The 230,686-nt window shown below is 40.6% G+C and carries 245 protein-coding genes, 3 tRNA genes and 9 pseudogenes (2 of these 257 running past the window's edge); 69 read left to right on the top strand and 188 right to left on the bottom strand.

Annotated features, from left to right (window positions below; genetic code table 11):
• The 3 genes in view from BuS5_RS06345 to BuS5_RS06335 are tightly spaced (each overlapping or abutting the next) and all read left to right on the top strand, a layout consistent with a single transcriptional unit that may run on beyond the window.
• Positions 1-1,639: the 3' portion of a carbon starvation CstA family protein gene (locus BuS5_RS06345; RefSeq protein ID WP_027352760.1), read on the top strand. It extends 71 nt beyond the left edge of the window; the window shows 1,639 of its 1,710 coding nt (coding positions 72-1,710); the start codon falls outside the window, past its left edge; it ends in the stop codon at positions 1,637-1,639.
• On the top strand, positions 1,612-4,269 hold the full coding sequence (locus BuS5_RS06340) for a CBS domain-containing protein (protein WP_027352759.1): 2,658 nt from the start codon (positions 1,612-1,614) through the stop codon (positions 4,267-4,269). The genes BuS5_RS06345 and BuS5_RS06340 overlap by 28 nt, the downstream gene beginning before the upstream one ends.
• Positions 4,259-4,921 carry a site-2 protease family protein gene (locus BuS5_RS06335; protein ID WP_027352758.1) on the top strand — a complete coding sequence of 221 codons (663 nt, stop codon included), beginning with the start codon at positions 4,259-4,261 and terminating at the stop codon, positions 4,919-4,921. Before BuS5_RS06340 ends, BuS5_RS06335 begins: the two co-directional genes overlap by 11 nt.
• A gap of 195 nt (positions 4,922-5,116) precedes the next feature.
• Here the strand turns inward: BuS5_RS06335 and BuS5_RS06330 are convergent, their stop codons facing one another.
• Positions 5,117-5,806: a Fic family protein gene (locus BuS5_RS06330; RefSeq protein WP_035264125.1), complete on the bottom strand. Its 690-nt coding sequence runs from the start codon at positions 5,804-5,806 to the stop codon at positions 5,117-5,119.
• 181 nt (positions 5,807-5,987) lie between these two features.
• Positions 5,988-6,530, bottom strand: coding sequence for a hypothetical protein (locus BuS5_RS06325; RefSeq protein ID WP_027352756.1), 543 nt, complete (start codon positions 6,528-6,530; stop codon positions 5,988-5,990).
• Between the two features lie 311 nt (positions 6,531-6,841).
• Here BuS5_RS06325 and BuS5_RS06320 point away from each other — a divergent pair.
• The 6 genes and pseudogenes from BuS5_RS06320 to BuS5_RS06295 form a co-directional block, all read left to right on the top strand.
• A pseudogene (locus BuS5_RS06320) lies at positions 6,842-7,243 on the top strand (ISNCY family transposase); the annotation flags it as partial.
• Positions 7,244-7,807: 564 nt separating this feature from the next.
• The gene (locus BuS5_RS20415; RefSeq protein ID WP_369707394.1) at positions 7,808-8,098 is read left to right on the top strand and encodes a tyrosine-type recombinase/integrase; all 291 of its coding nucleotides are present in this window, start codon (positions 7,808-7,810) and stop codon (positions 8,096-8,098) included.
• Between the two features lie 211 nt (positions 8,099-8,309).
• Positions 8,310-9,131, top strand: a complete 822-nt coding sequence (ccsB, locus tag BuS5_RS06310) for a c-type cytochrome biogenesis protein CcsB (protein WP_027352755.1) — start codon at positions 8,310-8,312, stop codon at positions 9,129-9,131.
• A gap of 48 nt (positions 9,132-9,179) precedes the next feature.
• Positions 9,180-10,475, top strand: coding sequence for a glutamyl-tRNA reductase (gene hemA, locus BuS5_RS06305; protein ID WP_157487292.1), 1,296 nt, complete (start codon positions 9,180-9,182; stop codon positions 10,473-10,475).
• A 14-nt stretch (positions 10,476-10,489) separates the two neighbouring features.
• Positions 10,490-11,428 (top strand): ACP S-malonyltransferase, encoded by a 939-nt coding sequence (gene fabD, locus BuS5_RS06300; RefSeq protein ID WP_027352753.1) that lies wholly within the window; start codon positions 10,490-10,492, stop codon positions 11,426-11,428.
• 181 nt (positions 11,429-11,609) lie between these two features.
• Positions 11,610-14,843, top strand: a complete 3,234-nt coding sequence (locus BuS5_RS06295; protein ID WP_198012165.1) for an AsmA family protein — start codon at positions 11,610-11,612, stop codon at positions 14,841-14,843.
• Positions 14,844-14,907: 64 nt separating this feature from the next.
• Here BuS5_RS06295 and BuS5_RS06290 read toward each other — a convergent pair whose 3' ends face one another.
• The gene (locus BuS5_RS06290; protein ID WP_027352751.1) at positions 14,908-16,344 is read right to left on the bottom strand and encodes a Do family serine endopeptidase; all 1,437 of its coding nucleotides are present in this window, start codon (positions 16,342-16,344) and stop codon (positions 14,908-14,910) included.
• A 61-nt stretch (positions 16,345-16,405) separates the two neighbouring features.
• Positions 16,406-16,498: transfer RNA gene (locus tag BuS5_RS06285), tRNA-Ser, on the bottom strand.
• Positions 16,499-16,695: 197 nt separating this feature from the next.
• Here BuS5_RS06285 and BuS5_RS06280 point away from each other — a divergent pair.
• A complete protein-coding gene (locus tag BuS5_RS06280) occupies positions 16,696-18,039 on the top strand; it encodes a DUF1015 domain-containing protein (protein ID WP_027352750.1) in 1,344 nt (447 codons plus the stop codon).
• 236 nt (positions 18,040-18,275) lie between these two features.
• Here BuS5_RS06280 and xrtD read toward each other — a convergent pair whose 3' ends face one another.
• The 8 genes from xrtD to BuS5_RS06240 all read right to left on the bottom strand — a co-directional run bounded on the left by xrtD (position 18,276) and on the right by BuS5_RS06240 (position 22,451).
• Entirely contained in the window at positions 18,276-19,838 is a 1,563-nt protein-coding gene (xrtD, locus tag BuS5_RS06275; protein ID WP_027352749.1) for a VPLPA-CTERM-specific exosortase XrtD, read from the bottom strand.
• 157 nt (positions 19,839-19,995) lie between these two features.
• Complete coding sequence (locus BuS5_RS06270; RefSeq protein ID WP_051374525.1) at positions 19,996-20,349, bottom strand: type II toxin-antitoxin system VapC family toxin; 354 nt, start codon at positions 20,347-20,349, stop codon at positions 19,996-19,998.
• A gap of 3 nt (positions 20,350-20,352) precedes the next feature.
• Positions 20,353-20,586 (bottom strand): type II toxin-antitoxin system Phd/YefM family antitoxin, encoded by a 234-nt coding sequence (locus BuS5_RS06265; RefSeq protein WP_051374524.1) that lies wholly within the window; start codon positions 20,584-20,586, stop codon positions 20,353-20,355.
• 131 nt (positions 20,587-20,717) lie between these two features.
• Positions 20,718-21,104, bottom strand: a complete 387-nt coding sequence (locus BuS5_RS06260; protein ID WP_035264123.1) for a GxxExxY protein — start codon at positions 21,102-21,104, stop codon at positions 20,718-20,720.
• 108 nt (positions 21,105-21,212) lie between these two features.
• The gene (locus BuS5_RS06255; protein WP_027352748.1) at positions 21,213-21,623 is read right to left on the bottom strand and encodes a type II toxin-antitoxin system VapC family toxin; all 411 of its coding nucleotides are present in this window, start codon (positions 21,621-21,623) and stop codon (positions 21,213-21,215) included.
• Entirely contained in the window at positions 21,620-21,862 is a 243-nt protein-coding gene (locus BuS5_RS06250; RefSeq protein WP_027352747.1) for a CopG family transcriptional regulator, read from the bottom strand. Before BuS5_RS06250 ends, BuS5_RS06255 begins: the two co-directional genes overlap by 4 nt.
• 59 nt (positions 21,863-21,921) lie before the next feature.
• Positions 21,922-22,170 carry a hypothetical protein gene (locus BuS5_RS06245; RefSeq protein ID WP_274428111.1) on the bottom strand — a complete coding sequence of 83 codons (249 nt, stop codon included), beginning with the start codon at positions 22,168-22,170 and terminating at the stop codon, positions 21,922-21,924.
• A 113-nt stretch (positions 22,171-22,283) separates the two neighbouring features.
• The gene (locus BuS5_RS06240) at positions 22,284-22,451 is read right to left on the bottom strand and encodes a hypothetical protein (RefSeq protein WP_274428110.1); all 168 of its coding nucleotides are present in this window, start codon (positions 22,449-22,451) and stop codon (positions 22,284-22,286) included.
• A gap of 114 nt (positions 22,452-22,565) precedes the next feature.
• Between BuS5_RS06240 and BuS5_RS06235 the strand changes: the two genes are divergently transcribed.
• The gene (locus BuS5_RS06235) at positions 22,566-22,775 is read left to right on the top strand and encodes a hypothetical protein (RefSeq protein WP_027352745.1); all 210 of its coding nucleotides are present in this window, start codon (positions 22,566-22,568) and stop codon (positions 22,773-22,775) included.
• 412 nt (positions 22,776-23,187) lie between these two features.
• On the opposite strand, the gene BuS5_RS06230 is transcribed toward BuS5_RS06235, so the two are convergent.
• The gene (locus BuS5_RS06230) at positions 23,188-23,619 is read right to left on the bottom strand and encodes a WecB/TagA/CpsF family glycosyltransferase (RefSeq protein ID WP_027352744.1); all 432 of its coding nucleotides are present in this window, start codon (positions 23,617-23,619) and stop codon (positions 23,188-23,190) included.
• A gap of 629 nt (positions 23,620-24,248) precedes the next feature.
• Between BuS5_RS06230 and BuS5_RS06225 the strand changes: the two genes are divergently transcribed.
• Positions 24,249-24,503 carry an AbrB/MazE/SpoVT family DNA-binding domain-containing protein gene (locus BuS5_RS06225; RefSeq protein WP_027352742.1) on the top strand — a complete coding sequence of 85 codons (255 nt, stop codon included), beginning with the start codon at positions 24,249-24,251 and terminating at the stop codon, positions 24,501-24,503.
• The gene (locus BuS5_RS06220) at positions 24,500-24,919 is read left to right on the top strand and encodes a PIN domain-containing protein (protein ID WP_051374523.1); all 420 of its coding nucleotides are present in this window, start codon (positions 24,500-24,502) and stop codon (positions 24,917-24,919) included. Before BuS5_RS06225 ends, BuS5_RS06220 begins: the two co-directional genes overlap by 4 nt.
• Before the next feature lie 106 nt (positions 24,920-25,025).
• Here the strand turns inward: BuS5_RS06220 and wecB (BuS5_RS06215) are convergent.
• The 12 genes and pseudogenes from wecB (BuS5_RS06215) to BuS5_RS06160 all read right to left on the bottom strand — a co-directional run bounded on the left by wecB (BuS5_RS06215) (position 25,026) and on the right by BuS5_RS06160 (position 31,065).
• A pseudogene (gene wecB, locus BuS5_RS06215) lies at positions 25,026-26,126 on the bottom strand (non-hydrolyzing UDP-N-acetylglucosamine 2-epimerase).
• A gap of 195 nt (positions 26,127-26,321) precedes the next feature.
• A complete protein-coding gene (locus BuS5_RS06210; RefSeq protein ID WP_274428109.1) occupies positions 26,322-26,789 on the bottom strand; it encodes a hypothetical protein in 468 nt (155 codons plus the stop codon).
• 74 nt (positions 26,790-26,863) lie between these two features.
• A complete protein-coding gene (locus BuS5_RS06205; RefSeq protein WP_274428108.1) occupies positions 26,864-27,208 on the bottom strand; it encodes a type II toxin-antitoxin system PemK/MazF family toxin in 345 nt (114 codons plus the stop codon).
• Positions 27,192-27,392: a hypothetical protein gene (locus tag BuS5_RS06200; protein ID WP_274428102.1), complete on the bottom strand. Its 201-nt coding sequence runs from the start codon at positions 27,390-27,392 to the stop codon at positions 27,192-27,194. Before BuS5_RS06200 ends, BuS5_RS06205 begins: the two co-directional genes overlap by 17 nt.
• A 25-nt stretch (positions 27,393-27,417) precedes the next feature.
• Positions 27,418-27,795, bottom strand: coding sequence for a hypothetical protein (locus tag BuS5_RS06195; protein WP_157487517.1), 378 nt, complete (start codon positions 27,793-27,795; stop codon positions 27,418-27,420).
• A 201-nt stretch (positions 27,796-27,996) separates the two neighbouring features.
• On the bottom strand, positions 27,997-28,161 hold the full coding sequence (locus tag BuS5_RS06190) for a hypothetical protein (RefSeq protein ID WP_157487518.1): 165 nt from the start codon (positions 28,159-28,161) through the stop codon (positions 27,997-27,999).
• Between the two features lie 59 nt (positions 28,162-28,220).
• Positions 28,221-28,496, bottom strand: a complete 276-nt coding sequence (locus tag BuS5_RS06185; protein WP_027355256.1) for a CopG family antitoxin — start codon at positions 28,494-28,496, stop codon at positions 28,221-28,223.
• Between the two features lie 62 nt (positions 28,497-28,558).
• A pseudogene (locus tag BuS5_RS20410) lies at positions 28,559-29,430 on the bottom strand (IS4 family transposase); the annotation flags it as partial.
• A gap of 203 nt (positions 29,431-29,633) precedes the next feature.
• Positions 29,634-29,906, bottom strand: a pseudogene (locus tag BuS5_RS06175) (IS4 family transposase); the annotation flags it as partial.
• Between the two features lie 424 nt (positions 29,907-30,330).
• Positions 30,331-30,516: a hypothetical protein gene (locus BuS5_RS06170; RefSeq protein WP_027355257.1), complete on the bottom strand. Its 186-nt coding sequence runs from the start codon at positions 30,514-30,516 to the stop codon at positions 30,331-30,333.
• A gap of 3 nt (positions 30,517-30,519) precedes the next feature.
• Positions 30,520-30,846 carry a hypothetical protein gene (locus BuS5_RS06165; protein ID WP_027355258.1) on the bottom strand — a complete coding sequence of 109 codons (327 nt, stop codon included), beginning with the start codon at positions 30,844-30,846 and terminating at the stop codon, positions 30,520-30,522.
• A gap of 27 nt (positions 30,847-30,873) precedes the next feature.
• A complete protein-coding gene (locus BuS5_RS06160; protein WP_027355259.1) occupies positions 30,874-31,065 on the bottom strand; it encodes a hypothetical protein in 192 nt (63 codons plus the stop codon).
• Between the two features lie 295 nt (positions 31,066-31,360).
• Between BuS5_RS06160 and BuS5_RS06155 the strand changes: the two genes are divergently transcribed.
• Both BuS5_RS06155 and BuS5_RS06150 read left to right on the top strand, forming a co-directional pair.
• Complete coding sequence (locus BuS5_RS06155) at positions 31,361-31,552, top strand: hypothetical protein (RefSeq protein ID WP_027355260.1); 192 nt, start codon at positions 31,361-31,363, stop codon at positions 31,550-31,552.
• Positions 31,549-31,839 carry a type II toxin-antitoxin system RelE family toxin gene (locus tag BuS5_RS06150; protein ID WP_027355261.1) on the top strand — a complete coding sequence of 97 codons (291 nt, stop codon included), beginning with the start codon at positions 31,549-31,551 and terminating at the stop codon, positions 31,837-31,839. Before BuS5_RS06155 ends, BuS5_RS06150 begins: the two co-directional genes overlap by 4 nt.
• A gap of 191 nt (positions 31,840-32,030) precedes the next feature.
• On the opposite strand, the gene BuS5_RS06145 is transcribed toward BuS5_RS06150, so the two are convergent.
• The 8 genes and pseudogenes from BuS5_RS06145 to wecB (BuS5_RS06110) form a co-directional block, all read right to left on the bottom strand.
• A complete protein-coding gene (locus tag BuS5_RS06145; protein ID WP_051375308.1) occupies positions 32,031-32,528 on the bottom strand; it encodes a WecB/TagA/CpsF family glycosyltransferase in 498 nt (165 codons plus the stop codon).
• Positions 32,503-32,799 carry a WecB/TagA/CpsF family glycosyltransferase gene (locus tag BuS5_RS06140; RefSeq protein ID WP_051375310.1) on the bottom strand — a complete coding sequence of 99 codons (297 nt, stop codon included), beginning with the start codon at positions 32,797-32,799 and terminating at the stop codon, positions 32,503-32,505. The genes BuS5_RS06145 and BuS5_RS06140 overlap by 26 nt, the downstream gene beginning before the upstream one ends.
• A 3-nt stretch (positions 32,800-32,802) precedes the next feature.
• Entirely contained in the window at positions 32,803-32,982 is a 180-nt protein-coding gene (locus BuS5_RS06135; protein WP_274428106.1) for a hypothetical protein, read from the bottom strand.
• A gap of 204 nt (positions 32,983-33,186) precedes the next feature.
• A complete protein-coding gene (locus tag BuS5_RS06130; protein WP_274428105.1) occupies positions 33,187-33,447 on the bottom strand; it encodes a hypothetical protein in 261 nt (86 codons plus the stop codon).
• 398 nt (positions 33,448-33,845) lie between these two features.
• Positions 33,846-34,337: a DUF3368 domain-containing protein gene (locus BuS5_RS06125; RefSeq protein WP_027355180.1), complete on the bottom strand. Its 492-nt coding sequence runs from the start codon at positions 34,335-34,337 to the stop codon at positions 33,846-33,848.
• Positions 34,334-34,591: a UPF0175 family protein gene (locus BuS5_RS06120; RefSeq protein ID WP_027355179.1), complete on the bottom strand. Its 258-nt coding sequence runs from the start codon at positions 34,589-34,591 to the stop codon at positions 34,334-34,336. The genes BuS5_RS06125 and BuS5_RS06120 overlap by 4 nt, the downstream gene beginning before the upstream one ends.
• The gene (locus BuS5_RS06115) at positions 34,582-34,911 is read right to left on the bottom strand and encodes a WecB/TagA/CpsF family glycosyltransferase (protein ID WP_051375273.1); all 330 of its coding nucleotides are present in this window, start codon (positions 34,909-34,911) and stop codon (positions 34,582-34,584) included. Before BuS5_RS06115 ends, BuS5_RS06120 begins: the two co-directional genes overlap by 10 nt.
• 9 nt (positions 34,912-34,920) lie before the next feature.
• A pseudogene (gene wecB / locus BuS5_RS06110) lies at positions 34,921-35,985 on the bottom strand (non-hydrolyzing UDP-N-acetylglucosamine 2-epimerase).
• A gap of 390 nt (positions 35,986-36,375) precedes the next feature.
• Between wecB (BuS5_RS06110) and BuS5_RS06105 the strand changes: the two are divergent.
• Positions 36,376-36,534 carry a hypothetical protein gene (locus BuS5_RS06105; protein ID WP_274428107.1) on the top strand — a complete coding sequence of 53 codons (159 nt, stop codon included), beginning with the start codon at positions 36,376-36,378 and terminating at the stop codon, positions 36,532-36,534.
• Between the two features lie 280 nt (positions 36,535-36,814).
• Positions 36,815-37,075, top strand: coding sequence for a type II toxin-antitoxin system BrnA family antitoxin (gene brnA / locus BuS5_RS06100; protein ID WP_027355153.1), 261 nt, complete (start codon positions 36,815-36,817; stop codon positions 37,073-37,075).
• A 64-nt stretch (positions 37,076-37,139) separates the two neighbouring features.
• Here brnA and BuS5_RS06095 read toward each other — a convergent pair whose 3' ends face one another.
• A complete protein-coding gene (locus BuS5_RS06095) occupies positions 37,140-37,295 on the bottom strand; it encodes a hypothetical protein (RefSeq protein ID WP_157487508.1) in 156 nt (51 codons plus the stop codon).
• A gap of 172 nt (positions 37,296-37,467) precedes the next feature.
• Between BuS5_RS06095 and BuS5_RS06090 the strand changes: the two genes are divergently transcribed.
• Together BuS5_RS06090 and BuS5_RS06085 are read left to right on the top strand one after the other, a co-directional pair.
• Positions 37,468-37,755, top strand: coding sequence for a type II toxin-antitoxin system RelE/ParE family toxin (locus BuS5_RS06090; RefSeq protein WP_027355152.1), 288 nt, complete (start codon positions 37,468-37,470; stop codon positions 37,753-37,755).
• 4 nt (positions 37,756-37,759) lie between these two features.
• Positions 37,760-38,038, top strand: a complete 279-nt coding sequence (locus BuS5_RS06085; RefSeq protein WP_027355151.1) for a HigA family addiction module antitoxin — start codon at positions 37,760-37,762, stop codon at positions 38,036-38,038.
• Positions 38,039-38,229: 191 nt separating this feature from the next.
• Here the strand turns inward: BuS5_RS06085 and BuS5_RS06080 are convergent, their stop codons facing one another.
• From BuS5_RS06080 to BuS5_RS06000, 18 genes and pseudogenes are all read right to left on the bottom strand, one after another.
• The gene (locus BuS5_RS06080; RefSeq protein ID WP_051375308.1) at positions 38,230-38,727 is read right to left on the bottom strand and encodes a WecB/TagA/CpsF family glycosyltransferase; all 498 of its coding nucleotides are present in this window, start codon (positions 38,725-38,727) and stop codon (positions 38,230-38,232) included.
• Positions 38,702-38,998, bottom strand: coding sequence for a WecB/TagA/CpsF family glycosyltransferase (locus BuS5_RS06075; protein WP_051375310.1), 297 nt, complete (start codon positions 38,996-38,998; stop codon positions 38,702-38,704). The genes BuS5_RS06080 and BuS5_RS06075 overlap by 26 nt, the downstream gene beginning before the upstream one ends.
• Before the next feature lie 3 nt (positions 38,999-39,001).
• On the bottom strand, positions 39,002-39,181 hold the full coding sequence (locus BuS5_RS06070; RefSeq protein WP_274428106.1) for a hypothetical protein: 180 nt from the start codon (positions 39,179-39,181) through the stop codon (positions 39,002-39,004).
• A gap of 204 nt (positions 39,182-39,385) precedes the next feature.
• Entirely contained in the window at positions 39,386-39,646 is a 261-nt protein-coding gene (locus tag BuS5_RS06065) for a hypothetical protein (RefSeq protein WP_274428105.1), read from the bottom strand.
• A 398-nt stretch (positions 39,647-40,044) separates the two neighbouring features.
• Positions 40,045-40,536, bottom strand: coding sequence for a DUF3368 domain-containing protein (locus tag BuS5_RS06060; protein WP_027355180.1), 492 nt, complete (start codon positions 40,534-40,536; stop codon positions 40,045-40,047).
• Positions 40,533-40,790, bottom strand: a complete 258-nt coding sequence (locus BuS5_RS06055; RefSeq protein WP_027355179.1) for a UPF0175 family protein — start codon at positions 40,788-40,790, stop codon at positions 40,533-40,535. Before BuS5_RS06055 ends, BuS5_RS06060 begins: the two co-directional genes overlap by 4 nt.
• Complete coding sequence (locus BuS5_RS06050; protein ID WP_051375273.1) at positions 40,781-41,110, bottom strand: WecB/TagA/CpsF family glycosyltransferase; 330 nt, start codon at positions 41,108-41,110, stop codon at positions 40,781-40,783. The genes BuS5_RS06055 and BuS5_RS06050 overlap by 10 nt, the downstream gene beginning before the upstream one ends.
• Before the next feature lie 9 nt (positions 41,111-41,119).
• Positions 41,120-42,184: pseudogene (gene wecB, locus BuS5_RS06045) on the bottom strand (non-hydrolyzing UDP-N-acetylglucosamine 2-epimerase).
• 61 nt (positions 42,185-42,245) lie between these two features.
• Positions 42,246-43,004, bottom strand: coding sequence for a WecB/TagA/CpsF family glycosyltransferase (locus tag BuS5_RS06040; RefSeq protein WP_027355102.1), 759 nt, complete (start codon positions 43,002-43,004; stop codon positions 42,246-42,248).
• Positions 42,988-44,817: an alginate lyase family protein gene (locus BuS5_RS06035; RefSeq protein ID WP_274428104.1), complete on the bottom strand. Its 1,830-nt coding sequence runs from the start codon at positions 44,815-44,817 to the stop codon at positions 42,988-42,990. The genes BuS5_RS06040 and BuS5_RS06035 overlap by 17 nt, the downstream gene beginning before the upstream one ends.
• Positions 44,817-45,161 carry a type II toxin-antitoxin system PemK/MazF family toxin gene (locus tag BuS5_RS06030; protein WP_274428103.1) on the bottom strand — a complete coding sequence of 115 codons (345 nt, stop codon included), beginning with the start codon at positions 45,159-45,161 and terminating at the stop codon, positions 44,817-44,819. Before BuS5_RS06030 ends, BuS5_RS06035 begins: the two co-directional genes overlap by 1 nt.
• Positions 45,145-45,345, bottom strand: coding sequence for a hypothetical protein (locus tag BuS5_RS06025; protein ID WP_274428102.1), 201 nt, complete (start codon positions 45,343-45,345; stop codon positions 45,145-45,147). The genes BuS5_RS06030 and BuS5_RS06025 overlap by 17 nt, the downstream gene beginning before the upstream one ends.
• 163 nt (positions 45,346-45,508) lie before the next feature.
• Complete coding sequence (locus BuS5_RS20405; RefSeq protein ID WP_084446333.1) at positions 45,509-45,688, bottom strand: DapH/DapD/GlmU-related protein; 180 nt, start codon at positions 45,686-45,688, stop codon at positions 45,509-45,511.
• A 24-nt stretch (positions 45,689-45,712) separates the two neighbouring features.
• Positions 45,713-45,952, bottom strand: a complete 240-nt coding sequence (locus BuS5_RS06020) for a hypothetical protein (protein ID WP_035266958.1) — start codon at positions 45,950-45,952, stop codon at positions 45,713-45,715.
• Positions 45,953-45,988: 36 nt separating this feature from the next.
• A complete protein-coding gene (locus BuS5_RS06015; protein ID WP_027355253.1) occupies positions 45,989-47,107 on the bottom strand; it encodes a glycosyltransferase family 4 protein in 1,119 nt (372 codons plus the stop codon).
• Positions 47,104-47,463 carry a hypothetical protein gene (locus BuS5_RS06010; protein WP_027355254.1) on the bottom strand — a complete coding sequence of 120 codons (360 nt, stop codon included), beginning with the start codon at positions 47,461-47,463 and terminating at the stop codon, positions 47,104-47,106. The genes BuS5_RS06015 and BuS5_RS06010 overlap by 4 nt, the downstream gene beginning before the upstream one ends.
• A 178-nt stretch (positions 47,464-47,641) precedes the next feature.
• Complete coding sequence (locus tag BuS5_RS06005) at positions 47,642-49,492, bottom strand: IS1634 family transposase (protein ID WP_274427756.1); 1,851 nt, start codon at positions 49,490-49,492, stop codon at positions 47,642-47,644.
• A gap of 179 nt (positions 49,493-49,671) precedes the next feature.
• On the bottom strand, positions 49,672-50,568 hold the full coding sequence (locus BuS5_RS06000) for a transposase (RefSeq protein WP_274428101.1): 897 nt from the start codon (positions 50,566-50,568) through the stop codon (positions 49,672-49,674).
• Positions 50,569-50,716: 148 nt separating this feature from the next.
• Between BuS5_RS06000 and BuS5_RS05995 the strand changes: the two genes are divergently transcribed.
• On the top strand, positions 50,717-51,871 hold the full coding sequence (locus BuS5_RS05995; protein WP_036019371.1) for an IS4 family transposase: 1,155 nt from the start codon (positions 50,717-50,719) through the stop codon (positions 51,869-51,871).
• On the opposite strand, the gene BuS5_RS05990 is transcribed toward BuS5_RS05995, so the two are convergent.
• Together BuS5_RS05990 and BuS5_RS05985 are read right to left on the bottom strand one after the other, a co-directional pair.
• A complete protein-coding gene (locus BuS5_RS05990) occupies positions 51,868-52,401 on the bottom strand; it encodes a hypothetical protein (RefSeq protein WP_274428099.1) in 534 nt (177 codons plus the stop codon). The genes BuS5_RS05995 and BuS5_RS05990 overlap by 4 nt on opposite strands.
• 68 nt (positions 52,402-52,469) lie before the next feature.
• Entirely contained in the window at positions 52,470-53,108 is a 639-nt protein-coding gene (locus tag BuS5_RS05985; RefSeq protein WP_027355189.1) for a sulfotransferase family protein, read from the bottom strand.
• Between the two features lie 495 nt (positions 53,109-53,603).
• Between BuS5_RS05985 and BuS5_RS05980 the strand changes: the two genes are divergently transcribed.
• Entirely contained in the window at positions 53,604-54,758 is a 1,155-nt protein-coding gene (locus tag BuS5_RS05980) for an IS4 family transposase (protein WP_036019371.1), read from the top strand.
• A 386-nt stretch (positions 54,759-55,144) separates the two neighbouring features.
• Here the strand turns inward: BuS5_RS05980 and BuS5_RS05975 are convergent, their stop codons facing one another.
• The 33 genes and pseudogenes from BuS5_RS05975 to BuS5_RS05820 form a co-directional block, all read right to left on the bottom strand.
• The gene (locus tag BuS5_RS05975) at positions 55,145-57,370 is read right to left on the bottom strand and encodes a galactose-binding domain-containing protein (RefSeq protein WP_027354796.1); all 2,226 of its coding nucleotides are present in this window, start codon (positions 57,368-57,370) and stop codon (positions 55,145-55,147) included.
• A gap of 2 nt (positions 57,371-57,372) precedes the next feature.
• Positions 57,373-58,434: a glycosyltransferase gene (locus BuS5_RS05970; protein WP_051375089.1), complete on the bottom strand. Its 1,062-nt coding sequence runs from the start codon at positions 58,432-58,434 to the stop codon at positions 57,373-57,375.
• A complete protein-coding gene (locus BuS5_RS05965; RefSeq protein WP_035266226.1) occupies positions 58,434-59,240 on the bottom strand; it encodes a glycosyltransferase family 2 protein in 807 nt (268 codons plus the stop codon). The genes BuS5_RS05970 and BuS5_RS05965 overlap by 1 nt, the downstream gene beginning before the upstream one ends.
• Entirely contained in the window at positions 59,231-60,670 is a 1,440-nt protein-coding gene (locus BuS5_RS05960) for an O-antigen ligase family protein (protein WP_027354794.1), read from the bottom strand. Before BuS5_RS05960 ends, BuS5_RS05965 begins: the two co-directional genes overlap by 10 nt.
• A gap of 727 nt (positions 60,671-61,397) precedes the next feature.
• Entirely contained in the window at positions 61,398-62,933 is a 1,536-nt protein-coding gene (locus BuS5_RS05955) for an oligosaccharide flippase family protein (RefSeq protein WP_157487456.1), read from the bottom strand.
• A 332-nt stretch (positions 62,934-63,265) separates the two neighbouring features.
• On the bottom strand, positions 63,266-63,502 hold the full coding sequence (locus BuS5_RS05950) for a hypothetical protein (RefSeq protein WP_274428095.1): 237 nt from the start codon (positions 63,500-63,502) through the stop codon (positions 63,266-63,268).
• Between the two features lie 180 nt (positions 63,503-63,682).
• Complete coding sequence (locus BuS5_RS05945; RefSeq protein WP_274427662.1) at positions 63,683-64,999, bottom strand: transposase; 1,317 nt, start codon at positions 64,997-64,999, stop codon at positions 63,683-63,685.
• 263 nt (positions 65,000-65,262) lie between these two features.
• Positions 65,263-65,523 (bottom strand): DUF3368 domain-containing protein, encoded by a 261-nt coding sequence (locus BuS5_RS05940; RefSeq protein WP_274428094.1) that lies wholly within the window; start codon positions 65,521-65,523, stop codon positions 65,263-65,265.
• 68 nt (positions 65,524-65,591) lie between these two features.
• Positions 65,592-65,816, bottom strand: a complete 225-nt coding sequence (locus tag BuS5_RS05935) for a UPF0175 family protein (RefSeq protein ID WP_274428093.1) — start codon at positions 65,814-65,816, stop codon at positions 65,592-65,594.
• A gap of 156 nt (positions 65,817-65,972) precedes the next feature.
• Positions 65,973-67,346 (bottom strand): group II intron reverse transcriptase/maturase, encoded by a 1,374-nt coding sequence (gene ltrA, locus BuS5_RS05930; protein ID WP_036019348.1) that lies wholly within the window; start codon positions 67,344-67,346, stop codon positions 65,973-65,975.
• A 1,279-nt stretch (positions 67,347-68,625) separates the two neighbouring features.
• Entirely contained in the window at positions 68,626-68,847 is a 222-nt protein-coding gene (locus BuS5_RS05925) for a DUF5615 family PIN-like protein (protein WP_157487496.1), read from the bottom strand.
• Between the two features lie 230 nt (positions 68,848-69,077).
• Positions 69,078-70,076, bottom strand: a pseudogene (locus BuS5_RS05920) (Rpn family recombination-promoting nuclease/putative transposase).
• A gap of 149 nt (positions 70,077-70,225) precedes the next feature.
• On the bottom strand, positions 70,226-70,492 hold the full coding sequence (locus BuS5_RS05915; protein WP_027355074.1) for a type II toxin-antitoxin system RelE family toxin: 267 nt from the start codon (positions 70,490-70,492) through the stop codon (positions 70,226-70,228).
• Positions 70,485-70,685: a hypothetical protein gene (locus tag BuS5_RS05910; RefSeq protein ID WP_027355073.1), complete on the bottom strand. Its 201-nt coding sequence runs from the start codon at positions 70,683-70,685 to the stop codon at positions 70,485-70,487. Before BuS5_RS05910 ends, BuS5_RS05915 begins: the two co-directional genes overlap by 8 nt.
• Positions 70,686-71,001: 316 nt before the next feature.
• Entirely contained in the window at positions 71,002-71,304 is a 303-nt protein-coding gene (locus tag BuS5_RS05905; RefSeq protein ID WP_027355045.1) for a HepT-like ribonuclease domain-containing protein, read from the bottom strand.
• Between the two features lie 148 nt (positions 71,305-71,452).
• A complete protein-coding gene (locus tag BuS5_RS05900) occupies positions 71,453-71,764 on the bottom strand; it encodes a nucleotidyltransferase family protein (protein ID WP_027355044.1) in 312 nt (103 codons plus the stop codon).
• Between the two features lie 196 nt (positions 71,765-71,960).
• A complete protein-coding gene (locus tag BuS5_RS05895) occupies positions 71,961-72,602 on the bottom strand; it encodes a hypothetical protein (RefSeq protein WP_274428092.1) in 642 nt (213 codons plus the stop codon).
• A 307-nt stretch (positions 72,603-72,909) separates the two neighbouring features.
• Positions 72,910-73,269 carry a hypothetical protein gene (locus BuS5_RS05890; protein ID WP_027355043.1) on the bottom strand — a complete coding sequence of 120 codons (360 nt, stop codon included), beginning with the start codon at positions 73,267-73,269 and terminating at the stop codon, positions 72,910-72,912.
• 156 nt (positions 73,270-73,425) lie between these two features.
• On the bottom strand, positions 73,426-73,824 hold the full coding sequence (locus BuS5_RS05885; protein ID WP_027355042.1) for a PIN domain-containing protein: 399 nt from the start codon (positions 73,822-73,824) through the stop codon (positions 73,426-73,428).
• Positions 73,821-74,069: an AbrB/MazE/SpoVT family DNA-binding domain-containing protein gene (locus BuS5_RS05880; protein ID WP_027355041.1), complete on the bottom strand. Its 249-nt coding sequence runs from the start codon at positions 74,067-74,069 to the stop codon at positions 73,821-73,823. Before BuS5_RS05880 ends, BuS5_RS05885 begins: the two co-directional genes overlap by 4 nt.
• A gap of 300 nt (positions 74,070-74,369) precedes the next feature.
• Positions 74,370-74,564 carry a toxin-antitoxin system TumE family protein gene (locus BuS5_RS05875; RefSeq protein ID WP_255342838.1) on the bottom strand — a complete coding sequence of 65 codons (195 nt, stop codon included), beginning with the start codon at positions 74,562-74,564 and terminating at the stop codon, positions 74,370-74,372.
• Positions 74,565-74,580: 16 nt separating this feature from the next.
• Positions 74,581-75,243 carry a hypothetical protein gene (locus tag BuS5_RS05870; RefSeq protein WP_274428091.1) on the bottom strand — a complete coding sequence of 221 codons (663 nt, stop codon included), beginning with the start codon at positions 75,241-75,243 and terminating at the stop codon, positions 74,581-74,583.
• 616 nt (positions 75,244-75,859) lie between these two features.
• A complete protein-coding gene (locus tag BuS5_RS05865) occupies positions 75,860-76,090 on the bottom strand; it encodes a hypothetical protein (RefSeq protein WP_027354791.1) in 231 nt (76 codons plus the stop codon).
• Positions 76,090-76,320: a DUF5615 family PIN-like protein gene (locus BuS5_RS05860; protein ID WP_035266215.1), complete on the bottom strand. Its 231-nt coding sequence runs from the start codon at positions 76,318-76,320 to the stop codon at positions 76,090-76,092. Before BuS5_RS05860 ends, BuS5_RS05865 begins: the two co-directional genes overlap by 1 nt.
• 346 nt (positions 76,321-76,666) lie before the next feature.
• Entirely contained in the window at positions 76,667-77,098 is a 432-nt protein-coding gene (locus BuS5_RS05855) for a PIN domain-containing protein (protein WP_274428090.1), read from the bottom strand.
• A gap of 66 nt (positions 77,099-77,164) precedes the next feature.
• Positions 77,165-77,296 carry a hypothetical protein gene (locus BuS5_RS05850; RefSeq protein ID WP_255342834.1) on the bottom strand — a complete coding sequence of 44 codons (132 nt, stop codon included), beginning with the start codon at positions 77,294-77,296 and terminating at the stop codon, positions 77,165-77,167.
• A 283-nt stretch (positions 77,297-77,579) separates the two neighbouring features.
• Positions 77,580-77,744, bottom strand: a complete 165-nt coding sequence (locus BuS5_RS20400; protein WP_443112707.1) for a PglD-related sugar-binding protein — start codon at positions 77,742-77,744, stop codon at positions 77,580-77,582.
• A 23-nt stretch (positions 77,745-77,767) separates the two neighbouring features.
• Positions 77,768-78,007 carry a type II toxin-antitoxin system HicB family antitoxin gene (locus BuS5_RS05845; RefSeq protein ID WP_035266213.1) on the bottom strand — a complete coding sequence of 80 codons (240 nt, stop codon included), beginning with the start codon at positions 78,005-78,007 and terminating at the stop codon, positions 77,768-77,770.
• Between the two features lie 4 nt (positions 78,008-78,011).
• Complete coding sequence (locus tag BuS5_RS05840; RefSeq protein ID WP_027354789.1) at positions 78,012-78,194, bottom strand: hypothetical protein; 183 nt, start codon at positions 78,192-78,194, stop codon at positions 78,012-78,014.
• 276 nt (positions 78,195-78,470) lie between these two features.
• Positions 78,471-78,884 carry a type II toxin-antitoxin system VapC family toxin gene (locus BuS5_RS05835; protein WP_274428084.1) on the bottom strand — a complete coding sequence of 138 codons (414 nt, stop codon included), beginning with the start codon at positions 78,882-78,884 and terminating at the stop codon, positions 78,471-78,473.
• The gene (locus tag BuS5_RS05830) at positions 78,881-79,111 is read right to left on the bottom strand and encodes an AbrB/MazE/SpoVT family DNA-binding domain-containing protein (RefSeq protein ID WP_274428083.1); all 231 of its coding nucleotides are present in this window, start codon (positions 79,109-79,111) and stop codon (positions 78,881-78,883) included. Before BuS5_RS05830 ends, BuS5_RS05835 begins: the two co-directional genes overlap by 4 nt.
• A gap of 551 nt (positions 79,112-79,662) precedes the next feature.
• Positions 79,663-80,583, bottom strand: a complete 921-nt coding sequence (locus tag BuS5_RS05825; RefSeq protein WP_274428089.1) for a hypothetical protein — start codon at positions 80,581-80,583, stop codon at positions 79,663-79,665.
• Entirely contained in the window at positions 80,580-80,738 is a 159-nt protein-coding gene (locus BuS5_RS05820; RefSeq protein ID WP_274428088.1) for a hypothetical protein, read from the bottom strand. Before BuS5_RS05820 ends, BuS5_RS05825 begins: the two co-directional genes overlap by 4 nt.
• Positions 80,739-80,898: 160 nt before the next feature.
• On the opposite strand from BuS5_RS05820, the gene BuS5_RS05815 reads away from it, so the two are divergent.
• The gene (locus tag BuS5_RS05815; protein ID WP_274428087.1) at positions 80,899-81,144 is read left to right on the top strand and encodes a hypothetical protein; all 246 of its coding nucleotides are present in this window, start codon (positions 80,899-80,901) and stop codon (positions 81,142-81,144) included.
• Positions 81,145-81,615: 471 nt separating this feature from the next.
• Here the strand turns inward: BuS5_RS05815 and BuS5_RS05810 are convergent, their stop codons facing one another.
• From BuS5_RS05810 to BuS5_RS05795, 4 genes are all read right to left on the bottom strand, one after another.
• The gene (locus tag BuS5_RS05810) at positions 81,616-82,101 is read right to left on the bottom strand and encodes a transposase (RefSeq protein ID WP_274428086.1); all 486 of its coding nucleotides are present in this window, start codon (positions 82,099-82,101) and stop codon (positions 81,616-81,618) included.
• 178 nt (positions 82,102-82,279) lie between these two features.
• The gene (locus BuS5_RS05805; protein ID WP_274428085.1) at positions 82,280-82,546 is read right to left on the bottom strand and encodes an IS110 family transposase; all 267 of its coding nucleotides are present in this window, start codon (positions 82,544-82,546) and stop codon (positions 82,280-82,282) included.
• Positions 82,547-83,040: 494 nt separating this feature from the next.
• Positions 83,041-83,454 (bottom strand): type II toxin-antitoxin system VapC family toxin, encoded by a 414-nt coding sequence (locus BuS5_RS05800; protein WP_274428084.1) that lies wholly within the window; start codon positions 83,452-83,454, stop codon positions 83,041-83,043.
• A complete protein-coding gene (locus tag BuS5_RS05795; protein ID WP_274428083.1) occupies positions 83,451-83,681 on the bottom strand; it encodes an AbrB/MazE/SpoVT family DNA-binding domain-containing protein in 231 nt (76 codons plus the stop codon). Before BuS5_RS05795 ends, BuS5_RS05800 begins: the two co-directional genes overlap by 4 nt.
• A 395-nt stretch (positions 83,682-84,076) precedes the next feature.
• Here BuS5_RS05795 and BuS5_RS05790 point away from each other — a divergent pair, with 395 nt between their 5' ends.
• A complete protein-coding gene (locus BuS5_RS05790) occupies positions 84,077-85,393 on the top strand; it encodes a transposase (RefSeq protein WP_274427662.1) in 1,317 nt (438 codons plus the stop codon).
• 568 nt (positions 85,394-85,961) lie between these two features.
• On the opposite strand, the gene BuS5_RS05785 is transcribed toward BuS5_RS05790, so the two are convergent.
• From BuS5_RS05785 to BuS5_RS05735, 14 genes are all read right to left on the bottom strand, one after another.
• Positions 85,962-86,882, bottom strand: a complete 921-nt coding sequence (locus BuS5_RS05785) for a hypothetical protein (RefSeq protein ID WP_274428082.1) — start codon at positions 86,880-86,882, stop codon at positions 85,962-85,964.
• A 90-nt stretch (positions 86,883-86,972) separates the two neighbouring features.
• Positions 86,973-87,176: a type II toxin-antitoxin system HicA family toxin gene (locus tag BuS5_RS20395; RefSeq protein WP_443112706.1), complete on the bottom strand. Its 204-nt coding sequence runs from the start codon at positions 87,174-87,176 to the stop codon at positions 86,973-86,975.
• Positions 87,173-87,427: a type II toxin-antitoxin system HicB family antitoxin gene (locus tag BuS5_RS05780; RefSeq protein WP_274428081.1), complete on the bottom strand. Its 255-nt coding sequence runs from the start codon at positions 87,425-87,427 to the stop codon at positions 87,173-87,175. Before BuS5_RS05780 ends, BuS5_RS20395 begins: the two co-directional genes overlap by 4 nt.
• A 634-nt stretch (positions 87,428-88,061) precedes the next feature.
• The gene (locus tag BuS5_RS20390) at positions 88,062-88,199 is read right to left on the bottom strand and encodes a HepT-like ribonuclease domain-containing protein (RefSeq protein ID WP_369707430.1); all 138 of its coding nucleotides are present in this window, start codon (positions 88,197-88,199) and stop codon (positions 88,062-88,064) included.
• Positions 88,200-88,801: 602 nt separating this feature from the next.
• Complete coding sequence (locus BuS5_RS20385; RefSeq protein WP_027354980.1) at positions 88,802-89,014, bottom strand: type II toxin-antitoxin system HicA family toxin; 213 nt, start codon at positions 89,012-89,014, stop codon at positions 88,802-88,804.
• The gene (locus BuS5_RS05775; RefSeq protein ID WP_027354979.1) at positions 89,007-89,207 is read right to left on the bottom strand and encodes a type II toxin-antitoxin system HicB family antitoxin; all 201 of its coding nucleotides are present in this window, start codon (positions 89,205-89,207) and stop codon (positions 89,007-89,009) included. The genes BuS5_RS20385 and BuS5_RS05775 overlap by 8 nt, the downstream gene beginning before the upstream one ends.
• Before the next feature lie 698 nt (positions 89,208-89,905).
• A complete protein-coding gene (locus BuS5_RS05770; RefSeq protein ID WP_198012327.1) occupies positions 89,906-90,091 on the bottom strand; it encodes a hypothetical protein in 186 nt (61 codons plus the stop codon).
• Positions 90,092-90,127: 36 nt separating this feature from the next.
• Positions 90,128-90,367 carry a hypothetical protein gene (locus tag BuS5_RS05765; protein WP_198012326.1) on the bottom strand — a complete coding sequence of 80 codons (240 nt, stop codon included), beginning with the start codon at positions 90,365-90,367 and terminating at the stop codon, positions 90,128-90,130.
• A 651-nt stretch (positions 90,368-91,018) separates the two neighbouring features.
• Positions 91,019-91,285, bottom strand: coding sequence for a hypothetical protein (locus BuS5_RS05760; protein WP_051375161.1), 267 nt, complete (start codon positions 91,283-91,285; stop codon positions 91,019-91,021).
• Between the two features lie 509 nt (positions 91,286-91,794).
• On the bottom strand, positions 91,795-92,142 hold the full coding sequence (locus tag BuS5_RS05755) for a DUF5615 family PIN-like protein (RefSeq protein WP_027354978.1): 348 nt from the start codon (positions 92,140-92,142) through the stop codon (positions 91,795-91,797).
• A gap of 5 nt (positions 92,143-92,147) precedes the next feature.
• Positions 92,148-92,387: a DUF433 domain-containing protein gene (locus BuS5_RS05750; protein WP_027354977.1), complete on the bottom strand. Its 240-nt coding sequence runs from the start codon at positions 92,385-92,387 to the stop codon at positions 92,148-92,150.
• A 398-nt stretch (positions 92,388-92,785) separates the two neighbouring features.
• Positions 92,786-93,052, bottom strand: a complete 267-nt coding sequence (locus BuS5_RS05745; protein WP_035266470.1) for a toxin-antitoxin system TumE family protein — start codon at positions 93,050-93,052, stop codon at positions 92,786-92,788.
• On the bottom strand, positions 93,049-93,456 hold the full coding sequence (locus BuS5_RS05740) for a hypothetical protein (RefSeq protein WP_274428080.1): 408 nt from the start codon (positions 93,454-93,456) through the stop codon (positions 93,049-93,051). Before BuS5_RS05740 ends, BuS5_RS05745 begins: the two co-directional genes overlap by 4 nt.
• Before the next feature lie 481 nt (positions 93,457-93,937).
• Positions 93,938-94,258, bottom strand: a complete 321-nt coding sequence (locus BuS5_RS05735) for a hypothetical protein (RefSeq protein ID WP_274428079.1) — start codon at positions 94,256-94,258, stop codon at positions 93,938-93,940.
• Between the two features lie 26 nt (positions 94,259-94,284).
• Between BuS5_RS05735 and BuS5_RS05730 the strand changes: the two genes are divergently transcribed.
• Positions 94,285-94,470: a hypothetical protein gene (locus BuS5_RS05730; protein WP_274428078.1), complete on the top strand. Its 186-nt coding sequence runs from the start codon at positions 94,285-94,287 to the stop codon at positions 94,468-94,470.
• A gap of 143 nt (positions 94,471-94,613) precedes the next feature.
• Here the strand turns inward: BuS5_RS05730 and BuS5_RS05725 are convergent, their stop codons facing one another.
• The 7 genes from BuS5_RS05725 to mrcB all read right to left on the bottom strand — a co-directional run bounded on the left by BuS5_RS05725 (position 94,614) and on the right by mrcB (position 102,905).
• Positions 94,614-94,925: a transposase gene (locus BuS5_RS05725; RefSeq protein ID WP_274428077.1), complete on the bottom strand. Its 312-nt coding sequence runs from the start codon at positions 94,923-94,925 to the stop codon at positions 94,614-94,616.
• A gap of 60 nt (positions 94,926-94,985) precedes the next feature.
• Positions 94,986-95,921, bottom strand: coding sequence for a GDP-L-fucose synthase (gene fcl / locus BuS5_RS05720; protein ID WP_027352580.1), 936 nt, complete (start codon positions 95,919-95,921; stop codon positions 94,986-94,988).
• A 4-nt stretch (positions 95,922-95,925) separates the two neighbouring features.
• Positions 95,926-97,011, bottom strand: coding sequence for a GDP-mannose 4,6-dehydratase (gene gmd / locus BuS5_RS05715; RefSeq protein WP_027352579.1), 1,086 nt, complete (start codon positions 97,009-97,011; stop codon positions 95,926-95,928).
• 91 nt (positions 97,012-97,102) lie between these two features.
• Positions 97,103-98,461, bottom strand: a complete 1,359-nt coding sequence (locus BuS5_RS05710; protein WP_027352578.1) for a replication-associated recombination protein A — start codon at positions 98,459-98,461, stop codon at positions 97,103-97,105.
• A 13-nt stretch (positions 98,462-98,474) separates the two neighbouring features.
• Complete coding sequence (der, locus tag BuS5_RS05705; protein ID WP_051374498.1) at positions 98,475-99,821, bottom strand: ribosome biogenesis GTPase Der; 1,347 nt, start codon at positions 99,819-99,821, stop codon at positions 98,475-98,477.
• A 266-nt stretch (positions 99,822-100,087) separates the two neighbouring features.
• Entirely contained in the window at positions 100,088-100,408 is a 321-nt protein-coding gene (locus tag BuS5_RS05700; RefSeq protein ID WP_198012153.1) for a tetratricopeptide repeat protein, read from the bottom strand.
• A 178-nt stretch (positions 100,409-100,586) separates the two neighbouring features.
• Positions 100,587-102,905, bottom strand: a complete 2,319-nt coding sequence (mrcB, locus tag BuS5_RS05695) for a penicillin-binding protein 1B (RefSeq protein ID WP_035263979.1) — start codon at positions 102,903-102,905, stop codon at positions 100,587-100,589.
• 464 nt (positions 102,906-103,369) lie between these two features.
• Between mrcB and BuS5_RS05690 the strand changes: the two genes are divergently transcribed.
• Genes BuS5_RS05690 through BuS5_RS05680 form a run of 3 tightly spaced genes read left to right on the top strand, consistent with a single transcriptional unit; the run spans position 103,370 to position 106,351 of the window.
• Complete coding sequence (locus BuS5_RS05690) at positions 103,370-105,163, top strand: B12-binding domain-containing radical SAM protein (RefSeq protein ID WP_035263976.1); 1,794 nt, start codon at positions 103,370-103,372, stop codon at positions 105,161-105,163.
• A 42-nt stretch (positions 105,164-105,205) separates the two neighbouring features.
• Entirely contained in the window at positions 105,206-105,742 is a 537-nt protein-coding gene (locus BuS5_RS05685) for a hypothetical protein (RefSeq protein WP_027352575.1), read from the top strand.
• Between the two features lie 39 nt (positions 105,743-105,781).
• Positions 105,782-106,351: a YqgE/AlgH family protein gene (locus tag BuS5_RS05680; protein WP_027352574.1), complete on the top strand. Its 570-nt coding sequence runs from the start codon at positions 105,782-105,784 to the stop codon at positions 106,349-106,351.
• 788 nt (positions 106,352-107,139) lie between these two features.
• Here the strand turns inward: BuS5_RS05680 and BuS5_RS05675 are convergent.
• Positions 107,140-107,216 (bottom strand) — tRNA-Met (locus BuS5_RS05675).
• Between the two features lie 286 nt (positions 107,217-107,502).
• Between BuS5_RS05675 and BuS5_RS05670 the strand changes: the two genes are divergently transcribed.
• A complete protein-coding gene (locus BuS5_RS05670; protein WP_035263972.1) occupies positions 107,503-108,300 on the top strand; it encodes a YkgJ family cysteine cluster protein in 798 nt (265 codons plus the stop codon).
• 57 nt (positions 108,301-108,357) lie between these two features.
• Here BuS5_RS05670 and dapA read toward each other — a convergent pair whose 3' ends face one another.
• Complete coding sequence (gene dapA, locus BuS5_RS05665; RefSeq protein ID WP_338000283.1) at positions 108,358-109,398, bottom strand: 4-hydroxy-tetrahydrodipicolinate synthase; 1,041 nt, start codon at positions 109,396-109,398, stop codon at positions 108,358-108,360.
• Between the two features lie 198 nt (positions 109,399-109,596).
• Here dapA and BuS5_RS05660 point away from each other — a divergent pair, with 198 nt between their 5' ends.
• From BuS5_RS05660 to BuS5_RS05635, 6 genes are all read left to right on the top strand, one after another.
• The gene (locus tag BuS5_RS05660; RefSeq protein ID WP_027352571.1) at positions 109,597-110,220 is read left to right on the top strand and encodes a tetratricopeptide repeat protein; all 624 of its coding nucleotides are present in this window, start codon (positions 109,597-109,599) and stop codon (positions 110,218-110,220) included.
• A 6-nt stretch (positions 110,221-110,226) separates the two neighbouring features.
• Positions 110,227-111,471: a hypothetical protein gene (locus BuS5_RS05655; protein WP_027352570.1), complete on the top strand. Its 1,245-nt coding sequence runs from the start codon at positions 110,227-110,229 to the stop codon at positions 111,469-111,471.
• 348 nt (positions 111,472-111,819) lie between these two features.
• Positions 111,820-113,133 (top strand): dissimilatory-type sulfite reductase subunit alpha, encoded by a 1,314-nt coding sequence (gene dsrA / locus BuS5_RS05650; protein WP_027352569.1) that lies wholly within the window; start codon positions 111,820-111,822, stop codon positions 113,131-113,133.
• An 11-nt stretch (positions 113,134-113,144) separates the two neighbouring features.
• Positions 113,145-114,293 carry a dissimilatory-type sulfite reductase subunit beta gene (dsrB, locus tag BuS5_RS05645; protein ID WP_027352568.1) on the top strand — a complete coding sequence of 383 codons (1,149 nt, stop codon included), beginning with the start codon at positions 113,145-113,147 and terminating at the stop codon, positions 114,291-114,293.
• Between the two features lie 89 nt (positions 114,294-114,382).
• Positions 114,383-114,766, top strand: a complete 384-nt coding sequence (locus BuS5_RS20225) for a dissimilatory sulfite reductase D family protein (protein WP_338000282.1) — start codon at positions 114,383-114,385, stop codon at positions 114,764-114,766.
• Positions 114,767-114,777: 11 nt separating this feature from the next.
• The gene (locus BuS5_RS05635; RefSeq protein WP_027352566.1) at positions 114,778-116,214 is read left to right on the top strand and encodes a cobyrinate a,c-diamide synthase; all 1,437 of its coding nucleotides are present in this window, start codon (positions 114,778-114,780) and stop codon (positions 116,212-116,214) included.
• A 135-nt stretch (positions 116,215-116,349) separates the two neighbouring features.
• On the opposite strand, the gene BuS5_RS05630 is transcribed toward BuS5_RS05635, so the two are convergent.
• Positions 116,350-116,832 carry a cytochrome c3 family protein gene (locus tag BuS5_RS05630; RefSeq protein WP_027352565.1) on the bottom strand — a complete coding sequence of 161 codons (483 nt, stop codon included), beginning with the start codon at positions 116,830-116,832 and terminating at the stop codon, positions 116,350-116,352.
• A 199-nt stretch (positions 116,833-117,031) separates the two neighbouring features.
• On the opposite strand from BuS5_RS05630, the gene BuS5_RS05625 reads away from it, so the two are divergent.
• A complete protein-coding gene (locus BuS5_RS05625) occupies positions 117,032-117,985 on the top strand; it encodes a lysophospholipid acyltransferase family protein (protein ID WP_084445484.1) in 954 nt (317 codons plus the stop codon).
• Positions 117,986-118,001: 16 nt separating this feature from the next.
• Here the strand turns inward: BuS5_RS05625 and rlmD are convergent, their stop codons facing one another.
• From rlmD to ileS, 19 genes and pseudogenes are all read right to left on the bottom strand, one after another.
• Positions 118,002-119,390 carry a 23S rRNA (uracil(1939)-C(5))-methyltransferase RlmD gene (gene rlmD / locus BuS5_RS05620; RefSeq protein ID WP_027352563.1) on the bottom strand — a complete coding sequence of 463 codons (1,389 nt, stop codon included), beginning with the start codon at positions 119,388-119,390 and terminating at the stop codon, positions 118,002-118,004.
• 82 nt (positions 119,391-119,472) lie between these two features.
• A complete protein-coding gene (fdhF, locus tag BuS5_RS05615; protein WP_084445481.1) occupies positions 119,473-122,241 on the bottom strand; it encodes a formate dehydrogenase subunit alpha in 2,769 nt (922 codons plus the stop codon).
• A 48-nt stretch (positions 122,242-122,289) separates the two neighbouring features.
• Positions 122,290-122,724 carry a VanZ family protein gene (locus BuS5_RS05610; RefSeq protein WP_051374496.1) on the bottom strand — a complete coding sequence of 145 codons (435 nt, stop codon included), beginning with the start codon at positions 122,722-122,724 and terminating at the stop codon, positions 122,290-122,292.
• Between the two features lie 132 nt (positions 122,725-122,856).
• Positions 122,857-123,801 (bottom strand): annotated as a pseudogene (locus BuS5_RS20380) (ATP-binding cassette domain-containing protein); the annotation flags it as partial.
• A 111-nt stretch (positions 123,802-123,912) separates the two neighbouring features.
• Positions 123,913-124,710, bottom strand: a pseudogene (locus BuS5_RS20375) (ATP-binding cassette domain-containing protein); the annotation flags it as partial.
• 60 nt (positions 124,711-124,770) lie between these two features.
• Positions 124,771-126,009 carry a beta-ketoacyl-ACP synthase II gene (gene fabF / locus BuS5_RS05600; RefSeq protein ID WP_027352559.1) on the bottom strand — a complete coding sequence of 413 codons (1,239 nt, stop codon included), beginning with the start codon at positions 126,007-126,009 and terminating at the stop codon, positions 124,771-124,773.
• 13 nt (positions 126,010-126,022) lie between these two features.
• A complete protein-coding gene (gene acpP / locus BuS5_RS05595) occupies positions 126,023-126,253 on the bottom strand; it encodes an acyl carrier protein (protein WP_027352558.1) in 231 nt (76 codons plus the stop codon).
• Positions 126,254-126,268: 15 nt separating this feature from the next.
• Positions 126,269-127,036: a 3-oxoacyl-[acyl-carrier-protein] reductase gene (gene fabG / locus BuS5_RS05590; RefSeq protein WP_027352557.1), complete on the bottom strand. Its 768-nt coding sequence runs from the start codon at positions 127,034-127,036 to the stop codon at positions 126,269-126,271.
• The gene (locus BuS5_RS05585) at positions 127,036-128,703 is read right to left on the bottom strand and encodes an acyl-CoA dehydrogenase family protein (protein WP_051374495.1); all 1,668 of its coding nucleotides are present in this window, start codon (positions 128,701-128,703) and stop codon (positions 127,036-127,038) included. Before BuS5_RS05585 ends, fabG begins: the two co-directional genes overlap by 1 nt.
• A gap of 158 nt (positions 128,704-128,861) precedes the next feature.
• Positions 128,862-129,041, bottom strand: a complete 180-nt coding sequence (gene rpmF / locus BuS5_RS05580; protein WP_027352555.1) for a 50S ribosomal protein L32 — start codon at positions 129,039-129,041, stop codon at positions 128,862-128,864.
• Between the two features lie 456 nt (positions 129,042-129,497).
• Positions 129,498-132,026, bottom strand: coding sequence for a preprotein translocase subunit SecA (gene secA / locus BuS5_RS05575; protein ID WP_027352554.1), 2,529 nt, complete (start codon positions 132,024-132,026; stop codon positions 129,498-129,500).
• A 271-nt stretch (positions 132,027-132,297) separates the two neighbouring features.
• A complete protein-coding gene (locus BuS5_RS05570) occupies positions 132,298-133,227 on the bottom strand; it encodes a M23 family metallopeptidase (RefSeq protein ID WP_027352553.1) in 930 nt (309 codons plus the stop codon).
• A gap of 230 nt (positions 133,228-133,457) precedes the next feature.
• Positions 133,458-134,369, bottom strand: a complete 912-nt coding sequence (gene folD / locus BuS5_RS05565) for a bifunctional methylenetetrahydrofolate dehydrogenase/methenyltetrahydrofolate cyclohydrolase FolD (RefSeq protein WP_027352552.1) — start codon at positions 134,367-134,369, stop codon at positions 133,458-133,460.
• A gap of 158 nt (positions 134,370-134,527) precedes the next feature.
• Complete coding sequence (argC, locus tag BuS5_RS05560; RefSeq protein ID WP_027352551.1) at positions 134,528-135,565, bottom strand: N-acetyl-gamma-glutamyl-phosphate reductase; 1,038 nt, start codon at positions 135,563-135,565, stop codon at positions 134,528-134,530.
• A 130-nt stretch (positions 135,566-135,695) separates the two neighbouring features.
• On the bottom strand, positions 135,696-137,201 hold the full coding sequence (gene holA, locus BuS5_RS05555) for a DNA polymerase III subunit delta (protein WP_027352550.1): 1,506 nt from the start codon (positions 137,199-137,201) through the stop codon (positions 135,696-135,698).
• A gap of 6 nt (positions 137,202-137,207) precedes the next feature.
• A complete protein-coding gene (locus BuS5_RS05550) occupies positions 137,208-138,131 on the bottom strand; it encodes an HD-GYP domain-containing protein (RefSeq protein WP_027352549.1) in 924 nt (307 codons plus the stop codon).
• Positions 138,128-138,913 (bottom strand): prolipoprotein diacylglyceryl transferase, encoded by a 786-nt coding sequence (lgt, locus tag BuS5_RS05545; RefSeq protein WP_027352548.1) that lies wholly within the window; start codon positions 138,911-138,913, stop codon positions 138,128-138,130. Before lgt ends, BuS5_RS05550 begins: the two co-directional genes overlap by 4 nt.
• 200 nt (positions 138,914-139,113) lie before the next feature.
• Complete coding sequence (lspA, locus tag BuS5_RS05540) at positions 139,114-139,605, bottom strand: signal peptidase II (protein ID WP_035263963.1); 492 nt, start codon at positions 139,603-139,605, stop codon at positions 139,114-139,116.
• 2 nt (positions 139,606-139,607) lie between these two features.
• The gene (gene ileS, locus BuS5_RS05535; protein ID WP_027352547.1) at positions 139,608-142,403 is read right to left on the bottom strand and encodes an isoleucine--tRNA ligase; all 2,796 of its coding nucleotides are present in this window, start codon (positions 142,401-142,403) and stop codon (positions 139,608-139,610) included.
• 384 nt (positions 142,404-142,787) lie between these two features.
• Here ileS and BuS5_RS05530 point away from each other — a divergent pair, with 384 nt between their 5' ends.
• Positions 142,788-142,976: a DUF4143 domain-containing protein gene (locus BuS5_RS05530; protein WP_255342785.1), complete on the top strand. Its 189-nt coding sequence runs from the start codon at positions 142,788-142,790 to the stop codon at positions 142,974-142,976.
• 317 nt (positions 142,977-143,293) lie between these two features.
• On the top strand, positions 143,294-144,706 hold the full coding sequence (locus BuS5_RS05525; protein ID WP_274427660.1) for a transposase: 1,413 nt from the start codon (positions 143,294-143,296) through the stop codon (positions 144,704-144,706).
• 508 nt (positions 144,707-145,214) lie between these two features.
• On the opposite strand, the gene BuS5_RS05520 is transcribed toward BuS5_RS05525, so the two are convergent.
• From BuS5_RS05520 to BuS5_RS05505, 4 genes are read right to left on the bottom strand one after another with little or no spacing between them, the layout of a single operon-like run.
• On the bottom strand, positions 145,215-145,712 hold the full coding sequence (locus BuS5_RS05520; RefSeq protein WP_051375091.1) for a response regulator: 498 nt from the start codon (positions 145,710-145,712) through the stop codon (positions 145,215-145,217).
• Positions 145,713-145,722: 10 nt separating this feature from the next.
• Positions 145,723-146,559 carry a CheR family methyltransferase gene (locus BuS5_RS05515; protein WP_027354797.1) on the bottom strand — a complete coding sequence of 279 codons (837 nt, stop codon included), beginning with the start codon at positions 146,557-146,559 and terminating at the stop codon, positions 145,723-145,725.
• On the bottom strand, positions 146,556-147,653 hold the full coding sequence (locus BuS5_RS05510) for a protein-glutamate methylesterase/protein-glutamine glutaminase (protein ID WP_035266240.1): 1,098 nt from the start codon (positions 147,651-147,653) through the stop codon (positions 146,556-146,558). Before BuS5_RS05510 ends, BuS5_RS05515 begins: the two co-directional genes overlap by 4 nt.
• On the bottom strand, positions 147,634-148,152 hold the full coding sequence (locus tag BuS5_RS05505) for a chemotaxis protein CheW (protein ID WP_084446232.1): 519 nt from the start codon (positions 148,150-148,152) through the stop codon (positions 147,634-147,636). Before BuS5_RS05505 ends, BuS5_RS05510 begins: the two co-directional genes overlap by 20 nt.
• Before the next feature lie 190 nt (positions 148,153-148,342).
• On the opposite strand from BuS5_RS05505, the gene BuS5_RS05500 reads away from it, so the two are divergent.
• Positions 148,343-148,552 (top strand): hypothetical protein, encoded by a 210-nt coding sequence (locus tag BuS5_RS05500; protein WP_027354799.1) that lies wholly within the window; start codon positions 148,343-148,345, stop codon positions 148,550-148,552.
• Between the two features lie 3 nt (positions 148,553-148,555).
• Positions 148,556-148,735, top strand: coding sequence for a DUF6722 family protein (locus BuS5_RS05495; RefSeq protein ID WP_027354800.1), 180 nt, complete (start codon positions 148,556-148,558; stop codon positions 148,733-148,735).
• A 90-nt stretch (positions 148,736-148,825) separates the two neighbouring features.
• On the opposite strand, the gene BuS5_RS05490 is transcribed toward BuS5_RS05495, so the two are convergent.
• The 4 genes from BuS5_RS05490 to BuS5_RS05475 all read right to left on the bottom strand — a co-directional run bounded on the left by BuS5_RS05490 (position 148,826) and on the right by BuS5_RS05475 (position 156,487).
• A complete protein-coding gene (locus BuS5_RS05490) occupies positions 148,826-150,472 on the bottom strand; it encodes a methyl-accepting chemotaxis protein (protein WP_051375093.1) in 1,647 nt (548 codons plus the stop codon).
• 91 nt (positions 150,473-150,563) lie between these two features.
• Positions 150,564-152,228 carry a methyl-accepting chemotaxis protein gene (locus BuS5_RS05485; protein ID WP_051375095.1) on the bottom strand — a complete coding sequence of 555 codons (1,665 nt, stop codon included), beginning with the start codon at positions 152,226-152,228 and terminating at the stop codon, positions 150,564-150,566.
• 87 nt (positions 152,229-152,315) lie between these two features.
• Entirely contained in the window at positions 152,316-155,036 is a 2,721-nt protein-coding gene (locus BuS5_RS05480) for a hybrid sensor histidine kinase/response regulator (protein ID WP_051375098.1), read from the bottom strand.
• Between the two features lie 80 nt (positions 155,037-155,116).
• Complete coding sequence (locus tag BuS5_RS05475; RefSeq protein ID WP_274427705.1) at positions 155,117-156,487, bottom strand: hypothetical protein; 1,371 nt, start codon at positions 156,485-156,487, stop codon at positions 155,117-155,119.
• Positions 156,488-156,892: 405 nt separating this feature from the next.
• On the opposite strand from BuS5_RS05475, the gene BuS5_RS05470 reads away from it, so the two are divergent.
• Positions 156,893-157,198 (top strand): hypothetical protein, encoded by a 306-nt coding sequence (locus BuS5_RS05470; RefSeq protein WP_274427721.1) that lies wholly within the window; start codon positions 156,893-156,895, stop codon positions 157,196-157,198.
• Positions 157,199-157,204: 6 nt separating this feature from the next.
• Here BuS5_RS05470 and BuS5_RS05465 read toward each other — a convergent pair whose 3' ends face one another.
• From BuS5_RS05465 to BuS5_RS05440, 7 genes are all read right to left on the bottom strand, one after another.
• Positions 157,205-157,801: an Hpt domain-containing protein gene (locus BuS5_RS05465; protein WP_051375303.1), complete on the bottom strand. Its 597-nt coding sequence runs from the start codon at positions 157,799-157,801 to the stop codon at positions 157,205-157,207.
• 42 nt (positions 157,802-157,843) lie between these two features.
• Positions 157,844-157,978: a hypothetical protein gene (locus BuS5_RS05460; RefSeq protein WP_255342843.1), complete on the bottom strand. Its 135-nt coding sequence runs from the start codon at positions 157,976-157,978 to the stop codon at positions 157,844-157,846.
• Between the two features lie 47 nt (positions 157,979-158,025).
• Entirely contained in the window at positions 158,026-158,322 is a 297-nt protein-coding gene (locus tag BuS5_RS05455; protein ID WP_027355252.1) for an STAS domain-containing protein, read from the bottom strand.
• Positions 158,323-158,340: 18 nt separating this feature from the next.
• A complete protein-coding gene (locus tag BuS5_RS20370) occupies positions 158,341-158,514 on the bottom strand; it encodes an ATP-binding protein (protein WP_369707437.1) in 174 nt (57 codons plus the stop codon).
• A 260-nt stretch (positions 158,515-158,774) separates the two neighbouring features.
• Positions 158,775-158,915 carry a hypothetical protein gene (locus BuS5_RS05450; RefSeq protein WP_274428076.1) on the bottom strand — a complete coding sequence of 47 codons (141 nt, stop codon included), beginning with the start codon at positions 158,913-158,915 and terminating at the stop codon, positions 158,775-158,777.
• 216 nt (positions 158,916-159,131) lie between these two features.
• Entirely contained in the window at positions 159,132-159,539 is a 408-nt protein-coding gene (locus BuS5_RS05445) for a PIN domain-containing protein (RefSeq protein ID WP_027355251.1), read from the bottom strand.
• On the bottom strand, positions 159,536-159,769 hold the full coding sequence (locus BuS5_RS05440) for an AbrB/MazE/SpoVT family DNA-binding domain-containing protein (RefSeq protein ID WP_027355250.1): 234 nt from the start codon (positions 159,767-159,769) through the stop codon (positions 159,536-159,538). Before BuS5_RS05440 ends, BuS5_RS05445 begins: the two co-directional genes overlap by 4 nt.
• Positions 159,770-160,069: 300 nt before the next feature.
• Here BuS5_RS05440 and BuS5_RS05435 point away from each other — a divergent pair, with 300 nt between their 5' ends.
• From BuS5_RS05435 to BuS5_RS05345, 19 genes are all read left to right on the top strand, one after another.
• On the top strand, positions 160,070-160,579 hold the full coding sequence (locus BuS5_RS05435; RefSeq protein WP_027355249.1) for a nucleoside deaminase: 510 nt from the start codon (positions 160,070-160,072) through the stop codon (positions 160,577-160,579).
• Between the two features lie 104 nt (positions 160,580-160,683).
• Positions 160,684-161,223: a translation initiation factor IF-3 gene (infC, locus tag BuS5_RS05430; protein WP_338000286.1), complete on the top strand. Its 540-nt coding sequence runs from the start codon at positions 160,684-160,686 to the stop codon at positions 161,221-161,223.
• A gap of 120 nt (positions 161,224-161,343) precedes the next feature.
• The gene (gene rpmI, locus BuS5_RS05425; protein ID WP_027355247.1) at positions 161,344-161,541 is read left to right on the top strand and encodes a 50S ribosomal protein L35; all 198 of its coding nucleotides are present in this window, start codon (positions 161,344-161,346) and stop codon (positions 161,539-161,541) included.
• Between the two features lie 31 nt (positions 161,542-161,572).
• Positions 161,573-161,923 carry a 50S ribosomal protein L20 gene (rplT, locus tag BuS5_RS05420; protein ID WP_035266927.1) on the top strand — a complete coding sequence of 117 codons (351 nt, stop codon included), beginning with the start codon at positions 161,573-161,575 and terminating at the stop codon, positions 161,921-161,923.
• A gap of 31 nt (positions 161,924-161,954) precedes the next feature.
• Positions 161,955-162,962: a phenylalanine--tRNA ligase subunit alpha gene (gene pheS / locus BuS5_RS05415; protein ID WP_027355245.1), complete on the top strand. Its 1,008-nt coding sequence runs from the start codon at positions 161,955-161,957 to the stop codon at positions 162,960-162,962.
• A 1-nt stretch (position 162,963) separates the two neighbouring features.
• Positions 162,964-165,414: a phenylalanine--tRNA ligase subunit beta gene (gene pheT / locus BuS5_RS05410; protein WP_027355244.1), complete on the top strand. Its 2,451-nt coding sequence runs from the start codon at positions 162,964-162,966 to the stop codon at positions 165,412-165,414.
• A 132-nt stretch (positions 165,415-165,546) separates the two neighbouring features.
• The gene (locus BuS5_RS05405) at positions 165,547-165,894 is read left to right on the top strand and encodes a MerR family transcriptional regulator (protein WP_051375301.1); all 348 of its coding nucleotides are present in this window, start codon (positions 165,547-165,549) and stop codon (positions 165,892-165,894) included.
• A gap of 83 nt (positions 165,895-165,977) precedes the next feature.
• Positions 165,978-166,053 (top strand) — tRNA-Gly (locus tag BuS5_RS05400).
• Between the two features lie 256 nt (positions 166,054-166,309).
• Complete coding sequence (gene nusA, locus BuS5_RS05395; protein WP_027355242.1) at positions 166,310-167,674, top strand: transcription termination factor NusA; 1,365 nt, start codon at positions 166,310-166,312, stop codon at positions 167,672-167,674.
• A gap of 29 nt (positions 167,675-167,703) precedes the next feature.
• Entirely contained in the window at positions 167,704-170,346 is a 2,643-nt protein-coding gene (gene infB, locus BuS5_RS05390; RefSeq protein WP_027355241.1) for a translation initiation factor IF-2, read from the top strand.
• Positions 170,347-170,634, top strand: coding sequence for a DUF503 domain-containing protein (locus tag BuS5_RS05385; protein ID WP_027355240.1), 288 nt, complete (start codon positions 170,347-170,349; stop codon positions 170,632-170,634). It begins immediately after the preceding gene.
• Positions 170,631-171,002, top strand: a complete 372-nt coding sequence (gene rbfA, locus BuS5_RS05380) for a 30S ribosome-binding factor RbfA (protein WP_027355239.1) — start codon at positions 170,631-170,633, stop codon at positions 171,000-171,002. The genes BuS5_RS05385 and rbfA overlap by 4 nt, the downstream gene beginning before the upstream one ends.
• Positions 170,977-171,945: a DHH family phosphoesterase gene (locus tag BuS5_RS05375; RefSeq protein ID WP_027355238.1), complete on the top strand. Its 969-nt coding sequence runs from the start codon at positions 170,977-170,979 to the stop codon at positions 171,943-171,945. The genes rbfA and BuS5_RS05375 overlap by 26 nt, the downstream gene beginning before the upstream one ends.
• A gap of 10 nt (positions 171,946-171,955) precedes the next feature.
• The gene (gene truB, locus BuS5_RS05370; protein WP_027355237.1) at positions 171,956-172,885 is read left to right on the top strand and encodes a tRNA pseudouridine(55) synthase TruB; all 930 of its coding nucleotides are present in this window, start codon (positions 171,956-171,958) and stop codon (positions 172,883-172,885) included.
• 216 nt (positions 172,886-173,101) lie between these two features.
• Positions 173,102-173,371, top strand: coding sequence for a 30S ribosomal protein S15 (gene rpsO / locus BuS5_RS05365; protein WP_027355236.1), 270 nt, complete (start codon positions 173,102-173,104; stop codon positions 173,369-173,371).
• A 170-nt stretch (positions 173,372-173,541) separates the two neighbouring features.
• Positions 173,542-175,611 (top strand): polyribonucleotide nucleotidyltransferase, encoded by a 2,070-nt coding sequence (pnp, locus tag BuS5_RS05360; protein ID WP_027355235.1) that lies wholly within the window; start codon positions 173,542-173,544, stop codon positions 175,609-175,611.
• A 10-nt stretch (positions 175,612-175,621) separates the two neighbouring features.
• A complete protein-coding gene (gene dut, locus BuS5_RS05355) occupies positions 175,622-176,080 on the top strand; it encodes a dUTP diphosphatase (RefSeq protein WP_027355234.1) in 459 nt (152 codons plus the stop codon).
• Positions 176,081-176,131: 51 nt separating this feature from the next.
• Entirely contained in the window at positions 176,132-176,920 is a 789-nt protein-coding gene (locus BuS5_RS05350; protein WP_027355233.1) for an MBL fold metallo-hydrolase, read from the top strand.
• Between the two features lie 486 nt (positions 176,921-177,406).
• On the top strand, positions 177,407-177,607 hold the full coding sequence (locus BuS5_RS05345) for a cold-shock protein (protein WP_027355232.1): 201 nt from the start codon (positions 177,407-177,409) through the stop codon (positions 177,605-177,607).
• Between the two features lie 70 nt (positions 177,608-177,677).
• Here the strand turns inward: BuS5_RS05345 and BuS5_RS05340 are convergent, their stop codons facing one another.
• The 5 genes from BuS5_RS05340 to BuS5_RS05320 form a co-directional block, all read right to left on the bottom strand.
• On the bottom strand, positions 177,678-178,784 hold the full coding sequence (locus tag BuS5_RS05340) for a DUF362 domain-containing protein (RefSeq protein WP_027355231.1): 1,107 nt from the start codon (positions 178,782-178,784) through the stop codon (positions 177,678-177,680).
• Positions 178,785-178,904: 120 nt separating this feature from the next.
• Positions 178,905-179,741: a 3-methyl-2-oxobutanoate hydroxymethyltransferase gene (gene panB, locus BuS5_RS05335; protein ID WP_027355230.1), complete on the bottom strand. Its 837-nt coding sequence runs from the start codon at positions 179,739-179,741 to the stop codon at positions 178,905-178,907.
• 105 nt (positions 179,742-179,846) lie between these two features.
• Entirely contained in the window at positions 179,847-180,779 is a 933-nt protein-coding gene (locus BuS5_RS05330) for a ketopantoate reductase family protein (RefSeq protein WP_051375298.1), read from the bottom strand.
• An 11-nt stretch (positions 180,780-180,790) separates the two neighbouring features.
• Positions 180,791-183,802: an insulinase family protein gene (locus BuS5_RS05325; RefSeq protein WP_027355228.1), complete on the bottom strand. Its 3,012-nt coding sequence runs from the start codon at positions 183,800-183,802 to the stop codon at positions 180,791-180,793.
• A 1-nt stretch (position 183,803) separates the two neighbouring features.
• A complete protein-coding gene (locus BuS5_RS05320; RefSeq protein ID WP_027355227.1) occupies positions 183,804-184,199 on the bottom strand; it encodes a hypothetical protein in 396 nt (131 codons plus the stop codon).
• 257 nt (positions 184,200-184,456) lie between these two features.
• Between BuS5_RS05320 and BuS5_RS05315 the strand changes: the two genes are divergently transcribed.
• Together BuS5_RS05315 and BuS5_RS05310 are read left to right on the top strand one after the other, a co-directional pair.
• Positions 184,457-184,693 (top strand): DUF433 domain-containing protein, encoded by a 237-nt coding sequence (locus BuS5_RS05315; RefSeq protein WP_027355226.1) that lies wholly within the window; start codon positions 184,457-184,459, stop codon positions 184,691-184,693.
• A gap of 14 nt (positions 184,694-184,707) precedes the next feature.
• Complete coding sequence (locus BuS5_RS05310) at positions 184,708-185,076, top strand: DUF5615 family PIN-like protein (RefSeq protein WP_274428168.1); 369 nt, start codon at positions 184,708-184,710, stop codon at positions 185,074-185,076.
• A gap of 145 nt (positions 185,077-185,221) precedes the next feature.
• Here the strand turns inward: BuS5_RS05310 and BuS5_RS05305 are convergent, their stop codons facing one another.
• Positions 185,222-185,380, bottom strand: coding sequence for a hypothetical protein (locus BuS5_RS05305; protein ID WP_157487514.1), 159 nt, complete (start codon positions 185,378-185,380; stop codon positions 185,222-185,224).
• Between the two features lie 193 nt (positions 185,381-185,573).
• Between BuS5_RS05305 and BuS5_RS05300 the strand changes: the two genes are divergently transcribed.
• From BuS5_RS05300 to BuS5_RS05285, 4 genes are all read left to right on the top strand, one after another.
• The gene (locus BuS5_RS05300) at positions 185,574-185,810 is read left to right on the top strand and encodes a hypothetical protein (protein ID WP_027355223.1); all 237 of its coding nucleotides are present in this window, start codon (positions 185,574-185,576) and stop codon (positions 185,808-185,810) included.
• A gap of 199 nt (positions 185,811-186,009) precedes the next feature.
• Positions 186,010-186,327, top strand: coding sequence for a nucleotidyltransferase domain-containing protein (locus BuS5_RS05295; RefSeq protein WP_027355222.1), 318 nt, complete (start codon positions 186,010-186,012; stop codon positions 186,325-186,327).
• A 110-nt stretch (positions 186,328-186,437) separates the two neighbouring features.
• Positions 186,438-186,707 (top strand): hypothetical protein, encoded by a 270-nt coding sequence (locus BuS5_RS05290; RefSeq protein WP_027355221.1) that lies wholly within the window; start codon positions 186,438-186,440, stop codon positions 186,705-186,707.
• On the top strand, positions 186,707-186,934 hold the full coding sequence (locus BuS5_RS05285; protein ID WP_035266921.1) for a type II toxin-antitoxin system HicA family toxin: 228 nt from the start codon (positions 186,707-186,709) through the stop codon (positions 186,932-186,934). The genes BuS5_RS05290 and BuS5_RS05285 overlap by 1 nt, the downstream gene beginning before the upstream one ends.
• A gap of 99 nt (positions 186,935-187,033) precedes the next feature.
• Here BuS5_RS05285 and BuS5_RS05280 read toward each other — a convergent pair whose 3' ends face one another.
• The 31 genes from BuS5_RS05280 to BuS5_RS05130 form a co-directional block, all read right to left on the bottom strand.
• Positions 187,034-187,345 carry a hypothetical protein gene (locus tag BuS5_RS05280; protein ID WP_051375294.1) on the bottom strand — a complete coding sequence of 104 codons (312 nt, stop codon included), beginning with the start codon at positions 187,343-187,345 and terminating at the stop codon, positions 187,034-187,036.
• A gap of 159 nt (positions 187,346-187,504) precedes the next feature.
• Positions 187,505-188,260, bottom strand: a complete 756-nt coding sequence (locus BuS5_RS05275) for an Lcl C-terminal domain-containing protein (RefSeq protein WP_051375288.1) — start codon at positions 188,258-188,260, stop codon at positions 187,505-187,507.
• A 77-nt stretch (positions 188,261-188,337) separates the two neighbouring features.
• Entirely contained in the window at positions 188,338-190,857 is a 2,520-nt protein-coding gene (gene pilQ / locus BuS5_RS05270; protein ID WP_027355218.1) for a type IV pilus secretin PilQ, read from the bottom strand.
• Positions 190,858-190,859: 2 nt separating this feature from the next.
• On the bottom strand, positions 190,860-191,525 hold the full coding sequence (locus BuS5_RS05265; protein ID WP_051375286.1) for a pilus assembly protein PilP: 666 nt from the start codon (positions 191,523-191,525) through the stop codon (positions 190,860-190,862).
• 12 nt (positions 191,526-191,537) lie between these two features.
• The gene (locus tag BuS5_RS05260) at positions 191,538-192,161 is read right to left on the bottom strand and encodes a type 4a pilus biogenesis protein PilO (protein WP_035266919.1); all 624 of its coding nucleotides are present in this window, start codon (positions 192,159-192,161) and stop codon (positions 191,538-191,540) included.
• Positions 192,161-192,751, bottom strand: coding sequence for a PilN domain-containing protein (locus BuS5_RS05255; RefSeq protein WP_027355216.1), 591 nt, complete (start codon positions 192,749-192,751; stop codon positions 192,161-192,163). Before BuS5_RS05255 ends, BuS5_RS05260 begins: the two co-directional genes overlap by 1 nt.
• Positions 192,748-193,800 carry a type IV pilus assembly protein PilM gene (gene pilM / locus BuS5_RS05250; RefSeq protein WP_027355215.1) on the bottom strand — a complete coding sequence of 351 codons (1,053 nt, stop codon included), beginning with the start codon at positions 193,798-193,800 and terminating at the stop codon, positions 192,748-192,750. The genes BuS5_RS05255 and pilM overlap by 4 nt, the downstream gene beginning before the upstream one ends.
• A gap of 9 nt (positions 193,801-193,809) precedes the next feature.
• Entirely contained in the window at positions 193,810-194,007 is a 198-nt protein-coding gene (locus BuS5_RS05245; protein ID WP_035266939.1) for a helix-turn-helix transcriptional regulator, read from the bottom strand.
• A gap of 522 nt (positions 194,008-194,529) precedes the next feature.
• Positions 194,530-195,138: a molybdenum cofactor guanylyltransferase gene (mobA, locus tag BuS5_RS05240; RefSeq protein WP_027355213.1), complete on the bottom strand. Its 609-nt coding sequence runs from the start codon at positions 195,136-195,138 to the stop codon at positions 194,530-194,532.
• Between the two features lie 25 nt (positions 195,139-195,163).
• Positions 195,164-196,351, bottom strand: a complete 1,188-nt coding sequence (gene ftsZ / locus BuS5_RS05235) for a cell division protein FtsZ (protein ID WP_027355212.1) — start codon at positions 196,349-196,351, stop codon at positions 195,164-195,166.
• Positions 196,352-196,397: 46 nt separating this feature from the next.
• A complete protein-coding gene (gene ftsA / locus BuS5_RS05230) occupies positions 196,398-197,624 on the bottom strand; it encodes a cell division protein FtsA (RefSeq protein WP_027355211.1) in 1,227 nt (408 codons plus the stop codon).
• A gap of 1 nt (position 197,625) precedes the next feature.
• Positions 197,626-198,330, bottom strand: a complete 705-nt coding sequence (locus tag BuS5_RS05225; RefSeq protein WP_274428075.1) for a cell division protein FtsQ/DivIB — start codon at positions 198,328-198,330, stop codon at positions 197,626-197,628.
• A 145-nt stretch (positions 198,331-198,475) separates the two neighbouring features.
• Complete coding sequence (murB, locus tag BuS5_RS05220) at positions 198,476-199,450, bottom strand: UDP-N-acetylmuramate dehydrogenase (RefSeq protein ID WP_051375284.1); 975 nt, start codon at positions 199,448-199,450, stop codon at positions 198,476-198,478.
• 15 nt (positions 199,451-199,465) lie between these two features.
• Complete coding sequence (murC, locus tag BuS5_RS05215) at positions 199,466-200,833, bottom strand: UDP-N-acetylmuramate--L-alanine ligase (RefSeq protein WP_027355208.1); 1,368 nt, start codon at positions 200,831-200,833, stop codon at positions 199,466-199,468.
• Positions 200,823-201,953: an undecaprenyldiphospho-muramoylpentapeptide beta-N-acetylglucosaminyltransferase gene (gene murG / locus BuS5_RS05210; protein ID WP_027355207.1), complete on the bottom strand. Its 1,131-nt coding sequence runs from the start codon at positions 201,951-201,953 to the stop codon at positions 200,823-200,825. The genes murC and murG overlap by 11 nt, the downstream gene beginning before the upstream one ends.
• Entirely contained in the window at positions 201,950-203,071 is a 1,122-nt protein-coding gene (gene ftsW, locus BuS5_RS05205; protein ID WP_027355206.1) for a putative lipid II flippase FtsW, read from the bottom strand. Before ftsW ends, murG begins: the two co-directional genes overlap by 4 nt.
• A gap of 167 nt (positions 203,072-203,238) precedes the next feature.
• Positions 203,239-204,543 carry a UDP-N-acetylmuramoyl-L-alanine--D-glutamate ligase gene (gene murD / locus BuS5_RS05200; protein ID WP_027355205.1) on the bottom strand — a complete coding sequence of 435 codons (1,305 nt, stop codon included), beginning with the start codon at positions 204,541-204,543 and terminating at the stop codon, positions 203,239-203,241.
• Between the two features lie 17 nt (positions 204,544-204,560).
• Positions 204,561-205,640 (bottom strand): phospho-N-acetylmuramoyl-pentapeptide-transferase, encoded by a 1,080-nt coding sequence (gene mraY / locus BuS5_RS05195; protein WP_027355204.1) that lies wholly within the window; start codon positions 205,638-205,640, stop codon positions 204,561-204,563.
• Positions 205,637-207,055, bottom strand: coding sequence for a UDP-N-acetylmuramoyl-tripeptide--D-alanyl-D-alanine ligase (locus tag BuS5_RS05190; protein WP_027355203.1), 1,419 nt, complete (start codon positions 207,053-207,055; stop codon positions 205,637-205,639). The genes mraY and BuS5_RS05190 overlap by 4 nt, the downstream gene beginning before the upstream one ends.
• Complete coding sequence (locus BuS5_RS05185) at positions 207,052-208,593, bottom strand: UDP-N-acetylmuramoyl-L-alanyl-D-glutamate--2,6-diaminopimelate ligase (RefSeq protein WP_027355202.1); 1,542 nt, start codon at positions 208,591-208,593, stop codon at positions 207,052-207,054. Before BuS5_RS05185 ends, BuS5_RS05190 begins: the two co-directional genes overlap by 4 nt.
• A complete protein-coding gene (locus BuS5_RS05180; RefSeq protein WP_027355201.1) occupies positions 208,594-210,318 on the bottom strand; it encodes a peptidoglycan D,D-transpeptidase FtsI family protein in 1,725 nt (574 codons plus the stop codon). It lies immediately after the preceding gene.
• Complete coding sequence (locus BuS5_RS05175; RefSeq protein ID WP_027355200.1) at positions 210,315-210,617, bottom strand: septum formation initiator family protein; 303 nt, start codon at positions 210,615-210,617, stop codon at positions 210,315-210,317. Before BuS5_RS05175 ends, BuS5_RS05180 begins: the two co-directional genes overlap by 4 nt.
• 16 nt (positions 210,618-210,633) lie before the next feature.
• A complete protein-coding gene (gene rsmH / locus BuS5_RS05170) occupies positions 210,634-211,572 on the bottom strand; it encodes a 16S rRNA (cytosine(1402)-N(4))-methyltransferase RsmH (RefSeq protein ID WP_027355199.1) in 939 nt (312 codons plus the stop codon).
• 4 nt (positions 211,573-211,576) lie between these two features.
• Positions 211,577-212,023, bottom strand: coding sequence for a division/cell wall cluster transcriptional repressor MraZ (mraZ, locus tag BuS5_RS05165; protein ID WP_027355198.1), 447 nt, complete (start codon positions 212,021-212,023; stop codon positions 211,577-211,579).
• 997 nt (positions 212,024-213,020) lie between these two features.
• Positions 213,021-213,839, bottom strand: a complete 819-nt coding sequence (gene thiD / locus BuS5_RS05160; RefSeq protein ID WP_027355197.1) for a bifunctional hydroxymethylpyrimidine kinase/phosphomethylpyrimidine kinase — start codon at positions 213,837-213,839, stop codon at positions 213,021-213,023.
• Positions 213,840-213,961: 122 nt separating this feature from the next.
• Complete coding sequence (gene thiL, locus BuS5_RS05155; protein ID WP_051375282.1) at positions 213,962-215,869, bottom strand: thiamine-phosphate kinase; 1,908 nt, start codon at positions 215,867-215,869, stop codon at positions 213,962-213,964.
• Positions 215,866-217,428 carry an ATP-binding protein gene (locus tag BuS5_RS05150; RefSeq protein WP_027355196.1) on the bottom strand — a complete coding sequence of 521 codons (1,563 nt, stop codon included), beginning with the start codon at positions 217,426-217,428 and terminating at the stop codon, positions 215,866-215,868. Before BuS5_RS05150 ends, thiL begins: the two co-directional genes overlap by 4 nt.
• A gap of 461 nt (positions 217,429-217,889) precedes the next feature.
• A complete protein-coding gene (locus BuS5_RS05145) occupies positions 217,890-218,336 on the bottom strand; it encodes a hypothetical protein (protein ID WP_274428074.1) in 447 nt (148 codons plus the stop codon).
• A 761-nt stretch (positions 218,337-219,097) separates the two neighbouring features.
• Positions 219,098-219,343: a hypothetical protein gene (locus tag BuS5_RS05140; protein WP_274428073.1), complete on the bottom strand. Its 246-nt coding sequence runs from the start codon at positions 219,341-219,343 to the stop codon at positions 219,098-219,100.
• A gap of 280 nt (positions 219,344-219,623) precedes the next feature.
• The gene (gene ltrA / locus BuS5_RS05135; RefSeq protein WP_036019348.1) at positions 219,624-220,997 is read right to left on the bottom strand and encodes a group II intron reverse transcriptase/maturase; all 1,374 of its coding nucleotides are present in this window, start codon (positions 220,995-220,997) and stop codon (positions 219,624-219,626) included.
• 1,619 nt (positions 220,998-222,616) lie between these two features.
• Positions 222,617-224,692 (bottom strand): putative transposase, encoded by a 2,076-nt coding sequence (locus tag BuS5_RS05130; protein ID WP_274427741.1) that lies wholly within the window; start codon positions 224,690-224,692, stop codon positions 222,617-222,619.
• A gap of 258 nt (positions 224,693-224,950) precedes the next feature.
• Here BuS5_RS05130 and BuS5_RS05125 point away from each other — a divergent pair, with 258 nt between their 5' ends.
• Positions 224,951-225,460, top strand: coding sequence for a hypothetical protein (locus BuS5_RS05125; protein ID WP_274428072.1), 510 nt, complete (start codon positions 224,951-224,953; stop codon positions 225,458-225,460).
• 826 nt (positions 225,461-226,286) lie between these two features.
• On the opposite strand, the gene BuS5_RS05120 is transcribed toward BuS5_RS05125, so the two are convergent.
• The gene (locus BuS5_RS05120) at positions 226,287-227,657 is read right to left on the bottom strand and encodes a hypothetical protein (RefSeq protein WP_274427705.1); all 1,371 of its coding nucleotides are present in this window, start codon (positions 227,655-227,657) and stop codon (positions 226,287-226,289) included.
• 405 nt (positions 227,658-228,062) lie between these two features.
• Here BuS5_RS05120 and BuS5_RS05115 point away from each other — a divergent pair, with 405 nt between their 5' ends.
• The 3 genes from BuS5_RS05115 (at position 228,063) to BuS5_RS05105 (ending at position 230,018) form a co-directional block, all read left to right on the top strand.
• Positions 228,063-228,368 carry a hypothetical protein gene (locus tag BuS5_RS05115; protein ID WP_274427721.1) on the top strand — a complete coding sequence of 102 codons (306 nt, stop codon included), beginning with the start codon at positions 228,063-228,065 and terminating at the stop codon, positions 228,366-228,368.
• Between the two features lie 98 nt (positions 228,369-228,466).
• Positions 228,467-229,586 (top strand): IS3 family transposase gene (locus tag BuS5_RS05110; RefSeq protein ID WP_245266731.1). Its coding sequence is split into 2 segments (ribosomal slippage): positions 228,467-228,739 and positions 228,741-229,586, totalling 1,119 coding nucleotides; the frame shifts between segments, so codons are not numbered across the junction.
• A 234-nt stretch (positions 229,587-229,820) separates the two neighbouring features.
• Entirely contained in the window at positions 229,821-230,018 is a 198-nt protein-coding gene (locus tag BuS5_RS05105; RefSeq protein WP_274427654.1) for a hypothetical protein, read from the top strand.
• A gap of 578 nt (positions 230,019-230,596) precedes the next feature.
• On the opposite strand, the gene BuS5_RS05100 is transcribed toward BuS5_RS05105, so the two are convergent.
• Positions 230,597-230,686: the 3' end of a diguanylate cyclase gene (locus BuS5_RS05100; protein ID WP_051375277.1), read on the bottom strand. 864 nt of this gene lie beyond the right edge of the window; the window shows 90 of its 954 coding nt (coding positions 865-954); the start codon falls outside the window, past its right edge; it ends in the stop codon at positions 230,597-230,599.

Below are 230,686 nucleotides of genomic sequence, written 5' to 3'. Positions count from 1 at the left end.
CCTGGCGCGAAAAATTTTCAACATTAATCCTGATGCTGTATGTCCCAGCACCGCATTCCAGGATAACTTTGACTTTGTACCCACCAAAAAAGAAATCCTGTTCGGGCACCACTTTACATCAATTGCCGGCCTGGGGCCTATTGTAGGCCCTGCCATCGCAATAATCTGGGGATGGGTTCCGGCTGTTATCTGGATTTTCTTCGGAGCCATATTTTTCGGTGCTGTGCATGACTTTGGCGCGCTTATAATCTCACTAAGGGCAAAGGGAAGATCCATAGGAGATATTACAGGTGATGTTATCAACGCGAGATCACGAATTCTTTTCCTGCTGATCATATTCTTTGCTATTTTGATAGTAATAGCCGTTTTCGGACTGATTATGGCGATACTTTTTACCATGTACCCGGTTGCAGTGATACCGGTCTGGTTTGAAATAATTATAGCTGTTTGCCTCGGGCATATTGTCTATAAAAAAGGGATCGATATATTCTGGCCAAGTATAATTGCCGTTATCATCATGTATTTAACTGTAATCGCAGGCGTATATTGCCCTGTTAATCTAAAAGCCATCTTCGGCATAAGCGCTGAATCCGAACTGATCGCATGGATTATCATTGTTCTTCTGTTCAGCTCCTGGCTTGCCTCAAGCCTGCCGGTGCAGACTCTTATGCAGCCAAGAGATTTCATTAATTCACATCAGCTCTTGATTGCAATGGCTTTACTCTGTTTGGGTATATTAATAGCTCATCCTTCTGTAGTAGCTCCGGCTACCAACTTTTCTGTTAAAGGTGCGCCGCCGATTCTACCGTTTATCTTTGTTATAATTGCTTGCGGCGCTATTTCCGGATTTCACTCTCTTGTAAGTTCAGGCACAACATCCAAACAGTGTGCCAGTGAAGCTGATGCCCAGTTCATAGGATATGGCAGCTTGCTTATGGAAGGAACTTTGGCCACCCTTGTAATTATTGCAATCTCAGCAGGCATCGGCCTTGGGCTGCCCGGAAGCGGCGGGGAAATGTTAATCGGGAAGGCGGCTTTCATACATCACTATTCAAGCTGGGAAGCTGCAAGCGGACTCGGGTCAAAACTCGGAGCTTTTATTTACGGTTCCGGCAACATAATTCAAGCCTGCGGCATACCACACGACATAGCTATTGCAATTATGAGTGTTTTTGTTGTCTCATTTGCTTCCACTACCATAGATACGGCAACCCGTATACAGAGGTATGTAGTTGTTGAACTGGCATGCTCGTATAATTTTAAATTTCTGGCAAAACGTCAGGTCGGGACTGCTTTTGCCGTAATTACAGCCGGTTTGCTGGCTTTTTATGACGGAACAGGCAAGGGCGCTCTAAAACTTTGGCCTCTTTTCGGTTCCGTAAATCAGCTCCTGGCATCTCTTTCTTTGATGATAATAACCATTTATCTGGCTAAACAAAGGATCAGGGCTGTTTATACATTCCTCCCAATGATATTTATGATTGTTATTACGTGCTGGGCTCTGACTCTTAATTTAAATAATTTTTTTCTTACCGGAAACTGGCTCCTTTTTTTTATAGGAATTTTTATTTTTGCCCTCCAGGTCTGGCTGATTATTGAAGGTTTGATTATATGGAAAAGAATAAAAAGCTTACAATAATCACAACCCATATTAATGCAGATTATGATGCTATGGCATCTATGCTTGCCGCCCAAAAACTCTACCCGGGTTCTCTTTTGGTCTTTCCAAGGTTTAATGAAAAAAATCTCAGAAATTTTTTTATCCAGTCCATGGGATATCTTTTTAACATGGCGGATATAAAAAGCATTGATGTTGACCGGATAGAACGTCTGGTCCTTGTGGATACGAGACAGCCCGGCAGGATCGGTGATTTGGCCGTGATTGCTGAAAAAAAAGAGGTGCAAATACATATATATGATCATCATCCTCCCATGCCGAATGATATTAAGGGCGATTACGAGGTTCTGGAGTTAACAGGCTCCGCTGTGGCCATACTCACGGAAATAATAAAAAATAAAGGAATAGACATATCAGCGGATGAAGCCACGGTAATGTCCCTGGGAATATATGAGGATACAGGTTCTTTTACATATTCATCGACAACTGAAAAAGATTTTTTGGCCGCTGCTTTCCTTATATCCAGGGGAGCAAATCTGAATATTGTATCACAAATGATAGCAAGGGAGATAAACTCCGAGCAGGTAGGATTGCTCAACGATCTGATACAGGCCGCATTGCATAATGATATTAACGGCATCGATATCGTTATCTCGTCTGTTATAACAGATACGTATATACCTGATATTGCCTTTCTGGTTCAAAAAATGATGAATATGGAAAGGCTGGATGTGATTATTGCAATCGTTCAAATGGAAAATAAAATATACGTTGTGGCAAGAAGCAGACTGTCGGAAGTAGATGTGGGTTCTATCCTGGCTCTAATTGGCGGAGGAGGCCATGCTTATGCGGCTGCCGCAACTATTCGCGACAAAACCATATCACAGATTGAACACCAGTTGTTTGAACTTCTGTACAAAAATGTAAAGCCGCTAATGATGGCAAAAAATATTATGTCATCGCCTCCTATTACCATTGATGCGGATATCTCCTGTCAGGATGCCAACGATCTGCTTACCCGTTATAATGTAAACGCTCTCCTGGTTACAAAAGGCAGCCCTATAAAAACCCGCCTGAATAATCTTGTCGGTTTCATATCCCGCCAGGTTATTGAAAAAGCCTTGTTTCATAAGCTGGGACAAGCGCCGGTTGCGGATTATACTACAACTGAAATCGCCATTGTCGACTCTGATGCCGATCTGGCGAAAATTCAGGAAAAAATAATAGACAACAAGCAGCGGATTCTTCCTGTTGTTGACCATGATATAATCAAAGGAGTTATTACACGCACAAATCTTCTTGATATCCTGGTAAAAAATTCAATAAATAAAACCGATCAATTGCCTGGAAAAATTGATGTTAACGCAAGAACAAGAAATGTTGTTAAATTTATGCGGGAGAGACTTCCTGAACGTATCCTCGATATACTTGAGACCATAGGACGGGTAGTTGATAAAACAGGCTGCAAAGCCTTTGTCGTGGGAGGATTTGTACGAGATCTTTTTTTATATAAAAAAAATGAAGATATCGATATTGTTATAGAAGGTGACGGCATTGCATTTGCAAAACAATACTCAAAGTTAGTTGGTGGGCGTGTTCATTATTATAAAAAATTTGGCACTGCAATAATAACACACCCCGATGGTTTTAAGATAGATGTGGCGTCTGCAAGGCTTGAATACTATAAATTTCCGGCAGCTATGCCAACGGTTGAAATGAGTTCTATAAAGCTGGATCTCTTCCGGCGTGATTTTACAATCAATACGCTTACCATTCAACTTAGTCCCGACAAATTCGGAACATTGATAGATTTTTTTTCAGGTCAAAGGGATATTAAGGATAAAACTGTAAGAGTGCTTCATAATTTGAGCTTTGTAGAAGATCCGACTCGGGTCTTCCGTGCCATAAGATTTGAACAGCGTTACGGCTTTACCATAGGCAAGCTTACCTCCAACCTTATAGAGAATGCAGTTAAAATGGATATTTTTAAACGCCTCAGCGGCAAGAGAGTATTTTCGGAACTGCGGCAAATCCTTCAAGAAGACGATCCCAGGCCGGCAATAAAAAGGCTTGCCGAATATGACCTTTTAAAGGTAATCCATAAGACTATAAAATTGAATCAGGAAACCGTCGAGCTTTTAAACTCTATCAACAATGTATTATCCTGGTATGACCTCCTGTATCTTGAAGAATCATATATGCAATGGGCGGTCTATTTTCTGGCTTTAATCAGACGTTCGAATCAGTATGTATCAGATGAAATATGCAAAAAGCTTGAACTTCCGCCGGAATTAAATACTTTTTTATCCAAAAAACGCATATATGCTGAAAGTTCCCTTTCCCTTTTGGAAAAAAACAGGGTAATCTCAAACAGCATGCTGTATAATCAGCTTTCACCGTTGAGAACGGAACTGATACTCTATATGATGGCATCTGCAAGAGAGGAAAGGATCCAAAAGGCTATTTCCGGCTATTTTACCAAACTCAAGTATATCAAAATTTCGATAACGGGCAAAGATCTCATAAATATCGGTCTGAAACCGGGGCCCCTGTTCAAAAAGATACTTCAGGCTGTTTTTGATGCAAAATTAAACGGTATTGTCAAAACACGTAAAGAGGAACTTGAATTTTTAAGCAACTATGTTTCATAATCCCGATTTTAATCAGCTGGTTTTAAAAATTGCAGCGCTTCTTTTTGCCGTGACCATTCATGAAGTGGCTCATGGTTTTGTAGCGTACAGACTGGGTGACAACACCGCAAAACTCGCGGGCAGGCTCACATTGAACCCGATCAAACATCTGGATCTTTTCGGTTCCTGTATTCTCCCGTTAATTCTGGCTGTTTCCGGTTCTCCCTTTCTTTTTGGATATGCCAAACCTGTTCCGGTCAACTTTAACAAAATAGGTTATTTCAAAAAAGATATTATATATGTTGCTTCAGCAGGAGTTGCGGCAAATATCTGTTTAGCGGTATTCGCCGGAATATTCTTTCAAATCATGTCAAGCATACAACCATTATGGTATAATTTTTTTTTTGGATCTCTGCTGCTTGATCTCTATTATCTGCTCGCATACAGCGTTATGATCAACTCTGTCCTGGCGGTTTTCAACCTAATACCGATTCCCCCGCTGGACGGCAGCAGGATTCTCTCCGCATTGCTCCCTTCCGAAATGGAAATGTATTTTGCCAAAATTGAAAGATTCGGTATGCTGATCATATTGTTGCTGCTTATGACGGACGCATTTAACCGTTTTATATCTTTTTTTCTAATACCGTTAATTGACCTGCTGCTCGGCAGATAGAATTACAGCATAGCCCACTCCTGATTGTAATCCCCATTTCCCTGGCAATCCGTTTCATGCTACGGTCGAGGGTAATGGACTTCGAAGGTTATCAGCGCATTCTAAAAAATAGGCATCATAGGCGTATATGTTAAATTCTGTGGCGATTTTTAAGGCAGATCTCATATTTTTGATATTGTGATGTTATATAAATCATTATTCTTTCATGATTTTTATAACTTTTTCGTCTAAGCAAGAACGTAGAAAGGTATTCATCTGTTTCTGATCCCCAGTTTCGTAAAAAGTGAGCATCAATTGATTAAACTCTAGTTGTCTCTTCGCCGGAAGATTAATAGCAGGGTATCCGCAACTTAACAGAAGCCCATTCATGATAAAACGCCCCATACGTTTATTGACATCATAAAAAAATTGACATCTTGCCATTATAAGAAACAAATGGATGGCTCGATCATAAATGTCTGATATCTTGGATGCCTCATCCACCATTTTTTCAAACAACTCCGGCAACGAATCTGCCTGTGGCGGCATATAGCCTGTTCCCGCAATAGTAACCCCGCCGGATCTAAATTTTCCCCACTCCAAAGCTTCGTCCTTAGCAGCTATTAGATGAAGAGCACAGACTTTTTCAAGAGTGATCTCAAACTGATTTTTTTCTATTAACTCAAATAACGTCCGCCATGTATCAGCTTGATTCAGTGCTATTTGCTGGTCAGTTACTCTATGTCCGCCAACTGTAATTCCATCCAATAATGTTTGAATTTCCGGCAGGGTAAAATTAATCCCCTCCAAGTTCACTGCATCACATACAAATTCAGCTAATTGACGCTTAGCAAGCATTATTGCTTTTGCTTTGTTTGGTTTCATATTCCAACGAGTTTCTTTCATTATGCTCACCGACTATTTATATTACATAAGATTTCAAACACGCCAGAGGGACGTTCCTTGATATATTGATTGCTTAAACGTCCCATAACCTCCAGGATTTAATCGACATATCAATTTACCAGGGAATGTCCACCTAATCCCTCGTCCCCCTAATCCTCTGTGGATTGAGGATTCTTTTCCCTTATAAAATCAATTTTGCTTCTCGCATTCGCCTGATTAAGGCGGGGCGGTTAGAATAAGTTTGTTTTATATTTGCAAGTCGGTCTGTAAATTTTTCGAGTTCACCTTGATATTCAGCTAAATCACGAAGATTTTTTAAGTGGTCAATAGCATCTGCATAGGATGTAGCTTTTTTTTCTTCAATCAAACTCTCGATTTCATTCCAGACTATATTTTTCTTTGGAGCAAATTTTTCTAGCTCTCGTTGGCGCGCAAGTTTTGCTTCTTGTTGCTCCTCTTTTTCTTTGTTGTCTTGCCAAATTTTTGAAGACTCAATTAGAGCTGAGATTGTTCTTCTATTAATGTTTTCATGTTCTTGATGTTGCGACTCCTGATAGGCAAATTCCTGAAGACGCTTATTCAAAAGTGCCGATAGATTTTTTTCTCCTCGACTCAAGTGTATTAAATAATCATGTTGCTCGACTGAAGATAATTGTTCAATATAAGTCTCAAAATGAGATTTATCCTGAATCTCAGAACTATTCTGAGATGCAACTGCTATCATTGCTTGGTTGATTTCTAAATACCTGACAAAAGCTTGTTGCGCTGAAGATAAATTACCTAAGCCATCCGGTACTGGAGGCTCTAATGTGTCGGCCTCAATAATTTCTATTAAGTAGTGTCTGAACGAAAATATTTTTATTACTAAAAAACAACCACTTAGCTATTTAATGGTCAACGAAGTTTTCGCATAAAATTACTTTTTACTTCAGTTATGATATCAATCTTATTGATATCATAACTAATGTTCTTAATGTTTGAGCATTGCTTTCTTTTAACAGGTCATAAAAAAAAGTAAAACTTCGGTGGAAATATATGCGAAAAGTTATCGATATGCAAATAAAATTTGGAGAAACGGCTATTGCTAATATTCAGTTTGATCCACATTCACGGGATGAAATTCCAAAACTTCTTCGGGGCTTGCAATCTATCTGGTGTAACCGTGAAATCAGGGATCAGGTTTTTGATGCCTTAAAAGGAATTATTCCTGAAAACGTTAATCCAAAGAATGGGCGCAAGGGTATGGATTTATGGAAAATATTTGTGCTTGGGACATTAAGATTAAATTGCAATTGGGATTATGACAAACTTCTTGAAATGGCCAATAACCACGGCAAATTGCGTCAAATGCTTGGGCATGGAAAAATGAATGCAGATTACAAATATGCTTTACAAACATTAAAAGACAATATTTCCATGTTTACTCCATCAAATTTATTATAATTCAGTAAATAGTTAATAAAATCAAATATCATTTTCGAAAAGTGTAAACTACTTTTGGCCCTTAATGAAGGATGTCTAAATATTACTTGAAATGGTTGAGATATTAGGCGTCTTTCACTGAGGCGTAAAAGTAGTTAACACTTTTTCCCATGTTAAAACCGATATTTTCACCGCAGAGGACGCAGAAAGCGCAGAGGAACTGCTTAATTTTTTAATGTAATAATCTCAGCGCACTCTGCGTTCTCCGCGGTGAAATCCAGTTTTTTTATACAAAATAAATGTAAACTGAAACATGAAGGATGCCAGATATTATTTGGATTTTTGTCATAAATATAATTTTCAGAATTTAGACTCTGAAAATCTTCAAGGAACAGAACTCTCCCAATTCCTGAAGTACTGGTTTCAGAGCTTAAGGCACATATGGAAAAAGTAGCTCATTTGCACAAAACAGATCTTGCTTATAATTACAATGGTGCATTTATGTTTAATCGTTTGGAAAAAAAATATAAACATGCCGGCAAGGAATTTATCTGGCAATGATTTTTCCCTGCAAAAACCCTGACCTTTGTTCCAGAGACAAAAGAAAACAGGCGATATTACCTGCATGAATCTCACGTTCAAAAAGCTATTAAAAAAGCCGTGAGAAAAGCAAAATTAACCAAAAGGGCGACAGCACACACTTTTCGGCATAGTTATGCCGGCCATTTGCTGGAAGCCAATTTTGACATTCGCACTATTCAAAAGCTTTTGGGACATAGTGATATCCGGACAACCATGATTTATACCCACACAGTTAAATCCACGACCAAAAAAGAAGCGAAAAGCCCTCTTGATCTGTGGAGGACGTAGAGAACACTGAATAGTTAAACACATAATGCCTGCGCTGTCAGTTATGCAGCTCAGTGAGCCCTAACATCCCCCTATTACACAAAAACGGCGTGAATTATTGCAAATATCGATTAAGGATGTTATATTTTTCAAGATGGGTTTCAATAAAAATGTATTGTTATAAATAATGCGGAACTTTCCCAAGTAGGCGCACAGATTTAGGATACGTTGAATGGATCTTGTAATTATATTTACTATTCTTTTTTACTTGCTCAGCGCGGCCGGCTATGTTGGATATCTTTTTTTACAAAAGGATTATATGCAAAAATGTGGCTTTTTTTTTATCTCGGCAGGTTTTTTACTCAACTGTATAATTATCTGCATCGGTTATATAAAATCAGGCCATATCCCTGCGCAGAACCTTCGGGAAACTCTTTTTTTGGCAGGATGGGCTGCCTCGGGAATCTTTATTATATTGCATCACAAGTTTAATATTAAAATACTTGGTGTTTATGCCGCCCCCCTTATTGCATCTGTTGCCATTGCCGCATCTTTCATTCCGGGAGGCACTGGAGAGATAAAAAATATTTCCAACAATTTATGGCTGGTTTGCCATGTTATTATCATCCTTTGCGGCGATGCATTATTAGCAATGGCCTGCGGGACAGGTATTTTGTACCTCATACAGGAACATGCCATAAAAACAAAAAAAAGAGGCTTTTTTTTCAGGCGGCTTCCTTCCCTGGAGCTGCTCGACAGCGCAGGATATACTTGTATTGTATCAGGATTCACCCTCATTACCATCGGCCTTGTTACAGGACTTATATATGCAAAGTTGGTGTGGGGCAAATTTTGGAGCTGGGATCCCAAAGAAGTATGGTCGGTCATTACATGGCTTTTGTATGCGGCCTTACTGCATGAGCGCCTGGCAGCAGGATGGCGTGGACGAAAAGCGGCAATAATGGCAATTATAGGATTCGCTGCCGTTTTATTTACCTTTTTTGGGGTTAACTTTATTTTAGGCGGGCATCACGAAGAATTTACCAAGTGGTAAAAGGGCCGGGAGGCTCGATAAACTTCCAGCCTATTAGGAGCACTTTGCTTGAGTGAAATAGAAACAAATATACAAAAAACTGAAATTTTTTTAGCAGGATTAAACCATAAGACAGCCCCGGTAGAATTAAGAGAACGTATCGCATTCTCGCAAGAGGAGATTCTACATGCGCTTGAGGTTCTAAGCAATAAACCTGGTATCGGGGAAATAACTATTATTTCTACCTGTAACAGGGTCGAGACTTTAATTGTGGCGCACAATAAATCTGAAGCCATTGGCAATATCAAAAAATTTATATCGGAATTAAAGCAGATCCCGCTCGAATTATTTGATGAATCACTCTATGTGCATGAGGGAGATAAGGCGGTAAGGCATATTTTCAGGGTTGCCGCAAGTCTCGATTCCATGATGGTAGGCGAACCGCAGATACTCGGACAGGTCAAGGAGGCCTATTATACCTCCACCCAAAAAAAAACTTCCGGAGTTATATTGAACAGGCTTATGCACAGAGCCTTTTTTGTGGCAAAACGTATCCGTACCGAGACAGGCATCGGGGATAATGCCGTATCTATAAGCTATGCCGCCATTGAATTATGCAAAAAAATATTCGGCCGTCTAAACGGAAAAAAGACACTTCTTGTGGGCGCCGGAGAAATGGCGGAGCTAGCTGTGGAACATCTTATTCGCAACAAGGCCGGCGATATTATTGTGGCCAACAGAACTTTTGAAAAAGGTGTGGAGCTGGCCAATAGATTCAACGGTTATGCAGTAAAGCTTGATGAAATTACAGAATATTTAAAGTCTGCAGACATAATTATCAGTTCAACCGGGTCAAAAAATTTCATAATAACACGTGATCAGGTAAAAGCGGTTATGCGTACCAGGAAAAATCGCCCTCTCTTCTTTATCGATATTGCAGTGCCAAGAGACATTGAGCCGGAAATAAACCGCCTTAACAATGCATATGTCTATGATATTGATGACTTGCAGGGTGTTATAGATGAAAACATCGAAAATCGGAATAAAGAATCTGTGAAAGGCGAAAGGATCGTGGACGAGGCCGTCATAAACTTCCGCAAGTGGCGTGAAAGTCTTGAAGTAGTGCCTACTATTGTTGCATTGAGAAAAAAATTTGATTTGCTTGCCGAAGCTGAAGTAAAAAAAACCCTTAAATCATTAAACGGCCTCTCCTTGGATGAAAAAAATGCCATCCACACAATGACAAATTCCCTGATTAATAAAATTTTGCATGAGCCGACTCTTTTTTTAAAACGAAATGGATGCAAAGGTGATCATTCAATATATATTGATATAACAAAAAAACTATTTAATTTAGATTCCTAATGAGGTGAATTGTTTTGAAAAAAATAGCTTTCCTTTTCCCGGGCCAGGGATCGCAATCCGTAGGAATGGGACAAGAATTTTACAATGAGTACGATTTTGTCAGAGAAATTTTTGACATGACCGAAGAAATAACCAAAATCAATATTTCCCGTTTATGCTTTAAAGGGCCGATGGAGGATCTTACAGCAACGGTTAATCTTCAACCGGCTGTAACCGCAGTAAATCTTGTCTGTTTGACAATAATGGAGAAAGAGGGGATAAAACCTTTTGTGTCAGCAGGTCACAGTTTAGGAGAATATAGCGCTCTTTGTTCTTCCGGAGTTATTAACCGGGAAGATACCATAAGGCTTGTTTATCAGCGTGGAAAGCTTATGCATAGAGAGGCCGTAAAAAATAAAGGTGCCATGAGCGCCATAATAGGCCTTTCAATTGATGAGCTATCCAGGATCGTTGCAGAGGTCCGGCAGGAAGGAATTGTTGCTGTGGCAAACCATAATACTGAAAAACAGATAGTAATTACCGGATCCCCGGATCAGGTTGGGAAGGTCGGCTTGATTGTATCTGAAAAAGGGGCCCGAGCCATACCTTTAAAAGTTAGCGGCGCCTGGCACAGTGAGTTGATAAAAGGAGCGGAAAACGAATTTGCCGATTTTCTTAACAGGTTTTCGTTTAATAAACCTGCAAGCCCCCTCATCCTGAACGTGACCGGTGATTTTGGGAATGATCCCGCTGAAATTTTATCTATCATGGCTAAACAGCTCTGCAGCCCGGTTAAATGGTACGATACAATCCAAAGACTGATTGAAGAACAAGTTGAAATTTTTGTTGAAGCAGGACCCGGCAAAGTGCTGGCAGGTCTATTAAAAAAAATCTTGCCAAAAGACTATCCCCGCAAAATTTTTAATGTAAACAATATGAAATCCGTGGATCGTTTTTTTAACGAAGTTTTGTAATTATCCATACCAGATGTTTTCAAAAAAAATAAAATTCTTTTTTATCCTTCCAATATTACTATTGGTGCTCCTGTTTGTTTTCACATTGGCACTCAATGCTCTGATTCAAAATCGTACAGTTCAAAATTACCTGCTGGCTCGTTTAGGAGCGTCAATTGGATACGAACTTAAGGCGGGTTATATGAAGTTTGATTTTGCAGGGGGATTAAGAGCAACTGTTCATGATCTTTCTGCAAAACAGAAATCGGGTACTGAAAAGCTGACTGCTGCAAGCCTTTACGTTATATTGGATGCCGGAGGAATAATCAGGGGAAGGATTATTCCGAAAAAATTCTTGCTATTTAAACCGGAGATTGAATTCTCATTAACAGGATCCCGGCATACTCCCCGCAAACTCGAATTTGATGCGCTGATGCGATACCCTCTTTTCAAAATTTTAGGCAAAATTGATTATGCGGCAATAAACGCTGCTACAATAGTTTTAAAAAATCAGGATATTAAGTTGGATAATCTATTTTTACAGCTCTCACCCCAGGAGCATAATAAAAATATCCTGGATGTAGACATGTATGGAAGAATTGAATTCAAAAAAGAAAAATCCTGTTTTTTCACAAAAGGGGAAATCGACCTGGACCGATCCGGCAATAAAGAGACAATGGCTGCATTGGCACTAAAAATAAAGGAGCTGCCATTAGGATGGGCCCCGATCCCGCGTTCATTGCCTGTAAAAAAAGGAACAGCTGACGCTAAAATCGATTTACAAATTATGCGCTCTGGTTCAATATTTATTAATGGCCGGCTGCTTTTGGATAATCTATGTTTTCTGGTAGATAAAGCAAAGGGGGTTAAAGAATATTCTCTTCCTGAAGCGACCGTCGATTTTAAGGCCAATTATATCAAAAACATATTCAATATTTCGTCATTTAATATAGAGGCAAACAATTATACCCTGCACGCAAGCGCAATGTTCGATCTGCACAATATGTTAGATCCTTATCTCGACCTTAAGGTCAGATCTCCATTTATGCCGCTGGCATCCTTTAAGGAAGTCTTCCCTACCCCACTTGTATCTCACTGGCTGGAAGAGACTCTGTACCCATGTTTTAAAAAAGGCGAGGTTAGATGCGATCTTTTTGCCCTTCAAGGAAGTTTCAGCCGGCTGGCCCATTTAAACAAGCATGAAAACTCAAAATGTCTTTTGCTGGAACTTTCATTAAAAAATTTGAAAATCATTACAGATAAAGCTGCACTGCCATATACCGGCGTTTCAGGCCATCTTGTAATAAAGGACGGCAGTCTGGCTGTGTCTGGCGCAAAGGGTATATTCGGCGCTTCAGTTGTTAATGCCGGAAGTATGAAGATCGACAACATTTATTCCAAAAATGCTCTGTTTAATTATTATCTTAAAGCCCAATGCAATATCGAGGATATCAAACAGCAGACAGAAACCGCTCCGCTACCGGAACATATTGAAACCCATATCCAAAAAATTACATCTCTTTCCGGTAAGGTTGATGCTGAATTGAGATGCGAGCATATCCGGGGCAGGAAGAGCCTTAAATTAAAAAAAAGCGTCTTCAAATTAAAGGACTGTTCAATAACCGCTTCCGAGCTTAAACTCCCCCTGCTCATTACTGAAGCTGTTTTCCACCTCGAAGATAATCAAAAGAATATTTTTTACGCTAAAGGCATGCTGGGCAAATCCGGTTTTATTCTTTCAGGGCAAGGCGCCGGTATATTTAAAAAGGGGAACGTCGATATATCATTCAGCGCTGATATTGATGAGATCTTACAAAAAACAACTAAAGGGTATAATGAAATAATAGATTTTAACGATATTATACCCGGGCGGGCATCAATTAAGTGGAAAGATGACGGGGTATGGTCCTGTAAGGGTGAGATAGATCCCGAAGGTGTTGAAAAGTATGAATCCGATTTTTCAAATGTTAATCCCAAACCCGGACAAAAGATATCTTTTAATCTGGATATTATTCCGGGGCAAAAGATTATAGTTAATAAAATCAGTGCTAATCCCGGCAAAACATCCATCGCCCTGTCAGGTTCTTTTGATTTGCAAGATATGGACACCATCTATCTTAAGGTGATGGCAGACCCTCTGCAGCTTAAAGACGTCAGGTTTCTTTTTAATGGATTTGAGAAACCGCCGACAGGCACAATAAAATGCAGCACAGAAATAAAAAAATCTATTTCAAACTTATCAAAAACTCAAATATTCGGAAAATGCGAGGCTTCTGATATTTCATTCTCAGCCTGTAATCTTCCTTTTGATATTCAAGCTTGCAATTTTAAGGCTGAATTTTCAGGGCAGGAAATATTAATATCTTCTTTTGAGAGTATGCTGGGCAATAGTTCAGTCTCCTTTTATGATAGTACCCTGCAAGGATGGAACGGTATTAAAGGAGAAATCAATATAGAAGCCGAATATCTGGATCTTGCCGGTTTAATTGCCGGCACAGACAATAAATGCGGAAAAAATAAAAGAAAAGACCTTTCCGGCTTTATAAAAAACTCGGATTTAAGTCTTAATATTAAATCAAACCAGGGCTCTTGGAAACAGATTGACTACAACCGGCTGTCGGCCGCAATCTCTTTCCGGGATGCTATATTTTCTATTGCAAACTGCGATATCAAAAGCGCGACGGGCAATCTAAAAATAACAGGACACATGAAATCAGGTGCCAAGCCTGAATCGATTTTTAATATCTACGTGAAACTGGATAAACACCCGATAGAGAATATAATTCAAGGCCTTGATATATTAAAAGATATTGATGTTGCAGGCGCTGATCTTTCAACCGAAGGATATTTGAGTATAAAAAAATTTGATGAAAAAGAAATTATATCCAATCTTAAAGGAAATTTCAATCTGCTGTTAGAAGATGGGGTTATCAAACATTCTAATATTTTTTTCAAAACACTCAATTTTTTGAGTCTTAATAATATAGTCGATAAAAAACCGTCTGAATTTTCAGAAAAGGGTTTTAATTTTAATAGTATTAAGGGGAACCTGGATATAGAAGACGGAGTTCTGAAGACCGATAATCTCGTCATGCAAAGCCCCATATTTAATATGGCAGGGAACGGGTATCTTAATTTGAATAATGATAAAATAAATTTAAATTTGGTAATTTCACCCTTGGGAACTATAGACATGCTGATAAACAAAATTCCCGTTGTAGGTTATGTTCTGGCAGGAAAAGAGAAATCAATAATAACCTTTTACCTTAATGTTCAGGGCAGTCGATCCAAACCCGAAATAAAATATATACCGTTTCAGCATTGGCCGGCCAGCATATTCGGTTTTGTAAAGCGTACATTTCTAACTCCGGGGCGCTTGTTGCGGGATGTGCCAAAATTAAAGAAGGATGTTTCAGAAAAAAACCCAGCCCCTTGAGCCAATTTCAAAACACCCCCTTTTGCCCGATATCTGCTTCCTTGATCTCGAACAAATATTTTGCTTATTTTTTTACATTCACAAGGATCAGTCCGGAATGCATACGCTGAATTAAAAAGAGGATCGTTTCTCCCTTTTTAGTGCTTCTTAATATATTTTTGAATTCCTTTACGCTATCGATCTCCTTGCGATTAATCTCAAGAATAATATCACCCTTGGCAATTCCGGCCTGATCAGCTTTACTTGCAGATCTCACATCGACTACAATTATTCCGGCATCTTCACTGATATTGAAACGACGGGCTATTTGAGGGGTTATTTTCGCTACCTGGATCCCCAATTCTTCATGTTTTTTCTGCATGTATCTTGAAGATGCCAGGGTATCAGGCCGCTCTCCAACTTTCACCTTAAAAATCATTTCTTTACCATCACGCAATACCTTTATTCTTATAGTCTCGCCCACGCCGATATTCGCGATCCTGGTTGTAAGCTCCTTGCTGGTTCTTACTCCCTTTCCATTGATAGCAACAATAATGTCTTTCGGTCTTATACCTGCCGCATCTGCCGGATCGCCTGAAACAGCATCAAGAACCAGCACTCCTCTCTTATCTCCCTTGATTCCGTAATATTGAGCAATCTCTCCTTTTAGATCCTGAATCGTAACTCCAAGCCAACCGCGTGTTACATCTCCGTTGTCCCGGAGTTGCCTGATAATCCCTTTGGATAAATTGATCGGAATAGCAAACCCGATACCCTGGCCGCCGGCAATGATCATTGTGTTAATACCTATCACCCGGCCGTTCATATCGATCAGGGGGCCGCCGCTGTTACCAGGATTGATAGAGGCGTCGGTCTGTATAAAGTCATCATAAGGCCCCGACCCTATTACACGGCCCTTGGCGCTTACGATGCCGGCAGTTACCGTATGGGCAAGGCCAAAGGGACTCCCTATTGCGACAACCCATTCCCCGACTTTTAAATCATCCGAATCTCCCAATTCCACATGGGGAAATTTTTTAGCAGCGTCGATCTTGATAAGAGCAATATCAGTGTAAGGATCACGTCCGATAATTTTTGCATCGAACTCTTCTTCATTGGCCAGAACCACCGTTATTTTGTCCGCTTCATTAACAACATGATTATTTGTAACAATATATCCTTCCCGATCTATAATAAAACCGGAACCGAGACTGCGCTGTTTCAAATCTCCAGGCTGATCTCCGCCGAAAAATTTTTCAAAAAAATCGTTAAAAGGATCTTCCTTTCCAAAAGGACTACGTCTATATTGATGAAAACCGTAACCACCGCCTTTAACAGTTTTTACTGTCCTGATATTTACAACAGCCGGAGAGACCATTTTAGCCAGAACATCAAAATTCGACGGGATCATTTTACTTACTTCATCTTTTGATACTGCCGGAGTGACAGCAAAAAATCCGGGCAAAACTCCCGCCGCTATCAGGATAACTGTATAGAGCGCTATTTTATTAACTATTTTCATTTTTCACCTTTCAATTTTTCACCTTTCAATTAAAGATTATGGTCTCATAGTAAGGAACGTTTGGCGGAGAGGGTGGGATTCGAACCCACGATCCCGTTTTTGACAGGATACCGCTTTTCGAGAGCGGGGCCTTCAGCCGCTCGGCCACCTCTCCAACTTAGTACATCGCGTTTTGAAGTATACCTTTTAATCTCAACTGTCAAGAATTCAAATTAGCAGTCAGCACCGGATAAAACCAAAATAGTATTTAAAAAACGATCATGATTTAACTTGAACAATGGTCTATATTATAATATCAGTTTCAATAACTTTTATTATTTATGTTTTGTAAAAAAATAAGGAATCAGAGGTATGGCGGAAATTATTCCATTTAAAGGCATTCTATATAACACTGACAAAATCGGCAACATGGCTAACGTCGTTACACCCCCGTACGACGTGATATCCGACGATGAACGGGATGAATACCACAAGGTCAATTCATATAATATCATCAGATTAATCCTTGGTAAAAAAAATGAACATGATCCGGACAAAGAAACCTATCACGCTAAAGCATCAAATTATTTTACAAAATGGCTTGATGATGGAATTCTTGTTCAGGACCGGGTGCCTGCTTTTTATTTGACAACGCACGAGTTTCCTTTGGGAAACAGAACTGTTACGCGTTACGGATTAACAGCGTTGGCGCGCCTTATGCCTTTTGACAGGGGCATTATTTTACCCCATGAAAAGACATTCTCAAAAGTCAAATCAGAGCGTTTAGGGCTTTTGAAAAAATGCCATGCTAATTTCAGTTCTATATTTTCCCTATATTCCGATAAGCAAAATATAATTTTAAACTCACTTAAAGATGCTGTTTCAGATAAACCGCCTGACATGGACTTCACGGATTATAAGGGGCATAAACACAGACAATGGCGCATAACCGACAGAGATATACACGCCTATGTTGCGGATGCCATGAAGGATAAAAAACTTTTTATCGCGGACGGGCATCACAGATACGAAACATCCTTGAATTACAAGGAATGGATCTCCGCCAATAATCCGGATTTTAATGCTGACCATCCTGCCAACTTTGTAATGATGTATCTTTGCAGCATGGGAGACCCAGGGCTGATTATACTCCCGGCCCACCGTATCCTGACCGGTTTAACAGGTACAGAACTCTCCTCTTTTAAAAAAAGATGTGATGATTTTTTTGACATAACGACAATACCCTATAAAAACAATGACAACGAAAAAGCGAAAGATAATTTTATTTCGACCCTGAAAGCAAATAGCGCAAAAAATATTATCGGCGTATTTATGAAAAATTGCCCTGAGCTATTACTTTTAACCCCGAAACCCCAAGCCATGGAAGATATCTTTTCAGATGTGATGCCCGCTGCTATAAGGAGTCTGGATGTAACCATCCTAACAAATCTTATTTTAACCAGGATACTTGACTTTGATCAAAAACGAATGGACGATGAAGAGTTGTTTTCGTATACCACCGATTATTCCGAAGCCATAGATGCTGTCACCCCAGGAAAAGCCGATATTACTTTCATTCTAAATCCAACATTAATAAAGCAAGTTCAACAAATCGCGGAGATGGGGCTGATCATGCCGAGAAAATCGACATATTTTTTTCCAAAAGTTATTACCGGTCAGGTTCTAAACCGACTGACAGGATGCAAAATCAAGTAAATACATTTAAAAAACTGAAAAAGTATATCAATGTCTCGGATGAAGAAGTGGGGAACAACTCCCTATAAATTTTCACATAAATAATTTCACTGCGTTATCGGTCGTCGAAGTATTACAATACGCCTTCCTCCCTCTGGCTTTGTGCCTAATTTTAAAATCGGGTAATTATCTGAAAATCTATATAACGAGAATATAATATCCGGCGACATTTGTCGTTAGTGCTATTCTACGGATTATTACTGAGGCAAATATTCCTCCAGCTCCGGCACAATCTCCCGCACAAATTCCTGAAGCCTTTTTTCGGCATTTTCCAGCTCCTCAAACTCGTAAACCGGTGTCATTACCCGCACCAGCGCGCCGTCCGTCCTTTGCCTGGTGAGCGCATCCCAGAAAGCAAAAAGCTTTAGCTGATAAGCATTTGTCAGAATTCTTCCCCGCTGAGGGAACCAGTAATAAGTAAGCTGCCTGCTCCCGCTTTTTTCCATCAAAACGCGGTTTACCGGCACCAAGCCTTTATCTTTCAGTTTAAAAGGTAATTTGACAGCCCCGGCCTGCTTGAAAATCCATCCACCTCCAGGCATACAAGTGGCCGGAGAATGGATCGATTCCCCTTTACGCTGGCTTTCATAATAGGCAACATAAAAATTGACACTCCGGCCTTTCTGATTCAAATAATCCACCAGAACATAATCGCTTAAATCAAGGGCATCAATAAACTTCTGTTCCATTATTCCGCGCGTGCCGTTCCATTCCCCAATTTTTACCGGAAACTGATCAAAAGATTTAGCAATCGGAACCTTTTCCCGGAACTCAATCCCCTGGGAAAGTCCCCATGTCGCACCCAGCAAAATAACAGCCGCCACAAACTGCGGCTGAAAAAGTAAATTTCGGGTTTTGGGTTTCGGGTTTTGGATTATCCCGGCTTCAGCCTCTGCTCCGGCGCCCTGCTCTTTATGCCCTGCGCTCATCTGTGGATAAATCTTTTTCAACACCCACATCTCAAACAGCAGAATTCCCAGGGAAACCATGAAAATAAACCAGCCGGAAAAGTCATGAAAAAAACCACTCGCAACTTTAGGGCCAAAAACGGGGTAGAGCATTCCGACAGAAGCAATCCGAAGCCCGTTAACAAGGATTGATATGGGAACAGTGGAAATAACCACCAAAACTTTTTTCCAGAAAGCCTCCTTATAAAAATAGGCCAGCAGAATCCCTAAAACCATCAGGGGAAAAAGATACCTCAACCCGCTGCAGGCATCCACAACCTGCAACTGTGTGAAACCGAGATCAATCACATTCCCTTCCCGGTAGGCAGACATACCGAAAAGCTGCATTATAAAAACTCCTAATTGGGAGGAAAGCAATTTAAGAGTCACGGAAATTTTCTGGTAAATAAAATTGGGAGGCGGAAAAAGAGCCAGGATCAAAGTCAGCGGAAAAGAAATAATTTTTGATTTCTCCCAGCCCAGATGAAGCAGACACAAACCTGCAAGGATCAGCCAGAAAGACAGGTATAAGGTAAAATACTCACCGCCCAGCTCGCCAAGCCAGAAAAATACGATACCCAGCCCTAAAACCGGCAGACCTTTCCAGGAAGGGATGGAAGGGGTTGCCGAAAGCTGATCCTTTTTTTCCCAGATAAGATAAATAACTATAAAAGGAACAAGATAGCAATACGTGAAATCATCCCGCTGCCATTGCGGCGCCAAATAAGTGAAAGTGTTAAAAAAAATTCCGGCAACCAGAAGAACATAAAATCCTGTTCCTGCCAATGCCGTTTTATTATATTCTGTTTTCATGTTAAAATTCCAAGGCGAACTTTGCACCCGCAACCCAACTCATTGTATTTACCAAATATATGTAATCACCTACAAAATTTGTAGCTAATTTTTCATTATAATTTTCTTGTTTTTTATGACAGAAGTTCAGGAGTAAGGTGCTAAATACGGCTCATTCTTACCAAACAGCTTGTACATGTGGATATTCTATAATCTTTCTATCCTTAATGATTCGATCTGCCGGGTCTTTATGGAAACCGCCAGGAAGATTGCATGACTCCATCGCTATTTCAGGCGTTAACTCAATTACCCGTAAACCGCTATTCTCTATAGCATTGTTCAGCCAGCGCTTTGGATCAATTTTTACATTTATGCGCCCTTTGGTCACCATCATTGCAAATTCCCATATAGAAATTGAGGCAATGGCGCGTTGATCTGTTTGCGTCTTTTTAATCAATTTTTTGACATTATCGGACAACAGCTTTGTTGCGCTATGCGACCATATCCAGGTATGCGTATCCAGTAGAATCATAACTTAATCAAGTTCCCATGCGTCAGGATCAATGACCGTTTCAGTTAAATCGCCAATAGTTTCAACAAGACCTTCCATGCTTCCGAGGAAAGGATCTTTTTCGTTCTTCCGCGCAAAATGCACCAACTTTGCAATCGGCTCGCCTCGTTTGGTAATAATCACCTCTTTATGCGTTACCCTGACCTGATCAAGGATCTTAAAACAATTTGCCCGGAATTCTGCGACATTGATTTCCATTTATTGATCACCTCCCCATATGATTGTGTACATTTTAATATGTACTGATAGAAAAATCAATCTCCTTTCCTTTTTCATGCCGCTTTGGGCATCGTTCATTTTCCTGTTTATATTTTTAATGTATCCGCAGATTACGCAGATTGCACAGATTTATTTGTGTAAATCAGCCTCTTGTATTCCAGTGACCTGGCTCCGAAGTTAATCAAAAGGCCAACACTCAGCCTGGCAGTCTTGAGATAATTAATGAGTTGTGCTTCTTCTATCCCGGATAGTGCGCCTAATGCTTTAATTTCAATAATAACCTCATCAAAACATACAAAATCCGGCTGATACGTCTTGGCCAACGGTTTGCCTTTGTAAAATATTTTAACAACCGGCTGCGATTTGAAGGGTATTTTTTGCATCCTGAATTCTTTCTCCAAAGCCTCCTGATAAACCGCCTCGAGAAAACCGCACCATAGCTCTTTATGCACCTCAATTGCCGCTCCTATTATAGCATAAGTTCTTTTATCTCTCATAGTTTAATCTGTGTAATCTGCGTAATCTGCGGATTAATTTGGGAAACAATAACATACAACAGTACCGGTTATGTGATTTTAAATAATTGGCTTATGTGGCTTTTGTTTTTAAGATAGAATCATTTTAAATTTTCTTCTTCCCTTTATTCGATAAATTGTAAAGTCTCGATCTATTGTTGCAATTGTATTCAAATCAAGTTTTTCAGCAAGATACACAAGGCACGAATCAGCAAAATCCATTGGCAAATCATGATATTTTTCTGTTAATTCTTTAAGTCTTTTAAAATCATCATTTTCAATATTATAAATTTCAACTGCTCCTCGGTGTATCCATTCCAGAAAGTCTATTTGAGCATTTCGATTAAAATCTAATAAATGTAAAGTTTCAGTAATTGATGCAATAGTTGTAACCAACGGGAATTTATTGTTTCTAATAAAATTAACAGCTTCATGATGATATTTATCCGATGCATCAAACAGGGCTATTAATGGTCCGGAATCTATAAGGATTTTTTTCATTTCCTTTTGGCCTTAATTTTGCGTTTAACCAGTTCCTTTCTATTTGTCGAAAGGTTACCAAGACCGCTTGAATATTTACCGAATAATTCTCCGCCTGCCTCCCAGGCATTCTGATTACTAAGCCTTCCAAGATAATCATAAATACTTTTACGTATTAATTCAGATTTTGATAATCCAAGATTTTTTGCTGTGCTATTAATAGCTTGTTCTAACTTTGCATCAAGTCTTAGTGTAATCATTTTATCACCTCCGTATTACATTATGTAAAACACATTAAAGGTGAGTGTCAAATTATTTTTCAACACATAATGTCATCAGCCGTCGCTTGACCTGGAAAGGCCAAATCACTATCCCAAAAAAAATCAGAGAGTTGTTCAAAGCGGAAATATCTGACAAAATTGTTTTTATCCCTTACTAATATCAACTGCTTTCTTAATTTTCTTGTCGCCCCGCCCGCCTGCCACTGCGAGGCACGAGCGGGCAGGTTGCGAAGCATTGCGGCAGGCCGAAAATATTTCTGGATTTTACCTTCTTTGATCAGGTCCATAGGATCCATGACATCACCAGAAATTTGAGAACACTATATATTACCCAAAAAAGTCTCCACACTACTGGCGGATCTACGACCTTGAGCTGAATTGTATCCACAGATTACGCAGATTACACAGATTTATTGGTGTAAATGAGCCTCTTGTATTCTAGCGACTTAGCCTCGAAGTTAATCAAAAGGCCAACCCTCAGTCCGGTAGCCTTGAAAACACCGCACCCTAACTCTTTATGCACTTCAATTGCTGCCCCTATTATTGCATAAGTTTTTTTATCTCTCACAAAAAGATCAGAGTGGATTTCAAATTTCTCTCCCAGAGCCTTCTTGGTTCTTTTAGAAACCCCGGCAGCTATTTAAGGACGTCCCCCTTACTATTAGGAAAAGATGTCCGCTTTGTGGTCGATAAAAGAGGACATAAGCGCGCTGTTCAAATTTCTTACAAAAAGTATATAGCTATCCAGGAAGAATTGGAACGGTACGCTTATTTTGAGTCTCCTGAAGTTCGGAAACGAATACGTAAATCTGATGAGGACTTAAAGGCCGGCAGATGTGCTCGTTTCTTCGTGAAAAAGATTGACAAGGCTCTGGAATGGCTGAATGATTGACATAGAAATTATCTTGACTGAAACACTTCGGGAAGACTAACGTCTCCTGCCAAAGACCGTCAAAAAGAAATTCGATAAACAACTCCGTTTCCTGGCCAAAAATCCAAAACATCCATCTCTGAAAATCCACCGAATTAAAGATCATTGGGAATTCTATGTTGATAGAAAATACAGATGCATATTTCAGAAGAAAAAAAATCTATTTATTCTTAAACACGTGGGCAGTCATAAGATAGTGGATGATTTTTGATATGATTGACACTTTTTTCTTCTGCGGAGTCCGCAGGGGGAAACGTCTGTGTGTATCTGCGCGGGTCTGCGGCAAACTCTTTTTTACCAAAACAGCCTTGAGCGGAAACGGGTAAATTCACTCATTATTCTTGACGCATCATCTGTTGTTTGATTTTTTCCTTTAACACCCAGCCCAAGAAAATCGGCGTAGATTTAAGATTTCGTTCCCAGAGTCTTCCCGGTTCATCCTTTCCGCGACCAGACCCAGCGTTTTTTCTGAAGAACCGAGGAAAAAATATTTGAGTCCCCTTCCCTCCTCGTTTCCCTTGCCTGAAAGGCCAAGGAAAAAGTCGGTTCCCGCAACTTTTTCAGTGCATGGGAGCCCTAAAATTTTAGCTGCTATTATAATCCCTGTGCCGTCGGGGAGCAGAATATCAGCCTTTTTTAAAGCGCTTTCAAACAAAGCATCTTTGGAAGCAACAACCAGAGAATGAGGGTTGGCGCAGGCCATGTATGCTCCAGCGCCGCCGGACTTGATAAACTGCCATGCCAGCTCGACATCACCTGCCAAACCTCTGTTGCTGATGGAATATTTGCCTAGTTTGATTACCATATTTTATCTGCCTGCCAACATTGATGGTCTCGTAAGAAGTCAAAAAATGTATTTTTTGGTCATTCCGGCGCAAGCCGGAATCCAGTATTTTTGATTCTCTTCAAGTATGTGTTTTTATAACATAAAATTGACCACAGCAAGAGTTAGCCGAAACGGAGCGGTTGACTTGACCAGCTCAATAATCTTAAAACAATTTGTCCTGAATTCGGCTACATTGATTTTCATTGATTAACCAGCTTCCCATATGCTTGTATAGATTTTAATATGTACTGATAGAAGGGTCAATCTTTTTTGAGCCGCAGGGGGAGGTTTCCCCGCTTTCCGCTTTCTTTAGTACTTGCTTCTGAAAGGCTGTTAAAAAAACAAGAAAATATTTTGGCATCCGCTTTGTAGAGACAAGGCATGCATTGTCTCTGCGTCATTGCCCGCCTTGGTCCGGCTGGAATTTTTTCTTCCGGAGCCGTATCGATTCCTGGGGTTCGCACAAAAACAAGTTCGCAATTTTAAGTATAGAGGCGCTGCCTGGTAAGGCGCGAGATCTAAGTTTCTAATTGACAAAATTTATCAAAATGCTATCCTTACCAAAAAGTAAATATTTTTTGGCACGAAACATAGGCACAAGGTGAAAAATGATAACCGGCACACTATCATCGAAAGGCCAAATCACTATCCCGAAAAAAATCAGAGAGTTGCTCAAAGCGGAAATATCTGACAAAATTGTTTTTATCCCTCTTGGGAACGGTAAGGTGATGATTAGCGCCCAACAAAATTCTGCAACCGAGCTTTTCGGTATGCTGAAGCACAAAAAGCTTGCAAAACCTGTTTCTTTGGAAGAAATGGAATCTGCAATACAAAAAAGACGTGCAAAAAAGAATTTGCAATGATTGCTTTTGACACCAATGCTCTGGTGCGAATGCTGATTGAAGACGATAAAAAGCAAGCCGGCATTGTCCAGAAAGTTGTTGCGTTAGCTGAACAAAATTCTTTGCAAATAATCATCTTACCTGAGGTTCTCATTGAGACAGTGTGGGTTCTTGAATCCATCTATCAATGCAGCAGAGAGGATATCTCACATTTTCTGGAACTTTTATTTTCTACACAAACATTTACTTTTCCGGATATAATTGTCATACGCAATGCCGCCAAACACTACAAAAAGAGAGGAGATTTTGCAGACCTTCTCATCGTTGGCCAAGCCATGAAATGGAAGGCAAAAAAAATTTTCAGCTTTGACAAAAAACTTCAAAAAATATTTCCTCATTACGTAGTCGAAAAGTTCAATCAGGCTGATTTATGCTGATGTTTAATTTTTTCCTTATCTTATTTGCTGAATTTTGCCTTAAAAGGAGGCGAATATGTCCCACAAACCTCGATGCGGGGAAAATCCCGTTTCATCCTTTCCGCGATCAGACCCAGCGTTTTTTCTGAAGAACCGAGGAAAAAATATCCGTGTCTGAAATATTCTTCAAAATAATCTTCCATATCCTCTCTGCCGCCCGGCCATCCCATTTAGGCGGGACATTATATTCTTTGCTTTTCCCCTTGATACTTTCCCTGTAAGCATTGAGGATGGATTCTTTTTTAGTCCCCGCCAAAATATTTGTCCCCATCTCAATTGTAATCGGCCTCTCCGTATTTTCCCGCAGGGTAATACACGGCACACCCAGAGCAGTAGTTTCTTCCTGCAGCCCGCCGCTGTCTGTGATCACTACGGCAGCATCTTTCCATAAAAAAAGAGCTTCCTTAAAACCCAAAGGCGGCAGCAACGTAATATTATCTGAAAATCTTATATTAAATTGATCGATCATTGTCCCGGTTCTTGGATGTACAGCAAAAACAATCGGCATGTCATCAGAAATTTCATTTAAAGCAGAAACTATTTCATTCAAGGTTTCCCCGGTGTCCACATTGGAAGGTCTGTGCATTGTCAAAAAAGCATAATCTCTATGCTAATTCCTGAATTCATAAGTTGAAAAACCGCTTACGTCTTCATCCACAAGTTTTTCCACCTGGTAAAGAAGATTATCGATCATCACATGACCTACAAAATGGATACTACTTTCAGGCTTACCCTCGTTAATAAGGTTCTGCATCCCGCTTTCTTCAGTAACAAAAAAATAATCACTAATAGAGTCTGTGACCATCCGGTTGATCTCTTCCGGCATGGTAAGGTCAAAACTTCTAAGGCCTGCCTCTACATGGGCAACCTTTATCAAAAACTTTTTTGCTACTATGCTGCAAGCAAGGGTTGAATTTACATCACCAACTACAATTATAATATCAGGCTTTTCATCCAGGCAGACTTTCTCAAAAGCTGTCATTATCTTTGCGGTTTGGACAGCATGAGAGCCTGAACCTGCATCCAGAAAAAAATCCGGCTCAGGTATTTCAAGATCCTTAAAAAAAGCCGCAGACATCTCATAATCATAATGCTGGCCTGTATGGACTATTTTGCAGTCAATCTCCTTATATTTTTTGGATTCCCTGTGTACAGGGGCGATCTTCATAAAATTAGGACGAGCGCCCGCAATCAACAGTACTTTCATTTTTATATTTATCCCCTTGCAGTTATTTTTTTTTCTGAACTCAACATGGCTTTCAACTTGATGAATACAAGGAAAGACGTTTTGAAATCCACCAGGCATGCTGATAAACTGCCCTTAAAATCAGCATAAACTCTTTGTTTGAAAGTTCAAGAATCTTTAAACAGAAAAAAACAGGGGAATCCTCAGCCCGCATTCCATAACAGACATATAATGGGTCCCTGCAGAAAAAGGGTTGGTCTTTATCCACTGCAAAACATCATCTTTAGCAAATTTTAAAATAGATTCTGTTGATGATGAGTTCTGGCTCTGAATGGCAAAAGCAATAAGAAGGGTAATATGCTGCAGCCTGGCCGGTTCCCAGACGGCTCTGATATCAGGAGCATCCGGGCCGGTTTTAATATCCGCAAAAAAAACATTCCGGTTTTTTGCTTCAAAATCCGCAAGCTCTTTTTTGTCCGTATTCAGCGTAAAAATAAAGTCTGAGAGGATCTTTTCAACTATCTCTATACTCACTTTCCCGCACAGTTCAGGCATCTTAAGATTAATAACATCTTCAGGATTAATATCTGGAATATTTATGTAATTTTTATTTTTAAAAAATTTGGATTTTAAACGGAGAGTCAAAAAAAACTGGGCTGCCCGATAAGACAATTCCGGGCAAGAAGAGTTTTTAAATCTTAAAAGGTATTTGTTTAACATTAAACAACGTTTTGAGCGCATCCCAGCCACTTCCGCAATGATCTATCGATATTTTTTTTATCACCGGCTGACAATGTTCCAACTGTTTTTATAATCAGCCTGTGGTTGATAGTGTAAACACCACGCTTCACAACAGAACGGACATTAAGCCCGGCGCCATGCCAGTCCACCAGAATAAATTCTCCGGGAAGAAGGGAGGCTGTTTTGCTTGTTAATGGTACAATAAAAATATCATGGGAAGGATGGGGAGAACTAATAACTACAGCAGGCCTGATTTTGGAACCCGACAAATCTGTAAATGGATATTTTACTAAAACCACGTCATATTTAGAGTAGTTTTTCATAAATATCATCTTCCTGATTATTCCATATACTGTCCAAAGATATTGCTCCGACTTTTTGCCAAAATTGATGATCCTCCCCGTCATTCAATAATGTAACTAAAACTTTAGTGCCATCCTGAATATCAATATCTTCCAGCAATTCAATCTTTTTTTTTCTAACGATTGCCCAAACTGTGTTTAACATTTAGTTACCCCCCCCCCCCGTTTTTTTATTGCCGGTTATGCAAATTTATGCTTAACCCGGTGCGAATTGATTCTAAAATTTTAAATGTAACTAAAGACGCACTGTAAATCTCATCAAAACCGATAATATTATCTGTAGAGACAAGGCATGCCTTGTCTCTACTGTTTATAAAAACCTGTACCTCTTTTTTCTGTCCCTTATCCTGACTCATCATCTTTTTGACTCTTTTTTTCCCTTTTGCATGTATAGCAAGAATCTTAAAATCGTCCAGAATGGCGGTGCAGCCATTAGAAAAAATTTCCACCCGTTCTTTTGGAAGAGATTTATCCCCATTTGCAAAATAGGATATCGTCCCGATAGAGCCGTTCTTATACGACAAGGTAATATTCAGTATATCATTCAAATTTTCAGGTTCCCTTAAAGCAGCAGCATAAACCGAAACAGGCAAAGAGCCATTTATAAATGTTAAAAAATCGACAAAATGACAAACCTCGCCGACAATTCTGCCGCCCCGGTTTCCACATCATGAATCCATGAATCCGATGGAATTTTACCAGCATTAATCCGGTAAGTCATGGACATAGGGCCATCGCCGAATTCTTTCTTAATTCTCTCCGCTTCTTGCAGTTTTTACCGTGCTTCCTTCAGTCCCGGCGCTGATAAGAGAATAATAATTTTTAACCAGCACCTGGCCTCTTTGCAGGGAAGGGAGAGTAGTATCTTTGATCTGCATCTTCCCGTTTTTTAGTTTTTGGGTTAGTTGTTTCATGTATAAAGTCAATTTTCAAAGGATTCCTTGCTATCCTAAATTTGGAATTTCAAAATTCCTCAATTAGCCTCTTTTTGAAATAAAATATTCACCAATGTTTCAGTAGATATTCCTTCAGCTTTTGCTTTTTTTCTTATACCATTTATTATATTATTGGCAACAGGCACCAAACAGGCGCGTCGTTTAATCTCTATCTCAAACTCAGCATCTTCCATCATATCTTCATAATCTGCAAAGTCGTGATTATCCCAAAAATCCCCTGCTTCGGAAATGGTGCTAAACATTTCGGGTAACTGATCCCTTTCTTTTGTAATCTTGCCTCTGCCTTTTTGCATAGTATTTCCTCTCCTTATCTGTCATATCGAGAGCAGAAATCACAAGAGCCTCATGCGTTCTCTTATATACTCAACTTTCGGAGGAGCAAATTCACGTTCATCCCCCCCTCCAATTGGGGCATTGGGCTATTATTAAGGCCGAATATGCAATAGCTTCCCCCATTATCAGGTCGAGAATGGAGTTTATGATCCTCTCAGACAAATTATGGGCCTTGCGTAGAGCAGCCATAGCCAGTTGCATTATCCTCTTCAAGGCATCAATGAAAGTTATGCTGGCCAATGCTTCATTGCAAGATCTAAATAAATCTCCAAAAGACCGTTGGTCAACGCTTTCTCTTTGGAACAGGCTCAATATATTGTATCTGGCCATTACCAGGGAAGTGTGTCCGATTAAACCATCGTAGTTCCGGATTTGAATTTCTTTGACCAGTTTTAGATGTTGCTTGCACATTTTGAAAAACACTTCGATGTCCCAGCGTTTGCCGTATAGCCTTATTATTTCTTCATCAGCTATGGAAATATCTGTTGATAAAAAAGCGAGCCAACCCCGTTTTTTGTCACAAGGGACAAAAATGATTCTTGCTTTTTTCCCGTCAGGCAATATGACAAGGACACTGGCTTTTATTTTGGCCTTTCCTCTTTTTTTTCTTTAGCTTGCCATAGAGGTCTTTCAACCGGAGTTTCTTCCCCTTGTACTCATAGAGCTAGTTGGGAAGGTCCTTAGCATGCAGATAATATGGATATGATTGCGAAGGGTCGAGATAACCGAAGGTATTGAAAACCAACTATCCATTACAAGGTACTTCGCCTGGATACCAATCTTAATGGCATTTTTGACCATCGGTTCCAGTAACTTTGTGGATTTTGTTATCGCTTCTTTGCGGCGTTGATAGCCACATGTTCGTTTATCAATACCGGGATTAATTTCATTGTACAGACCTCGTACTTTTATCAATATTAATTAGACGCTATGACATCTAATAATCTGAATATATTTATAATTAAAGCTATAGTGTAAAGCTGTATAAAAATTGGACACGGCAATTTTCATGCCATCGTTTTGTTTAAATTAATTCAATAAGTTAGTGGTAAAATTTATAAAAACATTGTCGAACTCAAATACCGAGGTCTGTTGTAACGATTCTTTTCTTTTGCTGATGACAACAGGGCAAAATCAATTCCAGGGAAACTGTTCCCGTCAGACCAGCCAAGAGTCAGAAACCTGAACCCTTTTAAATATTTGCTGGTTGAATGATCAAATACACGAGAAAGAAGCTCAACTTTTTTGAAACGGCTTCTGTCATATGTCGAATCATCAAAGATGAGAACTTCTTCGGAAGAATCGTCCAGAAGGTTTTTGATGAGAAAATAAATTCGGCTGCTAAGAAGAAGTGTGAAACGTCGCCAGTTGTAGATGGCGCTAAAGGGTTTTGAAGGGTTACCAACATAGTTGCTTCCTTCATGGGAGAACCATTGTCTGAATGAAAAACAATATCTTTCCCACTTACTCCTTCTGATAAACATGCCCTTTTTACAAGACTTGAAGATAAATCGTCATTCTGTTTAGGATTCGATTACCCAGCCTCAAAAGTGTAATCAGATATGCTGCTGCTGTAAACAGCAGAATAGATCTAAAACTTGTACAAGCTAATAAATAAATCCCAGCATTTGCTTTTATTTCAGCATTATTTTTTATCCCACATGGGTCAAACGTAGACTTGACCCCATTCCTTACCTTACCACGGGAAGTCACATGATAAAAGGCGCCGGGGCAGGTTATTCTCAAGGGACGAGCCATTAGCAATCCTTTTACAGCTATAATGTGATGCGAATTTTATAGTCCTTTATCATGCGGTTTGTCAAGAATGAAGACCTGACCCCTTTGTTTCCGCAAGTTGGTGCCATCCTTTAGATACAAAATAACGCGTAGAGTTTTTTCATCAAGCTCAACAGGAACAATGCGCTCCACCTTGGCCTCAAATTTCTCCTCTATCTCCAGCAAACGCTCAGATGCTAACATAGTTTACCATTGAACTCCATAGGCGGCTATCGTCTCCAAGTCTATGATCTGCTTTCTTGCCTTTTCAAGCTCCTCCGTCCAGTGATGCCACATAATATAGTCTTCGTGCATTTCATGGTCAGCATCATCCGGTAATCCTTTTGTATCCAGCTCAGCCAGGGGCATACGGTACTTTTCCTCAAAGAACCGGACTTTGCTTTCAGCCAGAAAAAGCCGTTTCTTCCATTCAGAAAGACGTAATGCAACTCCATGGCTGATGACTGATACCTTCTCTTCAGCTGGCAATGATGAAAATTTGCTTTCAATGCTCTTATTTGCAACAGTTCGCATATTAAAACCTCCAATTTAAGGTATTCCTTAGTCATTTTTCTGCGTTAATCTGCGGAATCTGCGGATTGTTCCTTCACCACCTCGTTTTGCAGCCGATTCAAAATATTCAAGAAACTTTTCCCTGTCACGCCTGCTCTTGAATATATCCTTCCGTTCATTACCACGGGAAGTCACATGATAAAAGGCGCCGGGGCAGGTTATTCTCAAGGGACGAGCCATTAGCAATCCTTTTACTACTATAATGTGATGCGAATTTTATAGTCCTTTATCATGCGGTTTGTCAAGAATGAAGACCTGACCCCTTTGTTTCTGCAAGCTAATAAATAAATCCCAGCATTTGCTTTTATTTCAGCATTATTTTTTATCCCACATGGGTCAAACGTAGACTTGACCCCATTCCTTCCCTGAGCTTCCCTTCCTTACCTGCTCACTGTCCACTGTAATGTTTCTATTGATTACATACTTTCATCGTGATAAAAATATTCTAAATGAATAAATTAGGAGGTACCAAATCATGCCGGAAATTGCTATAGAACTCACATATGAAAAAATAATCGAGGCCGCTTCCAAGCTGGGTGAAGATGACAAGGAACGTTTATTTTTCTCCCTCAATAAAGATTATGCCAAAGCCTTAGATGAAATGCGCAAAGAAGCATGGGAAAGCCATCAACAGGGTGAAAGTGTTCAGTTAAAAGATTTAACATGAAATATGATGTCTACTTAAGCCCACGTGCAAAAAAACAATATAAGAGATTTGATGCCCATATTAAACTCAATATCAGAACCCAACTATTGGAACTCGAAGAGAATCCATCTGAAAAAGGAAGCCTTCTTCAAGGATTTAGCCTTGGGCTTCGTTATATAAAAATTTTTCATGTTGGTATCCAATATCGGGCAGTATATGATGTGGCAAAAGATAAAAAAGAAGTTTTAGTTATTTTTATAGGTTCACGCGAAAACTTTTATAAAGAACTCAGAAGGTTTTTGGCTTAGTTCGGGCGAGCCTGCCCTAATAAAATGTCTGTACCTGCCCCGTAGCTCCGAAAGATAGTAACAGGACAATCTACGCTTCCAAACTTTTTCTTCTTAAGTTCTTTATCTGTGCGTCTCTGCGTGTGCCTGTGGCTAACTCTTTTTTACCCAAAACAGCCTTGAGCCGAAATGGGTAAAACTTGTTGCATTTGTTATTCTTGACGCATCATCTGTTTGATTTTTTCCTTTAACACCCAGCCCAAAAAAATCGGCGTTGATTTAAAATTTCTCTTCCAAAGTCTTCCTGGTTCTTTTAAAAACCTGGGCAGCCATTCAAGGCCTATTGTTATCCAAAAACCGGAAGATCGTTCTTTAGTTCCCGCATAAAAATCGAATACCGCCCCGATAGCGGCTATAAACGGCACATTAAGCTTATCGCGATTTTCATAAATCCATTTTTCCTGTTTTGGGGCGGTCATGCCTACCCATAAAACATCAGGTTTGGCTTCATTTACAGCCTTTATCATTAACTGATTATCTTCATTTCTGAATTCATTTTTAAAAGGAGGTGAATAGGTTCCACAAACTTCAATGTAAGGAAAATCCTGTTTCATCCTTTCTGCGATCAAACATAGAGTTTTTTTTGAAGATCCGAGGAAAAAATATTTGAGTCCTTTTTTTTCTTCATTGTGCCTTGCGTGAAAGGCCAAGGAAGAAATCGGTTCCTGCGACCTTTTCAGTACATGGCAGTCCTAAAATTTTAGCTGCTATGATAATGCCCGTGCCGTCAGGAACCAGAATATCAGCATTTTTTAAAGCGCTTTCAAACAAAGCATCTTTTGAGGCAACAACCAGGGAATGAGGATTGGCGCAGGCCATGTATGTACCGATACTTTTGTTTTTTATAGCCTGTAATGCAAAGCCGACATCACCTGCCAGCCCCCTGTTGCTGATGGAATATTTGCCAAGTTTAATTAGCATTTTTTATCTGCCTGCTTTTCCTTTCAATTTCGGTTTGCGTGCGGGAAATGCTATCCGCTTTCGCCCTGATTTCTCCTGGCGTTTAAGAATATCTTCAAAGATTGCATCAGCGTCATGTTTGAACCTGGATGCGTATAGCTCTCTTAATTCTCGCGTTTCTTTAACTATTGGATCTTGCCACATAATATTAATCCTCCATGAGTTCTACAGGTGTGCATATTATTGGTGGTTCAAAACCATGATCAAAACAAACAGCCTCAATTTGTGTGCGCATTACCGCATTCGCGATGTGCTTACAATTCCATGTAAGAAGATAATCCATTCCATTAACTGTTTGCAACGGCTATGTGGTACGCATCAATCTCGGCACCTTCCGGAATAGGACCTTCAGCAACTAAAACTCTTCCTGATTGTCGTACTTTTTCCGTAACATCCTTCAATTGCTGCCAATCGACGTGCTGCCGCTTTCGGATGCCCTTGTGATGCTGCGGCAACAACGAATTCAGAAATGTATATTTCAAATTCAGGCCTTCGAATTTCCCACCACTCAATTGTTGTGTTTTGGTTGGCCATAGCGCGAAGATCGTTGCTCGGTCTCGCAGTCAAATAACTTGGAATTGAAGTTTCAATGTAAACTTTTGGTTTCATGGCATTATTTCCATATTCCTTCTTGATGTCCAACATTTGATTAATATGCCAGTGCCGTCAGGGAGCAGGATAGCGACATTTTTTAAAGCGCTTTCGAATAAAACGTTTTTGGAAGCGACGACCAGGGAATGGGGGTTGGCGCAGGCCATGTATGCTCCAGCGCCGCCGGATTTTATCAGCCACCAGGCCAGTTCGACATCACCTCCGGCCCCCTGTTGCTTATAGAATATTTACCAAGTTTGATTAACATATTTTATCTGCCTGCTCACATTGATTGATATGTAAAAAAATCCAATTATTTTTCAACTCGTCAGAGATCAGCGCTTTTATGGCAATAACAGCAATTGAGAGTTTTGTAGCAAAATCGGTCTGTTTGTCAGGATGCAATAAATAGATATTCAATTCTCTTCAACTGCGGCAAGTGCCCTCCGAAACAGGAGGTCACTAATTCTAAAATGAGCTTGAAAACGAAGATCATTTAAGACTTTTTCTAACGATTGTATCTCTCCTGATTGTTTAGCCTTAATCAGAATGCCAATTGTTCCGAGAATCTTTAGATCAAGGAATTTCGCTTTTTTTCTGGCATCCCGTTCATCTAAAAAAATTACATCCGCATTAATTTCTTTGGCCAAGACAATAGCTTCAGCCTCTCCTGCGTCCAGATCAATCTTAAGGAGTCGCAGCAAATCCGAACTATCAACATTTTGAACAATAATCCAGTCAGCCGATGAAACTTGTCTTGCTCCCGGTCGTTTTTCTCCTTGCTCAACTACCTCTCGCCAAACAGCAAAAGGAATCAAAATTTCTCTGCCAAACAACGTTTTTAAAAGATGCAAGTGTCCAATAGCGCTTAATCCAATAAGCACAGAAGAGTCGGCTACTGCTATCAAAAAAGTTCCTCCAGTGTTGCCAGATCCTCTTCTAATTCATTGACATCATAATTTCTATTAACATCTTCTTTACCTATTAATTCATAAAATTCCCAATAAGTCATTTGGGCAAGCTGTCTTGCTTTACCAAAGTTTAATAATTTTTTTCGATAAAGCCTGATAGCCAATTCCGTTTTTAGTCTTGTTGGAATTTCTTCTTCCGGCAACTTAATAGCGTGGGCAAGTTCCGTAGGTATATCCATAACTATTTGCATGTGACAACTCCTCCTGCTTTTATCCAAAAACCGAAAGATCGTTTCCTGATGCCTGCGTAAAAATCGAATACCGCCCCTATAGCGGCTGTAAACGGCACATTAAGCTTAGGAACGAGGACGAAATAACTTCCCCGTTCCTTATCACGATTTTTATAAATCCATTTTTCCTGTTTGGGAGCGGTCATGCCGACCCAGAGCATATCGGGACGTGCATTATTAATAGCGCTAATCATAGCCGAGTTGTCTTCCTGGCTGAATTCTTTCTTAAAAGGAGGCGAATATGTCTCGCAAACTTCAATGCAGGGAAAATCCCGTTTCATCCTTTAATGTTAATCCGTGTATGAAATATTCTTCAAAATAATCTTCCATATTCTCTCTGCCGCCCGGCCATCCCATTTAGGCGGGACATTATGTTCTTTGCTTTTCCCCTTGATACTTTCCCTGTAAGCATTGAGGATGGATTCTTTTTTAGTCCCCGCCAAAATATTTGTCCCCATCTCAATTGTAATCGGCCTCTCCGTATTTTCCCGCAGGGTAATACACGGCACACCCAGAGCAGTAGTTTCTTCCTGCAGCCCGCCGCTGTCTGTGATCACTACGGCAGCATCTTTCCATAAAAAAAGAGCTTCCTTAAAACCCAAAGGCGGCAGCAACGTAATATTATCTGAAAATCTTATATTAAATTGATCGATCATTGTCCCGGTTCTTGGATGTACAGCAAAAACAATCGGCATGTCATCAGAAATTTCATTTAAAGCAGAAACTATTTCATTCAAGGTTTCCCCGGTGTCCACATTGGAAGGTCTGTGCATTGTCAAAAAAGCATAATCTCTATGCTAATTCCTGAATTCATAAGTTGAAAAACCGCTTACGTCTTCATCCACAAGTTTTTCCACCTGGTAAAGAAGATTATCGATCATCACATGACCTACAAAATGGATACTACTTTCAGGCTTACCCTCGTTAATAAGGTTCTGCATCCCGCTTTCTTCAGTAACAAAAAAATAATCACTAATAGAGTCTGTGACCATCCGGTTGATCTCTTCCGGCATGGTAAGGTCAAAACTTCTAAGGCCTGCCTCTACATGGGCAACCTTTATCAAAAGCTTTTTTGCTACTATGCTGCAAGCAAGGGTTGAATTTACATCACCAACTACAATTATAATATCAGGCTTTTCATCCAGGCAGACTTTCTCAAAAACTGTCATTATCTTTGCGGTCTGGACAGCATGGGAGCCTGAACCTGCATCCAGGAAAAAATCCGGCTCAGGTATTTCAAGATCCTTAAAAAAAGCCGCAGACATCTCATAATCATAATGCTGGCCTGTATGGACTATTTTGCAGTCAATCTCCTTATATTTTTTGGATTCCCTGTGCACAAGGGCGATCTTCATAAAATTGGGACGAGCGCCCGCAATCAACAGTACTTTCATTTTTATATTTATCCCCTTGCAGTTATTTTTTTGACATTAAACAGCGTTTTGAACACATCCCATCCATTTTCGCAATGACCTGTCGATATTTTTTATATCAACAGTCCTCACTTTCCAGATCAAACAGTTTATATTCTGTGTTGTAATTTTGTATAAAATATGTACAACATATACCATGCGATTTGAATGGGATAATAAAAAAAACCGTACTAACAAAGTTAGGGAACTGGAAGGAAATAATCTACGCATATCGTGCAGAATTTTTGTTCGTCTTCAAGGCGTGGTAACAGTTGCATAGTGAACTATACAACTGTTGCCGCAACGTAGAAGACGGACAAAAGGGCAAGCAGGATGCGTAGATTATTTTCTGTAAGTTCCCTTAAGCATGATATTGATTTCGATACGGCAAAGAAACTGTGGGACGATACTCACAGGGTCGAAATTCTCACATCCTATCCGCTTGAAAACAGAAGTATTTTAATAGGAAAAATCGGCATCCTTCAAATTTAGTTTATATTTACTTTGTTATAAAAAATTGGATTTCACCGCGGAGAACGCAGAGATCGCTGAGATATTACATTAAAAATTAAGCAGTTCCTCTGCGCTTTCTGCGTTCTCTGCGGTGAAAATATCGGTTCTAACCTGGGAAAAAGTGTTAACTACTTTGGGCCTTTAATGAAGGATGCCGGAAAAATCAATAAAAAGCTGTGGACCGCAATTTTCACCCGGAGGGGAAATGCTGTCCGTATTATATCAGCAAGACGCTCCAGAAAAAAGGAGGCCGAATTGTATGGCGAAAAAGAAAACAGCTAAAAGCACGGAAGAGTTTGACCGACGATTCGACGAGGGCGAGGATATTCATGATCTTATTGACATGTCTAAGTCCAGAATTATTCGCCACGGGAAGAAAGTCCGCATCACGCTTGATGTGGCAGAAGAACTGGTCAACGAAATTGATCGCATCCGGGAAAAAATCGGTGTAGATCGCGGTGCTTTAATCAAGGTTTGGTTGCATGAAAGGGTAAAACAAGAGAAGGTAACAACTGCATGACATTGACTATCTGTTACTACCTGCTTACTCCTTACTTTCGCTTTCAACCATCATTTAAAATTCCTCAACCAATCTTGGTCTGATGCACCTGCAGACAATTGGCGTCCCTGCTTGGGAAAACAGGGGCGATCTTCATAAAATTGGGACGCGCGCCTGCTATCAACAGTACTTTCATTTTTATATTTATCCCCTTGCAGTTATTTTTTTTTGAGATCAACATAACGTCCTCCGCCTTCCCCTTCTGCGGAGTCCGTAGGAAGAAACGTTTGTGTGTCTGTGGCTAATTTGCTTAGTGTTAATCCGTGCAATCCGTGTCTAACACATTCATTCTTAATCCTCAATAATCATAAAAAACGTTTGCAATACTACAAGATCCGTAGTATATTATATGTATGATTCGCTCATGGGGCAACAGTCGCTCTCGACGCTTTTACGAAGAAGGCAAGACATCCAGATTTCGTGGCCTGGATCCGGATGCTGCTGACGATTTGCTCGCTGCTCTTGATGCTGCAGAATCTCTAAAGGATTTAAGCCCATTAAAAAGTGTAGGCCTGCACAAATTATCCGGTAATAGAGCAGGTCAATGGGCGATGAGGGCAAACGGGCCATGGCGGATCTGTTTTCGTTTTAAGGACGGCGATGCGTATGATGTTGAAATTACAGATTACCACAAGGGGTAAAATCATGAAACCAATTCACCCGGGACGTATTCTTAAACGTGAAATGACGGCACGCGAACTTTCGGCCAACAAACTTGCTCTATCATTGCGTGTACCTTCAGGGCGTATTACTCAAATCCTTAATGGCAAGCGTGGCATTAGTGCGGAAACAGCGTTGCGGCTTTCCCGTTATTTTGGTAACAGCGCCCGCTTTTGGATGAATCTTCAAATCAGATACGAGCTGGCTATAACTGCACATAAGATCGGCCCGAAAGTTAATGCCGAAGTCGAACAGGCAGCCTGAGATATCAAGCCGCTCATCGTTTGTAAGTCTTTCGCTCTTGTTTCAGCCGTTTCTCTAATTTCTGTCGCGGAGCGATGACACTTTTTTCTTCTGCGGAGTCCGCAGGAGGAAACGTCTGCGTGGGGCTGTGGCTAACTCTTTTTTACCCAAAAACAGCCTTGATCTGAAATAGGTAAAACTTGTTGCATTTGTTATTCTTGACGCATCATCTGTTTGATTTTTTCCTTTAACACCCAGCCCAAAAAAATCGGCGTTGATTTAAAATTTCTCTTCCAAAGTCTTCCTGGTTCTTTTAAAAACCTGGGCAGCCATTCAAGGCCTATTGTTATCCAAAAACCGGAAGATCGTTCTTTAGTTCCCGCATAAAAATCGAATACCGCCCCGATAGCGGCTATAAACGGCACATTAAGCTTATCGCGATTTTCATAAATCCATTTTTCCTGTTTTGGGGCGGTCATGCCTACCCATAAAACATCAGGTTTGGCTTCATTTACAGCCTTTATCATTAACTGATTATCTTCATTTCTGAATTCATTTTTAAAAGGAGGTGAATAGGTTCCACAAACTTCAATGTAAGGAAAATCCTGTTTCATCCTTTCTGCGATCAAACATAGAGTTTTTTTTGAAGATCCGAGGAAAAAATATTTGAGTCCTTTTTTTTCTTCATTGTGCCTTGCGTGAAAGGCCAAGGAAGAAATCGGTTCCTGCGACCTTTTCAGTACATGGCAGTCCTAAAATTTTAGCTGCTATGATAATGCCCGTGCCGTCAGGAACCAGAATATCAGCATTTTTTAAAGCGCTTTCAAACAAAGCATCTTTTGAGGCAACAACCAGGGAATGAGGATTGGCGCAGGCCATGTATGTACCGATACTTTTGTTTTTTATAGCCTGTAATGCAAAGCCGACATCACCTGCCAGCCCCCTGTTGCTGATGGAATATTTGCCAAGTTTAATTAGCATTTTTTATCTGCCTGCTTTTCCTTTCAATTTCGGTTTGCGTGCGGGAAATGCTATCCGCTTTCGCCCTGATTTCTCCTGGCGTTTAAGAATATCTTCAAAGATTGCATCAGCGTCATGTTTGAACCTGGATGCGTATAGCTCTCTTAATTCTCGCGTTTCTTTAACTATTGGATCTTGCCACATAATATTAATCCTCCATGAGTTCTACAGGTGTGCATATTATTGGTGGTTCAAAACCATGATCAAAACAAACAGCCTCAATTTGTGTGCGCATTACCGCATTCGCGATGTGCTTACAATTCCATGTAAGAAGATAATCCATTCCATTAACTGTTTGCAACGGCTATGTGGTACGCATCAATCTCGGCACCTTCCGGAATAGGACCTTCAGCAACTAAAACTCTTCCTGATTGTCGTACTTTTTCCGTAACATCCTTCAATTGCTGCCAATCGACGTGCTGCCGCTTTCGGATGCCCTTGTGATGCTGCGGCAACAACGAATTCAGAAATGTATATTTCAAATTCAGGCCTTCGAATTTCCCACCACTCAATTGTTGTGTTTTGGTTGGCCATAGCGCGAAGATCGTTGCTCGGTCTCGCAGTCAAATAACTTGGAATTGAAGTTTCAATGTAAACTTTTGGTTTCATGGCATTATTTCCATATTCCTTCTTGATGTCCAACATTTGATTAATATGCCAGTGCCGTCAGGGAGCAGGATAGCGACATTTTTTAAAGCGCTTTCGAATAAAACGTTTTTGGAAGCGACGACCAGGGAATGGGGGTTGGCGCAGGCCATGTATGCTCCAGCGCCGCCGGATTTTATCAGCCACCAGGCCAGTTCGACATCACCTCCGGCCCCCTGTTGCTTATAGAATATTTACCAAGTTTGATTAACATATTTTATCTGCCTGCTCACATTGATTGATATGTAAAAAAATCCAATTATTTTTCAACTCGTCAGAGATCAGCGCTTTTATGGCAATAACAGCAATTGAGAGTTTTGTAGCAAAATCGGTCTGTTTGTCAGGATGCAATAAATAGATATTCAATTCTCTTCAACTGCGGCAAGTGCCCTCCGAAACAGGAGGTCACTAATTCTAAAATGAGCTTGAAAACGAAGATCATTTAAGACTTTTTCTAACGATTGTATCTCTCCTGATTGTTTAGCCTTAATCAGAATGCCAATTGTTCCGAGAATCTTTAGATCAAGGAATTTCGCTTTTTTTCTGGCATCCCGTTCATCTAAAAAAATTACATCCGCATTAATTTCTTTGGCCAAGACAATAGCTTCAGCCTCTCCTGCGTCCAGATCAATCTTAAGGAGTCGCAGCAAATCCGAACTATCAACATTTTGAACAATAATCCAGTCAGCCGATGAAACTTGTCTTGCTCCCGGTCGTTTTTCTCCTTGCTCAACTACCTCTCGCCAAACAGCAAAAGGAATCAAAATTTCTCTGCCAAACAACGTTTTTAAAAGATGCAAGTGTCCAATAGCGCTTAATCCAATAAGCACAGAAGAGTCGGCTACTGCTATCAAAAAAGTTCCTCCAGTGTTGCCAGATCCTCTTCTAATTCATTGACATCATAATTTCTATTAACATCTTCTTTACCTATTAATTCATAAAATTCCCAATAAGTCATTTGGGCAAGCTGTCTTGCTTTACCAAAGTTTAATAATTTTTTTCGATAAAGCCTGATAGCCAATTCCGTTTTTAGTCTTGTTGGAATTTCTTCTTCCGGCAACTTAATAGCGTGGGCAAGTTCCGTAGGTATATCCATAACTATTTGCATGTGACAACTCCTCCTGCTTTTATCCAAAAACCGAAAGATCGTTTCCTGATGCCTGCGTAAAAATCGAATACCGCCCCTATAGCGGCTGTAAACGGCACATTAAGCTTAGGAACGAGGACGAAATAACTTCCCCGTTCCTTATCACGATTTTTATAAATCCATTTTTCCTGTTTGGGAGCGGTCATGCCGACCCAGAGCATATCGGGACGTGCATTATTAATAGCGCTAATCATAGCCGAGTTGTCTTCCTGGCTGAATTCTTTCTTAAAAGGAGGCGAATATGTCTCGCAAACTTCAATGCAGGGAAAATCCCGTTTCATCCTTTAATGTTAATCCGTGTATGAAATATTCTTCAAAATAATCTTCCATATTCTCTCTGCCGCCCGGCCATCCCATTTAGGCGGGACATTATGTTCTTTGCTTTTCCCCTTGATACTTTCCCTGTAAGCATTGAGGATGGATTCTTTTTTAGTCCCCGCCAAAATATTTGTCCCCATCTCAATTGTAATCGGCCTCTCCGTATTTTCCCGCAGGGTAATACACGGCACACCCAGAGCAGTAGTTTCTTCCTGCAGCCCGCCGCTGTCTGTGATCACTACGGCAGCATCTTTCCATAAAAAAAGAGCTTCCTTAAAACCCAAAGGCGGCAGCAACGTAATATTATCTGAAAATCTTATATTAAATTGATCGATCATTGTCCCGGTTCTTGGATGTACAGCAAAAACAATCGGCATGTCATCAGAAATTTCATTTAAAGCAGAAACTATTTCATTCAAGGTTTCCCCGGTGTCCACATTGGAAGGTCTGTGCATTGTCAAAAAAGCATAATCTCTATGCTAATTCCTGAATTCATAAGTTGAAAAACCGCTTACGTCTTCATCCACAAGTTTTTCCACCTGGTAAAGAAGATTATCGATCATCACATGACCTACAAAATGGATACTACTTTCAGGCTTACCCTCGTTAATAAGGTTCTGCATCCCGCTTTCTTCAGTAACAAAAAAATAATCACTAATAGAGTCTGTGACCATCCGGTTGATCTCTTCCGGCATGGTAAGGTCAAAACTTCTAAGGCCTGCCTCTACATGGGCAACCTTTATCAAAAGCTTTTTTGCTACTATGCTGCAAGCAAGGGTTGAATTTACATCACCAACTACAATTATAATATCAGGCTTTTCATCCAGGCAGACTTTCTCAAAAGCTGTCATTATCTTTGCGGTCTGGACAGCATGGGAGCCTGAACCTGCATCCAGAAAAAAATCCGGCTCAGGTATTTCAAGATCCTTAAAAAAAGCCGCAGACATCTCATAATCATAATGCTGGCCGGTATGGACTATTTTGCAGTCAATCTCCTTATATTTTTTGGATTCCCTGTGCACAGGGGCGATCTTCATAAAATTGGGACGCGCGCCGGCAATCAACAGTACTTTCATTTTTATATTTATCCCCTTGCAGTTATTTTTTTTCTAAACTCAACATGGCTTTCAACTTGCGGACAAGTATCATGATTGCAAAAACAGGCAACACTTTCTGTCTTTTTATCCGTTTTGGTTCAGAAAGCAGCCTGTACAGCCACTCCAGAGAAAATTTGCACCATAATTCAGGAGCGCGCTTGACGTTCCCCGCAATAGTATCCAGGGTTCCACCTATGGCCTGGCATACCCTTACATGGGTCAGTTCATTCTTATGCACAGCATACCATTTTTCCTGCATGGGCGAGCCAAGCGCTATAAACAGAATTTCTGCGCCGGACTCGTTGATCCGACCAATCAGGTCAGGCATTTCAGGTTCTTTAAGATAACCGTTTTCCCTTCCGGCAATTACAAGATCAGGATACTGCTTTTGTAACTTATCCGCTGCGGCCCGGCTGACTTCTTCTTTGGCTCCATAAAGAAAAATTTTATAACCTTTAATCTCAGCCAGCCTGCACAGATCAAAAATAAACTCAGAGCCCGGAACCCGTGTCAAGCCGGCCTTGTGCAGAATTCTGGCAGCCAGCACCATTCCTATCCCATCCGGCAGCAGCAGGTCCGCTTCTTTGAAAGTTTTATAAAGATCAAGATCCTTTGGAACCGTAAAATTTTTTTCAGGATTCGAAGCAAAAATTGAATGCGGCCGAGCCTCTTGTGCAAGAAATTTTTCCACAAGGCGGACAGCCTGTTCCCTGTTAACAGGATCAACCCAAATGTTTAAAATATCAAGTCTGTTTTTCAATCTGTTTTATCCTTTCAAAAATAATTCTGTCTTCCAGTGGCTTATTGGTGCAAATCACAGTTATAAAGGAAATGCTTTCTGCAATTCCTTTTTTTTCGCAGCTTAACAGGTTGCATTTAAGCTTTATTCCGTAACAAGGCGAATACCAGCCGCATAAAGGCTTCTTTTCACCATTTCTCAATGAGAAGCCAACTGTATCAACCAGTTTTAAAAAAACCGGGCCGCTATTATTAATCACCTGCCACCAGCCATCTTGTATAGATACTGTTACATCAGGATGCAAGTGGAAATTCAGCTCAAAAGCATGCGCGCCTGTGCCGGAAAATGTATCTTTTATCAAAAAATCAGTTTTATTTAAAAAAACAATAGTCCGTTTGTGGCGGACAGATTTTTTAAGCCTGTCATAACCATCATGTTCGGCCTGAATCAGAAACGTGTCATTCTGTTCGCAATTTTTTAATATCTTTGCATGAAAAGGATGGCTCCAGATAAAGCCTGTTTCCTGGACAGCCTGATCCAGACCGTCTACGGTTACCGTATTATGAGCTCTTGTTCCCTTAAAGTAGCGTCTCCACTCGGGAACACCATTATATCTGTACGTGCCGGGATCCACAAAAATTTCATTACCATCCTTAAACAAAGTAACAGACAGGGCATCCGCATGACCGTGATTATAAAGCGGCGCCATCCCCAGGGATCCGTGATCAAATATCAGGGAGGCATGATTGTCGGTTTGAATGATAGTATATCCAGAATGTTTAAAATGAGTTATTTCCTGTCTTTTTTGTTCTGTTTTTTCCCGTAAAGAGCTGATAAAAGGAGCAATTGCAAAACCATCGTCACTGTCACCGATTGACGGTGTTTCACCTTGATCAGTCATAAATGCACCATAAAATTGTTCCGCCCGTATCAGCCTTTTTTTCATTTCTTCCGTAACGCCCAGATCATTTTTTTCAATAAAATCAACCGCCAGCCAGTAAAGATCCAGCACAAAACGATGATAGCTCAAAGACTGTTCAACCGGCCCTCCGTCTTCCAGTATCTGATGCTTCAGTTCTTTGTTCAGGATATCAATTCCTGTATGCAGCCATTTTACGCCTTTTTTTGTTTTTTTGTAAATTGCTCCGGCAAATAAAAGACCTATACATTCACAAACCGTATGATTCCCCAGGGATGAATACAAGGAAAGACGTTTTGAAATCCACCAGGCATGCTGATAAACTGCACTTAAAATCAGCATAAACTCTTTATTTGAAAGTTTAAGAATCTTTAAACAGAAAAAAAACAGAGGGATCCTCAGCCCGCATTCCATAACAGACATATAATGGGGCCCGGCAGGAAAAGGGTTGGTCTTTATCCACTGCAGAACCTCATTTTTAGCAAATTTTAAAATAGATTCTGTTGATGATGAGTTCTGGCTCTGAGTGGCAAAAGCAATAAGAAGGGTAATATGCTGCAGCCTGGCCGGTTCCCAGACGGCTCTGATATCAGGAGCATCCGGGCCGGTTTTAATATCCGCAAAAAAAACATTCCGGTTTTCTGCTTCAAAATCCGCAAGCTCTTTCTTGTCCGTATTCAGCGTAAAAATAAAGCCCGAGAGGATTTCTTCAACTGTCTCTATACTCACTTTTTCGCACAGTTCAGGCATTTTAAGATTAATAACATCTTCAGGGTCAATACCTGGAATATTTATGTAATTTTTATTTTTAAAAAATTTGGATTTTAAACGGAGAGTCAAAAAAAACTGGGCTGCCCGATAAGACAATTCCGGCAGAGAAGAGTTTTTTAATCTTGAAAGGTATTTGTTTGACATTAAACAGCGTTTTGAGCGCATCCCAGCCACTTCCGCAATGATCTATCGATATTTTTTATATCACCGGCTGACAATGTTCCAACTGTTTTTATAATAAGCCTGTGGTTGATAGTGTAAATACCACGCTTCACAACTGAACGAACATTAAGCCCTGCGCCATGCCAGTCCACCAGAATAAATTCTCCCGGAAGAAGGGAGGCTGTTTTGCTTGTTAATGGTACAATAAAAATATCATGGGAAGGATGAGGAGAACTAATAACTACAGCAGGCCTGATTTTGGAACCCGACAAATCTGTAAATGGATATTTTACTAAAACCACGTCATATTTAGAGTAATTTTTCATAAATATCATCTTCCTGATTATTCCATATACTGTCCAAAGATATTGCTCCGACTTTTTGCCAAAATTGATGATCTTCCCCGTCATTCAATAATGTAACTAAAACTTTAGTGCCATCCTGGATATCAATATCTTCCAGCAATTCAATCTTTTTTTTTCTAACGATTGCCCAAACTGTGTTTAACATTTAGTCATCCCCCGTTTTTTTATTGCCGGTTATGTAAATTTATGCTTAACCCGGTGCGAATTGATTCTAAAATTTTAAATGTTGTTATCGATGCGCTGTAAAGCTCATTAAAACTGACAGGGCCGTATGTCCCACTAATTATGCTGTTTTATAAAAATCTCTACTAATAAATGTTGGACTTGCTGTTTGAGGTACCTGTTGGTATAGCCGGATTCCCTGCAACAACAATTCCGGGTGAAATGTCTTTTGTGACTACGGAACCTGCGCCTACGATACTGTTGTCGCAGATAGTCACATTGGGTAGCACAACCGAATTTACGCCGATGAATACGTTGTTGCCGATGCGAACCGTGCCTTCACCTTTATCTTACGGATTGATTCGCCTAGCCGTGGCGTCGTGGGAGAGAATCACACAGCCGTAAGTGACGGTGCTGTTGTCGCCGATGATCACTTTGCCACGTCGCACATCGATCTTGGCTCTCAGGCTGATCATGCAGTTTTCGCCGATCTCGGCGCCGGTCAATCGCAACCAAGCGATGTTGACAGCTCTAATTGTGTTCCCAACCCGATGAATAGTTTTTCTTAGCAGCTTGGAAAATCCTGTCATTGTTAATTATCCGTGTCCATAAGTATTGGTGAGGATTCAGCGTTCTATAGATGCGAACCATTCGCTCGGCAAATCGCTGATATCGCCATTGCAAACTGCCGCATAAAGCTTTTTCAAAAATTCAGAAACCATGTTGGCCGAAAAGTGATCCTCGGCATATTGCCTGTTATGCTCAGAGATTTTTCTTCTTAGTTCTTCGTCTTTCAGCAAGTCCGCAAGTGACTTTGCCAATTCCTGAGGCTCGCTGGTTTCGACCAGTAAACCGTGTTCGCCGTGTCGAAAAAAATCACGAATGCCACCCACCGCGCGGGTGACAACCGGAAGACCCGCAACCATAGCCTCGAGCACACAGGTCGGCATGCCCTCCCCATAATTGGTGGGGAAAACGAAGACGTCACATTGAGCCATAAGCCGGTACTTCTGTACGTCGCCAATGTGGCCGTGAAACGTCAGGCCGTCCAGCCCGGCGTAGCGCGCGGCAAGCACGGCCTTTTCCGGACCGTCGCCAGCAACCTCGAGTCGCAGATCCGGAAACTCAGACTTGAGAAGGCTAAAGGCCTCGACGGTCTCTCGGATGCCTTTGTTTTCGACCAGCCGAGCCATGAACATAAGCGCAAGGCAATCTTGCCGACCGATTTCGCGTACGCAAACCATATCCGCTTCAACGATTGTGCTGGTCACGAAGATATCATGGTTGACGCCCAGATCCTTGAGCCTTTGCTTAAATTCAACGGCCAACACCAGGCTAACATCGGCCAGATTGAAGATCAGCGCAAACAACCGACGCAGCCGACGGACCATACGCCGTTCCACTTCCACATCCCAACCATGCCACAGTATGACGGCCTTTTTGCGGCACAACTTTGCAAAGACAAGCACTACGGCGTTACGAACCAGCGCCCGCGGCTGAATGGAGGGGTTGAGGTGAACGATTCCGTAACCTCCATTGATGAGCGCAAGCAAGAAATGAATCGGTTCCAGGATCATGGCCAAGGCAACGCCGAGCGGGGAACGCTGTTGGCCTCCAAGTTCGAAGAAGTCCACGCCGTCAACGTCCTCGAAATAGGGATTGACGACCCGATAGTAGTTGCTGACTCCGCCCTGCGCCAAAAGAGACGGGACGCAGACCATGGCCTTGCAGGCAAGCTCGCTCATGATTGTTGCTTTGATCCGCTTGCGTCGTCGTGCTTAGACCTGGCCACTCGCATGGCCTTGGCCATCCAATGCAAAGCGCGTAGCGGATTGCCTTCCTTTCGCGTATTGAATTTCAAGAGATTAAATCCATCAAATAGCTTGTATATCGACATTTCCAGACCCAAGAGACGCTTATCGGGTCTGTCGTGCGTGGTCTCGTAGCCGATTTCGCGCATCAGACTTCCGCAAATGGCCTCGATTCTAGCGGCTCTGGCCGGAGTCAACCTCTCGCGCCACTTGCCGTAATTGTCCTTGACGATCGAAATCTCCCCTTTGGTGTCGCCGAGATTCTCCGAGGGCTTTTTCAGGCTGAGCATCGAGCTTTCAAAGGTTACATATAGATATTCGCAAACCTTCCGCAAAATACTTTCGGCATCATCTAAAACTCGATGTTCAAGTTTTTGATGATGAACTTGCCAAAAGCACTTAGCCCATCTTTTTGAATAAAAAAAACAAACACTATAATTACAGTAGGTTACTTTTTTAAAATCTTAGTTATGGCACTACTTTTATTTTTTTGATAGTTGTTTTCATCGTTCTGCCAGGGAGAGAGCTTAACCCTAAAGCAGAATATATTTTCTGTTGTCGTGATTCCGGTCGTGTGCTTTTTCTTACATGCACAACATTATCATTTCGGCACTGCATGGAAACTGTTACTCGATTTTGGCCTGCAAGTTGTTTTCTCAAATCAGACCAGCTACTGTTTATCCCCGTCTTTTTCAATCGGTAACGAATACTATGTATCAAATGGTAAGCGATGACACTGATAAAAATATGACCTGTCACCCGTTTTGTGATTTGGTGAAAAACCGGCCGCATCCCAAGCTCGGATTTCAGTGAACGAAAAACAGCCTCCAAATCCGTTAACATTGTATATGTACGCCATAGCGTAGCTTCATCAAATTCCATATGGGTTGTTCTGAGACAATATACTCCCGGCAAACTATCTTTTGTGTCCGCAAGCGTTTGGCGTGTCCAAAGGATCTTAACAGCGTTGCCATTTTTTTCGTTTTTAGATACTTCTATTTTATAATGCTTTGCAGCCTTGGAATATTGCTGTTTCAGACGACCTATTTTTTCCAGGACTTTATCGTATTTTTTTAGACATCCTTTTTTATGCAAGCCTGACTCAAGTTTGCTGACAGCCTTTTCAAAGCGAATGGTAAAGCGATCATTAATAGCCTGTTCTTTTTTTTCCCGCTTTGTAGAGTGACAATACAACAAAACCTCATCATTTTCTGAGTCAATAATTTTTTGCACTTTTACTGTGCAGTCATTGTCTTGTTTTACCACAACTGCTTCATCTTCATTAAATTCGCGATGATGTTTTCGGCTAACTACAATATATGGATAACTGTTTTCCCTGAGCCATTTAATATTATCTTCAGTGGCAATTCCGGCATCCATTACTATAGTCGCTTTTGAGGGCTTAAACAGCTCTTGGGATAAATTCTTTCTTTCCAAACCAACAATCATTTTTTTTAATGTTGACGGTTCACTTACATTACCCTCAAATACTTTGCTGCGCTTGGGAAAGCCACTGCTGTCCAGCACCAAAGCCAAAGTTACCAGTGGACAATCAGAACGTTTCTCTTTGGAATGTCCGCGTTTCCCCAGCTTGTTTGCTTTACTGCTGCCTTCAAAATAAGTGTTGGTAAGATCATAAAGGGTTATTGTCTCTTGAAATTCAAATAAATTCTTTTCTTGTAAGTATAGATGATTTTCTATGGCTTCCTTATTATTGAGAAGCTGATCAGAGATTTTATACATTTTGTATAGATTAATTTTGTTGAAATCATAATCAATTAATTCACCCAAGCCTGAAACATTCTGGAGCCAGTAATGAGTTGCCAGTTCACTACCTGGTTGACACATACGACCTATTATTGTACCGGTTGCTGCTGCGAGCTGAGGGCCATTGAATCCCAGGGCTTTTAGTTCTTCACCAAGTTTTAAAAAAACAAACGCTTCCAGCGCCACATGTTCACAGCTTACACTGCGTGGCCTGAACATTTCCAGGCTGTCTACATCTACCTCGCGATAATCCGGCTTATTATTTTCAGCTTTATTTTTGTGTTGCGCGTGAATAATCCGGGCTGCATAATTTTGAGCAAGCTCCTCTATTTCTTCAGAAATTTTGAAAAAACTCTGCTGGCCACTGATAATCTCCTGAATGCGTGAAGATAATTCTGGCCATTGATCCCGTGGCAGAGAAAAAGCCGTACCGAGATTAATTAATGTGTGCTGGCTGACTCCCTTTGCAGTTCGTTCGGATTGAACCAATCTATAGGTGTAATATTGTTTGCCATCTTTTCGACTTTTTATTGTGGTTCTTCTAATATACATGTTGCCCAATATAGGCGGATATCAATAAAAAGTCAAGTTATTTTTTTATTTTATGGCACTACACTGGTAAAGCCAGAGCAAATTATTTTTAACCTATTAAAATCATTCAAATTAAATTTTTGAAAATTCTAAAATGAGGCTTATTTTGAGCATTTGCCCATAAAACTCAAAAAGATGGGTTAGCAAGGACAATATTTACGTGATAGAGAAGGTGTTGGCCCCAATCTACCTATAGTTCTTCCGCTCATATGTTTTCCCGATGGCATAAGTCGGAAAACTTTTTTGATAACTTGGCCCATTTCTTTAAGTTTTTCACCGGGATCTTGTTGTTGCAGCAAAGATTTGACACATTCCATCAAAACATCCATTTGAGTTTTTCTTTGCAGACTTCCCACGGTAAACACGGGAGTTTTGTTCTCTATGCAGGCCTCCTGCTCAGGGTGAAGGAGGAGGCAATGGTCTAGCAACAGACTCAAGATCAGGCCTCGGCTTGATCCTTCTTCGTCATATTGTTTGGCCTCTTGTCCCCATCCTTCATAAAGCTTCCAGTCTTCAAAAAAAACCTCTACAAGCCATCTCAAAGAATATGCTTGAATAATGTCAACTGTGCGCCAACTCACATCAGTGGCAGCTAAGTAACGGTATTCATCTTCCCCTTCATATTTAAGAGCTATCACAAAAAGCACATTGCCATCGTGTGCATCAACCTTAAGGCGGGCACTGCTCACTGTTGCATTGACTTTTTCACCGCCTCGCACACGAATGGTGCAATTTACACCTTTGTTAATCATGTTGAAATAATCCGTAATTGTCTTTTTTTTACCTTTGTATCGTATATTTTGATTTGACTTTAATTGGCTGATAATTTGCACTCCTCCCAAAATATTAGAGGCTCCATTCATAAATTCTTTTGAACCGTATAAAGCGTCAGCCAATACACATTTAACAGTAATTTTAGGATAATATTTTTTAAAATTCTCAAGTAAGAGCAGGGCTAATTGAATTTTTTTCGGATACTCAGGGTTAAATGCTGGTTTGACAGGACGCTTACTCTTCGGGAGTCCCTTTTTTTTCAATCTCTCTTCAGTAGTGTCCGGTTAGGTTTTTGCATGTTATATGGGATAAAAAAATTAGAAAAATGTTCATTTTTTACTTGACAAACCAAATAAAAATTTTTTATCGTTTTGTTATAAAATATAATTATAACAAGGAGTTAAGACAAAAATGGACATATTCAATATCCCAAAAAAGAATTTTAATCCCCAATCTCATGCTCGATTTCTCAAACCTTTGCAAAAGATTTTTCCTGACACGCCACAGCTTAAATCCCGAGGTCACAGGCCATTGAAAATGACTTTTGAAGATCAGCTTCACGCACTGATATTTTTCCATCTACAAGAACATGAATCAGCTCGTGATCTTATTCAACACCTTAAAGAAGACGATTTTGCCAAAGAATGTGTCGCTCCAGATGGAGGGATCAGTCGTAGCAGTTTTTCCGAAATTATCAATTCTCGAGGGCTTGAACAGCTTGAATATGTTTTTCAAGCTCTTTGCAGCCAGGCACAAAATGCTTTACCATCAAATTATTCAGATCTCGGTGAACTCGTTTCCATTGATGGATCTTTAATTGATGCAGTTCTGTCCATGTACTGGGCTGATTACAGAAAAGGCGCTAAAAAAGCAAAAGGCCATTTCGGCTTTGATGTCAATCGCAAGATTCCTATAAAAATTCATCTGACAAATGGAAATGGCGCTGAACGCCCCTTTGTCAGGTCTATCCTTACAAAAGGCCAAACAGGAATCATGGATCGGGGGTATCAATCACATAAGGATTTTGATCTTCTTCAGGATGAAAAAAAACATTTTGTTTGCCGCATCAAAGCGAAAACAACAAGAACTATTATCAAAGAGCAGCCTGTTGATCCCGACAGCTATATTTTTTATGATGCTGTGGTTCTTCTTGGCACTCCTGGGGTAAACCAGACCAGAAAGCCGGTTCGACTGGTTGGTTATAAAATTGCCGGTGTCAAATATTTTGTGGCAACTGATCGTTATGACCTTACAGCCGAGCAGGTTGCAACCGTTTATAAGCTTAGATGGGATATCGAAACTTTTTTCAAATGGTGGAAGAAACATTTAAAAGTGTACCACTTGATTGCTCACAGTAGATATGGCCTGATGGTTCAAATCCTTGCGGGGTTAATAACCTACCTGCTTATGGCCATATACTGCCATGAACAGTTTAATGAACCTGTATCAATAAAGAGGATTCGTCAGCTTAGAAATACCATCCAGAACGAATTACGTACTGACGAAAAAAACGTATGGTCTAATAATCTGATTATCAAAGAGCAAATGCTATATGCAAAAACTTAACCGGACACTACTGATCTCTCTTCTTCTTTTTTCCAGGCACTAACAACTGGATCAGGCATGTAAAACTTAAAACCAATAGGTACGGTTATAGAGTCTGTGACCAAAAGAAGCAAAACAACTGTTTGCCCATTAACATAACCTCCGCTTGCTTTGTGTTTTTGCTTATGAGCCTTGTATATTCGCTTTGTATTCTTAGAACGGGCACGATCAGACTCATCAAAAACAATTACACCATTTGTGATACCATATTTTTTCAAAATACGCCTGACGCTTCCAACAAGTAAATTGTCCCATGAAATCTTACCCTTACGAAACATCCAAGATAGAGCTGCTAATTTATAATTGCCCAGACTCGCCCGTTCAAATTTTGCCCAACATACAGCATTTACCATTAATATACCGGTAAGACAAAAGCTTAGCCATGCTTTCTGGGTAAATGTTAATCCCGCACCAGGTTTGTATTGCTCCAGGCTATTGTTGAGATCTTCAATGTACTGTTTGATAAATGGTGCAGATTCAGTTAATAGCATTATGAATGGACTCTTTCAAAATTATTAATATTTTTCAATGGCCGTGATTATACTCTCAAGCTTAAAATTTAGCTAATCATAAAAACTTGATCATCGAGTAAAAGGTCTTCATAACGGAATTCGAAATATCTTGAACCGACGTTTTGCCTGCCTTCATTTCGGCATTTTGCTACGTCATCGCGCCATCGTTGCGCCGCTCGGTACATGTTTTTGCCCCAAGCCTTGCGGATGGATAAGCAATAATCGCGTGGATCGCGAATGATGTGAATGAATCTCGCGTTAGGGTAAACATCGTTAATCAAGTTAATATGCCGGATGTATGAAGGCGACTTGTCGCCCCAAATTATGTTCTTAGCCAAGGCGCCGGCATCGTGCCTGACAAGTGCCTCAAATATACCCGCTGCAGTGTAGTTACCACATGATTCATACCATTTTTGGCATTCCATCACGGCGCTTTTTTTTTCCTGATATACGAAATATCGCCATGTCACGGCTTGCCGATAAAACTTTGCAAAATTTTCATACTTGAATAGGACATCTGAGCCCTCCAGATTGTCGACAAGATAAGGCAGAAACTCGGTTTCAATTTCCGGCAAGGCAATCCGGCTGTGCCTGTTCAACAAATCTTTGAGCAACTTGGTGCCCGACCTCGGCATGCCGACGATGAAAACCGGCCCCATGAATCCCGAATGTTTTTTGTTATCCATACTATTTAGGCTTTGATGTATATTGCTGATAAAAATCAATTAATACGACATCTATCTTGATATACGTATTGCCTCATCAGTAAATCTTACCTTCCTCCGGTTGTTGCCTCACGAATAATGTTACTGGCGAGAAGGTCGTTTTGATAGTTATTTCAATTGTATTTAACATATCATGATATGTTTTTAAAATCGTTTTATTTCGTTTGATCCTATTGTATTTTCATCTAACTATATTATTTTGTTTTCACCAGCTCGGAGGATATGGCTCTGGCGGGAAGCAACCTGAGCGCTGTAGCTGGTGACTTAAGCATGGGGGCGGGTGATGCACTGGTTCAGTTAAATAGGTGATTCAATTCAGTAGTGTCCGGTTAGGTTTTTGCATGTTATATGGGATAAAAAAATTAGAAAAATGTTCATTTTTTACTTGACAAACCAAATAAAAATTTTTTATCGTTTTGTTATAAAATATAATTATAACAAGGAGTTAAGACAAAAATGGACATATTCAATATCCCAAAAAAGAATTTTAATCCCCAATCTCATGCTCGATTTCTCAAACCTTTGCAAAAGATTTTTCCTGACACGCCACAGCTTAAATCCCGAGGTCACAGGCCATTGAAAATGACTTTTGAAGATCAGCTTCACGCACTGATATTTTTCCATCTACAAGAACATGAATCAGCTCGTGATCTTATTCAACACCTTAAAGAAGACGATTTTGCCAAAGAATGTGTCGCTCCAGATGGAGGGATCAGTCGTAGCAGTTTTTCCGAAATTATCAATTCTCGAGGGCTTGAACAGCTTGAATATGTTTTTCAAGCTCTTTGCAGCCAGGCACAAAATGCTTTACCATCAAATTATTCAGATCTCGGTGAACTCGTTTCCATTGATGGATCTTTAATTGATGCAGTTCTGTCCATGTACTGGGCTGATTACAGAAAAGGCGCTAAAAAAGCAAAAGGCCATTTCGGCTTTGATGTCAATCGCAAGATTCCTATAAAAATTCATCTGACAAATGGAAATGGCGCTGAACGCCCCTTTGTCAGGTCTATCCTTACAAAAGGCCAAACAGGAATCATGGATCGGGGGTATCAATCACATAAGGATTTTGATCTTCTTCAGGATGAAAAAAAACATTTTGTTTGCCGCATCAAAGCGAAAACAACAAGAACTATTATCAAAGAGCAGCCTGTTGATCCCGACAGCTATATTTTTTATGATGCTGTGGTTCTTCTTGGCACTCCTGGGGTAAACCAGACCAGAAAGCCGGTTCGACTGGTTGGTTATAAAATTGCCGGTGTCAAATATTTTGTGGCAACTGATCGTTATGATCTTACAGCCGAGCAGGTTGCAACCGTTTATAAGCTTAGATGGGATATCGAAACTTTTTTCAAATGGTGGAAGAAACATTTAAAAGTGTACCACTTGATTGCTCACAGTAGATATGGCCTGATGGTTCAAATCCTTGCGGGGTTAATAACCTACCTGCTTATGGCCATATACTGCCATGAACAGTTTAATGAACCTGTATCAATAAAGAGGATTCGTCAGCTTAGAAATACCATCCAGAACGAATTACGTACTGACGAAAAAAACGTATGGTCTAATAATCTGATTATCAAAGAGCAAATGCTATATGCAAAAACTTAACCGGACACTACTGGATTCAATTATATCAATCACGGATTTTCATAACACAGAAACAGCCCCTCATTCTCGTTAGTCGCCAACCATGTTATCGTCAATAATCATTGGGCTGCCCCCAGCAGCTAAGCAACGAAGACGAAATAACTTCCCCAACTATGCATCACAGCTTCAGGCCATCTTTGCCCAACCTGAAATCATAAAAATTTTAAAATAGCTTGCTATTCCTTCAACTATAGGGGGTATTAGCGGTTTATGGCAAGCCGACACAATTGATATAAATACTTGTTTTAACAGGCACAATACGCAAATTCGTGCCTTTTTTACCTATTCAACTGAACCCGTATCTCTCCGTTAAGACCAACAACCTCCAATCCTCTCACAACATCAAATCATGGCGAGTGATTACTTCTTAACACATACACTCTAGTCCCAAAAGGGAGAAACATTTCTTTAATGTAACTATTTGTCAGTATGACATTGCGACTTTCAAACATTGATCGCACAATAAATGATGAAATATTTTGAATTAGCCTTGACGTATCATATGTAAATTCTTCAAGCACAGTACCCTTATGCACCACAATCATAAAAACACTTCCCTCTTTTTTCCATGCTGAATATATAAAATTCCCATCCTCCACAGGCGGCAATATTTCCTGAGCGTCTGGATTAAGAAACAAATTTTCCGCCAGCATCTTGCCCTCATAATTGATTTGTTTAACACGACTCCATGTAGCTTCTGAATTTGACTTTGTATCCCAGTAGCTTATCATCCCGCCGTAAACAAAATTCAGGTAAGCCATATAATTTAACTCAACCCCGGTTGGCTCCCTCCAAGCATCCATCCCACCATAAAGCTGTAACCAGGAATGAAAAGACTTTTTATTTGCCCGGGCTGTTTTTATCGCCCTTATGGTTGTTTCCGTAAATCCATCCAAACTACGCCCATGTCCAGCAAAAGGATAATAAGACACAGAATAAAGATCAGTTGCATCCAGGGTCCCACGAGGTTGTTGTCCGACTTCTTTTGGCACGCCATCGTATGCCCAGTTCACAAAGATAAATTTATCAGGATCAAGTTCTTTTAATTTTGTATATATTTCCATTAACTCATTATCTTGCCAGGTGTGTGCCGCAGGTTCATCAACTGGATACCATCCTATTACCATAGGATAATCTTTTAACCACTTAATCAGATTGGAAAAAGAGGAAACACATACTCGCCAATTGGCTGGCTTTACGCCAGCCAAAGCCAGGCCGACTATTACTTTCAAATCATGCCTGGCAGCGTTTAATAATACTGTCTCAATATCACTAATAACGCTATCATCAAACACACCCTGACTATTAGGCCTTCTATAATAAAACAAAGTGTTTATACCCTGCTCTTTAATTTCACTAAGATACCAGTCGGTCAACACTCCTTGTGCGACAATCCCAATGATGTAAAATGGCTGCTTGTTTACAAATATTGAATTTGTAAATCCAGGTACTCGTTTCTGCGCTCTGACATTCTTATGTAATACAACCCTTACCCCTGTTGGGATTTTAACTGTTTCGGTTCTGGTATCCTCATAAGAAGGCTGGAACATACTTGAACTCGTCCCTCGTTCCAACTGCGCGGCAGCAATAAAGTAAGCGCCCTTTTTGGGAAATCTTAAAATGGGCTGTAGAGTGTTTTTACCTGAAGCAGGAAGATTAAAGGTAAAGGAATAGCGCTTCCATTTAGTTGATAGCTTTCTAATAATTTCTTTCCCTATCGCCCACCCTGGAGCGACACGGAGTTCTGTGCCATTTCTATCGGACTTTATATATGCAGAAAATGTATAATAACCTTCTGACAGGTCTGCGAAAAGTCTGCAAGGGATTAACATAGTATGACGGAAGTCTTCCTCAGTATTATGTATTTTTAGAACATATGTTCCAACTACTGGAGATTTAAGACTTTCGTCTACTTCGTAGTGTGTATGCAGATTTTTTATTTTTGTGGCTGCCGCATGGTGAAGATCCCAGTAATCCGGTATTGGTGGATTAGTGCGCTGCCGAAAAGAGGCATTGCGAAGCAAGTTCGGACTGATTTTCGGCAATAGACTTATTGTTCTTTTTATACTAAAGTCATATCTTCCGGCGTTGGATATAATAGCATTTTCCCATACAATCTCCTTGGCTTCGTTGAGCAACAATACTCTGGCCGGGTTAATTCGTTCACTACAACAATCTGTTCTGTTGTACAGAATGATTCTGGTTATCACCTGTTCAGTACCAAGGTCAAGTTCCCACCAAACAAAGCTGCCACTGCGTGTGTGAGTTACTGTTTTATCAAAATAACTCCCTGAAGTATTTCCATCAATGGCTCTTGGCGCATCTCCACCACATGCAGTGTTAACTTGCTTTGCTTTACCCTGGAGTGAAATCATCTTTTCCCCGCTGTAAACTTCTACTTCCGCCAGCGATAAAATTCGCTCATCGCCAGGCAACTCTACTTGCACATAACGCGCTACTACAGGCTGGGAGGCATAAGCCGATGTATCGTATAAACAACAAAACAAAAAAATTAAATTGCATCCTAACTGCTTCCATTTATTGCCATCTATCAATAGCGTAGAAATATCCACAACTAATCCTTTTTAAGGTGAATTACTTTTCTATATTCATCAAGATATCTTGCGGCAGTCAATTTAATGTCAAACCTGCCCATAGCATACTCTGCTGTTTTTTTTCTGTTTTCTATAAACTCCTGCTCTTTTGAAAGTCTTTTGATATTTACTATTTGGTTTGCGCAATCCTCATAATTTTCCGTGCGGAAAAAGTATCCAAAATTTCCTTTATCAATTATTTCCATTGGCCCTTCTATATCTGACACTAAAACCGGCACCAAGGCTGCCATGGCTTCAACCACCGTGAGGCCAAATCCCTCAAATCGTGATGGCTGAACCAAAAGATCATAATTATGCAAATTTTTGTAAACATAGCTTCTTGAACGATGCCCTAAAAATCTACACCATTCGTTAACCCCAAGCTCTTCGGCTAAACCGGCAAGGTACTTTTTTGATGGCCCGTTACCAATAAAATCAAGCGTAATGTCGTTGTCACCTATCGCGTTATTTACGTGTTGCAAGGCTTTTAAGAGAACATCTTGTCCCTTTATTTCGTGAGCCAGGCGACCAATTTGCACAATTCGGAACGGATGCTGATCATAGCAAGACTTTTGAACAACATTCGAACAAACTATACCATTTGGTATAGTCGTAGTAGTAATTTCTGGATATCTTTCCGAAAGATCGATCTTCACCGCAGTGGAAATACTATAAATCGCATCATAACTACTCACTGTACTTATTTGGATACCTGTATGGTGGGCAGTAAGAACTTTCGGGATTTTCAGTAACCTTAGGATTCTTATAAAGCTTTGCAAGTGTGAATGAACGATATCCGGGTTAAGGACCTTAAGCATTCGGTACAGCTTAAATATATACCAAGGGTTCCGGCTGCCCGGCGGTCTACCAAGCAACTTCACTTCCACCCTGGGATTGATCCGCTCTAAAACTGTATGGTCTAAATCGGCATTGCCAATAAGTACGACTACTTCCGCTGTTAAGGATTGCTCATTTACTATGTCGACTAACATTGTTTCAGAGCCGCCGGTATTAAGGCCCCAAAGTAAATGAATGATCTTCATTAGAATTTTTTCCGTATTGATTCGTTACGATATTGAGAACTGATCATACCACAATCTATCAAAAAATCTTTAATATAACCTTTAATCCAGAACCATCGCTTTTTTATATTAATCATCACAATGTTTTTGGTTGAAACAGACTCCCGTCTTAATATGCTTGTTATTTCTCTTACCTGCCGAAGTATGTTTTCATGGGAGGTTTTTTGAAACGCGTGATTTCTATAGACAGCCCATTGTTCATTAATTATTTTTGGAGGAAAAATTTTAGCCATACGGATCCAAAGATCAAAATCCATCGCCATGAAAAAATCTGGGTTCCAACCCCCCACACGTTTTAGTAAATCTTTGCGAAAAAATGTAGGCTGCTGACGGACTATATCTGGACTTTTTATGAGATGATCAAACGTAACTACTGGACTTTTATTTGTTATCAATTTCCCAGATTTTTCGAAAAAATACGTAAGGTTTCCAACAACCCACATCGTTTCTGGATTCTGGAAACATTCTACTACCGATTTAAATATATTTTTTTCATAAAAATCATCAGAATTTATCCAGCCAATAATATCACCCGTTGCTATTTTCAAGCCTTTATTTAAGGCATCTGTCTGGCCTCGGTCTTTCTCTGAAATCCAAATAACATGCGGATACTTCTTCAGCACATCAACCGTTTGATCCGTAGAACCGCCATCTATGACTATATGTTCCACGTTTTCATAATTTTGCGCCAACACAGAACGAATCGTTTGCTCAATATAACCCCCTTGATTATATGATGGAGTTATAATTGTAATTTTTAATGACATAATTCCTTTCCCATTGCTGTTATAGGCAATCTATTGCCTGATTTCATATCGCGTCTGCTGCTGCAATATAGATATCCGGCAACCATTAAACCTGGTATTTGCAATTGATTTGTGAATGGGTTGCCATTAAACATCAAGAGCAAGAGTGTAATCGTTTGCAAATAAAATGCTAAATGGAAATAGTACAGGTGCGCGTCATCAATTTGTTTGCCTCGATAACTAAGCAAAAAAGAACCAATAAATATGATAAAAATAAAAAAACCAATAAATCCTGTTGTCAGAACTATGTTTGCCCAACCAATATCAGCACTAAAAAGCGCTAATACATAGGGCTGTCCGTATTTGTATTTCTGAACCATTTCCGGCGTCTTAATAACTGACCCGTATTTTAGGCTATTTCTTAATTTTTTCGGTATATTATCTTCATGGATAAAACCATAACCAATGATTGGGTTATTTTTTAAAACAAGCTCAAACCTCTCTTTCAGTAACATCCATCTTCCTGAGTAGGTATCTTCATCAATTTTTGAGCTCACTACTTTGCCGGAAAACAGAATTTCTATGCCGCTTGCCGCCCTGTTAATAACCCTGTTGGCCCAGCCACCGGCCATCAGGACTGTGATACCCATGCTTAAAACTACAATAAAAATTATTGCAGTATTTACTTTGACCTTTCCTCGTTTAAAAAGAAGAAACAACATTGTCATAAATGAGAATAACACGGCAATATAAATACCACGTGTATATGTGATAGCAGTAACAACAACTACCATACCAGCATACACAAACTCATGTTTTTTCACGGGTTCAGCAGCAAAATATCTTGACAATATGTACCAGAAGTACAATAGACTGATTGGTAGAAAAATCGGTAAATATCTGGTAATACTATCATATTCTCTATGCAATCCAAAGAACAATGGCCTGCCTATTATATACTGGGCTATAGCGACTATCAGCAGCGGAAACGTAATGATGTAAAGCCACTTCATAAACATCTTGAATGCGTCTTTATCAACAGCGAATAATCCAAAAAAGATAAAGAATGATAAATAGCCGATGATCATTTGCCGGGACATTTTAAGTGTGTTCAGAATTGGGTAATCATAAATCAACAAAGAATATAGTAGACAGAAAACCAGCCATGCGGTAAATATACCAAGCACAGTAATATAGAAATTACCTTTTATTGGTTTAATTTTTTTCTTAAACATTAACTGAAACATCAATTGGGCTGCAGCAATCAAGAGTAATACAGCGCCATAGTCCCAAATGAATTTTCCATGAATAATACGTGGAGCTAAATCAAAGCACTGGCTCATAATAAAAAAAGCGACAAAAATCTTCGTCCGGAGTCCGAGTCTAAGAAAAATGAGAAGGCTTATCATGCCTCCTAATAATACATATAAGTTCATGCCAGCTATATTCATATCAGCGCGGCTCTCCAATCATATATTTTTACTACAGACCTCGGTATTTGAATTCGACAATGTTTTTATAAACTTTATTTCTAACTTATTGGATTAATTTAAACAACACGATGGCATAAAAATTGCCGTGTCCAATTTTTATGCAGCTTTACACTATAGTTTTAATTATAAATATATTCAGATTATTAGATGTCATAGCGTCTAATTAATATTGCTAAAAGTACGAGGTCTATACTAAAAATACCATCCAATGAAGTCATCAAACATTAAACCCGACAAAAAGGCCATTAACCTGTAGTAACTGCCCTGTTGTCATGTCAATGAATTCCGGATCAATAGACCACTAGGACAAACCATTTGTCGTATAACATCGAAATTACATCACCAATCAAAGGCTCATTCGAATACAACTGAGCCAGTGACATCTCAACAAAAACGTCCTTGATTTTATTAATGAATTCAACCGCGCCATTCCACGAATTTCCTGAAATATTAATTCTTGCCGCCCCATCCTGATTCCCGAGTCATCTATTTTGGATTATTGGAAGCCGCTTTCTCAAGAAACTTATATGTTGAGGATAATGGTTCGAAATGAAAGACACAATTCTTTTATCAAAGCCGGTTTTTTTTAATTGACGAGCAAATTGCCCGATATTAGTGGCAACATCGAATACAACACTGATGTTTCGCGTGTCAAACAAAACTTCAAGCTGCTACAAAATTATTTTTACTTTGATCGAAGATCTGCAATTAAATTCATTATTTTTTTCCGTATCGGATGATTCCACATTGGCAAACTTGCAATCAAAAAAAAACACCCTATCATTAAGCTTCCAACAATATATCGCCCCCATGGATCAGAAGGTGCTGATATCGCTAACATCATCTTCTTAATTTCTGGTGACTGCAGCCACAACCCGTAGCTGACAAAAAAACCTATAAAACAAAAAACCGCCAACCACCTACTGTCTTTGGGGATTACATTACTGAAACACATTACATTTTTCCAATAAAAAAGTATGTTTAACAGCCCCCCGCCTAATGCCACTGCCAAAGCCCATGCCATTACTACACCCAAACCTTCCCATAATCTGCCAATAATGAATATCAATATGATATTGCTTGCTGTCATAACCAAGTGAGTAACGACATTATCTTTCATATTGCCTGTCCCCACACCGACATAATATGCAGGGACGGACAAGGTGTTAACTAGCCAACCAGCGCATAGCATAACCATTGACCAAATAAATACCGGTTCATAATGGCCCACCCATATTTCTGATATCAATGGAGCAGAAAGTGTCAATAGACAGAATCCAGGAACGGCAAGGTAAAAAACAAATTGATAGGACACAAGGTAAGTATTTAATATTTTTTTGGGGTCAAGTTGATTGAGATTGGCGAATGTTGGAACAAGAACCTGGTTTGCACTTACCAACAATGAACGAGACAATTGCACCAATTTATTGGCCATCTCATAATAAGCCACCATGGAAACATTGCCATATCTGCTCAAAAAACCTTTGGTGACAGGATCGGATAGCATTACGAGCAATGAAATTATTTGAAAATTAACCGCGTAACCGAACATCTCTTTGAAAAGCTTTTTATTCCAGTGGCACGGCAATACCGGCAACCCTTGAACATATCTTTTTAATAACACAATGGTTATCACAAGTGTCAGACAATTCTGGATTACCCTTGCGTAAGCTAGCCCAAGCAACCCATAATATGGTGCCAAAATTATGCAAATCACAAAATGGGAAACCGAATCAAAAACAAGTATCCCATTCCTTTGAGCTATAAGTTGGCAGCCATACAAAGCACCTTGATAGATAGTTGTAAGCATCAAAAGCCAGAAAGATATAAGAGCCAAAGGTAATATTTCTAAAGCGACACGGTAAAACTTCTCTTCGAGCGTAATCTGGAAATAATAATTTGCAGCGGGGAACAAACTTATCACGAATACAAAACTAAAAAGTGCTATAGATATCACTGCCGTCTGAATAGCTATAGAAATTTTTTTTTTATCATCAAATGCATCATAATCTGCGATATGTTTTACAATGCTTCCCGTCATTCCGAGATTAGCTGCCTGGGTCATCGAACTAATCGCTAAAACTAATGACCATATCCCAAGTTTTTCTGGGCCAATAGTTTCCAGCAAAAACCTGTAAAGCAGAAAAACCGTGATTCCGGAAATAATTATTTGGGCGATAGAGGACCCGGCACTGATTGTGATTCGTCGTTTATCAATCATAATGAGATGGAAAGGGGGCCGTGTAAAAAGGGGCAAGTTATGATAAAAAGATGGGGTCAAGTCTACGTTTGACCCTTACTCTGTCCTGAATCAACCAACAATGCGAAACCCGGATTATAGGTTTATTTTTTCAGTTCCTGGCGTACCTGGCGGCTTGAGCGCAACAGGCTGTCAAAAATACCTTAAGCGCTGAGGCGCCTTGCCGGCCAGGCGCCTCAGCACTTAAAATTCCGAACTTATTTTTGCGCGACCTTGGTTACATCAATCTTGTAATGATAGGAGTCTTTTTTTATCGCCTGGTGGAGTTCTATTTAAAAAAATTGAAGATTGATTCAGATGAATGGATTTATGATTGCAAGTTTATTCTCCAGGATAAATCCATCCTGCATATCTTCCGAAATCAAGTAATTTGCATCACAATCCAGAGCGCTGGCTGCAACAACGCTGTCCCGGAAAGAAAAACTCTTATCAGCGCGTATCTTTGATGCCTTTAACAGTATATCTTGAGATAACTCAAATACTGGATATTTTTTGTATAGGTAGTATCCGCTGAATTTCGATAATAACATAGTATATCAGCATTGTTCATATATTAATCATAGAGAATTTTAATCTAAAATTTTAAGCTCATTTGTGGTATTTTAATTGAATTTTGGTAAAAAACGGCAAATTGTTAACACCTATAGACGCACCTCTCCTATCCGCATATTTTTTAAAATCAACTATTTTTGATAAAATCCTTGTTCGGCTTATGCCAGCCCGAGTTTCATCAGTTTTTTTTCTTCAATCTTTTCTCCCATTAGAAGCTGAATAAACTTTTTAAGATTATAAGCGGTTTGACAAAGCAATGACCATATACGGTCTCCTTCAAATCCTCTATAAAGACTGCATCCAAAACCTCTAATATTTTTTGCAATAGCTATGAAACCTTCTGTTGCTGAACGGGCTTTACAGCAAAAACTCTGTTTTTCTTCGGATACATCTTTTTTACGCCCCAAAAAAACGTTACTGATATTGTCTGCAATTTTAAAATTACCATTGCTTCTGTAACCAAGGTCGGTAATAATATTTTCCGGTTCGCCTTTCATCCGTTTTTTGAACTGTTCGAGTGTTCCAGCAAAAAGCGTTTTATCATTTGGATTACCGATAAAATTTTCAATGGTAATCATGAATCCTTCCCTATTGAAAGTCATTTCCATTGTTGTGCCGAATTCACACTTCGGATGCTCTTTTCCTTTTACAATCGGGCGGGCATCCGGTTCATCAATGGATACAATCCGGTTTTTTATCTGTTTTTTACCTTCGAGTTTTTCTAAGGTTTGTGCTTCAAGAATAGTAAGAATAGCAAACATATTGTCAGCTTTTATTTGTTTTTTCTTTGTGGTCTTTAATGATTCAACTTTTTTATCAAATATTTTTAGAGCAGGAATAAATAATATATTAAATTTGAGTAACCATTCCAAACGGTTTTGTTTTTTGTTCAAAAAAAATTCTCGCCATAATTTTTTTACTTCATTATTGTCCCACCACAAGGAGATTTGATGCAAAACGGCAAATTGTTTCATTTTGTCAAAAGCTTTAAAAATTAAATGTACATCATTTGGATAGATAACGTTATTTTTCAATACGCTTGAATCTATCATAGCATTATCACCCTGTATTATCCCAGCTTTGCGTAGAACCTCAAAAACTTCTTTTTCTATAATTTCAACACCTTCTTCACCTATACGTTTTCGAAATACACATATAGAACTCGGATCCAGGCATGTTTGCAATTCCTCATTTGTGATGTTACAAAAATATTGAATATAGTGGTTTTCTTTTATATGCTTAACCATTTGCCTATCACTTAATTGATAGTATTTTATACAAATCAAAATCGCTGTCATCATCCTGAGAGATTTTCCAAAAGCACCCTGACTGGTGTTATAAAATTTACACAACTTTGTAATCATTTTTTGCCATGGAATTATCCCACGGATAATAACCAATTCCTGAACTGGATTGGTTATATTTGCTTTCACCCATTCATCAGAAAGAACTTCTTCAAAAGTATTTTTTATCATCAGAATACCTCCTATCCTTTTTAGAGTGCTTAAAATACCATTTAGCTGCAATTTAAAAAATGGCATATACTGCTATGGATAGCAAAGCATTTCTTTCATAAAAAAGAAATTCAGCAGATACTAGGTAACAAAAGGGGGACGGGGTTGAAATTGCGCGTTTCGTTTTGTGCACTTACGTTCGTGCAGAGTGTGCACAAATCGAGAGTTTTGCGTAAAGCCCATGATTTTATACGTTTCTACCCGATCGGAAATTCCTATTCTTTTTACTCTCCAGCCTGTTCCAACGCATATTCATATACAACCTTGCTAACACAAAATCCGCCTTTTGTCTGCAAAAGAGCTAATTCGCTTGATAGACTGGAGATGATGTGCTTTCTTTTTGCCCAAATTAGAACACCTACAGTGCCCAGCACAGGATATTGTAATCGCGCAGCTACGCTTCGAGCGCTTTTTTCGTCCAAAAGCAGTAAATCGGCTCCAATTTCCTGCCCAAGAGCGATCACTTCAGCCTCGCCTTGATCCAAATATGCCTGAAGCGCGGTAGCAAAAACATTATTTTGGATCTGCTGACGACAGATCCATTCAGCAGTCGCTACCTGCTCCGCTCCAGTTCCTTTTTATCGTACTGTCTGGATATGCCATCTTGCGCTAATAATAAAAGGAAATTACACTTTTCCATTCCCGCCAACTGACGAGCTTTTCCAAGCGAAAGCAACCCTTTTTCATAAAGCCGTAAAGCGAGTTCCCGTCGAAGCCGGCCTTCCTGCTCATCTGGAGGGATACGTAAAGCATCCTGTATTTCGTCGTTGAATTCCAATTTCCAGGTAGGAGCATCGGTTACCCGACGCCCCCCCTACAGACCCGTACGTGAAGATTTCCCTCATACGGTTCCTCGGTTCAAATCCTTTTTACCGGATTATCAACCAAACAGGCGACACCCCGTTTGGCGTATAACTTTGCAGCCCTTACGGCATCAAATATTATGGACTATTCTGGGTAATGGCAGTGGGTATGTTGTGCGCAAGTCCTCGAACATTACTTCGCCCTTGTGACTTCTTCGGCTTAACCATCGACGCCATGCTTTCTCAGTATATTCAAACACAACTTCCAGCACTTTGTAGTTACTTATTACTCCAAAGTACTGGTAAAAACCTCGCAGTTTACTGCAAAGAATCTCATACTGCTCGGCCATTGGCTTATGACGGTTATCCTTGCACCATATCCATATTCTCTTCATAAAACGGCTTGAACGCTTTCTTGCCGTCTTTTTCTTTATTACCATGTACCCTTTTAATGATTTTGACCAGTAAAATGTAAACCCTAAAAAATCAAACGTCCCGTTTCCCTTTCCGCTAATGCGTTTGGAAAATCGAATCAGTTTTGTCTTTTCCGGGTGAAGTGACAGCTCGAACTGTTCGAACCGCCTGGGTAATACATCCATGACACGCAATGCGTCTTTTTCATACTCGAACCCGAGGATGAAATCATCCGCCCAGCGTATGATGGAGCATCTCCCTTTCATCCGGGGGATCACTTCTTTCACGTACCAGTCATCTAAAACATAATGAAGAAAGATATTACTGAGCACAGGGGAAATTACTCCTCCCTGTGGAGTGCCCGTTTCAGAGTACGTCAGGTTGCCTTCCTCCATTACGCCTGCATTCAACCACTTCCCTATCAGGCGAATCATTCCGCCGTCACTTACTCTCCGACGTATCATGTCTTTAAGTAACTCGTGATTAATATTGTCAAATAGTCCTGTAATATCTGCGCTTACTATCCAGCTGATATTCTGCTTCAAGCATTGCTCACGTAAATCTTTGATTGCCATGTGTTGGCTCCGACCTTTTCTGAATGCATGGGAAAAATTGTAAAAATTCCTGTCAAATATGACATTCAATATGGCTGCTGCTGCTTTCTGGACAATTTTATCCTCAAGTACAGGTATGCCAATTGGACGCTTTTTCCCTCCTTCCTTGTCTATCCAGATACGCTTTACAGGAGACGCAACGTACTGTCCTCTCCGCAGTCGTTCATACAGATTATAGAGGTTTTGATCAAGATTTTCGGCATACTCCTTTGCCGTAACCTTGTCCACTCCTGCAGATTTGCTTTTCCGAATTTTACGAAAGGATTGTTTCAGTAAATCAAAGTCTATCCGATGGACTACTGATGTAAATACCAGTTCAGGATTACTTTGAGCAAGCAGCTCGATTTTGATAAGGGATGACCCACCTGTTAACACCGGTGGTTGTCCCCATTCTATCGGTCTGGAATTGCAAGCGACCGTTCTTGCAATTTCTCGGCTTTTTGTTGATATGGTTTGTGACATCTGTGTATCTCCCATAATTCCTGCCAAAAAAACGTTATACCCTGCTTCACCTTCCCTGCAGTGGGTCGCTTGGGCATCACTTCCCCACCTTTCCGATCAAGATAGTTCAATTCTTAATCATCGGTACTATGATCTGCTAAGACTTCCGAATGTTTATCTCAGGTTCGTTCGCTCTTCGCTATCCTCCCCTGATACCTTGTATCGCCCATCTTTTAATGTTTGTGTTTCTGCCAATGGCAGACTCGTTGCAAGGCGGGACATTCCTATGCAACGCCGGGATTTCGCTTGCGCTGGATTTCCTGTTACCGTTCTTTTTACCCAAGGAAACATCCGGGTCTCCCAAGTTCCCGAGCTACCCCTTTGAGTACATGCCCTGGTCTAAGACCCCGGTGGTGTCCTGAATACTTGCCTTAGCATATTCAGGACTGCTGCCTTCCGCTGTCTCCAAAGCGTCGGCTTTTTCCTGCAAGCAGGATTATCACAATGACCACAACCATACATTTTTCGGGGCTCAATACAGAGCCTGCAATCTTGCTCCGTCCAGCTCCAGACTCCCGTTACCGGGTTTACCTGTGGACTTCGCTACTGACCTGCTGGTTAGTCTTTAGTCAGGTGGGACTATCTTAACATCAATGCCAGAGCAAGCCCTGCAGAGATGAAGGAAACAAACCGTTTCCCGAGCACCCACTTGGTAACAATATCGAGTTTCAAAGACCTTGTGTCTTATCCCAACGATTCGGATTTATCTTGGCACGAGAAGAGGCATGGTTCATGGTCTCCTTATGGCCTTAAGAATAGTCAATTCTGTAAAATATTTATTTTATGCGTCACTTTCCTTTTAAGCAAGGAAAAAATCGTATATTGATGTTAACAGAGAACGGGGTCACATCTTAAATATTCAATATTCGAGCCTTGGATGTAATGGGGGACGCTGGTGACTTGTGATCTTATTCATCAAGAAAGAAAATGGGTCAAGTCTACGCTTAACCCTTAGTCTGTCCTGAAACAAACAACTTTTTTCAGAATGTTCAGCAATTCCCGATTGGAGCCAGAATGCCCTAAAATAGCGAAGTAAGGAATTTGCCTTTCGTAAACTTTTTCTTAAATTTAGTCCAAAACCGATGGCATCTGCTATTTTTTTATATTTTTTCTGGACAAAAACGCAAAGATTTTTTTATGTACGTATGGCAAACTCTATTCATTAGGAGGGAATGTCATGCCTGGAAAAAATAAAAAGAAAGCGCGTTTATCTAAAAAATTTAAAATTCCATCTAAAATCAAAAAACGAAAACATCTAAATGCAGATGCCTTTAGAAGGCTTTTTGAGCCGATAAACAAGCCCACCAAAATCCTTATCTTCTGTTAACAAAATGCGTCCTTTATTGTAAGCATCAAGCAAAACTTCATCGTCAGAACTACCCGGAGTTTTTTCTAATACGTATAAGACATCATGCCCATTTTCTCTTAAGGATGCCACTAACCCCGTATCACAACACTCATCGGCCAAAAATTTCAATTTATCATCTCTTAGGCAAAAGCAATTTCTTCGTCAGCCAAATAATCAGCTGCAAATTCCTGAACAGCAAAAATATCTTCCCGTTTTATATTTAGAGCGTAAAGGGGACGTTGCTATTTTTCCTGGTTTATTGACCCGCTACTAATTTCTTTAAGCATTTTTCCAGTATGTATATCTGTCAAAAATGAAGGCCTGACCCTTGTGACCATAGCTTATGCTTGTACACTTTTTTATTTATATGATGTTCCGAACTCTCCTCCGGACTCCCTTCTTAAAAGATTCAACGGAATTTCAACTTCTTCTCTATTGAGAACCTTTTTGACAATATAAATATCTAAATTCATCATTTTTGCTATATTCTCATCTGCAATCCCGTTCTTTCTCATGGTCTGGATTACAGAATACAATGTATTGTAACTTCCTTCCTGTCTTCCTTCCTGTCTTCCTTCCTGTCTTCCTTCCTGTCTTCCTTCCTGTCTGAGTTTTTCAGCAGTAGTCATAGCAAGATCACCTCCTTTTGGCGTTACAGGTTTGATTGCCTCTACAACCCTTAATGTTTTAATTTCTGTTACCTGAAATACATATTTTATGATAGATTCAAGAAATTTTAAACCCTTTTCTTCTTGAAAATAGATTCTGCCTATTTCGAAAAAATTTCTTAATTCTTTTTCCAGTTTTTCAGTATGGAAAATATTTTTTAATATCAACAAACTGATTTTTAAAGATGCCTGAGTAAATATTCTATCTGCAATTTCCTCATCCGTATAATGCGATAAATCTACAAAAATATATTTAAAATCAGGAATAAATGGAGCTATCTCTTCCGGTAAATTCTTAAAACATGATTTAAGCCTGCCAGGCTTCCAGTTTTCTTTGCCATGATATAAAATAATGGGAATAACCGGAACAAAAACTTCCTTTTGTTTGATATTATATTCCCATATTTTAATCATATATCTGTTTAACTAGTATGGCAAATTATTATCAGGCGAACTTTTATGTTCAAACAAAAGAGCGATCTTTATTTTTGACTGTTCATAAGAACATGAATATACAATATCTGAAAAATGTTCAGACAGTTCTTTATCCACATAGGAAGTATTTTCCAGACAGATGGTTGGATAATCAAGCTTTGCGTTTATTTCAGCAGGAAGAACATGGCTTGCAAAATCAACTGCATGTTCTTTGATTGAAAAGGTGTGTTTAAAAAAAATATCGTGATGTCCCATTATATACTATCCGTCCTTGCCTAAAGCGGGTCATGAGGGTCATGGGGTCAAGTCTACGCTTGACCCTTAGTCTGTCCTGAATAAACCTATTAACAACATAAGGGACGGAGCACGTGGGCAACTTTGTAAACTTATTCATCAAGAAACCCCTATGTTTTATAAATATTGTCATGGTGATCAAAATCAAGCAGCGTTACTATTTTTTCATCTTTGTTAATTTCATAAATCAACACAAAAGACCCACCTACGTGCACCCTTCGCTTGTTTTGCAAAGGCTTTCTTAAGGGCTTGAAACGGTAAGGATTATCAAGTATCTCCTGCACTTTTCTATCTATCAGCACAAGTAATTCTCTGTCTTTTTTCTTGAGCTTCTTAAATTTTCTGTCAAGATTTTCCTTGATTGCAAGTTTATACATTTAATCCATATCTTTTGCTAAAGTCTTCGACCATGACTTCTTTTTCAAAGTCAATATCTCTCATCCGCAAGATAAATTCATCACGCAACTCAGGCTCTTCCATAAAACTTTTCTTTATCAGAGCCACCTCGCGCTTTAAATCAACTACCATTTTATAAATGTTTTCAAGAGTGATGTTTTGTTGAGCAAGCATCTGCTTAATCTCCTTTTATCTGTCCTTCTTAAAAATACATCCAGCCCAAAAACCAACAAGCGGGAAATTTTGCTTACTTCCGCATATTGAAAAATGGGGTCAGGTCTACGCTTGACCCTTAGTCTGTCCTAAAACAAACAACTTTTTTCAGAATGTTTAGGGATCAGGTCATGATAACAATTTAAAATTAAAAATATTTCATTCCCAAAAATAGAATTAACCGCAGAACCACGCAAATATTTATTCCGCTAAATTCAACACCACCCGCTTGATTTCTGCCTTGGGAATCCTGCCCTTTGAAGGTTAATGACATTGATTAATCGATTAAACTTTGAATCTCTTTTTTAAGGATTGGCAAATGCCTTATAATTGTTCCCAAAACTATTGCATCGTCAATTTTATCATAACCATGAATTACTCGATTCCGCATACTGATAATTTGCTTTTTAGTCGAAATATTTATTTTATCATCAATTTGGGCAATCCTGTTCATTGCTTCTCCTATGATTTCGAACTCTCTTTCAACCGCACGGCGAAGCATTTTATTGCTCTGATAAACATTAAAATTCTTTTTGTCTCCAAGATAATTTTCAATTGAATCAATTGATTCTTTTGGCATCCTTCATTTGTCGTTGACACTTTTAAAACAACAATAGGACACAGATGCACACAGATAAACACAGATAGGTTTATTTGTTAAAAAAAGTGCAAAGTAATTTTGAAGTGATATGAAGGATGTCATTCTTTTTATATCGAAGAGAAATTTTTTAATCACGTTTTTCATAAATCAAAGTTTTTGTCAGATTTACTGAATCAATGAAATAAGGATTTGATAGTGATTTGTCAGTTACTAAATCAACGGATCTATGAAATATGTCCTCAAACTTATCCGCTACCAAAAAATAATTATCAGCATAATCAGCATAATCCATTGGATTGAAAGAAATCAGCAAATCAATATCGCTTGAATTATTAAACTCATCAGTACACACAGAACCAAATGCAAATAAGGATTTAACATTATGTGTTATACATAATGTTTTTATTTTTTCAATATTTTTTCTAATTATTTTGTGCATTACGTTTAAGGGTCAGCTTATGCTAACTATCTTAAATTTAAGAAATTTTATTTCAGGAAAACAACGGGGTTACATCTTAAATATTAATTATTAGAGCCTTGGATGTAATGGGACGCTGGTGACTTGTGACCTTATTCATCAAGAAGCCTCTGCTTTTTTTAACTGCATTCCCCTGATCTTAATCCTGTAAACTAAATCAGCAAATAAAACCAAAACTATCAATTTCTTTTATCTGTATAGCCTTCCTATGAAGCTCTTTTAATTTTGCGGGGTCATTTGTCTGATTTATTTTATCAATAATTTCAGGTGAAATTTTCCCAAAACGTAATTCAAGAGCCTCTATGATATTTTCTTTTGTATTCTGAATTATTCCCTGCTGCATTCCCTGCTGCATTCCTTTTTCTCTAATATATTGTGCTAACATGGCTGTCTCCTTATGCTGAATTATTTCATGATACAGGTTTTCCTGTTCTTTTTTGCTTACTTCCGCATACACATCAATAAAATCAACATACTTATCAAAAAGCCCGTGGGAAGCAAGTTGAAATAATCCTGAGTATGCCTGCCTTATCACCTCTATTCGTTCATCCTTTTTATAATTCATTTTCGGCAGTAATATTTTAACCACAGGATTGTTTATATTGTAATAATCTCGTGCATTGAAGTCAAATAGTTTGAAAAACATATATTCGAAATGAAGAAACAATCGGTCGTTTAATTTTGTTTGCAGTTTGCGGACAACATCTTTACGCCAGTTTGTACGATCAGTAAATAAAAGCGTTGGTATTACCAGTGCCTGCGGGTGAGCCTCCATCAGGTCTGTCGTATAACGCAGCAATTTATAGATTGAAAATTTTGCCTTGTCTTCCTGAAACTCAACCAGTCACAAAAGCAGTTGCTGATTTTCAAAAGAAAACAAAATCGGCATGTCTAATGATAAGCTCGGATCAGGGAGTTTATGCTTTTTAGGTTCCTGGCGAATAAACTCAACTTTACGCACCTGACCCCAATTTTGCTGTGCTTGGGGGAAAAACCACTCTAAGAAATAAAGGGGGTCGTATCTTAAATATTCAATATTCAGTTTGCCCCTTCATGAGTTAATGACGCTGGAATGACGCTGGGAGGATGCTGGTAACTTTGTTAACTTATCCATCAAGAAGCCCCGTCTTTTTTAATTGTATTCCCCTTCCTGCTGCTTTCTTGACGCCAACTCGACTGATCCCCAAAAATCTTGCAACCTCCGCTGCTGGATAACCAACTTCTTCAACAGCCAGCCAGGCAACCAGCGATCTGGCTTTGGAATACTTTTGTTGTCTGCTTCCTGAGCATATCAACTCTGGTTTAATGTCCAATCTCCCAGCTACCAGTTCAATCAATTCCTCTATGGTTCGTTTAGGCTTATATTTCTTTTCAAGTATTCGTTCCGATTGTTGCAGCGTCAAACTGACAAAACCACCGCTTCCGAGTATTCTTTGATCAGATTTTTCTCTGTCTTCCTTTTTCAACCCTGACAACCCTATTATCAGGAAATCTTTTTGCCGGAACTGATGCCCGCCTCGGTCCAATTTTAAAAGAGACAAACCGGAAATTTTGGGGAATATCCATTGTTTTATAACTTTTTAAGTCGGCCCTGACAAACAGCATCGGGAACTACCCTTATGTCACTTTGCCAATTCAAACAGGTTGAATTTAGATGCTTTTTTATCAAAAGTAATAATGCTTTCGCAACCTTGGGTCTTGGCGGAATGGGCAATTAACAGGTCTGAAAGATCATATCTGTTTCCTTGTGCGGAATGTGTGAATTGTTGTAAAGTTGACTGATACTCAAATTTTAAAATCGGCATCAGTGTTAGTTCGCTTATTGATTCTAAAATTTCAGTTCTGTGGATCTCATAGACTGATTCTAATACCCAAATTAATTCTATTATTACGAGTAAGGGCACAAATAGTTCATTCTTTTCTGATTCAGCTTTTTTAAATATGTTGTAAACTTTTTTTGCTTGTAGTTCATCATCACCTATCAGGAAACGAATCAGGATATTTGTATCTATTCCTTTCATTTGAATTTATCCTTCATTCTGTTTCTTACAGCCTCATCTATAGCTTCGAGAGTCACAGCTTTTCTGCCTGGTTTATGTAGTTTGCAAAAAACGTCATCTACTTTTTTTGAGATAGGCCTGATTATGGCTTCTCTTTTTTCTGTGACAATGATCTCGATTTTATCACCAGTATGCAATTTCAGCAATTCTCTAATTTTTTTTGGGATAGTCACTTGTCCCTTAGTTGTGAGAGTAGCTAACGCCATAACATCCTCCTTACTTTATCTGTTATCTTACTATATTGTAAGGCGGTTATGTCTCAATGTCAAGAAATCTTATAAAATAGACAACTTATTCTATAATAGCATCGGGGGATCATGAAAATGGGATCAGGTCTACGTTTGACCCTTAGTCTGCCCTGAAACAAGCAACTTCCTTTAAAACGTTTAGCAGTCAAGTCATGCTAACCATTTTAAATCCAAAAAATTAGAATTAACCGCGAAACCACGCAGATGTTCATTTTTCTAATTTCAACACCATCCGCTTGATCTCTGAAAGCAACAGGGTCACATCTTAAAGGCAACCCGGGGGACGTTATGTTGCTTTATTGGTTTTTTTTCGAGACCTTTGCAAAGCTCTTGATGGGCGTATTCTTTTGTGTTTTTGTGTTCAAGGAACCGAAAGGCAGGCTTATGTTTTGCGTTATCGTATCTGAAAATCAATTCCACTTTGCTATTTTTATATTGGCAGGCGTAACTCACTTTCTTAATTTTATATTTAGTTAGTCTGCAGCCAATCAACTGAATTCCTTTGCCCGGAAGTTTTGCGATTGGTTAGGGCCGCGCCCCCTTCACTGGACTGGGTAAGCACATATAGCCCCGCCTTCTCAGCGTAACGGCTTACATCATTTTTCACCACTAATGCTCCAACCCCGCCAAAAAGTTTGCGCCCCCGGAACTCGGGAAAAACTTCCATGAATTTAGGTAGTCTCTTTTCTAAAAAATTGTCTACCATCCGCTTTTGCAATTTGTTTTTGACCTCTATTACCAGCACAAAATCTCCATTTACCGCCACAATATCGTATTCCCCGACTCCCTTCCTTTTCAAATTTCTCTTCACATCAGCAAAAATCATATCACGCTCATTTTTGAAAAGATAACGGACATTTCTGTAAAATAAATCCTCGGCTACCTCACCTTGCACAAGTCCAAGATCGCCTAACTGTCTTCCAATTTCATCAAGCTTTATTATCGTCTTTTCAAGCTGTTTTTCGGTCTTTTGTATCTGCGCATCGGTTTTCCGTTGCTGGGCATTGGTCTCTTGTAGCTGGGCATCGGTCTTTTTTTGAGACTCCTTCAGTTCTGAGGTGCCTTGAAGAAGCAAGGCTAAGCCCTTCTCTATTCGATCTAATCTAGTTTCTTTGTTTTGTTTGCTTTTCATTTTGTTTCTGTGTTTTAGTTTTATGATTATTTTGAGTTTTCAGCAGAGACAGGGAACCGTTGGCATCCAAACAACCTGTTTTTTTATTTCACAAAGTTTGCAAAAATTCAAAGTTTTTGTCAGAAAAAAACGAAAAAAACGGGTCAAATCTACGCTTGACCCTTAGTCTGCCCTAAAACAACCAACAAGCAATATACAAATATGTTATCTGTAGGCAACAAAGAGCCACCATAAAATTTACTATTGGCTGAAGCCATTCCTTGATTATATACGCAAGGAGCTTTATTGAACCTGATTTTTTTCATATATTATGAGTTTGTAAATTTCTGGTAGCTAATTTTATTACGTTATAAAGCTTTTAATAACTGCTCATATTTATTATGTTCACCAATCCAGTATCAAATCACTGACGTCTCATTTCTTACAGCAAGTGCCCGATAATCCATTGTAACTCTTACTGACCAGATATTGTATTCCGTATTCACACATTTAAAATTCAAAGAAGGATGAAACGGGTTCTTCTTCCAAAGATCAAATTTTCTATCTACATCCCTTTGAATCTTCTTTGATAATCCCTTATATGATTTCCAATATGACTTTACAGTAAATGGATTCACTACATCACCTGGCTTTTTCCATTAATATGTTCTTGAAGAGCTTGTTTTGCCATATTAATCATTGGTTCTGGAGACTTTGATAATAATTCCTGCCATTTCTGTTCACTATAGAGTTCATTTACAAAATTTCTTAACATTTCTAAAGCCTGATCTCTATGAACTTTATCAATCCCTTCCAAAATCTCAACAGCAGTCAAAGATTCCGGAGTCAAAGATTTTACAGTTTGCATTACACCACCTCTCTATCCTCTGTTTTTTCATAAAATACTATTTGGGTCTCGGTAGAACCGGAACCTGCGAGGCAGGCAGGATTATTGGGATTTTCTTTCACAGCCCAGCTCAAAATCTCATTGTCACTCATTCTTGGGTTTTTCTGACCGACCTCGGCTACGTCATGCCCCAAGTGAATCAACCAACGAGCTACGGCCCCACTTGCGTTGACATCCAACAAAAAATTCATAGCGCTTATCCAACTGCAACTCGATCAAAAACATTCTCTTTGGCCACCATATGATAAAAAGATGGGGTCAAGTCTACGTTTGACCCTTACTCTGTCCTGAATCAACCAACAATGCGAAACTCGGATTATAAGTTTATTTTTTCAGTTCCTGGCGTACCTGGCGGCTTGTGCGCAACAGGCTGTCAAAAACACCTTAAACGCTTTCGCGCCTTGCCGGCCAGGCGCCTCAGCGCTTAAAATTCCGAACTTATTTTTGAACGCATCTTGGTTACATCAATCTTGTAAAGATGGGTAAGTCTTTTTTTATCGCCTGGTGGAGTTCTATTTAAAAAAATTGAAGATTGATTCAGATGAATGGATTTATGATTGCAAGTTTATTCTCCAGGATAAATCCATCCTGCATATCTTCCGAAATCAAGTAATTTGCATCACAATCCAGAGCGCTGGCTGCAACAACGCTGTCCCGGAAAGAAAAACTCTTATCAGCGCGTATCTTTGATGCCTTTAACAGTATAGCTTGAGATAACTCAAATACTGGATATTTTTTGTATAGTGATTCAATTAAATGCTGAATTTTTCCTTCCGAAAAATTTACTTTTTTTATTAAGTTCACACACATCTCATTAATTATTTGAGTACTGATAACAATCTCACACTTTTTTATAACAGCTCTGGCAATTTCAGTTTTTTGTATGTCTTGAGATTGAATAAATGAATAAAGCCATATATTCGTATCTATGAAATATATTGAATCAGACTGTACATTAAAATCCGTCATAAATTTCTTCTCTCAAAAAAGGTGAAAAGCTCTTTAATCTTATAGGATTTTCTAACAGACTATCAATTATGTCGGAATGCTTTGTTTTTTTTCAGTTATTACAATAACTTTCGCAGTGTTCCCCATTTTTTGTTTGTATTTTTCAGGAATTCGGATAATTCCATTTTTTATTTTTGATTTAAATTCAATAATTTCCATAGTGATTTCACTCCTGTGTGTCTTTTGGGAAAATAGAGAAATTCCGGGGACACCTTACATACGCTTCGCTTCTCATTAACATGGGGGGGAAACAAGAAAACAACAGGATCACTTCTTAAATATTAACTATTCAAGTCATAATCTTGCCCCCCCTTTTTGGAATTAACGAGTTAATGAGGGGACGTTGCCTCTATTCCACTTTTTTTCATCAAAACATCTCAAGCCCTTTCCAAGGGTTGAACTTGGGGATGTTCCTTGATGTATTGATTTGTCCTGCGGGACGTTAGTGCAGAGCGTGTACAACCAATAATTTTGGTTTAAGTTTTTTGTATAATAAGACCTTTGCAAAATGCCCCCGTCGCATCAAGACTGTCACGCCAGCCTGCTCAATTACGTCAGTGCATGATTTGCAGTGTCCGCCACCGCCGATTAGTATGAGATTCTGCATAATAAAAACAACGGATAACTGGTTTAGGATGCAGTTAGATTTTCATTTAGGGATTTTGTCCATGCCGGATCGGAAATGTCAATCATGGCCATTTCGGCGCCAGGCTCAAAAGGCACTTCGGTATCCAGCATATCTTCAGCGCCAATTCGTAAAGATTCGACAAGTTTCGCTTTTGTTTTCTCCTGTGCATTTACTCCTGGCAGATCAATAAGCCAGCCAATCCACCATCCATCAGACTTTTTTATAATTGCCCTGTATTTCATATTATCACCTCAAAAATGGTATATCCAAATCCTTACAAATTTTCCTTGCTAATTCATCAACAATTTCATTATGTCTCGGAACCCCTGTTTTCAATCTCCCTTTTTGATAAATACTGTGCCTGCTGCCTTCACGCAATAAAAATCCGTTATATTTTTTGATATGTTTTATAAGTTGCTTTCTTTTCATATTCTCACACTGCTCGGCAGATTCACGATTCTATCCTGAAGCCATCTGGCATTTTGCAAATTCCCTTTTTGACATTTTTTATACATTATTTCCTCCCATATCTGGGAAAAAACGGGAAAAACGGGTCAGGTCTACGTTTGACCCTTAGCCTGCCTGAATCAAGCAACAATACGGGCACGGTTTATAAGTTTATTTTTCCCGTTATCGGTAAAATATGGAGTAAGGTTCAAGGGTTTGTTGGCGCCATGGTTTATTGGGTTGACTTGTGCTAACCCGCTATGAATGCCTGGTCTTAAGCCATTGAATCGAATATTTGTCTCCGAGCTTCTTGAATTCAGGGTCACCGGTAACTACTACTCCCTTTAATCTATATGAAAGGGCCGCAGCAAAACAATCGGCATAAGCTATCTTGTAACTGCCTTTTAATTTGGCTGCTTCGTAAATCAACTTTTGATCAGCATCTACTATTTCAATAGGATATTGTTTGAGTTGTCCAACAACCTTCTCTGCAGTTTCAACTCCTTGCTCTCTCAGAGTATTATAATAGATCTCACCCCAGTTGATCACCGACATGTAAGCCTTAGCTTTCCGATCCATTATTGACTTCAAAATCAGCGCTACTTTTTCAGCTCCGGGTTCATCTTCGAAAAAGGCAATCATCGCAAAACTGTCCATTACATATTTCTTCACAATTCCGCCTCTTTTTTCCTGTCCGCTACAAGGCTTCTCAAAATCATTCCTTTTGTCTTCAACATCCCCCGCCCTTCCTGGATTGGATCGTCTGCAATAGGCTCCACTATGATTCTTTCTCCATCGTCATAGACGTTGACTTGCGTGCCCTTCTTGATCTTAAATCTCGCCCGAATCTCTGCGGGAATAACAATTTGACCCTTTATTGTCGACGTTACTATAGGCATATTAATTCTCCAGTATTACGTTTTTCTTTATTTATGTAATACACAGGCTTCAAAATGTCAAGGTGGCAGGGGCAGGTCGTCGGAGAAAATGGGGTCATGTTGACCCTTAGTCTGCCCTGAAACAACCAACATGGGCATGCCAGGCCTGCGGGAGGTTCCATAAATAGTATCTGCTGAATTTCTATATTCGTAGTATTTTAGGCTGGTTAGGGATTTTCATATTATTGCTACCCAAGAAGGAATTGTCATAGTTGCCCTGTTGCCGCTATATATGAAAAGGCCGTTTTTGATGTCTCGCAAAGAGTCGAACGTAACCATGACTAACTACCTGAAAACATGGTACAATAGAAATTCAGCAGACACTAAATAAGTAAATAACTTGCTACGGAAAAATAATGCGGATTTGGGGAACAAAACAAGGTCACATCTTAAATATTAATTATTCGAGTCTTGGATGTAATGGGGGAGCGCTGGTGGCTTGTGATCTTATTCATCAAGAAGCTTCTGCTTTTTTAACTGCATTTACCCTGATTTTAATTCTGCAAACTGAATCAGCAGATAAAGCCAAAATTATCAATTTCTTTTATCTGTATAGCCTTCCTATGAAGCTCTTTTAATTTTGCGGGGTCATTTGTCTGATTTATTTTATCAATAATTTCAGGTGAAATTTCCCCGAAACGTAATTCAAGAGCATCAATAATGTCTTCTTTTGCTTTTTGAATTATTCCCTGCTGCATTCCCTGCTGCATTCCCTGCTGCATTCCTTTTTCTCTAATATATTGTGCTAACATGGCTGTCTCCTCATGCTGAATTATTTCACGATACAGGTTTTCCTGTTCTTTTTTGCTTACTTCCGCATACACATCAATAAAATCAACATACTTATCAAAAAGCACGCGGGAAGCAAGTTGAAATAATCCTGAGTATGCCTGCCTTATCACCTCTATTCTTTCATCCTTTTTATAATTCATTTTCGGCAGTAATATTTTAACCACAGGATTGTTTATATTGTAATAATCTCGCGCATTGAAGTCAAATAGTTTGAAAAACATATATTCGAAATGAAGGAACAACCGGTCGTTTAATTTTGTTTGCAGTTTGCGGGCAACATCTTTACGCCAGTTTGTACGATCAGTAAATAAAACCGTTGGTATTACCAATGCCTGTGGGTGAGCCTCCATCAGGTCTGTCGTATAACGCAGCAACTTATAGATTGAAAATTTTGCCTTGTCTTCCTGAAACTCAACCAACCACAAAAGCAGTTGCTGATTTTCAAAAGAAAACAAAATAGGCATGTCTAATGATAAGCCCGGATCAGGGAGTTTATGCTTTTTAGGTTCCTGACGAGCAAACTCAACTTTACGCACCTGACCCCAATTTTGCTGTGCCTGGGGGAAAAGCCACTCTAAGGTTTCCTTTGGAAAATCTAAAAACAGGTTTTTGAAATTGTGATCATGTGATTGTTTTGTCATAGGTCAATATCTCTCATTCGCGAGATAAATTCATCGCGCAACTCAGGCTCTTCCATAAAACTTTTCTTTATCAGAGCCACGTCGTGTTTTAAATCAACTACCATTTTATAAATATTTTCAAGAGTAATGTTAATGGCGTCGTAAAAAGTCTCCATATACTGCGTTATAGCGTTTGACCATACGCTTGACATATTACATGTATGCCTTCACTATCTAAGTAGATAATATGAAACGGGTTGACCGCAGATGCAAAATCCACAAAAGTATGGTATGCATCTGCAAAAATAAAAATAAACAATAAAAGGAGGCCAACCCGTGAAAAAGAAAATAGCATACATTGGCATTGATTACCATATGGAAACTGTTTCAGCGGCTGTAATAATCGAAAATAAAAAAGATTTTTTTGATACAATTCGTATGAAAAATAATGACAAAATCATTTTAAAATATCTAAAAAAATATCAAAAGAATTTGAAAAATGAAAAATGGGGTCACCCATTAAAGGTTAAGTCAAGAAAAAAAACACCTCTCCTGTCAAAAAAATATTGTTTTTTTTTGTAATTTTCTACGTAGAATAAAAGCACAAAAAAATTTATATTCACATCTGTTACTTCTTTTTGTTGGTTCACGGTATGTTAATCCGCACCAGTCACCCATCAGGATTCAGGCTTATTATGCTCCAAGCAAATGCTTAAGAAACATTGCCCCCGCTGCCATTTCAGCAGCCCAGAAAATCTTCAGTTCCGTATCGTGTCCAATTGTTTGTTTTCAAATCTTATGGTTATTAGCCAACCCCATTATAGGTTCACGACACAGGCGAATTAAAAGATATTTTGAGATTTTATTCTGTTATATTTTTAAGGAAACAGAAGCTGCCAATCAAGTCTTATGAATTAAAATCAACCCCAATTCCGGTTCACTTCTGTTCCCGAACTTATTTTCTAAAAAGATACTCTACGTCATAATCCACCTGATCTCGCATTACATAATATGAAGCTCTTGCAATTTTATTGCTTAATGCTTTGATTGCCACTATTCCATTTCTCTTTGCTTTTTTTCGCTGATAAAATCTTTGTGCCTCAGGACTGAATCGTATAGCAAAGTTCGCAGCTCCAACATAAGCCCAGGAGAGGTATTTATTCCCATTTTTTTTATTATTTTCGCCTTTTTTTTACCGTTGGAGATCCTTTCGCTCTTCACACATCGGCAATAAGACGAATAGGCTCCTACTTTAGAGAATCTTTTAATATCACCTACTTCAAGCATAATTGTAAGTCCAAGGATTTTACCTATACCCGGAAATGTCTTGAGTTTTATGAATTCAGGTGCTAATTCAGCTACTTTCAGAACTTTTTTTTCAATATCTTTGATAATATTTTTGAGAAATTCTATTGTTTTAATGTTTTGTTGAGCTGTAAACACCAGATACGAATCAGTAAATAGTTCTTCGGCATCTTCTGTTTTTAGTTTTTTGATCGCATTTCCTGACATTCTTAATCCAAGATTTCTTGTAATCATACTTTGAAGGCTCAAAATATGTGTTGTTCTTTGCTTGACGTATAAAAGTCTTCGTCTCAATAAATCCCTTACAGCTCGAAATTCTTTAGGATAAATATAGCCTTCAGGAAGTATGCCTAAACGGAATATATGTGCCAGCCAGAAAGAATCCCACTTATCACCTGCGTGTTTGAGTCCACTATATTGCTGAATAGCGGCGGAATTTGCCGGAATTTGCCAAGTGCATATTATATCCGATATCTTGTAAACCATCAACCAGCCAGTACCAATTATAGGTAGATTCAACAACTACACCGGTTAGTGTTTCTTTAAACTGCTCCAATGCCGGCGCTATAGCTTCAAGAGTGTTTGGTAATCGTTTTTCAAAGAGCCGTTTATCATTCTCATTGATAACAACAATATAATTATTACTTGAATGTAAATCTATTCCAGCGTATGTTTTCATCCGACACCTCCGAAATCCTATTTGAATTAATATTCTGGTTCCATGGTTTTACTATGGATAAGGAGGTGTCAATCTTTTTCCTGATTTTTACTATTTATTTGTAATTACAACCTCTTGTGATATTATATTTTTACTTTGCAGAGGATAGGGCAATGCTGGGAAGCAACCCGAGCGCTGCAAGGCGTCTATACGAATGTGGAGGGCATTGCCGTGTCCTTCCTTTTTTTTATCCCCATTCGGAAGACCATAAGCGAAAAATCCCAGGGGGTCTGGGGGACAGAGTCCCCACAGCATGAGTTAAACAAAAACCTATCGAATTTCGCTATGACCTTTATATGATTATCAAGTCTACGTTTGACCCTTAGCCTGTCCTGAATCAAGCAACAATACGGGCACGGTTTATAAGTTTATTTTTCCCGTTATCGGTAAAATATGGGGTAAGGTTCAAGGGTTTGTTGGCGCCATGGTTTATTGGGTTGACTTGTGCTAACCCGCTATGAATGCCTGGTCTTAAGCCATTGAATCGAATATTTGTCTCCGAGCTTCTTGAATTCAGGATCACCGGTAACTACTACTCCTTTTAATCTATATGAAAGGGCCGCAGCAAAACAATCGGCATAAGCTATCTTGTAACTGCCTTTTAATTTGGCTGCTTCGTAAATCAACTTTTGATCAGCATCTACTATTTCAATAGGATATTGTTTGAGTTGTCCAACAACCTTCTCTGCAGTTTCAACTCCTTGCTCTCTCAGAGTATTATAATAGATCTCACCCCAGTTGATCACCGACATGTAAGCCTTAGCTTTCCGATCCATTATTGACTTCAAAATCAGCGCTACTTTTTCAGCTCCGGGTTCATCTTCGAAAAAGGCAATCATCGCAAAACTGTCCATTACATATTTCTTCACAATTCCGCCTCTTTTTTCCTGTCCGCTACAAGGCTTCTCAAAATCATTCCTTTTGTCTTCAACATCCCCCGCCCTTCCTGGATTGGATCGTCTGCAATAGGCTCCACTATGATTCTTTCTCCATCGTCATAGACGTTGACTTGCGTGCCCTTCTTGATCTTAAATCTCGCCCGAATCTCTGCGGGAATAACAATTTGACCCTTTATTGTCGACGTTACTATAGGCATATTAATTCTCCAGTATTACGTTTTTCTTTATTTATGTAATACACAGGCTTCAAAATGTCAAGGTGGCAGGGGCAGGTCGTCGGAGAAAATGGGGTCATGTTGACCCTTAGTCTGCTCTGAAACAACCAACATGGGCATGCCAGGCCTGCGGGAGGTTCCATAAATAGTGTCCATCCATAAATAGCCATTTATGGATGGACACTAAATAAGTAAATAACTTGCTACGGAAAGATAATGCGAATTTGGGGAACAAAACAAGGTCACATCTTAAATAGTATCTGCTGAATTTCTTTTTTATGAAAGAAATGCTTTGCTATCCATAGCAGTATATGCCATTTTTTAAATTGCAGCTAAATGGTATTTTAAGCACTCTAAAAAGGATAGGAGGTATTCTGATGATAAAAAATACTTTTGAAGAAGTTCTTTCTGATGAATGGGTGAAAGCAAATATAACCAATCCAGTTCAGGAATTGGTTATTATCCGTGGGATAATTCCATGGCAAAAAATGATTACAAAGTTGTGTAAATTTTATAACACCAGTCAGGGTGCTTTTGGAAAATCTCTCAGGATGATGACAGCGATTTTGATTTGTATAAAATACTATCAATTAAGTGATAGGCAAATGGTTAAGCATATAAAAGAAAACCACTATATTCAATATTTTTGTAACATCACAAATGAGGAATTGCAAACATGCCTGGATCCGAGTTCTATATGTGTATTTCGAAAACGTATAGGTGAAGAAGGTGTTGAAATTATAGAAAAAGAAGTTTTTGAGGTTCTACGCAAAGCTGGGATAATACAGGGTGATAATGCTATGATAGATTCAAGCGTATTGAAAAATAACGTTATCTATCCAAATGATGTACATTTAATTTTTAAAGCTTTTGACAAAATGAAACAATTTGCCGTTTTGCATCAAATCTCCTTGTGGTGGGACAATAATGAAGTAAAAAAATTATGGCGAGAATTTTTTTTGAACAAAAAACAAAACCGTTTGGAATGGTTACTCAAATTTAATATATTATTTATTCCTGCTCTAAAAATATTTGATAAAAAAGTTGAATCATTAAAGACCACAAAGAAAAAACAAATAAAAGCTGACAATATGTTTGCTATTCTTACTATTCTTGAAGCACAAACCTTAGAAAAACTCGAAGGTAAAAAACAGATAAAAAACCGGATTGTATCCATTGATGAACCGGATGCCCGCCCGATTGTAAAAGGAAAAGAGCATCCGAAGTGTGAATTCGGCACAACAATGGAAATGACTTTCAATAGGGAAGGATTCATGATTACCATTGAAAATTTTATCGGTAATCCAAATGATAAAACGCTTTTTGCTGGAACACTCGAACAGTTCAAAAAACGGATGAAAGGCGAACCGGAAAATATTATTACCGACCTTGGTTACAGAAGCAATGGTAATTTTAAAATTGCAGACAATATCAGTAACGTTTTTTTGGGGCGTAAAAAAGATGTATCCGAAGAAAAACAGAGTTTTTGCTGTAAAGCCCGTTCAGCAACAGAAGGTTTCATAGCTATTGCAAAAAATATTAGAGGTTTTGGATGCAGTCTTTATAGAGGATTTGAAGGAGACCGTATATGGTCATTGCTTTGTCAAACCGCTTATAATCTTAAAAAGTTTATTCAGCTTCTAATGGGAGAAAAGATTGAAGAAAAAAAACTGATGAAACTCGGGCTGGCATAAGCCGAACAAGGATTTTATCAAAAATAGTTGATTTTAAAAAATATGCGGATAGGAGAGGTGCGTCTATAGGTGTTAACAATTTGCCGTTTTTTACCAAAATTCAATTAAAATACCACAAATGAGCTTAAAATTTTAGATTAAAATTCTCTATGATTAATATATGAACAATGCTGATATACTATGTTATTATCGAAATTCAGCGGATACTAAATAGTGCTTAAACGAAAACCCTATTAATCAAAACAAAACAAAACAAGGTGTTATTGTTTGTTTATTTAAATGAAGTTTTAGGTGTTAGATGTTAGGTTTTAGGTGTTAAAGAAAAAATAGAACATGTTTAGAGCTAATACCTAACGCCTAAAAGCTAATCGCTTTAAATCTTTGTTTAGAAAAAAAGCTGGAAATAGTTATTTTATCAACATGATAGATAGTTTTCCTTCAGGCACTAAATATTAATTATTCGAGTCTTGGATGTAATGGGGGGGCGCTGGTGGCTTGTGATCTTATTCATCAAGAAGCTTCTGCTTTTTTAACTGCATTTACCCTGATTTTAATTCTGCAAACTGAATCAGCAGATAAAGCCAAAACTATCAATTTCTTTTATCTGTATAGCCTTCCTATGAAGCTCTTTTAATTTTGCGGGGTCATTTGTCTGATTTATTTTATCAATAATTTCAGGTGAAATTTCCCCGAAACGTAATTCAAGAGCATCAATAATGTCTTCTTTTGCTTTTTGAATTATTCCCTGCTGCATTCCCTGCTGCATTCCCTGCTGCATTCCTTTTTCTCTAATATATTGTGCTAACATGGCTGTCTCCTCATGCTGAATTATTTCACGATACAGGTTTTCCTGTTCTTTTTTGCTTACTTCCGCATACACATCAATAAAATCAACATACTTATCAAAAAGCACGCGGGAAGCAAGTTGAAATAATCCTGAGTATGCCTGCCTTATCACCTCTATTCTTTCATCCTTTTTATAATTCATTTTCGGCAGTAATATTTTAACCACAGGATTGTTTATATTGTAATAATCTCGCGCATTGAAGTCAAATAGTTTGAAAAACATATATTCGAAATGAAGGAACAACCGGTCGTTTAATTTTGTTTGCAGTTTGCGGGCAACATCTTTACGCCAGTTTGTACGATCAGTAAATAAAACCGTTGGTATTACCAATGCCTGTGGGTGAGCCTCCATCAGGTCTGTCGTATAACGCAGCAACTTATAGATTGAAAATTTTGCCTTGTCTTCCTGAAACTCAACCAACCACAAAAGCAGTTGCTGATTTTCAAAAGAAAACAAAATAGGCATGTCTAATGATAAGCCCGGATCAGGGAGTTTATGCTTTTTAGGTTCCTGACGAGCAAACTCAACTTTACGCACCTGACCCCAATTTTGCTGTGCCTGGGGGAAAAGCCACTCTAAGGTTTCCTTTGGAAAATCTAAAAACAGGTTTTTGAAATTGTGATCATGTGATTGTTTTGTCATAGGTCAATATCTCTCATTCGCGAGATAAATTCATCGTGGGAAAACATAGGGACGTTTGTGCTTTTGTTGCTTCTGCCCACGTATCATTTATCACAAGGAGTTTTTATCAATCCCAAGCTGTCTGCAAACTGCTGAGATTGTGCCTGCTTTCAAATCCTTTCGGCCCCAATCCGGAATGGTTGTTCCTCTTTCTGTAGCTGGGTTAAACCATTTCCGATGCGATCCGCCGCCACGACGCTTTATTTCACGACATCCAATTGCCAGCAGCTTTTTTGTGAACTCTCTGTAATTCATCCTTCAGCCATAATCAAAGACTCAAACCATACAGGAGCCTCAGCGTTATTTGCTCGTAAATTCGCAGGAAATTGTTTTCCCATATCCTGGTATAGTTCGATGACAGCGGCAAGTGCATCGTGAACACATGAATTCAGATCATCGATGTCATCGATTTCTGTCACCAATTCAGGAACCAAAGGACTGGTTATTGTCCAACCGCCTTCCTTTTGTGGTTCAAGAACTAAGGGAATTTTCATCATTGTTTTCATAAGGTGCTTTGTCCTTCCTATGCTTCTCATCTCAGAGGACGCTGGTTACTTGTTAATTATTTGGCATCCTTCAAATTTAGTTTACACTTTAGTCAAAAACCCTGTAGGGGTTAGACATACCAGCCCAGAGCAGCGCTCTGGGTGTTATAGATAATGAATATTAGCCCTGAAAGGGCGTGACATATGTTAAAATGGGGTCAGGTCTACGTTTGACCCTTAGTCTGCCCTGAAACAAGCAACTTTTTTCAGAATGTTTAGGGATCAGGTCATGATAACAATTTGAAATTAAAAATATTTCATTCCCAAAAATAGAATTGACCGCAGAACCACGCAAATATTTATTCCGCTAAATTCAACACCACCCGCTTGATTTCTGCCTTGGGAATCCTGCCCTTTGAAGGTTAATGACATTGATTAATCGATTAAACTTTGAATCTCTTTTTGTAACCGTTCACGGTTACAAGCGGCATAATTTCCTGTTTATAAATTGAATCTCAGGCCATCAACGTAAGGCGGGACAGCTACTTTGGTGGATTCGTCGCTTACGCTCCTTAATCCACCCTACGGTTCAAGAGCAACGTAAGTTTGTAGGGTGGATTAAGCGAAGCGAATCCACCGAAACCTGCTGTATTTTTCAACCGTTGACTGTGAACCTATAACCGTGAACGGTTACCTCTTTTTTAAGGATTGGCAAATGCCTTATAATTGTTCCCCAAACTATTGCATCGTCAATTTTATCATAACCATGAATTACTCGATTCCGCATACTGATAATTTGCTTTTTAGTCGAAATATTTATTTCATCATCAATTTAGGCAATCCTGTTCATTGCTTCTCCTATGATTTCGAACTCTCTTTCAACCGCACGGCGAAACATTTTATTGCTCTGATAAAAATGGAGTCAGGTCTACGCTTGACCCTTAGCCTGCCTGCGAACAACAACATGAATTAATTTTATATTTTTTATCGAACAGTCTTTTAAGAATTATTGACACATGTCACATACGCTTCGCTTCTCATTAACATGAGTTTAACCGGGTAAAGATTTTTTTGCTTTCTCAGTTTCCTGATAAAACTGTAAAAAAAGCAATCAGCCTTTGGCTTCGAGTGTTATAGCAAAAAAAGTAAGGGTCGAAAACGAAATTTGTGACTATCAATAACAACAAGATGACAGTAAACATTCTGCATAATTTTCTATTAGCTTCTTCAACCGAAACTACTTCAGGGACTAAAAGGGGGACGAGGTTGAAATTGCGCGTTTCGTTTTTATTTTTGTTTTTTGAACCGCCCCAGTACGATTTCCCGAACCTACCTCGGAGGAATGGCCTTCGGATTCCACAGGGCAGGCGAAGGCGCGAAGAAAGAATTCATCTTTCAAAGCAGGTTCTTGAATTTATCAATGCTCAGATCGGCATCCCTAACAATACCAGCCATAGTGTAGGCATCTACTGGGTTCGCTCTAGGAATGGTGATAATTCTATCGCCGTTGGTCATTGCAATGTGCTTACCCTGCCTGACAATCCAAAACCCTGTCTTTTTAAAAGCCTTCACCGCTCTCTGATGATTTATTCCTGACAACTTAGGCATAGGCGATTTCTACGTACCGAGTTTCCTTATCATCAGTAAGTTTATCAACGGTTTCCAAATAGGCTCTAATGGCGTCTTTGACATTTTCCAACGCCTCAGCTTCTGACTTTCCTTGAGACCAGCAGCCAGGTAGTCCGGGAACCCGGATAGAGTAACCTTCTTCTGTCTTTTTGAGATTTACTCTATACTTCATGAGACTTTTCTCCTCTTTTTAAAAATTTTGCCTTCCTTATCACACTGAAATCTGGAAAGAAATGAGAATTCCGGGGACACCTTACTTATTTTTATCCCAATAATTTTTTAAGGTTTTAAATTAATTTGCTCCCGTTGAAGTTCATTAATGAGCATCCCTGTGAATTTACAGATTATTTGAAAAATTGCGGGGACGTTATAAATAAATTAAACATAACCTTCTCCCCGACTTTCAGGCTCTCAAAATACTTATTAACTTATTTGTGTCTTGGTTCAGCGTGAATTGGAGAATTCCAATTTAAAAATAAGCAACATTTTGGCATCCTTCAAATTTAGTTTACACTTTAGTCAAAAACCCTGTAGGGGTTAGACATACCAGCCCAGAGCAGCGCTCTGGGCTGGTATGTAACGCCCTTTCAGGGCTAAAATGCTTACTCCATCAAATTTATTATAATTCAGTAAATAGTTAATAAAATCAAATATCATTTTCGAAAAGTGTAAATTACTTTTGCCCCTTAATGAAGGATGTCAATTAATTTTATATTTTTTATCGAACAGTCTTTTAAGAATTGTTGACATATGTCACATACGCTTCGCTTCTCATTAACATGGGGGAAACAAGAAAACAACAGGGTCACTTCTTAAATATTAATTATTCAAGCCCTGGATGTAATGGGGAGGCGCTGGTGACTTGTGCCCTTATTCACCAAGCGCCTCTAAATCAGCAAGGTCTTTTTTTCTGCCGGAAACTCTTTTATTCAGAACATAATGATCACGCCCAATATAACATACCGGAACATCACCATATTTGCCTTTATCGCATTCTTTAAAAGCCTTGTCCCATGATGATATACCTGATATTGATGTGATAATATCTATACGCACAGGTGGATAACCTAATTGAATAACTTTACCAGGACTTTAAAAATCTTCAGGCTTTAAACCAACCGAGCCAAAACCAAATTCTTTGAGCGCTTTTAAAATGTTCAGTGCATTCTCCATATCGGGCTTAACAAACATATCTATATCTCCAGTATATCTCGGAGCGCCATGATAGGCAAGTGCATAACCTCCCACTACATAATCTCCCACTATAAGATATTTAACTTTATGTACGTTGAATAACTCTAACAACTCTTTGAAGTCTTTCTGAACCTCCATGAAATTGTCTCCTCAAATAATCAACCGCTGCTACTCTTTCTTCATGTGATTTGCTCAACCAATACTCTAAATCATCTAAAAGCAAACTTTTATCATTTATATTTCTTATTTTAACTACCTTTTTAATCATTATAGTACCTTACGCCTGAAACCCTGTCATAGTCGTTTAATTTTGTTTGCAGTTTGGAGGAATTCCGGGGACACCTTACTTATCTTTATCCCATAAACTTGCTTATCTTTTTAACATCATAACTATGCATATTAATTATTCGATATTACATTTTCCTTTCTTTATGTAATACACAGGCCTCAAAACGTCAAGGCATGCAGGGGGACGTCCATTGGTTTAAGTGATTCAATTAAAAAAAAACGGGTCAAGTCTACGTTTGACCCTTAGTCTGTCCTGAATCAACCAACAATGCGAAACTCGGATTATAGGTTTATTTTTTCAGTTCCTGGCATACCTGGCGGCTTGAGCGCAACAGGCTGTCAAAAATACCTTAAACGCTTTCGCGCCTTGCCGGCCAGGCGCCTCAACGCTTAAAATTCCGAACTTATTTTTGTACGCACCTTGGTTACATCAATCTTGTAAAGATGGGAGTCTTTTTTTATCGCCTGGTGGAGTTCTATGTAAAAAAATTGAATATTGATTCAGATGAATGGGTTTATGATTGCAAGTTTATTCTCCAGGATAAATCCATCCTGCATATCTTCCGAAATCAAATAATTTGCATCACAATCCAGGGCGCTGGCTGCAACAACGCTGTCCCGGAAAGAAAAGCTCTTATCAGCGCGTATCTTTGATGCCTTTAACAGTATATCTTGAAATAACTCAAATACTGGATATTTTTTGTATAGTGATTCAATTAAATGCTGAATTTTTCCTTCCGGAAAATTTACTTTTTTTATTAAGTTCACACACATTTCATTAATTATTTGAGTACTAACAAAGAGAGGAAAAAGGGGTCACATCTTAAATATTCAATATTCACTTTTTTATTTTATTCAGCTTACCCTTAACCCGCTTATTTTGCGTTATTTTCTTTTCAACACGATTATAGGCCATCGTTTTTCACTCCTGTGGACTTGGGGACGGGACTTGGGACGGGTACGTCCTTAAATAAGTAAATAACTTGAGCGTAACTTTTTTGTGTTTAATTGTTTTTCTATAGTTTCCCGCAGAAATAATTTCACTGCCTTATCGGCCAAAACCTTCGGCCGACGGAGAACAATTGGGGCCGCGTCTTGATTAGTGCATTAAACCTGTAGCTCAAAGACGACAGGGGGCTCTTAACTTTTAAACTTATTTTTTATCAGACAGGGTTAACCTCAGTACGATGGTTCCCACCTACGTGGCAGGCGGGATTATTGGGATTTTCTTTTATCATTCATTACTTTCCAGAAAAAAGTAATAAATGATAATCAGCCTACGGCTTCCGGACACGGAATTTTATGGTTAATGCAATAACAATGGCTCCGGATTCCAAATCCTGGCTATGACGATCAAGCACATCATGCAAGAGCGCTATTCTCTCAGACCGTGGCAGATTTTCCAAACGTAAGACACCACAATGTGGTTTCCCTTGTCGCCAGATCATTTCCTCAAAATCGTTGTCTGTCGTAACAATAATCCTGCTCTCCCTCACAGCCCAGCTCAAAATCTCATTGTCACTCATTCTTGGGTCTTTCTGACCGACCTCGGCTACGTCATACCCCAGGTGAATCAACCAACGAGCTACGGCCCCACTTGCGTTTACATCCAACAAAAAATTCATAGCGCTTATCCAACTGCAACTCGATCAAAAACATTCTCTCTGGCCACCATATGATGAGCATAGAGCAATGCAGCACGAAGATCATCCGGTTCAAGTTGGGGATAGTCTTGTAGAATCTCTTCTTCTGTAACCCCTCTGGCCAATAGCTCCAATATCATTTCAACAGATATTCTCAGGCCGCGAATAAGAGGTTTTCCACAAAGAATGTCTTTATTAAAGGTGATCCGATTTAGTATATCCTGCATAGTTATCCTCCACAAAAAATGGGGTCAGGTCTACGTTTGACCCTTAGTCTGCCCTGAAACAAGTAACTTCCTTTAAAACGTTTAGTAGTCAAGTCATGCTAACCATTTTAAATCCAAAAAATTAGAATTAACCGCAGAACCACACAGATGTTTATTCTTCTAATTTCAACACCATCCGCTTGATCTCTGGAAACAACAGGGTCACATCTTAAAGGGTAACCGTTCACGGTTGCCGGTTTATGGCTAACATTTTTGTCAGAGTTTCTGTTTCCGTTCCCATGGTTGAGTTGTTGTTGAAATTGTGGTGATGGCGGCCGGGCTGTAGAGACAAGGCATGCCTTGTCTCTACGGTGTTGCCACTGTTACCATTGATTCCCATATAACCGGTGTTGCCGGCGTTACCGTTCTATTTTCAACCGTAAACCGTGAACGGTTACCTTAAAGGCAGCCTGGGGGACGTTATGTTGCTTTATTGGTTTCTTTTCGAGACCTTTGCAAAGCTCTCGATGGGCGTATTCTTTTGTGTTGTTGTGTTCAAGGAACCGAAAGGCAGGCTTATGTTTTGCATTATCGTATCTGAAAATCAATTCCCCTTTGCTATTTTTATATTGGCAGGCGTAACTCACTTTCTCAATTTTAGATTTAGTTAGTCTGCAGCCAATCAACTGAATTCCTTTGCACGGAAGTTTTTGCGATTGGTTAGGGTCGCGCCCCCTTCACTGGACTGGGTAAGCACATATAGCCCCGCCTTCTCAGCGTAACGGCTTACATCATTTTTCACCACCAATGCTCCAATCCCGCCAAAAAGTTTGCGCCCCCGGAACTCGGGAAAAACTTCCATGAATTTAGGTAGTCTCTTTTCTAAAAAATTGTCTACCATCCGCTTTTGCAATTTGTTTTTGACCTCTATTACCAGCACAGAATCTCCATTTACCGCCACAATATCGTATTCCCCGGCTCCCTTCCTTTTTAAATTTCTCTTCACATCAGCAAAAATCATATCACGCTCATTTTTGAAAAGATAACGGACATTTCTGTAAAATAAATCCTCGGCTACCTCACCTTGCACAAGTCCAAGATCACCTAACTGCCTTCCAATTTCATCAAGCTTTATTATCGTCTTTTCAAGCTGTTTTTCGGTCTTTTTTATCTGGGCATTGGTCTCTTGCAGTTGAGCATCGGTCTTCTGCAGTTGAGCATCGGTCTTCTGCAGTTGAGCATCGGTTTTTCGTTGCTAAGCATCAGTTTTTCGTTGCTGAGCATCGGTTTTTCGTTGCTGAGCATCGGTCTTCTTTTGCGACTCCCTCAATTCAGAGGTTCCTTGAAGAAGCAATGCTATACCCTTCTCTATTCGATCGAGTCTGGTTTCTTTGTCTTGTTTGCTTTTCATTTTGTTTCTATATTTTGGTATGTTTTAGTTTTACAATTATTTTGTGTTTGCCGCAAAGGCGGGTAACCGTTGCCACCCAAACGGCCTGTTTTTTTTATCTCACAAAGTTCGCAAAAACTCAAGAAAAAATGAAAAATGGGGTCAGGTCTACATTTGGCCCTTAACCTGTCCACCTTTTTTTCACTACCGTTTCAACAGCTTGCAGGCCATCAAGTTCTTCAACCCATTGGTAAAGGGTTTTATGAGAATCGGGTTTGCAAACAAGAATGAAATCAAGCCCGTTCTGCAAAATCAATTTGCATAGCGATTGCTTACAATATAAATCATCGCCTAAGATGGTGATACCAAATGCCTTATAAAGCGGAACAAATTGGTTTAACCAGCGTTTAGCTGCCGCATTTTCACAGTCTTGTTTTTTATGTCCGTCCTGCGGGGTAATAAACTCAGGTGGTAAGGAACGAGGACGAAATAACTTCCCCAACTATGCACACAGTAAATTGTTGTTGTATGAGCGAAGATCATCGAGGCAAGAAAAGAAGGAGATTGCGTAAAGAATACCGAAAAACCGCTAAGGGCTATATCCTCAATGCTGTATTGTATGTTGCTACCGATGCGCTTATCAGGAAAATTGTGGCTCGCAATACGAAGCTGCTGCACCATCATCTCAAAAGAGATATCCGGCAGTTGCGTTGATGCGATTATTTTCGCTTCCTGATTTTGGGGCAAACGAATATGAGTCCAAGATAACCGATAATAGTTAATTGTTCTTACCCATTATTTGTTACCACAAGCTTATGCGTTTGTTTATAGATTTTATTTTTAATTAAAACAGTGTGTTATTGGTTATGATGGTTAGGGGGAATAAATATCCCAAATATCTTGCTCCAACTAAAGCCATAATTAGAATTGCTGTTTCCGATCTGTTGGTATAGACGATCTTTTTCAGCCTCATAAGCCTTTGCATCACGACCCCTGTTTTGCGAAAAAACTTCTGTTGATTCAGTAATCAGTTTTTTCTTCCACTGGCCGATTTGATTGCTATGGACTCCATATTCAGTTGCCAGTTCATTTATTATCTTCTGGCCTTTTATGGCATCCAGCGCAACCCGAGCCTTAAAGTCTTTGGTATAATTCTTTCTCTTTTTCATTTGCTTCCTCCTGTTTGTTTAGAATTACACCTTAACATATTGTCGCATTTTTGGGGTCCACTATAGTTTATCAAGGTTCTCTTTGTACCACTGGTATGTATTTCTGATTCCATCGTCTAATTCAATGCTGGCCTGCCAGCCGAGAGATTTGATTTTTGAGATATCGAGCAGCTTGAGAGGTGTGCCGTCCGGTTTTGAGGTGTCAAAGCACAGTTTGCCCCGGTAGCCTGTTATAGATGCCGTTTTTTCAGCTAATTCTTTTATTGTAATGTCAATGCCGGAGCCGACATTTATTATTTCAGATTCATTATAATTATTCATCAAAAAGAGACAGGCCTCCGCCAAATCGTCCACATGCAATAATTCACGTTTGGGTGTTCCTGTGCCCCATATTTCGACTTCACTTTTTCCTTCTGCTTTAGCTTCATGAAATTTTCTTATAAAGGCCGGCAGTACATGGGAGGTCTCAAGATCGAAATTGTCATGGGGGCCGTAAAGGTTGGTCGGCATAATACTGATATATTGAGTTCCGTATTGCCGGTTATAAGACTGACACATTTTTATTCCGGCGATTTTTGCGACTGCATAGGGTTCGTTGGTAGGTTCAAGATAACCGGAGAGGAGATGTTCTTCACGCATAGGCTGGGGACAGTTCCTGGGGTATATGCAGGAGCTTCCAAGAAAAAGGAGTTTTTTTACTTTATTTATATAAGATGTGTGTATTACGTTGGCTTGAATGGCCAGGTTGTCATATATAAAGTCGGCCGGATATGTGCTGTTGCCGATAATTCCGCCGACCCGTGCTGCCGCCAGGAATACAAAATCCGGTTTTGTTTCATTAAAAAATGACTCTGTTTGATCCTGGCGGGTGATATCCAGTTCTTTATGGGTACGCGTAATCAGGTTGTTATAGCCGCTTAATTTAAGCCTGCGGACTATTGCCGAACCGACCAGGCCTTTGTGCCCGGCAATATAAATACTTGCTTGCTTATTCATTGCTTTACTCAAAATTGTTAAATGTTTTATAACCTTCTTTTTGCAGCAGATGTTCCTGACCGGCTGCGCCAAGGTCCTGCTGCACCATTATTTTAACGAGTTCATCAAAAGACACCTTTGCTTCCCATCTCAGAAGCTTTTTGGCACGGGAAGGATCACCAAGCAGATAGTCTACTTCCGTGGGCCTGAAATATCGTGGATCGATTTCCACAAGGACTTTTCCTGTCTTAGAATCTTTGCCTTGCTCGTTTTCGTCTTTTCCTTCCCAGTATATCTCTGTTCCTGTTTCCATGAAAGATTTTTCAACAAATTCCCGCACTGAGTGGGTTTCTCCTGTGGCGATTACAAAATCGACCGGTTCCGCATGCTGCAGCATGAGCCACATGGCTTTGATATAATCTCCGGCAAACCCCCAGTCACGTTTTGAATCAATGTTTCCCAGGTAGAGTTTTGACTGAAGTCCTAATTTTATCCTGGCAACAGCCCTGGTTATTTTTCGGGTTACAAAGGTTTCACCTCTTAAGGGAGACTCATGATTAAAAAGAATGCCGTTGCAAGCGAAAATATTGTAAGCCTCCCGATAGTTAACAGTTATCCAGTACGCGTAAACCTTGGCGGCGCCATATGGACTGCGGGGGTAAAAAGGGGTGGTCTCTGTTTGAGGTATTTCCCGGACATTGCCATACATTTCACTGGTAGATGCCTGGTAAAAACGGGTTTTTTGCTCCAGTCCCAGGATACGGATAGCTTCAAGCAGCCGCAGTGTGCCGAGAGCATCGGAATTAGCTGTGTATTCAGGTGTTTCAAATGACACCTGAACATGACTCTGGGCGGCAAGGTTGTAGATCTCATCAGGTCTGATTTCCTGGATGATCCGGATAAGATTTGTTGCGTCGGTCAAATCGCCGTAGTGCATGAAAAAATGGACATCTTTTTCGTGGGGATCTTCATAGAGATGATCAACACGCGCTGTATTGAATGATGATGCCCTCCGTTTTATGCCGTGAACTTCATATCCCTTGTTGAGTAGAAATTTGACAAGATACGCGCCGTCTTGGCCTGTAATTCCGGTTATTATTGCTTTTTTCATAAAACTCCTTCAATACACAATTTGCGACCTTTCGATGTATAGCTCCGCTTTCCCGGTTACATAGAGGTTGAATAAAAAATGCAGACGAATTCTATGGCCGGTTTTTTATCTTACGCAGGTTCTCCAACCTGTCTTTTATTGCTTTTTCGTAACCCCTTTCTGTGGGGATATAAAAAATTTTGTCCCTGAGTTTTTCAGGAAGATATTCCTGTGCAACAAATGCCCCCGGGTAATCATGGGCGTATTTATAGTTTTTACCGTAACCTATATCCCGCATCAGCTTTGTGGGAGCGTTTCTTATATGCAAAGGGACAGGAAGTGCGCCTGTTTTATCTATAACATCTTTTACCATTCCGTGTGTTGCATATATACTATTACTCTTGGGAGCAGCGGCAAGGTATACTGCTGCCTGGAACAATGCGAGATCTCCTTCGGGCCGGCCAAGGAATCTGAATGCTTCCATGGCGCTCAAGGCCACGCCAAGGGCTTGGGGATCTGCGTTGCCGACATCTTCGGAGGCAAATCTTACCATCCTGCGGGCCGGATAAAGCGGGTCCTCACCTGCCTGCAGCATACGTCCCAGCCAGTAAACAGCGCCATCAGGATCACTTCCGCGAAGGCTTTTGTGAAATGCCGATATGATATTGTAATGTTCTTCGCCGTTCTTGTCATAGCTCAGGGCTGTTTTTTGAACAGCGTTTTCCACTGTTTGCAAAGTTATTTGGATTGTTTTATCTTTATACAAATTTTTTTGCAAATTTTCTGCCATCCCCGCGGAGAGGGCGGCTGAGATTTCAAGGCTGTTTAAAGCCCGGCGCACATCACCGTCAGCTATGATAGCGATATGGTCTAAAGCTTCGTCTGTAATGCGTAAATTCGCTTTGCCCAAGCCTTTTTTTTTATCTTTAAGGGCGGCGGTAAGCAAGCTTTTTATATTATCAGAAGGGATAGGTTCAAGGACAATTAATCGGCATCTGGATAAAAGCGCGGGTATAACTTCAAAAGAAGGATTTTCGGTTGTGGCGCCGATTAGGGTGATAAGACCGCTCTCAACATGCTGCAGAAATGCATCCTGCTGCGCCTTGTTAAACCGGTGGATTTCATCCACAAAAAGGATAGTCCTTTTTCTATGGAGCTGTTGCTGCTGTTTCGCCTCTTCAATAACCGCTCTTATCTGTTTAACCCCGGAAAGGACTGCGGAGAAATCCAAAAAACAGGATTTGGTCTCGGCGGCAACAATTCCGGCCAGTGTGGTTTTTCCGCATCCCGGAGGCCCCCACAAAATCATGGAAAAAATTTTGTCATTCTCTATGGCATTACGGATCAGGGCTCCTTTTCCAACAATGTGGGCCTGCCCTGAAAATTCGTCCAGATTTTTCGGTCGCATCCTGTCTGCCAGCGGCCTTGAAGCTTCGGAGGCTTTTTCTGCATGATATTTAAAAATGTCCAATTTAAATACCCTGTTATTTTTTTTTACGTTTTTTTACAGCAGATGCAGACATGCTTTTTCTGCCGCGGAAAAATATTCTTACAGGAGTCTTTTCAAGCCCGAATTCATCCCTGATTCTGTTCATCAAATAACGTTTGTATGAAAAATGGACCGCATCCGGGTAATTGACAAAACATACAAAGGTTGGAGGTTTTGTTGATGCCTGGGTTGCATAATAGAATTTTATGCGTCTCCCATTGTGCAAAGACGGTTCATTCCTTTGAACGGCGCGTTCAAGCAGCCGGTTTAGCTTTCCTGTTCCGATACGTGCCTTGTACTGAGCATAAACCTCTTCAACGAGTTTGGAAATCTTGTCGACCCTGCGACCGGTTAAGGCGGATATAGTGATTGCCGGCGCAAAACTGAAAAACTTGGCATTCATCCTTAAATCTTCATAATAGGATTTTACGGAATGCTCCTCTTTATCGACAAGATCCCATTTATTCAGAATAAAAATACAGCCGCATTTACGTTCAAAAGCATATCCTGCTATAGTTATATCCTGATCTGTGATGCCTTCCTGAGCATCGATTACAATCAAGGCAACATCACACCTGTCCAGACTTCTCAAGGCTTTGATTATAGAAAACTTCTCAATTTTTTGACTTACCCGTCCTTTACGGCGAATCCCGGCGGTATCTATAAAAAGATATGATTTGCCGTCCATAACACCGACCGAATCGACCGAATCCCTTGTCGTCCCTGGAATACTGCTTACAAGAAGACGTTTTTCCCCAAGAATTTTATTTATCAGAGATGATTTCCCCACATTGGGTCTCCCCACCACCGCAAGTCTTATCATATCATCTGAATAATCAGAGATAAATTCCGGCAATATCGAGATAAGATCGTCAAGAAAATCGGGCACTCCATATCCATGCTCGGATGATATGGGATAAAGCTTTTCTATCCCCAGATCGTAAAAATCGTAAATATTCTTTTCCTGTTCCAATCCATCTATCTTGTTCACAACAAAAAGCACCGGTTTTTTTGCACCACGCAGCAGATCAACAATATTCGCGTCAAAGGGTGAAACACCATTTTTACCGTCAAACAAAATTATTATTACATCGGCATCCTCTATTGCGCATAGCACCTGAAAACGTATCTGAATTGCAAAATCATCATTATTACTGTCTGTAAAACCTCCTGTATCTATTAATGTAAACTCTTTATCGTTCCAAAAAACATCCCCAAAGTGACGGTCTCTTGTCACTCCTGGAAAATTATCGACTATAGCGTCCTTGGTTTTTGTAACGCGGTTAAAAAAGGTAGACTTTCCGACATTGGGTCTTCCAACTATGGCAACAATAGGTTTCACTTAAAAATCCCGGCTCAATAAGTTTCAGTCAAAATGATAAATTTATAGTTTTAAATACTTAGGGAACTTATGGCATACTTCATATTACTTAAAATAGTTTACACTTTTTTTTTAAAAAAAATAAACTTATCTATGTGCATATATGTTCCATTGTGGTTTCAAAAGTGTAAACGACAAATAAAAGATGCCAATCTTGTAATAATAAGGAATACACCTTGAAAAGTAACAAATTTTGCTTTTTTATAAATCTTTTTTTGTAAAGCCTGTTATTTTAATAAATTACGAAGTTTGTTTTTCAGCTCCGCATCGTTGCCGGCCAGGAGGATTCCCTTTGCTGCCAACTGCCTGCTTTGAACAAACAGCCCCTGTTCTTTCTTTATCTTTGCAAGTTCATAGTAAGTCTGCGCGTTGTTAGGGTCTATGCGCAAAGCCCTTTCCAGAATTTCAGACGCTTTTGCCGGGTCGGTTTTTCCCTCATCCCGTGCTTTGTTTAATAGAGCCACTACGACAGGGATTGTTTTTTGTGTAGTTGTTTTGTTATATATATCTCCCTGCTCTTGGCTGACAATTATCTTTTTTGGCTTCATTATGCTGCATGAGCAAAGCATAAAAGATAAAAATAGTGTTACTAAGGTCGAATATTTTTTCTGCATTTCCATAATTCGTCATTAAAACTTCCGGCTTGTCAGGGTTTAAGGTGTTAAAAAAAAAGAATATTTTTAGTGCTAATACATACCTAATACTTAAGATGCTAATACCTAATACCTAATACCTAAATATACCTTTTATCCAATTTGTAAAAGATCTTTTATTCCTTTTATTTTTTGCGGGCATTTCACCTTCGCAAGGGGTAAAATCTGACGGAGCCGTACCTTTGATAAAGGGGATATAAACTGCATCTTTACAGTTTACATTCGTTAATAAGCCGGTCTTTCTGTTTATCCAATGAAACTCTATAGTTTCCGGCGTGGAAACAGGGTGTATATTTTCTATCATATTATACTGCAAAAACCTGCTTATAATTTCCGTCCAAACTTTAAGTGCGCCTGAGCTTCCGGTTAAAGGTGTTTTTGAATTATCATCATTGCCAAGCCAGACTACAACCAGATAGTCTCCTGTGTATCCCGCGAACCAGCTATCCCGCATTCCATTGCTTGTTCCGGTTTTGCCTCCTGTTGCAAGCTGAGCCGGAAGCGTGTGATAAGCGCTCCGCCCGCTTCCTTCCTTCATCACCCTTTGAAGAGCAAAATTAAGCAAATATATTGCATCAGGGCTTGCAACCTGTTTGATAACCAGTGGATAACGGTTTAACTCCCGATTCTGGGAGGTAAAGACGGAGCGTATGGTTTTCGGCGAGCTTTTAAAGCCGATCGATGGGAAGATTTGATAAATATTATTGACCTCCAGCGGTGATAAGGATAAAGCACCGAGCAGGATAGAAGGATAAGAATCGATTTTTCCCCCAACATCAAGTCGTTTTAAAGATGCTATTAAACCTTTTATTCCTATATCAAGACCGAGCCTTGCTGTTGCACGATTATAGGAATGGGATAATGCCTGTAATAAAATCACATTGCCGTGACTTTTGCCGTCAAAATTATCAGGCTCCCAAAATTTATCATTGTTGGTTTTAATCGATATAAACGAATCATCCAGAAGGGTTGCGAGGGTGTACTTTTTTGATGAAACGGCGTTCAGATATATTAAAGGTTTGATTAATGATCCTATCGGCCTGACCGCGTCCAGGGCGCGGTTAAAACCGCCATGTCCAGGCTTTTTATCACCGATCAGCGCAATTATTTCACCGCTGCTTGGCCTGCTGACTACAATTGCGGCCTGTAAATCGGCAATCTGTTTCCCATATTTTTTTTCTAATCTTTTGAGTGTTATGCTTAGGCTTTGCTCTGCTATCTGCTGGATTGCAGGATCACAGCTAGTAAAGATCCGCAAGCCTTCCGATCTAAGGTCTTTATCGTTATAATCGCGATGAAGCTGACGCTTTACAAGTTCCAGATATGCTGGAAAGCGGATTCGTGAGCCTTTTGCCTGCCTGTTTAAATTCAGAGGGGAAGCTTTAAATTGATCAGCGGATTTTTTTGTTATCAGCCCTTGCCCGGCCAGTGTGTCTATCACATAGTCTCTACGCGTTTTACATCTTTCGGGGTGGTTTATCGGGTTGTAATATGAAGGCCCCTTAATCATTGAGACTATCAGCGCAATTTGTCCTGTATCAAGTTCATTGATCGGCCTTTTAAAATAATATCTGCTGGCGAGTCCTACTCCGTTTATTGAGCGCCATCCGTCCTGGCCCAGATATATTTCGTTTAAATAAGCTTCAAAAATTTCGTTTTTTTCATAATGAACCTCTAACAGTAATGCCATTATAATTTCATTTAATTTTCTTAAAAAAGATTTTTTGTTGGTTAAATAAAAGTTTTTTACAAGCTGTTGGGTTATCGTGCTTCCCCCCTGTACAATCCGGCCGGATCGAAAATTTATCCAGAAGGCACGTAAGATGCCGCTGATCGAGACTCCGTGGTGGTTATAAAAATTTTTATCTTCAATGGCCATGATAGCTTTTGTGAGCAAAGGTGGGACTTGATCTATCCGCACCACCAGTCTGTCTTCCTTATGCAAAGGATAAAACCCTCCAAATAAAAGAGGCTCCAGCCTGACAAGATCCAAAGGCTCTTTGCACGTTCCTGCAAGTTTATAAATATGGTTATTTAAAAATACAATATCGACCTGTATCGGCTCCTCAGGCCCGTCAGTAAAATCGAATCCTCTTGTGAATATTTTGATCTTGTCCCCTTGCCGGAAAAACTGCCCTTCCTTTTTTGCTCCTGATACCTGCCTGTAGCCCAGGGATTTCAGTTCTGATATAAGCCGATTAATACTTAAAGGAAGTCCCTCATATAGCTCCAGGGGCCTGGCATAGACCCTGGCCGGCAATTCCCAACGTTTACCGTTAAATTTTTTTGTAACACGTAAGTCTAAAAATATTATCCATGCTGCAACAATAACTGCGGCAAAAATTACGGATATATATATAATCCATTTAAATATTCGTTTTTTTTTTGACATAATTAGCAATTTTAAGTGTTGAGGCGCCTGGCTGGCAAGGCGCGAAAGCTTAGGAATATCAAGATATTTCTAAGCTTTCGGAACGTAGTCAGACGGGATGCATCGGCGCTTAAAATGTAAAGTTATTTTTGAGCGAGCCCTAACGCCTTGCTCCTGATCATATAATCTGAATTATCCCTTATGCTGTGTGTCAGCGTCAACCTGAAAATGCCTTATAGCATTATCACATAAATAGTGCCTGGAGGAAAATTATTTATCATGTTGATAAAATAACTATTTCCAGCTTTTTTTCTAAACGAAGATTCAGGCAGATATCTTCGTTTAGAAAAAAAGCTCAAAAAAAAATAAAACCAAGTATGGACATTTATGCTGTTTCTCAGTATAGGAATAAAGGTGTTTGATGGGAAATATAGACTCTTAAAAATGTATTTTTAAATGTTCAATAATTATAAAGACAAAGAGAAATGAAAAAATTCAATAAGATATTACTTGTATACCCTGAAGTCCCGAACAATACATTCTGGAGTTTTAAATATGCTCTCAAGTTTTTAAAAAAGAAAAGCGCAATGCCTCCGCTGGGTATAATAACCGTTGCCGCCCTTTTTCCTGAAGAGTATGACTTAAAGCTTATCGATATGAATGTAGAGCTATTGAATGATAAAGATATAATTTGGGCTGATGCGGTTTTTATATCAGCAATGATCGTTCAAAAAAATTCCATGGAAAGAGTGATTGCCGCATGTAACAGGCTTGGAACAAAAGTAGTACTTGGAGGGCCGCATCCAACAGCAAGTTATAAAGAAATTCACGGCGTCGACCACTTTGTCCTTGGAGAAGTGGAGGATATGTTCAGGGAGTTTCTGGATGACCTTGAAAACGGCGTGGCAAAAAAACTATATCCCCTTCCGGAACGGCCTGATATGTTCAGCAGGGCCATAATCCCGCGTTTTGATCTTCTTAATTTGAAAGCATATAGTTCCATGTCTGTACAATTTTGCCGGGGATGCCCTTTTAAGTGTGAATTTTGCGACATATGGAAGGTTTACGGGAATAAGCCAAGATTGAAAAACCCTGAATACTTTCTTTACGAACTGGATAGTTTATATGACTCAGGCTGGCGTGGGCCTGTTTTTATTGTGGATGATAACTTTATAGGCAATAAAGGTAAAATTAAAAAATGGTTGCTGCCGGCTTTAAAAAAATGGCAGGAAGATCACGATTTTGTATATAGATTTTTCACGGAAGCCAGTATAAATCTTGCCGAGGATGAGGAGCTTATGGCTGGAATGAGAGATGCAGGTTTTAACGAGGTATTTATCGGTATAGAAACACCCTCTATGAAATGCCTAAAAGAGACAGGTAAAACTCAAAATTTAAAAACCGATATGCAGGGAGCCGTTAGAAAAATCCAGCAGTACGGCCTTGAGGTTATGGCAGGATTTATATTAGGTTTCGATAGTGATACGGATGATATTTTCGAACGTCAGATTTCATTTATCCAGGAAACAGGAATCCCAAAAGCAATGGTCGGTCTGCTGACTGCTCTTCCCGGAACCAATCTATATAGCAGGCTGCTTAAAGAGGACAGAATTATCGGTAAATCATCAGGAAACAATACTGACAGCATCTCTTTAAATTTTAAAACCATTATGGCGCCCATTAAATTAATAAAAGGTTATAAGAATGTCTTATCGAATATTTATGATTCAAACCTTAAAAATTATTTTATACGCTGCAATAAGCTGATAGATAATCTCGGCGATACCGCATACTTCAAGAGAAAATTTCGCATCCATGACCTTATGATACTTTTCAGATCTGTTTTCTATCAACCATTTACACCATACGGTTATCAATATATTAAATTTGTAATTAGAAATTTCATTAAACATCGAAAAAATTTCAGCGAAATAATCAGGTTCAGTATTATAGGTCACCATTTTCATACCATCACACAGGAAAGGCGCAAGATAGAAAAAATTATTTCTTATATGGATGAAAAAAACAGGTATTTATCTGAACAGATACGCCTATATTCCGAAATGGTAATTGACGGCTCCAGGGAACTTCCCGGCAATATTGCAGATCTCTGGAATCAGAAAAAAGAAATACTTGATAAGACCAGGAATAAAATTAATAAAATACATGTGGATTTTCGTAACGAAACAATAGCACAATATAATGATGCGGCAACCAGGATGCAGGCCCTGTTTTGTAGTTTTGAAAAAGATTTGATTAAATACGGTATAACAGTATAAGGCCTGTTTAATAGTTCCACTTCAGCCTGCTCTATTTTGTTTATGGCAAAAATAATCCAGCTTCAGGCATATCGCACCAGGAGTATAGAACTTAAGGCCTTTAAATACTGGCATAAACTTTTTGCTGAAAAGTACGGCGAAAAAACAAGCTGCGCAGACATTTCAGACAAAACACTTTTTCGGCTGGCGTCTCCGGGAAACGAAAGCATACTTGCTTTTTATGCTATGATTATGGGAATCCTGAATCTTGGGTGCCCCGAAAAGTTTTATTACTTAAGTAACAGTGATCAACTTAGAGTGTTGGATATACATCTCTTCTTGGCGGATAACATACGTTTTGAATTGATGGGTCGACTGGGGTGGATAGAAAAACTTCCATTTGAAGGCGTGCCCCTAATTGAAATAGTACAATCCTTTAATATGATAAAGACTCAAAGCAGAGGAAAATCCCCTATTCTGTCAAAATTGTATCCTGACTATAATCTTTACAGCTCACTTGATAGATTAGACAAGGAAACTTTTATTCGCCTTTTGCTTCCCGATGCCATTGCAGCTTTTAAGGAAAGGCTTGAAGCTTAGGTTTTAAGGAAAAGCTTGAACCCTTAGGAATATACGCTTATGGAATATGAGAACTCTACAGCACTAAAAGGCAAGTTGTTAATAGCTATGCCGGGAATGACTGATCCGAATTTTCATCGGTCTGTAATATGTATTTCCGAACATAACACGGATGGAGCAGTGGGAATCGTGATAAATAATATTCATCCTGTTCTTTCGGCAAAAATGATCTTTAAAGAACTTGACGTAGATTACGTTGCGGGCGCAGATAATCATCAAGTTTATATCGGTGGCCCGGTTCATATCAATGAAATTTTCATACTTCACGGCCCCCCTTTTAAATCCGTACAAACCCTAATGATAAACGCTGAGCTTGCCATGAGTAATTCAATTGATATTATAAAAGATATTGCACTTGAAAAGGGGCCTGAATCATATATCATTTCACTTGGTTGCGCCGGATGGGGGCCTGGTCAGCTTGAAAAGGAATTGCTGGCAAATTACTGGCTCACAAGCCCTTATTCCAAAGACATTCTATTTGATATTTCAGTTGAGGAACGCTGGGAAGAGTCGATCAGAAAAATCGGTGTGGATCCTCTTCTACTTTCAAACACCGCAGGGCATGCCTGATAGGCCTCACCACAGCCTGACGCTGGCCCACAACCCAAGCTGTACTGATATCATGCGAAAAATATTGATTTTGAATAACAACGGCGGCAATGACGTAGAGACAAGGCATGCCTTGTCTCTACAACTTAACAGGCTTGATATTCCAAATCCTTGCATGTTGCGCTATCCTGAGCCTTTAAACATGAACAGTAAGAATTAAAGATAAAATACATGCATTTATTTTTATAGCTTGATTTTTTATAAAAGGAGCAATGACTCTGTTCTTCATTGCTATCCGCAGTGCACATGGACATTATATCCCTTTTACATAAACTTATGATTTGAGTTGTCATTTTTCCACCCTCCTTTTTCAAAGCGCCTATTTTGCACAATGTCAGTCTCAACTATTTCGCCTTACTTGACCTTTCATAAACCGAAAATTCTTGAAACCGACTCTTGTCTATAAACTATTGTTGCCTTTAAAATGCTGTCAGCGGGCTTTTAATACTTAAAAAACTAAAAATTTAATACGCAATTATTGTACCATGTCAAACATTCACAATGTATATAAAATTCGATTATATAATATCTTGCAATATAAAATTTTTAGATAAGTAGTTTAACAAGGATAGAAGAAAAAATCTGGAGCAGGGAGACCGAAGATTTTGATCGATAGCGCATTGGAATTGTTTATGTGACGGTCTTACTAAACTTAAGCCGATGCACTTGCAATTCCAAAGAATTATATAATTTTGCAATATAAATAAAAAAAAAGGCTTGGAATATAATCTAACCCCTTTTTTTTTCTATGGTAGCGGGGGCTGGATTTGAACCAACGACCTTCGGGTTATGAGCCCGACGAGCTACCAGACTGCTCCACCCCGCATCAAATTAAAAAAAAATATTAATACCCTAAGATTATTATTGCGTCAAGTATTTTTTTATTGCGCATAAAAAAAGATTGCGTAAAGATTTTGTTCTATCTTTGCAAAAATCCTGCTATAGATTTCCACATAAATAATTTCCTTGCGTTATCGGTCAAAACCTTCGGTCGACGCACCATCAGTGCGCCTCCCTCATGTTTTTCACTTTATCCTTGTGCCAAATTTTAAAATCGGGTAATTATCTGAAATTCTATATATAAAAAATTGAGTAAAATAAATAAGGAGAAAATGATGGAAATTCCAAATAGTATGCCAAACATAGAGCCTGTAAAATTCGGTCCCGACGACCAGTTTAAATTCAAATGTCACTCGAAAATTGATTGTTTCACCAAGTGCTGCAAGGGGATCAATATCATACTGACACCCTATGATATAATCAGACTAAAACGGAGACTTAATCTTTCCTCAAATGAATTTCTGGCAATATATACCACTCCGCAGTTGCTGGAAAAAACAGATCTTCCTGTTGTCACTCTAAAACTGATGAATGATGAATTACAGTCATGCCCTTTTGTCAGGGAGGATGGATGTATTGTTTATGAAGACAGGCCGACAACATGCAGATATTATCCCCTTGGCGTTGCTTCACTAAGCCATAAGGAAGGAGCCGATGACAATGAGTTCTATTTTTTTGTTAATGAACCTCACTGTCACGGTTTTAAAGAAAACAGGGAATGGAAAGTCCGCGAATGGCGTAAGGATCAGGGAGTAGATATCCATGATGAAATCAATGCTGAATGGACAGATATTGTTGTGAAAAAAAGATCTTTTCCTGCCAACGTCAAACTTACAGAGCAAAGCAAAAACATGTTTTTCATGGTAAGTTACAACATAGATAAGTTTAAAGAATTTGTTTTTACCAGCTCATTTTTAGATCGCTACAACATTGATGAAAAGACTGTTGCAAAAATCAAAGAGGATGAAATAGCTCTATTTAATTTCGGTATTAAATGGTTAAAATGGCTCTTGTTTAAAGAGGGCGATTTTATCATCCAAGAACCGAAAAAAGAACCGGGAAAAAAATAACCACCGGCATATATTTGATATTCCGGAGATTATTTTTTGTGCATTTATGGCTGGAGACTAATATTTGTCATAACTGAGCCCTTCCCAGTTTGACGAGTCGGTTAAACGCTGTAAAACCTTAACACCAAAAAAATCTTCCAGTGGCTTCAAAAGTACAGGCGTTGCTTCATAAACTCTGCGTACAACAGACAGGACCTTTGCAACGCCTTTTTGGGTCATTTTACCTAAAGGTTTTCGGCATCCACCAGACGGCATTCCAAGAATGGACATAAGTGTCTTTACAGCCAACGGATTTCTTGCCCGGCATAAAGTCTCTCCAAATGGCGTAGCCTCCATTGTACTAACTGTAACCAGCTCAAAAAGCGGTTTAAGAGCTGAATGTAATTTTTCAGCCTTTTCAATCTCGCCATTACCTGTTAAATTGAGCAACTCCGTAATCGCTCCGGGAACAATATTGGATAAAACGGAAATAACACCGGAAGCTTTAATGTCAGGATCCGTCATCATTTGAAATACCATACCGTCATCACCGGACATTATTGAATATCCTGGCCCGCAACACTCTCTTGTGCGCCTCATATTTTCAATATTTCCAGTGGCCTCTTTTACCGTATTCACATTATAAAATTCCCTGGATAATATGGCCAGATCTTCCGGCATCAATTGAGCGCCTGTACGGCCGGGAATCACATAAGGGATAATCTGCATATCGGGAAACTCCCTTGCAACAGGCTCTATATATTCCCTGCGGATTTCAAGGGAACTGGGACCATTATAATAGGGATCCACCAGCAGAACGGCATCTGCTCCGCATTCTGCCGCATGCCCGGTAGCTTCAATTGTCTCTTTAGTATTGTTGCTTCCGGTGCCTGCAATACATAAGCACCGGCCCTTTGTTTTTGCTGCAGCATTCTCAACCACCCTGTTATGCTCTTCCCACGTCAGGGTAGGGCTCTCGCCGGTTGTGCCTACTGCCAGAATGCCGGCAACTCCGTTTTCAATCTGGAAATCCACCAGACTGTCAAGTCCTTCATCGTCAACCGCATCACCTTTAAATGGCGTTACAAGCGCTGTGTAACATCCCTTGATTATACCCATACCTTATAATAATTCCTCAAAAAAACATAAAATCAATCCACTTGATATAAAATTGTAAAAAAAATAAGTTGTTGAGTCAACAAAAAAAGGTGCTTGCGAAAATAATGTTAATATATTAAATTTAATAAAAGAAACATGACACACACCATTTGAAATTAATTATCTAAAAATCAATAATATCCACAAAGGACTTTAGTAATGGAAAAAGCAAAAAATGTTGATGAATATATTGCCGCTCAAAAAGCCGCCTTGCAAGGAAACCCGGGATGCGGCACAAACAGGTACAATCTTGCGGTAGCACTTATGGGCAAAAAAAAATTTGACGAAGCTGAAAAGGAACTTATTGAGGCTTTAGAAAGCAGCCCGAACTTAGCCGAGGCATATGTGCAGTTAGGCGGCATCTGTTTGCAGCGCGGCGACATTGACGGCTGCCTGGCATATAATCAGCAATCTATAAAAGTAAGGGCCGGTTTTGCAGAAGGTCATGGCAATGTTGGATTCATTCAACTTCAAAAAGGGAATATAGATGAAGCCATAACTGCCCTGCAGAAAGCCATAACCTATAATTCAAATTTTTTGCAGGCATACACCACCCTTGCAAACGCATATCTTATGAAGGGACTGATTGATGAAAGTATCGAGGCAAATCTCAAGGCTCTTAGAATTGAACCAATGTTTTCGGTTGCCCACAATAACCTTGCAATAGGTTACCTTGAGAAAGGCGAATACAGCAAGGCTATAGAGCATTGTGACAAGGCCGTGGAACTAGGCTTTGAAGTGGCTCCGCAGATATTGGAAGAGATTAACAATCACAGGAAATAAAAGAGTATGGCGACCAAGCCGGCATTCAAATTTTTTATTGATCATATAAATAATCCGGTAAGCCCCCAAGATGAAATCTGGGAGACATGCCTGCCTGTAAACAGAAACAGTCCTGTAAAACAGATTAAAACCGAGAATAACCGGGCTATTACTTATGGCGACTATTTTAATGCTGCCTGCAGGTTTTTAAAAGACGATTCTTCTGCAGCTCTTTTAAGCGCAATCTCGCGCCGCCTGGACATGGATATTGATAGTAAAGAGATAAACGATATCAGCATCTACCTGGTAAAACATGGTGCATTTTATCATCCCGGAAGAGTGGAAATTTGCATAAAAAATAAAAAATTACAATTTGTTCTCACTGTGGCGCTTTCCACCTTCGGCAGAACAACTTTATTAAAAGAATATAATATCTTGCAAAAACTGGATAACAACTTTCCGTTTTCCTTTCTTTCAGCAGCCTATAAATATGGCGAAGTCTCTTTACCAAAAACCGTCCAAAAAAAGACTGGCCAAAAAGAGTCCGGCCGAAAAGCAGGATTGCTTCTTGGCGAATGGCTTGACGGATTCAATGAATTTCATATTACAACAGATCCGGATAATCAAAAAAAAAGAATAATTGTTTGGGATTCGGTAAACGGAAACTATTATCTGTCAACCGGGGAGACCCTTGAACTATATACACAGGCAGCAATGATCCTGACCTGTTACTATAACATAGAAACCTTTGAACAAATTTTCCCCTGGCATCATGCTGCCGGTGATTTTGTAGTCAGAAAAAAAGATGGCGGAATTGATCTGAAGCTTATTACAGCCAGACAATATGAATCTATGGTTGGCAGCAGTGCCGATTCAAACCTGCAGGAGACAGATACGAATTCTATCCTGGAAGGATTGCTGATATTTTTTTTGAATCTTTCCATAAGAATGCGGCTTGACCGTATAGACGGAGTAGGCGACACAGCCTGGGCCGACGATGTTGCGGTTGCCGGGACTTTTAAAGGTTTCATGAACGGTCTTTTCATGAAGGGTTTGGCCATAAAATCTGAAAACAACATTTTTCCGGGCGTTTTGGACAAATATTTTAATAATCTGCTCTTATCCTGTAATAAACGAGATCTTCTTGATTTAATGATTAATATAGTTGCTTCATATGATACTCGATCTTCCGAGATCTCAATAATAAAACAGAACCTGACCCAGCATACTGAGGTTCTGCATCACGTTATTAATAATGCCCAGCTCGAATAATTTCGTCCCCCTTCCTTATTGGTCAAAACCTTCGGTCGACGTACCACCAGTACGCCTCCCTAAGATTTTTCCCATAGCATTGTGAAATGAATTATCTGGAATGAATTATTTTGCAATCTATATTTGATTCCGTGGCATACATTTTTTCAATCATTTAAAGCGAAATCATGCTTTTTTATTGACAAGATTCGATATGAATTTTATAAATATTTTTTCATTAAGTATTTCAAAAAAAAGCAATATATTAAAAATAAAAATATTGAAAATAAAAAGAGAGGAGGTGACCTTTCCAGGCTCCAATAAATCAAACAAAAAAGTTAATTATTAAATAATTACGGAGGGAATATAATGGCAAAACATGAAACTCCTTTGATAGACCAGCTCTCATCCGGGCCATGGCCCAGTTTTGTGGACGATCTGAAACAGGAGGCTGAATCAAGGGCTAAAAATGACAAGAATGTTGATTTCCAGATCCCCCAGGACTGCGTTGACGATCTTCTCGGCGTTCTTGAGCTTTCATACAAGCATGGCAGAACCCACTGGAAACACGGCGGGATAGTCGGCGTATTCGGTTATGGCGGCGGAGTTATCGGCAGATACTGCGATCAGCCGGAGATGTTTCCGGGCGTGGCGCATTTTCATACAATGCGCGTCAGCCAGCCTGCCGGCAAATTCTATACAACAAAATATTTAAAAGATCTTTGCGACCTTTGGGAATTTCGCGGAAGCGGTATAACCAATATGCACGGTTCCACCGGTGATATTATCTTTATAGGTACAACAACACCTCAGCTCGAAGAGATCTTTTATGAATTAACACATACATTCAACCAGGACCTTGGAGGATCAGGCTCCAATCTCAGGACTCCTTCGGATTGCCTCGGCCAGGCTCGTTGTGAATATGCATGTTATGATACCCAGGCGATCTGCCATGAGCTGACAAACGAATATCAGGACGAACTCCATCGTCCGGCCTTTCCTTATAAGTTCAAATTCAAATTTGACGGCTGCCCCAATTGCTGCGTGGCTTCAATTGCACGCTCTGATATGTCTTTTATCGGAACCTGGAGAGATGATATACGAATTGACCAGGAAGCTGTCCAGGCTTATGTGGGAGGAGAATTTCCATCCAATGCCGGAGCACATGCCGGCCGAGACTGGGGACCGTTCGATATTGAAAAGGAAGTAATAAATCTTTGTCCAACCGGCTGCATGAAGTATGAGGACAAAAAGCTAATGATAAACACTAAAGAGTGCACAAGATGCATGCACTGTATCAATGTCATGCCAAGAGCGCTGAGACCCGGCAATGACAAGGGATGCTCTATCCTGGTTGGGGCCAAAGCTCCTATACTTGACGGCGCGCAGATGGGTTCTCTCCTTATTCCTTTTATTAAGGTTGAAGAACCTTATGATGAAATCAAGGAAGTTATTGAAAGCATCTGGGACTGGTGGATGGAAGAAGGCAAAAACCGTGAACGCCTCGGTGAGTTAATCAAACGCCAGGGTTTCCAGCGCCTGCTTGAAGAGACAGGGATTAAAGCGGTGCCCCAGCATGTACAGGAACCGAGGACCAACCCCTATATCTTCTGGAAAGAAGATGAAGTGCCAGGCGGCTGGGAACGTGATGTTAACGAATTCAGAAAATATCATCTGAGATAGGGGGAATAAATATGGCTTTTATATCATCAGGTTATAACCCTGACAAACCGATGGAAAACAGGATAACAGACATCGGACCTAGAAAATATGATGAATTTTACCCTGCCGTAATAGCAAAAAATAAGGGTAAATGGCTGTATCATGAAATACTGGAACCGGGTGTGCTTGTTCATGTTTCGGAAACAGGGGATGAGGTTTATACAGTGCGAGTGGGCGGATGCCGGCTCATGAGTGTCACTCACATCCGTGAAATCTGTGAAATCGCAGACAAACACTGCGATGGACATATACGTTTCACAACAAGAAATAATATCGAATTTATGGTTGACAGCAAGGATAAGCTCCAGCCTTTAAAAGACGATCTTTCAAGCAGAAAATTTCCGGGGGGCAGTTTAAAATTTCCCATCGGCGGCACAGGCGCAGGCATAACAAATATAATCCATACTCAAGGCTGGATTCATTGTCATACACCCGCCACAGATGCATCCGGCACGGTTAAAGCTACCATGGATGTCCTTTTCAGCGACTTCCAGGATATGAGGTTGCCGGCGCATCTCCGTGTTTCCATGGCCTGCTGCCTTAACATGTGCGGCGCGGTTCACTGTTCGGATATTGCTATTCTCGGTTATCACCGCAAACCGCCTATGCTTGATCATGAATACCTGGACAAAATGTGCGAAATTCCGCTTGCAATCGCCGCATGCCCCACAGCAGCCGTCAAACCAGCCAAGATTGAGCTTGCAGACGGAACAAAGGTAAATAGTGTTTCAGTTAACAAGGAACGCTGCATGTTCTGCGGTAACTGCTACACCATGTGTCCTTCAATGCCCCTGGCCGATGATGTGGGTGACGGCATCGTGCTCATGGTTGGTGGAAAGGTCTCAAACAGAATCAGCAACCCGAAGTTTTCAAAAGTTGTTGTGGCCTTTATCCCCAACGAACAGCCGCGCTGGCCTACAATGACGGCTACAATTAAACGTATAGTAGAAGCCTATGCAAAAGATGCCAACAAATATGAACGCCTCGGAGAATGGGCTGAAAGAATCGGATGGGAAAGATTTTTTGAAAAATGTGAACTCGAATTCACACATCACCTGATAGATGATTTCAGGGATCCGGCATACTATACATGGCGTCAAACTTCTAACTTTAAGTTTTAGGTTTTAATTTTTTAATAAGGGAACTGGAAGGAAATAATCTATACGCATATCGCGCAGATTTTTTGTTCGTCTTCAAGGCGTGGTAACAGTTGCATAGTGGTGGACTATACGACTGTTACCGCAACGTAGAAGACGGACAAAAGGGCAAGCAGGATGCGTATAGATTATTTTCGGTAAGTTCCCTAAGCCGGGGCATTGCTCCCGGCTTAACCCAGAAAAGAGGCGTAAATATGGATGAAGAAGCAGCAAAAAAAACAATTGTAGAAAATCTTAAAAAAAAATCAAAGGCAAAATCAAAGTTTTATCTTAAAGATTTTTACAAGTTTATACCGGATGAAAAACCCAGAACAGTCAAAAATCTTGTAAATAAAATGGTAACTGAAGGCATTCTCGAGTACTGGTCAAGTGGCAGCACCACCCTGATCGGTCTTAAAGGGACGGGCAAGCAGGCTCACTCGGAAGACGAAGATTAGAGAAAACACAAATGCAGCAAAAAAATTCCCCTTCTTCCGGAATTGTGGTTGCCGCCCTGCGGGGCGGGTCCGGTAAAACTTTAATTTCCATAGGAATAATTGCTGCATTAAAAGAGCATGGAAAGCGGGTAGCACCTTTTAAAAAAGGTCCTGACTACATAGATGCGGGCTGGCTGGCTCTTGCAGCAGGTCGGCCCTGCTATAATCTGGATACCTTTCTTGTTACAAAAGAAACTACGCTTAAAACTTACAATTATTACACCTTAAATGCAGACATCGCAATCGTGGAGGGCAACCGGGGCATATATGACGGTATAGACCCGGAAGGTAAGACCAGCACGGCTGAACTTGCCAAACTCCTTAATATACCTGTAGTTTTGTGTCTTGATTGTACAAAATCTACACGAACAATGGCTGCTGCAATTCTTGGCTGTATAAAATTTGATCCCCATACCATGATTAAGGGGGTCATTTTAAACAAGGTTGCCGGCAAAAGGCACGAAAAAAATCTTAGCAACAGTATCGAGCACTATTGCGGAATTCCTGTACTTGGGGCCCTGCCAAAACTCGGGAGGCAATATTTTCCTGAAAGACACATGGGTCTGGTCCCTACCCCTGAGCACACCTGGGCCAAAGTATCTATTGAAAATGCCGCTAAAACAGCAAAAAAATATATCGACCTTAACACATTATTCGATATTGCTCATCAATCCACGCCTGCGGCATGCCCGACACCCTTTGAGTATAGAATATTATCAGACACCATTAGTCCCAGGCCCAAAATAGGTATATTCAGGGATGCGGCTTTCCAGTTCTATTATCCGGAAAATATAGAGTCTCTTAAACAGGCAGGCGGCGAAATAATCTTCATAAGTCCCCTTGAGGGCAAGCCATTGCCTGAAATTGATGCTCTATATATAGGGGGCGGTTTTCCTGAAACGCATGCTGAAAAGCTTGCCCAACACGTTGAATTCAGAAATGAATTACATTCCCGGGCCGAAGACGGGCTCCCGATTTATGCGGAATGCGGCGGTTTGATGTACCTTGGAAAGGAGCTTGTTCTCGGCGAAAATTCTTATGCCATGACAGGAGCGCTGCCGATTGTTTTTGGTTTTTCAAAAAAACCACAGGGGCACGGGTACACAATCGTCAGCGTAAAAGAGAATAATCCATTCTTTAAAATCGGCACAACATTGCGCGGCCATGAATTCCATTATTCAAAAGTACTCAGTTGGAATGGTGACGACGCAGACTTGGCGTTCAAAATGGAGAAAGGAACCGGATTTTTAAATAAAATGGACGGAATATGTTATAAAAATATACTCGCCTCATACACGCATATTCATGTCCTTGGAACGCCTGCCTGGGCGGAGGCTATGGTAAATAATGCCGTTTCCTATAGCAAATATAAATCAGGCAAAAAACAGGGCAATCATGATACCGCATGATTGCCCTGTAAAAGATCTAAAAGCTGTTTAATCTTAAAAATTAAATTATGAGCATTAATAAAAACAGTAAGTTATAATAATATTTATTGATATCATAAAATTCTACCCCGGAATTTGAATAGGATACTAAAAATTTTATTTCCCGGGCGCCTTGGGGTGACAAGCCTTACATGTTGTTGGGGCTGCGCCTTTATCCTTTGATTTCAGGCCATTTTTCTTGTTAAATTTCTTGTGGCAAGGCTTGCAGTTATCATGCATTGCATTGGCGTGATATTCGAGCTTCTGTTCCTTTGAAAGACCTTTTGCCTTTTTTCCTTTTATATATCCTGCTTTTTTATGGCACTTCATACAGTTCTGAACATCATCACCCGCTTTAAGGTTTTCAAGTGGTTTACCGTCCTTGTCATGATGGCATTCACCACAAGTCGCCTTATATTCTTTCACATGCTTTTTGTGGGCAAACTCAACTATGCCTTTCTTATGTTTGGTATAAGCTTTATGTTCCATTTTGATAACATCAGGAACCTCAGTCCCCGCATAAAGACAGGGTACCATAAATACTACTGCCACTGCAATTCCAACAAACAGGGATATTATTGTACAGAATTTTTTATCCATTTTTCCTCCTCTTAATAGAATTATTAATTTTAAAAAAAATATCATGAGTACCCTTCCCTGTCAACAAATAAACCATGCATCCAGCAAGTCGAAAAAAGTAACTCTTGCAAAACTATGAGCCCTTATATATTTAATATATCAAGTTTTTTTCAGACAGTATATTTTATAAAATATTATCAACTCATGCCTCCAGAAAAAAATGAAACAGATTAGTAAAAACTGTATTATCAGTCTTTTATCACTATTCATCCGAAACATCTCCCGCAATTCCATTATAAACACAGGAAGATTGCTGGGTCTGGCCGGATATGTGTTAGACCTGCGGCACAGGCGGATCGTGCTGAGCAACCTCAGATTCGCATATCCTCAATGGTCGGGAAGCAAAGTCCGCACCATGACAAAACGCATTTTCCAGAATATGGGTATTACCATTCTGGAAATCTGTCAATTATCTTTCCTACACCAAAAAAATATCCTTGGCAAAGCATGCATCAAGGGTGAGGATAATCTTCTAAATGCAATAAACAGCGGAAAAGGAGTAATTTTTATTTCAGCCCATATAGGAAACTGGGAACTTTCCCTGTTGCATTGTTCTTATTATATTCAAAGCGGTATCGTCTTGGTTGCAAGTCGTATACGTTTAAAAATGCTCGACAGATGGATTCACAGGCTCCGATCCAGTTCCGGAAATATTTTAATAGATAAAAAAGGGGCCTTGCCTTCTATGGTAAAGGCTCTTAGAAAAGGCGGAGCATTAGGTTTGCTTGTTGACCAGTCGACCAAACGGTCAGAAGGCGTCAACGTAGACTTTTTTGGGCATAAAGTAACTGCCACCCCGGTTGTAGCCATGCTGGCTATTAGATACAATTGTATAGTATTGCCGGCTTTTTGCGTCAGGGAAAAGGATGGTAACTATACACTAATTTACAAAAAACCTTTGCGCGTTAAAAAAACGGATGATTTAAAAACTGATATAACCTCATACACACAGGTTATGACGGATATGATTGAAAACATGGTCCGGGAATATCCTGATCAGTGGTTCTGGTTCCATAAGAGATGGAAAAGATACTACCCGGGACTTTATCCCGAAGCCATAAAAAGACGTGACCGGCGAAGAAAAAAAAAATTTGCCAGGCAAAATAAGTTCTGAAAATTTTCAGATCATTTTATTTCCTGCGAATTTTTGCCACTGATTCAATATGGTATGTATGAGGAAACATGTCAATCGGCTGCACTTCCACAATTTCATAGCTATCCTTGATCATAGCAAGATCTCGGGCCATTGTGGCCGGGTTGCAGGATACATAAACAATTCTTTCCGGAGCCGCAGCCATAATCTGCTTGACCACATCCTTATGCATCCCGGATCTTGGAGGATCTATTATCAGGACATCCGGCCTGGTTTTAATCTGTGCAAGTGAATATCTTATATCACCAGGTATGAACGTGCAGTTGGATACCGAATTATTAATACAATTTTTTTCAGCATCACCGACAGCGCTCTCAACCATCTCCAGACCGGTTACCTTTTTTGCACTATCTGATAAAAAAATCGCTATGCTTCCTGTGCCGCTGTATAGATCCAGCACAATTTCACGACCTGTGAGACCGGCATATTCCTTTACTTTTTTATATATCTCGAATGCGCCTGAAGTATTGGTCTGAAAAAATGAATTAGATGATATTGTAAAATGGTATGAGCCGATCCGCTCGGTTATACTTGAGGACCCTGCCAGGTTTATTTCATACTCACCGACTGCAATTCCTGCTTTTCCGGAATTAATGTTATTTACTACTGAAACAACCTCCGGATACCGCTCTGTTAGTATATCGGCAATGGGCTGCACGGTTTCGCGATCTTCATCGGCAGTAATTATATTGACCATCCACTGATCAAACGCTACGGAATGCCGGAGCATAAGAAAACGCCAGTATCCCTCATGACTGCGCAGACCGTAAACAGGAACATTGGAATTCCTGATGAAGCTTTGCACATCATTCAAAATTTTATTGCCGAAATCAGGCTGCAGCAGACAGTACTTATTATCCAGCACCTTGTAAAAAGTACCGGGGACATGGAGTCCAAGCGCAAAACCGATTTCAACATCATCTTTTCCCAGCTCCTCCGGGAGCAGCCATCTCCTGTCGGAACAGGAGAATTCCATCTTGTTCCGGTACCCGAAAATTTTCCCGGAAGGTATTGTCGCATGCACTTCAATATCGTGAAACAACCCGATATGCTCAAGAGAATCGACAACGTGCTGCCTCTTGTATTCAACCTGTTTTTCATACCTTAAGGTCTGCCATTTGCACCCGCCGCAAAACCCGCTATATTCACATTCCGGTTCTACCCTGTAAGTGGATGGTTCCAAAATTGCCTCAACACGGGCTTCAAGATATTTTTTCTTTTTTTTTATTATGCGGGCAGAAACATAATCCTGGGGAATTCCGTTATCAATAAAAACCGTCAAACCATCTATTTTGGCAATTCCCTTGCCTCCGAATGCAACTCCATCCACCCGAAGGTCAAGCAGATCCCCTTTTTTTAGATTCATAAAAAATATCCTGAGAAATAAGCATAAAAAAAGGCTGATATGAATATCAGCCTTTAAAATTTTTATATAGTGCCTAAAGTCACTACGCCGCTTTTGACAACTTAACCGCGCAAACTTTATATTCCGGTATCCCTGCAACGGGATCCAGGGCGGCATTAGTCAATCTGTTTGCCGCAGCTTCCGCAAAATGGAATGGCATAAATACCGTCCCGTCAACGGCCTTGCCTGAGATAAGCACCTTTGCATTGATCTCGCCTCTCCTGGAAGCAATATTAACTATCGCCTTGTTGTCCAGATCGTATTTTTCAGCATCCTGCGCAGAAATCTCTACAAAACATTCCGGAGCACATTCATTCAATCCTTCTGTTTTTCTTGTCATTGTGCCGGTATGATACTGATAAATAACCCGTCCGGTTGTCAGATAGACTGGATAATCCTGATCAACACGCTCATCCGGGGGTATATAGTCTATACTGTGGAAGAGACCCTTTCCGCGTGTAAACTGCTCGCCATGCAGTATTGGGGTGCCCGGATGATCGACGGTGGGGCAGGGCCAGTGCAGGCCGACATCTTCTATGCGGTCATACGTTATACCTGCATAGGAAGGCGTAACCATGGAGATCTCTTCCATTATGGCCCGGCTGTTTTCATAAGACATCGGGAATCCCATCCGTGAAGAGATATCGCAGATTATTGCCCAGTCATCCCTGGCCTCTCCCGGAGGCTCAACCGCTTTTCTTATTCTCTGAACCCGGCGCTCCGTATTTGAAAAAGTGCCGTCCTTTTCGGCAAAACATCGCGAAGGAAACACAACATCGGCAATCTGCGCGGTTTCCGTAAGAAAAAGATCCTGAACCACCAGGAAATCGAGATTCTTTATCGATTTTTCAGCATGATTAAGATCCGGATCCGATACAAGCGGATTTTCTCCAATTATATAAAGAGCCTTAAGCTCACCGTCATGCGCTTTGGGTATCATTTTGGTAACTGTAAGACCAGGCTTATCCGGAAGATCTGTAACACCCCAGGCTTCCTCCATCCGTTTCCTTGCATCAAAATCCGTCACCGGCTGGTATCCAGTAAGCACGTTAGGCAGCCCGCCCATGTCGCAGGCTCCCTGTACATTATTCTGACCTCTCAGAGGATTGACGCCTCCGCCCGGTATGCCGATATTACCGCAGAGCATCGACAGGTTGGCCAGAGATTTTACATTGTCGGTGCCGGTTGTATGCTGGGTTATCCCCATGCAGTACAGGATACTAGCTGCTTTAGCCTTTCCATAGAGTCTGGCAGCTTCAACTATATCCCTGGCATGTATGCCGGTTATTTTTTCTACTTTCTCCGGGGTAAATTTTTCGACAATCTTTTTTAACTCCTCAAAACCCTCGGTTCTGTTCTCTACAAATTTTTTATCATAAAGCTCTTCATTGATGATCACGTGCATCAGACCGTTGATCCAGGCAACATCGCTGCCGAGATTGGGTCTCAGCCATAAATCCGTAAATTCGGTCAGTTTTATGCGCCTGGGATCTACAACTATCAATTTTGCGCCTTTAAACCTTACAGCCCTCTTTACGACAGAGGACAAGACCGGATGGTTTTCGGTGGTGTTTGAACCTGTAACGAGGATAACGTCCGCTGTTCCAATATCTCCGATAGTATTTGTCATTGCTCCACTTCCAAAAGCTGCGGCCAGACCGGCCACTGTTGAGGAATGTCAGAGCCGGGCGCAATGATCAATATTATTGGTTTTAAGGGTTGCGCGTGTAAATTTATGCGCTATATAATTCTCTTCATTTGAAACCCTGGCGGAAGTGAGTACCCCAATGCTGTCAGGCCCGTGTTCTTCTTTAATACTTTTAAGCCGGCCTGCAACCAGATCAAGCGCTTCATCCCATGAGGCTTCCCGGAACTCACCATTCTCTTTTATCAGCGGAGTTGTGAGGCGTTCAGGAGAATTTACAAAGTTATACCCGAACCGTCCTTTTACGCAAAGGCTTCCATAATTTGGCGGAGTACCTTCAACGCCTGTGACCTTTACTATTCTATTATCTTTAACATGGAGATAAAGTTGACATCCGACACCGCAATAACTGCATGTGGTACGAACTTTTTCAGTCTCCCATTGCCTGACCCGGTAGCGTACATCCTTTTCCACAAGGGCGCCCACAGGGCAAGCCTGAACACATTCGCCGCAAAAGACGCAATCAGAGTCCTTCAATGCCTTGTCATCAGATGCGACTACCTTGTCCGACAGCTTGTTCTGTCCGAAATCTATGGCATCATTAACCTGTATCCCCCTGCATGCGGCCACGCATCTGCCGCACCTGATACACCGGGAAAAATCACGCACAATAAACGGGTTCACATCCTCCATTGGATATTGTACCCTGGTTCCCGGTGTCCCGGTTGCGGAAACCTGATATCTATAGGCAAGGTCCTGAAGCCTGCAGTCACCCCACACGGGGCATAGCTGATCGCTTTTATCATCCTGCTGCACGTTAAGCTGAAATGCAGTCCAGTCTCTATCATCTGAACCACGCGCCGCACAATTATGATTTCCCAGTGAAAGCATATTCCTGATAGTATTACGCCGCGAATCGATTACCTTCGGCGACTCAGTCAGCACAACCATTTGACCCGCAGCAGTGGTAGAACATGCTTCCGGCAAATCATCCTGCCCCTCCACCTCAACTACACATACACCGCACTTACCGCTGGGAGCCGCTCCATTCAAATAACATAGTGTGGGTATATCAATATCATTCCGCCGGGCTACTTCCAGTATGGTCTCCCCAGGCTCGAATGAAAATTCATTTCCATTGATTATGATGCTGTTTTGTGCCTCCATGGTATATTTTATCTCCTTATAAGGTCCCAACCAATGTAAAAAAAATTATTAATCTTTTCTACAAAATTTACACAAATTTGTCAATCCGGGAATTAATACCGGGACATGGTATTTAATAGATAACAAATAATAAACATATACACCAAAAGCACTGCCGAGCAAATCGGCATAAACATCCTTAACATCAGCGCATCTGTATGGAACAAAATACTGATGCATTTCATCGCTGAGGCCGTAAAGAGTCGACAAAAGCGTACTGATAATAATCAGAAAAACTATATTCTCTTTAATCCAGAGGGTTGCGAATGCTCTTATAATAAGCAACCCAAGAAAAGCATATGCAAAAAAATGAATGAATTTATCTGCAGAAAAAGATTTGGGGACATGAACAGGATACTTATCGGACGAAAGGCTGTAGATAAGAACACAGTATAATAAAAGAGGAAACCAGTAATAAAAAAAAAATTTGCTTTTTTTATTCATTATTATGCCCAAAAGACGATTATATGGTCAAAAATTTACAAACTAAATAACTGTTTAATATTGTTAACTTTGGTGGGTCGTCGCTACGCTCCTTAATCCACCCTGCAATTTTTATATGAAAACCTATAAAAATCAAACGTCAATAAATTGACCAAACTCCTTTTCCTCTTCCGCAAGAGTATCTGTCAATTCCTCCAGTTCATCATAAAAAGAATCGATTTTCGAGTTGCATACATGAATCCCTATGGACAGCTCTGCTATTTTTTCACCATCATGTTTATGTGATGCATCCACAATTTCCAAATTTAATCTATCAAGTTGTTTTTCGCAACGCTCTATTTCTTCCTCAACTTTTTTTATCTTCTGTTTAAGCGGTTTCAACACCTGGGAACGTTTAAACAAAAGCCCTGATCTTTCACGCCTTGATTTTTGTTTATTTATTTGAGCACCCGTCTCTTTAGCAGGCAATCCCTTGCTATGAGAGGCTTCTTTTTCGGTACTATTATCTCCCCAGCCGCCTTTATCAAGAAAACTTTGATAAGAGCCGTCAAAAAGATCAATGGACCCATTCTGAAATATGATTAAGCGGTCCGCCAGAGCATGCAAAAACATCTCGTTATGGGTAACCATTACAACGGCTCCATCGAAATCATCGATCGCTTCCAGCAAAGCATCACTCGATTCCATATCCAGATGATTTGTCGGCTCATCAAGGAGTAACAGGTTAACCGGTGCTGCAAGAAGCTTGCCCAGCATTACCCTGCTTTTTTCTCCTCCGGAAAGAACGCGTATCTTTTTCAAGGCCGCATCTCCCCCGAACATCATGGCCCCACAAATATTCCTGGCCATCTGCCTGTCAACATCACGGTGAGACGATAAAATTTCTTCCTCCACGGTAAAGCTGTCATTAAGGCTTTTTACGTTTGTCTGCTCAAAAAAACCTTTTGATGCGGCCGGATTATATTTTATTTCACCCTGATCAGGCCGCAGCGCGCCGGCCAACAGTTTAAGAAGAGTTGTTTTACCACGACCGTTTTGCCCGACTACGCATATTCTATCTCCGGCCCCTATTGTAATATTAAAATTTTTAATAATGAAATCTTCTTTATCATATGCAAATGAAATTTTATCCGCGCTCATCAGGTATTTACTTCTAAAGGAGAGGCTTCTGAATGAAAACTCAAGGTCATCCTGTTTTTCCAGCTTTTCCCTTTTTTCCATCCTGTTCAAAGATTTGATTCTTGACTGCACAAGGTTTGCGAGCCTTGCCTTGGCCCTGAACCTGTTTATGAAAATTTGAACATCCTTTCTGCGTTTCTCATCATTGATGCGTGTTTTCTCGTATATCTCCTCCTGCTGGGCTATCTGTTGATAATATTTTTCAGTATTACCGGCTACCTTGCGAACCTTTTTGCGATGAATACCCACAATATGAGTAACGACACTGTCCATGAAACTTCTGTTGTGTGATATCAGCATCAGTTCACGGGGCCAGTTATTAAGAAAACGCTCTATCCATCGTATGGAGGTGATGTCAAGATAATTGGTCGGTTCATCAAGAAGGAGGAGATCGGGCTCGGATACAAGCGCCTTGGCAAGATTCAGGCGGACCTGGAATCCACCGGAGAATTCTTTTGGGTGTCTACTCAAATCATTTAAAGCGAATCCCAATCCAGTAAGAATTTTTTCGACTTTCCATGACTGATCACGTTCATGCTCCGGCAGACCTTTTTCACCCTCTGCAAGAATGGAATCTTCTGTAAAATCAAGCTGCTGTAGCACATAGCCTATCCGGTAATTTTTCGTAACTGTTATGGAACCGCCATCAAAGTCTTCCTCTCCGATTATAAGCCGGAAAAGAGTAGTTTTGCCGTGGCCGTTTCTCCCCACAATACCGACTCTTTCCCTGGGATTAACCCTGAAACTAATCCCTTTAAAAAGTGCATTGCCTCCAAAGCTTTTGGAAATATTTTCTATGTTGATCACGATATAATAGTCATGTAGGGGTTCAAAATCTTGAACCCCCACGTTTCGTTTAAAAACAATTTAGGAATATTTTTTTAGAATAAGACTTGCGTTTGTCCCGCCAAAACCGAATGAGTTTGTCATTGCGAAATCAATATTCATGTTACGCGCAATATGCGGCACATAGTCAAGGTCACACTCATCTGAGGGATTGTCAAGATTTATGGTGGGCGGGGCTATACTTTCATAAATCGCCTTGGCAGTAAAAACCGCCTCAACACCTCCGCTACCGCCAAGCAGGTGGCCTGTCATCGACTTGGTTGAGCTGACGGCGATTTTAGAGGCATAATCCTTAAAGACTTCCTTGATAGCCATTGTTTCATAAAAATCATTTATCGGGGTTGATGTTCCGTGAGCATTAATATAGTCTATCTTGTCATACGATATACCGGAATTATCAAGGGCCGCCTGCATACATCTTGCGGCTCCCTCACCATTGGGAGCAGGCGCGGCTATGTGGTAACCATCACCGCTCATACCGTATCCGACTATTTCCGCATAAATGTGAGCGCCTCTTTCAAGTGCACACTCGAGGTCTTCGAGTATAAGGATGCCGCTTCCCTCGCCAACCACAAAACCATCACGATCACGGTCAAAAGGCCGTGAAGCTTTATGAGGCTCATCATTGCGGATGGAAAGAGCTTTCATGGCATTAAAGCCACCGATACAGCACGGGCTTATCACAGACTCCACGCCTCCTGTGATCATTGCGTCGGCTGCGCCCCTTACTATGGTTTTGTATGCATCCCCAACTGCATGGGTGCCGGCAGCGCAGGCGGTGGCGATTGAAGAGTTGGGACCTTTGGCGCCAAAATAAATAGAAATCATCCCCGGAGCCATGTTGCCTATTATCATGGGAATAAAAAAGGGTGTAATCCTTTTTGGTCCCTTTTTACTTATCATGACGCTCGTTTGCTCTATCATATTAAGCCCGCCGAGTCCGCATCCTGTTATAATGCCAACCCTGTTTCTGTTTGAATCGTCTATAATCAGCCCGGAATCTTCAATGGCCATACGGGTTGCCGCTACAGCATAGGCCAAAAAAAGCTCAACCCGTTTAGCATCCTTTTTTTGCAAAAAGTCTTCGGGGCGAAAGCCCTTCACCTCTCCAGCAATTTTTGTCGCATAGGCCGAAGCATCAAATCTTGTTATTTCATCAATCCCCGACTGGCCTGCGCACAGAGCCGCCCAGGTCTCATCAACGCCTATCCCCAAAGGGGTTACAAGTCCCACACCAGTAATAACTACCCTTCTGTCCAACAAAAACCTCTCCTTATTCATGCTTCGCTATATAATCCATGGCATCCTGAACGATGATCAACTTTTCCGCATCTTCATCCGATATTTCCACATCAAATTCCTCTTCTATGGACATAATCAGCTCAACCAGATCAAGTGAATCGGCTCCCAGATCATCAACAAAGGATGCCGCAGGCACAACTTCCTCAAGTTCAACACTAAGTTTATCTGCTATTATCTTCTTTACTTGTTCAGCTATTGGCATTTAACATTACTCCTTTCAAATATACATTCCACCACTTATATGAATTACCTGGCCCGTAACATAAGAAGCTTTATCAGAGGCCAAAAAAGCAACTATCTCCGCAACATCTTCGGGCCGGCCGGGACGTCCAAGAGGAACCTGATTTAACATAGCCTCCCTGGCCTTGTCCGAAAGCGCAGCCGTCATATCCGTTTCAATAAAGCCGGGAGCTACTGCATTAACCGTAATCCCACGGGATGCAAGCTCTCTTGCGGCCGATTTTGTCAATCCTATTATTCCCGCCTTGGAAGCAACATAATTTGCCTGCCCCGGATTGCCGATCACACCCACAACCGAAGCAATGTTAATAATATGTCCGTAACGGTTTTTCATCATTTCCCTGGCAGCAGCCTTAGTACAGAGAAAAGCTCCTTTTAAATTTACACCAAGAACTGCATCCCAGTCCTTTTCCTTCATCCTGACCAGCAGGCTGTCCCTGGTAATCCCGGCATTATTGATCAGGACATCAATTTTACCGGCTTTATCAATGATATTTTTAAAAAAAGCAACAACTTCCTGCTCTGATGCAACATTGACACTGCTGCTTGTGGCGGTTCCGCCTTTTTCCAGAATAAGTTTTTCCGTCTCGGCAGCGGCGGCAACTTCAGCAGAATCATCTCCGGGAACATAATAGTTAAAATAAATTTCCGTTCCCGGTTCCGCCATGGATATACATATGGCGCGACCTATTCCCCTGGAAGCACCGGTTACCACCACTATTCGTTTATTAATAGCTGCCATCATTACCTCGCAAAAAGTATATCAGCCACCTGGTCCATATCGTTTATGATATTTTCACAACTGCCTGAAAGCTGGTCATACGATATTTTTTCCATGAAACCGGTTTTAAAAGAATTATCAAATTGCCCGGTCCCCATAAGTATTTTGCGTATGCTTCCTGCAGCGAACTCAGCGACTTCATTGGCAAAAATACGATTCATCGCCCTGATCTTTTCAGCATCAGGACTTCCTTCTTTTGTAAGGGCAAATGCCTTGCGGGCAAAACTGACACCCACCTCCACCAAAGTCATCAAATCAGCCAAAGCAAACATCACAAACTGTTTTCTGGTGAGCCTGTTTTCATGGACTACACCAATAAGCTCATTCAGCCCTCCGGCTGAAAGGCCATAATATCTGCATCCTATATCACCCATTTCAGCGTCAAGTTCTTCCATTTCCAGGGCCATATCCTTATAAAAAGCCCCTTTTGTTTTCCTTGTCTTTTTCCACCTGAATGTGCTGATGATATTCTGCTGAATTTCACTTGTACCTTCGTATATGCAAGTAACTTTTACATCCCTTTTGATCTTTTCAACTTCATATTCGCATATATAACCATACCCGCCAAGCGCCTGAATAGCGTCCTCCGCAGTCTTGTTGGCCGTTTCCGTAGCAAACAGCTTGGCGATTGAGCCCTCCACGTCAAGCCCTTCCTCTCCTGAATCACAACGCAAGCCCACTTCTTCCATGTAGGCCACTGCAGCCTCCATCCGTACCGCATTGGGAACAACCAGTTTGTGAGTGTAGCCCTGCTTTTCTGAAATAGGAGAACCGAACTGGATCCTCTCTTTCGCATAAGGAATCACGATATTCAAGGCGGCTTCGCCTGCTCCAATAGCCATGGCAGCAACCATTAGCCTTGTATATCCAAAAACCTTACCGGCCTGTTTAAGACCCTGCCCCGGAATACCCCCTATAAGGTTCTCCACAGGGACTAAAACATCGGTAAATGATAATGGAGAGGTATTAGACGCATGCAGCCCGTGCTTTTCCTCACCCCTGCCCTGTACAAAACCCTCTGCGCCCTTTTCAACAACAAAAAAAGTAGGCCCCTCAGGAGTTTTCGCCAGGAGCGTAATAAAATCGGCATATCCTCCGGTGGAGATAAACTGCTTTGAACCGTTAATCTTGTATCCTGTTACCTGTCCGGCATCGTCCATTACAGGTTCAGCTTTGGTTTTTAAGGCGGCCAGGTTGCTGCCGGCTTCGGCTTCTGTAACCGCATATGCGACCAGTGTTTCACCTGAAGATATAGCGCCAAGCCACTTTTGTTTCTGTTCCTCCGTTCCGCCGACCAATATAGGATCGGCACCAAGCTGAATCGCAAAAAATGCCGTGCTGACACCAAGGCATATTCCGGAGATGACCCTAACAAGCGCGCATGAATCCCGAGCACCGCCCCCCATACCCCCATATTCTTCAGGGATAAAAAGAAGATGCAACCCGATATCCGGGCCTAGCATCGTCCTTATTATCTCTTCCGGGAAGATATCATTCTTGTCAAATTCGAGAATAGTTTCCCTGGTAAGAAGCCGCTTTCTGATCTGATCTACAGTATCGAGGACCATCTGCATTAAATCCTCGTCAAGGCCTTTCAGATGAGCACCCCCCTCAATTTCAGTCTCCGCCATATGTTAGCATCCCCTTGATTGTTTATTATCCAGCAATTCCCGATGAGGTCATAGCTATTTGATAGCTATTGCTTTTTCCAAAAAAATTGCAAGCCCTAATCATAAAATACCAATAATTTAAATATGTTATCTTACTTTTGGTCGGGAATTGCTGCTTATTATCCTTCAGTATCTATAACATTACGTCCTCTATATATACCGCATTCCCGGCATACATGATGCGGCAGTTTTGCCTCCCCGCAATCAGGACAGGTCATGACCGCCTGACCTTCAATCTTTTTATGGGTTCTCCGTTTATCACGTTTTGACTTTGATGTTTTACGCTTTGGTACCGGCATAAGTAATCTCCCAACCAATTGTTTTATTTAATAAAATACCATCAATCTCCTTGCGGTAGAGTGATGGCGCTACTAGTAATTCAATAATAAAGGATTGTCAATAATTTTATTTAAATTTTTCAAACGCTCTTGCTTTATTTATACGATATAAAGCGGGTGTTATATAAAGAGCGGTGAATTTATTGCGTAACTTTTTAAAATTATTGATATATTTATAACTAACTTAAATAGAACGAACGGAATAATCTATCTACCTTCAGGAGCAAAAGGAAAAAAATTGAGTTGGATAATGTGAGATTAACAGGCAAGTATTTATTTTTTAACTCATTACTAGTACTAAACACTATACACATGAGTAAAGGCCACTACCTTTAACCTAACCCGAGCTATTTTTGACTATGGGGGCACGATGCATCGTGCTCCTGCGCCGACTAAATGGATAACTTGTATACACAATTATTTTCCGCAGCATTTTTTATATTTTTTACCGCTTCCACACGGACAAGGCGCATTCCTGCTAATCTTTCTTTCAGCGCGCTTGACAGGCATTTTTTTTGTTTCACTCCCATCTCCGCCGGAGAAGACAAGATCCTGTTCTTTTGGCCGTTTCAGATCATCTATCCTCTCCGGTTGCTCTATCCGGATTCTGAACAAGAGTCCGACTATCTCTTCCTTGACCCTTGATATCATCTCCCGGAACATTTCAAACCCTTCTTTTTTATAAATTATAAGAGGATCCTGCTGGGCATAACCCCTGAGACCGATACCTTCTTTAAGATGATCCATGCTTAGGAGATGGTCCTTCCATAACTTATCAACAGTCTGAAGCATTACAATCCGTTCAAAAGTTCTAAAATCTTCTTCACCTATAATAGATTCACGAATTTTATATATCCCCATGGATGATTCGTATATCAACTCTGTCAGGCCCTCTATTGTCAAACCATCCATTGTATCGTCATCTATACCGTTCAAATTAAAATGAAACTTTTTACGAACCATTTTTTTAATGCCATCCCAATCCCATTCCTCGGAAAAGGTTTTATTATCTGCAAAATTGCCGGCAATTATTTCTGATTGATCATATATCATATCCTTAATCGCGTCTTTCAGATTTTTTCCTTCAAGAGCTTCACGACGCTGCTTGTAGATTACCTCCCTTTGCTGATTCATGACATCATCGTATTCTATTAACTGCTTTCTTATATCAAAATTGCGGCCTTCAACCTTTGCCTGGGCATTCTCTATTGCCCTGCTGATAAGATTGTGCTCAATAGGTTCCCCTTCTTCCATTCCAAGTTTTTCCATAACCTTGGTTATTCTATCGCCGCCGAAAATTCTAAGCAGATCATCTTCGAGGGAGAGGTAGAATCGTGAGGAACCAAGGTCGCCCTGCCTGCCCGATCTTCCTCTTAGCTGGTTGTCTATCCGCCTGCTTTCATGCCTTTCCGTCCCGATAATATGCAATCCGCCCAGATCGGCGACTCCTTCACCAAGAACAATGTCAGTCCCGCGTCCCGCCATGTTTGTTGAAATAGTTACTGCACCTTTCTGCCCTGCCATGCTGATTATTTCAGCCTCTTTTTCATGATTTTTTGCATTAAGGACAGTATGCTTTATCCCCCTTTTTTTCAGTTTTTCCGAAAAATCTTCGGACACATCTATTGAAACAGTGCCGACCAGCACGGGCTGCCCTTTTTTATGGAGTTTGACAATCTCGTCCATAGCGGCATTATATTTTTCTTTCCTGGTTTTATAGATCTGATCCGGATAATCATTTCTTATCATTTCCTGGTGAGTCGGAATTACGACAACGTCCAGGTCATATATTTTTTTAAACTCACCGGCTTCGGTATCCGCAGTTCCGGTCATTCCGGATAGTTTGTCATACATCCTGAAATAGTTTTGAAAGGTAATCGTGGCAAGGGTCTGATTCTCATTCTCTATTTTTACACCCTCTTTCGCTTCCAGGGCCTGATGCAGTCCCTCACTGTATCTGCGCCCGGGCATAAGTCTGCCTGTGAATTCATCTACAATTATAACTTCACCCTCTTTAACTATATAATCGACATCGCGTTTAAAAAGAGAATGAGCTTTCAAACCCTGGTTAATATGGTGGAGAAGTTCAATATGATTGGGGTCGTAAAGGTTGTTGACCTTAAAAATTTTTTCCAAATTTACGACGCCTTCGTCGGTCAGCATGGAGCTTCTGGCTTTTTCGTCTATCGCGTAATCAATATCCCTTTTAAGACGCGGTATTATTCTATTGATCTGATAATAGAGATCCGTCGATTTTTCTGCCGCACCCGATATAATCAAAGGTGTTCTGGCCTCATCTATCAATATACTGTCAACCTCGTCAACTATGGCAAAGTTTAGCATAGGCTGAACAAGCGACTCAATATCAAACTTCATATTATCCCGCAAATAATCAAACCCGAATTCATTGTTGGTCCCGTAAGTTATATCTGACGCGTATGCTTCCTTCCTCTCGGCATCATCCATTTCGTGCAGTATGCTGCCCACGGAAAGCCCGAGAAAATTATATAGTTGACCCATCCATTCCGTATCGCGCCTTGCAAGATAATCATTGACTGTAACAATATGTACGCCTTTACCTGTTAACGCGTTAAGGTATGCGGGAAGAGTGGCAGCCAGGGTTTTCCCTTCTCCTGTTTTCATTTCAGCGATATTGCCGGAATTAAGTACCATTCCCCCGATAAGTTGAACGTCAAAATGCCTCATCTTGAGTACTCGCCTGGAAGCTTCCCGCACTGTGGCAAAGACTTCCGGCAGGATATCTCCAAGTGTTGCCCCATTCTCGTTCTGTTCTTTGAAGTACCCTGTTTTTGCCATGAGTTCGTCATCACTCAGCGCACGCATTTCCGGTTCCAAAGAATTTATCAACTGAACAGCCGGTTGAAGTATTTTCAATTCACGTTCATTTTTACTGCCGAATATTTTTGTTAAAAACTGGCCGATCATCTATTAAAAGACCTCATTGGTGGTTAGGAACGAGGATGAAATAACTTCCCTGTTCTTTAAGCGGAATTATTCAGAAATGAATTGTCGATTTTTTTGAGGTGTAATAAGGGAACTTACAGAAAATAATCTACGCATCCTGCTTGCCCTTTTGTCCGTCTTCTACGTTGCGGTAACAGTTGTATAGTTCACTATGCAACTGTTACCACGCCTTGAAGACGAACAAAAATTCTGCACGATATGCGTAGATTATTCCCTTCCAGTTCCCTAAAAATTAGTTTAGTATGAATTTGTCAGGGTTTACAGCTATACCATTAAGCCTAACTTCATAATGAACATGAGATCCGGTACTGCGTCCTGTACTGCCGACAAGAGCGATAATATCGCCTTTTTTTACCCGGTCTCCCCGTTTTTTCAAAAGTTTACATGCATGCCCATAACGTGTCGACATCCCATGTCCGTGGTCAATAACAACTGCTTTGCCAAGCCCTCCTTTAATTCCTGAAAATGTTACAAGACCATCAGCGGTTGCGAAAATCGGATCGCCCTTTCGTGCCGCAAAATCAATCCCTTTATGGAATTCTTTACGTCCTGTAAAGGGAGATACCCGGTATCCGAACTTGGATGAGATCCATCCTTTGGAAATGGGGCGTATGGCAGGTGTGGATGCCAGGATATTCTGCTGGTGCGCCAGCTTTTTAGCAAGAGTCTCAAAATCATTTTTTTGGGCTTCCGCTGCACGATCGCATTGTTCTAACTGTTCATGCATTTCCCTGATCAAACTGTTATGTTTTTTTGTAACCTGTATCCGTGTGTCAAGGATCTCCGGATTAGATCCGCCGACTCCTGAAAAATCGTTCAGATCATCAGATTTTTCAATATTTGCAATAACCCGTATCTTTTTTTCAAACTTTTTTAATGATGTCAGTTTCGTCTTGAATGCTTCAATCTTATCCGCTAAATTCTGTATCTGCTTTCTCTGCTCGAATATTTCGTCCTGCTGAACGGAATTTTTTCTCTCAAAGTTGTGCGCGTTAACTGCTATTTGCTTTGCAGTTACGTAATCATAAAGGACAAAACCGAATGACACCAGGCCGACAAGAATAAAAAAAGAAATGCAAAAGATAAAAGTTCTGGAAACAGTAATATGTTTAACCGATGAACCGGTGTTGGTTAATGCAAAGATAGAGATTTGCTTTCGCATAATAATTGGACTTACAAGTTATATTTTAAAAATACATAAAAATCAAGCAAAAATCATGCCTTTAGAGCTGGGAAGCTATTCCCATCATGAAGCTTCCCAGCGTCACACTATAGATTGTCACATAAATAATTTCACTGCGTTATCGGTCGTCGGAGTATTACAATACGCCTTCCTCCCTCTGGCCTTGTGAAATTTATATCTGACAATCTATACTTGCGGGTTAATCCCAATTAATTGATTCCCAGTTTAAACTTGAGTGATTTCAAAGTGTTTTTCATCAACATTGTAATTGTCATGGGGCCGACTCCACCCGGAACGGGGGTAATGGATCCTGCGATCTCTTTGGCTGCATCAAAATCAACATCCCCCTTGAGGACAGCTACCATCCTGCTGGGATCCTTTTTGCTCGGTTTTTCACCAACACGGTTTACTCCAACATCAATAACGCACGCGCCTGGTTTAATCCATTCAGGCTTTACCAGCCCGGGCACTCCGGCTGCAACAATCAGAATGTCGGCACGTTTGCAGTGTCCTTCCAGATCTTTTGTGCGTGTGTGCACTACAGTTACAGTTGAATTGGCGCCATCGCCTTTCTGGAGCATCATGTTCGCAATCGGTTTTCCAACTATATTGGAACGACCCACAACAACAACCTCAGCGCCGCTTGTTTCTACACCGGCGCGTATTATCATTTCCTGGATACCGGCAGGGGTGCATGGCGGAAATTTAACCTCATCTCCGCCTATCATAAGACGGCCCACATTTACAGGATGAAATCCATCTACATCCTTATCAGGATCTATGGCATTCAGTATCTTTTTTTCGTCTATATGCTTTGGCAGCGGGAGCTGCACAAGAATGCCGTGGATGGATTCATCGTTATTATATTTATCGATCAAGGCAAGAAGATCCTCTTCGGAAATATCCGGTGACTGGTTGTCCTGAACCTCATTAAAACCGACCCTGTGCGCGGTTTTGATTTTAAGGGTAACATAGGAAATGGATGCCGGACTTTCTCCGACCAGGATTGTAACAAGCCCGGGCACAACACCATGTTTTTCTTTGATCCCGGCTACCTCGGCTGTTATTTCTTCAAGAATCTCTTCACGTATTTCAGTACCTTTAATTAATGTTGCTGACATTGACAATCTCCTTTATTTTTTATTGTTATAGTAGGCGCTCAGGATATTGGCCCCTACATGGAGTAACCTTTATATTTTACATTAGGCATGGCAAATGTAAAGTGGTATTTAAATTGCGCCGAAAATTTCTTTTTTTTGCACACATGCACTTAAATTATCTATACAGAAAATGGAACGTTAAATAGGCCTGTTATTTCATCTAATCCAAACATAATATTCATATTCTGCGCCGCCTGCCCGGCTGCTCCTTTTACCAGGTTATCTATAGCAGACATCAGGATAAGCCGGTTATTTAATTTATCCACTGTAAAGCCTATATCACAAAAATTAGTTCCCCTTACATGGGATGTTTTCGGCTCTGTTTCATCGGAACATAGCCGTATAAAAGGTCTACCACGGTAATATGATGAAAGGCATTCCTTTATTTCGGTCGTTCCGACATTTTCAGACAGACTTGCATAAATTGTTGTATACATTCCCCGTGTCATGGGTATCAGGTGCGGTACAAAGGTAATATGGACAGGCTTTCCCGCGGCGAAACTTAACACTTCGTCCATTTCGGGATTATGGCGATGGGACCCGACTTTGTATGCATTCAAGGATTCATTAGCCTCGCAAAAATGTGTTGTAAGCAGAGGAGACCGCCCTGCTCCGCTTACTCCTGATTTTGAATCGGCCGTGATAATATCCGCATCAATATAACCGGCTTTCAGCAGGGGTATGAGCGGCAGAAGAACGCTTGTCGGATAACATCCGGGGTTCCCGATCAGGTCGGCTGACTCTATATCCTCATTATATACTTCGCACAATCCGTAGACTGCCGTTTTTAATAAATCCCTGGCTGTATGGGTTTGATAATGGGCTTCATAATTCAATGGGTCATTAAACCTGAAATCAGCGGAAAGATCTATCACTTTTTTTTTACGCTTGATTAGTTCCGGCACAATTTCCATGGGCAATTTGTGTGGAAGCGCTGTAAAAATAACATCGGTTCTTTCACACAACCTGTCAGCGTCATATTTTTCACAAACAAGATTTACAATTCCGGACATTGAAGGGTATATTTTTGCAAACTCGATACCTGTATACTGACGTGATGTTAATGTCGTCAAATCAACTTCAGGATGGCCTGCCAGTATTCTCACAAGTTCTGCGCCTGCATATCCGGTGGCGCCTACAATTCCAGCTTTTATCATTATATCACATGAGCCAATTTCAAAACGCTCCCTTTCGCCCGATCCCTACGTCAGAAAAAAACTTTAATCCTCGAAATACTTAATGTATTCCTCCGGTTAAAATTTTTGTCTTCCTTGACCTCGAACGAAATTAAACATTTTGAAACCGACTCTCCTTGTTGGGGTTGTATTTTCGGCAAATTTTTAAAATGATATCTTCAAGAATCAGTTTCGGAGCCTGCCCGGTTGACTTAAAACAAAGGTCTGCGTCATGGATAGATTGCATGGCGGAAACCAGCTCATTTTCGGTAAATCTTCCTGATTTTTGCAGCATCCTGTACACCGGATACGGACTGCCGGGATTCTGTGCTATTAAAAATAATTTATCAGCAGCTTTTTTTGTTCCGGATTTACTTTTTTTGCCTTTTTTGGTAAGCATTTCATCATCTTCAAGCATTCTGTCCCATTCGTTGATGCGGCCTGTAATTTCTCTGTCGAATTCAATAACCGCCGGCATTACCGTAGCTTGAAACTGAGGATATTGGCAGCCATTATACCAGGCCTTTCCATATCTGCTCTTAACGAAACTTTTAATCATTAAAAGTTTTCTTATCTGGTTGGCAACGGCTGCGAGAAGTTGAAGGGGATGCTTGATATCGCCACCCGATAGAAGTGTAGACATAAAAAAAAGAGACTGATCCACATCTCTATCGGTGATTGCATTTGTGAATTCATACAAAAGATCTTTTTTTGTTCGCTTTAATACGGATTTGACGTCATTGACGGTTATTTCTTCTCTTTCTCCTATATAATCAGTCAGCTTTTCAATATTATTTGCAAATGTACGCAAATCAAAACCTGTAAGGCTATACAAAGCATTGTAAGCATCCCTGCTTATTTCTTTTCCTCTTTTGTTGAGAATCGATCTCATACTCTCATTGATCACGGCAGCCTGGACAGCCTTATCGTCTCTTCGGGTTCCCTTGGGAACCGAACAGTCAATAATAATTCCGGTTTTCTTGATTGCGCCAAAGAGTCCTGTTTTTTTATTTACTAATTCAGTTGTAATGACAAGATAATTACCTCTTGGAAATCCTTTTTCAATAGCATTCTGCAGAATTTTCTTGTTATCTTTGCCGTTATTAATGGAAAGCTTATTGTCAATACAGTATTCTAATAATTTATCTATCCATGAATGTTCATTAAGTAGCGCCAACTCTGAATTGAATATTTTTTCTCTGTTTGCCTGGTTTAAGTCATCATAGTCAAGTTTGAGCAGGCTGAGCAGGTTTAAAAAATATTTTGCGCTCTTTTTCAGATTATTCTTATTATACGCTTCTTTCGCTTTTTCCAGGAGAGTCTCTTCATCTTCTTTGGTATAGAATATACGCGAGTCGCAATATGCCACAACTTTGGGGCCTGAAAGAAGTGAATATGTATTTAATTTATTAATTACATCATGGAGATTATCATCCGCTCCGTCGACAGGTTCATAATTCAGTTCTTTTGAGGCATCCGGCAGAATCGCGCCAACAAGTTCATTAAGGGTATTTTTATAAAGAACTTCTTCACCAAAAATCAAATAGACTTGTCCAAACCCTTTTAAGGAAGCCTCATTTAAATATTTTTTCAACTCGGAGTATTTAATGACCGGCATTTTAATTTATTTTTCAACCATGCTGTAGCAAAACTGCTTAAACATTTTTTCATCTAATTTTCCCGACTGAATATCTTCTTTAATCAATCCTAAAGTGTCGAGCGGCTGTTTTGCCCTTCTGTAAGGCCGATCTTCAGTGGTCAGGGCTTCATAACAATCAATTATGCCAAGCAATTTACCGATATAAGAGATATCCGTTATCCCTCCTGGGTATCCGCTGCCGTCAAGTTTTTCATGGTGTTCAATGGCTCCAACCGCAACAGAATCATCAATGCCTTCGCTCTCAAGAATGATTTCACGGCCTATTAGAGTATGAGCTTTCATTATTCTGAATTCAGAATATGTCAGTTTACGCCTAGCGGTGAGTATTTCACCAGGTATTTGAATTTTTCCCACATCATGCAGAAGAGCGGTCAATCCGAAATAGTTTGTATCAGCCAATGAGTAATGATTGTAAAAACAAAATCCTATCATTAAGGCCATTACATTGACTGAGTGTATTATTGTTGTATAGTCTTTGGATGAAATCGATGCCAGTCTCTTTATTACATCCGGCTGTTTAGAATATTGTAAAACCAGCATATCCATAGTTTCAGGCAATATTTGAAGAGTTCCGCTCCTTGGTTCCGACATGGCCTCTCCAACAAGCGCGCAGAGAATAGATTTTACCTCAGCTATGTTTCCCCCGGCGATATTTTTTTCAAGTTGAAGATGAAAACTTTTTTGCAGCGATTTGAGAGCCGAAATCCTATCATTCTGATGGATAAAAAGGGGCGGATGTCTACCTTCATTGATCCTGATTTCGCTTAAAGTTCTGCCGGCAGGTTTATACAATTGGTATTCATTATTTGGTGTTCTAAAAAAAAGATTAAAATCTTTATAGAAATTTATTTGTGATTTTTTTACAGCAATATATAAAAGTTGATTCATTCTATTTTGATTTCTTTTTTTATAGATATCCCTTTGGAAAAATTTTTCAGTACGATTATTGCAATAATCGCCATTATCAAACCTATAAACTGTGAAATCGATAATACGCCAAAGAAAACATGTCCCCTGAAGTCGCCTCTGAAAATTTCAATAAAAGCCCTGGTAATTCCGTACAGAAAAACATAGATCCAGAATAACTGACCTGCAAATTTTTTACGAGTCCGATAAAACCACAAAAACAGGAAAATAACCAGATTGCTGAAAGCATGGTAAAGCTGGGTCGGATGCAGCGGAATTCCGACCGGCGCCAGGGAATCGGCATTTTTAAAAACAATGGCCCATGGAAGATCGCATATTTTCCCGTAGCAGCATCCTGCAGAAAAGCAGCCTATTCTTCCAAGAAACTGGCCCGCTGCGATTGAAGGCGCAATTATATCCGTGACCGTCCACAAATCCATGTCCCATTTTTTTAACAGGATCATTCCCGTAACCATAGCTGCAATAAATCCGCCGTAGAATACGAGCCCGCCTTTCCAGATTCTGATAATATCCACAGGATTTTCCATGAAGGTTCCGGGATTTGTAAAAACATATAGCAGGCGGGAGCCGATAATGGCTGCAATCAGGAGGTAAAAGGCAAGATCCATTATCTTGTCAGAATTCTGCCCAAGCCTTTTTGCCTCGCTTTTTGCGAGCAATAAACCTGCAACAAAGCCTGCCGCAAGAAAAAAACCGTAAGTATATATTGAAATATTGCCGAACCTTAAAAGAAATGGATGCATGATATCTTGCAATCTATATAAAATTAGGTTCATCACGGATTAGTGTGGTAATCCATGATGAACAGCTATTAGCGCTTAGCTTTTAGCTGTTAGGTATTAATTGCTAAAAGCTAATACCTGATGGCATAAGTTTAATTAGTATATGCTCAATAAATAGAATCTCCACAATAATCCGCTAAGATACTAAAATTATTAGCCGATTATTTCGGCATTTTTTTAAATAGAATATGGATAATAAAAATACATATTCCTGTTGAAATAGCACTGTCAGCTACGTTAAAGGCCGGCCAGTGCAATTCACCAAGGTAGAAATCGAGAAAATCGACCACTTTCCCAAAACGAAACCTATCGATCATATTACCGATTGCTCCACCAAAGATAAGCGCAAAGGCTGTCTGCAATAATGAATATGCCGGGGGAGTAGTATAGTAAAAGTAAAATATCAGGCATATGGCTAATGATGAGATAACGATAAACAGCATGCTGCGGATTCCTGCACTTTGATTAGCCATAAAGCCGAAAGCACCGCCGGGATTTAAAATATGGGTAAGGTTGAAAAATCCGTGTATTACCGTAACAGATCGATAAAGATCAAGGTTATTCAGAACCGCCAGTTTGGTAATCTGGTCTAAAATGATAACAATTCCGGCAATAACAAAAAGCTTTAGGTATTTATCTTTTTTTAAATTCACTGTTATGTGAGGGCACTTATCACCTGCCCGCACCTTTCACAAATTTCAGGATGAACGTCATCATTCCCGACTGAAGAATCGTGCATCCAGCATCGCACACATTTATCACCGGAAGCCTGTTCAACCAAAATCGACAATCCCTCGATATTTTCACTCTTGTAAGCGCCCGGTTTCTCATCTCCTGTCAAAAAAGCATCGGAAACTATAAAAATTGATTTTAAATCATCTGCATAAGGCGCCAGCTCATCATACAGGGCTCCATTTGCGCATATTGTAACAGCCCCATCAAGCGAATGGCCTATAAGTTTGCCGACTCTGGCCTCCTCAAGGGCTTTGGTTACTTCATTTCTCAAGCTTATGATCAGTTTCCATTTTTTTTCAAGTAGATTATCTATAAATTTATAATTTACGACAGGCAAAGATGAGAGGTGGATACTCTCCTCTTTGCCATTGGTTTCGGGCATGAACTTCCAGATCTCTTCCGCAGTAAAAGCGAGTATAGGGGCCATAAGCTTCACAAGTGCATCGAGAATAACATGCATTGCGGTTTGCGCACTTCTTCTTTCTACAGATCCGGGCGACGATGTGTAGAGCCTGTCTTTAAGGATATCAAGGTAAAGCGCCGACATATCGAGCGTGCAGAAATTGTAGAGCGCATGATAGATTGTATGCAGCTCAAAGCTGTCATAGGCCTCCAGTGTCTTTTCTATCAATTTATGAAGGTTATGCAAGGCGAACCTGTCAATCTCAAGCATCGATTCATAAAGTACGGCATCCTGCTCAGGATCAAAGTCGTAAAGATTACCAAGCATGAACCTGCAGGTGTTTCTTATTTTTTTATAGGCATCTGTTAATTGAGCCAGGATATTATCAGAGATACGAATATCATCCTTGTAATCAGACGCAGATACCCAAAGCCGCAGAAGTTCGGCTCCGTATCTGTCTATAACCTTTTTGGGAGCAATAACATTTCCCAGTGATTTAGACATTTTTTTACCTTTTTCATCAACAACAAAACCATGTGTCAAAACCGATTTAAAAGGCGCTTTATCTCTTGTGCCAACAGCCGTCAGCAGGGAACTGTGAAACCATCCCCTGTGCTGATCACTCCCCTCGAGGTATAGATCCGCAGGCCATTTTAAATAAGGGCGGTCTTCCAGCACGGCAACGTGACTTACTCCTGAATCGAACCATACATCGAGTATGTCGGTCTCTTTTACAAATTTGTCATGGCCGCATTTCTCACACACGGAATTTTTCGGTAAAAAATCTATTGCATCTTTTTCAAACCATATATCTGCTCCGTGTTTTTCAAAAAAATTATAAATTATATCTATAATCTCCTGATTAATGTGCAGGGTTTCACACTTTTCGCAATAGAATATTGTAATCGGGACGCCCCAGGAACGCTGCCTGGAGACACACCAGTCCGGCCTGTTTTCTATCATTCCGTAAATTCTTTCTCTCCCCCAGAGGGGAATCCATTCCACATGATCTATCTCTTTAAGGGCTTTGCTGCGCAACCCTGTATTTTCCATAGAGATAAACCACTGCGGGGTCGCCCTGAAAATCACCGGTTTTTTGCATCTCCAGCAGTGCGGATAGGAATGGGCCATCTTTTTTTCAGCAAGGAGGGAACCGTTATGGGCAAGTTTTTCTATAATCTCCCTGTCGGCCTTGAAAACAAATTTATCCTCAAGGAAATCGACTTCCTGGGTAAAACAGCCCCTGTCATCTACCGGGGAATAAACATCAAGACCATACTGCAAGCCGACTTCATAATCTTCCCGTCCATGTCCGGGCGCAGTATGAACACAACCCGTTCCGGCATCGAGTGTAACATGACGTCCCAGGATAATTAACGATGTCCGGTCCAGAAAAGGATGAAGGCACTTTTTCTTTTCCAGTAATCCGGCTTCAAATTCAGCGACTATTTTATAATCCGAAAAACCGAAAGTATCCATGCATGTTTCAACAAGCTCCCTTGCGATGATTAATATTTCATCATTTCCGGTATCGACTGCCGCATATATAAACTCAGGGTGAAGACATACAGCCAGATTTGCCGGCAGAGTCCAGGGGGTGGTTGTCCATATAACAACAAATACATTTTTGGCTGATATAACGGGAATGGATGTGCTCAAATCATCTTTAACAGGGAATTTAACGTATATGGAAGGTGATGTCACATCTTCGTATTCAATCTCGGCCTCTGCAAGCGCCGTTTTACAGCTGCAGCACCATAGAATAGGTTTTTTGCTTCTGAAGAGGCCGCCTCCAAGGGCAAATTTGCCGCATTCTGCCGCGATTATAGCTTCGTATCTGTAATTCATTGTCAGGTAAGGGTTGTCCCATTCACCCATAACCCCAAGTCTTTTAAACTCCTCTCTCTGAATATCTATATATTTCTCAGCATACGACCGGCATAATTTTCTGATATCTTTTTGAGACATATCCTTTTTTTTATTCCCCAGCTCCTTTTCCACATTGTGCTCTATCGGCAGTCCGTGACAGTCCCAGCCGGGAACATATACTGCATCAAAACCCTGCATCTGTTTTGTGCGAATAATAATGTCCTTTAAAATCTTATTTAAAGCAGTACCGATATGGATATTCCCGTTAGCATAGGGGGGGCCGTCGTGCAGAATAAACTGTTCTTTATCATGGGACGTTTTTCTGAGTTTGTCGTATAGACCTGATTCTTCCCATGATTTCAATTGTTCAGGTTCATGCTTTACAAGATTCGCTTTCATGCGAAATTTTGTAACCGGCAGATTCAGGGTTTTTTTATAGTCCATTTTTATTACTCCGGAATTTACGGTTTTAATTCGTAAATTGTATTATAGATTTCCACATAAATACTTTCACTGCGTTATCGGTCATCGTAGTAGGGGTTCAAGATTTTGAACCCCCCCCCCTCCGGCCTTGTAACCAAATTTTAAAATCGGGTAATTATCTGAAAATCTATATTGTATCATCAGGTTTAATACATTGGCATGATTTTATCTTTAATTCTACACGATTTTAATTTAATCCTTTATATTGTCAAAAAGTATAATAAGTGTCAAGACTGAAATAGCGGAGATACAGCGCAAACGGAAAAAGCTATCTTATAACACTGGTTGTTATAAGATATGTAAAGTATTTCGCTATAACCTGGCTGATCCTGATAAAGTGGAAAACTGTACGAAAACCTTGTGATTGTCGAAATCATCAAGGGCGCGCTCAACAAGGGCATAAGGCCGGAGATCTACTTCTTCCGCGACTCCCGCGGCAACGAAGTCGACTTGCGGATAAGAGAAAAAGGCGAACTAAAACCGGTGGAAATCAAGTCCGCCGAAACTTTTTCCATGGACTTGTCGATCTATTAACAGTCAAATAATTCATGGAATATCTGAATATGTTTCAAGAAAAAAGTCTGCCAAAAGAATACTTAAAAAATAAGGAAAATTCATGCAAATATCGATGTAAAGGGATTCGAGTTATCTCCTGAAGAAATGAAAAAAGTCATAGAAAAGGGTTGGCCATGATAATCATGTACGCATATATTTTTATAAAATTAACTTGGCCAAAAAAACGAATGTAATACCACTCGATGATCAAGTTTTTATGATTAGCTAAATTTAAAGTTTGATAGTATAATCACGACCATTAAAAATATTAACAACTTTGAAAGAGCCCATTCATAATGCTATTAACTGAATCTGCACCATTTATCAAACAGTACATTGAAGATCTCAACAATAGCCTGGAGCAATACCAACCTAGTGCGGGATTAACATTTACCCAGAAAGCATGGCTAAGCTTTTGTCTTACCGGTATATTAATGGTAAATGCTGTATGTTGGGCAAAATTTGAACGGGCGAGTCTGGGCAATTATAAATTAGCAGCTCTATCTTGGATGTTTCGTAAGGGTAAGATTTCATGGGACAATTTACTTGTTGGAAGCGTCAGGCGTATTTTGAAAAAATATGGTATCACAAATGGTGTAATTGTTTTTGATGAGTCTGATCGTGCCCGTTCTAAGAATACAAAGCGAATATACAAGGCTCATAAGCAAAAACACAAAGCAAGCGGAGGTTATGTTAATGGGCAAACAGTTGTTTTGCTTCTTTTGGTCACAGACTCTATAACCGTACCTATTGGTTTTAAGTTTTACATGCCTGATCCAGTTGTTAGTGCCTGGAAAAAAGAAGAAGAGAGATTGAAAAAAAAGGGACTCCCGAAGAATAAGCGTCCTGTCAAACCAGCATTTAACCCTGAGTACCCGAAAAAAATTCAATTAGCCCTGCTCTTACTTGAAAATTTTAAAGAATATTATCCTAAAATTACTGTTAAATGTGTATTGGCTGACGCTTTATACGGTTCAAAAGAATTTATGAATGGAGCCTCTAATATTTTGGGAGGAGTGCAAGTTATCAGCCAATTAAAGTCAAATCAAAATATACGGTACAAAGGTAAAAAAAAGACAATTACGGATTATTTCAACATGATTAACAAAGGTGTAAATTGCACCATTCGTGTGCGAGGCGGTGAAAAAGTCAATGCAACAGTGAGCAGTGCCCGCCTTAAGGTTGATGCACACGATGGCAATGTGCTTTTTGTGATAGCTCTTAAATATGAAGGGGAAGATGAATACCGTTACTTAGCTGCCACTGATGTGAGTTGGCGCACAGTTGACATTATTCAAGCATATTCTTTGAGATGGCTTGTAGAGGTTTTTTTTGAAGACTGGAAGCTTTATGAAGGATGGGGACAAGAGGCCAAACAATATGACGAAGAAGGATCAAGCCGAGGCCTGATCTTGAGTCTGTTGCTAGACCATTGCCTCCTCCTTCACCCTGAGCAAAAGGCCTGCATAGAGAACAAAACTCCCGTGTTTACCGTGGGAAGTCTACAAAAAAGAGCTCAAATGGATGTTTTGATGGAATGTGTCAAATTTTTGCTGCAACAACAAGATCCCGGTGAAAAGCTTAAAGAAATGGGGCAAGTTATCAAAAAAGTTTTCCGACTTATGCCATCGGGAAAACATATGAGCGGAAGAACCATAGGTAGATTGGAGCCAACACCCTCTCTATCACGTAAATATTGTCCTTGCTAAGTGCTTTTGGCAAGTTCGTCATCAAAAACTTGAACATCGAGTACCAGCAATGGCAACTGAGGTTCAGTTTAAAAAGTTATAAATATTGTAACCGTTCACGGTTATAGGTTCACAGTTAACGGTTGAAAAATACAGCGGGTTTCGGTGGATTCGCTTCGCTTAATCCACCCTACAAACTTACGTTGCTCTTGAACCGTAGGGTGGATTAAGGAGCGTAAGCGACGAATCCACCAAAGTAGCTGTCCCGCCTTACGTTGTCAGACCAGGGAGATTTAGCAAATGCTGTCAGACTATAAGTTTTTTTTGCGCTCCCGTGCTCTGTATGGGAGCGCATGAAAAAATATATTCTTTCAAATCAATATGTTATAAAAATAGATGCTTGGCACGAATGTCCAATTTGGCAGGCTGCGCATAAAATCTCATGTCCTTTCAATGCGTTATGAGAAATATATCATTTTGAAATTCCGAGGTCTGTATGAGGTCTGTATTAAAAAACGTCCCGGAACTTTCACACTTCAGATAATTTTTTATTTAATCTTGAAATCTCCATTTCCAGATTCTGAATGGTCGCAGCGGCATTCTGTTCCGTCACATCCATGGCTTCGCGCAGGTCGCAGGCATTTTTAATCAATGCTTTCATGCTGCTGATCTTCTCCAGGCGAAGCATCAATTCATCATGATTGATCGGTTTTTGCAGGTAATCGGCCGCGCCTTTGCGCATGGCCGCAACTGCATTTTCAACCGAGGCAAAGGCAGTGATCAGAATAACTTCGGTTCTGCCGTCGTGTGTCTCCCTGGCCGCATCCAGCACGCCGAGGCCGTCCACACCGCCCGGCATCATCAGATCGGTCAGCACCACATCATAATAATGCTCTGAGATAAGCCCCACCGCTTCCGTTCCGTTTACGGCCGTCTCAACATCAAAGTCTTCTTTTTCAAGCCACTTTTTTAAAAGCAGCCTTGTGGAGGGATCGTCATCAACCACCAGGATTTTCAAGCTATTCATTAATACCTCTTTATTTCAACTTATAATAAACCGACCGAATATGCCTTTCAGGAACAAATTTAGGACATACGCCGGTTAACGATTCAGTCGATCCGATAATCAGATAACCATCGGGCATAAGCATATCCGCCAGCTTGTTAAAAACTTTTTTTCTGTCGGCCATGCTGAAATAGATGGCAACGTTACGGCAGAATATAATATCAAATTTGCCCAAGCCGTTAAAGGGAAGCATCAGGTTCTGTTTTTTAAAGGTTGCCAGGGCACGGATCTCATCCTTTATTTTCCAGGCGCCTCCGTTAAGAGTAAAAAATTTCTGCAATGTATTCCTTGCCAGGCCACGCTCTATCTCGAACTTGTTATATTTTCCGGAACTTGCCTGGGCGACGGCGGCATCGGAAATATCGGTTCCGAGCAGTTTGATATTATACTTTTTAAAATCAGGGAGCAGCTCTTTTAAAACTATTGCGATGCTGTAAACTTCCTGCCCTGTTGAGCAGGCTGAACTCCATATTTTCAAGGGTACCTGCCGTCCTGCAGTCTTTGCGCTTCTGGCATCAACAAGATCCGGGATTATCTTGTGTTTCAGAAGATCAAAAGGCCCTGTATCGCGAAAAAAAAGGGTTTCGTTGGTGGAAATCGCGTCAATAATTTTTTTCTCGATTATTTTTTTAGGATCAGCCTTGGCTTTATGATATAATTCAGTATAATTTAATAAACCTGATTCTTCCACCAGCGGCCCCAGCCGGGATTCAAACAGATATGCTTTTTTCTGATCATAAAAGATCCCGGAAATATTATGAATATACTGGGCCAGCAGAGTAAGTTCTTCCGGTTTAATTTTAATCATCTATTTTGCACCGTTCCGGTTATTGCCGCGGCAATTTTATCAAGCGGCACAATAGTATCGACTATGCCTGCTTCCGCAGGCGCTTTGGGCATACCATAAACAACGCAGCTCGCCTCATCCTGGGCAATGATTGTTGCGCCGTTCCGTTTCATCAGCTTTAATCCTGTGGTACCGTCCGAACCCATCCCGGTCATGATTACTCCGGTTGCCCGGCCTACATAATGATGGGCAATCGAACGAAACAGGTAATCGACGGAAGGTTTGCAACTGTTTTCAGGTGGATCGTCGGTAATTTTTATTACCCGGCGCTTACCATCCGCTCCGGCCACAATTTTCATCTGTTTGCCGCCCGGAGCAATCAGAGCCGTATTGGGAGTTAGAGGTTCTCCATTAACAGCCTCACGCACTTCAATGGCGCACCTGGAGTTCAGGCTTTTGGCAAGCGACTGTGTAAAGACCGGCGGCATATGCTGCACAATCAGGATCGGCGCCCCGATATTAGAAGGTATCCCCGGCATCATTGCGGCCAAAGCATTAGGACCTCCGGTGGAGATACCGATACCGATAATCTCCGATTTCTGCCTTCTTTTTCCGACTCCGACAGCAGACCGTTTTACAGTACTTACCCCCACACGCGCCACTCCCTTTTTTGCTACACCGGAAAGAATATTTTTTACGCTTTTTCGGTCGGCAAATGCTTTAACCATCGGTTCCAGAGCATCTTTGACCGCCTTCTTATTATCCGCCATGGTTCCCGACTGAGGCTTGGGAATAAAATCAAAGGCGCCCAGTTCCAGGGCCCGCATTGTCATCTCACCGCCCTTGCTGGTCAAGGTGCTCAGCATAACAGCGCCTGTGCCGGGCGCTGATTCCTGCAAATATTTCAAGACTTCCAGGCCGTTTACTTCCGGCATCTCAATATCGAGCGTAAGAAGATCCGGTTTAAGCGTTTTTATTTTCGACATCGCAATTTTGCCATTATGCGCCACGCCCACAACTTCAACATCAGGTAATTCCGACAGCACATCGCTGACTATCTTGCGATACACAACAGTGTCATCAACTACCAGCACTCTAAGCTTGTTTTTTATCATTATATTCAAATCCTCTGGGATGGTTAAATGAATCCTTTAAGGCTGAGTCTTCCCTGAGGACCTCCTCCATTTCCAGGATTCCCACCAGGCTCTTTTCGGTCTTGTAAACACCTTTGAAAAATTTCCCCTGGAGTCCGTCCATGCTTGCCGGAGGAGGTTCCACCTTATCCCAATCCACCTTGACCACATCGCTGATCCGGTCAACCAGGAGCCCCACATGCTCATCCTGCGATTTCACTATTACATTTCTGGCATCTTCACCTGAGACTCTCCCCGCCAGACCCAGCTTTCGACTTAGATCGATAACAGTGACGATCTGTCCGCGAAGATTTAAAATACCTTTTACATAATCCGGAGCCTGGGGCACACTGGTCATCTCCATCTGCTTATTAATCTCCTGAATCTTCAAGATATCCATCCCGCAAAGCGCATCCCCGATATAAAAAGTTGCAAAATCCGTGCTATTATTGCTTGAAGAGACTGATGCTGATTGCGCCATTTATTATTTCCTCCGTTGTTTTATGATAATTCATCGAACATTATCCATTAAAAAATGGTGATTGATAAATTCTCCAGACATATCCTTCAATTCTTGACCTGGTTCATTTTATATGTAAAATAATAAGTAACCGTTCACGGTACAACTATAAATATCAAACCCGGTCATTTTACATATTATGAGGTTTCTTATGCAAACTGCAACAGACCTTGAAATCAAGAAAGATATTGTTAAAAGCCTTGATCTGCTGCCTACGGAAAATCTGCTGGAAATACGTCATTTCCTGGCAAAATTGATAGGCGCTCAACTTAGCGATTCCATCTCGGCACAATGGAAAAAAGGTGAAATAACCCCTGAAACCATTCAGAAAGCTAAACAAAATCATAGAAAAACCAATTAAATTATGGATAAACGAAAAGAACTTCTTTCAAAATACTTTGCTGATCTCAGTAAAATTTTCTTTGCTACTGGTATTGCCAAACAAATAATGTCATCAAAATATGATATAATTGAGCTGACATTTGGTCTTTTTTCCGCTATTATCATGTTGATAATCGCCTATTTTATTCAGCAAAAGGAGTAATAACATGTGGTATTATTATCTTGGACTCATTTTAATCGGCGTATCTGTAATAACGCTAATCATCGTAAAATGGTCTGAAAAACAAAAAAACTAAACAGTGAACTGCCCCACCATCTCTTTCAACTGCTCCGCCAGCCCGCTCAGCTCTTCCGCGCTCACATTCACCCGGGAACTGCTGCTTGACATTTCGTTCGCAGATTGATTAACTTCTGAAATATCCTTGGCTATCTCCCCGGCAACTGTTGAGCTCTGAGTCACGTTTTCAGTAACTTCGGCAATCCCCTGGGATGCCTGAACCACGTTTTCGGCAATCTCCCGCGTTGTGACCGATTGTTCCTCAACAGCCGTGGCAATGGTGGATACAATCTCGTTAACCTCATTAACGACCTTTGAGATCTGATCAATCTGGATTACAGTTCCTTCCGTAGAATCCTGGATACCCGTGATCCCGCTCTTTATCTCTGTGGTGGCTTCAGATGTCTGCCTGGCAAGCTCCTTGATCTCATTGGCGACAACCGCAAAGCCTTTGCCGGCTTCTCCGGCGCGGGCAGCTTCAATAGTGGCATTCAAGGCCAGAAGATTGGTCTGCTCGGAAATCTCGGTGATACTTTCGGTTACCTTGCCGATATCCTGAGCCGCCTTCCCAAGGTCGCCGACCTTCTCGGAAGCGCTCCCGGCCTCGGCAACGGCTTCAGCGGTAATGGCGCGGGCCTTTTCCGTGTTTTGGGCAATCTCGTTGATTACGGCGATCATCTCTTCAGACGCCGCCGCCACCATGCCGACATTGGTTGAAGCCTCTTCCGTGGCCGCAGCCACTGAATTCATGTTGGAGCTCATCTCCTCGGCGGCCGCGGCAACGGTGTTGGAGTTACCTGAAACCTCGTCCGCTCCACTTGACATCCGGCCTGAAATAGAAAAAAGATCGGTGGAAGAGCTGTTCAGGTCGCCGGCATTATTCATGATGGCTCCTATCATGTCCTTGAGATTGGCAGCCATCTCATCAAGATTGCTGCCAATGATCCCCAGTTCATCATTGCTCTTTAATCCGGCTTTAACCGTAAAATCACCGGTCCCAAACTTTGTAGAAAAATCTCTGACCTTTTCCATGCGGCTGATGATGTCATGCACTGTCAAAAACGCAAATACCATACAGATAATCCCGATCAGAACCCCAGCAATCTGGAGCTTTAAAAGCTGGCTGACCCTTGATTCGGACTGCTTCTGCATCATGCCGACCGCTTTATTCATTTCCCCAAGAAGCCTGGTATTGGTCTTTACGATAATATTAAAATTTTTTCCTGAGTTATCCTTGCCTGCCAACACCGCCCCAATTCGGGCGGAAAATTCTTTCCAGATTCCGCTCACTTTCTCTAACTGGCTGTAGGCCGGTTCCCTGGCCCTGGGACACTTTCGGTAGGCAGTCTGCGTAAGATCAAGCGCAATGGGCGCCTCTCCGGAATCTTTAAGAGCTGAAAGCGTTTTATCAAAAACCTGCGTGGTATTCCGCACCGCTTGAGCAAGCTTTGGATCATCCCGGCCTGTCTTTTCCCTGTCCAGATGGAAAAGAATAACCTCTTTAGTCATTTTCTGTGTAAGCATTCTCTGTCTGCCGGCCAGGTTTATAATCAGGCCGTCGTCCTTTTGTTTGCCTGTCACCCAGTAGGTAGCCAGAAACATAAAAAAAATAATTAAGGACAGCCCAAGAGTCGCAATGCCTAATTTGTATTTAATTTTCATCTTATTCTCTCCCTGGATAGAGACTCGTTAACCCGCATTTTTCTATAATACCCATTTCCACTCACTATTCACAACTACCCACCCTATAACCCTATACCTTAAACTGCCCCACCATCTCCTTTAATTTATCAGATAATCCTGCAAGATAGTCAGCGCTCATATTTACCTGGGAGCTGCTGTTTGACATTTCACTCGCAGATTGATTGACTTCTGAAATATCTTTTGCTATCTCCCCGGAAACGCTGGAACTTTGAGCCACGTTTTCGGTTACTTCCTGGATGCCCTGGGATGCCTGGGCAATATTTCCGGCGATTTCCCGGCTGGTGGCGGACTGCTCTTCCACTGCCGTTGCAATGGTGGCGACAATCTCATTAACATCATTTATAACCTTTGAAATCTGTTCGATCTCTGTCACGGTTCCTGCCGTCGAATCCTGGATTCCACCGATCTTCTCTTTGATTTCTAATGTGGCTGCGGCCGTCTGTTTTGCCAGCTCCTTTATTTCGGTGGCAACCACGGCAAAGCCTTTGCCGGCTTCTCCGGCGCGTGCAGCTTCAATAGTGGCATTTAAAGCCAGAAGATTGGTCTGTTCGGAAATTTCGGTAATGGCCTCTGTTACCTTTCCTATTTCATCCGCCGCTTTTCCGAGTTTATCCACCCTGTTTGAAGCGCTTTTTGCCTGGGCAACCGCTTCATTTGTGATACAGCGCGCCTTTTCGGAGTTTTGGGCAATCTCGCTGATCGTCGAGGTCATTTCCTCTGTCGCGGTCGCAACCATGCTGACATTGGTTGATGCCTGTTCCGTGGCTGCAGCTACAGATGTCATATTCGAATTCATCTCTTCGGCTGCCGCCGCAACTGTGTTTGATTTGCCCGATGTTTGCTCGGAACCGGCCGACATTTGCTGGGAAATAGCTGAAAGTTCAGTGGAAGAGGATGAGAGGCTTTCCGCTCTTGAAGCAATACCTTCTATAAGTTGACAGGTATTTCCCACCAGAGTATTAAAAGATTTAGATAATTCTCCCAGTTCATCCTTGCTGGTAAATTTTACAGACAGGGATAAATCACCTTTGGCTACCTTCCTGGAAACACCTGTTATTTCCATAATCGGGCCAATAATCATTTTTGAAACAACAAACAGCAGACCAACTACAACAAAGGCAATCATTATGTTAATTGCAATTATCCAATTTTTCACAAGTAAAGCTGATTTTACCATAATACCAGCAAACTGATCACCTTTTTCCAGCATTGGATTACCAAAAGATTTCAGATCTTCCATATAACGATTTGTTTCAAGGCTGCCATTTTGAAACTGCCTAATCATTTCAATTAAATTATTGCAGTTTTTTATATCCTGCTCACATAGATTAAAAGCTTCTCCTAAACCTAATATACGGAATATGATTTTTTCTATTCCATTTGTTTGAGCCAGAATTGCAACAGGCTGCTTTTTGATCTCATCCAGCAGTTGCAATAAACCCATTTCACCATAAACATCACTTCTTTTATTCGCCAATTCTTTTAAATTATTAATTGATTCAGGTTGATCTTTATCCAGAAGATAATGATATTCTTTTATCCGAAACTCAAAAAACATGCTTGTCACAGCATGATCTCTTTCAAGTTTCTGCATAAACGTAGTCAAGGCTATCTCCCGCATGCCTATAATTGAGATCAGTGAAGACAGTATAAAACAACACCCCAAAACAATAAATTTTTTCTGTATTTTTATATTTTTTAGATACGTCAACATATTCTCCTTCTTCAAAAATAAGTAAATATATAGATTGTCAGATAATTAATTTTTCTCGTTTTCTCTCTCCAGCGTGGGAATCGATATTTATTTACTCAAGTAACCATGAATACTTTCCAGCAATTGTTCCTTGTCCAGTTTAATCTGGTAAGCGTCAATTCCGATTTCCCGTCCTTTGGCGATATCCTCCTCACCGGCCAGGGTTGTCATGGCGATAACCGGGAGATGCTTAAAACGTTCATCCTGTTTGATTTTTTTTGCAAACTCAAAACCATTCATATTCGGCATTTCAATATCCGTTACAACCAGGTCTATCTCTTTGCCGCGTTCGCAAAGCAGGTTCCAGGCTATTTCACCGTCTTCCGCTTCGGTTACATTATAGCCTTCCTCTTTCAGAAAACCCTTTACCTGGGTTCGGAAAAAATTTGAATCCTCGGCATATAGAATGGTGGCGGCTTCGCCGGCTTCAGTTTGAACAACTTCACGTTCTTCAAACCATTCAGGATGCATGGTCTCAACAAGTTCAAAGATATCAACCATCTGGGTTGTGCAGCCGTCGATAATAGCCGAGCCCATGATACCGGTCTGTTTCAGGGTGCTGTCATCAAAAGCAGCGGCAACATCAGCAGCATCAACCGGACTGGTGGCCAGAAGTCCCATCTCTTTGCCCGCTATGGTAAATACAATCACCAGCAGGTTCTCGATATCCGCAACAGGCTTGACTGCGGCCACATCTTCTATGGATAAAAGCGGCAGGCTCATCTCCCTGTATTGCATCACCCTTTTGCCGCCCACTTCTTCAATGGTATCCCGTTTAATCTTTTCTATGCGGGAGACAAGACCCAGTGGCACGGAAAACTGCTCATCCTCCGCGTTCCTGAACATAAGCAGGGATTGAATATCTTTACCTGTTTTCAACTCCTCCTCATGCACTTCGGATGCCCGCTCTGCCACTTCCACGGAATTCAGCTCCGCCATCCTGGAAAGTCCTGCTACATCAAGGATCAAGGCAACCCGTCCGTCGCCCATGATTGTAGCCCCGGCATAGCCCTTGCAATGTTTCAAATGCCGTCCAAGCGGCTTGACAACTATCTCTTCGGAATCGTGCAGACTGTCCACCACAAGCCCGTATTTCATGGTTCCGGTGGAGACCACGACAATATTCAAAGCGCTGTCGGCATGATAGCGGCGATCGCTCGAAGCTCTGGAGATTGGCTGGTTGTTCTGATCAACTATTTCGTCAGGGCTGGTTTCAGAATATTCAGGACTCTTTTTTGATCTCCGGTCGGCTATATTTTGTCTGCGGTCAGGCATCTCAAGCCCGTCTGCAGAATCAGTATAAATTGACTCTATGCCTATTACATCGGCCAGTTTGATCAGTGGCAGCAAGTTGCCGCGCAGGCGCACCACCTCGGCATCGCCCACTTTCTCTATCCGGTCTTTAACCTGGGCCGCCGGAATCCTTAAAAGCTCCTCCATATTTACCTGGGGAATGGCATAGCGCTCTCCTCCGGCGCTGATCAACTGGCTGGGAATAATCGCCAGAGTAAGCGGGAGCTTGATCCTGATGATTGTCCCTTTGCCGACTTCAGAATCAATATCGACTACACCGCCAAGTTTATCTAGATTGGTCTTGACCACGTCCATGCCTACTCCGCGTCCGGAGACATCTGTTACTTCTTTTGCTGTTGAAAATCCCGGCATAAAAATCAGATTCATTTTTTCCTTATCCGACATGGCGGTCGCCTGATCTTCTGTTAAGAGACCTTTATCAATTGCCAATCCGGCCAGCTTATTCCCGTCCAGCCCTTTGCCGTCATCCCGGATCTCGATGTTGACCTGTCCGGCTTCGTGAAAGGCTCTTAATTCTACCCTGCCGGTAGTTTCCTTACCTGCCTTACGGCGCACATCCGGAGTTTCAATCCCGTGATCAACAGAATTTCTGACCAGATGAGTCAGAGGATCTCCGATCCCCTCGATGATGGTTTTATCAAGTTCAACCTCTTGCCCTTCGACTTCCAGCTCTATTTCTTTGCCCAGGTTTCTTGCCAGATCTCGCACGACTCTTGGAAACTTGCTGAAAACATTGCCCACTGCCTGCATCCTGGTTTTCATGATGGCTTCCTGGAGTTCGGAAGTAATCATATCAATCCTCTGACAGGCACTCTCCAGGCCACTTTTATCATCTGCCGCCCCGGACTGGAGCAACTGGTTTCGGCTGAGTACAAGTTCTCCTGCCAGGGTCATTAAAGAATCGAGCAGGCTGACATGAACCCTGAGACTGGTATCAGCCACAACTGGATTTTTGGGAGGAACGGCTTTCTTTTTTTGAGGAGCTTTTCCAGACGCAGGTTCAACTTTTTTTACTGCTTTTACTACGATCGCAGGTTCAGCTTCTTTGGCAGCTTCTACAGGCGCAGGTTCAGCCTGAATCACAGGCGGAACTTCTTCCTGCTCAGCAGGTTCTGGTTCAGACAGCGGCCTTATGGTCAGGTCTTCGGCAAGGAGATAGATATGTTCTTCATCTATTTCAAACAGCGCGTTAATATCGTCTGGTTTCAAAATAGTGGCAAATAGAACCAGAAACGGAAGACGGGTGGAAGGTTCACCCTCTTCAAGATCCCCGACTGCTTCCACATCTATCTTGCTCTCTAAAATATCACCGCACTGTTGCATTTCATTCAGCACATCAAGAGGATTCTTGTTCTTTTGGTGAACATCATGAATCAGGTCTGGGGTGTCTAAATCCCCATAATTAGCTTGCTCAGGATTTGGCCCCCCCTTCAGAATATAAGTTATGTATGTCAATTTGCTCCATTTATAAACAAAGCATTAACATGTTGATAATACCCATTATTTATATTTGAATGTGGTCAAACAAATGCTTATTAAGCTGCGGCACGGTTATTATATTCAGCATTATTGGGCGCATAAGGTTGTTTTGTAAACTTATTTACGGGCCCACCTAATTGTTCAAAATTTGCTGTAATATCAGTTACATCTTTTGATTTTTCATCATTTTTTGGCACCGGTAGAAGAGTTAAACCACAGTCAAACTCAGTTGACAAACTATCTGTAAGGCTTCCGGGGGTTGGTAAAATTTTTCGGCGCTGCCGAGTTAAAGACAACAACTTATTTTCAACTTCCTGTTGTTCCTTTACTGTAACGCCCATTGCCATCCGAACGGATTCTCTATTCACAGATCCGCAAAAAGCCGGTAAACGAAGTGCAATTCGGTTTGCATCTTTTACTTCTCCTGTACCATGTGTTTTACCAAGTCCAAACAGGGATTCAATATTATCAGAACAAATAGGCATTCCAGTATTGCCCATGCCCAATGATTCAGCGACTATTAATTGTTTTTCCATCCAGGTAATAAAACCGATACGTACTTGAGAGCTTTGAGGGATATTTTTTAAAAGTTCTTTGCACTCTTTGTAGGTTTTCATATTCAAGCCTTGAGCTTTAAGAATTTCCTGGCTTTTTAAAAGAGGAGATGCATCACGAAGAAATCGCTTGATAAACTGTTTATATTCAGGAAGTTTACCAAGATAATTCCTAAGTTTTGAAACTACAGAGTCCTTTGAAACTCGCCCCCGTGGTGAGTGCTTAAGAACCATTTCAGCCCATTTCACCATTCGATGAATATTCATGAATCGAGCTTTTGTCGAAACCTTTGGGGGTGCAAAAAATGCAAGTACTGTTTGCTTAAATTTTTTTGAGGCTTGTCCGCAAGCAGAGATAAAACAGTCATACGAAGGATGTTTTGTATATTCTTTTTTTAATAGATTGGCAACAACATGAGAAATATCATCAATGGAGAAACTTGAAAATCCTCTTTCATTTAGGAGTCTGACACCTTTCATGAGGTCCATTCCTCCGTCTTTCAAATATGCAGCAGGTTTTCCGGTGATGAGAATCACCTTTTGTAAAAAATTTGCAATGGATTCTCCAGTCCATGATTTCGCCACTGAAATTGCTACACAATTGATGTTTTCAAGAGTTGGAGCACCTTCATGATTTTTAAAATGATCAGTTCTAAGCTCCAAAATAGCAAGAATTTTACCAGCTCCCAATGCTATTGAGGTATCTATCATCCAAATAGCACCATTTACAATCTTATCCATATCAAAAGAAACAGAAGAAAGCCCTTTATAGTTCCAGATTTTTGATAGTGAATATCTGGTGACCCAGTTAATGATCGTTTGAGGGCACGGTATTTTGGTTATCCCAAGGTATGCTTGTAAAATGCCAAACATTCTTGATATTGCTCTGAATCCAACGTGTCCGACCAAAAATAGGCGTAAAGAAATAAAAATCAATTCCTCCTTACTATTAACCGACAATGTGTTCTTTTTACGTTCTTGTTCTAATTCTTGTCTATTTTTCCGGAGTTCAGACTTGTATTTATTTCGTTCATTTTTAGTACGTTTCAGCTCAGCTTTCTGATACTTAATTATACGAGTACGATCAACTGCTTTGTCTTTCCAGGCAGTTCTACTTTTTTTAATTTTGAAACTTTACTCATAGCAATAACCATCTTTTTGGTTAAAATATTTGAATATATAGGGAATAATAATTTTTTTCAATCAGCAATTTTGAATTATTGACGGCATTTTGTTATGGTCTACGCAAATTTTACTGAAAATATTGAAGGTGCCTGAATGACATATGATAGATTGCAAGCAAAAATAATCCCTGGCAAACATTGTAGCTTTTGTGGAAACGATTCTGTTCCTTTAATAAAAACAAAATGTTGTGACCAATGGATTTGCTGTGACACTTCTTTTGCATCTATAAAAGGTGGAGATTATTGCCAATATCATCACGAGCACGAGGGTCTCTGCCATTTTCATTACAATAACAGCCATTCAGGGATATGGCAGGAGTGCAAAGAATGCCGGGATTTGGTTGGGGAAGATAATTTTAATGCTGCATTTCATGACCCCAACAATGTGCCAAGATATTAATCGCACTCATGATAGGGCCAAAAGTTGAGCAAAAAAAGTAGCCACAAAACTGAGTTTTTGGACACCCCAAATCAGGTCATATTCAACCAGGTATATAAACTTGCCTTCCTTCCGGGGAGCCGCAATCCCATATTCAGTAACACTAAAAACGCTTCTCCCATTCGGAAAAGATATATCCACAATATTCTCCACGCTCTCCTTTTCTTCTTCAGGCAAAGAGCCTGCAAGAATGCCCCTGAGCGCATCAAGATGTTCCGAGATATCTATATCATTGCTATTAAACACATCATTGATCAGGTTTCGCAAAGCATCGGAGGCCAGCAGCAGAATATTAATAATCTCAGGGTTGGGGATCATCTCGCGGCTCCTGATCTTGCCCAAAATATTCTCCATCTCATGGGTCAGATCCTTGATATTGGTCAGCCCCATAAAACCTGCCCCGCCCTTAATGGAATGTGCGGCGCGATAAACCTTGTTAACCATATCTTCATCTATATCAGCACCGTTCTCCTCTATGGCAAGGAAATCATTTTCTATGTCCGCCAGATGTTCCAGAGATTCTTCAATATAAATCTGCAGGGTTTCATCATTTTCAATGCTCATGATTATGCTCCTTAAAAAATTACAAAAACTGACCTTTTGAAATTAAAATTTAACTGAATCAGCCCAAGTTACGAAAATGACCATTAAAAACGCCAGAGCAGTCAACTCCATAATCGCCATTTCAACAAGAAAACGTGCCATCTTGCCTAAATTTTTTTTTATTTTTTCATATCCCATAGCTTATCCGCTTCCTCCCTGATCAAAAAAATACCTTTGATTCGTAATCATTCAGCCATTTTAACTTCAAAATGCCGATCAAGCCGCATAACCTTAAACAGTTTATAAATATCTTCCGAAGCATTGATTACGATGAATACTCCATCATTCTTTTGCAAGCTGTTATGAGCAGCGATCAAAACCCCCAGCCCAACCGAATCGACCATCCTGACACCATCAAGGTCTGCAGTCAATTCCTTGACGCCCCCTTCAACGGACTTAAGAAGTTCAGCTCTGAATTCTTCCGCCATGGATGCCACAATATCCATACCCGGTGTAACTGTTTTTGCTGCTGTTCCGCCCATACTTTCCTCCTGCCGGCTTTATTGTTTTTGTTCAATTTTTTTCATAAGTGTCAACCTGTTGCCTGCTTCATTATATAAAATTTCATCACAATAGGTTTTCATGATATACAAACCTCTGCCGGAAACATCTCTGCCCGGCCGTTCCTTTTTCAGGCGGCCTTGCCAGTCAAAGCCCGGGCCATTATCTTCAATCTCCAGGCATCCTTCAAATTTAGTTTACACTTTAGTCAAAAACCCTGAAGGGGGTTAGACATATCACCCAGGGCAGCGCCCTGGGTGATATGTCTAATAAATTAGAGCCCTGAAAGGGCGTGACATAATGGTGGCGATTCTTATGTCACGCCCTTTCAGGGCTAAAATGCTTACTCTATCAAATTCATTATAAGGGAAGTCCCTTATCAGTAAATAGTTAATACAATCAAATATCGTTTTCAAAAAGTGTAAACTACTTTTTATGGTTTATGAAGGATGCCAATCTCCATTACCAGGCCGGCCGGTTCAATCCGCAGTTCAAACTTGACAGTTTTATCATAATTCAATTTGGCTCCATGCACTGCGGCATTGATCAAAGCCTCTCGTGATACCAGGATCACCTCAAGAAAACTCCTCCAACTTTTTTTGGGCAAGAAATCTTTCCATATCTGTAATTACGAGAAAGCAATATATATGCCATGGTTGCCTGACAAAAGCATGAACCGGGACGTTGGTGAGGAAAGTGCTTTACTGGTGAGATTTGATGAATGAATACAGAAATATGCTAAACTATATGCCCGTGGTGTTTTGAACTATAGTATGAGTCGTGGGAGGGTTCAGGTGGATAGACCTATTTTTTTCAATTTTGCCCTGAATTTACGATCAAATGTTACAATTAAAGACCCTTTGGTATTTTTACAAAGCGTTGCGATGATAGCGTCACCATAATCTTTAAAAACCTCAGGCCAATAGGATATAAGGGTTTTCATGTTAAGATCATGAACCACTTCAATACCCGGCATATCGATAAAATCCCGAACTATTTTGCTTATTTCAGATTTTGGGATTTGATAAACTGTATCCATTACATAAACAAACTCAGTCAAAACATTTTGTGGGCAAAGCACCATAATTCTTAGACGGGCAGCATCATTAAAGAGCTTATCTATTTTTACCTGCTGTTCCTGGTTTCTATCCGTAACAAAAGATATCAGCGCATTTGTATCTATAATATATTTTTTCACAGATATTTTTCCATCCGTTTATCATGAGATAATATGATATCTTCTTCAATTTTACCAGCACCTGTTTTTATCGAATTTTTATAGTTTAAAAATCTTTTTTGAACAGGAATTACAACTATCTTGCCGTGCTCGATTTTCCATTCCAGAGTATCTTTAACAGTAAGCTTAAGGTTTTCTCGTACTCCTTTCGGAATAGTGGTTTGAAACTTTGAAGTAATGACCGATTGCATGGTTTTTCCCTCCCTTTACGCTACAATGTTTTCCTTACAATAATACAATATGGTAAGGAAAACATATTGTCAATTTTAAAATATCTAAACTATGAAACCGTGCGCGTAAACCGGGACGGTGGTGCAGAAAGTGCTTCACTGATGAGATTTGATGAACGAATATAGCAATGGGACTATAAAAAATAAAACTTGATATTACCGGCATCAGTAATATATTGAAGATGTGTATAATTATTGGAAAAGAAAGCAATATATATGCCATAATTGGCTGACAATTCACAAAGCGTTGGATTTTGGACGATGACCGATTTAGATGATAATTTCTTTATGAAAAAAGCTCTGCAACTTGCGAAAGAAGCGCTCTCATATGGCGAATTCCCGGTAGGGGCAGTGATGGTGTATGAGAACGAAATAATTGCAACAGGTTATAGAAAAGGCACATCAGGAGGAACGACTAATGAAATAGATCATGCCGAGATGATATGTTTAAGAGATTCTGTTGATCTTGGCCGGAGCATAGATAGACTCAAAACAACTCTTTTCTGCACACTTGAGCCATGCCTCATGTGCTTCGGTGCAATTATATTAAGTAGAACAGGCCGAATAGTCTATGCTTATGAGGATATAATGGGCGGCGGCGCAAACTGCAATCTCAGTAAACTCCGGCCTCTTTATAAACAAAGTACGATTTCTATAGTTCCGGGGATATTGCGTGAGGAGAGCCTGAAACTCTTTAAAGCCTTTTTCTCAAACCCCAAAAATAATTATTGGAAAGAGAGTCTCCTCTCCAAATATACACTCCAACAGTAAAAATAAACATTTTTTTCTTGCATTTCCTTGAATCATTAATTAGTTTATTAGATTTTAACTAAATGAGAAAAAAGGCTTAATATAAATTCTTGGGGAGGTAAAGCATAGCTATACACAGAAAATTTTTAAAATCCAATAAAAAGGATAGAACTTTTATTAATCGGGACATAAGAGCTAAAGAAGTTCGCGTTATTGATCCCGAAGGAAACCAGTCGGGTATATTGCAAATCCACCAGGCGCTTGCAATGGCCAATGACCACGGGCTTGACCTTGTGGAGGTCTCTCCCAATGCCAGGCCGCCTGTTTGCAAAATAATGGATTATGGTCGTTATAAATATGAACAGACCAAAAAAAAACAGGAAGCAAAAAAAAAACAGAGCACAGTCCAGGTCAAAGAGATAAAGGTTCGTCCCAAAACAGGCGAGCATGATTTGCAGACCAAGATAGGCCATATAACAAAATTTATAGGCAACAAGGATAAGGTAAAGGTTACAGTCATGTTTCGGGGACGCGAAATAACACTTTCCCAGCAGGGAAGGGATGTGTTAAGCAAAATTGCCGAGAGTGTAAACGAAATCGCAACAGTGGAATCATACCCTAAATTTGAAGGCCGGACAATGATTATGATACTGGCTCCCAAATAGTATTGAACCCATAAAAAGTCTTTCCGAATAATCTTTCAAAGGTCTAAACATGGCGTGTGCTGTTTCTTGACAGCTCGCGCCATCTATTTTTAATCCCTATTTTTAATCAAGGAGCAGGAGATGCCGAAAATAAAGACAAACAGATCAGCCGCAAAGCGTTTCCGGAAAACAGGCACCGGGAAAATAGCTTTTTCAAAATCACATTCCAACCATATTTTAACAAAAAAGACAACCAAGAGAAAAAGATCTTTAAGAAAAGGACAAATTGCTTCTAAAAGTGATATGAGAGAAATAAGACTGCTTTTACCTAACAGGTAGTCATTGATATTGAGGAATAAGGAGTAAAATTATGCGTGTAAAAAGAGGTTATAAAGCAAGACAACGCAGACAAAAAATTTTAAAGCTTGCAAAAGGATTCCGCGGGGGCCGCAGCAAGCTCTACCGAACTGCCGCAGATGCAGTAGACAAAGCGCTTATGTACGCTTATCGTGATCGAAAGGTCAAAAAACGGGAGTTCCGTAAGCTATGGATTGCAAGAATAAATGCAGCAGCACGTTTGAATAATCTTTCTTACAGTAAATTCATGCATGGGCTGAAACTTGCGGACATTGAACTTGACCGCAAAGTTCTCGCAGATTTGGCTATATCCGATCCCCCAGGCTTCGCACAACTGGCAACAACGGCATCCATGCAGCTTTAAAATAAATTCCGTAAAATTTGTTTAACATATTGTGAAATATAATATTGACCAAATAAAAGAAAACGCTTTACAGGAACTGGAATCGGCCGACAGCAAAAAGAGCCTGGAATCTCTCTTTGTAAAATATCTCGGCCGAAAGGGACGTGTAACCCAATTTTTAAGAAATATTTCAAATCTTCCTCCGGGCGAAAGGCCGGAAGCCGGAAAAAAGGCCAACCTTGCGAAGAAGAGTCTGGACGCAGCCTTCCAAAAAAAGCGCCGGGATATCGAAAGCAAAGCTCTTCAAACAGAAGATCGCATCGATGTTTCACTTCCCGGCAGATCGCCTGCCACAGGTTCCCTGCATCCGATTACCCGGATCACAGACCGTATTTGTGATATTTTCGTCAGATTCGGTTTTGATATTGCGGAGGGGCCGGAGGTAGAGACTGATTATTATAATTTTGAAGCGCTGAACATTCAAAAAAATCATCCTGCCAGGGACATGCAGGACACCTTTTATATATCGGATAATATTGTTCTCAGAACACATACTTCCCCGATCCAGGTAAGAATAATGGAGCAGCAGGCTCCCCCGGTCAGAATCATTGCGCCGGGAAAAGTCTACCGGTGCGATTCCGATCTGACCCATACTCCAATGTTTCACCAGGTGGAGGGTTTGATGGTTGATAAAAAGGCCACATTCGGCGACCTTAAAGGAATGCTTACTCTTTTTATTCATCAGATATTTGATGATAAGATATCATTAAGGTTCCGCCCCAGTTTCTTCCCTTTTACAGAGCCGAGCGCAGAAGTCGATATCCTTTGTGTAATCTGTCGGGGCAAAGGGTGCAGGGTCTGTTCAGGAACAGGCTGGCTGGAAGTTCTCGGCTGCGGTATGGTACACCCGGCGGTCTTTGAAAATGCAGGCTACGATACCGATTTATATAAAGGATTCGCATTCGGAATGGGTATAGAACGGATCGCCATGCTGAAATACAGGATTGACGATATCAGAAAATATTTTGAAAATGATCTCAGGTTTTTAAGGCAATTCTAAGATGAAGGTAAGTTTAAGCTGGCTCAAAAAATATATTCCCGTTGATATGGAAATCTCTGCACTTGCCGACGCGCTTACAATGGCCGGCCTTGAAGTAGATAATATTTATGACAGATATGATTATCTTGACAAAGTCATTGTCGGATGCATAACCGAAATCAGACCGCATCCCAATGCCGACCGGTTAAGGCTTTGCGCTGTAAACACCAGCGATAACCTGATAAATGTAGTTTGCGGGGCGGACAATATCAAAACAGGTATGCATGTTCCGCTGGCCCTGCCGGGAACCGAACTGCCAAGCGGTCTTATCATCGAAAAGAGTGTAATCCGCGGCGAGGCATCGGGTGGTATGCTCTGCAGTGCAACCGAGCTTGGCATAGGCGAAGACAAAAAAGGAATTATGAACCTTCCGGATACCCTTACGCCGGGAGAGAATCTTGCCGGTGCGCTTAAACTGACCGACCATGTGCTTGAAATCGATCTTACTCCAAACAGGCCGGACTGCCTGAGCATTATAGGAGTTGCAAGAGAAATTGCAGCTTTTCACAACAAGCCGGTTCAATACCCCTCAAGCAAGCACATTGCTTCCGGCAGACCGGATACACCGGAAAACATTTTCAATCTTACATCTGTAACAGTACAAAATACTGACCTGTGCCCAAGATATGGCGCAAAGCTTTTTAAGAATGTTAAAATCGGCCCTTCACCTTTCTGGCTGAAAGACCGTTTGATATCAACAGGAATCCGGCCGGTCAACAACTTTGTCGATATAACAAATTATGTTATGATGGAAACAGGCCAGCCGCTCCATGCCTTTGATTTTGATAAACTGGCAGAAAAAAGAATCGTCGTTCGCACCGCAAAACAAGGGGAAAATATTACTACCCTTGATAATAAGAAACGAAGGCTCTCCAGCCGGATGCTTATGATTTGCGATGGAGAAAAACCGATTGCCATTGCAGGTGTCATGGGAGGACTCAATTCAGAGGTCACGGATACTACAAGATCCGTTCTCCTGGAAAGTGCATATTTCGACCCGGTATGTATAAGAAAAACCTCAAAAAAACTCGGGTTGAATACGGATTCCGCCCATCGTTTTGAACGGGGCGTTGATCCCGCAGGTACGATTAAAGCATTAAACAGAGCAGCGCTGCTTATAGAAAAAACAGGATGCGGCTCCGCCGTAAACGGAACAATCGATGAAAACCCAGTACCTTATGAACCTTTGTCAATATATGTAAAACCTGAAGAAATAAATTCCCTCCTGGGAACAGATATAAAACGCGACAAAATTATAAAACTGCTTGAAGGAATAGAGTTCTCTGTTGAAAATAAAAGAAGGGATGAGGCAGATGATTTATTGTTAATAACCCCACCCTCTTACAGGGTCGACATAAAAAGGCCGGTAGATATTACGGAAGAGATAGCCAGGCTTTACGGTTATAACAAGATCCCGGTAACATTCCCTGTTGTTCCTGTTCAGGCAAAATCTTCTTCCATACATATAGCTCATAAAAAACAGATCAAAAGGCTTATGACCGGTTTAGGTTTTTCAGAGTGTATCAATTACAGCTTTATCAATAATCAATCTACAGCCCGCCTGAATCTTGAGCGTGACGATGCACGGTATAACATGATCAGACTCTTGAATCCTTTGTCTAATGACCATGCCGCTATGCGGTCTTCTCTTGTTCCGGGATTGCTTGAAACCATGCGTAGAAACATTACGCGAAGTATGCATAATTTAAAACTATTTGAAATCGGCAAAATATTCATTCACAAGGGAGAAGATACTCTGCCTAGGGAAAAAGAAATAATAACGGGCTTATGGACCGGAACAAGGCAGGCATCAACATGGTACGATAAGGATATCCCTGTCGATTTTTATGACATTAAGGGAGCTGTTGAAGCACTGTTTGACGCGCTTAAAATTAACAAACCAGCTTCTGTCAGATTTACCAGGCTGCCGGACAATCAATGCGTTTATACAAAACCCGGGTATACTGCACGAATTATTTCAGGAAACAAAACAGCAGGAATTATAGGAGAGGTCAATCATCATGTTTTAAAGAATTTTGACCTTTCAGCAAATGCTTTTATATTTGAAATCAACCTCACGGAGCTTTACAAACTCATACCGGAAACCATATTTGCTGAACCAATCCCCAAATTCCCTGCAGTTTCCAGAGATATTACAATGATTGTTGATAAAAATCTCGAATCGGCAAACATACTTGAACAATTAAATCTTTTTGGAGAAAAGCTTGTGGAAAAGCTGCAACTCCTTGCAGCTTTTGAAGGCGAACCTGTTCCGATAGACAAAAAAAGCCTATCTTTCAGAATAACTTACAGATCTGCCAATGAGACACTGGAAGACAATAAAATCAATGCAATCCATAAAAAACTTTCCGATAAGCTTATAACCGAGTTTAATGCAACGCTTCCTGAATGATAGTCTGAACTGTGATTTATATGATTAAATGATGGGCTATGATTTAAAAAAGCGGGGAGAATCAGGGAAATCCTGAAATCAAATAAATCACAGTTCAAACAATTGAATAGAGTAACGGTTTACGTTTATAAAATGCCGAAAGAAATACCCATTTCACCAGAACTCCCGGACAAGTTCTATTTCAAAGTCGGCGAGGTCAGCGAACTTGCAGATGTTCCAGCCTATGTGCTCAGGTTCTGGGAAACCGAATTCAAAAAAATAAAACCAAAGCGTACACCTTCCGGTCAAAGACTGTATAAAAAAGAAGATGTTGAGCTGATCCTCAAGATTAAATACCTGCTCTATAAAAAAAAATTTACCATTCAGGGCGCACGTCAATACTTAAAATCAGCCGCAGACAATCAGCCGGACACGCCTTCGCAGAAAATCCTGAATCATATCCGTATCGAGCTTAAAAAAATTCTTGATATTCTAAGATAAATACCGCTAAAAAAATATTGACATTATTATTCTTTTAGCGTAAACAGGTTTTCAACCTGAGGTCTTTGAAAGGAACTCAGGCTGCGGGCATAGCTCAGCTGGTAGAGTACAAGCTTCCCAAGCTTGGTGTCGCGAGTTCGAATCTCGTTGCCCGCTCCACTATAAATTAGCGGTATAGTGGGGTGACTTAATTGGGAAATCAGCCTTTTCCGGTGTAAAGGTTTTTTCAGGTAGAACTTTTTTTCTTTGCTTCTATATAAAGTGGTTATTGAGTTGAGGATTAAATCTTTTATGAATATTTGAATGGCCGGATAAAATTTTCGATCAGGTTCAAAAGATCTACCTGCAATAAAAAGGAAAACGGGCAAAAGCCCGTTTTTTGTTTTTAAGGGCCCAGCTCAAATGGAGAATAGAGATGCTGATATCAGACATTAAACGTGTTATAGATCAGGTAAGCCGGGAAAAAGGTATTGATCGTATAACCCTTATAAGAGCGCTTGAAGAAGCTTTGAAATCCGCTGTAAAGAAAAAATTCGGCGACAAGATCGATGTTGAAATACAGTATAATGAAGAGATCGGTGAAATTGAGGTGTTTCAGTTTAAAGAGGTAGTGGAAAAAATAACCGATCCTGATACACAGGTCGATTTTGAAGAAGGGCAAAAGCTTGATCCTGAATGTGAGATAGGCGACAGTCTGGGCACGAAGATGGACACAACAACTTTCGGCCGAATCGCTGCGCAATCAGCAAAACAGGTTATAATCCAAAAAATGAAAGACGCGGAAAAGGATGCTGTTTATGCCGACTTCATAGGGCGCAAGGGTGAAATCATAAACGGAATTGTCCAGCGTTTTGAACGAGGCAGCATAGTTGTAAATCTCGGTAATGCCGAGAGTATACTTCCCAATCGGGATCAGATTCCCGGAGAAACTTATAAACGCGGCGACCGTATCAGGGCATGCATAATTGATGTTCTCCATGACACACGTGGACCACAAATTATATTATCAAGAACACATCCCGATTTCCTTGTAAATCTCTTCAAGACAGAAGTTCCTGAAATCAATGAAGGAATTGTGGATATTATGGGCGTAGTACGCGAGCCGGGGGTCAGAGCAAAAATTGCCGTCTCATCTCATGATCCGGACATAGACCCTGTCGGCGCTTGTGTGGGCATGAAAGGAAGCCGGGTACAAAACGTGGTGCAGGAACTAAAAGGCGAAAAAATTGATATAATTACCTGGTATGCGGATATTGCAAAATATGTTTGTAATGCTTTGGCTCCGGCTGAGATAATCAGGGTAATTATAGACGAGCAGAATCATTCAATGGAGGTAATAGTACCTGACGAATACCTTTCAATTGCAATAGGCAAAGGTGGGCAAAACGTGCGCCTCGCCTCAAAACTTACAAGCTGGCGCCTTGATGTTCAAAATGATACAAAATACAGCAAAACATTAAAAGATGGTTATGAATCTCTTATAAAATTACCGGGAATAGGTATAAGTCTTGCGGATGCGTTATATGAAAACGGTTTTTTTTCACCCTTGGAACTTAGCAGTGCTTCTGTTCAGGAATTACTGAAGATTAGAGAAATGACAGAGGAAAAGGCTGCCGAGCTTATAGAAGCGGCAAAAGAGCCTTTAAAAAATTTAGGCACAGATGATACTGATGATACTTCTGATGAAGACGATACTTCCGGCACAGATTATACAGATGACACTTCTGGTAAAGATGATCAAGATATAGAGAGTAATCCTCTCATAGAAGATACGAAATAATATTGAAAGAAAAAAAAGCAGGGGGAGGAATGGCTAAAACCAGGGTCTATGAACTTGCCAGAGATCTTAACATGGCAAACAAAGATTTGCTTGACAGAATTAAATCTTTGGATATTTCAGTAAAAAGCCATATGGCTTCTCTTGATGATGACTTGGTCGTTATGATTAAAGCGAATATTCTTGAAAAAAAACAGACCGATTTAGAAGTAACTCGTGTCAAGCCGACCGTTATTAGAAGACGCAGGAAAGTTGCTGAGAAAAAGCCTATAAAGGAACCTCCCGAACCCGAAACACTGCCTGAACAGGTTATACATGCTGAAGAACCGGTAAAAACAGACCTGCCGGAGCCGGATAAAAAGACGGAAGAAAAAAAAGATTTGATGTTAAAAACGGAAGAGAAAGAAGACTTGCTTTTAAAAGAGGAAAAGACTGTCGAGCCTGTTCACAAAAAAGAAACCATAACTACCGAACCATTAATAGAAGAACCGGTAAAAGCAGTAAAAACGCCTGACAGAAAAGTCAAAAAACCTGTAAAAAAATTAAAAACAGAAAAAAAAGAGACACCTGCTAAAATTATACATCTACCCGCGCCTTCTTTGCAAAAAGCACCTGAAGAAACAAAACCTGTCACAGGCAAACCAAAATCTGATATAAAAAGTTCTATTAAAACCCGCACAACGGAAACTAAACCGGACAAAACAAAAAAGAAAGAAAACAAGCAACAGGAAAAAGTTGCCGCGGATCAGGGCCGTAAAGAAAAGCACTGGAGCAAAAAGAAAATTTCCTTCCGACGCAAAGAGGTTGTTGAAGGAAAGGCTCTTTTTACAGGTAAAAAACGCGCCCAAAAAGGTAAAAAGGGAGTTCACAATAAAAAGACTACTCCAGCGTTGAAAACTCACATAACAACACCTAAAGCTATTAAACGAAGAATCAAGATAGACGATGCCATCACCCTGTCAGAACTTGCAAAAAGGATGGGCATCAAAGCTAATGATATGATTGCACAACTTATGACTTTAGGTATAATGGCAACCGTAAACCAGACTATAGACTTTGACACGGCAGCACTGATTGCATCAGAATTCAACTATGAAATAGAAAAAGCATCTTTTGAAGAAGATACCATTTTACGGGTAAAGGGAGATGATACAGGTAATCTGGTTGCGAGACCACCTGTGGTTACCATTATGGGGCATGTCGACCACGGCAAGACATCTCTGCTTGATGTTATTCGCAAAACCAGTGTTACTGATGCAGAAGCCGGGGGAATAACCCAGCACATAGGGGCCTATCATGTTAAAACAGATAAAGGCCATATTGTATTTCTGGACACCCCGGGGCATGAAGCTTTTACAGCAATGCGTTCCCGAGGGGCGAGCATTACGGATATCGTCATCCTGGTTGTAGCCGCAGATGACGGGGTAATGCCGCAAACCATTGAAGCTATAAATCATTCAAAAGTTGCGGATGTTCCGATTATTGTCGCAATTAACAAGATCGATAAACCCGATGCCGATCCGGACCGCGTCCAGCGCGAACTGGCTGAATCCGGTCTTGTCCCTGAAGACTGGGGCGGAGATACAATTTTTGTGAATGTCTCGGCAAAACATAATCAGGGCATAGGCAATCTACTTGAAATGGTGCTCCTCCAGGCTGAGGTTCTGGAACTAAAGGCAAATCCTGACAAGCTCGCTTCAGGGCATGTTGTCGAAGCAAAGCTGGATTCAGGAAGAGGCGCGGTTGCTACCATACTTGTGCAGCAGGGAACTCTCAAAACAGGCGATCCGGTTGTATGCGGCATTCATTACGGAAAAGTAAGAGCCATGTTGAATGATAGGGGAAAAATTGAAAAAACAGCAGGTCCTTCAATACCTGTGGGAATTACGGGCTTGTCCGGCGTGCCTAATGCAGGGGATGAATTGATCGCGCTCTCTGATGAAAAAGATGCCAAGCATGTCAGTGCGCACAGGATCCGGAAACAGCGCGCAAAAGAGCTTGCTAAAAGCGGCAGATTAAGTCTTGAAAAGCTTTACGAAAAGATGCAGAAGGGTAAAGTCAGTAAACTTAACCTCATAATCAAGGCCGACGTACAGGGCTCCATTGAGGCGATAGAGGACTCGCTGACAAAACTTTCAAATCAAGAAGTAAAAATAAATATCATCCATTCCGCAACCGGGACAGTAGTCGAATCGGATATATCCCTGGCCGCCGTTTCAGATGCAATAATCATCGGTTTCAATGTTCGTCCCAATATAAAAATCGAGTCCCTGGCTGGGGAAGAGCATGTCGATATGCGATTTTATAATATCATTTATAATGTTATAAATGATATTAAGGGTGCAATTTCAGGTATGATGGCTTCCACTTTTAAAGAGCATATTCATGGCAGAGCAGAAATTCGTGAAGTTTACCACATTCCTAAAGTAGGCACTATAGCAGGCTCCTATGTTACTGATGGAAAGATAGAACGTGGTGAGCTTGTTCGTCTTTTAAGAGAGGGAATTATTACCTATGAGGGAAAAATTGCGTCTCTTAGACGTTTCAAAGATGATGTAAAAGAGGTAAGCAGTGGTTATGAATGCGGGATCGGAATTGAAAACTACAATGATATCAAAACCGGTGACACCATAGAATGCTATCATCTTGAGGAGATCAAGGCCAAGCTTGAATAAATGATTGCAGGTACAGGGAAAATCATATTCAGACTGCATGACTGCCGCAGCCTGAAGTCTAAACGGAAAATAGTTAAATCTATCATCAGCAGGATATCCAACTCTTTTAATATATCTGTTGCAGAAGTGGGATCAAATGATATTCACCAGCGAGCTGAAATAGGTTTTGCATTAATAGGAAACGACCAAAGGCTAATCAATTCCAAAATCGACAAGGTTTTGAACTTTGCTGAAGAATTGAATGCGGCCGAAATTGTCGATTCGGAAATGGAGATTATAAATTTATGAAACCATTTTCACGTTCAGACAGAGTAAGCGGGCTGATTCAAAAAGTCTTGTCCGATATTCTAAAAAAAGATATTAATGATCCCCGTCTTAAAATGGCCACCATAACAGGTGTGAAGGTTTCCAGGGATTTAAAAACAGCCCGTATATATTTCAGCATATCCGGGGGAAAGCAAAACATAAAAAATGCAGCCAGCGGCTTTGAAAGCGCCAAAGGATATGTTAAGCGTAGTCTGGCCGGAAAGCTGGGACTGCGTTACATGCCGGATATTAAATTTTTTTATGATGAAACATTCGATTATGGTTCGCACATAGACGAACTGCTTAAACAGATCAAGACCGGAAATGGATCGGATCATACAACATCTTGAAAGCAGCAAAAATATTCTGCTTGCATCCCATGTTCAGCCGGACGGCGATGCCACAGGATCACTGCTGGCTCTTGGACTCTCTCTTGCGGGATCTGGTAAATCGACTACATTATACAATGAAAGTCCTGTTGATGCTTATCATTTCCTGCCTTACATCGAACGTATTGTAGATCATTGGGACGAACATATCAATTATGACACAGCCATAATACTCGATTGCGGGAATATGGAACGAACCGGCAAAACCGCCCCTGAAATAGGTCGGATACCGGTTATTATCAATATTGATCATCATTTAACAAATACAGGCTTCGGTAATCTCAGGATAGTAGACCCTTCAGCATCTTCAAGCTCTGAAATTGTTTACAGATTAATAAAAAAGATGGGAATTTCCATTGACATCGCAGTTGCCACAGCTATTTATACAGGAATATTCACCGACACCGGATCATTCAGATTTTCCAATACCAATAGAGCGGCTTTTGGAATCTGTGAAGAAATGGTCTCCATCGGGGTGGTTCCTCAAAACATAGCATATCATATTTACGGAACTTACTCTTTGGGCCGCCTGAAGCTGCTTAATCTATCACTTGACTCTCTGGAAATATCACAAAACGGATTACTTTCCATGATGACGGTAACTTATGATATGTTTGAAAAGACAGGTTCTAATTTAAATGACAGCGGTGAGTTTATAAATTTTGCAAAATCCATAGACGGTATAAAAGTGGCTGTTCTCATCCAGGAACTGAAAAATACCGAAAAAAATTCGAAAGGTCTTAACCTATTTCATATAAGCTTACGTTCAAACGGCAGTGTTGATGTGGCGGATATTGCATCCTCCTTTGGTGGAGGCGGACATTTTGCGGCAGCAGGTTTTGATGTGGAATCGACATTAACAGATTTAAAAAATTATTTTTATAGACTCGCTGAAAGTCTGTAAAAAATTAATTATGCAGCATCAACCAAACGGAATAATCGTTATTGACAAACCTGCAGGGATTTCATCGGCAAGAGTTGTTGCAATTGTCAAAAAAGCATTGAAAGCCGGGAAAGCAGGCCACACAGGCACCCTTGATCCATTTGCGACCGGTGTTCTGATATGCTGCCTTAACAACGCAACTAAACTATCCGACTTTTTAATTAAGGACAAAAAACAATACGAAGCGGTTCTTCATCTTGGCATTGAAACGGATACAGGGGATATAACAGGCACAATAATTGCTGTTTGTGATAAAATAGATTTCGGCAATAAGGAAATCAATTCTGCATTTGAACGGTTTAGCGGCAAAATAGAACAGATACCACCGGCATATTCCGCATTAAAGCACAAGGGCGTTCCGCTGTACAAACTGGCAAGACAAGGAAATCCTGTTAAAAAACCTGCCAGAAGCGTTATTATTTCAGATATCAGAATACTCGATATCAATCTGCCTGAAATCCGCTTTAAGGTTCGTTGTTCAGCAGGCACATATATAAGAACTCTCGCATCTGATATAGGAAAAACGCTTGGATGCGGAGGACATTTAAAAAGTCTCAGGAGAATTCAGAGCGGCAGGTTCTCCGTTAATGACTCCATCAAACTGGATAAACTCGAAAAGCTATCTTTATCAAAACAAAATTTTGCCATCTTGTCGGATAGAATAATAAGCATGACCGACGCACTGCCGGATATGCCTGCTTTACTTGCAAATGAAATACAAACAAGGAGGATTAAAAACGGCATCATCATGACAGGCCATGACTTCCCTTACGACTATGATGCTTTTGGTAGCGGCCCTGCAAAGATTATTGATAAAAAAAATAATATTATCGCAATAGTAAATTACGATAATAAAAATAATAAATATAAATATCATGCGGTTTTCAATGCGGATCCATAGCCGTGGCATTAAAATGCCAACCCTCGGGACCAAAGATACCTTGTATTATATTGTACTAAAATATATATTAAAAAAAATAATATTTTTCATTTAAGATACTTCATGACCATCTAAAAATGAAAATTTTTTGTTCAAAATCAAGGCATAAAAAAAGCAGATATTGGGCAAAAACAACCATTATGGGTGGACAATAGTGGACAGGAGGAAAAAAGGATAATGGTACTCTCAACTGCAAATAAACAAAATTTAATAAACCAGTATAAACTGCATGAAACAGATACCGGCTCACCTGAAGTTCAGATAGGGCTTCTTACACACAGGATATCATATCTGACAGAGCATTTAAAAATGCATAAAAAAGACCATCATTCCAGGAGAGGATTGCTGGTGCTGGTCGGTAAACGACGCAGATTGCTGAACTATGTAAAAAACAATAATGTAAACCGTTACAGAACGATTATTCAAACTCTCGGCTTAAGAAGATAGTCTTCTTCTTACTCCTCTCCTGGAGCTTGCGGGATATATAGACCGTCACATAAATAATTTCACTGCGTTATCGATCGGAGATATACGATTAGTATTATCTCCTCACTCTATCCTTGTGAAATTAATTATGTGACGATCTATATAATTAAGTATAGAATTAAGGAAAATATATGGAACTATTATTTAAGGCGAAAATTGGCGACAAAACAATGACTATACAGACAGGGAAGGTTGCCAAACAAGCTTCCGGATCTGTTACGGTTCAATACGGAGAAACCATAGTATTGGTTACAGTTGTCTCTTCATTTGATGAAAAACAGGGCGATTTTTTGCCACTCAGTGTTGAATATCAGGAAAAAATTTATGCCGCAGGCAGAATCCCCGGTAATTATTTCAGACGTGAAATAGGCAGACCAAGTGAAAAAGAGACCTTGACGGCCCGTCTGATAGACAGACCTATACGGCCATTGTTCCCCAAAGGTTACTGCTGTGAAATCCAGGTTATTGCAACAGTACTCTCCATGGATAAAGAAAACGATCCCGATGTGATTGCCATGGTCGGGGCTTCAGCGGCCCTGGAAATATCCGATATCCCTTTCGCAGGCCCGATTGCATCTGTACGTGTAGCCAGGGTAGAAGGACAATTTATTGCCAATCCGACCATTGATGAATGCGCCAAAAGCGATATAAACATTATTGTAGCCGGTTCAAAAACCGGTGTTGTAATGGTTGAAGGCGGAGCCGATATAGTAAATGAAGCCGACATGATCGAAGCCATCTTTTTCGGACACAAAGAAATGCAGCCGATCATCGATATGCAGATCAAACTGAAAGAAGCCGCCGGATTACCAAAAAGAGCGTTCTCACCTCCCGGTAAAGATATTGAGCTTTTTGAAAAGGTAAAAGCACTTGCATCTTCCCCAATGCGGGAAGCTATCCTGATACCTGAAAAGATTCAACGCCGGCAAGCATTCAGAACAGCCAAAGCAGAAATCATGACAGCTTTGCCGGAGGAATATCAGGAACGTAAAAATGAAATATCAGAATACCTCGATGAAATAAAAAAAACTATCTCTCGGAATTTGATCCTTAAAGAAGGCCGCCGTATTGACGGAAGAGAATTTGACGAAATCAGGCCTATCACCTGCGAAGCCGGTATTTTGCCCAGACCCCACGGCAGTGCATTATTCACAAGAGGTGAAACCCAGGTGCTGGGAGTGATGACTCTCGGCTCCAGCCAGGATGAGCAACGGATTGAAACGCTAAGCGGTGATGAAACAAGGCCTTTTATGCTCCATTACAATTTTCCTCCATATTCCGTAGGTGAAACAAAACGTCTGGGAGGGCCGAGCCGCAGGGATATAGGACATGGCGGTCTTTCAACCAGAGCCATAGAAAGAGTTCTGCCTGCCAAAGAAGATTTTGACTATACCATCAGAATTGTATCGGAAGTTTTAGAATCGAACGGTTCATCTTCAATGGGAACAGTATGCGCAGGCATACTGGCGCTTATGGACGGTGGTGTTCCAATAAAAGAACCGGTATCCGGAATAGCAATGGGACTTGTAAAGCAAGATGACCAGGTTGTAATCCTCTCCGATATCCTTGGAGATGAAGATCATACCGGAGATATGGATTTCAAGGTTACAGGTACAAAGAACGGAATCACAGCGCTTCAGATGGATATTAAGATACTTGAGCTCTCCAGGGAAATAATGGAAAAAGCTCTTCAGCAGGCCCATGCCGGACGGCTGCATATACTCGACAAGATGCTTGAAGAACTTACCAAACCCCGTAAAGAGATATCTCAGCATGCACCTAAAATAATTACAATCAAGGTTAATCCGGACAAAATACGTGAAATCATCGGCCCGGGCGGAAAGGTTATAAGATCCATCCAGAGTGAAAGCAATACCCAAATTTCCATTGACGATTCAGGCCTTTTAAAAATTGCCGCTACATCTCAGGAGGATTCTGATACGGCTCTCAACCTGATAAAGGAAATTACCAGGGAAGCTGAGGTCGGTAAAGTATACGAAGGAACGGTTGTCAAAATAATGGACTTTGGCGCCTTTGTGCAACTTTTCCCCGGCACCGACGGACTTTGCCACATATCACAGCTTGCCAAACAGAGGGTTGCAAAGGTTACAGATATCGTAAAGGAAGGGGACACCTTAAAGGTCAAGGTTCTGGATATAAGCAATGGGAAAATACGATTAAGCCACAAGGTACTCCTTTAAACTGAATTTAATGGACCCTTCACCAAGCATAAAACTGCTACGACTGAGGCCAGGGGCCGATTCAGATATACCCCTGCCCTCCTATATGACACCAAAATCAGCCGGTATGGATCTTGCCGTAGCCATTGAGCAGGATCTGACTTTAAAAAAGGGAGAAATATCTCTTATGCCTACAGGTATTGCCATTGCCCTCCCGGATGGATACGAAGCCCAAATCCGGCCCAGGAGCGGGTTAGCAGTTAAACATGGAATCGGTCTTATCAATTCTCCAGGGACAATAGATGCTGATTATCGCGGAGAAATTATGATACCTGTGATCAATCTGGGTAAGCAGGATTATACCTTTCACAGGGGTGACAGAATAGCACAGATGGTAATTAAACGAGCCTGCCAGGCAGAAATAAAACTTGTTGAAGCGCTCGATACTACAGAACGTAATACCGGCGGTTTTGGACATACCGGCATTTAAAAATAGGGCGGCCAAAGCCATCGGACGATCACAAGGATCACTCCTTATGTTATGAAAAGCAAAGATACCTTTTCAGTATGCATGCTGGCAAGTGGGAGCAAAGGAAATTCAATTTATATTTCAGACGGCTCCACCTCAATACTTGTAGATGCAGGGCTTTCGGGGATTGAAATAGAGCGGAGGCTTCAATCAAAAGGGATTGACCCTAATCATATAGATGCAGTTCTTGTATCCCATGAACATACGGATCACATTGGAGGGGTTGGAGTACTTTCAAGGCGATTTAACCTGCCGGTCTTTATTAGCCGCAAGACAGAAACAGCGGCAATATCACGAATAGGAACTATTGCCCAAAAGGAATATTTCGAGCAAGGCTCTCAATTTACGATAAAGACATTAACAATCCACCCTTTCTCTACATCCCATGATGCAGTGGACTCTTCCGGTTTTACCCTAAGCAGCAACGGAACAAAGATAGGCATTGCCACCGACCTTGGTATTGCAACCCGGATGGTAAAGGAGCACCTTAAAGGCTGCTCATTAATTATACTTGAAGCTAATCATGACACTGACATGCTTGTAAACGGACCCTATCCATGGCATTTAAAACAGCGGATAAAAAGCCGGACCGGACATCTCTCTAATTCGGAAGCGAAAAACCTGTTAAAGGATATTATATGCAATGACCTGCGTTATGTTATACTGGCACACCTCAGTGAAACAAACAATCATCCCGAAAAAGCTTTGAATATTGTCAGCGAGGCCACAAAAGGATACAAAGCACAACTTACTGTCGCAAGGCAGGATGATGGTTGTCAGATTTTCATTCTTGATAAATGAGGAACTATAGATTCTCAGGCATCCTTCAGCAAGCCCCAAAAGTAGGGGGCAAAATTTTGAACCCCTACAGATTTGGTTCAGGTTTGCTTTATCAAGAATGAGAACCTAAGTCGTCAAGTAAAAACAACTTATACATCTTGCTTGCCCTTTTGCTTGTTTTCTATGTTCCGTCAAGGCTTACATAACTCGTTATGTAAGCCTTGACGCGCCTTGAAAACAAACAAAATTACGGCGCAATCTGTATAACTTATTTATACTTGTCTCCTAACACCATTATAACATAATGAATTTTTATATATTTGTTATAATGTTATAAATTTTTTCATAAATCTCCATTTAATGTTTGACAAGCATCTTGTTTTTATATTAATAGCAACAGAAGGTACAGAGTGGTTTCTTGCTGATGGATTGTTATATCCTATGAAGATAGTAACCCTGAAGTCAGGAGCTATGGTTAAAATTTTTTTTTAAGGAGAGTTACAAAAAATGGCAAAGGGAGTAGTAAAGTGGTTTAATGACAGCAAGGGTTTTGGTTTTATAGAACAAGAAGACGGTAGTGATGTTTTTGTCCACTATTCAGCAATCACTTCTGATGGCTTTAAATCTCTGGCTGAAGGTGACAGGGTTACCTTTGATATTGAGCAGGCCGAAAAAGGTCCGGCAGCATCTAATGTTGTAAAGATATAACATATCTATCCTGATCTATTCTGGGGGGCAAGTCTTCATTAATAAAAACTTGCCCCCCCATTAAAAAAAGTCATATCTCAACCAGCTCATAATTCCTGGTTCCAAGCCCCAACTTTTCCGCATAATCCAGTTGTATAGTCCAGTCAACTTTTGGATATATCCCCCTGAATTTGTCTTCACCGGGTGAAGTATTTATTTTAAGACAGGAACTCTTAATCGATTCTTCTTTATTCACAAGATCCACCGATGCCTGATCTATGGCAACAGGGTCGGTTGATGCTACTACTCCGATATCCCTTACTATGGGTGCATCGTTAAGAGGCATACAATCACATGCAGGCGAAACATTGGTTATAAAATTAACAAACAGAGCTTTGCTCTCTTTTCCTGTTAAAACCCCCTTTGTATATTCGACCAAATTTTCCAGAAAAACCGGTATACTCTGATTCCACTGAATCTGTACCGCGCTGTTGGGACATATTATAATGCAATCCCCGCAGCCTATGCATTTTTCCTGATCTATCACTGCTTTTTCATTAATAATAGAGATCGCATCTTGTGAACAATGACTGACGCAATCCCCGCAGCCTATACATGTTTTCTTCACAACTTTAGGAGAAAGGGTTGAATGCTGGGCCAGCTTTCCCTTCCTTGATGCACATCCCATACCTATGTTTTTAATAGTACCACCAAAACCGGTCAGCTCATGCCCCTTAAAGTGCGCAACTGCAACAAAAGAATCCGCATTAATAATATCTGATCCGATATAAACTTTCTCAAAATTCTTCTGGTTGATTATGACAGGGGTTTCACTTCTACCCCTTAACCCGTCTGCAATAATAATTGGAGCATCAACTACGGAAAACGCAAAACCATTCTGAATTGCAGTCATAATATGGTGAGGGGAATCACTCCGTGTACCTGCATAAAGCGTGTTAGAATCTGTAAGAAAAGGAACACCCCCCGTTTCTTTAATTGCATGTACTATTTTTCTAATAAAAACAGGACGAATAAAGGCCGTATTGCCCAATTCCCCAAAATGAAGTTTTACAGCCACCAAATCTCTTTTGGAAACAGTTTTAGCAAGGCCCGCTGTCTTTAACAGCCTGTCAATCTTGGCAACAAAATTTTCTCTAAAAGTAGCTCTCAAATTTATAAAATATACTTTGCTCTTCATTCTGCCAACCTTTCTATAGATTGTCACATAATTAATTTCACAAGGCCAGAGGGAGGAAGGCATATTGTAATACTCCGACGACCGATAACGCAGTAAAATTATTTTATGTGACAATCTATATCAGACCTTTTCAAGCTCATCAGCCTTTATATTAAAAGCATGTTTTTCTCCAGGGAACCTTCTTTTTTCAACATCCTCTTTATATGAAATGATGGCTTGATTAATTGATTCATTAATTTTAGCATATTGCTTTACAAATTTCGGAGTAAAACGATCGAACAGGCCGACCATATCATGGGTCACAAGGACCTGTCCATCACAATGTATGCCGGAACCGATACCTATGGTCGGAATGGAAACAGCCTCTGTTACCATCCTTGCTATCTGTGCAGTAACAGCCTCCAGCACTATAGAAAAACAGCCCGCATCTTCAAGTGCCCTGGCATCTTCTATCAAAGCCCTGGCAGCCTCAGCGCTCTTGCCCTGTGCCTTGTACCCTCCAAGGGCCGATACAGTCTGAGGTGTAAGGCCTATGTGTCCTTGAACAGGAATACCTGCTTTTACTATAGTCTCTACGACAGGAGCCATATTTTTCCCTCCTTCCAACTTAACCGAATCTGCGCCGCCCTCTTTTATCAGTCTGGTGGCATTCTCCACTGCCTTTTCAAACGATGAATTATAAGAGCCAAAAGGCATGTCGCCCACCACAAGAGAACGTTTAACGGCCCTGCTGACTGCCCTTGTATGGTGTACCATCTCATTCATAGTGACGGCTACAGTATCCTCATAACCTAAAACCACCATTCCAAGAGAATCACCGACAAGTATTATATCAATGCCGGCTTTGTCGATCAAGAGAGCCCATGGGTAATCATAGGCTGTAAGAGAAGTTATCATAGACCCACTACTTTTCCGTGCCCTTACATCAAGAACGGTCAATTTAGCCTGCTGCTCCATCTATATTCTCCTTTGCACCCTGTAGGGGCAATCCTTTGTGGTTGCCCTGTAAGGGCTCGCGCAAGGGGCACCCCTACGGGTTGATATCTCTTTCATATAAAAAAATTACCTGCACCGGTTTTCCGAAGTAGCCTCAAGAGCTTCAATAATTTCCGACAAAAAAATGTTATATGGAGTTGGAAGCCCAATCTCCCTGCCTTTCTCAACAATAGCTCCGTTGATAACACCAACCTCTGTTCGAGCACCTCTTAAAATATCCTGCAGCATACTTGCCCTGTTCCCGGCTGTATTCCTGCAAACTTTTTTTACCTGCTCCAGGGGGTCCTTATAAGGCAATTTGATGTTTAAAGCATCTGCAATGTTTACAGCCTCCCATACAGCGCGGGCCATAAGATTTTCCACCTCAACAGTTTTGCCTAAAAAACCGTTCTCTACTTTAAGAATTGCCGCCAGAGCATTTATACCGACATTAATAATCAACTTGCCCCAAATCAGGCCATCGAGATTGCCGGAGATATCCGTCTCTATTCCCGCAGAGTTAAAAGTCTCGACTACACGTTTTACAGCCTCACTGTTCCGCTGGTTCCCGGCTATATGAGTGGGCCCAATCCCGGCATGCCTAACAGCCCCGGGGCATACCATTGTGCCGCCGTGAGAAGTCACACCTGCAACTGCCCGGTCATCCCCCACAATTCCCGCAATGATTTCCAGATTGCCCAGCCCATTCTGCAATGTAAGCGCAAGCCCGCGCTCATCCAGGATCGATAAGGCTGTCATAGCCGCCTGCGCAGTAGCATAGGATTTTGTAAAAATAATTGCCAGATCGACCCTGGATTTGATGATTGAGGTATCAGTGCAGGCGATAATATTATATTTTTTGTTTGAGTCGTTATTATATTCTATAATAAGGCCTTTAGAATTAATTTCCTTAACATGCTCTTCAAACGGGTCGATAAGAAAAACATCCGCTGCCCCCGAAAGCATCGCTCCGAATATCGAACCCATTGCTCCGGCGCCTATAACTGCAATTTTCATCATATATGAAGCCTTTAAATCATCTTAATAGACAAGGGTTCGCCTGTAAGCCTGGCATTCGCCTCCTCCAGTTGTTCTTCACCCGAAATAACCGCCACAGACTGCTTATTATTTTCTTTATTAAAATATTTCTCTGCGGTTTTCATAACCCCGGCACGTGTTAAAGATAGAAGCTGCTCCTTGAAATGCATTCGGGCGCTGTCAGTCAAACCGACAAGTTTCCTGTGAAAAGCTCTTCTTGAAGCAGGGCCCGGGGGATCAGGTTTATCTATCTCCGAACATTTTTGAAGAATGGCTTCTTTAATATCTTCTTCTCCGTAGGCACCCTTTTTAATAAAATCAAAGGCATTTTCATATACTTTCAAGGTTGCCGCTATATGCGGATCCCTGTAAGATCCAAAAGAGAAAATACCATCTTCGTAATTATATAAAGCAAACCCGCCGTAAGCTCCACCCTTTTCCCTTATCTCCCTGTGAAGGAAGAGCGATCGTAGTAATTTACTGATAACAGACAGAGCCGGGGCATCTTCGTGCCCCATACGGACCGTCTTGAACGACTGAGCCACAAAAGATACTGACGTAGAAGTGCTCCATCCTTCCCTGATATTAATATCATCCTGATCCATATCGGAAAGCATAAAACGATCATAACTAAATATACCAGGCTCAACCCTGTAATCAACTTCAAATTCTTTCTGCAATGCATCGGCAAAAGGCGCCGCCTTTAAAATAGTGCGATCTTCACCGATCAATGCAAGTTCATAATTATTCCGCGAAAAAAGAGACTTGCCTATTTCATTAAGATCCTCCGCAATGGAAGCAAGTTTTTTCCCTGTCAAATCTCCTGTAATATTCTTGATAGCCTGCAAGTGATGGATGCCGTTCCATATTTCTCCCAGCGTACAGGCCGGCGCAAGATTTCTCGATGCCAAAGATATGGCCAGTCTATGTCCGTTTTGGACAACCATCGATTCAAGAGCTGCCCGGTATTCAAGCAGAAGGTTTTTAAGGCGCACATGATCCGAAAAAATGAGGCCGGTCAAGATATCTTCTACTATTTCAAACAGCTTTCCCTGGTTCCTATCAAGGCACTTCCCGCCCACTGATATATAGGATATGCAATTCCCGGCAGCATCGAAACTGGTGCGCGCATGCGCGGATGCGCCTATCCCGCCTGTGTATTCATCTATGAGCTGCGCCATTTCAGTATAATTATGCCGCAAAGTACCGACGCGGGAAAAAGCATGACAAAAAAAAGGGATCAGCGGCCTGAGCCGTTGATCTATACCATTGATCCCCAGGGCAGCCGTAAAATAAAAAATCCCTGAAGTAGCCTTTTTATAGCAAGCTGCCGGAATCCGGGAATATGATCCGGACTCTTTGACGATATTCACAGATGCAGGGATATCTTCCAGTTCCAGGGTCGGCAGTATAGAAAGATCTTCATCGGTTTCCTGGAGTTTATTTAAATCTTCCGCATCCTTTTTAATGCTCTCCAGATTGCCGGGAGCCATACCTTCCATGATCTTTTCAAGCTCAGACGCAACCCTGGCAGCCTCCCTGGCAGACTTTCCCTGATCCGGCACAAGAGTGAAGAGCACTCTATGATTATTATCCAGAAAATATTTCTTTAACCGGTCTTCAAAAAATTGCCCGCGTGCAGCTTCCCGCCGGATTCTTTCGATCTGCGAGTCGAACTGAAGAATATCTTCCGGTTCTCCCCCATGAAACCATGCGCTGCTTATACGCAGCATGAGTTTGATCCCATACGGATAGGGTGTATTGGTAACCTCTTTGCGATGAAACTCGATCTGATGCAGTGCGGATTCCACCATCTTCTTATCGATGCCGTTTCCTGCGAGATCCCGGATAACTTTCAGTATAATACTTTCAATTTCAGGACCGTCAGACCGCGCGACATCCTTTAAGCCGGCCGTGAACATTGTATCCCTGTTATCCGTGTCAAAACCGGTTCCGTCGCATAAAGTGGATCCAAGGCCTGAATCTATAAGTGCCTTGCGCAGGGGAGAGGCTGAGTTCCCCAGGAGAATATGCCCTATTATTTTGTTGACCAAATTTTCAAATGTATTCCGCACATCCGATATGAGCCAGGCCAGGCATATCTGACACTTCTTTTCCGGATCTTCATTCTGCCCTAGAGGATATGAATATGTCACTTCTCTAGGAGCAGTCCAGCGCTTTTGTGAAGGGACTTCAGTATCAGGATTTATCCTGTCAAACCGGCTTAAAACACGCTCTTCGATAAAAGCAAGATGATCTTCCAACGGCAGATTTCCGTAAGTATAAAAAAAAGCATTGCTGGGATGATAATAGCGTTTATGAAAAGCAACCAGTCCCGCATGAGTAAGATCCGGTATATCTGAAGGTTCTCCGCCGGAGTTAAATCTATAAGTAGTGTCCGGATATAGCGCATTTAAAAGGGAGCGTGCCATAACCTGATCCGGTGACGACATTGCGCCCTTCATCTCGTTATATACAACGCCCTTATATACGAGACCTGTTTTATTTCCTCCGACATCAGGGCTATCCTCTATCTCAATGCGATGACCTTCCTGCTTGAAGCTGAGTTCATCAATATTCGGAAAAAAAGCGGCATCCAGATAAACATCCATGAGATTGTAGAAATCTTTTCGGTTCTGGGTCGCAAAAGGATACATAGTCCAGTCCGAAGAAGTAAAAGCATTCATGAAAGTGCTCAGACTCCGTTTAAGCATCGAAAAAAAGGGATCCCGCACAGGAAATTTGCCGGAACCACACAGGACAGTATGTTCAAGTATATGGGCCACGCCTGTTGAATCAAAAGGAACAGTCTTGAATGCAACGCTGAATGTATTCTCCGTATCATCACAACTGATATGGATATGTTTTGCGCCGGTTGCAATATGCTCCAGCTCGTAAAAAACCGAATCCTGCTCCTTTAATTCCACCAGCTTCTTTATTGAGTAACCACCGATATTATCCCCTGGTTTAAAATCGGGGTTACGCGTCTCTCCAGATTTACTCATATTAATCTACCTTTTCCGACAATATATACACACCGCGTCTCTTTCCGGTAATCCGGCCGGTCTTGTTCAGCCTGAAAATTATATTTCGAAGTTTTTTTTCTTCAAAGCCGGTTACTTCCTTGAGTTCGGCAAAATTAACGCCTTCACGACCAGATTGATTGATAACCCTTACCACAACATCAGAAGCAGTAACGACAGACCTGCCGCCGGCAGTTTTTTTATTGGAATCCGAATTAATACGCCTTTTTGTTCCGTATGATAATTTTATAAGTTGCTCAATTCTGTCAAGCCTTTCATGGAGCTTGTTGATATCCTTTTTGGTAGGAACACCATAACTCTGCATAAAAAACTTGACCATGGCATTAAAACTTACCGACTTGACGGTTTTTTTGGACATCAGCCCTCCTGACTTGATAATGCAGGTTCCTGTTGGAAATACCCGCTTATGCAGACCAAAGTCAAGAATTACTTCGCAAATTCCGTTACGCAGTAGGGGTTCAAAATCTTGAACCCTTGCATTATAGGGGTTCAAATATATTTTCCTCTTGACATTGACCTAACCGTCATATAGCAATAAATTATTCTTTAACAAAAAAGGGAATTAGTGGCCAATTCCTATAAAACAATTTACTGTCAGTTTCATTGAGGCCTGAAATGCAACCTTTAACCAGAATCAGCCTTGATCCCGGCACCATGGGAGGGAAGCCTTGCATTCGGGGAATGCGTGTAACTGTAGGTATGATCGTTGGCCTTATTGCTTCAGGTAATACCAAAGAAAAAATTCTGGAATTGTATCCCTACTTAGAGGCTGAAGACATAAACGAAGCGCTTTCTTACGCTGCATGGCGTGTTGAAGAAATTGATGTTCCACTTTTTTCGCAATCAGCATGAAGCTGTTGATTGACATGAATCTTTCCCCTAAGTGGATTCCTCTACTAAAAAAGGCTGGACTGGAAGCAATTCACTGGTCAAGTGTTGGTCATTCAAACGCTCCGGATTATGAAATTTTGGAGTATGCCAAAGCGAATGGATATGTCATTTTTACTCATGATTTGGATTTTGGAGATTTACTTGCCGCCGGTAAAATGGCCTGCCCAAGTGTTATCCAAATTCGTACTCAGGACGTAACTCCTGATAATCTTGGCCGACTTGTGGTTTCTGCTATTCACCAGTTTACGAATCAGCTTGAAAAAGGTGCATTGATCACTGTTGACGAAAAAAAATTACGAGCACGTATTCTTCCCATCAATAACGTGCCGCATATTCATTCATAAGGTATTTTTTCGGAAAAATATAATGAATGATGTTTTATTATCTAATGTACCCTCCCCCTATTTTGTCCGTATTATAATATGACGTACGCCCGCTACGCGATGGCTATCCAGTGTTAAAAGGATTGGTGGCAATAAAACCGCTGATCTAAAAACAAGGCAGAGCCTGGGAACGAGGAAGTTGCTCAATTCTGTCAAGCCTTTCATGGAGCTTGTTGATATCCTTTTTGGTAGGGACACCATAACTCTGCATAAAAAACTTGACCATGGCATTAAAGCTTACCGACTTGACGGTTTTTCTGGTCATCAGCCCTCCTGATTTGATAATGCAGGTTTCCTTTTTGAAATACCCGTTTATGCAGACCAAAGTCAAGAATTACTTCGCAAATTCCGTTACACAAGAACTTGTATTAAATATCCGGAGAATCAAAAACCGATTGAAATTTGAAGATAAATGAAGTAAATTGTGTTTTTAAAAAGAGACTCAGGGCTCGCTCAAAATGAAAATACTGGCGAAAAAGATGACAAAGAAAGAGCATATCAACTATTGGCGTGAAAGTGCTCAACACGACCTTGAACCTGCCGAAGGCATAAATAATCAGAAATTCCTTTTAGACAAAATAAATGATTTTAATATTCAGACGCGTTACCCAGGCTATAACTTAAAATTTTATAAACGATGCAACGCAAAATATACGAACGAATATTTGGCATCCTTCATTAAAGGCCAAAAATGATTAACACTTTTTCCCAGGTTAGAACCGATATTTTCACCGCAGAGAACGCCGAAAGCGTAGAGGAACTGCTTAATTTTTAATGTAATATCTCAGCGATCTCTGCGTTCTCCGCGGTGAAATCCAATTTTTTATAACAAAGTAAATATAAACTAAATTTGAAGGATACCGAATATTTGGGTAAAATAAAGGAGTTTTACGCATGGTTCAGCTCCCTGCTAAAGTAAAAAATACTATAGACAACTATCTCCGGACATTAAGCCGCAATGATATTCCGATCAAAAAAGCGATACTTTTTGGTAGTTATGCAAGAGGCAATTATCAGGAATGGAGTGATATAGATATTGCTTTAGTGTCTGATATATTTGAAGGAAATCGAATTGATGACAAGGACAAAATAAGAAAAATTACGCTGTCTATCAGTAGTGAATTAGAAGTAATTCCTTTTTCGCCTGATGATTTTAATTTGCAAAATCCATTTGCAAAAGAAATTTTAAAAACAGGTATAAGAATAATTTGATTTTTTTCAATAAGTTTGTTTCGTTCCCAGGCTCTGCCTGGGAACGAAACAAAGATAAATACCTGTCTGTCGGGAAAGTTTGCACCCTATTATAAAAAGGAGTTAATCTCATGGAAATACGTTTGACTGAGAAGATATGGAAAGAAGGTAATATGTATGTTTCTTATTGTCCTGAACTGGATATTGCTTCCTGCGGCGAGGATGTTTATCAGACAAAGAAAAATCTCATAGAGGCTATACTTATCAATATCGAAGAGACAAAAAAAAGAGGGACATTTGAGCAGTTTATTGAAGAGTGCGGATTGGAGGAAATTAATGCTGATATATTAAGCGTGCGCAAAGAGTTGGTTGGATTTACACCTATCGAAGTGGCTGTTTGATGACAATCAAGCCGACTCATTATAAAGTTCAGGTCAAAATTTTTGAAATGACTGGATGTGTGTATGCCCGGACAAAAGGAGATCATGTTATTTGTCATTATCCTGAAGCTGTCAGACCTGTGGTTATACCGAAATACAAAGAAATGCCGGCGTTTGTTATCAAAAACAATATGCGTATAATAGGAATGGACAGAGAAAAATACTTTGAGTTGCTTCAAAAAGTATAAAACACCCCGTATTAACAAGAAATGGTAAAAAAATGGGATACCTATAGATTTTCAGATAATCACCCGATTTTAAAATTTGGAGCAAGGCCGGCCTGACTATCAAATCCCTTTGCCAAGCGGTCGAATCCATGTAAATTTAAAAGGCTCTACCACCAATTTCCTTACAGATTGTTTAAAATTACCGCCAAGAGCCGAAAAAGGCATGGAAATAGTAAAAAACGCCGCGCCCGTTGCAATTGCGACATTGCCTAGTGGTCTCACAAAAATAAAATCGGCGATCATAGCTGCCGCGTTCCCATCATCAAGCGATGTTGAATGTTGATTTTCCGCAATGGATGTTGAGCTTGTCAAAACTATAATCAATGCTCCGATCACAAAAAAAGCTATGACACGCCTGGCTGTTTTAAGCATTTGCTCCTCCATTTATTTTATTAAATATTTTCACCTTAGAATACTAAGAAGTTTTTTATCACCCTAAAAAATTTTTTCCCCGTTCCCGCGATAAAAGCATGGGAACAAGTCGACTTACAATATAATGTCCACCCGTTCTTTTAATCATACGCGGTCTTATCAGTAGCCCTTAGCGCCACGCACGGGTAAAACACGGAAGCCATAGAAGTAAATCGGGGACTTCCAGTTCCAATAGCCGCGTACGAAATCAAAATAAGCGGCTTTTGAGCTATCAAAGTAGGCGCCTGCGGGATTGCCGTGAAACTCTGATGCCCAAAGACAGCAAGAAGAAATATTAATAAATTCATTTATGTTGTTATAACCATGCCGTTTTCTCTTTTCAGGAGCATAAAGGCTGGCGAGTTCCTCACGGGTCGGCAGCCGCCAGTCAGTATAGCCTCCACCGCTGTAATTCCGGCAGTAGGCTCCGGCTTTTTCCCAGTATATATTGCCGCCATTATCCTTTTCCGCCCACATCAGGCCTGTTTTAATGTCAGATATCGTGCCGTCACCATGGACAATAAACCTTGTTTCTCTCATTACCTGCAGGGAATTCTGGTAAAACCGTCCTTTATGTCCCGCCTTTTTCAGATATTGTTCTATATTTTTGTGGGCCTCTTTTAAATTGCCGATTTCATACAAATGCTTGCCATAATAGTAATAGTATTCCACTGGTAATTTTACATTCAAAATTTGAATTTTTTCAAATTCTGCTGTTGCTGAAGAGCTGCCGAGATGCTTCGCTGCAGAGCTTAATAACCGGTCCGCCTCCATTGCCGAAGAGAACGCCTTGGCCGGCACGGCAAAAGCAATAACAAATAAAGCAGCCGCCATAATAATTTTTTGAGATAATGTAATTTTGGGCTTGATCCTCATTTCTTCTTCCTTGCTAAAATTTAAAAGGAAATAGTGTGAAACACATACCACTCACATTGTTTTACGCCTCCATTTGATCAAGTCTCTAACAATTCATCAACTCGAAACACCGTAGGAGTGATAAAAATCAGTAGTTCACCTTTAGAGCTTTTGTTACTTTTTGATTTAAAAAACCACCCCAGAATAGGCACCTTGGAAAGCCAGGGAGTTCCGATTTCACTTTCAGTCAAAGTTGATTGTATGACACCGCCGATTACAATAGTATCACCGTCTTTCACCAGAAGAGTACTTTCCACCTCTTTGGTAGAGACTATCGGCACTCCTCCATATTCGCCGGAAATGTCATTCTTGGTTATTTTCAATTCCAACGAAATACGATTCTTAGGAGTTATCTGTGGAGTCACTTCAAGCGATAGATCAACATCTTTAAATTTTGTTGAAGACCCGCCTGTGTCATCTCTTTCAAGATACGGAAACTCCTTGCCCTGTTTGATTGTCGCGGTTTCATTATCCATAGTTATAACCTTGGGAGTAGAGATTATTTTTGCGTTGCCGTTAGACTGCTCCACGGTTAACTGGGCATTCAACACCAAATTACTGCCCACCAGCCTTCTAAAAGTAGTTCCAACCGCAGATGTGCCGGCAACAGCATGATCAAAGGCAAGATTATAATCAAGAAAATCACCACCCGTAACCTTGTTTAAATCACCGGACACACCCCAGTCCACTCCGATAGCTCTTGAAAAATCCTCAGTTACTTCCACTATTCTGGCCGCGATCATAACCTGCGGAACCGGAGTATCTATTTTTTTAATCAAATCATCCACTCGTTCAATAATTATAGGCGGCGCCGTAACTAATAACATATTGTTTCGTTCATCCAATGCTACTGATAATTGTTTACCCCCATTTTTATCAGTGAGCTCAAAAATATTATAAAATTTTTCATCCTGAAGCAATTCTTCTACAGTTGCAGCTTTCGCGTAATCTAATTTAAAATCCTTAGTCACCACTGTTTTTCGCAACTCGGCCTCCATTTTCGTTCTTTCAATAGCAGCGGCCTTCGCTCCTTGAGTCTGTAGCATAATCATTTGTTCCTTACAGGCATTGCTCAAAGTCTTTATAGTAGCTATTCTGACCACATTACTCGTTTCGACCTTTCCAAGCTGATTCATTTCAAGCACCAAATCGAGCAGCTCATCCCAAGGTATAGGATTATCAAGAACAAGTGAAACCGTTCCCGTTATATCCTTATCGAACGCAAAATTTTTATTACTTACTTCACTTATAATCCGAAATACATTTTGTATGTCCGTTTTATAAAAATTAACAGCAATCTTTTCCCCTACATATCTTCTTTCACCACCCAATTCTCGACTATAATCCAACTTTTTTATTCCGCCTGCTGCAGATTTTAATTCAGTTGTGAACATATCCTGCGTATCAAATTCATAATTATCCCTTTTTAATTTTTCAGCAGATGCTTTACCCCCAGCCGATTGGGGATATGCCGCGGCAGTAGCTGCAGTCTGCGCCAGCACTGTTTTCCAGGGGGGCAGGTCGGCCTTTTCCAAAGGCCTGGGCGGAATCGAAGAAGGCTCAAAATGAATAAATAACAGGTTCCCGGACTGTTCCACAAAATAGGGAACCGACTCACGCAGCTCAATAGATAATAATGAAGTATTTTTTAAGGCAGGTGTCTGTACCGGTGTAATCCGGTCTACTGCGCTTGCAAAACGGGTGGTGATTAAAGGCCGATGATGGTAAGGTGGAATTTTAGTCTTGCCCAGCCGCAGGTTCAGCCTCTTGTTCCCGGCTTTTTCTATTTTGTATTCAACCGGTCTGGTAGTCCCGACTATAATTGTAGATTTCCCGGCATCTTCACTGGAAAAATCTATCCTGTTGACCCAGGCAATATCCGGATTGACTGTTCCGGCAACAGCCTTTTTAATGTCTACAGGCGGGTTGCCTTTATCAAGCAATGACAAGATATGCTTATCTACAGATTTTTTGCCTGCTGAAGCAGCAGGAGCTTCAGCTATGCCGTCAGCCGCGCTTAAAGCGCCGCCACTGACAGCCTGAACCGCTTTATCGTCCGGCTCCAGCGTACCGGCAATCCGGGAATCATCTTCCGCAGGTCTGGAAAAAATAATCCTGAGCCCTGTATCCTCACTTACCACTTCATAATCAACATCTTTATTCAATGGAATCATTATTCTGGATGTATGCCCGGTACCCGGCAACTCCGAAGCCTTCACCGAACCGATAATACTGTTTTCTTTTGTTCCAGCGGCGATGGAATCTTTCAAAGCAGTCTCGGGAAAATAGAGAATCACGCTCAATGGCAAGGGCTGCTTAATTGAAGAATAGGTAAGCCCCCCGTCACTATTAACATGTACCACAACAGTTCCGTCTCTTTCGCTTGTGCTTATACCTGTAATGAGTTTCAGATTTGCGACTGAATCATCAATACCTTCCTGACCTGTATTGTGCATTGTGATATTCCTGGAAGCACAACCTGCCGTCCCCGATATCAGGATAATAAGCAAACCGCAGAGAATAGCTGCCTGTGACAATTTACACTTTTTATGTTTCATGATTATAACTCTCCGGGAGGTCTTTGGATTTTCATTTCTTTTTTCTGTAAACTTACCTTGCCTAAAAGGTCTTCAACCTCTTCTTCAATAATTATCCTGTCTTTCAGTATTTCAACAACCTTGCCCCAATTTTTCCCTACGGGTGTTCCTTTTGTAACAACATAGCCCCTGCCTGAAGCCTCTTCCAGCATAGCCCTGGCGCCTGAAGAGCTTAAAATTATGCCTGTAAGTTTAAGCTGGTTTAAGGCAATCCTTTCAAGAGGTGTGCGCGGTATCCGTTTTCTTCGTTTTTGTTTTGCAACCGGCGTTTCCTCAAATTTTTCCTGGAACAAGGGGACAAAGGGATCAATTTTCCCTTTTGGATTGTACAGGCTTGACAGGGCAGGCGGCCTGGAGTATTTTTTTTTTTTTACATCCGGCAAAACCGCCACAGGCGGTAAATCGCTTTTTTGACCGACCGATCCGGGAGCGACATTCTCCGCCTTTGAAGCGCTCTTTTTTTTCACAGACGGTTTCTGCTTTGGCGCCTGCTTTTTAGCGATACTAATCTTTTTGCTTACAACCTTGGCAACCTGGGGTGGGTCATTCCTATCACCGCAACCATGCATAAGAAATAAACAGCACAACAAATAAACCGTATCTCGTATCACCACATTAAATTTACGCATAATATTATATCTTTATTTTTTCTTTTTCGGCTTCTTTTTGCCTTTTGTGTCTATAAAGCGATACGTAACCGCCTTGCAGGATGTGTTTAATGTAATCGCACTCTGCCTGGACGACTTGCCGGACGACATCTTGATATTTTCTATGTTAACAATTCTTGACAACCTGGAAACCTTGTCAAAAAAAACGGCAACATTATGATAGGTTCCGGTTACTTTTATAGATACAGGTATCTCAGCATAAAAGCCTTGTGATTTTTCGGCCTGGGGCTTAAAAAGAAGAAACTCCAGGCCTGCATCCAGACCTGATCGCGAGATACTTGATATAAGGGACGGTATCTCTTTTTGTTCAGGAAGCGCCTGCATGACAATCTTAAACTGCACTTTTTTCCTGGCTATTTTTTCCCGGAAACTATCTATATCGGCAGCATTCTTTTTTGCTTTAACAAGCTTTGCTTCAAGTTGCTTGCATTCACTGCGATATGCCTTGATTCGCTTGGATTTGGGCCAATAAGAAAAATAAGAAAAGCCGCCTATAATAACAAACAAGGTAATGATACAGATTGACAGTCTCTGAACCTTTGTCAGCTTCTCGATCTTGCCGAAAAATTCTTTGATAGATTGTTTAACCTTTTCCATTATTTGTTCGCCTTATTACCGGCTTTCTTCTTAGCCTGGGTTGCTGCTTTTTTGGGGCAATTCAACACAAAACTTTTTAAACTCATTTTTTGTTTGCCGACAGAAGTCTGTTTCATGGTCTTCAAGTTGACACTTGCAAAAAGGCCGGAGGATTCAAGACGTCTCATAAAATTCGCCACGGTCTCCTCGTCTATAGCTATCCCCTTAATATTGACAGCGCCTTTCTGCTCGTCCATATTTGTAAGCCACATACGGTTTTCTACAACTATCCCGGTCATGCTGTCGAGAAGCCGCAATGGTCCTTTACGGTTCGATTCAAGCACCTTGATAACATCCATTTTTTTATCAAGATTCTTGAGTTTCTTCTTGATGCTTTCTATCTCCTTGTTTATCTTGTCGTACTTGGCCAGTTCGATTTTTTTGGCCGCCACCTCGTTACTTAAAGCCTGAACTTTTTTGCCCATGCATATATTAGTAGTGACGGTTACGATAACAACCATAATTAACATGAGCAGGAAAACAGAAACCTGACGGCGTATATTCTCTTTTTTACGTGCTGCCCGAAAAGGGAGTAAATTAATTCGTATCATTTATCATCAACTCTTCTTATGGCCAGCCCCATGCTGATCACAGCTTGAGGCGCAATCTGTTTTAAATATGAATAATCAAGATTATCAGATAGTTCTAAACCATCAAAAGGATTCAAAACCTTAACTTCCGCCGAAGTTTGTTCGGCAAGAAGATTTCGAAAACTCTTAATGTTAGAGCCACCACCGCTCAAAAAGATTTTGGATATCTGGTCTTCAGGAGCCGTAGAATAATAAAAGTCAAGAGCCCGCCGTATCTCCGTACACCAGTTATCGATTACTATTCCGGTAATATTATTTAATTCTTCTTCAGGAATTTTACCCGTTTCCGAATCATGTTTTAGCTGTTCGGCTTCCTCCAAACTACAACCGACAGCTTCAACAATTTTCTGATTTATCTGACCGCAGCCGAGGGAAACATCCCTGATAAATACCGACGAAGTATTTTTCATAATATTAATAGATGTTTTCATCGCGCCGACATCTATCAGTGCAATCGATTCATCAGGTGCATCATAATTTGCTTCAAAAATATTTTGCAAAGCAAACGTATCGGCATCTATAATACAGGGATTAAGCCCTGCATTCTGGACAAGGTTAACATAATCATTAATGATCTCTTTTTTCGCCGCAACCAGGAGCAGATTCATCTGGTTTGAATTATGTTCATTCTCTCCCAGTATATGGAAATCGATATTGACCTCATCAATATCGAACGGAATATACTGCTCGGCTTCAAACTTGATCCTGTCCTGCAACTCTTCTTCGGTCATATTTTCCATAGAGATATTTTTTATAATAACCGAATAACCCCCTATAGCTATTGCAACATTACGTTCCTTAATATTATAGGATTTAAAAAGTTGACGTAATGCATCCGCGACTTCTCCAGGTTTTTTTATAAAGCCGTCTTCTATCATTCCCGGCGCTATATCTATAAGTCCTATTTTTTTCAAAAAAAACCCTTTACCTGTCTTAACAACTTCTGCGGCTTTCAGAGTTCTTGAACCTATATCCAAGCCTACTATTTGATTTTTTTTACTAAAAAACATGATATCCTCTTAATCGAAAAATATCTTTTTTTTGTCACCAAGATCAAACCCAAGCGCAAGAATAATCTTCCGCTTGGTTTCCAGACGGCACGGCAAACCTTTTTCAATGCGTGAAACTGTTATCGGAGAAACTTCAGCCTTATGGGCAAGTTCGGCCTTGCTCATAAGGAGGGATTCTCTTATTTCTCTTAATGCATTATTTGCCATTGACCTATCTCGCAAAAAAATTTGGTTCATTACGTTCCCGCGCAGGAGCGTGGGAACGTAATAATTTATAAAATTGTCATTCCAATTAAGGAACTGGAAGGAAATAATCTACGCATATCGTGCAGATTTTTTGTTCGTCTTCAAGGCGTGGTAACAGTTGCATAGTGAACTATACAACTGTTACCGCAACGTAGAAGACAGGCAAAAGGGCAAGCAGGATGCGTAGATTATTTTCTATAAGTTCCCTTAATGCTCAAATCATTTAATGGCTGCTTAAAAACATTATCGCATTTAATCTTGAAAACTTGAGCTGGAAATTATTTTTTTTCTGCTGATCTGTTTTGTTTCACGATGAGTTATTGCAACAAACATACCACAAGAATAAATAGAAGCTAAGATATGCTAATATAGTTAGAGGACAGGTCTTAAGCGTAGGAATTTTTATAAAGAAAAGAAAAGATATTTTGAGGATTGGAAATACTTCTCCCTGTCAAAAATTTAACACGTGCAAGGTATTATTTTCTATACAGACTGAGATGCCCCCAGTTTTTCCGCCATAGCAAAATCTTCAGGAGTATTAATATTGCAGAAAGATCGTAAATCCGGATCAATTTCACGCAGGGCACTTTCAGGGATATATTTTGTTCGTATCTTACCATACAATCTTTGTATTTGAAATTGTTGCCGTTGAATCTGTTGCTCCACCGGCTTTATGCAATTTGTCGAATATACGGAACATAATGGTTCCACTCCTTTCGATGTTTGTGGTATCACGGCATCTATACCGGTTCCAATAGAATTCACCAAAGCACCAACCAGTTCTTTCTCCAGAAAAGGTACATCACATGCAGTAATAAAGGCATACGGGTTGGTTGCAAAAAAAAGTCCGGCATGAATCCCCGTAATGGAACTGCGGTATGGAAAAAGATCCGTAACTATTTTAAAATCCCATTTAAGATAACTAAGCGGATCATTTGTAACAAGTATGATTTCCCGGAACAGACTCTTGAATACCGAATACAACCTGTCGAGCACAAGTCTGCCGCCTATATCAATAAAAGCTTTGTTCCTGCCTCCAAAACGCCGATTTCGGCCGCCTGCCAGTATGACTCCGGTACATTTTTTTTTCATACTTCACATTTCTGCGCAATCATATCTAATCTGCTTTTCGTCTTAAAAAAGTAGGAGAATCAAGATCATCGTTATCAAGAACAATCCCCTTGAAACCTCTGTAGGATGCACCACCTGATTCACCTACTGCCTCCTGGCGGCGGATAAATGTGGGTGTATCATAATTTACCGCATGCTGAAGATCTTCCGGAGTTAAATCCCTGACCTTGCCTCTTGCTATGGTATTTTGATAATTACGGGAAGTATTTATATCCTCACCGGAATTGATGCCTGTGGCAATCACAGTGACTCTCATTTCATCTCCTAGACTTTCATCAACCGCAGTACCAAAAATTATGTCGGCATCCTCTCCGACCTCACGGTGGATACGTTCGGACGCATCGGTCATCTCATCCATTCTTAAACTGCTGGTGCTTGTTATGTTCATCAAAACACCTTTAGCGCCGGTTATAGATATATCTTCCAAAAGGGGATGCGAAATGGCACGTTCGGCAGCCTCAATCGCCCTGTTTTCACCGGAAGCTACGCCTATGCCTATAATAGCCATTCCCGCCTTTAACATTGTAGCCTTTATATCCGCAAAGTCGAGATTAATTAAACCGGGCAGCATTATCAAATCTGTAACGCCTTTAACAGAATCGTACAGGATCTCATCGGCTTTTTTAAACATTTCCATCATGGTGGCATTTTTGGATGCATGCCCCCTGAGCCTGTCATTGGGTATTGTGATTACTGTATCTGCCACTTCCCTTAAAGCAAGAATACCTTCTTCCGCTTTTTTTGAACGTTTTGTGCCTTCAAATGAAAAAGGCTTTGAAACCACGGCAACAGTTAACGCTCCTAATTCCTTGCAAATCTCTGCGATAACCGGAGCAGCACCGGTGCCTGTTCCGCCGCCGCATCCGGCAGTTATAAAAACCATGTGGCTATCATCGAGAGCGCTGCGTATGTCATCCAAGTTCTCAAGCGCAGCCTCTTTTCCGACTTCAGGATTGGCGCCGGCGCCCAGCCCTTCGGTGATCTTGGCTCCCATCTGAATTTTCACATCTGCTTTGGAAATATCCAGTGCCTGGGCATCTGTATTTGCTGCTACAAATTTAACACCCTGGAGCCCGGAATCTATCATGTTATTGATTGCGTTGCCGCCTGCCCCACCAACACCGATAACTTTTATTTTAGCCGTTTTTTCATTTTCTACTAATGTAAAATCCATTTTTCTCCCCTTGTAATGTAATAATTAAAAATATTAAAATTCCGATTTAAAGCACATCTTTAAACCACTTTTTCATTCTATCGATAACACGATTAAATATATTTTTATCACGAATCCTGAATTTTTTAGACGACTGGTTTTTTGCTCCGAACAAGACCAGCCCTACTCCGGTAGCATACATTGGATTGTTAACAACATCGACCAGTCCTTTTATTCCCCGCGGAGTTCCCAGCCTGGCCGGAAGATTGAAAATCGTTTCCGCTATCTCCGGCACACCGTCCAGAAGAGCCGATCCACCGGTTACTACTACTCCCGACATAATAACATGTCCCATACCGGCACGGTGAATCTCTCTTTTTGTTAAAGCAAATATTTCCTCCATCCGCGGCTCCAGTATCTCTCCCAGTATCTGCCGCGGCAGTTTTCTGGACTTACGTCCTCCCATGCCCGGAACCTCAATGGTCTCCTCGCTGCTGATATTCATCGAGGTACATGTTCCGTACTTTTTTTTAATTTTTTCGGCCTCTGCCAATGGTGTCCTCAGCCCTATTGCAATATCATTTGTGAGGTTATGACCTCCTAACGCAAGCACGAATGTATGTTTGATATTCTTTGAAGAAAAAATCGCCAGATCCGTTGTGCCTCCCCCTAGATCGAGAAGCGCCGTGCCCAATTCTTTTTCTTCATCACTAAGCACTGCTTCGCCGGATGCCAGTGATTCAAGCACAATATCACACACATCGAGTCCCGCCCTGTTGGCACATTTTACAATATTGTGCGCCGATGTAACTGCTCCGGTTACAATATGAACTTTTGCCTCCAACCTGACTCCGGCCATTCCTACAGGGTTACTGATCCCGGACTGCTCGTCTACTACATATTCCTGCGGAAGCACATGAATAACTTCTCTGTCCATGGGAATTGCCACAGCGCGGGCGGCCTCTATTACACGCTCAACATCATGCCTGGTAACCTCAGAGCCTTTTATCGCAACAATTCCGTGGCTGTTAAAACCGGTTATATGTCCTCCTGCTATGCCCGCATAAACTGACGAAATTTCACATCCCGCCATCAATTCCGCTTCTTCAACAGCCTTTTTTATAGATTCGACTGTAGAATCAATATTAACAACAACGCCTTTATGAAGACCTATGGACGGATGTGTGCCAACGCCTATTATATTTATTTCTCCTCCGCTGACCTCACCTACCACAGCGCAGATTTTCGTAGTTCCAACATCCAGACCGACCAAAAGTTTATCATGCACCTGCATTTTAAAGCTCCTTTTTATTACCCGCAGGAGTTAACACTATCCTGTTTAAATTATTTATATCAATGGAACAAAAATCCAAAAAACCGCGCGTTCTTTTTAAATATATGTAAATTTTTTTAAGACTTTTATATTTAGTTGGGTAATCATTATACCCGAGTTTTATCTCATGCAGGCCGGCAGTCTTACAATAGGCAGTATACAGAATCAGACCCATTTCTTTATCAACCTTAATCTTTTCTATCGCCCCCAGGGGCACTGGGCTTCCTCTTTTTTGGCCTAAATTCAATACGTCCATAACCGCATCGTAATAAAGGCTGCCGTGTTCACCTGAAATATTAATATCCGATATCTTCAGTCCTGTGACGAGGGGAAGATCCTGCTGATTCGAGTTATCCATTTCTTTAAATATTTCACCATTCTTATTAATTATAAATCTGCGTCCAAAATCCAGAACAGCCAAGGGTATATGTTCTTTAATCCTGATAACTATGCGGTCAGGCAAATATCGAATTATTTCCGCTTCGGCAATTGACGGGTTAGCCATAAGTCTTTTTCTCATAAGGGGAAGATTTATTGACAAAATATTGGTACCCTTCTCTATTGCTGCCTGCTTGATGACCTGTTCATCCTGGAATCTACAAGCGCCTGTTACTGTAATATTTTTTATTCTGAAATAATCACACTGAGTTAAAAAGTCATGGATCAATATAAAAAATATACTCATAACCAACAATACGGAGATTCCGGTAATTATTTTAAAAGAGAATGCAGCGCAGATCATTATCCTTTTGCTAATTATACTTTTTGGGGGAAATACGGTTCTCTTCTTGTAAGAATTCATGCGTGGACGTTTATTCCCCAACGATCTTCACCTCAGGTTCAAGAAAAATATTAAAGTGTTTGTCAACTCTTTCCTGTGCTTCTTCCATTAGTGCTATAATATCCGCCGCCGAGGCATTATCCCGGTTAATAATAAAATTGGCGTGTTTCATGGAAATTCGGGCTCCGCCCACAATCTTACCCTTAAGGCCTGCCCTATCTATAAGTTCGCCGGCCGTCATACCGGACTGCGGATTCCTGAAAAAGCATCCCGCACTCGGCAAATTTGTGGGCTGTTTCCTGTTTCGTGCCCCAAGCATTGATTCTGCTTCTTTTTTAAGTTTTGCCGGTTCATTGCGCGTAAATAAAAATTTTCCACTTATGATGATTGATCTGTTGCTTGATCTATTGCTTGATCTGTTTACTGCGCCTTTATTCTGTTCAAGCTTCAAGGCAAGCTCACGGTAGCTGAAGTCAATATTCGTTTTGTCGATTTTTTCTATTTTCCCGTCCGTCATAAGAACATTTACAGAATCCAGAACTTTCTCCATAAAACCATGCTCAGTTCCGGCATTCATCACTATTGCTCCTCCTACTGAACCCGGAATGCCGAGAGCAAAATTCATCCCTTCCAATCCCTTATTCATTGCAAAAAAACATAATCTTTGCAGATTCACCCCCGCACCTGCCGATACTTCAACAAAGATATCATTCCTTCTATTGTCAGTGATGCAGTTGAGACATTTTTTTAGACTGATTACAAGCCCCCTGATTCCGTTATCCCTTACAAGCAGATTTGAGCCGCCCCCGATAATTAAATAAGGTATACTTTTAGCCGACGTCCATTTAACTATGTCTACAAGGGCTTCAAGACTATCCGGCTCCGCAAAAAAATCAGCAGTACCGCCCACCCGCAAGCTGGTATGCCGGGACATAGGTTCATCAAACCTGACATTCCCGCCGGAAATATTTTTCAAAAATTCTTTTGCTGCATGATTAATCATCATAGATTCATCCCGGTTTTACAGACGCTGCAACAATTCCTCTCCGACCTTCCATACATCTCCTGCGCCAAGTGTAAGCAGTAAATCGCCCTGCTGTAGATTTGTTTCCAGATAAGTAAGCGCATCGTCAAAGCCTTCCATATATTCCGCATTCTTATGACCATGAGCTATGATTTCCTTGCACAGGATACTGCTGTTTACGCCCTCTATTTTCTTTTCTCCGGCAGAATATATCGGCAAAAGTACAAGTTGATCAGACTGATAAAATGAACGTGAAAACTCATCAAAAAGCGCCTCGGTTCTTGTATAACGATGGGGTTGAAATAGGACAACCTTGCGCCTGTCCGGCCAGCTGTGCATCACTGCCTGCAAGGTGGTTTTTATTTCAGTCGGATGATGGCCGTAATCATCAACAATCGTAATTCCATTTATCTCTCCCTTGACTTCGAGTCGGCGCTGAACACCTTCAAGTGTTTCAAGAGTACTTTTAATTACATCAAAAGAGAGATCAAGCTCCACGCTCACCACAATACTTGCCATGGCATTATAAACATTATGCATTCCAGGCAGATTTAATATAACGTCACCAAGCTTTTTTTTACGATGAAAAACAGAAAAGCTGCTTTTCCTGTCATGGAATGAGACATCCCGGGCCTGAAAATCAGCCTGACTGCTTAAACCATAAGAAGTGAATCGTTTCCTTATTTTCGGTATAATATCCTGTATCGGCTCATTATCCAGGCATAGTACGGCCAGTCCATAAAAAGGCAGCCTATCAATAAAACTTAAGAAAACTTCCTTGATGGAACCAAGATCCCCATAAAAATCAAGATGTTCCCTGTCGATATTAGTTATAACTGATATAGCCGGCGAATATTTAAGAAAGGAACCGTCACTCTCGTCCGCTTCGGCCACAATAAATTCTCCCTGCCCAAGCACTGCATTAGAGCCGACACTCTTCAGTTTGCCGCCAATCACAACCGTAGGGTCAAGCCCGCCATTACCAAGCAGAGAAGCTATAATAGAGGTTGTGGATGTTTTCCCATGAGATCCGGCAACAGCAATACTATATTTTAAACGCATTAATTCAGCCAGCATTTCAGCCCTTGTTATTACAGGTATGGATGCCTGCCTGGCGGCAATAACCTCGCAGTTTTCTTCACCTATGGCAGATGAAACCACAACAACATCCGACCCTGCTATCTGCTGCTTGTTGTGACCTGTATAAACAACGCCTCCAAGGTTTTTCAGACGCTCAGTTATCTCTGTGGATTGAACGTCGGAACCGGAAACTTTGTACCCCAAATTAAGCAGCAATTCGGCAATGCCGCTCATTCCTATGCCACCTATGCCGACAAAGTAAATATGATATTTTTTAAGATACATTTTCTATTAACCTGCAACAATCATCGACTATTTTTTTTACAGCACCAGGCCGGCCGATTTTTTTTGCCCTGGCTGCCATGGTTTTTAAAGATTCAGGATGGGATGCAAAATACTCAATTTTTTTGGCCAGGAGTTTACCGCCAAGATCATCCTGGAGAATCATTTCTGCAGCGCCTGCTTCTGCCAGGGAAAGGGCATTCAATACCTGATGATTATCCGCTGCAAAAGGATATGGTATAAAAAGAATTCCCTTGCCCAGAACGGTCAGCTCGGCAACTGTGGTAGCGCCTGATCTGCATATTACAAAATCGGACTTCTCAAAATGCACCGGCATGTCATTAAAGAATGATTTAACGGTGCATTTTATGCCATGGCTTTCATAAATCCCTTGCATCATATCTTCATCATCATCTCCTGTTTGATGAATAAAATAAAATTGATCCTTATTTTTTATATGACCCAATGCATCCGCTACAGCCAGATTGATACTGTGAGCGCCCTGGCTCCCACCTGTAATCATGACCATAAATCTTCGTTTATCTTTTAGTTTTCCGTCCTTTTGTTCCGGCTTATTCCCTGCAGCATAATCAATAATTTCTCTGCGCAGAGGATTACCTGTAAAATAAATCTTTTTTTGAGAGCAGCCTAAACTCGTATTCCTAAAAGCAACATATATCCTTGCGGCAAAATATGAGAGCAAACGGTTTGTAATACCAGGCAGGATATTCTGCTCACAGAGCGCAATATTGATTCCCAGCAGCCATGCACCGGCAACCACAGGCCCGGATGAGTAACTGCCAAGCCCAAGCACGATATCAGGCCTGAATCTTTTCAGTATTTTCAACGAATTCAGGATACCTTTCGGTATTTTTGCAACAGCGGCTATCTGTTTTAATAATCCACGGCCTTTTATACCCTGGGACTCGATGCAACTATATTCATACTTTTTTTCGGACAGAACCGAGATTTCAAAAGGATTGCCGCTGATAACAAACAAGATTACAGCTTTTGGGTCTCTACGCAAAAATTCTTCAGCTATTGCTATGCCCGGGAAAAGATGACCGCCTGTTCCGCCACCCGCAATCAATATCCGCGGCGAGTATGTTGTCCTGCTTTTCATTCTTGTTTCGATCCGGATGATCCGATATTCAGTAGTACCCCGATTGAAGCCATACTTATTAAAAGAGATGTGCCGCCATAACTTAAAAACGGAAGGGTCATCCCCTTTGTTGGAAGAAGACCTAAGACAATCCCCATATTAATACATACCTGGAGACCTATTGCGATTGTAATTCCGGCGGCGACAAAAGAACCAAAAGGATCTTCCGTTTTTCCGGCAATGATTATTCCTCTCCATAAAATAATTAAATAAAGGCATATGATAAAAATTACGCCCACAAGCCCCAGTTCCTCGCCGATCACCGAAAAAATAAAGTCCGTGTGAGATTCAGGGAGATAAAAAAGCTTTTGATAACCCTTGCCAACTCCGGCCCCCCATACTCCTCCCGTCCCGAAAGCCATCAGGGAATGAACAATCTGATATCCTTCGTCGGCCTTATATTGCCATGGATCGAGAAAACTCAACAAGCGTCTTACCCTGTACGCAGCCCCCATCATCATATAACAGCAAACAGGAAGCAGTAGGGCGAAAGAGGCTAAAAGATGCCACAGCCTGGCACCGCCGACAAAAAGCATAATCCAGGTAATAGCGCCAAGAATAACTATGGAACCAAAATCAGGCTGAATAAAAATCAGGAATGCAAAAATTGCGAAAACAATAAAATGCGGCACACACCCTATGGTAAACTTCTTCAGTCCATCCCTTTTTTTATTCATGGAATAGGCCAGGTAAACAACCATGGCAAAACGTACAAATTCAGACGGCTGAAAGGTAAATTCTCCAACACGCAGCCACCGCAGCGCTCCGCCGGCGGAATATCCGAAACCGGCAAAATGAATCAACACAAGCATTGTGATTGAAATAATCAGGAACGGGTACGCTAACATATTGTAATATTTGTATGGAAAATGACTGCAAAAAATCAGAATGATTATGCCTGCCAAAGCAGAATAGATTTGTTTTTTAACAAAAAAATAGTCTATTCCGAATTTTTTCATGGCAATTGCCGCGCTGGCGCTGTAGATCATGACCAGACCCAATCCAACCAGCAAAAGCACCGGAAAGAGCAAATGAAGATCATATCTTACAGCCTTTTCTTTTTTTTTGCTTTCCTGCATTGCTTTTTTACTCCGGGAGGCTGCTATTCTGTCAGCAATTCCCAGATGGGTCTTAACTATCTGATATTATTATGTTATCAGACAAGGGTTTTCGCAAACTCTAAAATTGAAAGTTTAATGATTCCAATAAGTTAAGCTATTTATGATGGGAATAGCTGCTATTCTGTCTACCCTCCCAGACTCCTCGCTGCCAGGCGAAACCTCTTTCCTCTTTCTTTATAACTTTTAAACATATCAAAGCTTGAACATGCGGGAGAGAGAAGCACCGCATCTCCGGGCCCCGCCGCTTTATAAGCTGCAGAAACCGCCGCTTCGATGGTAGATGCCTGCTCCACATTTACAGTATTACCTAGAGCAGATATTATTTTTTCTTTTGCCTCCCCAATCACAACAACTTTCTTAACATGCTTTCCAACAGCGCCTCTTAAAGTCAGGTAGTCGCCTCCTTTGTCCCGTCCTCCCATAATCAGGGAGACCGGCTTATTAAAAGATTCCAGTGCCCTTGCCAAGGCTGCAATGTTGGTAGCCTTTGAATCATCATAAAACATCACATCATTTATCGTAGTAATATACTCAAGCCTGTGGGGATCAGCTTTAAAAGTATCCAGAGCGGCCTGGATTCCATCAAGATTTCCACCAGCTTCCAAAGCCGCCGAAGCTGCCGCATAAGCATTTTCCTTATTATGCCCAGCGGTAAACGCTTCATTCGCAAGCTTAAGAGCGGCGAGCGCAGAGCCGTTATCGGCTTGATCACAAAAATAGATTTTTTTGGAATCTATTTTTCCGGTTACCTCACCGACCAGAAGATCAGCGCGATTTAATACCGCTGTATCACTCTTTTTCTGGTTTTTAAAAAGCCTCCCCTTTGATGCCGCATATGCTGCAAAATCAGGATACCGATCAAGATGGTCTTCCGCAATATTCAGTAAAACACCTATTTTTGGTCTGAACATATCTATTGTATCGAGCTGAAAACTGCTTACTTCAACCACAAGCATTTCGACCTTTTCCCGCATATCAAGATATTCAATCAACGGGTTGCCTATATTCCCGGCGACAAACACTTTAATTCCCGAATGCTCAAGCATTTTTCCCAGCAGTCTGGTTGTTGTGGTCTTGCCGTTGGTGCCGGTAATGGCGATTACAAGTTCACCTATGAACCTTGAAGCAAGCTCGATCTCTCCAATAACCGGAACCCCTTTTTCAATTGCCTTTTTTACCGGTTTTATTGTATGGGGCACGCCGGGGCTGATGACTATAAGTTCCGCCGATTCAAAGGTCTTGATAATGTGAATCCCCAGTTCCAGTCTAATGCCCATTGCACGGATTTCACGGGCGTAGTCAGGCATTCTCTCTTCTGCTGCCATATCTGTTACTGTAACAACAGCGCCCCTCTTTTTTAAAAACCGTGCAACAGCTAATCCGGACATACCGAGACCAACCACCAGGACTTTTTTGTTTTTAATATTCATAACAATTTGAATGCAGACTACCTGAGCTTCAGGCTGCTCATTGAAACAAGCGCAAGAATTATAGCTATAACCCAGAATCTCACTATGACTTTGGGCTCAGACCAACCTTTTAACTCAAAATGATGATGCAAAGGAGCCATTCTGAAAATACGTTTGCCTTTGGATATTTTAAAAAAACCGACTTGAAAAATTACGGACAAGGCCTCGATTACAAAAAGACCGCCGACTATTATCAGTAGTATTTCCTGTTTTGTTATAACCGCTGCCGTGCCTATGGCGGCTCCAAGGGCAAGAGAGCCTGTATCACCCATAAAAACCTGCGCAGGATAGCTGTTGAACCATAAAAAGCCGAGTCCGGCGCCTGCAACTGCGCCGCAGAATACGGCAATTTCCCCGCTTCCCGGTACATAATTAAGCTGAAGATAATCTGCGATTTTGACATGACCCGCCACATAGGCAAAAATCATATATGTCGCAGCGGCTATCACCACGGATCCGGTGGCAAGACCATCCAGTCCGTCTGTAAGGTTCACGGCATTTGATGACGCGACTATGACAAAGGCGGCAAAAAACACATACCCAAAGCCCAGATCAGGTGAAACATGCTTGAAAAAAGGGATTGTGATGCATGTGGAAAAATCAGGCCGCCAATAAACAAGAAATCCTGTGATCACTGCTAAAATGATCTGCATTATTATCTTTGTTTTAGCGCTCAATCCCATGCTCCGTTGCTTCACCTGCATCAGGTAATCGTCTGCAAAGCCTATCAGGCCGCATCCAATTACAGCCATGAGGATAATCCAGACATATGAATTGGCAAGATCGGCCCAAAGCAGCGTTGATATTGTAATCGACAAAAGAATCAGCACTCCTCCCATGGTGGGTGTGCCTGCCTTTTTATAATGTGTTTCAGGCCCTTCCTCCCTGATGTACTGTTTTACCTGCATATTCCCCAACTTTTTTATAATCCAGGGACCAAGAAAAAAACATATTAGAAAGGCAGTAACACCGGCGTATATTGTCCGAAATGTAATATACCTGAATATATTAAAAGCAGATATGGACGTATGCAGCGGATATAAAAAATAATAAATCAATCTACGTTACCCCGCTTCTTCAGTCCTTTAACTATATCCTCCATGCACATGGCCCGCGAACCCTTTACCAAAACCCAGTCTCCAGGCTTGATCCTGTTTGTCAGGTCATCAAGAATTGCCTCTTTCGTACCGCTCAATATTTTTCCGGATTTCAATCCCTTGCCCTGGGCGCCTTTGGCTACATCATCCGAAAACGCACCTGTTATATAAAGTCTTGAAATATCGCTGATTGCGGCCAGGGCACCGATTTCCTGATGAATTAAACCGGCATCTTTTCCCAGCTCAAACATATCCCCTGCTACAAAAATGCCCCGGCCCTGACCTTTTAAGTATTTAAGAGCATTTATGGCGGCTTTCATTGAACAGGGATTTGCATTATAGGTATCATCAATAATATGAAATCCTCTTCGGGTTTTCATAATGTTCATCCTGCCTTCAGCAGGCTGGAAATCTTCCAGACCCGATTTTATCTCCCCGGCATTTAATCCGGCGAGATGGGCTGCGGCCGCGGCGGCCAAAGCATTTGACACAAAAACAGGACTATGAGCTTTTAAATTAACAAAAACACTCTCACCGGGAAGCAGGAGGCTAAAAGAAAGCCCAAAGACCTCCTGTTTAATATTTTGCGCCCTGACTCCGGCATTTTCATGAAATCCGAAAAGCAGCAGGTCCTTTTGTATTTTGCCTGCCAAACCGAGAAGTCTTGGGTCATCAGCATTAAGAACCGCTGTTCCGTTATTCCTGATATGCTCAAGCAGCTCCCCCTTGGCGCGTGCAATACCTTCTATTGAGTCAAATCCCTCAAGATGAGCCGTTCCGATATTGGTAATCACACCTATATCCGGCCTGCATATCCCGGCAAGTCTGCCGATTTCACCAAGTCTGTTCATACCAAGTTCCAGTACAGCCCATTTATGTGACGCGGCAAGTCTGAACATTGTTAAAGGCAGCCCGATTTCATTATTATAATTTCCTTTTGTAGCAAGTGTGTCAAAGCGCCGGGACAAAACCGAGGCTGTCATCTCTTTTGTTGTTGTTTTGCCGTTCGAGCCGGTTATTGCCACAACCGAAACGCCCGTCCGTTTGCGGTTCAATGAGGCAATATCACCAAGGGCCTCTATAGTATTCTCCACAGCCAGGCATACAAGACCCTTCCGGGCCCATCTTTTGTAACGATCGCCGGCAATATCACTTCTGCCGACCAGAAAACCTGCGGCCCCACTTTCTACTGCATCTGCTATAAAATCATGGCCGTCATAATTTTGTCCCTTTATCGCAACAAAAAGATCACCCAGGGAGAGAGTGCGGGAATCTATTGAGATCCCTGCAAATAAACGCTCAGCATCTCCGTATAAAAGTTCACCTCTCACAGCTTCAAGAATCCGGGAACAATGCCATGGAACCGATTTTATCATCGGATATCCTTTAAAGCGGCTTTAGCAACTTCACGATCATCAAACGATAGTCTTTTATCCCCGACGATCTGATAAGTCTCATGCCCTTTTCCGGCTATTACAATTGTATCACCCGGCAGGGAGGCTTTTACGGAAAGAAAAATCGCTTTTTGCCGATCAGGTTCAACCGCATATCCTTTGATACCCCCAGGCAGTTTCCACCGGCCTTTATTCAGTTCCGCCTTGTCAAGCCTGCGGGAAGATGATTTGCCAATGCCCGAAAGGATCTGATTTATAATATCCACAGGATCCTCTGTTCTTGGATTGTCGGAAGTTATAATAACAAAATCGGATAATTTTGCTGCTATTTCACCCATTAAGGGCCGCTTTGCTTTATCCCTGTCACCTCCACATCCGAACAGACAGATCAATCTTTGTTTTGTCAGGCTTTTTAAGGTGGAAAGCACATTCCCAAGTGCATCAGGGGTATGGGCATAGTCCACATATACAAATCTCTGGAGATTATTATCGATTCTTTCAATACGCCCAGGCACCCTATTTACTTCTTCAAGACCGGACGCGATGATATCCTCCTTAATAGAAAGGGCAAAGCCGGTTCCGGCAGCGCACAGTAGATTCTCCAAGTTGTATTGGCCTGCCAGTGATGATTTAATCTTGTAATTACCTCCCGGAGAAAAAAAAGCGGCTTCCATGCCGGTCAGATCCTGTTTTAAAACTTCAGGATAAACCATCTTATTTTTTGAATTACCTACCGAAATATTATTTCCCGGCAATTCTTCAAAAAGCTCTCGTCCATATTTATTATCGCAGTTTAATACAGCGGAACTCTTTGTATCACCACCACCGGGATTGAGAATCTCCGTAAAAAATCTTTTTTTACATAACCAGTAGGTATCCATATCGCCATGAAAATCGAGATGATCCTGGGTAAGGTTGGTGAAAACCCCCAGGTCAAAATTACAGCAATCGATTCTGTGAAAGTCGATGGCATGTGATGAGACCTCCATCACTATATGTGTTATTCCATGTTCAAACATTTCCGCGAAAATTTTCTGAAGATCCGCAGATTCGGGAGTTGTCATGGGATTATTAAAAACTTTACCTGCATACCGGTAATTAATAGTCCCGATAACCCCGGCTCTGATACCGGCCTTCAATAAAATACTCTCTATTAAATATGCTGTTGTTGTTTTGCCGTTTGTGCCAGTAACACCTATGATCACCAGTTTCCCAGACGGGTTATGATAAAATTCGGATGAAATTCGGGCCAATGCTCTTCTTGTATTCTCGACTTCAATTATTATCGAATCCGCATCAACCGGCTTTTGCGTAACAATCGCTTTTGCGCCCCTTGCAAGCGCCGTATCTATAAAATCGTGCCCGTCCGCCGCAAGGCCTTTAACAGCCACAAAAAGCCCTCCTGTCAATACTTCCTGGGCCCGGTAGTGAATGGAAGATATCTCCGCTTCATGCCATGAATCGCCATCCGAATAAATCCTTCTTGCCTGGGTTGATTTCAGCAAATCATGAAGCTTCATCTATCTATCCCTGCCACCTGACGCCTCGACACCCGCCACCCGTCCCTGTGACATATTCATATAATCAAGAGTCTTCAAGGCAATTTTTCTAAAGACCGGAGCTGCAACAATGCCGCCGTAATGATTGACATGAGGTTCATCTATAATTACAAGAATAACCGCCTTGGGTTTCTCCGCAGGTATAAAACCTATAAACGATGCCGTATATTTTCCCTTGGCATATTTTCCAGAGTAACCAATCTTTTGCGCGGTCCCGGTTTTGCCGCAAACCGAATAGCCATCAATAGCTGCATTTGTTCCGGTTCCTTTTTCGCTGACAACCGATTTCATCATTTTTATTACAGTTTGGGCTGTTCTCGCTGAAACAACCCTTCTTTTCTCTTTTGGCTTGATACTCTTTATTAACCTTCCGTTATGGTCCGTAATAGCTTGTACTAAATACGGTTTCATCAGTATTCCATTATTGGCGATTGCAGATGCTGCGCTGATCAGTTGGATGGCCGAAGCTGAAATACCCTGCCCAAAAGAGATAGCACCGGCATCGATTTTGGCCCAACTTTTATAGTTAAGAAGGCTTCCGGCTGTCTCTCCAGGGCAATCTATGCCCGTATTCTCTCCAAAACCGAATTTGTGCAAATTATTGTACATAATCTCCGGACCAATCATTTCACTTACTTTAACAGCTCCAATATTACTTGAATACTTTATTATATTCTGTAAAGAGAGCCACCCGTGGGGGTGAGTATCGTGTATAATGTTTTTACCTATTTTATATTTTCCATTTTCACAGAAAAAGATTGAACGTGTAGTACATTTGCTTGATTCTATTGCTGCCGCAGCAGTGAAAATCTTCATTGTGGAACCGGGTTCGAACGGGTCCGTGATGGCCCTGTTTCTCCATTTTTCCCTGTCGAATTTATTAAATGCATTCGGGTTAAAAAAAGGAAAATGTGCAAGGGACAGAATTGCCCCTGTTTTTGGAACCATTACTATGGCAATACCGGATCCTGCCTGAAATTCATTAACAGCCTCTTCAAGCGCTCTTTCCGTTATATACTGTATTGTCCTGTCGATTGTCAGAATCAGATTCTTCCCGTTATAATCATCGGTAACCTTTTCCCCGGCAAAAGCATATCCTAAAGCATCCCTGAAAACGGTAAACCGATCGTCGTTACCTTTAAGGTATTTATCATAATAAAACTCGATCCCTTCCAGTCCGTGACCATCTATGCCTGAAAAACCAAGCAACTGTGCTGCAAGGGTTTTACTGGGATAAAATCTGTTCTGCTCAGGGATAAAATCGATCCCTTTAAGTTTAAGCTCTTTTACCTTCTGTTCTTCCCCTGGTGTTACCTGACGTTTGATCCATATAAATTTACTTTTTGAGGAAAATTTTTTCCTTAAAGTTGTTTTACCTACCCTTAATATCCTGGCAAGCTTTACCGCAGCAGTATCAATATTATCAATCTGACCGGGATATGCAGCTATCGAAGTGACAGAGATGCTTACAGCCATTTCCTCATGCTTTGCATCGTAAATAGTACCCCTGTTTCCCACCGATCTAAAAGGCCTTTCATATTGATTGGCAGCCTTTTTGGAAAGCCAGGAATCACATAAAACCTGCAGGTATACGGCCCGACCTCCGATAGCAACAAAACAGAGACTAAGGATAAATCCCACCAGACCTGTACGTAATCTAATATGTTTTCTATATTCAGTTTTCATGGAATAATGATTGTCTGTCCGGTTTTTGGCGCTACAAGCCCCAACCGGCTCCTTGCAATTTGCGATAATCGTTCAGGAGATTTAAGTCTCGCAAGTTCAATCTTGAAATTACGCTGCAATGATAAAAGTTTTTTATGCTTTGCTGTCTCTTTGGAAATATCATACCCTGTTTCAACATACTGAACACGGCACCATGCAAAGAAAAAAAATTCCAGTATAAAAACACCCAGCAACATTAAATATATCCCGCTTCGCCTCTCTCGCGCAGAATCCTTTTTCTTTTTATCTTTCTTTTTCATGAAAAAATTTATGGTTTTATATTTTTTCTGCGGCTCTAAGTTTGGCGCTGCTTGCCATGGGATTCACGGCAACCTCACTCCCGGACGGCCGCACAATTTTTTTTGTCAGGGTTCGCATTAACTTTTTCCGGTTACAAACACATTGGGGGAAATCAGGCGGACAAATACATCCTTTCCCCATAGCCTTAAAACTCTTTTTAACAATCCGGTCTTCATGAGAATGAAAGGATAAAATACAAATCCTGCCTTTAGGATTTAATATCCCAGGAACATTATTCATAAACAATTCAAGCCGCTCAAGTTCACGATTAACAGCAATTCTCAAAGCCATAAACACACGGGTGGCGGGGTGGATCTTGTATTTGAACAAATTCTTTTTAGGAATCGCACTTTTCACGATATCTGCTAATCGTTTGCTTGTTCTAATGACGCCCTGATTTCTCTCCTTTACTATTCTTCTTGCTATATAATGCGACCAATGCTCATCGCCATATTCTCGAAAAATCCTGGCAAGCTGTTTTTCTTCACATCCATTAACCAATTCTTCAGCAGTGGTATTCGACCTGATATCCATTCGCATATCAAGTGGTTCATCTTTATTAAAACTGAAACCCCTGCCGCTTGCTTTAAGTTGGTGAAGTGAAATGCCCAGATCCAGAAGAATCCCGTCAACTGAGGAAAGATTCAATTGTGAAAGAATTGAAGGTAAATTAATAAAATTATCATTAAAAAGCCGGATGTTAGATTCAAATCCTTTTAAGATATTTTTCGCATTCTCTATGGCATCTATATCCTGATCTATTCCGATCAAAAGTCCATAAGGAGTTATTTTATTCAAAATTGCCGCAGCATGGCCGGAACCGCCAAGAGTACAATCCACAAAAATTTTTCCCGGCTTGCAGTCAAGATAATATAGAACCTCAACCGGCATAACTGAAATATGATGATATGACAAAGGATCAGAGGAGCAATTTCGCGATTTCAGCTCCCACCTCCGCTTGCGTCATATCATCTTCCTGCTGCGCATTTTCTTTATCCCAGTTTTCCCTGGATCTGATCTCAAAATGTGTAAGCACGCCTACAAGCACAATTTCCTTCTCCAATCCGGCATAATGTCGTAAAGGCGGCGGAATCAGGATACGCTCCTGTTTGTCGCTAAAACATTCAGCAGCCGAGCCTATAAAAACCCTTATGAATCTGCGCATCAATTCATCCTTTTGAGGCGCTGACATTATACTATTTTCTATCCTGCTCCATTCATCAAATGGATATGCCACAAGGCCGTTATCCAGCTTGGACACCATAACACCGTTACCTCCGCCGGCCTGGATGAGGCTGCGGAATCTGACCGGAACAATAATCCGGCCTTTGGCATCGATTGTATGAAAGGAACTACCGCGAAACATAGAACATCCCAAAAGCTCCACTAAAAACCACTATACTTACAATTTTATATCGATTACATATAAAATAAAGCCTGTGTCAATAAAAAAAATTTAAAATTGATTCTTTATAAAAACCTAAACTGGCATTCATACTTGGGAGTATCAAATATTCCAACATGTTATCTAATATAATTGCCATTTCTTACATTAAAATCGATAACATGCTAACGTCTTGCTTTAATTAAATATTATTCACAGAAGCGTAAAAAAATTCATCCAAATAAGTGGGATTTTGTAATTTTGAACAAATAATTCTAATAATATAGGATATATAAGCAAAAAAATGTTCCATAAATTTTTTTTTCAACAATTAGTGGAGTTTTGTGGAGATTATTGACAGGTTTTAATGTCGAAGATCATATGGAGGATAGCTGGTCATGACAGCAGGATGTCAGGATAATCTACAGATTTTTTTGGAAACCCTGCTATCCTGGAAACACCAACCCGGGATACTCTTTAGCCTGAATATATTTATCAAGGTACTGACATAAAATTTCCTGCGCATTCGCAGGAGGAGGGATCAAAGAATCAGAAATTTACAAACTCATTTTACCTCATTATAACTATCTGATAGTTATGGTAAAAAAATTGATTAACAATCAATGTTTTTCAATACTTTTTGGTGGATTCGCTTCGCTTAATCCACCCTACAAACTACCAGCTTTTTTATATAAAATTGTAGGGTGGATTAAGGAGCATAGCGACGAATCCACCAAAGTTAACAATATCAAACAGTTATTCAGTTTGTAAATTTCTGAGAATATGTGCAGATAATATAATGCCCCATTTCGTGAGCGAGAACACCAGTATCAAGTGCGGATAAGCTTACCTTAGATATAGACCGTCAGATAATTACCTGATTTTAAAATTTGGCACAAGGCCGGAGGGAGTAGGGGTTCAAAATCTTGAACCCCTACTGCGACGACCGATAACGCAGTGAAATTATTTATGTGACAATCTATAGATTGACTGTTGCTTCTGTTTGTAAACTGAATGGCATATTAAAAAAATGATTAGGAGGGCCGTGCCCTTTTCCTATGGAAAGCGAGTGAAGAATTGCCCCGGTAATATATTCTTTTGCATTAGCTACAGATTGAAAAAAATCATTGCCGGCAGCCATATTTGCCGCAATTGCGGACGAAAATGTGCATCCTGTGCCATGGGTATTCTTTGTTTCTATGCGGTCACTTTGATATTCCCGGTATGTTACACCGTCATACGCCACATCGACTGAGACCTTCCCTTTTAAATGCCCCCCTTTTACAACCACCTTTTTTGATCCAAGGAGCAATAATTCACCGGCTGTTTCTTTCATGTCAGCTACAGACTCAATTTTTTTTCCGGTAATAGCTTCAGCCTCATGAATATTAGGAGTAACCACATCGGCAACAGGGAAAAGGGTCTTCACAAGCGCTTCACAGGCATCCTCTTTAAGCAGCCTGTATCCGCTTTTTGAAATCATGACAGGATCCAGTATAACATACGGCAGATCAACTTTCTTTAATGTATCCGCAATTACTGCTATAAGTCTGATACTGGAAACCATTCCTATCTTCACCGCGTGAATCTCAATGTCGTCAAACAGACAAAGAATCTGCCCGGCAACAATTTCCGGCTCCAGCTCCTGCACGTTATAGACCTTTCGGGTATTCTGTACGGTAACAGCGGTTATAACACTCATCCCGAAGATACCATGAGCCTGAAAAGTCTTTATGTCCGCCTGTATGCCTGCGCCGCCTGAAGGATCGGAACCTGCAATAGTCAATGCCGTACGCATAATAAATAAATTCCTAAAAGACTATAGACTTTAAGATAATGATTTTGGGAAGGCCAGAGGGAGGAAGGCGTATTATAATACTCCGACGACCGATAACGCACCCAAAATCTTTATCTTAAAGTCTATAAGCCATGCTGAAAAGAGGATACCCCAGGCGGAAGATTACCCAGATGCCTGCCCGCAAAGGGAAAACATCGGCCCACCATTATAGCGGAAGGAATATCATTTTTTATTGTTGCAAAGATTTCATCCGTGCAAGTAAATAGCAGCTCATAGTCTTCGCCGCCTGAAATAAAAATCTCTACTGGATCAAGGCTGTATTTTTTACAAAAAGATAGCAACAGATCATCAAACTCGACTGCCGACACATCTAATTCTATACAAATATTCGATGCTCTTGCAATATGCAGCGCATCTCCGGCCAGTCCGTCACTGATATCGATTACTGTCCTGACCCCGTTTTTTAACAAAATTGCCGCGGCATCAAACCTGGCAACTGGAAATTTAAACTTATCCACAAGCGGTTCAAACCCGGCGTCCTTTTTTATCAACGCTTCAAGACCGGCCCGCGCAAGTCCCAGCATTCCGGTTGCAAACAATCCCTGGCCGGGTTTTGCTCCTGAACGGACCGGAAAAATTTCTGCATGGGCTTCACCGATTGCGAACAAATCCAGGGAAAAAACATCAGCAGCAGAAATGTTGCCGCCTCCCAGAACGCAGTTATGCTTTTCAAGAGCTTTTTTGACACCTTGATATAAGTCTATAACCATCCTTTCCGAGATATATCGGGGAAGCGCAAGATTGATAAAAACAGCAACCGGTGTTGCGTATGAAGCGGCCAGATCGCTGAGTGTTATTTCAACGGCCTTACTCCCGATCTCGGCCGGTGTTTGCCAGCTTAACCTGAAGTGTACGCCCTCCTTTTGTGTGTCCGTAGTTATAACCGGCCGGTTAATCTGTGACAAAAGAGCAGCGTCATCCCCGGCCGGAACTTTGATAATCGAGCCCGCCTCAGGTATGCCTGGCATATGCTGCAAAAGCTTTTCTATAAGACCGAATTCATCATTCCAGGGCGCTTCAAAAGTATTGCCGGGACTGCGCCCGCAAGCTGAAACAATTTTTTCTTCCATGGCCGGGGGATCACCAGTCACGGATATGCAACTCCGGGCGGCAATATACGGCGCCATCAGGATTGCATCACCTTCATTTACCCCTATATCACGCGCCACAACATGACACTTCGCCTTTAAGAGAAAAAATATCTCCTTACCCTGACCACTGAGCGATTCATAGTTGCCCTGTCCCTTGGATATAACCATATCAGCACGGGAAAACAATTCGGAAATTATCGGATCGCATCTTTGCAAAATTGTTCCGGGCGCATCGAATCCATTGGAGACAACCTCCGCGACCTCATCCATTTTAACAAAATCCGCATCCGCCATGGTTACATCATTGATAATCGGGGCGCCCCTGACAACAAATGTCACCTTTATATTTTTTATCTTCTTTATCTCTTCTATAAAAATCTTGTCAAATACAATTTCGCCGGCATTATCTCCAAGATAAAGAAGCGTTTGAGCTTTCAAAATTTTTTTCTTGAATTCAGGGTAATGGTTTATGGACAGGGGAATATTAATAGTATTAAAAATTTCTCCCTTTAAATCATCAATCCTCTTTTTAATCCCAAGGTCTATGATATTTCCGGCAATGGCAAGTTTTAAGGCCAGATAAAGAGGATCGTCAGACTCCTTGATGATGTTTTTAAGCTCGGAACTTAACGCCAGGGCCAGTCTGTTCTGCTCCATTTTTGCTTTTTTATAGGGATCGTTAACATAAGTAATTTTTCTGACAGCCTCATAAACCTCACGAGAAATCTCCGGCGGAGAGGCCGTAAGAGAGACGGAAGAGAGCTGCTCCATAACCTTTTTCAAAGCCAGAAAATGTATATTTTTATCATCGGTAGATATCCTGACAACCTGCAATGTCTGGGATAAAAAACAGGGCATACAATCAAGGAATGTTTTCATTTCAATTCCACCATTTCCCATTCAAAGGAGCTGACATTTCTCTCTTTTTTGCTAAAGGTGATCCCTATCAGATAAACTGATTTTTGTTTGTCTGTATATTTTTCACTGTACCCTTTTTTCTTTATCTGTTGCAAAGGCAAGTCCTTCTCCTTATCATCATCCGAATTTTCCGCTACCTTGAATTCAATTATATAAACCTTGTCATCGAGTTTTAAAGTTAAATCGATCCTGCCTTTATTGGTCACATCCTCTGCTATCAGTTCAATCCCAAGAGCGGCAAAATAGCTGTAGATCACCGAGGCATAATATCCCTCATATTCATGGATCCTGCTTTTGGAAAAGTTATTATACGGAATAGCTGCAAACAAAAGTTTCATAGCGGAATGCAGCCTTTCAGGATCACCTGCTTCAAGGGAATAATAAAGCGCATCCTGGTGCCTTGATTTGCCGACCGGATCAGATATCAAATAATCAAGAATATAATCGTTGAGAGAATACTGTACCTCTATATTCGGATATTCAAGTTCATATTTTAACCTGGGCCCAACCCGTTTTTGTTTTTTTATGGTCAGATATCCGGCTTGAAAAAGAAGTGTTTCAAGCTCAATAAAATCGACATCAAAACTTCCCAGGAGACTTTCCGAGACTTCTACTTTTTCAAGATCAGGTATGAAATACTTATTTTTTTTAAAAAGTTTTATTAAAAAAGCAGGACTGCCTGTTTCAAACCAGTAGTTCCTGAATTCACAATTATTAGACAAAAACAAAAGGATATCAAAAGGATTATAAACCGATTCACCAAGCCAGTTGTAACCATTATACCACTTTTTTATTTCATTTAAATCAGCCTGCTGCAACCTGTCTGCAAATTCCCTTTCAAGATCATTTTGAGTATAACCGCAAATAATTGAATAATCACGATTAAGGGTTATATCTTCAAGGTTATTGAGCCCGCTAAAGAGGCTTACTTTTGAAAATTTTGAGACTCCTGTTAAAAATACAAATTTAATACAAGCATCTGAATCTTTAATCACGGAATAAAAATTTTTCAGGTTTTCCCGCATCTCTTCCGCTTTGTTTTGATCTGTGATATTATCAAGAATGGGCTTGTCGTATTCGTCAACTAAAATTACTACTTTCTGATTATAACGATGATACAGCTTTTCTATTAATTCTTTAAAATTCTCTTTATAATTAAGATCCGCTAATTTAATATCAAATTTTTCTTCCCATCTTGAAAACATTGCCTTAAAGGTTTGATCAAGCTCGGTCCTGTTCCGCAGGAGACCGGCGCCAAAGCTTATCTTTATTACAGGATACTCTGCTTCCCAGTCCCAATGATTTTCAAGGTACAAGCCCTTAAATAATTCCTTTTTTCCTTCAAAAGCAGATTTTAATGTGTCAAGGAAAAGGCTCTTGCCGAATCTGCGGGGACGCGATAGAAAATAGTATCTTCCACTATCGACAAGTTTTTTAACAAAAAAAGTCTTGTCGATGTAAACATATCCCTCTTCAATGATATCCCTGAATGTTGAAATTCCGATTGGCAGCTTTTTCATCTTGTTCCCAAAATTTTTCATTTTTTGAATTTATGTGGTATAGCCTTTGGCACAAGTGACCAGTAGTATTGTACTTCAGATTAAACCAATTTGTAAAGTTTTTAACATGCTTAATTTGGCATCCTTCATTCTCAGTTTACATTTATTTTGTATAAAAAATTAAATTTTACCGCCGAGAACGCAAAAAACGTAGAGAAAACTACTTGATTTTTAATGTAATATCTCAGCGTTCTCAGCGAACTCTGCGGTAAAATACTGATTCTGACATTAAAAAAAAGTGTTAACTACTTTTGGGCATTAATGAAAGATGCCCTTAATTTTTTAAAAAATTTAGATGAAGATATAATTTAGATGAAGATATAAAGAAGGCATTAATAGCGCAACTTCGTAAGTTTTGATGCTTTTCCGCTAATACTGTGAAAATAAAACTATTTGCCAGCGTTGAAAAAAGGCAGACACTGTCATGGCTGCTGCTGCTTTCTGGACAATTTTATCCTCAAGTACAGGTAGCCAATTGGACGCTTTTCCCCTCCTTCCTTGTCTATCCAGATACGCTTTACAGGAGACGCAACGTACTGTCCTCTCCGCAGTCGTTCATACAGATTATAGAGGTTTTGATCAAGATTTTCGGCATACTCCTTTGCCGTAACCTTGCCCACTCCTGCAGATTCGCTTTTCCGAATTTTACGAAAGGATTGTTTCAGTAAATCAAAGTCTATCCGATGGACTACTGATGTAAATACCAGTTCATGATTATTTTGAGCAAGCAGCTCGATTTTGATAAGGGATGACCCACCTGTTAACACCGGTGGTTGTCCCCATTCTATCGGTCTGGAATTGCAAGCGACCGTTCTTGCAATTTCTCGGCTTTTTGTTGATATGGTTTGTGACCTCTGTGTATCTCCCATAATTCCTGCCAAAAAAAACGTTATACCCTGCTTCACCTTCCCTGCAGTGGGTCGCTTGGGCATCACTTCCCCACCTTTCCGATCAAGATAGTTCAATTTTTAATCATCGGTACTATGATCTGCTAAGACTTCCGAATGTTTATCTCAGGTTCGTTCGCTCTTCGCTATCCTCCCCTGATACCTTGTATCGCCCGTCTTTTAATGTTTGTGTTTCTGCCATAAGCAGACTCGTTGCATGTCTGGACTCTCCTATGCAACGCCGGGATTTCGCTTATGCTGGATATCCTGTTACCGTTCTTTTACCCAAGGAAACATCCGGATCTCCCAAGTTCCCGAGCTACCCCTCTGAGAACATGCCCTGGTCTAAGACCCCGGTGGTGTCCTGAATACTTGCCTTAGCATATTCAGGACTGCTGCCTTCCGCTGCATCCAAAGCGTCGGCTTTCTCCGCCAAAGGCGAATTATCCAATGACCACAACTATACATTTTTCGGGGCTCAATACAGAGCCTGCAATCTTGCTCTATCCAGCTTCAGACTCCCGTTACCGGTTTTGCCTGTGGACTTCGCTACTGACCTGCTGGTTAGTCTTTAGTCAGATGGGACTATCTTAACATCAATGCCAGAGCAAGCCCTGCAGAGATGAAGGAAACAGACTGTTTTTCGAGCACCCACTTGGTAACAATATCGAGTTTCAAAGACCTTGTGTCTTATCCCAACGATTCGGATTTATCTTGGCACGATAATTTGCTTTGTTATATGATTATTCAATTTCATTAATAGTTTCTTGTATTAACTGTAAACTATGAATGCTTGGAAAAAATAACTCACTCCCAATTTCATTCCCGTTTTCATCTTTTATTGATTTAAATGATTCAATTTCTATTTGAAGTTTATCTTCTAAATAATCCTCAAGTATTGGCAGATCTCCCCAAGAATAGATTTTTATAGAAATTAAATTCCCTTTTTGAACTGCAATTACCTGTTTTTTTGTTGTAGAATCAATCATATTTTTTTATTCTCATATAACGATGAACTCACCGGCCGCCAACATGCGTGGGAATACGTTCCGCAAACGACAACATTTATGCGGAAGAGAGCGTTTAAAAAAAAGCGCCGCTGTTGGCGGTCGGGTTCCAGGTAGGAGCATCGGTTACCCGACGCCCCCCCTACAGACCCGTACGTGAAGATTTCCCTCATACGGTTCCTCGGTTCAAATCCTTTTTACCGGATTATCAACCAAACAGGCGACACCCCGTTTGGCGTATAACTTTGCAGCCCTTACGGCATCAAATATTATGGACTATTCTGGGTAATGGCAGTGGGTATGTTGTGCGCAAGTCCTCGAACATTACTTCGCCCTTGTGACTTCTTCGGCTTAACCATCGACGCCATGCTTTCTCAGTATATTCAAACACAACTTCCAGCACTTTGTAGTTACTTATTACTCCAAAGTACTGGTAAAAACCTCGCAGTTTACTGCAAAGAATCTCATACTGCTCGGCCATTGGCTTATGACGGTTATCCTTGCACCATATCCATATTCTCTTCATAAAACGGCTTGAACGCTTTCTTGCCGTCTTTTTCTTTATTACCATGTACCCTTTTAATGATTTTGACCAGTAAAATGTAAACCCTAAAAAATCAAACGTCCCGTTTCCCTTTCCGCTAATGCGTTTGGAAAATCGAATCAGTTTTGTCTTTTCCGGGTGAAGTGACAGCTCGAACTGTTCGAACCGCCTGGGTAATACATCCATGACACGCAATGCGTCTTTTTCATACTCGAACCCGAGGATGAAATCATCCGCCCAGCGTATGATGGAGCATCTCCCTTTCATCCGGGGGATCACTTCTTTCACGTACCAGTCATCTAAAACATAATGAAGAAAGATATTACTGAGCACAGGGGAAATTACTCCTCCCTGTGGAGTGCCCGTTTCAGAGTACGTCAGGTTGCCTTCCTCCATTACGCCTGCATTCAACCACTTCCCTATCAGGCGAATCATTCCGCCGTCACTTACTCTCCGACGTATCATGTCTTTAAGTAACTCGTGATTAATATTGTCAAATAGTCCTGTAATATCTGCGCTTACTATCCAGCTGATATTCTGCTTCAAGCATTGCTCACGTAAATCTTTGATTGCCATGTGTTGGCTCCGACCTTTTCTGAATGCATGGGAAAAATTGTAAAAATTCCTGTCAAATATGACATTCAATATGGCTGCTGCTGCTTTCTGGACAATTTTATCCTCAAGTACAGGTATGCCAATTGGACGCTTTTTCCCTCCTTCCTTGTCTATCCAGATACGCTTTACAGGAGACGCAACGTACTGTCCTCTCCGCAGTCGTTCATACAGATTATAGAGGTTTTGATCAAGATTTTCGGCATACTCCTTTGCCGTAACCTTGTCCACTCCTGCAGATTTGCTTTTCCGAATTTTACGAAAGGATTGTTTCAGTAAATCAAAGTCTATCCGATGGACTACTGATGTAAATACCAGTTCAGGATTACTTTGAGCAAGCAGCTCGATTTTGATAAGGGATGACCCACCTGTTAACACCGGTGGTTGTCCCCATTCTATCGGTCTGGAATTGCAAGCGACCGTTCTTGCAATTTCTCGGCTTTTTGTTGATATGGTTTGTGACATCTGTGTATCTCCCATAATTCCTGCCAAAAAAACGTTATACCCTGCTTCACCTTCCCTGCAGTGGGTCGCTTGGGCATCACTTCCCCACCTTTCCGATCAAGATAGTTCAATTCTTAATCATCGGTACTATGATCTGCTAAGACTTCCGAATGTTTATCTCAGGTTCGTTCGCTCTTCGCTATCCTCCCCTGATACCTTGTATCGCCCATCTTTTAATGTTTGTGTTTCTGCCAATGGCAGACTCGTTGCAAGGCGGGACATTCCTATGCAACGCCGGGATTTCGCTTGCGCTGGATTTCCTGTTACCGTTCTTTTTACCCAAGGAAACATCCGGGTCTCCCAAGTTCCCGAGCTACCCCTTTGAGTACATGCCCTGGTCTAAGACCCCGGTGGTGTCCTGAATACTTGCCTTAGCATATTCAGGACTGCTGCCTTCCGCTGTCTCCAAAGCGTCGGCTTTTTCCTGCAAGCAGGATTATCACAATGACCACAACCATACATTTTTCGGGGCTCAATACAGAGCCTGCAATCTTGCTCCGTCCAGCTCCAGACTCCCGTTACCGGGTTTACCTGTGGACTTCGCTACTGACCTGCTGGTTAGTCTTTAGTCAGGTGGGACTATCTTAACATCAATGCCAGAGCAAGCCCTGCAGAGATGAAGGAAACAAACCGTTTCCCGAGCACCCACTTGGTAACAATATCGAGTTTCAAAGACCTTGTGTCTTATCCCAACGATTCGGATTTATCTTGGCACGAGTAGTGTTTTGTTGTAAACCCCTGCCTGGTTGCGACAACCTGCTTTTTGTAAAGCAACCGGATTTGAGAAAGCATAATTAAACGCTTGCAAATAATGCAAAGTTGGCGAACACACCGCTGTTTGCGGCATTCTGCAACAATGTTTGTTGATGCGATGCTGACTTTACCAAAAAAACTGCAAAAAGCAAGGCGAGATGTCGCCGAGTACCGAAACAGTGCAACCTGTAAAATGCTTACCGAAGCTGACGTTCAAAAAAGCAACAAGAAACGCCGGCAAAAGCGATAACCGGCAAATGCCGGCAACGGCTGTTAGCAAAACAGACAGTGAAAAATAAAACTCAAAATTGAGTGTAACCAAAATTGAACATACCGTTAAAGTTAATATTAAGCAATGATATAAAATAGCTATAAACATTCGATACGGTGCGTGCCATATTAATTTTTTAATAAATTAATCAACATTGGAGGATTAAAATGGTACATGTTATCAAAGGCACTGTAGCTGCTCAAAAAAATACTCTTCTGAGATTGAACAATGTTTGGATAGTTGCAAAGAAAAGTTCAACCAAATATTGCTTGGTGTTCTCAACGAAGGAAATCAGGATGCTCATAAAATGGAAGCATCAATTTTCAAGCAATTGATGAAATTGGGGTTTATTTTAATGCAGTTGTTCTTTGCTATCCAAAATAAACAGACCTCGGAAAAAAATAGCATTTTAAAAGGGTGTTGCAAAGTAAAAAAACTTTGATAATAAAATCAATTAGTTAACCCAGAAAAACCCCATTTTTCCATTATGGCGTAACTATTTGTTTTAACTACCGATAATAGCAATCTTTGCAACACCCTTTTTAAGCATAATTTTTTGGACACTTTCCTTTTAAATAGGTGACGAACCAACTTCAATCTGTAATATTTTTCCAATCGGAATATAGGCGCTTAATGCATTCAATCTTTTACAAAATTGTTCCTGCGCTTTTCGGCGGCTTGGTTGTTGAAGAGGCTCCAATCGGACAACCACTCTGTCTGCTTCAGATTTGATCCATCCATGAGACTGAGTGATGGCATAAAACAAGTCCACATATTCATTTTCATTCGGGTAATGACACAATAACCAGTCAGTCATATCCTTACGCGCATTCCATAATGAAGCTGTAACAAAATCAAAAAGATTTTTTCCTTCATTATCAATCTTCTTAAAGGAATTATAATCCTCAAGAGTAGAAACATCCACCTTTTCAGGCAGTTGTTTTTTCTCATTGAGGAGCTTTGTGAGCTCTGCCTCTAACTGGCTTATTCCTGATTCTAAACAGGCTTTCAAGCTGTTTTCGCGCCTTGAGCCATCTTTGTTTAAAACTTCCTTAGTCCTTGAATTTTTTTTATGCTTTTTATCAAGCTTTTTACGTACGGTCTTAATTTCTTTCTCAATGGATTTGATAGCAGGATTTGCTATAAGCTGTTTATCGCTATCTAATGTTTTAAAGCCGGGGTGATAATGAAAAGGATGCCTGTCATGGAGGTGTTTAAATGTATTTTCAGAGGCACCCCAGCGGTTCAATATAGCTTGTGCGCATTGAAGAGTAGTTATAGGTCTGCCGTCATCCCATGCAAGACAGCATGTCCGACGGTTGCTGGTCTGATTCCAAAGATAAATTTTCCTGAGTTCAAAGGTTTTAGTTTTACCATTTTCCTCCAGGGTGAAGGTCTTTTCACCCTCGAAAATGCGGTATTTTTTGTTGTTCATCTCAAAGGATTCGTTAAAACAATCATCATCTAACTCCTTGAGTTTTTTTGAATCAACGTGTTTTTCCCAAGTAACAAAGGGAATTTTATCTTCAATAAGAGAGTTAAAAAATGGAGCGCCATACCCTTCTCTGTCAAAGACCATGATGGGAGGCTCTGTAAGTTCCTTGGCCCATTTTTTTTTCAGTTCGACAATATGAGTTTTAAGATCGCCTTTTCCTTCTTGAATCTGAAAATCAACAATACGACCACTTTCATCGCATGTAACTATATTTGTTTGTCCCGGCATCATCATTTTGCGCTGTGTATTAAAGGCAAGATGAATTTTTCGTCTGCCTGTGTATGGAAGCAGATGCCCATCTGCAAACCATATACAGGTACTGACCAATCCGCCTAAAAGCTGTTGCTTAAAAAATAATTTACAAAGAGATGTGGAAAATCGTAAATTACAAGCTGCATAGAACCATTGCCAAACATCTCTTTTTGGAGGCAATTTATTGAGGCCCAAAATAAGCCCCGCTTCTTTCTGGTTAATATTTTTCAGTTGTTCTATGGATTTGATATTATTGGCGACCATCAACAAGAAAACTAAAAATATTTTATAGGCAGAACCAAAATAACCCATTATCAGCTTAAGCCATTGATTTGTACTAATTAAAACAATTAGATAAGGGAATATCCCTGCAAAACGAGTGAATTTCCAATCATGAAGGCTCTTAAATGGTTGTTCGTCTTTTGAAACAAGTTGTTCGCCGAATTCAAAATCAAGCTCCTGCTGTTTTTTTTGATTTTCTAATCGTTTAGCTTTTCTCTCTTTAGCGAGAATGACAGCCTTGGTGCCCTGTATGCGTTTGTGCTGCGTGCTCTTGCGATGTTGTTCAAGATTTTTGCCCATTTTGGGATTATATCCACCCAATAAGCCTTCTGTCCCAAATTTTTTTTTGCTCTCAATGTAATTGTGTATCGTTTGTCTGCTAATATTAAGGGCACCAGCCAATAAAGATTTATTCGCACCCAATTCAACGGCATCAACAACAAATATTTTTTTTGCCGGCTTGTCAGAAATATCAACCTTTTTAACAATGATATCGCGGTTTTTAAGGGTAATCATGTGCTTATTTCTTCTGTTAAAAACCAACGACAAATTTGCGCCAATCATTTTGGTGTTATCGTTTTTTTTCTTTGGTATATCTGGAAATAGTTGTTTTTGCATAATTGATACCTTAATGTGGTGTACGCAATGTGAATTTTTAATAAGGTATCACAAAAAAATATTTTTTACAAAATAAATTTACATTAAATAAAAGAAATAGTTAAAATAAAATAGGTTAAACATATGAATGTCCAACATTATGCTTGTCCAATAAATTACTGGAGAATAGTCTAACTACCTGAATAATAAGGCTTTACGCATTTCTATTCACTTTGTACGTTCCGAGGTCTGTAATTAGGAAATTAATGCCAGAATAATGTGCAACTTAACATCGGTTTTATTACCTGGATGGAAAAACAATTAATAGTTGCTGAATCATTGGGCATGGGCAATACTGGAATGCCTATTTGTTCTGATAATATTGAATCCCTGTTTGGACTTGGTAAAACACATGGTACAGGAGAAGTAAAAGATGCAAACCGAATTGCACTTCGTTTACCGGCTTTTTGCGGATCTGTGAATAGAGAATCCGTTCGGATGGCAATGGGCGTTACAGTAAAGGAACAACAGGAAGTTGAAAATAAGTTGTTGTCTTTAACTCGGCAGCGCCGAAAAATTTTACCAACCCCCGGAAGCCTTACAGATAGTTTGTCAACTGAGTTTGACTGTGGTTTAACTCTTCTACCGGTGCCAAAAAATGATGAAAAATCAAAAGATGTAACTGATATTACAGCAAATTTTGAACAATTAGGTGGGCCCGTAAATAAGTTTACAAAACAACCTTATGCGCCCAATAATGCCGAATATAATAACCGTGCCGCAGCTTAATAAGCATTTGTTTAACCACATTCAAATATAAATAATGGGTATTATCAACATGTTAATGCTTTGTTTATAAATGGAGCAAATTGACATACATAACTTATATTCTGAAGGGGGGGCCAAATCCTGAGCAAGCTAATTATGGGGATTTAGACACCCCAGTTTACAACGACTTGGTGTAACCTGCGCTTTACCCGTAGCAAAGCGTAGGGTAAAGCGTCTGGTTGACACAATTGTTATGGTTTTTAAATTTACAGCTCATTTTTTTATTTCCTACATCCACTACTGCCGGATCAAGGAAAAAAATTATTAGTAACAATGAACAACCTTTCAAAGATCTAATAAGTTTTATAAAAGTAGCATAAACCCACATATGCTTGACACCCTTGTCAGCGTATTAATTTTCAATCAACTTTTTCTAGTGAAAATACAATTCCTACTACCAAAATCTAAAAAGTGTGGGCTTTTGATCCTTAAAAAATTGTTTTTAATTTAGGCATATAATTTTGCTGAGATTTCTTATCAAGAATAAAAGACTTAATTGTTTGATATTTACTATCACTTACAACTACTAAAATTCTATTATTTTTTTTAGCATATTGATACTCATCGTTTAATTATAATACTCCCCAAAAACTGGACAGTTGTTTAAGGTGTAAAATGAGTATATCCTGATCTGGGGTGTCTAAATCCCCATAATTAGCTTGCTCAGGATTTGGCCCCCCCTTCAGAATATAAGTTATGTATGTCAATTTGCTCCATTTATAAACAAAGCATTAACATGTTGATAATACCCATTATTTATATTTGAATGTGGTCAAACAAATGCTTATTAAGCTGCGGCACGGTTATTATATTCAGCATTATTGGGCGCATAAGGTTGTTTTGTAAACTTATTTACGGGCCCACCTAATTGTTCAAAATTTGCTGTAATATCAGTTACATCTTTTGATTTTTCATCATTTTTTGGCACCGGTAGAAGAGTTAAACCACAGTCAAACTCAGTTGACAAACTATCTGTAAGGCTTCCGGGGGTTGGTAAAATTTTTCGGCGCTGCCGAGTTAAAGACAACAACTTATTTTCAACTTCCTGTTGTTCCTTTACTGTAACGCCCATTGCCATCCGAACGGATTCTCTATTCACAGATCCGCAAAAAGCCGGTAAACGAAGTGCAATTCGGTTTGCATCTTTTACTTCTCCTGTACCATGTGTTTTACCAAGTCCAAACAGGGATTCAATATTATCAGAACAAATAGGCATTCCAGTATTGCCCATGCCCAATGATTCAGCGACTATTAATTGTTTTTCCATCCAGGTAATAAAACCGATACGTACTTGAGAGCTTTGAGGGATATTTTTTAAAAGTTCTTTGCACTCTTTGTAGGTTTTCATATTCAAGCCTTGAGCTTTAAGAATTTCCTGGCTTTTTAAAAGAGGAGATGCATCACGAAGAAATCGCTTGATAAACTGTTTATATTCAGGAAGTTTACCAAGATAATTCCTAAGTTTTGAAACTACAGAGTCCTTTGAAACTCGCCCCCGTGGTGAGTGCTTAAGAACCATTTCAGCCCATTTCACCATTCGATGAATATTCATGAATCGAGCTTTTGTCGAAACCTTTGGGGGTGCAAAAAATGCAAGTACTGTTTGCTTAAATTTTTTTGAGGCTTGTCCGCAAGCAGAGATAAAACAGTCATACGAAGGATGTTTTGTATATTCTTTTTTTAATAGATTGGCAACAACATGAGAAATATCATCAATGGAGAAACTTGAAAATCCTCTTTCATTTAGGAGTCTGACACCTTTCATGAGGTCCATTCCTCCGTCTTTCAAATATGCAGCAGGTTTTCCGGTGATGAGAATCACCTTTTGTAAAAAATTTGCAATGGATTCTCCAGTCCATGATTTCGCCACTGAAATTGCTACACAATTGATGTTTTCAAGAGTTGGAGCACCTTCATGATTTTTAAAATGATCAGTTCTAAGCTCCAAAATAGCAAGAATTTTACCAGCTCCCAATGCTATTGAGGTATCTATCATCCAAATAGCACCATTTACAATCTTATCCATATCAAAAGAAACAGAAGAAAGCCCTTTATAGTTCCAGATTTTTGATAGTGAATATCTGGTGACCCAGTTAATGATCGTTTGAGGGCACGGTATTTTGGTTATCCCAAGGTATGCTTGTAAAATGCCAAACATTCTTGATATTGCTCTGAATCCAACGTGTCCGACCAAAAATAGGCGTAAAGAAATAAAAATCAATTCCTCCTTACTATTAACCGACAATGTGTTCTTTTTACGTTCTTGTTCTAATTCTTGTCTATTTTTCCGGAGTTCAGACTTGTATTTATTTCGTTCATTTTTAGTACGTTTCAGCTCAGCTTTCTGATACTTAATTATACGAGTACGATCAACTGCTTTGTCTTTCCAGGCAGTTCTACTTTTTTTAATTTTGAAACTTTACTCATAGCAATAACCATCTTTTTGGTTAAAATATTTGAATATATAGGGAATAATAATTTTTTTCAATCAGCAATTTTGAATTATTGACGGCATTTTGTTATGGTCTACGCAAATTTTACTGAAAATATTGAAGGTGCCTGAATGACATATGATAGATTGCAAGCAAAAATAATCCCTGGCAAACATTGTAGCTTTTGTGGAAACGATTCTGTTCCTTTAATAAAAACAAAATGTTGTGACCAATGGATTTGCTGTGACACTTCTTTTGCATCTATAAAAGGTGGAGATTATTGCCAATATCATCACGAGCACGAGGGTCTCTGCCATTTTCATTACAATAACAGCCATTCAGGGATATGGCAGGAGTGCAAAGAATGCCGGGATTTGGTTGGGGAAGATAATTTTAATGCTGCATTTCATGACCCCAACAATGTGCCAAGATATTAATCGCACTCATGATAGGGCCAAAAGTTGAGCAAAAAAAGTAGCCACAAAACTGAGTTTTTGGACACCCCAATCCTGATCAACAAAAAGGAGGCTCATCAATGGGTAAAATTCGAAAAAATTACAGTGCATCATTCAAAGCTAAAGTAGCGCTTGAAACGGTTAAAAAGGAAAAGACGATTTCTCAACTATCTAGTGAATATGGAGTTCATTCAAATCAAATAAATCAATGGCGAAAGCGTCTATTAGAAGAATTGCCCGATATATTTTCAAAAAAGCGTCAAAAAAAAGAAAAAGACGCTGAAGAATTCCAGGCGGAGCTTTACCAGCAAATCGGCCAATTAAAGGTCGAATTGGACTGGCTAAAAAAAAAATCTAACCTTCTCAATTGATATAAAGCGTCAATACATTGAGCCGAATCATTCTTTGATACCGGTAATGCGCCAGTGTGATCTTTTGGGAATAAACAGATCAACCTATTACTATCAATCCTGCAAAGATGAGAGCTATAACCTGGCTCTCATGCGATTGATAGACGAAGAATATACCCGATATCCGTTCTACGGTGTTGAAAAAATGACGGCCGTATTAAAGCGACAAGGGCACACTGTTAATCCTAAACGAATAAGACGTTTGATGCGGCTTATGGGACTTGAAGCTATATATCCAAAACCAAATTTGAGCAAAGCATCAAAAGAGCATAAAATTTATCCATACTTGCTGCGAGGCGTTTCCATTGAGCAAGTTGACCAGGTGTGGTCAACGGATATTACCTATATCCGTTTGAATTCAGGTTTTATCTATCTTGTAGCAGTGATAGACTGGTTTAGTCGGTATGTCCTGAGCTACGAATTTTCAACCACATTGGATAAGGATTTTTGTATAAAAGCCTTACAGGGTGCCTTAAAAATTGCAAAACCTAAGATTTTTAACACGGATCAAGGCAGTCAGTTTACCAGTGATGCCTTTACCGGCGTTTTAAAAAAAGCCGATGTGAAGATCAGCATGGACGGCCGGGGCCGTGCTCTGGATAACATTTTCGTAGAGCGCCTTTGGCGTACCGTGAAATATGAACGTGTTTATCTTCACAATTATGAGACCGTCAGGGAGGCTATTCAAAACATTGGAGAATATTTTGGCTTTTACAATAATGAACGACTCCATCAATCTTTGGATTACCAGACCCCGGCAGAGATATATTTTAAAACTTTTCCAGGGTAATTTCAGAACCACTTTGTATAATTAATTAGAATACCATTAAGTCGTATTGATATTATAAAAAATGTTTCCTGCTGCAAACAAGATAAAAGCGTACTATCCAACACATAATCAGTTGGTAGTAGAGTTTATTTGAATATTGCATAACGCTAATCAAATATATAGCGTATTTTTAGGATGATTTTTTGAATAGCGTTACACTTAATTCAACATGCTATATGTTTTGGAGGTAAAAAAATGAGAGGAGGAAAACGTGCAGGGGCTGGTCGAAAAAAGAAACCAGACCATTTGAAACGAGAGCTTGTGACAATTAGATTACCACAGTGGATGATTTCACAGCTCAAGAGGAATGGTCAAATTGGTTATTTAATTGAGAGTCAATTGGCGAAAAAAGATTTTTTGAATTTGCCGGATGATTACGAAATTGATAGTTAAGATCGGACAAATTAAAGGAAGTAACAGGCAAGATTTATCAGCAATGGTGATCAATGTGAGGTTGTAAAAATAATATATTTTGGTGAATGCCCTATTCAACGTGCGGCATAAGTTATAAACATATTAATATTGAATTTTAACAGTATGTTAATGAGATACAAAAAAGTTATAAACATTTTATCAATAAGTTATGAACATTTTAGAATGGTATTATTATTTATTAAATCAATTAGTTAAGTTGTTTATGAACATTTTTATGATAAACAGAAACATATTTTTTTTATTTACTATTATTTTTTTAATTTTCAGGATTATTTATAGCTCAAAAGCGCACCTTAAAAAACCTTGTTTTTTGTCTTGACAATGGGGAGTACCTTACTCTCTCCATTTGGAGAGTTTGAGTTTAACATTTTTATCATAGGAATATCTAATATTAATTTTTTAAATTGAGCTGATTATTTCGATAAATACCTAAGCACCGATGAAACCATAACGTTTAACATCACCGGCAGCAAAAAGTAGAGCGAGGAACGAGCGGCGCTTTTTGCTGTCCGAGTGCATGTGATTGTTGGACAAGATCATGTAATTTCTCTAAAAGATTGGACTTGATTTCGACCTTGTTCTTTGGCCTTGTACAGTGCCGTATCAGCATTCTTGATTATAGTTTC

The sequence above is a fragment of the Desulfosarcina sp. BuS5 genome (assembly GCF_028752835.1).
GTDB lineage: Bacteria > Desulfobacterota > Desulfobacteria > Desulfobacterales > BuS5 > BuS5.
This window is presented reverse-complemented; position numbering and strand designations above follow the sequence as displayed.

Coding starts and splice junctions, on each gene's coding strand:
- BuS5_RS06340 (WP_027352759.1), top strand. CDS start 1,612: ATGGAAAAGAATAAAAAGCTTACAATAATCACAACCCATATTAATGCA.
- BuS5_RS06335 (WP_027352758.1), top strand. CDS start 4,259: ATGTTTCATAATCCCGATTTTAATCAGCTGGTTTTAAAAATTGCAGCG.
- BuS5_RS06330 (WP_035264125.1), bottom strand. CDS start 5,806: ATGAAAGAAACTCGTTGGAATATGAAACCAAACAAAGCAAAAGCAATA.
- BuS5_RS06325 (WP_027352756.1), bottom strand. CDS start 6,530: ATGATAGCAGTTGCATCTCAGAATAGTTCTGAGATTCAGGATAAATCT.
- ccsB (WP_027352755.1), top strand. CDS start 8,310: ATGGATCTTGTAATTATATTTACTATTCTTTTTTACTTGCTCAGCGCG.
- BuS5_RS06295 (WP_198012165.1), top strand. CDS start 11,610: ATGAAGTTTGATTTTGCAGGGGGATTAAGAGCAACTGTTCATGATCTT.
- BuS5_RS06290 (WP_027352751.1), bottom strand. CDS start 16,344: ATGAAAATAGTTAATAAAATAGCGCTCTATACAGTTATCCTGATAGCG.
- BuS5_RS06280 (WP_027352750.1), top strand. CDS start 16,696: ATGGCGGAAATTATTCCATTTAAAGGCATTCTATATAACACTGACAAA.
- xrtD (WP_027352749.1), bottom strand. CDS start 19,838: ATGAAAACAGAATATAATAAAACGGCATTGGCAGGAACAGGATTTTAT.
- BuS5_RS06270 (WP_051374525.1), bottom strand. CDS start 20,349: ATGATTCTACTGGATACGCATACCTGGATATGGTCGCATAGCGCAACA.
- BuS5_RS06265 (WP_051374524.1), bottom strand. CDS start 20,586: ATGGAAATCAATGTCGCAGAATTCCGGGCAAATTGTTTTAAGATCCTT.
- BuS5_RS06260 (WP_035264123.1), bottom strand. CDS start 21,104: ATGAGAGATAAAAGAACTTATGCTATAATAGGAGCGGCAATTGAGGTG.
- BuS5_RS06255 (WP_027352748.1), bottom strand. CDS start 21,623: ATGAAAAAAATCCTTATAGATTCCGGACCATTAATAGCCCTGTTTGAT.
- BuS5_RS06250 (WP_027352747.1), bottom strand. CDS start 21,862: ATGATTACACTAAGACTTGATGCAAAGTTAGAACAAGCTATTAATAGC.
- BuS5_RS06245 (WP_274428111.1), bottom strand. CDS start 22,170: ATGGACCTGATCAAAGAAGGTAAAATCCAGAAATATTTTCGGCCTGCC.
- BuS5_RS06230 (WP_027352744.1), bottom strand. CDS start 23,619: ATGGTAATCAAACTAGGCAAATATTCCATCAGCAACAGAGGTTTGGCA.
- BuS5_RS06225 (WP_027352742.1), top strand. CDS start 24,249: ATGATAACCGGCACACTATCATCGAAAGGCCAAATCACTATCCCGAAA.
- BuS5_RS06220 (WP_051374523.1), top strand. CDS start 24,500: ATGATTGCTTTTGACACCAATGCTCTGGTGCGAATGCTGATTGAAGAC.
- BuS5_RS06205 (WP_274428108.1), bottom strand. CDS start 27,208: ATGAAAAACTACTCTAAATATGACGTGGTTTTAGTAAAATATCCATTT.
- BuS5_RS06200 (WP_274428102.1), bottom strand. CDS start 27,392: ATGTTAAACACAGTTTGGGCAATCGTTAGAAAAAAAAAGATTGAATTG.
- BuS5_RS06190 (WP_157487518.1), bottom strand. CDS start 28,161: ATGAAACAACTAACCCAAAAACTAAAAAACGGGAAGATGCAGATCAAA.
- BuS5_RS06185 (WP_027355256.1), bottom strand. CDS start 28,496: ATGCAAAAAGGCAGAGGCAAGATTACAAAAGAAAGGGATCAGTTACCC.
- BuS5_RS06170 (WP_027355257.1), bottom strand. CDS start 30,516: ATGTTAGCATCTGAGCGTTTGCTGGAGATAGAGGAGAAATTTGAGGCC.
- BuS5_RS06165 (WP_027355258.1), bottom strand. CDS start 30,846: ATGCGAACTGTTGCAAATAAGAGCATTGAAAGCAAATTTTCATCATTG.
- BuS5_RS06160 (WP_027355259.1), bottom strand. CDS start 31,065: ATGGCTCGTCCCTTGAGAATAACCTGCCCCGGCGCCTTTTATCATGTG.
- BuS5_RS06155 (WP_027355260.1), top strand. CDS start 31,361: ATGCCGGAAATTGCTATAGAACTCACATATGAAAAAATAATCGAGGCC.
- BuS5_RS06150 (WP_027355261.1), top strand. CDS start 31,549: ATGAAATATGATGTCTACTTAAGCCCACGTGCAAAAAAACAATATAAG.
- BuS5_RS06140 (WP_051375310.1), bottom strand. CDS start 32,799: ATGCTAATTAAACTTGGCAAATATTCCATCAGCAACAGGGGGCTGGCA.
- BuS5_RS06135 (WP_274428106.1), bottom strand. CDS start 32,982: ATGTGGCAAGATCCAATAGTTAAAGAAACGCGAGAATTAAGAGAGCTA.
- BuS5_RS06130 (WP_274428105.1), bottom strand. CDS start 33,447: ATGAAACCAAAAGTTTACATTGAAACTTCAATTCCAAGTTATTTGACT.
- BuS5_RS06120 (WP_027355179.1), bottom strand. CDS start 34,591: ATGCAAATAGTTATGGATATACCTACGGAACTTGCCCACGCTATTAAG.
- BuS5_RS06115 (WP_051375273.1), bottom strand. CDS start 34,911: ATGAAACGGGATTTTCCCTGCATTGAAGTTTGCGAGACATATTCGCCT.
- BuS5_RS06105 (WP_274428107.1), top strand. CDS start 36,376: ATGCGTAGATTATTTTCTGTAAGTTCCCTTAAGCATGATATTGATTTC.
- brnA (WP_027355153.1), top strand. CDS start 36,815: ATGGCGAAAAAGAAAACAGCTAAAAGCACGGAAGAGTTTGACCGACGA.
- BuS5_RS06095 (WP_157487508.1), bottom strand. CDS start 37,295: ATGTTGATCTCAAAAAAAAATAACTGCAAGGGGATAAATATAAAAATG.
- BuS5_RS06090 (WP_027355152.1), top strand. CDS start 37,468: ATGATTCGCTCATGGGGCAACAGTCGCTCTCGACGCTTTTACGAAGAA.
- BuS5_RS06085 (WP_027355151.1), top strand. CDS start 37,760: ATGAAACCAATTCACCCGGGACGTATTCTTAAACGTGAAATGACGGCA.
- BuS5_RS06075 (WP_051375310.1), bottom strand. CDS start 38,998: ATGCTAATTAAACTTGGCAAATATTCCATCAGCAACAGGGGGCTGGCA.
- BuS5_RS06070 (WP_274428106.1), bottom strand. CDS start 39,181: ATGTGGCAAGATCCAATAGTTAAAGAAACGCGAGAATTAAGAGAGCTA.
- BuS5_RS06065 (WP_274428105.1), bottom strand. CDS start 39,646: ATGAAACCAAAAGTTTACATTGAAACTTCAATTCCAAGTTATTTGACT.
- BuS5_RS06055 (WP_027355179.1), bottom strand. CDS start 40,790: ATGCAAATAGTTATGGATATACCTACGGAACTTGCCCACGCTATTAAG.
- BuS5_RS06050 (WP_051375273.1), bottom strand. CDS start 41,110: ATGAAACGGGATTTTCCCTGCATTGAAGTTTGCGAGACATATTCGCCT.
- BuS5_RS06035 (WP_274428104.1), bottom strand. CDS start 44,817: ATGTCAAACAAATACCTTTCAAGATTAAAAAACTCTTCTCTGCCGGAA.
- BuS5_RS06030 (WP_274428103.1), bottom strand. CDS start 45,161: ATGAAAAATTACTCTAAATATGACGTGGTTTTAGTAAAATATCCATTT.
- BuS5_RS06025 (WP_274428102.1), bottom strand. CDS start 45,345: ATGTTAAACACAGTTTGGGCAATCGTTAGAAAAAAAAAGATTGAATTG.
- BuS5_RS06020 (WP_035266958.1), bottom strand. CDS start 45,952: ATGACAGGATTTTCCAAGCTGCTAAGAAAAACTATTCATCGGGTTGGG.
- BuS5_RS06015 (WP_027355253.1), bottom strand. CDS start 47,107: ATGAGCGAGCTTGCCTGCAAGGCCATGGTCTGCGTCCCGTCTCTTTTG.
- BuS5_RS06010 (WP_027355254.1), bottom strand. CDS start 47,463: ATGCTCAGCCTGAAAAAGCCCTCGGAGAATCTCGGCGACACCAAAGGG.
- BuS5_RS06005 (WP_274427756.1), bottom strand. CDS start 49,492: ATGTATATTAGAAGAACCACAATAAAAAGTCGAAAAGATGGCAAACAA.
- BuS5_RS05995 (WP_036019371.1), top strand. CDS start 50,717: ATGGACATATTCAATATCCCAAAAAAGAATTTTAATCCCCAATCTCAT.
- BuS5_RS05990 (WP_274428099.1), bottom strand. CDS start 52,401: ATGCTATTAACTGAATCTGCACCATTTATCAAACAGTACATTGAAGAT.
- BuS5_RS05985 (WP_027355189.1), bottom strand. CDS start 53,108: ATGGATAACAAAAAACATTCGGGATTCATGGGGCCGGTTTTCATCGTC.
- BuS5_RS05980 (WP_036019371.1), top strand. CDS start 53,604: ATGGACATATTCAATATCCCAAAAAAGAATTTTAATCCCCAATCTCAT.
- BuS5_RS05970 (WP_051375089.1), bottom strand. CDS start 58,434: ATGAAGATCATTCATTTACTTTGGGGCCTTAATACCGGCGGCTCTGAA.
- BuS5_RS05965 (WP_035266226.1), bottom strand. CDS start 59,240: ATGTCATTAAAAATTACAATTATAACTCCATCATATAATCAAGGGGGT.
- BuS5_RS05960 (WP_027354794.1), bottom strand. CDS start 60,670: ATGAATATAGCTGGCATGAACTTATATGTATTATTAGGAGGCATGATA.
- BuS5_RS05955 (WP_157487456.1), bottom strand. CDS start 62,933: ATGATTGATAAACGACGAATCACAATCAGTGCCGGGTCCTCTATCGCC.
- BuS5_RS05950 (WP_274428095.1), bottom strand. CDS start 63,502: ATGTTATTATCGAAATTCAGCGGATACTACCTATACAAAAAATATCCA.
- BuS5_RS05945 (WP_274427662.1), bottom strand. CDS start 64,999: ATGATAAAAAATACTTTTGAAGAAGTTCTTTCTGATGAATGGGTGAAA.
- ltrA (WP_036019348.1), bottom strand. CDS start 67,346: ATGGGAGATACACAGATGTCACAAACCATATCAACAAAAAGCCGAGAA.
- BuS5_RS05915 (WP_027355074.1), bottom strand. CDS start 70,492: ATGTATAAACTTGCAATCAAGGAAAATCTTGACAGAAAATTTAAGAAG.
- BuS5_RS05910 (WP_027355073.1), bottom strand. CDS start 70,685: ATGCTTGCTCAACAAAACATCACTCTTGAAAACATTTATAAAATGGTA.
- BuS5_RS05905 (WP_027355045.1), bottom strand. CDS start 71,304: ATGCCAAAAGAATCAATTGATTCAATTGAAAATTATCTTGGAGACAAA.
- BuS5_RS05900 (WP_027355044.1), bottom strand. CDS start 71,764: ATGCACAAAATAATTAGAAAAAATATTGAAAAAATAAAAACATTATGT.
- BuS5_RS05885 (WP_027355042.1), bottom strand. CDS start 73,824: ATGAAAGGAATAGATACAAATATCCTGATTCGTTTCCTGATAGGTGAT.
- BuS5_RS05880 (WP_027355041.1), bottom strand. CDS start 74,069: ATGGCGTTAGCTACTCTCACAACTAAGGGACAAGTGACTATCCCAAAA.
- BuS5_RS05870 (WP_274428091.1), bottom strand. CDS start 75,243: ATGAAAAGCAAACAAAACAAAGAAACTAGATTAGATCGAATAGAGAAG.
- BuS5_RS05865 (WP_027354791.1), bottom strand. CDS start 76,090: ATGCAAACTGTAAAATCTTTGACTCCGGAATCTTTGACTGCTGTTGAG.
- BuS5_RS05860 (WP_035266215.1), bottom strand. CDS start 76,320: ATGAATTTTTTGTTGGATGTCAACGCAAGTGGGGCCGTAGCTCGTTGG.
- BuS5_RS05855 (WP_274428090.1), bottom strand. CDS start 77,098: ATGACGGATTTTAATGTACAGTCTGATTCAATATATTTCATAGATACG.
- BuS5_RS05850 (WP_255342834.1), bottom strand. CDS start 77,296: ATGGAAATTATTGAATTTAAATCAAAAATAAAAAATGGAATTATCCGA.
- BuS5_RS20400 (WP_443112707.1), bottom strand. CDS start 77,744: ATGCAGAATCTCATACTAATCGGCGGTGGCGGACACTGCAAATCATGC.
- BuS5_RS05845 (WP_035266213.1), bottom strand. CDS start 78,007: ATGAAATACAGGGCAATTATAAAAAAGTCTGATGGATGGTGGATTGGC.
- BuS5_RS05840 (WP_027354789.1), bottom strand. CDS start 78,194: ATGAAAAGAAAGCAACTTATAAAACATATCAAAAAATATAACGGATTT.
- BuS5_RS05830 (WP_274428083.1), bottom strand. CDS start 79,111: ATGCCTATAGTAACGTCGACAATAAAGGGTCAAATTGTTATTCCCGCA.
- BuS5_RS05825 (WP_274428089.1), bottom strand. CDS start 80,583: ATGACAAAACAATCACATGATCACAATTTCAAAAACCTGTTTTTAGAT.
- BuS5_RS05820 (WP_274428088.1), bottom strand. CDS start 80,738: ATGGAGACTTTTTACGACGCCATTAACATTACTCTTGAAAATATTTAT.
- BuS5_RS05810 (WP_274428086.1), bottom strand. CDS start 82,101: ATGATTACAAGAAATCTTGGATTAAGAATGTCAGGAAATGCGATCAAA.
- BuS5_RS05805 (WP_274428085.1), bottom strand. CDS start 82,546: ATGAAAACATACGCTGGAATAGATTTACATTCAAGTAATAATTATATT.
- BuS5_RS05795 (WP_274428083.1), bottom strand. CDS start 83,681: ATGCCTATAGTAACGTCGACAATAAAGGGTCAAATTGTTATTCCCGCA.
- BuS5_RS05790 (WP_274427662.1), top strand. CDS start 84,077: ATGATAAAAAATACTTTTGAAGAAGTTCTTTCTGATGAATGGGTGAAA.
- BuS5_RS05785 (WP_274428082.1), bottom strand. CDS start 86,882: ATGACAAAACAATCACATGATCACAATTTCAAAAACCTGTTTTTAGAT.
- BuS5_RS20395 (WP_443112706.1), bottom strand. CDS start 87,176: ATGAATTACAGAGAGTTCACAAAAAAGCTGCTGGCAATTGGATGTCGT.
- BuS5_RS05780 (WP_274428081.1), bottom strand. CDS start 87,427: ATGAAAACAATGATGAAAATTCCCTTAGTTCTTGAACCACAAAAGGAA.
- BuS5_RS20385 (WP_027354980.1), bottom strand. CDS start 89,014: ATGCCTAAGTTGTCAGGAATAAATCATCAGAGAGCGGTGAAGGCTTTT.
- BuS5_RS05775 (WP_027354979.1), bottom strand. CDS start 89,207: ATGAAGTATAGAGTAAATCTCAAAAAGACAGAAGAAGGTTACTCTATC.
- BuS5_RS05765 (WP_198012326.1), bottom strand. CDS start 90,367: ATGGAGGTTCAGAAAGACTTCAAAGAGTTGTTAGAGTTATTCAACGTA.
- BuS5_RS05755 (WP_027354978.1), bottom strand. CDS start 92,142: ATGAATTTTTTGTTGGATGTAAACGCAAGTGGGGCCGTAGCTCGTTGG.
- BuS5_RS05750 (WP_027354977.1), bottom strand. CDS start 92,387: ATGCAGGATATACTAAATCGGATCACCTTTAATAAAGACATTCTTTGT.
- BuS5_RS05730 (WP_274428078.1), top strand. CDS start 94,285: ATGAGCGAAGATCATCGAGGCAAGAAAAGAAGGAGATTGCGTAAAGAA.
- BuS5_RS05725 (WP_274428077.1), bottom strand. CDS start 94,925: ATGAAAAAGAGAAAGAATTATACCAAAGACTTTAAGGCTCGGGTTGCG.
- fcl (WP_027352580.1), bottom strand. CDS start 95,921: ATGAATAAGCAAGCAAGTATTTATATTGCCGGGCACAAAGGCCTGGTC.
- gmd (WP_027352579.1), bottom strand. CDS start 97,011: ATGAAAAAAGCAATAATAACCGGAATTACAGGCCAAGACGGCGCGTAT.
- BuS5_RS05700 (WP_198012153.1), bottom strand. CDS start 100,408: ATGAAGCCAAAAAAGATAATTGTCAGCCAAGAGCAGGGAGATATATAT.
- mrcB (WP_035263979.1), bottom strand. CDS start 102,905: ATGTCAAAAAAAAAACGAATATTTAAATGGATTATATATATATCCGTA.
- BuS5_RS05690 (WP_035263976.1), top strand. CDS start 103,370: ATGAAAAAATTCAATAAGATATTACTTGTATACCCTGAAGTCCCGAAC.
- BuS5_RS05685 (WP_027352575.1), top strand. CDS start 105,206: ATGGCAAAAATAATCCAGCTTCAGGCATATCGCACCAGGAGTATAGAA.
- BuS5_RS05680 (WP_027352574.1), top strand. CDS start 105,782: ATGGAATATGAGAACTCTACAGCACTAAAAGGCAAGTTGTTAATAGCT.
- BuS5_RS05670 (WP_035263972.1), top strand. CDS start 107,503: ATGATGGAAATTCCAAATAGTATGCCAAACATAGAGCCTGTAAAATTC.
- dapA (WP_338000283.1), bottom strand. CDS start 109,398: ATGGGTATAATCAAGGGATGTTACACAGCGCTTGTAACGCCATTTAAA.
- BuS5_RS05660 (WP_027352571.1), top strand. CDS start 109,597: ATGGAAAAAGCAAAAAATGTTGATGAATATATTGCCGCTCAAAAAGCC.
- BuS5_RS05655 (WP_027352570.1), top strand. CDS start 110,227: ATGGCGACCAAGCCGGCATTCAAATTTTTTATTGATCATATAAATAAT.
- dsrA (WP_027352569.1), top strand. CDS start 111,820: ATGGCAAAACATGAAACTCCTTTGATAGACCAGCTCTCATCCGGGCCA.
- dsrB (WP_027352568.1), top strand. CDS start 113,145: ATGGCTTTTATATCATCAGGTTATAACCCTGACAAACCGATGGAAAAC.
- BuS5_RS05635 (WP_027352566.1), top strand. CDS start 114,778: ATGCAGCAAAAAAATTCCCCTTCTTCCGGAATTGTGGTTGCCGCCCTG.
- BuS5_RS05630 (WP_027352565.1), bottom strand. CDS start 116,832: ATGGATAAAAAATTCTGTACAATAATATCCCTGTTTGTTGGAATTGCA.
- BuS5_RS05625 (WP_084445484.1), top strand. CDS start 117,032: ATGAAACAGATTAGTAAAAACTGTATTATCAGTCTTTTATCACTATTC.
- rlmD (WP_027352563.1), bottom strand. CDS start 119,390: ATGAATCTAAAAAAAGGGGATCTGCTTGACCTTCGGGTGGATGGAGTT.
- BuS5_RS05610 (WP_051374496.1), bottom strand. CDS start 122,724: ATGAATAAAAAAAGCAAATTTTTTTTTTATTACTGGTTTCCTCTTTTA.
- acpP (WP_027352558.1), bottom strand. CDS start 126,253: ATGCCAATAGCTGAACAAGTAAAGAAGATAATAGCAGATAAACTTAGT.
- fabG (WP_027352557.1), bottom strand. CDS start 127,036: ATGATGGCAGCTATTAATAAACGAATAGTGGTGGTAACCGGTGCTTCC.
- BuS5_RS05585 (WP_051374495.1), bottom strand. CDS start 128,703: ATGGCGGAGACTGAAATTGAGGGGGGTGCTCATCTGAAAGGCCTTGAC.
- rpmF (WP_027352555.1), bottom strand. CDS start 129,041: ATGCCGGTACCAAAGCGTAAAACATCAAAGTCAAAACGTGATAAACGG.
- secA (WP_027352554.1), bottom strand. CDS start 132,026: ATGATCGGCCAGTTTTTAACAAAAATATTCGGCAGTAAAAATGAACGT.
- BuS5_RS05570 (WP_027352553.1), bottom strand. CDS start 133,227: ATGCGAAAGCAAATCTCTATCTTTGCATTAACCAACACCGGTTCATCG.
- folD (WP_027352552.1), bottom strand. CDS start 134,369: ATGTCAGCAACATTAATTAAAGGTACTGAAATACGTGAAGAGATTCTT.
- argC (WP_027352551.1), bottom strand. CDS start 135,565: ATGATAAAAGCTGGAATTGTAGGCGCCACCGGATATGCAGGCGCAGAA.
- holA (WP_027352550.1), bottom strand. CDS start 137,201: ATGCCGGTCATTAAATACTCCGAGTTGAAAAAATATTTAAATGAGGCT.
- BuS5_RS05550 (WP_027352549.1), bottom strand. CDS start 138,131: ATGAATCAACTTTTATATATTGCTGTAAAAAAATCACAAATAAATTTC.
- lgt (WP_027352548.1), bottom strand. CDS start 138,913: ATGCATCCATTTCTTTTAAGGTTCGGCAATATTTCAATATATACTTAC.
- ileS (WP_027352547.1), bottom strand. CDS start 142,403: ATGGACTATAAAAAAACCCTGAATCTGCCGGTTACAAAATTTCGCATG.
- BuS5_RS05525 (WP_274427660.1), top strand. CDS start 143,294: ATGCTATTAACTGAATCTGCACCATTTATCAAACAGTACATTGAAGAT.
- BuS5_RS05520 (WP_051375091.1), bottom strand. CDS start 145,712: ATGAATAGCTTGAAAATCCTGGTGGTTGATGACGATCCCTCCACAAGG.
- BuS5_RS05515 (WP_027354797.1), bottom strand. CDS start 146,559: ATGATTAAAATTAAACCGGAAGAACTTACTCTGCTGGCCCAGTATATT.
- BuS5_RS05510 (WP_035266240.1), bottom strand. CDS start 147,653: ATGATAAAAAACAAGCTTAGAGTGCTGGTAGTTGATGACACTGTTGTG.
- BuS5_RS05505 (WP_084446232.1), bottom strand. CDS start 148,152: ATGGCGCAATCAGCATCAGTCTCTTCAAGCAATAATAGCACGGATTTT.
- BuS5_RS05500 (WP_027354799.1), top strand. CDS start 148,343: ATGCAAACTGCAACAGACCTTGAAATCAAGAAAGATATTGTTAAAAGC.
- BuS5_RS05495 (WP_027354800.1), top strand. CDS start 148,556: ATGGATAAACGAAAAGAACTTCTTTCAAAATACTTTGCTGATCTCAGT.
- BuS5_RS05490 (WP_051375093.1), bottom strand. CDS start 150,472: ATGAAAATTAAATACAAATTAGGCATTGCGACTCTTGGGCTGTCCTTA.
- BuS5_RS05485 (WP_051375095.1), bottom strand. CDS start 152,228: ATGTTGACGTATCTAAAAAATATAAAAATACAGAAAAAATTTATTGTT.
- BuS5_RS05475 (WP_274427705.1), bottom strand. CDS start 156,487: ATGTTTGGCATTTTACAAGCATACCTTGGGATAACCAAAATACCGTGC.
- BuS5_RS05470 (WP_274427721.1), top strand. CDS start 156,893: ATGACATATGATAGATTGCAAGCAAAAATAATCCCTGGCAAACATTGT.
- BuS5_RS05465 (WP_051375303.1), bottom strand. CDS start 157,801: ATGAGCATTGAAAATGATGAAACCCTGCAGATTTATATTGAAGAATCT.
- BuS5_RS05460 (WP_255342843.1), bottom strand. CDS start 157,978: ATGGGATATGAAAAAATAAAAAAAAATTTAGGCAAGATGGCACGTTTT.
- BuS5_RS05455 (WP_027355252.1), bottom strand. CDS start 158,322: ATGGGCGGAACAGCAGCAAAAACAGTTACACCGGGTATGGATATTGTG.
- BuS5_RS05440 (WP_027355250.1), bottom strand. CDS start 159,769: ATGCAATCGGTCATTACTTCAAAGTTTCAAACCACTATTCCGAAAGGA.
- BuS5_RS05435 (WP_027355249.1), top strand. CDS start 160,070: ATGACCGATTTAGATGATAATTTCTTTATGAAAAAAGCTCTGCAACTT.
- rpmI (WP_027355247.1), top strand. CDS start 161,344: ATGCCGAAAATAAAGACAAACAGATCAGCCGCAAAGCGTTTCCGGAAA.
- rplT (WP_035266927.1), top strand. CDS start 161,573: ATGCGTGTAAAAAGAGGTTATAAAGCAAGACAACGCAGACAAAAAATT.
- pheT (WP_027355244.1), top strand. CDS start 162,964: ATGAAGGTAAGTTTAAGCTGGCTCAAAAAATATATTCCCGTTGATATG.
- BuS5_RS05405 (WP_051375301.1), top strand. CDS start 165,547: ATGCCGAAAGAAATACCCATTTCACCAGAACTCCCGGACAAGTTCTAT.
- nusA (WP_027355242.1), top strand. CDS start 166,310: ATGCTGATATCAGACATTAAACGTGTTATAGATCAGGTAAGCCGGGAA.
- infB (WP_027355241.1), top strand. CDS start 167,704: ATGGCTAAAACCAGGGTCTATGAACTTGCCAGAGATCTTAACATGGCA.
- BuS5_RS05385 (WP_027355240.1), top strand. CDS start 170,347: ATGATTGCAGGTACAGGGAAAATCATATTCAGACTGCATGACTGCCGC.
- rbfA (WP_027355239.1), top strand. CDS start 170,631: ATGAAACCATTTTCACGTTCAGACAGAGTAAGCGGGCTGATTCAAAAA.
- BuS5_RS05375 (WP_027355238.1), top strand. CDS start 170,977: ATGGATCGGATCATACAACATCTTGAAAGCAGCAAAAATATTCTGCTT.
- truB (WP_027355237.1), top strand. CDS start 171,956: ATGCAGCATCAACCAAACGGAATAATCGTTATTGACAAACCTGCAGGG.
- rpsO (WP_027355236.1), top strand. CDS start 173,102: ATGGTACTCTCAACTGCAAATAAACAAAATTTAATAAACCAGTATAAA.
- pnp (WP_027355235.1), top strand. CDS start 173,542: ATGGAACTATTATTTAAGGCGAAAATTGGCGACAAAACAATGACTATA.
- dut (WP_027355234.1), top strand. CDS start 175,622: ATGGACCCTTCACCAAGCATAAAACTGCTACGACTGAGGCCAGGGGCC.
- BuS5_RS05350 (WP_027355233.1), top strand. CDS start 176,132: ATGAAAAGCAAAGATACCTTTTCAGTATGCATGCTGGCAAGTGGGAGC.
- BuS5_RS05345 (WP_027355232.1), top strand. CDS start 177,407: ATGGCAAAGGGAGTAGTAAAGTGGTTTAATGACAGCAAGGGTTTTGGT.
- BuS5_RS05340 (WP_027355231.1), bottom strand. CDS start 178,784: ATGAAGAGCAAAGTATATTTTATAAATTTGAGAGCTACTTTTAGAGAA.
- panB (WP_027355230.1), bottom strand. CDS start 179,741: ATGGAGCAGCAGGCTAAATTGACCGTTCTTGATGTAAGGGCACGGAAA.
- BuS5_RS05330 (WP_051375298.1), bottom strand. CDS start 180,779: ATGATGAAAATTGCAGTTATAGGCGCCGGAGCAATGGGTTCGATATTC.
- BuS5_RS05325 (WP_027355228.1), bottom strand. CDS start 183,802: ATGAGTAAATCTGGAGAGACGCGTAACCCCGATTTTAAACCAGGGGAT.
- BuS5_RS05320 (WP_027355227.1), bottom strand. CDS start 184,199: ATGTCCAAAAAAACCGTCAAGTCGGTAAGTTTTAATGCCATGGTCAAG.
- BuS5_RS05315 (WP_027355226.1), top strand. CDS start 184,457: ATGCAACCTTTAACCAGAATCAGCCTTGATCCCGGCACCATGGGAGGG.
- BuS5_RS05310 (WP_274428168.1), top strand. CDS start 184,708: ATGAATCTTTCCCCTAAGTGGATTCCTCTACTAAAAAAGGCTGGACTG.
- BuS5_RS05305 (WP_157487514.1), bottom strand. CDS start 185,380: ATGACCAGAAAAACCGTCAAGTCGGTAAGCTTTAATGCCATGGTCAAG.
- BuS5_RS05300 (WP_027355223.1), top strand. CDS start 185,574: ATGAAAATACTGGCGAAAAAGATGACAAAGAAAGAGCATATCAACTAT.
- BuS5_RS05295 (WP_027355222.1), top strand. CDS start 186,010: ATGGTTCAGCTCCCTGCTAAAGTAAAAAATACTATAGACAACTATCTC.
- BuS5_RS05290 (WP_027355221.1), top strand. CDS start 186,438: ATGGAAATACGTTTGACTGAGAAGATATGGAAAGAAGGTAATATGTAT.
- BuS5_RS05285 (WP_035266921.1), top strand. CDS start 186,707: ATGACAATCAAGCCGACTCATTATAAAGTTCAGGTCAAAATTTTTGAA.
- BuS5_RS05280 (WP_051375294.1), bottom strand. CDS start 187,345: ATGCTTAAAACAGCCAGGCGTGTCATAGCTTTTTTTGTGATCGGAGCA.
- BuS5_RS05275 (WP_051375288.1), bottom strand. CDS start 188,260: ATGAGGATCAAGCCCAAAATTACATTATCTCAAAAAATTATTATGGCG.
- pilQ (WP_027355218.1), bottom strand. CDS start 190,857: ATGAAACATAAAAAGTGTAAATTGTCACAGGCAGCTATTCTCTGCGGT.
- BuS5_RS05265 (WP_051375286.1), bottom strand. CDS start 191,525: ATGCGTAAATTTAATGTGGTGATACGAGATACGGTTTATTTGTTGTGC.
- BuS5_RS05260 (WP_035266919.1), bottom strand. CDS start 192,161: ATGGAAAAGGTTAAACAATCTATCAAAGAATTTTTCGGCAAGATCGAG.
- BuS5_RS05255 (WP_027355216.1), bottom strand. CDS start 192,751: ATGATACGAATTAATTTACTCCCTTTTCGGGCAGCACGTAAAAAAGAG.
- pilM (WP_027355215.1), bottom strand. CDS start 193,800: ATGTTTTTTAGTAAAAAAAATCAAATAGTAGGCTTGGATATAGGTTCA.
- BuS5_RS05245 (WP_035266939.1), bottom strand. CDS start 194,007: ATGGCAAATAATGCATTAAGAGAAATAAGAGAATCCCTCCTTATGAGC.
- mobA (WP_027355213.1), bottom strand. CDS start 195,138: ATGAAAAAAAAATGTACCGGAGTCATACTGGCAGGCGGCCGAAATCGG.
- ftsZ (WP_027355212.1), bottom strand. CDS start 196,351: ATGGATTTTACATTAGTAGAAAATGAAAAAACGGCTAAAATAAAAGTT.
- ftsA (WP_027355211.1), bottom strand. CDS start 197,624: ATGCAGGTGCATGATAAACTTTTGGTCGGTCTGGATGTTGGAACTACG.
- murB (WP_051375284.1), bottom strand. CDS start 199,450: ATGATGATTAATCATGCAGCAAAAGAATTTTTGAAAAATATTTCCGGC.
- murC (WP_027355208.1), bottom strand. CDS start 200,833: ATGTATCTTAAAAAATATCATATTTACTTTGTCGGCATAGGTGGCATA.
- murG (WP_027355207.1), bottom strand. CDS start 201,953: ATGAAAAGCAGGACAACATACTCGCCGCGGATATTGATTGCGGGTGGC.
- ftsW (WP_027355206.1), bottom strand. CDS start 203,071: ATGCAGGAAAGCAAAAAAAAAGAAAAGGCTGTAAGATATGATCTTCAT.
- murD (WP_027355205.1), bottom strand. CDS start 204,543: ATGAATATTAAAAACAAAAAAGTCCTGGTGGTTGGTCTCGGTATGTCC.
- BuS5_RS05190 (WP_027355203.1), bottom strand. CDS start 207,055: ATGATAAAATCGGTTCCATGGCATTGTTCCCGGATTCTTGAAGCTGTG.
- BuS5_RS05185 (WP_027355202.1), bottom strand. CDS start 208,593: ATGAAGCTTCATGATTTGCTGAAATCAACCCAGGCAAGAAGGATTTAT.
- BuS5_RS05180 (WP_027355201.1), bottom strand. CDS start 210,318: ATGAAAACTGAATATAGAAAACATATTAGATTACGTACAGGTCTGGTG.
- BuS5_RS05175 (WP_027355200.1), bottom strand. CDS start 210,617: ATGAAAAAGAAAGATAAAAAGAAAAAGGATTCTGCGCGAGAGAGGCGA.
- mraZ (WP_027355198.1), bottom strand. CDS start 212,023: ATGTTTCGCGGTAGTTCCTTTCATACAATCGATGCCAAAGGCCGGATT.
- thiD (WP_027355197.1), bottom strand. CDS start 213,839: ATGCGTACGGCATTGACTATTGCAGGTTCCGATCCTTCAGGCGGCGCA.
- thiL (WP_051375282.1), bottom strand. CDS start 215,869: ATGAAAACATTCCTTGATTGTATGCCCTGTTTTTTATCCCAGACATTG.
- BuS5_RS05150 (WP_027355196.1), bottom strand. CDS start 217,428: ATGAAAAAGCTGCCAATCGGAATTTCAACATTCAGGGATATCATTGAA.
- BuS5_RS05145 (WP_274428074.1), bottom strand. CDS start 218,336: ATGGGAGATACACAGAGGTCACAAACCATATCAACAAAAAGCCGAGAA.
- BuS5_RS05140 (WP_274428073.1), bottom strand. CDS start 219,343: ATGATTGATTCTACAACAAAAAAACAGGTAATTGCAGTTCAAAAAGGG.
- ltrA (WP_036019348.1), bottom strand. CDS start 220,997: ATGGGAGATACACAGATGTCACAAACCATATCAACAAAAAGCCGAGAA.
- BuS5_RS05130 (WP_274427741.1), bottom strand. CDS start 224,692: ATGCAAAAACAACTATTTCCAGATATACCAAAGAAAAAAAACGATAAC.
- BuS5_RS05120 (WP_274427705.1), bottom strand. CDS start 227,657: ATGTTTGGCATTTTACAAGCATACCTTGGGATAACCAAAATACCGTGC.
- BuS5_RS05115 (WP_274427721.1), top strand. CDS start 228,063: ATGACATATGATAGATTGCAAGCAAAAATAATCCCTGGCAAACATTGT.
- BuS5_RS05105 (WP_274427654.1), top strand. CDS start 229,821: ATGAGAGGAGGAAAACGTGCAGGGGCTGGTCGAAAAAAGAAACCAGAC.